Annotated in this window: 217 protein-coding genes, 2 tRNA genes, 3 rRNA genes, 1 pseudogene, 2 riboswitches and 3 other annotated features (2 of these 228 cut by a window edge); of the genes and pseudogenes, 61 read left to right on the top strand and 162 right to left on the bottom strand. The window is 37.0% G+C overall.

Going from position 1 to position 230,686, the window contains the following annotated elements:
• The 4 genes from rph to BN990_RS08125 form a co-directional block, all read right to left on the bottom strand.
• A protein-coding gene (gene rph / locus BN990_RS08140; protein ID WP_021290946.1) for a ribonuclease PH crosses the window boundary here: on the bottom strand, positions 1-263 show its 5' end (the start). It extends 499 nt beyond the left edge of the window; 263 of the gene's 762 nt are visible here — the first part of the coding sequence; it begins with the start codon at positions 261-263; its stop codon lies beyond the left edge, outside the window.
• Positions 264-498: 235 nt separating this feature from the next.
• Positions 499-1,575, bottom strand: a complete 1,077-nt coding sequence (locus tag BN990_RS08135) for a GerMN domain-containing protein (RefSeq protein ID WP_021290945.1) — start codon at positions 1,573-1,575, stop codon at positions 499-501.
• A gap of 92 nt (positions 1,576-1,667) precedes the next feature.
• A complete protein-coding gene (gene racE, locus BN990_RS08130; RefSeq protein ID WP_021290944.1) occupies positions 1,668-2,492 on the bottom strand; it encodes a glutamate racemase in 825 nt (274 codons plus the stop codon).
• Positions 2,493-2,640: 148 nt separating this feature from the next.
• A complete protein-coding gene (locus BN990_RS08125) occupies positions 2,641-3,093 on the bottom strand; it encodes a MarR family winged helix-turn-helix transcriptional regulator (protein WP_038243360.1) in 453 nt (150 codons plus the stop codon).
• Between the two features lie 320 nt (positions 3,094-3,413).
• Here BN990_RS08125 and BN990_RS08120 point away from each other — a divergent pair, with 320 nt between their 5' ends.
• Positions 3,414-3,638, top strand: coding sequence for a helix-turn-helix domain-containing protein (locus tag BN990_RS08120; RefSeq protein ID WP_010651078.1), 225 nt, complete (start codon positions 3,414-3,416; stop codon positions 3,636-3,638).
• A gap of 49 nt (positions 3,639-3,687) precedes the next feature.
• Here the strand turns inward: BN990_RS08120 and BN990_RS08115 are convergent, their stop codons facing one another.
• The 4 genes from BN990_RS08115 to BN990_RS08100 all read right to left on the bottom strand — a co-directional run bounded on the left by BN990_RS08115 (position 3,688) and on the right by BN990_RS08100 (position 7,485).
• On the bottom strand, positions 3,688-4,122 hold the full coding sequence (locus tag BN990_RS08115) for an acyl-CoA thioesterase (protein WP_021290942.1): 435 nt from the start codon (positions 4,120-4,122) through the stop codon (positions 3,688-3,690).
• Positions 4,123-4,310: 188 nt separating this feature from the next.
• Complete coding sequence (gene sdhB, locus BN990_RS08110) at positions 4,311-5,075, bottom strand: succinate dehydrogenase iron-sulfur subunit (RefSeq protein ID WP_021290941.1); 765 nt, start codon at positions 5,073-5,075, stop codon at positions 4,311-4,313.
• Positions 5,076-5,077: 2 nt separating this feature from the next.
• The gene (gene sdhA / locus BN990_RS08105; protein ID WP_021290940.1) at positions 5,078-6,841 is read right to left on the bottom strand and encodes a succinate dehydrogenase flavoprotein subunit; all 1,764 of its coding nucleotides are present in this window, start codon (positions 6,839-6,841) and stop codon (positions 5,078-5,080) included.
• A gap of 29 nt (positions 6,842-6,870) precedes the next feature.
• On the bottom strand, positions 6,871-7,485 hold the full coding sequence (locus BN990_RS08100) for a succinate dehydrogenase cytochrome b558 subunit (protein WP_021290939.1): 615 nt from the start codon (positions 7,483-7,485) through the stop codon (positions 6,871-6,873).
• A 432-nt stretch (positions 7,486-7,917) separates the two neighbouring features.
• Here BN990_RS08100 and BN990_RS08095 point away from each other — a divergent pair, with 432 nt between their 5' ends.
• Positions 7,918-8,358: a YslB family protein gene (locus tag BN990_RS08095; RefSeq protein ID WP_021290938.1), complete on the top strand. Its 441-nt coding sequence runs from the start codon at positions 7,918-7,920 to the stop codon at positions 8,356-8,358.
• 34 nt (positions 8,359-8,392) lie between these two features.
• Here the strand turns inward: BN990_RS08095 and uvrC are convergent, their stop codons facing one another.
• The 12 genes from uvrC to zapA all read right to left on the bottom strand — a co-directional run bounded on the left by uvrC (position 8,393) and on the right by zapA (position 21,692).
• Positions 8,393-10,183 (bottom strand): excinuclease ABC subunit UvrC, encoded by a 1,791-nt coding sequence (gene uvrC / locus BN990_RS08090; protein ID WP_038243336.1) that lies wholly within the window; start codon positions 10,181-10,183, stop codon positions 8,393-8,395.
• Between the two features lie 89 nt (positions 10,184-10,272).
• A complete protein-coding gene (gene trxA, locus BN990_RS08085; RefSeq protein ID WP_021290936.1) occupies positions 10,273-10,587 on the bottom strand; it encodes a thioredoxin in 315 nt (104 codons plus the stop codon).
• Between the two features lie 163 nt (positions 10,588-10,750).
• Positions 10,751-11,731 carry an electron transfer flavoprotein subunit alpha/FixB family protein gene (locus BN990_RS08080; RefSeq protein WP_021290935.1) on the bottom strand — a complete coding sequence of 327 codons (981 nt, stop codon included), beginning with the start codon at positions 11,729-11,731 and terminating at the stop codon, positions 10,751-10,753.
• 27 nt (positions 11,732-11,758) lie between these two features.
• Positions 11,759-12,532, bottom strand: a complete 774-nt coding sequence (locus BN990_RS08075) for an electron transfer flavoprotein subunit beta/FixA family protein (RefSeq protein WP_021290934.1) — start codon at positions 12,530-12,532, stop codon at positions 11,759-11,761.
• 18 nt (positions 12,533-12,550) lie between these two features.
• Positions 12,551-13,324: an enoyl-CoA hydratase gene (locus BN990_RS08070; protein ID WP_038243334.1), complete on the bottom strand. Its 774-nt coding sequence runs from the start codon at positions 13,322-13,324 to the stop codon at positions 12,551-12,553.
• Positions 13,325-13,356: 32 nt separating this feature from the next.
• On the bottom strand, positions 13,357-13,941 hold the full coding sequence (locus tag BN990_RS08065) for a TetR/AcrR family transcriptional regulator (RefSeq protein WP_038243331.1): 585 nt from the start codon (positions 13,939-13,941) through the stop codon (positions 13,357-13,359).
• 121 nt (positions 13,942-14,062) lie between these two features.
• Positions 14,063-15,754: a long-chain-fatty-acid--CoA ligase gene (locus tag BN990_RS08060; protein ID WP_038243328.1), complete on the bottom strand. Its 1,692-nt coding sequence runs from the start codon at positions 15,752-15,754 to the stop codon at positions 14,063-14,065.
• Positions 15,755-16,106: 352 nt separating this feature from the next.
• Positions 16,107-16,514 (bottom strand): DUF350 domain-containing protein, encoded by a 408-nt coding sequence (locus BN990_RS08055; RefSeq protein ID WP_021290930.1) that lies wholly within the window; start codon positions 16,512-16,514, stop codon positions 16,107-16,109.
• 32 nt (positions 16,515-16,546) lie between these two features.
• Positions 16,547-18,895 (bottom strand): endonuclease MutS2, encoded by a 2,349-nt coding sequence (locus BN990_RS08050; RefSeq protein WP_038243325.1) that lies wholly within the window; start codon positions 18,893-18,895, stop codon positions 16,547-16,549.
• A gap of 26 nt (positions 18,896-18,921) precedes the next feature.
• A complete protein-coding gene (gene polX / locus BN990_RS08045; RefSeq protein WP_021290928.1) occupies positions 18,922-20,640 on the bottom strand; it encodes a DNA polymerase/3'-5' exonuclease PolX in 1,719 nt (572 codons plus the stop codon).
• Between the two features lie 229 nt (positions 20,641-20,869).
• A complete protein-coding gene (locus BN990_RS08040; protein WP_038243321.1) occupies positions 20,870-21,424 on the bottom strand; it encodes a CvpA family protein in 555 nt (184 codons plus the stop codon).
• 4 nt (positions 21,425-21,428) lie between these two features.
• On the bottom strand, positions 21,429-21,692 hold the full coding sequence (gene zapA, locus BN990_RS08035; protein WP_021290926.1) for a cell division protein ZapA: 264 nt from the start codon (positions 21,690-21,692) through the stop codon (positions 21,429-21,431).
• A 343-nt stretch (positions 21,693-22,035) separates the two neighbouring features.
• Between zapA and rnhC the strand changes: the two genes are divergently transcribed.
• Positions 22,036-22,992 (top strand): ribonuclease HIII, encoded by a 957-nt coding sequence (gene rnhC, locus BN990_RS08030; protein ID WP_337588252.1) that lies wholly within the window; start codon positions 22,036-22,038, stop codon positions 22,990-22,992.
• 44 nt (positions 22,993-23,036) lie between these two features.
• Here the strand turns inward: rnhC and pheT are convergent, their stop codons facing one another.
• The 3 genes from pheT to BN990_RS08015 form a co-directional block, all read right to left on the bottom strand.
• Positions 23,037-25,463: a phenylalanine--tRNA ligase subunit beta gene (pheT, locus tag BN990_RS08025; protein WP_021290924.1), complete on the bottom strand. Its 2,427-nt coding sequence runs from the start codon at positions 25,461-25,463 to the stop codon at positions 23,037-23,039.
• 15 nt (positions 25,464-25,478) lie between these two features.
• Positions 25,479-26,513, bottom strand: coding sequence for a phenylalanine--tRNA ligase subunit alpha (gene pheS / locus BN990_RS08020; protein WP_021290923.1), 1,035 nt, complete (start codon positions 26,511-26,513; stop codon positions 25,479-25,481).
• Positions 26,514-26,916: 403 nt separating this feature from the next.
• Positions 26,917-27,657, bottom strand: a complete 741-nt coding sequence (locus BN990_RS08015; protein ID WP_031335474.1) for a TrmH family RNA methyltransferase — start codon at positions 27,655-27,657, stop codon at positions 26,917-26,919.
• Between the two features lie 128 nt (positions 27,658-27,785).
• On the opposite strand from BN990_RS08015, the gene sspI reads away from it, so the two are divergent.
• The 6 genes from sspI (at position 27,786) to BN990_RS07985 (ending at position 33,893) form a co-directional block, all read left to right on the top strand.
• Positions 27,786-28,007 carry a small acid-soluble spore protein SspI gene (gene sspI / locus BN990_RS08010; RefSeq protein ID WP_021290921.1) on the top strand — a complete coding sequence of 74 codons (222 nt, stop codon included), beginning with the start codon at positions 27,786-27,788 and terminating at the stop codon, positions 28,005-28,007.
• Positions 28,008-28,565: 558 nt separating this feature from the next.
• A complete protein-coding gene (locus tag BN990_RS08005) occupies positions 28,566-30,134 on the top strand; it encodes a DUF6583 family protein (protein WP_038243316.1) in 1,569 nt (522 codons plus the stop codon).
• Positions 30,135-30,187: 53 nt separating this feature from the next.
• On the top strand, positions 30,188-31,408 hold the full coding sequence (locus BN990_RS08000; RefSeq protein WP_038243314.1) for an ABC transporter permease: 1,221 nt from the start codon (positions 30,188-30,190) through the stop codon (positions 31,406-31,408).
• Positions 31,405-32,547, top strand: a complete 1,143-nt coding sequence (locus BN990_RS07995) for an ABC transporter permease (RefSeq protein ID WP_038243310.1) — start codon at positions 31,405-31,407, stop codon at positions 32,545-32,547. The genes BN990_RS08000 and BN990_RS07995 overlap by 4 nt, the downstream gene beginning before the upstream one ends.
• On the top strand, positions 32,531-33,202 hold the full coding sequence (locus BN990_RS07990; RefSeq protein ID WP_021290917.1) for an ABC transporter ATP-binding protein: 672 nt from the start codon (positions 32,531-32,533) through the stop codon (positions 33,200-33,202). The genes BN990_RS07995 and BN990_RS07990 overlap by 17 nt, the downstream gene beginning before the upstream one ends.
• Before the next feature lie 70 nt (positions 33,203-33,272).
• Complete coding sequence (locus tag BN990_RS07985) at positions 33,273-33,893, top strand: lytic transglycosylase domain-containing protein (protein ID WP_038243307.1); 621 nt, start codon at positions 33,273-33,275, stop codon at positions 33,891-33,893.
• A 52-nt stretch (positions 33,894-33,945) separates the two neighbouring features.
• Here the strand turns inward: BN990_RS07985 and BN990_RS07980 are convergent, their stop codons facing one another.
• The 5 genes and pseudogenes from BN990_RS07980 to dut all read right to left on the bottom strand — a co-directional run bounded on the left by BN990_RS07980 (position 33,946) and on the right by dut (position 37,518).
• Positions 33,946-35,031 carry a M42 family metallopeptidase gene (locus BN990_RS07980; RefSeq protein ID WP_038243305.1) on the bottom strand — a complete coding sequence of 362 codons (1,086 nt, stop codon included), beginning with the start codon at positions 35,029-35,031 and terminating at the stop codon, positions 33,946-33,948.
• Positions 35,032-35,298: 267 nt separating this feature from the next.
• A pseudogene (locus BN990_RS07975) lies at positions 35,299-36,415 on the bottom strand (ATP-binding cassette domain-containing protein).
• Positions 36,403-36,549: a hypothetical protein gene (locus tag BN990_RS22530; RefSeq protein WP_021290912.1), complete on the bottom strand. Its 147-nt coding sequence runs from the start codon at positions 36,547-36,549 to the stop codon at positions 36,403-36,405. Before BN990_RS22530 ends, BN990_RS07975 begins: the two are co-directional and overlap by 13 nt.
• Before the next feature lie 366 nt (positions 36,550-36,915).
• Positions 36,916-36,960, bottom strand: a complete 45-nt coding sequence (locus tag BN990_RS23605; protein ID WP_148530710.1) for an erythromycin resistance leader peptide — start codon at positions 36,958-36,960, stop codon at positions 36,916-36,918.
• Positions 36,961-37,080: 120 nt separating this feature from the next.
• A complete protein-coding gene (gene dut / locus BN990_RS07970; protein WP_021290911.1) occupies positions 37,081-37,518 on the bottom strand; it encodes a dUTP diphosphatase in 438 nt (145 codons plus the stop codon).
• A gap of 362 nt (positions 37,519-37,880) precedes the next feature.
• On the opposite strand from dut, the gene BN990_RS07965 reads away from it, so the two are divergent.
• Complete coding sequence (locus BN990_RS07965) at positions 37,881-38,273, top strand: hypothetical protein (protein ID WP_021290910.1); 393 nt, start codon at positions 37,881-37,883, stop codon at positions 38,271-38,273.
• Between the two features lie 408 nt (positions 38,274-38,681).
• Here BN990_RS07965 and BN990_RS07960 read toward each other — a convergent pair whose 3' ends face one another.
• The 31 genes from BN990_RS07960 to citZ all read right to left on the bottom strand — a co-directional run bounded on the left by BN990_RS07960 (position 38,682) and on the right by citZ (position 74,774).
• On the bottom strand, positions 38,682-39,266 hold the full coding sequence (locus BN990_RS07960; protein WP_021290909.1) for a TVP38/TMEM64 family protein: 585 nt from the start codon (positions 39,264-39,266) through the stop codon (positions 38,682-38,684).
• A 78-nt stretch (positions 39,267-39,344) separates the two neighbouring features.
• Positions 39,345-39,623, bottom strand: coding sequence for a DUF1294 domain-containing protein (locus BN990_RS07955; RefSeq protein ID WP_038243303.1), 279 nt, complete (start codon positions 39,621-39,623; stop codon positions 39,345-39,347).
• Positions 39,624-39,756: 133 nt separating this feature from the next.
• Positions 39,757-40,113 carry a 50S ribosomal protein L20 gene (gene rplT, locus BN990_RS07950; protein WP_021290907.1) on the bottom strand — a complete coding sequence of 119 codons (357 nt, stop codon included), beginning with the start codon at positions 40,111-40,113 and terminating at the stop codon, positions 39,757-39,759.
• Between the two features lie 67 nt (positions 40,114-40,180).
• Positions 40,181-40,378 carry a 50S ribosomal protein L35 gene (rpmI, locus tag BN990_RS07945; protein ID WP_021290906.1) on the bottom strand — a complete coding sequence of 66 codons (198 nt, stop codon included), beginning with the start codon at positions 40,376-40,378 and terminating at the stop codon, positions 40,181-40,183.
• A gap of 54 nt (positions 40,379-40,432) precedes the next feature.
• Positions 40,433-40,936 carry a translation initiation factor IF-3 gene (infC, locus tag BN990_RS07940; RefSeq protein WP_031335472.1) on the bottom strand — a complete coding sequence of 168 codons (504 nt, stop codon included), beginning with the start codon at positions 40,934-40,936 and terminating at the stop codon, positions 40,433-40,435.
• 72 nt (positions 40,937-41,008) lie between these two features.
• Positions 41,009-41,131, bottom strand: a sequence feature (ribosomal protein L20 leader region).
• Positions 41,132-41,212: 81 nt separating this feature from the next.
• Positions 41,213-41,509, bottom strand: a complete 297-nt coding sequence (locus tag BN990_RS07935; protein ID WP_021290904.1) for an MGMT family protein — start codon at positions 41,507-41,509, stop codon at positions 41,213-41,215.
• 41 nt (positions 41,510-41,550) lie between these two features.
• Positions 41,551-43,491: a threonine--tRNA ligase gene (thrS, locus tag BN990_RS07930; RefSeq protein ID WP_021290903.1), complete on the bottom strand. Its 1,941-nt coding sequence runs from the start codon at positions 43,489-43,491 to the stop codon at positions 41,551-41,553.
• A gap of 336 nt (positions 43,492-43,827) precedes the next feature.
• On the bottom strand, positions 43,828-44,670 hold the full coding sequence (gene ytxC, locus BN990_RS07925; protein ID WP_021290902.1) for a sporulation protein YtxC: 843 nt from the start codon (positions 44,668-44,670) through the stop codon (positions 43,828-43,830).
• A 141-nt stretch (positions 44,671-44,811) separates the two neighbouring features.
• The gene (locus BN990_RS07920) at positions 44,812-45,837 is read right to left on the bottom strand and encodes a bifunctional 3-deoxy-7-phosphoheptulonate synthase/chorismate mutase (protein ID WP_031335468.1); all 1,026 of its coding nucleotides are present in this window, start codon (positions 45,835-45,837) and stop codon (positions 44,812-44,814) included.
• Between the two features lie 34 nt (positions 45,838-45,871).
• Positions 45,872-46,561, bottom strand: a complete 690-nt coding sequence (locus BN990_RS07915; RefSeq protein ID WP_021290900.1) for a 4'-phosphopantetheinyl transferase family protein — start codon at positions 46,559-46,561, stop codon at positions 45,872-45,874.
• Between the two features lie 40 nt (positions 46,562-46,601).
• Positions 46,602-46,808, bottom strand: a complete 207-nt coding sequence (locus tag BN990_RS07910; RefSeq protein ID WP_021290899.1) for an MbtH family protein — start codon at positions 46,806-46,808, stop codon at positions 46,602-46,604.
• A 20-nt stretch (positions 46,809-46,828) separates the two neighbouring features.
• Positions 46,829-53,968 (bottom strand): amino acid adenylation domain-containing protein, encoded by a 7,140-nt coding sequence (locus BN990_RS07905; protein WP_038243299.1) that lies wholly within the window; start codon positions 53,966-53,968, stop codon positions 46,829-46,831.
• 26 nt (positions 53,969-53,994) lie between these two features.
• Positions 53,995-54,876 (bottom strand): isochorismatase, encoded by an 882-nt coding sequence (locus BN990_RS07900; protein WP_021290897.1) that lies wholly within the window; start codon positions 54,874-54,876, stop codon positions 53,995-53,997.
• Positions 54,877-54,906: 30 nt separating this feature from the next.
• Positions 54,907-56,520: a (2,3-dihydroxybenzoyl)adenylate synthase gene (locus tag BN990_RS07895; protein ID WP_021290896.1), complete on the bottom strand. Its 1,614-nt coding sequence runs from the start codon at positions 56,518-56,520 to the stop codon at positions 54,907-54,909.
• Between the two features lie 25 nt (positions 56,521-56,545).
• Complete coding sequence (gene dhbC / locus BN990_RS07890; RefSeq protein WP_038243296.1) at positions 56,546-57,721, bottom strand: isochorismate synthase DhbC; 1,176 nt, start codon at positions 57,719-57,721, stop codon at positions 56,546-56,548.
• Positions 57,722-57,751: 30 nt separating this feature from the next.
• On the bottom strand, positions 57,752-58,537 hold the full coding sequence (locus BN990_RS07885; protein WP_021290894.1) for a 2,3-dihydro-2,3-dihydroxybenzoate dehydrogenase: 786 nt from the start codon (positions 58,535-58,537) through the stop codon (positions 57,752-57,754).
• A 494-nt stretch (positions 58,538-59,031) separates the two neighbouring features.
• A complete protein-coding gene (gene dnaI / locus BN990_RS07880) occupies positions 59,032-59,958 on the bottom strand; it encodes a primosomal protein DnaI (RefSeq protein ID WP_021290893.1) in 927 nt (308 codons plus the stop codon).
• 21 nt (positions 59,959-59,979) lie between these two features.
• Positions 59,980-61,320 carry a replication initiation and membrane attachment family protein gene (locus tag BN990_RS07875; protein WP_038243293.1) on the bottom strand — a complete coding sequence of 447 codons (1,341 nt, stop codon included), beginning with the start codon at positions 61,318-61,320 and terminating at the stop codon, positions 59,980-59,982.
• A gap of 25 nt (positions 61,321-61,345) precedes the next feature.
• Entirely contained in the window at positions 61,346-61,810 is a 465-nt protein-coding gene (gene nrdR, locus BN990_RS07870; protein WP_021290891.1) for a transcriptional regulator NrdR, read from the bottom strand.
• Positions 61,811-61,838: 28 nt separating this feature from the next.
• Positions 61,839-62,234 (bottom strand): hypothetical protein, encoded by a 396-nt coding sequence (locus BN990_RS07865; protein ID WP_021290890.1) that lies wholly within the window; start codon positions 62,232-62,234, stop codon positions 61,839-61,841.
• A 155-nt stretch (positions 62,235-62,389) separates the two neighbouring features.
• Positions 62,390-62,773: an adenosylmethionine decarboxylase gene (gene speD / locus BN990_RS07860; RefSeq protein WP_038243289.1), complete on the bottom strand. Its 384-nt coding sequence runs from the start codon at positions 62,771-62,773 to the stop codon at positions 62,390-62,392.
• A gap of 177 nt (positions 62,774-62,950) precedes the next feature.
• Positions 62,951-63,982: a glyceraldehyde-3-phosphate dehydrogenase gene (locus tag BN990_RS07855; RefSeq protein WP_021290888.1), complete on the bottom strand. Its 1,032-nt coding sequence runs from the start codon at positions 63,980-63,982 to the stop codon at positions 62,951-62,953.
• Between the two features lie 214 nt (positions 63,983-64,196).
• The gene (coaE, locus tag BN990_RS07850) at positions 64,197-64,796 is read right to left on the bottom strand and encodes a dephospho-CoA kinase (protein ID WP_021290887.1); all 600 of its coding nucleotides are present in this window, start codon (positions 64,794-64,796) and stop codon (positions 64,197-64,199) included.
• Positions 64,797-64,800: 4 nt separating this feature from the next.
• Entirely contained in the window at positions 64,801-65,634 is an 834-nt protein-coding gene (gene mutM / locus BN990_RS07845) for a DNA-formamidopyrimidine glycosylase (RefSeq protein ID WP_021290886.1), read from the bottom strand.
• A 12-nt stretch (positions 65,635-65,646) separates the two neighbouring features.
• Complete coding sequence (polA, locus tag BN990_RS07840) at positions 65,647-68,283, bottom strand: DNA polymerase I (protein WP_038243286.1); 2,637 nt, start codon at positions 68,281-68,283, stop codon at positions 65,647-65,649.
• A gap of 95 nt (positions 68,284-68,378) precedes the next feature.
• Entirely contained in the window at positions 68,379-69,770 is a 1,392-nt protein-coding gene (gene pnpS / locus BN990_RS07835) for a two-component system histidine kinase PnpS (protein ID WP_021290884.1), read from the bottom strand.
• Positions 69,770-70,462, bottom strand: a complete 693-nt coding sequence (locus BN990_RS07830; protein ID WP_021290883.1) for a response regulator transcription factor — start codon at positions 70,460-70,462, stop codon at positions 69,770-69,772. Before BN990_RS07830 ends, pnpS begins: the two co-directional genes overlap by 1 nt.
• 205 nt (positions 70,463-70,667) lie before the next feature.
• A complete protein-coding gene (locus BN990_RS07825) occupies positions 70,668-71,144 on the bottom strand; it encodes a MaoC/PaaZ C-terminal domain-containing protein (protein WP_021290882.1) in 477 nt (158 codons plus the stop codon).
• 139 nt (positions 71,145-71,283) lie between these two features.
• On the bottom strand, positions 71,284-72,222 hold the full coding sequence (gene mdh / locus BN990_RS07820) for a malate dehydrogenase (RefSeq protein WP_021290881.1): 939 nt from the start codon (positions 72,220-72,222) through the stop codon (positions 71,284-71,286).
• A 20-nt stretch (positions 72,223-72,242) separates the two neighbouring features.
• On the bottom strand, positions 72,243-73,514 hold the full coding sequence (icd, locus tag BN990_RS07815) for an NADP-dependent isocitrate dehydrogenase (protein WP_021290880.1): 1,272 nt from the start codon (positions 73,512-73,514) through the stop codon (positions 72,243-72,245).
• A gap of 141 nt (positions 73,515-73,655) precedes the next feature.
• Positions 73,656-74,774 carry a citrate synthase gene (gene citZ, locus BN990_RS07810; protein WP_038243281.1) on the bottom strand — a complete coding sequence of 373 codons (1,119 nt, stop codon included), beginning with the start codon at positions 74,772-74,774 and terminating at the stop codon, positions 73,656-73,658.
• 319 nt (positions 74,775-75,093) lie between these two features.
• Between citZ and ytvI the strand changes: the two genes are divergently transcribed.
• Positions 75,094-76,200: a sporulation integral membrane protein YtvI gene (ytvI, locus tag BN990_RS07805; RefSeq protein ID WP_038243278.1), complete on the top strand. Its 1,107-nt coding sequence runs from the start codon at positions 75,094-75,096 to the stop codon at positions 76,198-76,200.
• Here the strand turns inward: ytvI and BN990_RS07800 are convergent, their stop codons facing one another.
• The 8 genes from BN990_RS07800 to dnaE all read right to left on the bottom strand — a co-directional run bounded on the left by BN990_RS07800 (position 76,201) and on the right by dnaE (position 87,062).
• Complete coding sequence (locus BN990_RS07800; protein WP_021290877.1) at positions 76,201-76,590, bottom strand: FxsA family protein; 390 nt, start codon at positions 76,588-76,590, stop codon at positions 76,201-76,203.
• Positions 76,591-76,719: 129 nt separating this feature from the next.
• A complete protein-coding gene (pyk, locus tag BN990_RS07795; protein ID WP_021290876.1) occupies positions 76,720-78,480 on the bottom strand; it encodes a pyruvate kinase in 1,761 nt (586 codons plus the stop codon).
• A gap of 42 nt (positions 78,481-78,522) precedes the next feature.
• On the bottom strand, positions 78,523-79,482 hold the full coding sequence (gene pfkA, locus BN990_RS07790; protein WP_021290875.1) for a 6-phosphofructokinase: 960 nt from the start codon (positions 79,480-79,482) through the stop codon (positions 78,523-78,525).
• Between the two features lie 297 nt (positions 79,483-79,779).
• Positions 79,780-80,739 (bottom strand): acetyl-CoA carboxylase carboxyl transferase subunit alpha, encoded by a 960-nt coding sequence (gene accA, locus BN990_RS07785; RefSeq protein ID WP_038243275.1) that lies wholly within the window; start codon positions 80,737-80,739, stop codon positions 79,780-79,782.
• Positions 80,736-81,596, bottom strand: coding sequence for an acetyl-CoA carboxylase, carboxyltransferase subunit beta (gene accD / locus BN990_RS07780; RefSeq protein WP_021290873.1), 861 nt, complete (start codon positions 81,594-81,596; stop codon positions 80,736-80,738). The genes accA and accD overlap by 4 nt, the downstream gene beginning before the upstream one ends.
• 108 nt (positions 81,597-81,704) lie before the next feature.
• The gene (locus tag BN990_RS07775; RefSeq protein ID WP_021290872.1) at positions 81,705-82,331 is read right to left on the bottom strand and encodes a FadR/GntR family transcriptional regulator; all 627 of its coding nucleotides are present in this window, start codon (positions 82,329-82,331) and stop codon (positions 81,705-81,707) included.
• Between the two features lie 20 nt (positions 82,332-82,351).
• The gene (locus BN990_RS07770) at positions 82,352-83,590 is read right to left on the bottom strand and encodes an NAD(P)-dependent malic enzyme (protein WP_021290871.1); all 1,239 of its coding nucleotides are present in this window, start codon (positions 83,588-83,590) and stop codon (positions 82,352-82,354) included.
• Positions 83,591-83,711: 121 nt separating this feature from the next.
• Positions 83,712-87,062, bottom strand: coding sequence for a DNA polymerase III subunit alpha (dnaE, locus tag BN990_RS07765; protein ID WP_038243272.1), 3,351 nt, complete (start codon positions 87,060-87,062; stop codon positions 83,712-83,714).
• 141 nt (positions 87,063-87,203) lie between these two features.
• Between dnaE and BN990_RS07760 the strand changes: the two genes are divergently transcribed.
• The 3 genes from BN990_RS07760 to BN990_RS07750 all read left to right on the top strand — a co-directional run bounded on the left by BN990_RS07760 (position 87,204) and on the right by BN990_RS07750 (position 88,367).
• Complete coding sequence (locus BN990_RS07760) at positions 87,204-87,536, top strand: YtrH family sporulation protein (protein ID WP_021290869.1); 333 nt, start codon at positions 87,204-87,206, stop codon at positions 87,534-87,536.
• Positions 87,536-88,039, top strand: coding sequence for a sporulation membrane protein YtrI (ytrI, locus tag BN990_RS07755; protein ID WP_021290868.1), 504 nt, complete (start codon positions 87,536-87,538; stop codon positions 88,037-88,039). The genes BN990_RS07760 and ytrI overlap by 1 nt, the downstream gene beginning before the upstream one ends.
• A 130-nt stretch (positions 88,040-88,169) precedes the next feature.
• Positions 88,170-88,367 (top strand): hypothetical protein, encoded by a 198-nt coding sequence (locus tag BN990_RS07750; RefSeq protein ID WP_021290867.1) that lies wholly within the window; start codon positions 88,170-88,172, stop codon positions 88,365-88,367.
• A gap of 41 nt (positions 88,368-88,408) precedes the next feature.
• Here the strand turns inward: BN990_RS07750 and BN990_RS07745 are convergent, their stop codons facing one another.
• Positions 88,409-89,362: a DHH family phosphoesterase gene (locus BN990_RS07745; RefSeq protein WP_038245057.1), complete on the bottom strand. Its 954-nt coding sequence runs from the start codon at positions 89,360-89,362 to the stop codon at positions 88,409-88,411.
• Positions 89,363-89,459: 97 nt separating this feature from the next.
• Between BN990_RS07745 and BN990_RS07740 the strand changes: the two genes are divergently transcribed.
• Positions 89,460-89,753: a YtpI family protein gene (locus tag BN990_RS07740; RefSeq protein WP_021290865.1), complete on the top strand. Its 294-nt coding sequence runs from the start codon at positions 89,460-89,462 to the stop codon at positions 89,751-89,753.
• 42 nt (positions 89,754-89,795) lie between these two features.
• Here the strand turns inward: BN990_RS07740 and BN990_RS07735 are convergent, their stop codons facing one another.
• The 4 genes from BN990_RS07735 to BN990_RS07720 form a co-directional block, all read right to left on the bottom strand.
• Positions 89,796-91,103 (bottom strand): DRTGG domain-containing protein, encoded by a 1,308-nt coding sequence (locus BN990_RS07735; RefSeq protein WP_021290864.1) that lies wholly within the window; start codon positions 91,101-91,103, stop codon positions 89,796-89,798.
• A 73-nt stretch (positions 91,104-91,176) separates the two neighbouring features.
• Positions 91,177-91,407 carry a hypothetical protein gene (locus BN990_RS07730; protein WP_021290863.1) on the bottom strand — a complete coding sequence of 77 codons (231 nt, stop codon included), beginning with the start codon at positions 91,405-91,407 and terminating at the stop codon, positions 91,177-91,179.
• An 89-nt stretch (positions 91,408-91,496) separates the two neighbouring features.
• Positions 91,497-92,231 (bottom strand): prepilin peptidase, encoded by a 735-nt coding sequence (locus BN990_RS07725; protein WP_337588256.1) that lies wholly within the window; start codon positions 92,229-92,231, stop codon positions 91,497-91,499.
• A gap of 293 nt (positions 92,232-92,524) precedes the next feature.
• Complete coding sequence (locus BN990_RS07720) at positions 92,525-93,205, bottom strand: metal-dependent hydrolase (protein WP_038243267.1); 681 nt, start codon at positions 93,203-93,205, stop codon at positions 92,525-92,527.
• Between the two features lie 205 nt (positions 93,206-93,410).
• Here BN990_RS07720 and BN990_RS07715 point away from each other — a divergent pair, with 205 nt between their 5' ends.
• On the top strand, positions 93,411-94,508 hold the full coding sequence (locus BN990_RS07715; protein WP_021290860.1) for a M24 family metallopeptidase: 1,098 nt from the start codon (positions 93,411-93,413) through the stop codon (positions 94,506-94,508).
• Positions 94,509-94,551: 43 nt separating this feature from the next.
• Here BN990_RS07715 and ald read toward each other — a convergent pair whose 3' ends face one another.
• Positions 94,552-95,670, bottom strand: coding sequence for an alanine dehydrogenase (gene ald / locus BN990_RS07710; protein WP_021290859.1), 1,119 nt, complete (start codon positions 95,668-95,670; stop codon positions 94,552-94,554).
• Positions 95,671-95,813: 143 nt separating this feature from the next.
• Positions 95,814-95,975 carry a hypothetical protein gene (locus BN990_RS22520; RefSeq protein ID WP_021290858.1) on the bottom strand — a complete coding sequence of 54 codons (162 nt, stop codon included), beginning with the start codon at positions 95,973-95,975 and terminating at the stop codon, positions 95,814-95,816.
• Between the two features lie 125 nt (positions 95,976-96,100).
• Between BN990_RS22520 and BN990_RS07705 the strand changes: the two genes are divergently transcribed.
• Complete coding sequence (locus tag BN990_RS07705) at positions 96,101-96,535, top strand: universal stress protein (RefSeq protein WP_038245054.1); 435 nt, start codon at positions 96,101-96,103, stop codon at positions 96,533-96,535.
• A 44-nt stretch (positions 96,536-96,579) separates the two neighbouring features.
• Here the strand turns inward: BN990_RS07705 and BN990_RS07700 are convergent, their stop codons facing one another.
• From BN990_RS07700 to BN990_RS21505, 6 genes are all read right to left on the bottom strand, one after another.
• Positions 96,580-97,062 carry a molybdopterin-binding protein gene (locus tag BN990_RS07700; RefSeq protein ID WP_021290856.1) on the bottom strand — a complete coding sequence of 161 codons (483 nt, stop codon included), beginning with the start codon at positions 97,060-97,062 and terminating at the stop codon, positions 96,580-96,582.
• Positions 97,063-97,148: 86 nt separating this feature from the next.
• Positions 97,149-98,339, bottom strand: coding sequence for an acetate kinase (locus BN990_RS07695; RefSeq protein WP_021290855.1), 1,191 nt, complete (start codon positions 98,337-98,339; stop codon positions 97,149-97,151).
• Entirely contained in the window at positions 98,332-99,336 is a 1,005-nt protein-coding gene (locus BN990_RS07690; protein ID WP_021290854.1) for a class I SAM-dependent methyltransferase, read from the bottom strand. The genes BN990_RS07695 and BN990_RS07690 overlap by 8 nt, the downstream gene beginning before the upstream one ends.
• 218 nt (positions 99,337-99,554) lie before the next feature.
• Complete coding sequence (tpx, locus tag BN990_RS07685; RefSeq protein WP_021290853.1) at positions 99,555-100,055, bottom strand: thiol peroxidase; 501 nt, start codon at positions 100,053-100,055, stop codon at positions 99,555-99,557.
• A 156-nt stretch (positions 100,056-100,211) separates the two neighbouring features.
• Positions 100,212-100,670, bottom strand: a complete 459-nt coding sequence (ytfJ, locus tag BN990_RS07680) for a GerW family sporulation protein (protein ID WP_021290852.1) — start codon at positions 100,668-100,670, stop codon at positions 100,212-100,214.
• A gap of 19 nt (positions 100,671-100,689) precedes the next feature.
• Positions 100,690-101,268 (bottom strand): DUF2953 domain-containing protein, encoded by a 579-nt coding sequence (locus BN990_RS21505; RefSeq protein WP_051739044.1) that lies wholly within the window; start codon positions 101,266-101,268, stop codon positions 100,690-100,692.
• Between the two features lie 188 nt (positions 101,269-101,456).
• Between BN990_RS21505 and BN990_RS07670 the strand changes: the two genes are divergently transcribed.
• A complete protein-coding gene (locus tag BN990_RS07670) occupies positions 101,457-102,257 on the top strand; it encodes an NAD kinase (protein ID WP_021290850.1) in 801 nt (266 codons plus the stop codon).
• A 54-nt stretch (positions 102,258-102,311) separates the two neighbouring features.
• Here BN990_RS07670 and BN990_RS07665 read toward each other — a convergent pair whose 3' ends face one another.
• From BN990_RS07665 to refZ, 6 genes are all read right to left on the bottom strand, one after another.
• Entirely contained in the window at positions 102,312-103,919 is a 1,608-nt protein-coding gene (locus BN990_RS07665; protein WP_038243264.1) for an amidohydrolase, read from the bottom strand.
• A 166-nt stretch (positions 103,920-104,085) separates the two neighbouring features.
• Positions 104,086-104,286, bottom strand: coding sequence for an alpha/beta-type small acid-soluble spore protein (locus BN990_RS07660; protein WP_021290848.1), 201 nt, complete (start codon positions 104,284-104,286; stop codon positions 104,086-104,088).
• Between the two features lie 95 nt (positions 104,287-104,381).
• Positions 104,382-105,581: a tRNA uracil 4-sulfurtransferase ThiI gene (gene thiI / locus BN990_RS07655; RefSeq protein ID WP_038243263.1), complete on the bottom strand. Its 1,200-nt coding sequence runs from the start codon at positions 105,579-105,581 to the stop codon at positions 104,382-104,384.
• A gap of 7 nt (positions 105,582-105,588) precedes the next feature.
• Positions 105,589-106,728, bottom strand: a complete 1,140-nt coding sequence (locus tag BN990_RS07650; protein WP_021290846.1) for a cysteine desulfurase family protein — start codon at positions 106,726-106,728, stop codon at positions 105,589-105,591.
• 94 nt (positions 106,729-106,822) lie between these two features.
• Positions 106,823-108,523, bottom strand: a complete 1,701-nt coding sequence (gene ezrA, locus BN990_RS07645) for a septation ring formation regulator EzrA (RefSeq protein ID WP_021290845.1) — start codon at positions 108,521-108,523, stop codon at positions 106,823-106,825.
• Positions 108,524-108,673: 150 nt separating this feature from the next.
• Positions 108,674-109,312: a forespore capture DNA-binding protein RefZ gene (gene refZ / locus BN990_RS07640; RefSeq protein WP_038243262.1), complete on the bottom strand. Its 639-nt coding sequence runs from the start codon at positions 109,310-109,312 to the stop codon at positions 108,674-108,676.
• A 122-nt stretch (positions 109,313-109,434) separates the two neighbouring features.
• Here refZ and BN990_RS07635 point away from each other — a divergent pair, with 122 nt between their 5' ends.
• Positions 109,435-109,917 carry a GAF domain-containing protein gene (locus tag BN990_RS07635; RefSeq protein WP_038243261.1) on the top strand — a complete coding sequence of 161 codons (483 nt, stop codon included), beginning with the start codon at positions 109,435-109,437 and terminating at the stop codon, positions 109,915-109,917.
• A gap of 127 nt (positions 109,918-110,044) precedes the next feature.
• On the opposite strand, the gene BN990_RS07630 is transcribed toward BN990_RS07635, so the two are convergent.
• Positions 110,045-111,829: a sensor domain-containing diguanylate cyclase gene (locus tag BN990_RS07630; protein ID WP_074436645.1), complete on the bottom strand. Its 1,785-nt coding sequence runs from the start codon at positions 111,827-111,829 to the stop codon at positions 110,045-110,047.
• Between the two features lie 332 nt (positions 111,830-112,161).
• On the opposite strand from BN990_RS07630, the gene rpsD reads away from it, so the two are divergent.
• Complete coding sequence (gene rpsD / locus BN990_RS07625) at positions 112,162-112,764, top strand: 30S ribosomal protein S4 (RefSeq protein WP_021290840.1); 603 nt, start codon at positions 112,162-112,164, stop codon at positions 112,762-112,764.
• A 118-nt stretch (positions 112,765-112,882) separates the two neighbouring features.
• Here the strand turns inward: rpsD and BN990_RS07620 are convergent, their stop codons facing one another.
• Positions 112,883-114,007 carry a zinc-dependent alcohol dehydrogenase family protein gene (locus BN990_RS07620; protein ID WP_021290839.1) on the bottom strand — a complete coding sequence of 375 codons (1,125 nt, stop codon included), beginning with the start codon at positions 114,005-114,007 and terminating at the stop codon, positions 112,883-112,885.
• A 157-nt stretch (positions 114,008-114,164) separates the two neighbouring features.
• Complete coding sequence (gene tyrS / locus BN990_RS07615) at positions 114,165-115,436, bottom strand: tyrosine--tRNA ligase (protein ID WP_021290838.1); 1,272 nt, start codon at positions 115,434-115,436, stop codon at positions 114,165-114,167.
• Between the two features lie 78 nt (positions 115,437-115,514).
• Positions 115,515-115,729 (bottom strand) — a binding site (T-box leader).
• Between the two features lie 120 nt (positions 115,730-115,849).
• On the opposite strand from tyrS, the gene BN990_RS07610 reads away from it, so the two are divergent.
• The 4 genes from BN990_RS07610 to BN990_RS07595 all read left to right on the top strand — a co-directional run bounded on the left by BN990_RS07610 (position 115,850) and on the right by BN990_RS07595 (position 121,438).
• The gene (locus BN990_RS07610) at positions 115,850-118,840 is read left to right on the top strand and encodes a transglycosylase domain-containing protein (protein ID WP_101953530.1); all 2,991 of its coding nucleotides are present in this window, start codon (positions 115,850-115,852) and stop codon (positions 118,838-118,840) included.
• Positions 118,841-118,977: 137 nt separating this feature from the next.
• Positions 118,978-119,631: a GNAT family N-acetyltransferase gene (locus BN990_RS07605; RefSeq protein WP_021290836.1), complete on the top strand. Its 654-nt coding sequence runs from the start codon at positions 118,978-118,980 to the stop codon at positions 119,629-119,631.
• Entirely contained in the window at positions 119,631-120,281 is a 651-nt protein-coding gene (locus BN990_RS07600) for an acetoin utilization AcuB family protein (protein WP_038243260.1), read from the top strand. The genes BN990_RS07605 and BN990_RS07600 overlap by 1 nt, the downstream gene beginning before the upstream one ends.
• Entirely contained in the window at positions 120,278-121,438 is a 1,161-nt protein-coding gene (locus BN990_RS07595; RefSeq protein ID WP_038243259.1) for an acetoin utilization protein AcuC, read from the top strand. The genes BN990_RS07600 and BN990_RS07595 overlap by 4 nt, the downstream gene beginning before the upstream one ends.
• A 16-nt stretch (positions 121,439-121,454) precedes the next feature.
• Here the strand turns inward: BN990_RS07595 and motS are convergent, their stop codons facing one another.
• The 4 genes from motS to BN990_RS07575 form a co-directional block, all read right to left on the bottom strand.
• A complete protein-coding gene (gene motS / locus BN990_RS07590; protein ID WP_038243256.1) occupies positions 121,455-122,219 on the bottom strand; it encodes a flagellar motor protein MotS in 765 nt (254 codons plus the stop codon).
• Positions 122,209-123,033, bottom strand: coding sequence for a flagellar motor protein MotP (gene motP, locus BN990_RS07585; RefSeq protein ID WP_021290832.1), 825 nt, complete (start codon positions 123,031-123,033; stop codon positions 122,209-122,211). The genes motS and motP overlap by 11 nt, the downstream gene beginning before the upstream one ends.
• Positions 123,034-123,092: 59 nt before the next feature.
• Entirely contained in the window at positions 123,093-124,088 is a 996-nt protein-coding gene (ccpA, locus tag BN990_RS07580) for a catabolite control protein A (RefSeq protein WP_038243254.1), read from the bottom strand.
• Positions 124,089-124,232: 144 nt separating this feature from the next.
• The gene (locus BN990_RS07575) at positions 124,233-125,303 is read right to left on the bottom strand and encodes a bifunctional 3-deoxy-7-phosphoheptulonate synthase/chorismate mutase (RefSeq protein WP_021290830.1); all 1,071 of its coding nucleotides are present in this window, start codon (positions 125,301-125,303) and stop codon (positions 124,233-124,235) included.
• Between the two features lie 123 nt (positions 125,304-125,426).
• Here BN990_RS07575 and BN990_RS07570 point away from each other — a divergent pair, with 123 nt between their 5' ends.
• Positions 125,427-127,550, top strand: a complete 2,124-nt coding sequence (locus BN990_RS07570) for a cell division protein FtsA (RefSeq protein WP_038243251.1) — start codon at positions 125,427-125,429, stop codon at positions 127,548-127,550.
• A 532-nt stretch (positions 127,551-128,082) separates the two neighbouring features.
• On the opposite strand, the gene BN990_RS07565 is transcribed toward BN990_RS07570, so the two are convergent.
• From BN990_RS07565 to BN990_RS07530, 8 genes are all read right to left on the bottom strand, one after another.
• Positions 128,083-128,502 carry a YtxH domain-containing protein gene (locus tag BN990_RS07565; protein ID WP_021290829.1) on the bottom strand — a complete coding sequence of 140 codons (420 nt, stop codon included), beginning with the start codon at positions 128,500-128,502 and terminating at the stop codon, positions 128,083-128,085.
• Positions 128,503-128,528: 26 nt separating this feature from the next.
• The gene (locus BN990_RS07560; protein WP_038243235.1) at positions 128,529-128,927 is read right to left on the bottom strand and encodes a DUF948 domain-containing protein; all 399 of its coding nucleotides are present in this window, start codon (positions 128,925-128,927) and stop codon (positions 128,529-128,531) included.
• Positions 128,928-129,250: 323 nt separating this feature from the next.
• A complete protein-coding gene (gene murC / locus BN990_RS07555) occupies positions 129,251-130,552 on the bottom strand; it encodes a UDP-N-acetylmuramate--L-alanine ligase (RefSeq protein WP_021290827.1) in 1,302 nt (433 codons plus the stop codon).
• Between the two features lie 128 nt (positions 130,553-130,680).
• Positions 130,681-131,799 (bottom strand): nicotinate phosphoribosyltransferase, encoded by a 1,119-nt coding sequence (locus tag BN990_RS07550; protein WP_021290826.1) that lies wholly within the window; start codon positions 131,797-131,799, stop codon positions 130,681-130,683.
• Positions 131,800-131,885: 86 nt separating this feature from the next.
• A complete protein-coding gene (locus BN990_RS07545) occupies positions 131,886-134,315 on the bottom strand; it encodes a DNA translocase FtsK (RefSeq protein ID WP_038243232.1) in 2,430 nt (809 codons plus the stop codon).
• 210 nt (positions 134,316-134,525) lie between these two features.
• Positions 134,526-135,128 (bottom strand): YtpR family tRNA-binding protein, encoded by a 603-nt coding sequence (gene ytpR / locus BN990_RS07540; protein WP_021290824.1) that lies wholly within the window; start codon positions 135,126-135,128, stop codon positions 134,526-134,528.
• Between the two features lie 22 nt (positions 135,129-135,150).
• Positions 135,151-135,960, bottom strand: a complete 810-nt coding sequence (locus tag BN990_RS07535; RefSeq protein WP_021290823.1) for a DUF1444 domain-containing protein — start codon at positions 135,958-135,960, stop codon at positions 135,151-135,153.
• Positions 135,961-135,983: 23 nt separating this feature from the next.
• Positions 135,984-136,301 carry a thioredoxin family protein gene (locus BN990_RS07530; protein WP_021290822.1) on the bottom strand — a complete coding sequence of 106 codons (318 nt, stop codon included), beginning with the start codon at positions 136,299-136,301 and terminating at the stop codon, positions 135,984-135,986.
• 373 nt (positions 136,302-136,674) lie between these two features.
• On the opposite strand from BN990_RS07530, the gene BN990_RS07525 reads away from it, so the two are divergent.
• Positions 136,675-137,115, top strand: a complete 441-nt coding sequence (locus BN990_RS07525; protein WP_021290821.1) for a YtoQ family protein — start codon at positions 136,675-136,677, stop codon at positions 137,113-137,115.
• A gap of 39 nt (positions 137,116-137,154) precedes the next feature.
• Here the strand turns inward: BN990_RS07525 and BN990_RS07520 are convergent, their stop codons facing one another.
• The gene (locus BN990_RS07520; RefSeq protein WP_021290820.1) at positions 137,155-137,652 is read right to left on the bottom strand and encodes a DUF84 family protein; all 498 of its coding nucleotides are present in this window, start codon (positions 137,650-137,652) and stop codon (positions 137,155-137,157) included.
• 27 nt (positions 137,653-137,679) lie between these two features.
• Positions 137,680-138,747, bottom strand: coding sequence for a M42 family metallopeptidase (locus tag BN990_RS07515; protein WP_021290819.1), 1,068 nt, complete (start codon positions 138,745-138,747; stop codon positions 137,680-137,682).
• A gap of 187 nt (positions 138,748-138,934) precedes the next feature.
• On the opposite strand from BN990_RS07515, the gene BN990_RS07510 reads away from it, so the two are divergent.
• The gene (locus BN990_RS07510; RefSeq protein ID WP_021290818.1) at positions 138,935-139,249 is read left to right on the top strand and encodes a PepSY domain-containing protein; all 315 of its coding nucleotides are present in this window, start codon (positions 138,935-138,937) and stop codon (positions 139,247-139,249) included.
• 41 nt (positions 139,250-139,290) lie between these two features.
• On the opposite strand, the gene BN990_RS07505 is transcribed toward BN990_RS07510, so the two are convergent.
• Both BN990_RS07505 and trmB read right to left on the bottom strand, forming a co-directional pair.
• Positions 139,291-140,148, bottom strand: coding sequence for a YtnP family quorum-quenching lactonase (locus BN990_RS07505; RefSeq protein ID WP_021290817.1), 858 nt, complete (start codon positions 140,146-140,148; stop codon positions 139,291-139,293).
• Between the two features lie 110 nt (positions 140,149-140,258).
• On the bottom strand, positions 140,259-140,903 hold the full coding sequence (trmB, locus tag BN990_RS07500) for a tRNA (guanosine(46)-N7)-methyltransferase TrmB (protein WP_021290816.1): 645 nt from the start codon (positions 140,901-140,903) through the stop codon (positions 140,259-140,261).
• Positions 140,904-140,979: 76 nt separating this feature from the next.
• On the opposite strand from trmB, the gene BN990_RS07495 reads away from it, so the two are divergent.
• Positions 140,980-141,267, top strand: a complete 288-nt coding sequence (locus BN990_RS07495; protein WP_021290815.1) for a YtzH-like family protein — start codon at positions 140,980-140,982, stop codon at positions 141,265-141,267.
• Here the strand turns inward: BN990_RS07495 and BN990_RS07490 are convergent.
• From BN990_RS07490 to BN990_RS07470, 5 genes are all read right to left on the bottom strand, one after another.
• A complete protein-coding gene (locus tag BN990_RS07490) occupies positions 141,254-142,069 on the bottom strand; it encodes a phosphotransferase family protein (protein ID WP_021290814.1) in 816 nt (271 codons plus the stop codon). The genes BN990_RS07495 and BN990_RS07490 overlap by 14 nt on opposite strands.
• A gap of 111 nt (positions 142,070-142,180) precedes the next feature.
• A complete protein-coding gene (locus BN990_RS07485) occupies positions 142,181-143,107 on the bottom strand; it encodes a hypothetical protein (protein ID WP_021290813.1) in 927 nt (308 codons plus the stop codon).
• A complete protein-coding gene (gene thpR / locus BN990_RS07480) occupies positions 143,082-143,663 on the bottom strand; it encodes an RNA 2',3'-cyclic phosphodiesterase (RefSeq protein ID WP_021290812.1) in 582 nt (193 codons plus the stop codon). The genes BN990_RS07485 and thpR overlap by 26 nt, the downstream gene beginning before the upstream one ends.
• Before the next feature lie 17 nt (positions 143,664-143,680).
• Complete coding sequence (locus tag BN990_RS07475) at positions 143,681-144,391, bottom strand: pseudouridine synthase (protein WP_021290811.1); 711 nt, start codon at positions 144,389-144,391, stop codon at positions 143,681-143,683.
• 12 nt (positions 144,392-144,403) lie between these two features.
• Complete coding sequence (locus BN990_RS07470) at positions 144,404-146,026, bottom strand: putative polysaccharide biosynthesis protein (protein WP_021290810.1); 1,623 nt, start codon at positions 146,024-146,026, stop codon at positions 144,404-144,406.
• 218 nt (positions 146,027-146,244) lie between these two features.
• On the opposite strand from BN990_RS07470, the gene BN990_RS07465 reads away from it, so the two are divergent.
• The 3 genes from BN990_RS07465 to BN990_RS07455 all read left to right on the top strand — a co-directional run bounded on the left by BN990_RS07465 (position 146,245) and on the right by BN990_RS07455 (position 149,109).
• The gene (locus tag BN990_RS07465) at positions 146,245-147,516 is read left to right on the top strand and encodes a BaiN/RdsA family NAD(P)/FAD-dependent oxidoreductase (protein WP_038243226.1); all 1,272 of its coding nucleotides are present in this window, start codon (positions 146,245-146,247) and stop codon (positions 147,514-147,516) included.
• Between the two features lie 83 nt (positions 147,517-147,599).
• Complete coding sequence (locus tag BN990_RS07460; protein WP_021290808.1) at positions 147,600-147,818, top strand: hypothetical protein; 219 nt, start codon at positions 147,600-147,602, stop codon at positions 147,816-147,818.
• 100 nt (positions 147,819-147,918) lie between these two features.
• Complete coding sequence (locus BN990_RS07455; RefSeq protein WP_021290807.1) at positions 147,919-149,109, top strand: dicarboxylate/amino acid:cation symporter; 1,191 nt, start codon at positions 147,919-147,921, stop codon at positions 149,107-149,109.
• Between the two features lie 212 nt (positions 149,110-149,321).
• Here BN990_RS07455 and rrf read toward each other — a convergent pair.
• The 6 genes from rrf to BN990_RS07425 all read right to left on the bottom strand — a co-directional run bounded on the left by rrf (position 149,322) and on the right by BN990_RS07425 (position 155,341).
• Positions 149,322-149,437: ribosomal RNA gene (rrf, locus tag BN990_RS07450) — 5S ribosomal RNA — on the bottom strand.
• A 46-nt stretch (positions 149,438-149,483) separates the two neighbouring features.
• Positions 149,484-152,402, bottom strand: a 23S ribosomal RNA gene (locus BN990_RS07445).
• Positions 152,403-152,633: 231 nt separating this feature from the next.
• Positions 152,634-152,706 (bottom strand) — tRNA-Ala (locus BN990_RS07440).
• Between the two features lie 19 nt (positions 152,707-152,725).
• Positions 152,726-152,802: transfer RNA gene (locus BN990_RS07435), tRNA-Ile, on the bottom strand.
• A 261-nt stretch (positions 152,803-153,063) separates the two neighbouring features.
• Positions 153,064-154,631 (bottom strand): 16S ribosomal RNA (locus tag BN990_RS07430).
• The 16S, 23S and 5S rRNA genes sit together here with 2 tRNA genes alongside, the layout of an rRNA operon.
• Before the next feature lie 401 nt (positions 154,632-155,032).
• On the bottom strand, positions 155,033-155,341 hold the full coding sequence (locus BN990_RS07425) for a rhodanese-like domain-containing protein (protein ID WP_021288864.1): 309 nt from the start codon (positions 155,339-155,341) through the stop codon (positions 155,033-155,035).
• A 112-nt stretch (positions 155,342-155,453) separates the two neighbouring features.
• On the opposite strand from BN990_RS07425, the gene BN990_RS07420 reads away from it, so the two are divergent.
• Complete coding sequence (locus tag BN990_RS07420) at positions 155,454-156,209, top strand: hypothetical protein (protein ID WP_021288865.1); 756 nt, start codon at positions 155,454-155,456, stop codon at positions 156,207-156,209.
• A 51-nt stretch (positions 156,210-156,260) separates the two neighbouring features.
• On the opposite strand, the gene leuS is transcribed toward BN990_RS07420, so the two are convergent.
• Positions 156,261-158,672, bottom strand: a complete 2,412-nt coding sequence (gene leuS / locus BN990_RS07415) for a leucine--tRNA ligase (protein ID WP_021288866.1) — start codon at positions 158,670-158,672, stop codon at positions 156,261-156,263.
• Between the two features lie 54 nt (positions 158,673-158,726).
• Positions 158,727-158,942, bottom strand: a binding site (T-box leader).
• 106 nt (positions 158,943-159,048) lie between these two features.
• Here leuS and BN990_RS07410 point away from each other — a divergent pair.
• A complete protein-coding gene (locus BN990_RS07410; protein ID WP_038243212.1) occupies positions 159,049-159,612 on the top strand; it encodes a class I SAM-dependent methyltransferase in 564 nt (187 codons plus the stop codon).
• Positions 159,613-159,635: 23 nt separating this feature from the next.
• On the opposite strand, the gene BN990_RS07405 is transcribed toward BN990_RS07410, so the two are convergent.
• On the bottom strand, positions 159,636-160,727 hold the full coding sequence (locus BN990_RS07405) for a tetraprenyl-beta-curcumene synthase family protein (protein WP_306465023.1): 1,092 nt from the start codon (positions 160,725-160,727) through the stop codon (positions 159,636-159,638).
• Between the two features lie 79 nt (positions 160,728-160,806).
• Here BN990_RS07405 and BN990_RS07400 point away from each other — a divergent pair, with 79 nt between their 5' ends.
• Positions 160,807-161,322 (top strand): gamma carbonic anhydrase, encoded by a 516-nt coding sequence (locus tag BN990_RS07400; protein ID WP_021288869.1) that lies wholly within the window; start codon positions 160,807-160,809, stop codon positions 161,320-161,322.
• Between the two features lie 198 nt (positions 161,323-161,520).
• On the opposite strand, the gene asnB is transcribed toward BN990_RS07400, so the two are convergent.
• Entirely contained in the window at positions 161,521-163,425 is a 1,905-nt protein-coding gene (asnB, locus tag BN990_RS07395) for an asparagine synthase (glutamine-hydrolyzing) (RefSeq protein WP_038243210.1), read from the bottom strand.
• 270 nt (positions 163,426-163,695) lie between these two features.
• Positions 163,696-164,898 carry a methionine adenosyltransferase gene (gene metK / locus BN990_RS07390; RefSeq protein WP_038243207.1) on the bottom strand — a complete coding sequence of 401 codons (1,203 nt, stop codon included), beginning with the start codon at positions 164,896-164,898 and terminating at the stop codon, positions 163,696-163,698.
• A gap of 135 nt (positions 164,899-165,033) precedes the next feature.
• Positions 165,034-165,141: riboswitch (SAM riboswitch) on the bottom strand.
• 265 nt (positions 165,142-165,406) lie between these two features.
• Between metK and pckA the strand changes: the two genes are divergently transcribed.
• The 4 genes from pckA (at position 165,407) to BN990_RS07370 (ending at position 169,774) form a co-directional block, all read left to right on the top strand.
• A complete protein-coding gene (pckA, locus tag BN990_RS07385; RefSeq protein ID WP_081856122.1) occupies positions 165,407-166,993 on the top strand; it encodes a phosphoenolpyruvate carboxykinase (ATP) in 1,587 nt (528 codons plus the stop codon).
• 174 nt (positions 166,994-167,167) lie between these two features.
• Entirely contained in the window at positions 167,168-168,163 is a 996-nt protein-coding gene (locus BN990_RS07380; protein WP_021288873.1) for an ABC transporter substrate-binding protein, read from the top strand.
• A gap of 5 nt (positions 168,164-168,168) precedes the next feature.
• Positions 168,169-168,978 (top strand): ABC transporter ATP-binding protein, encoded by an 810-nt coding sequence (locus BN990_RS07375; protein WP_021288874.1) that lies wholly within the window; start codon positions 168,169-168,171, stop codon positions 168,976-168,978.
• The gene (locus BN990_RS07370) at positions 168,965-169,774 is read left to right on the top strand and encodes an ABC transporter permease (RefSeq protein ID WP_021288875.1); all 810 of its coding nucleotides are present in this window, start codon (positions 168,965-168,967) and stop codon (positions 169,772-169,774) included. Before BN990_RS07375 ends, BN990_RS07370 begins: the two co-directional genes overlap by 14 nt.
• 83 nt (positions 169,775-169,857) lie before the next feature.
• Here BN990_RS07370 and ytkD read toward each other — a convergent pair whose 3' ends face one another.
• From ytkD to BN990_RS07345, 5 genes are all read right to left on the bottom strand, one after another.
• Complete coding sequence (gene ytkD / locus BN990_RS07365; protein WP_021288876.1) at positions 169,858-170,325, bottom strand: RNA deprotection pyrophosphohydrolase; 468 nt, start codon at positions 170,323-170,325, stop codon at positions 169,858-169,860.
• Between the two features lie 26 nt (positions 170,326-170,351).
• Positions 170,352-170,882, bottom strand: a complete 531-nt coding sequence (locus tag BN990_RS07360) for a hypothetical protein (protein ID WP_021288877.1) — start codon at positions 170,880-170,882, stop codon at positions 170,352-170,354.
• 178 nt (positions 170,883-171,060) lie between these two features.
• Entirely contained in the window at positions 171,061-171,381 is a 321-nt protein-coding gene (locus tag BN990_RS07355) for a hypothetical protein (RefSeq protein WP_021288878.1), read from the bottom strand.
• 96 nt (positions 171,382-171,477) lie between these two features.
• Entirely contained in the window at positions 171,478-172,305 is an 828-nt protein-coding gene (locus tag BN990_RS07350; protein ID WP_021288879.1) for an ABC transporter ATP-binding protein, read from the bottom strand.
• 153 nt (positions 172,306-172,458) lie between these two features.
• A complete protein-coding gene (locus tag BN990_RS07345; protein ID WP_021288880.1) occupies positions 172,459-173,424 on the bottom strand; it encodes an iron-hydroxamate ABC transporter substrate-binding protein in 966 nt (321 codons plus the stop codon).
• A 93-nt stretch (positions 173,425-173,517) separates the two neighbouring features.
• On the opposite strand from BN990_RS07345, the gene BN990_RS07340 reads away from it, so the two are divergent.
• From BN990_RS07340 to BN990_RS07330, 3 genes are read left to right on the top strand one after another with little or no spacing between them, the layout of a single operon-like run.
• On the top strand, positions 173,518-174,528 hold the full coding sequence (locus tag BN990_RS07340; protein WP_021288881.1) for a FecCD family ABC transporter permease: 1,011 nt from the start codon (positions 173,518-173,520) through the stop codon (positions 174,526-174,528).
• On the top strand, positions 174,525-175,538 hold the full coding sequence (locus tag BN990_RS07335) for a FecCD family ABC transporter permease (RefSeq protein ID WP_038243204.1): 1,014 nt from the start codon (positions 174,525-174,527) through the stop codon (positions 175,536-175,538). Before BN990_RS07340 ends, BN990_RS07335 begins: the two co-directional genes overlap by 4 nt.
• Before the next feature lie 17 nt (positions 175,539-175,555).
• Positions 175,556-176,566 carry an NAD(P)/FAD-dependent oxidoreductase gene (locus BN990_RS07330; protein WP_021288883.1) on the top strand — a complete coding sequence of 337 codons (1,011 nt, stop codon included), beginning with the start codon at positions 175,556-175,558 and terminating at the stop codon, positions 176,564-176,566.
• 10 nt (positions 176,567-176,576) lie between these two features.
• Here the strand turns inward: BN990_RS07330 and BN990_RS07325 are convergent, their stop codons facing one another.
• The 5 genes from BN990_RS07325 to BN990_RS07305 all read right to left on the bottom strand — a co-directional run bounded on the left by BN990_RS07325 (position 176,577) and on the right by BN990_RS07305 (position 182,942).
• Positions 176,577-178,028 (bottom strand): o-succinylbenzoate--CoA ligase, encoded by a 1,452-nt coding sequence (locus BN990_RS07325; RefSeq protein WP_038243191.1) that lies wholly within the window; start codon positions 178,026-178,028, stop codon positions 176,577-176,579.
• Between the two features lie 101 nt (positions 178,029-178,129).
• Positions 178,130-178,948, bottom strand: a complete 819-nt coding sequence (gene menB, locus BN990_RS07320; RefSeq protein ID WP_021288885.1) for a 1,4-dihydroxy-2-naphthoyl-CoA synthase — start codon at positions 178,946-178,948, stop codon at positions 178,130-178,132.
• A 53-nt stretch (positions 178,949-179,001) separates the two neighbouring features.
• The gene (gene menH / locus BN990_RS07315; protein ID WP_021288886.1) at positions 179,002-179,808 is read right to left on the bottom strand and encodes a 2-succinyl-6-hydroxy-2,4-cyclohexadiene-1-carboxylate synthase; all 807 of its coding nucleotides are present in this window, start codon (positions 179,806-179,808) and stop codon (positions 179,002-179,004) included.
• 3 nt (positions 179,809-179,811) lie between these two features.
• On the bottom strand, positions 179,812-181,551 hold the full coding sequence (menD, locus tag BN990_RS07310) for a 2-succinyl-5-enolpyruvyl-6-hydroxy-3-cyclohexene-1-carboxylic-acid synthase (protein WP_021288887.1): 1,740 nt from the start codon (positions 181,549-181,551) through the stop codon (positions 179,812-179,814).
• Positions 181,548-182,942 carry an isochorismate synthase gene (locus tag BN990_RS07305; protein WP_038243188.1) on the bottom strand — a complete coding sequence of 465 codons (1,395 nt, stop codon included), beginning with the start codon at positions 182,940-182,942 and terminating at the stop codon, positions 181,548-181,550. Before BN990_RS07305 ends, menD begins: the two co-directional genes overlap by 4 nt.
• Positions 182,943-183,098: 156 nt before the next feature.
• Here BN990_RS07305 and BN990_RS07300 point away from each other — a divergent pair, with 156 nt between their 5' ends.
• Genes BN990_RS07300 through BN990_RS07290 form a run of 3 tightly spaced genes read left to right on the top strand, consistent with a single transcriptional unit; the run spans position 183,099 to position 184,821 of the window.
• Positions 183,099-184,034 carry a 1,4-dihydroxy-2-naphthoate polyprenyltransferase gene (locus BN990_RS07300; RefSeq protein ID WP_021288889.1) on the top strand — a complete coding sequence of 312 codons (936 nt, stop codon included), beginning with the start codon at positions 183,099-183,101 and terminating at the stop codon, positions 184,032-184,034.
• Between the two features lie 15 nt (positions 184,035-184,049).
• Positions 184,050-184,484, top strand: a complete 435-nt coding sequence (locus BN990_RS07295; RefSeq protein ID WP_021288890.1) for a hotdog fold thioesterase — start codon at positions 184,050-184,052, stop codon at positions 184,482-184,484.
• Positions 184,468-184,821 (top strand): TraR/DksA C4-type zinc finger protein, encoded by a 354-nt coding sequence (locus BN990_RS07290; RefSeq protein WP_038243183.1) that lies wholly within the window; start codon positions 184,468-184,470, stop codon positions 184,819-184,821. The genes BN990_RS07295 and BN990_RS07290 overlap by 17 nt, the downstream gene beginning before the upstream one ends.
• 198 nt (positions 184,822-185,019) lie before the next feature.
• Here the strand turns inward: BN990_RS07290 and BN990_RS07285 are convergent, their stop codons facing one another.
• From BN990_RS07285 to BN990_RS07275, 3 genes are all read right to left on the bottom strand, one after another.
• Positions 185,020-185,613, bottom strand: a complete 594-nt coding sequence (locus tag BN990_RS07285) for an ECF transporter S component (RefSeq protein ID WP_021288892.1) — start codon at positions 185,611-185,613, stop codon at positions 185,020-185,022.
• Between the two features lie 164 nt (positions 185,614-185,777).
• Positions 185,778-185,921, bottom strand: a riboswitch (FMN riboswitch).
• A 133-nt stretch (positions 185,922-186,054) separates the two neighbouring features.
• On the bottom strand, positions 186,055-190,320 hold the full coding sequence (locus BN990_RS07280; protein WP_074436675.1) for a S8 family serine peptidase: 4,266 nt from the start codon (positions 190,318-190,320) through the stop codon (positions 186,055-186,057).
• 609 nt (positions 190,321-190,929) lie between these two features.
• Positions 190,930-191,988, bottom strand: a complete 1,059-nt coding sequence (locus tag BN990_RS07275; RefSeq protein WP_021288895.1) for a M20/M25/M40 family metallo-hydrolase — start codon at positions 191,986-191,988, stop codon at positions 190,930-190,932.
• A 133-nt stretch (positions 191,989-192,121) separates the two neighbouring features.
• Between BN990_RS07275 and BN990_RS07270 the strand changes: the two genes are divergently transcribed.
• Positions 192,122-192,682, top strand: a complete 561-nt coding sequence (locus BN990_RS07270) for a thioredoxin family protein (RefSeq protein ID WP_021288896.1) — start codon at positions 192,122-192,124, stop codon at positions 192,680-192,682.
• A gap of 212 nt (positions 192,683-192,894) precedes the next feature.
• On the top strand, positions 192,895-193,908 hold the full coding sequence (locus tag BN990_RS07265) for a potassium channel family protein (RefSeq protein WP_308696465.1): 1,014 nt from the start codon (positions 192,895-192,897) through the stop codon (positions 193,906-193,908).
• Here the strand turns inward: BN990_RS07265 and BN990_RS07260 are convergent.
• Positions 193,888-194,298 carry a YugN-like family protein gene (locus tag BN990_RS07260; protein WP_021288898.1) on the bottom strand — a complete coding sequence of 137 codons (411 nt, stop codon included), beginning with the start codon at positions 194,296-194,298 and terminating at the stop codon, positions 193,888-193,890. The two genes, BN990_RS07265 and BN990_RS07260, sit on opposite strands and share 21 nt — an antisense overlap.
• 132 nt (positions 194,299-194,430) lie before the next feature.
• Here BN990_RS07260 and yugI point away from each other — a divergent pair, with 132 nt between their 5' ends.
• Complete coding sequence (gene yugI, locus BN990_RS07255; RefSeq protein ID WP_021288899.1) at positions 194,431-194,805, top strand: S1 domain-containing post-transcriptional regulator GSP13; 375 nt, start codon at positions 194,431-194,433, stop codon at positions 194,803-194,805.
• 45 nt (positions 194,806-194,850) lie between these two features.
• On the opposite strand, the gene BN990_RS07250 is transcribed toward yugI, so the two are convergent.
• Entirely contained in the window at positions 194,851-195,090 is a 240-nt protein-coding gene (locus BN990_RS07250) for a DUF378 domain-containing protein (RefSeq protein ID WP_021288900.1), read from the bottom strand.
• A 167-nt stretch (positions 195,091-195,257) separates the two neighbouring features.
• On the opposite strand from BN990_RS07250, the gene BN990_RS07245 reads away from it, so the two are divergent.
• Both BN990_RS07245 and BN990_RS07240 read left to right on the top strand, forming a co-directional pair.
• Positions 195,258-196,604 carry a glucose-6-phosphate isomerase gene (locus tag BN990_RS07245; protein WP_021288901.1) on the top strand — a complete coding sequence of 449 codons (1,347 nt, stop codon included), beginning with the start codon at positions 195,258-195,260 and terminating at the stop codon, positions 196,602-196,604.
• Between the two features lie 195 nt (positions 196,605-196,799).
• Entirely contained in the window at positions 196,800-197,969 is a 1,170-nt protein-coding gene (locus tag BN990_RS07240) for a MalY/PatB family protein (RefSeq protein ID WP_021288902.1), read from the top strand.
• Positions 197,970-197,995: 26 nt separating this feature from the next.
• On the opposite strand, the gene BN990_RS07235 is transcribed toward BN990_RS07240, so the two are convergent.
• Positions 197,996-198,580 (bottom strand): superoxide dismutase family protein, encoded by a 585-nt coding sequence (locus BN990_RS07235; protein ID WP_021288903.1) that lies wholly within the window; start codon positions 198,578-198,580, stop codon positions 197,996-197,998.
• A 119-nt stretch (positions 198,581-198,699) separates the two neighbouring features.
• Entirely contained in the window at positions 198,700-198,885 is a 186-nt protein-coding gene (locus tag BN990_RS07230; RefSeq protein ID WP_021288904.1) for a hypothetical protein, read from the bottom strand.
• Between the two features lie 121 nt (positions 198,886-199,006).
• Between BN990_RS07230 and kapB the strand changes: the two genes are divergently transcribed.
• Positions 199,007-199,387 carry a sporulation phosphorelay system protein KapB gene (kapB, locus tag BN990_RS07225; RefSeq protein ID WP_021288905.1) on the top strand — a complete coding sequence of 127 codons (381 nt, stop codon included), beginning with the start codon at positions 199,007-199,009 and terminating at the stop codon, positions 199,385-199,387.
• A gap of 74 nt (positions 199,388-199,461) precedes the next feature.
• Here the strand turns inward: kapB and BN990_RS07220 are convergent, their stop codons facing one another.
• Positions 199,462-200,301 (bottom strand): SDR family oxidoreductase, encoded by an 840-nt coding sequence (locus BN990_RS07220; protein WP_021288906.1) that lies wholly within the window; start codon positions 200,299-200,301, stop codon positions 199,462-199,464.
• A gap of 107 nt (positions 200,302-200,408) precedes the next feature.
• Positions 200,409-200,672, bottom strand: a complete 264-nt coding sequence (locus BN990_RS07215) for a phosphocarrier protein HPr (RefSeq protein ID WP_021288907.1) — start codon at positions 200,670-200,672, stop codon at positions 200,409-200,411.
• A 265-nt stretch (positions 200,673-200,937) separates the two neighbouring features.
• On the opposite strand from BN990_RS07215, the gene deoD reads away from it, so the two are divergent.
• The 3 genes from deoD (at position 200,938) to BN990_RS07200 (ending at position 203,280) form a co-directional block, all read left to right on the top strand.
• Complete coding sequence (gene deoD / locus BN990_RS07210; RefSeq protein WP_038243166.1) at positions 200,938-201,645, top strand: purine-nucleoside phosphorylase; 708 nt, start codon at positions 200,938-200,940, stop codon at positions 201,643-201,645.
• 433 nt (positions 201,646-202,078) lie between these two features.
• Entirely contained in the window at positions 202,079-202,672 is a 594-nt protein-coding gene (locus tag BN990_RS07205) for a biotin transporter BioY (RefSeq protein ID WP_021288909.1), read from the top strand.
• Between the two features lie 131 nt (positions 202,673-202,803).
• Positions 202,804-203,280 carry a divergent PAP2 family protein gene (locus BN990_RS07200; protein WP_021288910.1) on the top strand — a complete coding sequence of 159 codons (477 nt, stop codon included), beginning with the start codon at positions 202,804-202,806 and terminating at the stop codon, positions 203,278-203,280.
• 48 nt (positions 203,281-203,328) lie between these two features.
• On the opposite strand, the gene BN990_RS07195 is transcribed toward BN990_RS07200, so the two are convergent.
• The 3 genes from BN990_RS07195 to BN990_RS07185 form a co-directional block, all read right to left on the bottom strand.
• Entirely contained in the window at positions 203,329-204,027 is a 699-nt protein-coding gene (locus BN990_RS07195; RefSeq protein ID WP_021288911.1) for a 3D domain-containing protein, read from the bottom strand.
• 59 nt (positions 204,028-204,086) lie between these two features.
• A complete protein-coding gene (locus BN990_RS07190) occupies positions 204,087-204,398 on the bottom strand; it encodes a YuiB family protein (RefSeq protein WP_021288912.1) in 312 nt (103 codons plus the stop codon).
• Between the two features lie 188 nt (positions 204,399-204,586).
• On the bottom strand, positions 204,587-205,804 hold the full coding sequence (locus tag BN990_RS07185; RefSeq protein ID WP_021288913.1) for an NAD(P)/FAD-dependent oxidoreductase: 1,218 nt from the start codon (positions 205,802-205,804) through the stop codon (positions 204,587-204,589).
• Positions 205,805-206,189: 385 nt separating this feature from the next.
• On the opposite strand from BN990_RS07185, the gene BN990_RS07180 reads away from it, so the two are divergent.
• Positions 206,190-207,176: an NAD(P)/FAD-dependent oxidoreductase gene (locus tag BN990_RS07180; protein ID WP_021288914.1), complete on the top strand. Its 987-nt coding sequence runs from the start codon at positions 206,190-206,192 to the stop codon at positions 207,174-207,176.
• 60 nt (positions 207,177-207,236) lie between these two features.
• Here the strand turns inward: BN990_RS07180 and BN990_RS07175 are convergent, their stop codons facing one another.
• The 3 genes from BN990_RS07175 to BN990_RS07165 all read right to left on the bottom strand — a co-directional run bounded on the left by BN990_RS07175 (position 207,237) and on the right by BN990_RS07165 (position 208,873).
• Positions 207,237-207,593: a HesB/IscA family protein gene (locus BN990_RS07175; RefSeq protein ID WP_021288915.1), complete on the bottom strand. Its 357-nt coding sequence runs from the start codon at positions 207,591-207,593 to the stop codon at positions 207,237-207,239.
• 76 nt (positions 207,594-207,669) lie between these two features.
• Positions 207,670-208,527: a diaminopimelate epimerase gene (gene dapF, locus BN990_RS07170; RefSeq protein WP_021288916.1), complete on the bottom strand. Its 858-nt coding sequence runs from the start codon at positions 208,525-208,527 to the stop codon at positions 207,670-207,672.
• 19 nt (positions 208,528-208,546) lie between these two features.
• Positions 208,547-208,873 carry a YuzD family protein gene (locus BN990_RS07165; protein ID WP_021288917.1) on the bottom strand — a complete coding sequence of 109 codons (327 nt, stop codon included), beginning with the start codon at positions 208,871-208,873 and terminating at the stop codon, positions 208,547-208,549.
• 144 nt (positions 208,874-209,017) lie between these two features.
• On the opposite strand from BN990_RS07165, the gene BN990_RS07160 reads away from it, so the two are divergent.
• Positions 209,018-209,245, top strand: a complete 228-nt coding sequence (locus BN990_RS07160) for a NifU family protein (RefSeq protein WP_021288918.1) — start codon at positions 209,018-209,020, stop codon at positions 209,243-209,245.
• A 94-nt stretch (positions 209,246-209,339) separates the two neighbouring features.
• Here BN990_RS07160 and BN990_RS07155 read toward each other — a convergent pair whose 3' ends face one another.
• Together BN990_RS07155 and BN990_RS07150 are read right to left on the bottom strand one after the other, a co-directional pair.
• Positions 209,340-210,305: a 2-hydroxyacid dehydrogenase gene (locus BN990_RS07155; protein WP_021288919.1), complete on the bottom strand. Its 966-nt coding sequence runs from the start codon at positions 210,303-210,305 to the stop codon at positions 209,340-209,342.
• Between the two features lie 26 nt (positions 210,306-210,331).
• Positions 210,332-211,300: a protein kinase family protein gene (locus BN990_RS07150; RefSeq protein WP_021288920.1), complete on the bottom strand. Its 969-nt coding sequence runs from the start codon at positions 211,298-211,300 to the stop codon at positions 210,332-210,334.
• Positions 211,301-211,392: 92 nt separating this feature from the next.
• Here BN990_RS07150 and BN990_RS07145 point away from each other — a divergent pair, with 92 nt between their 5' ends.
• On the top strand, positions 211,393-211,905 hold the full coding sequence (locus BN990_RS07145) for a phosphatidylglycerophosphatase A family protein (protein WP_021288921.1): 513 nt from the start codon (positions 211,393-211,395) through the stop codon (positions 211,903-211,905).
• Between the two features lie 59 nt (positions 211,906-211,964).
• On the opposite strand, the gene BN990_RS07140 is transcribed toward BN990_RS07145, so the two are convergent.
• Both BN990_RS07140 and BN990_RS07135 read right to left on the bottom strand, forming a co-directional pair.
• Positions 211,965-212,744, bottom strand: a complete 780-nt coding sequence (locus BN990_RS07140) for a TIGR01457 family HAD-type hydrolase (protein WP_021288922.1) — start codon at positions 212,742-212,744, stop codon at positions 211,965-211,967.
• A gap of 86 nt (positions 212,745-212,830) precedes the next feature.
• The gene (locus tag BN990_RS07135) at positions 212,831-213,271 is read right to left on the bottom strand and encodes a DUF86 domain-containing protein (protein ID WP_021288923.1); all 441 of its coding nucleotides are present in this window, start codon (positions 213,269-213,271) and stop codon (positions 212,831-212,833) included.
• A gap of 113 nt (positions 213,272-213,384) precedes the next feature.
• Here BN990_RS07135 and BN990_RS07130 point away from each other — a divergent pair, with 113 nt between their 5' ends.
• From BN990_RS07130 to BN990_RS07120, 3 genes are all read left to right on the top strand, one after another.
• On the top strand, positions 213,385-213,654 hold the full coding sequence (locus BN990_RS07130; protein ID WP_021288924.1) for an SAV0927 family protein: 270 nt from the start codon (positions 213,385-213,387) through the stop codon (positions 213,652-213,654).
• Positions 213,655-213,699: 45 nt separating this feature from the next.
• Positions 213,700-215,142, top strand: coding sequence for an amidase (locus BN990_RS21500; RefSeq protein ID WP_021288925.1), 1,443 nt, complete (start codon positions 213,700-213,702; stop codon positions 215,140-215,142).
• A gap of 150 nt (positions 215,143-215,292) precedes the next feature.
• A complete protein-coding gene (locus BN990_RS07120; protein WP_031334941.1) occupies positions 215,293-215,553 on the top strand; it encodes a hypothetical protein in 261 nt (86 codons plus the stop codon).
• A gap of 8 nt (positions 215,554-215,561) precedes the next feature.
• On the opposite strand, the gene BN990_RS07115 is transcribed toward BN990_RS07120, so the two are convergent.
• Positions 215,562-215,846: a YutD family protein gene (locus BN990_RS07115; RefSeq protein WP_021288927.1), complete on the bottom strand. Its 285-nt coding sequence runs from the start codon at positions 215,844-215,846 to the stop codon at positions 215,562-215,564.
• Positions 215,847-216,117: 271 nt separating this feature from the next.
• Here BN990_RS07115 and BN990_RS07110 point away from each other — a divergent pair, with 271 nt between their 5' ends.
• Positions 216,118-216,687 (top strand): YhcN/YlaJ family sporulation lipoprotein, encoded by a 570-nt coding sequence (locus BN990_RS07110; RefSeq protein WP_021288928.1) that lies wholly within the window; start codon positions 216,118-216,120, stop codon positions 216,685-216,687.
• Between the two features lie 148 nt (positions 216,688-216,835).
• Complete coding sequence (locus BN990_RS07105; protein WP_021288929.1) at positions 216,836-217,798, top strand: M23 family metallopeptidase; 963 nt, start codon at positions 216,836-216,838, stop codon at positions 217,796-217,798.
• Between the two features lie 28 nt (positions 217,799-217,826).
• Here BN990_RS07105 and BN990_RS07100 read toward each other — a convergent pair whose 3' ends face one another.
• The 12 genes from BN990_RS07100 to BN990_RS07050 form a co-directional block, all read right to left on the bottom strand.
• On the bottom strand, positions 217,827-218,570 hold the full coding sequence (locus BN990_RS07100) for an SDR family NAD(P)-dependent oxidoreductase (protein ID WP_021288930.1): 744 nt from the start codon (positions 218,568-218,570) through the stop codon (positions 217,827-217,829).
• Positions 218,571-218,600: 30 nt separating this feature from the next.
• On the bottom strand, positions 218,601-219,584 hold the full coding sequence (locus BN990_RS07095) for an NADPH:quinone oxidoreductase family protein (RefSeq protein ID WP_038243162.1): 984 nt from the start codon (positions 219,582-219,584) through the stop codon (positions 218,601-218,603).
• A 20-nt stretch (positions 219,585-219,604) separates the two neighbouring features.
• A complete protein-coding gene (locus BN990_RS07090; RefSeq protein WP_370459210.1) occupies positions 219,605-221,209 on the bottom strand; it encodes a long-chain-fatty-acid--CoA ligase in 1,605 nt (534 codons plus the stop codon).
• A gap of 27 nt (positions 221,210-221,236) precedes the next feature.
• A complete protein-coding gene (locus tag BN990_RS07085) occupies positions 221,237-222,907 on the bottom strand; it encodes a long-chain-fatty-acid--CoA ligase (RefSeq protein ID WP_038243157.1) in 1,671 nt (556 codons plus the stop codon).
• Between the two features lie 43 nt (positions 222,908-222,950).
• Positions 222,951-223,703 carry a 2-phosphosulfolactate phosphatase gene (locus tag BN990_RS07080; RefSeq protein WP_021288934.1) on the bottom strand — a complete coding sequence of 251 codons (753 nt, stop codon included), beginning with the start codon at positions 223,701-223,703 and terminating at the stop codon, positions 222,951-222,953.
• Complete coding sequence (locus BN990_RS07075; protein WP_038243154.1) at positions 223,700-224,770, bottom strand: phosphotransferase family protein; 1,071 nt, start codon at positions 224,768-224,770, stop codon at positions 223,700-223,702. Before BN990_RS07075 ends, BN990_RS07080 begins: the two co-directional genes overlap by 4 nt.
• Positions 224,771-224,785: 15 nt before the next feature.
• Complete coding sequence (locus BN990_RS07070; protein ID WP_021288936.1) at positions 224,786-225,352, bottom strand: TetR/AcrR family transcriptional regulator; 567 nt, start codon at positions 225,350-225,352, stop codon at positions 224,786-224,788.
• Between the two features lie 21 nt (positions 225,353-225,373).
• Positions 225,374-226,153: an SDR family oxidoreductase gene (locus BN990_RS07065; RefSeq protein ID WP_038243151.1), complete on the bottom strand. Its 780-nt coding sequence runs from the start codon at positions 226,151-226,153 to the stop codon at positions 225,374-225,376.
• Entirely contained in the window at positions 226,150-227,376 is a 1,227-nt protein-coding gene (locus BN990_RS07060; protein ID WP_038243148.1) for an acyl-CoA dehydrogenase family protein, read from the bottom strand. Before BN990_RS07060 ends, BN990_RS07065 begins: the two co-directional genes overlap by 4 nt.
• A gap of 166 nt (positions 227,377-227,542) precedes the next feature.
• Positions 227,543-227,644 carry a methionine/alanine import family NSS transporter small subunit gene (locus BN990_RS22355; protein ID WP_074436642.1) on the bottom strand — a complete coding sequence of 34 codons (102 nt, stop codon included), beginning with the start codon at positions 227,642-227,644 and terminating at the stop codon, positions 227,543-227,545.
• Position 227,645: 1 nt separating this feature from the next.
• Positions 227,646-229,184 carry a sodium-dependent transporter gene (locus BN990_RS07055; RefSeq protein ID WP_021288940.1) on the bottom strand — a complete coding sequence of 513 codons (1,539 nt, stop codon included), beginning with the start codon at positions 229,182-229,184 and terminating at the stop codon, positions 227,646-227,648.
• Positions 229,185-229,403: 219 nt separating this feature from the next.
• Positions 229,404-230,686: the 3' portion of a Na+/H+ antiporter NhaC family protein gene (locus BN990_RS07050; protein WP_038243145.1), read on the bottom strand. Its footprint extends 277 nt past the window's final position; the window shows 1,283 of its 1,560 coding nt (coding positions 278-1,560); its start codon lies beyond the right edge, outside the window — the gene reads right to left on this strand; it ends in the stop codon at positions 229,404-229,406.

The raw sequence follows: 230,686 nt of genomic DNA, 5'->3' as shown, positions 1-230,686 counted from the left end.
ATCGTCCTGCCACTAACCTTACCTTTTGACGATTCTCGTATATTCCGTTGTTCGGTAGCCCTAGGCAGCATTGCATACTCTGCTGTAATCCAGCCCTTCCCTTGGCCACGCATGAATGGAGGAACTCTATCTTCAATGCTAGCATTGCAAATTACTTTTGTATCACCTACTTGAATCAGTACAGAACCTTCCGGATGCTGCAGGAAATTCGTTATGATTGTAATTGGTCGTAAACTGTTACGGTTTCGTTGATCATTTCTCATCTTAACTCCTCCTTCGTTCAATCATTAGCTTAACATATTTTTTATCGAAACCACTATAGAAATACATGCTATACTAATTTATCCATGCATATAGCATAAGATAATTCTTCAAACATGGGATTTGCGCTTATCCCTACGTACCCTCTTTATAATCATCTTATCTATAAGGATATTATTGCCATTTACCTTGAATAAAAGCATAAAAAAAAGAGGCTTGCTGAAAGCCTCGACCTAATTATATTTCTTCCGTAGGAGTAAATTGCTGTTTAGTTACTGGTTCCGTGTAAGCTTCCCCATTTTCATTAACTAGCTGTTCCACATTTTCAACACTTACTTGGACGGCATCGACCCCTTTAACTTCTGTCATCGTACGTACGATTGTTTCCATGACCTCATCAGAAATCACTGCCTTTTCCCCATCTTTTAAAATATCATTATTGAATTGAAGTTGTAAGATACCATCTTTCAAGGATGGCTTACTTGTTAACGTCGTCGTAGGATTAAATACTTGGGTGACATTGCTTTGTACACCTGGCCCATCAACAAGATTCTCTACTATGGCACTTAGTTCATCAGCATCTTGTTTTTGTTCAACATATTGAGTTACCGGTACATAGTAACGATTTTCATCATGTTCCGCAGGGTAAAACATCGTAACCGTTTTACTTTGCATTAAGTCAGAAGTACCTGTATCCGTAACATTGATTCCATTAGCTCTTGAGTATCCTTGGCTGATCGGTGTGCCATTAACTGGCATCTCGCTTAAGGCTTTTCCTTCCATCTGTAATTGAACGTCTTTGACATTTTCAAATTGAGTTAAGGAATAAGTAACTGCCTCAAGTATTTTCTTTTCGTCGTTCGCTTCATAGTTCGAAAATTCTTCAGATAAATTAACAATCATGGTTCCGTCTTCTTGCAGGTCAATTCCCAACACCTCTGTGCCAGCTGGTAACACTGCCTGAAATCCATTTGGCAAGATCTGCGCTACTGGACCATCTTTAACGAGATACTCCAACACTTGGGAAGCTACTTCCTTTGATTCTGGATTTGGCAGTTCTAATGTTTGGGATGCGACCATTCCATTTGCGTCCATAAGATAAAGTTCTCTTGCAACCGTTTCACTCTTTGGCTGCTCGCCTTCTTTAGCATTTTCCTTCTGTTCTCCTGATTGTGAATCTTCCAAGTTATCAACTGGTTCCGCATTTTGTGGCGGATCCATTTCTTCCTTTAATGATTGTTCCCCCTGAAAGCATCCTGCTAATATAACGGACATCGTTAATGTCCCTGCTATTAGTAATCCGCGCTTGTGCATATTTTTCCCTCCTACGATGGTTTGTACTATTATATATACGAGCCTAGAGTGAAAATAGACCAAGCAATGAAAAAAAATACAGGATTCTTTGATCAAGAATCCTGTAATTGATGTAAATTTGCTTGTTCAATTGTAACCATCTGTAAATGGGGTTCTTTAAATATACTTCTTGAAATTTCAATAAAGATTTCTAAATCGCCTGTTGTATAAAACTGATGAACCGGGTAATAATCGTCTTTATTCAACAGGTGATGCACATCTAAAATCGTACTTGTTTCTCTGGCTGTTTCTTCACTTGAAGATATAATTGTTATTTCTTCACCAACAACGGATTGAATCGTATTTTTTAATAAAGGATAATGTGTGCATCCTAATATTAAGGTATCCATTTTACTATATTGCAGTAGTGGAGATAACGTATCTTCTACTACCTCCCTGGCTTGTTGTCCTTCAAGAATACCTTGTTCTACCATTGGTACAAACATCGGACATGCCAGAGCTGATACTTCCAATTCATCTTTTATATTCTTAAGCGCATTGGTATATGCATTGCTCCTAACCGTACCTTCTGTACCAATAATACCTACATGATTGGTCTTCGTAAATTTAATAGCAGCTCTTGATCCTGGCTGAATTACTCCAATTACAGGTATATTCAAGTTTTCTTTTAACGATTGCAATGCAAATGCGGTAGCAGTATTACAGGCCACAACTAGCATTTTAATATCTTTTTCAAGTAAGAAATTAACCATTTCCCAAGTAAATTGCTGGACTTCTTCTTTTGATCTTGGTCCATAAGGGCATCTAGACGTATCACCTAAGTAAATTAATTTTTCTTTTGGTAACTGTCGCATTAGTTCATGTGCTACCGTTAATCCCCCAACACCAGAATCAATGACCCCAATTGCTTGCTTCACCAGTATCGCCTCTTCTTTGAAGTTTTGTTCTCATTACATTCAACCCCATTCCACTCTAACTTCATATAAAGTGAAATTATTGCTGAATGTATCCATTTTACATTGCACTACGGGAAATTGAAATAGCTTCTCTCTTAAAAACTTCTTATTATTTTTTGTCTACTTCTTTCATTTGTTCATGTAGATAGGAAAGCAATTCATGTAAACCTTCAATTTGTTCCTCTGAAAAGTCTTCCAATACTTCTCCTAGATATGCTTGTCGTTTCTCAATAACCTCTTGAATAATTGTCTCCCCTTTTTCCAGTACATGAATTCGAACGACACGTCTATCCTTCGAATCTCGCACTCTTTCAACTAACTTATTTTTCTCCATACGATCAACTAAATCTGTTGTCGTGCTAAACGCAAGGCTAATACGGTTTGACAATTCACCAATCGTCATATCTCCTTCTTCTAATAGCCATTGCAGTGCAACAAACTGTGGAGAAGTTATCGGGTAATTATTTAAAATCTGTCTCCCTTTTTGTTTAATAATTCCAGATATATATCGCATTCGTTTTTCAATTCGATTAATGGCGTCTGATGTTTCGTACGATCTCACAAAGTGACCTCCTACAATAATTACATGTATATAGTTATTTTACATAATGAAACAGACTCCCGTAAAGCAATATTCATTTACAATGAAACATTAGCAGTTCATTCATTTTATTCGAAGATGTATTTTTTGCTAATACAACCAAAATTACCTGCATTATTCTTCGTTTATCGGGTAAATATGGAAGGTAAAAATTCTTTTCAAAGAATTCGTTTGTACCCTGGCAAATGTACGCACCGAATCAATGATTTCACATAAGCTATATTGACTAAATAATTTCCCTTCATTCTGCAGCTCTATTGACAGCAAGGAGGGGTTAACATTTGAAGGACAACGAGTATAAACCGAAGCAATTATTAACTAAACGAGAAAAAGAAGTTTTCGAGCTGTTGGTACAAGATAAAACAACAAAAGAAATTGCCCAGGAATTATTTATTTCAGAGAAAACTGTCCGCAACCACATTTCAAATGCTATGCAAAAGCTAGGAGTTAAGGGGCGTTCACAGGCTGTAGTAGAGCTCCTTCGCATGGGGGAATTGAAGCTCTAATCAAATCGGCTTTCCATTTAGGAAAGCCGATTTAGGTTTGTGTTTTACTTCAGATTAAGGACGTTTTCATCTCATCAGGTAAAGGAACAGTTTTCCCTGTCTTCGGATCAATATAGACGAGTCTACCTCTTCCTGTTAATGAAATCTCCTCTTTATCATTTAATACCATATAATGCAGATCAATGGAGGATTTTCCTACATGATTTGCCTTAACATATACACGAAAAGATTGGTCAAAGTACATTTGTTGAATGTAGTCACATTGTAAATCGGATACAACTGGAATCGCTCCAACTTCTCCCTCTTCCACAAACAAACCTTTGGATTTCAGGAATTCAATTCGAGCCTGTTCAAAATATATAAATGGCGATGTATTATTCACATGACCGAATAAGTCTGTCTCTGAAAAGCGGACTTTTATCGGTATGAAAAATAAAAAAGAGGCTCGCCATGTTTCTAGATTATCTATGTATGAAATGCGCAATCGACATCCCTTCCTTGTTTAAAAATATGCTCTTAAAAACACTACTGATCCATTTGGGAAATAAATGGTTGTGATTATCAAATACCAAGTAGAGCGCTATTCTCCTGTATGTAATCTATTTGGATTGTATCTTTCTTCCCTTTTAAAAAGGCCCAACCATCTGGGTAGGGCCTCTTTTAACTATCTTTTTAATGTGCGTGGTCACTTCCAAAGAAGTTTTTGAATGCTTGAATATTTGTTGCACGGTTCATGGCAGCAATAGATGTAGTAAGTGGAATTCCTTTTGGACAAACTTCTACACAATTTTGTGCATTTCCACATCCGTCGATTCCGCCATCTTCCATCAAACCATTTAAGCGCTCACTGGCATTTAGCTCGCCTGTTGGATGTGCATTAAACAAACGTGCTTGCGATAAAGCAGCAGGTCCAATGAAGTTGGATTTATCGTTTACGTTTGGACAAGCTTCCAAGCAAACACCACAAGTCATACATTTTGATAACTCATAAGCCCATTGACGCTTTTTCTCTGGCATACGTGGCCCAGGACCTAAGTCATGCGTACCGTCTAGCGGGATCCAAGCTTTCACCTGTTTAAGCGCATCGAACATACGATCTCTATCCACGATTAGATCTCGTACTACTGGAAACGTCGACATTGGCTCTAGTCGTATTGGTTGTTCCAATTGATCGATAAGTGCGGCACAAGATTGGCGAGCTGTTCCGTTAATCACCATGGAGCAAGCCCCGCATACTTCTTCTAAACAGTTCATATCCCATTGTACCGGTGTCGTTTTCTCTCCATTGGCATTGACTGGATTTTGGCGAATTTCCATTAATCCAGATATAACGTTCATATTTTTTTTGTACGGAATGTTAAACGTTTCCTTATAAGGAGCAGAATCAGGGCCGTCTTGTCTAGTTATTATAAAAGTAACTGTCTGCTTATCAGCCATTCTTACTTACTCCCTTCACTTTTTTTCGTATAATCACGTTTTCGTGGTTTAATTAGTGATACATCAACATCCTCATAGGAGAATTCCGGTGAATTAGATGTTTGATCAAATTGCGCAATTGTCGTTTTTAACCATTCTTCATCATTTCGATCAGGAAATTCCGGTTTATAATGAGCCCCACGGCTTTCATTACGGTTATAAGCACCGAGGGTAATTACACGCGCAAGATGAAGCATATTTTTTAATTGACGTGTGAACATTACTCCCTGATTACTCCAGCGAGAGGTATCATTAATATTAATATTATCCCAGCGTTCCTGGAGTTCTTTAAGTTTTTCATCCGTTTTTAGTAGTTTGTTATTTTCACGAACTACTGTAACATTATCCGTCATCCATTCACCTAGTTCTTTATGAAGCTGATACGCATTTTCGGTTCCATCCATTTTCATCATTTTCTCAAAACTATCTTGTTCTTCTTGTTCTTTCTCTTCATATAAGCTTGAAGGCAGATCATCAATATGTTTGTCCAAACCTTCAATATATTTAATTGCACTTGGTCCTGCAACAGATCCACCATAAATTGCAGAAAGTAAAGAGTTTGCTCCTAAACGATTGCCGCCATGCTGTGAATAATCACATTCGCCAGCTGCAAAGATTCCAGGGATACTTGTCATTTGGTCGATATCTACCCATAGTCCACCCATTGAATAATGTACTGCTGGGAAGATTTTCATTGGAACTTTTCTCGGGTCTTCTCCAACAAATTTCTCATAGATTTCAATAATACCACCAAGCTTAACATCAAGCTCCTTTGGATCTTTATGAGATAAATCAAGATAGACCATATTTTCTCCGTTTATCCCTAACTTCTGATTAACACAAACATCAAAGATCTCACGTGTAGCAATATCACGTGGGACTAGGTTACCATAAGCAGGATATTTCTCTTCTAAGAAGTACCATGGTTCACCATCTTTATAGGTCCAAATTCGGCCACCTTCACCACGTGCTGATTCACTCATTAAACGTAATTTATCATCGCCAGGGATGGCAGTTGGATGGATTTGAATAAATTCTCCATTCGCATATTTTGCGCCTTGCTGGTATAACTTGCTGGCCGCAGAACCTGTATTAATCATGGAGTTCGTTGACTTACCAAAAATAATACCAGGACCACCTGTTGCGAAAATAGTTGCATCAGAAGGAAAAGCTTTCATCTCATGTGACTTAATATTTTGAGCCACAATTCCTCTTCCGACTCCTTCATCATCGATAACGGCACTAACAAATTCCCAATTCTCATATTTTGTAACAAGACCTTCTACTTCATATCGACGAACTTGCTCGTCAACAGCATAAAGTAATTGCTGACCTGTCGTTGCTCCTGCATATGCTGTACGATGCATTTGTGTTCCACCAAAACGACGAAAATCTAATAGTCCTTCAGGTGTACGATTAAACATAACCCCCATACGGTCAAACATATGTATAATACCAGGTGCTGCATCACACATTGCTTTAACCTGCGGTTGGTTTGCTAAAAAGTCTCCACCATATACTGTATCATCAAAGTGAAGCCAAGGAGAATCTCCTTCTCCTTTTGTATTTACTGCACCATTAATACCACCTTGAGCACATACAGAGTGAGAGCGCTTTACAGGAACAATAGAAAACAGATCTACATTGACTCCTGCTTCTGCGGCTTTTATAGTTGCCATTAAGCCAGCTAACCCTCCGCCAACTACGGCAATTTTACGATTACTCATGTCTAATACTCACTCCCTCTTCGATTAATTTAAACCCCGTACGCAAATGTAATTAATGTTCTTATGCCAACATAGCTTAACGCTAAGAAGACAATTACGGTTGCATATGTAACGATCTTTTGGGACTTTGGCGATTGGGTAATACCCCAAGTAACGCAGAAGCTCCATAGCCCATTCGCAAAATGAAAAACGGTAGATACTAGTCCGATAATATAGAACCAGAACATAATTGGATTACTAAGGATACCTTCCATTAAGCTATAATCTGCTCCGTGTGAGCCGATTGCAATTCTAGTTTCCCAAACATGCCAGATTAGATAGACAAAAGTAATAACTCCCGTTACACGCTGTAAGACAAACATCCAATTACGGAAAAAACCATAATTCTTTGTATTGTTCCTTGCTACAAATACAATATAAACCCCTAGAATAGCATGAAACAAAATAGGCAGGTAAATTACTACAAATTCCAACAGTAATCGAAATGGTAAGTTATGCATGAAATCTGCAGCTTGATTGAAGTTTTCTTCACCATAAACAGCAAAATGATTCACCACCAAGTGTTGAATCAAGAAAATACCAATTGGAACCACGCCTAAGAATGAGTGTAATCTTCGAGTTAAGAACTCACGATGCTCTGCCAATGTGTTACCCCCCTTTAGTTTAATCAATTGTTTAGTATCAATTTGTTGTACATTATTCGAAAGATCAACCCAATACAATCTCATAAAAAAAGGAAAGTTCTGCGAGTTGATATTGTACAATTTGTGACATGTTTATTGTACTTCTAACTCTATAAAGCGTCAAGAAAACGGTACCTTAAAATTTAGAAATATTATTTCGCTACTTCTTGCAGAAAAGATCAATGATTTCTCTTTGTATACTTGCGTAAATGCTAGATTATATAGATAATATAACTAGTATCTGTATGTACATCGTTAGCTCATCCCTTATTAAGGTTGACGGGCTGTAACACCCCTTATCAGGAAAACATTTCTGAAAACAAAGAAGGGAAGCGGGGAGATGCCCCATTGGTTAACGATTTACTTTATGGTTGAGAAGAGAGGATGACCTTCATGACAAACAAACGTGATGCCTTGATATCCGTTTCAGAAATTGAAGAATTACATACGGCAGGAGCCGGTTATGATATTCTACGATACATAGGCTTACCTGAATTATTAGGAAAGGAATCTCCTACTCTCTTATATTTTATGGGGAGAATGCTTGCTAGAAAATTCGAGCTTCAGACGATTGAAGACATTGTATTTATTTTCGATAATTTAGGTTGGGGAAAATTAGAGTTAGTCAAAGATAAACGAAAAGAAATGACTTTTCAATTGATGTCCGATTCCATCGCTAAACGGTTAAACGCTTCGTTCGAGGCTGAATTTCGTCTAGAATGTGGTTTTTTAGCAGAGGCACTACAAATTATTCAACATTATGATTGTGAATGCGTGGAGACAATTCATTCACGAATACATCAGGTTGAAATTACTGCTGTATTCACAAATTAAAGAAAGAGCAGTAGTTGATAACTGAATCTATCACCTACTGCTCTTCTGGTTTAGAACCATTTAAATGCTTAATTATGGCATGGGCCGTGTTTTTTGGTATACCTAATTTACTCAAATCTTCAATTGCAGCATGCTTAATATCATTAATGGACTTAAAATGGGTCAATAATAATTTTCTTCTTTTTTCACCTATACCTGGTATTTTATCTAACTCTGATTGAAATGCACTTTTCCCACGTAGCTGTCTATGAAATGATATCGCAAAACGATGGACTTCATCTTGTATTCGTTGTACCAGATAAAACTCCTGAGACTTTCTATCTAAGTCCATTACTTCAGGCGGAAAGCCATATAGGAGTTCGCTTGTTTTATGTTTATCATCCTTAGCTAACCCACATAAGGGAATATCTAATCCTAATTCATTTTCTAATACATCCAATGCTGCGCTCATTTGCCCCTTCCCTCCGTCAACAATGATTAAATCAGGAAGTGGCAATTTATCTTTTAACACTCGTTTATATCTGCGTCGAATAACCTCACGCATTGTATCATAATCATCTGGACCTTCTACATCGCGAATCTTATATTTACGGTACTCTTTCTTATTTGGCTTTCCGTCAATGAATACAACCATTGCAGAAACAGGATCCGTTCCTTGGATATTAGAATTATCAAAAGCCTCGATGCGATGCGGAGTTTCGATATTTATTTTTTCTCCCAATTGTTCCATTGCAACAATCGTTCGTTCTTCATCTCGCTCGATAATGGAGAACTTTTCTTTTAGTGATATTTTAGCATTTTCGGCAGCAAGCTCCACGAGTTCCTTTTTTCTCCCTCGGTAAGGAGTATGAACATCGATTTCTAATAGATGCTTCAATAATTCAACATCTGTTCCTATTGGAACAAGGATTTGTTTTGGTTTAAGATGATTCTGATGCAGATAGAATCTCCCGATATAACTAATAAAGGTTTCTTCTGCCTCATCAAAAAATGGAAAAATAGCTACATCTCGCTCGATTAACTTTCCTTGCCGAATAAAAAATACTTGGATGCACATCCATCCTTTGTCAAAACTATATGCAAAAATATCACGATCGGTCTGATCATTAAGCGTCATTTTCTGTTGCTCCATTACCGACTCGATATGCTGGATTAAATCACGTAGTTCCTTTGCCCGTTCAAAATTAAGTTGCTCACTAGCTTCTTGCATTTTTGTCGTTAAATCTTTTTTTATTGACTTATATCCACCATGTAAAAACGAAACTACGTTCTGGACAATGTCCGCATATTCTTCTTTCGATGGAGGGGTTTCACTGCAAGCGTAACACTGATGCATATGATAATAGAGACATGGCCTTCCAGGTGGATTGTTACATTTTCGAAGCGGGTAAAGCCGATCAAGTAATTTCTTTGTTTCTCGAGCTGCGATAACATTGGGATACGGTCCAAAATACTTCCCCTTATCCTTTTTTACCTTTCTTGTAATTAAAAGTCTAGGATGTCTTTCTGAGGTAATTTTTAAGTATGGATAGGATTTATCATCTTTAAGCATGACATTGTATTTAGGATCATATTTTTTTATCAAATTCATTTCTAAAATCAATGCTTCTATTTCCGAAGAAGTTACAATATACTCAAAGGTTTCAATTTCTTGCACTAAGCGTTGTGTTTTACGGTCATTGGCCCCAGTAAAATAAGAGCGTACGCGACTTTTTAGTAATTTAGATTTGCCAACATAGATGACGGTATCATATTTATCTTTCATAATATAACATCCTGGTTTAGCAGGAAGTACAGCTAGTTTCTCTTTAATTAACTGATTCATATGTCCATCCAATCCCTTTAAAAATCCCTTGTCACAACAAGTAACAAGGGATTTTTCTGTTTACATTCTACTGATTAGTATATCATTATTTAGGCATGTTTGTTAATTAAATCGACTAATGCCTCTTTCGGTTGGAAACCAATTACTTGGTCTACCACATTACCATCTTTAAACAGTAATAATGTCGGAATACTCATTACGCCATATTTGCCTGCAGTTTCTTGGTTTTCGTCTACGTCTAATTTTACAATCTGTACTTTATCTTCCATTTCTCCATCAATTTCTTCAAGAACAGGTGCAATCATCTTACAAGGTCCGCACCAAGGTGCCCAAAAGTCAGCTAATACTAAACCCTCTGCTGTTTCTTTAGAAAAATTTTGATCTGATACATTTATAATCGCCATTCGTATCTTCCTCCTCAAATAAAGCTAAATTCTTACGTTGAGTATACCATCGTTAGTATTACCTTACTAATATTTTGCTTATTCATTCAAAATCAACTGGAAATATGCTTATACAGTATAATTAAAAAGCTCTGTAAATAGCTATCTACAGAGCCTTCCATTATCATACCGTTACTTTAAGCTTTTTTATCTCTTCTATCAACAACGGAATCACTTCAAACAAATCCCCAACAATGCCATAATCCGCTACATTAAAAATATTGGCTTCTGGGTCTTTATTTATGGCTACAATTACTTTCGAGTTAGACATTCCAGCTAGATGTTGAATAGCCCCTGATATCCCAACAGCAATATATAAATCAGGTGTTACTACCTTACCGGTTTGCCCAATTTGCAAGGAATAATCACAGTATTCTGCATCGCAGGCTCCACGTGAAGCACCAACTGCTCCTCCTAAAACTTCCGCCAATTCATAAAGTGGTTTGAAACCGTCTTCACTTTTAACGCCGCGTCCCCCGGCTATAATAATATTGGCTTCTGATAAATCTACCCCTTCTGACGCTTTTCTTACGACATCTTTAATTACCGTACGGATATCGGTAATCTCGAGATCCTTTGGTGTGATTTCACCCGAGCGTGCTTCATCTCGTTCAAGTGCAGGAATATTATTAGGACGAATGGTGAAAAAGGTCAGGCCATCAGTAATGATCTTCTTTTCAAATGCCTTCCCAGAATAAATTGGTCGAATAAATTGCACATGATCCCCATCCACTTCAATATCGACAGCATCGGAAATCAAACCAGTATTCAACTTACTTGCAATCTTAGGAGTTAAGTCTTTACCAATTGCCGTATGCCCCATAACAATACTTGTTGGTGACTCTTCGTTTACGATTGCTAAGATCGCCTGTCCATAACCTTCAGAAGTATAAGCTTTTAATTGTTCATGAGAAATGGTAATGACTCGATCAGCACCGTAATAAATCATTTCCTCTCCCAGCGCCTGAAGTTCACCATTTCCACAAATAACGCCTACTATTTCACCTTCTTCATTTATTTTCTTTGCCGCTGCAATTGCCTCATAAGAGACATTTCGTAATGAACCTTCTTTTACTTCACCAATTACTAACAATTTATCACTCACGTAAATTACTCCTCTCTGTCGTTATGATTAAAGTACCTTTGATTCATGTTTAAGTAATGAAACTAGTTCTGTTACTTGATCATTCATTTCCCCTTCAAGAACTCTTCCAGCTTCTTTTTCAGGTGGCAAGAATATATCTATTGTCTTTGATTTCGGAGCAACTTCATCTTCATCCAAATCCAAATCATCAATTTCTAGTTCTTCCAATGGTTTTTTCTTTGCTTTCATTATCCCTGGAAGTGATGGATAACGCGGTTCATTTAGTCCTTGTTGACAAGTAACTAAAACCGGTAATGAAGCTTCAATAATTTCCACATCACCTTCCACATCTTTCTCAATGTTTACCTTATCTCCATCAATCTTTAAACTTGTTATTGTAGTAATGTATGGAATCCCTAATGATTCAGCTAACCGTGGTCCAACCTGACCGCTTGCTTCATCAATGGCAACATTTCCTGCAAGGAGTAAATCCACATCTTTTTCCTCAAAAAACGCTTCCAAAATTTTAGCCGTTGTAAATTGATCGCCATCCTCAAGGTCATCTTCCGTATTAATGAGTACTGCTTTATCTGCTCCCATTGCCAGCGCAGTACGCAATTGTTTCTCAGACTCCTCGTCACCAATTGTTACAACCGTTACTTCGCCACCATGTTCATCACGCTGATTAATTGCTTCTTCCACCGCATATTCATCATATGGATTAATGATGAATTCAGCCCCGTCTTCTTCAATCTTGCCATTGGATACATTTATCTTTTCTTCGGTATCAAATGTCTTTTTTAATAATACATAAATATTCATATCAATTCCTCCTTTAGTTTATCTATCCTGGAAGTTTGGTTTACGTTTTTCGATAAATGCCTGCACACCCTCTTTGGCATCTTCCGTGCCGAATACTTCACCAAAGGCCCTAGCTTCCTCTTCAATACCAAGATCAAAATTTTTGGTTTTTGCATACGGTAATAGGTGCATCACTTGTTTAATTGATAATTTTCCTTTTGCTGCAATTTTTTCTGCCAAGCGCTGAGTTTCTTGTTCCAACATTTCCTCATGAACCACTTTATTTGCTAACCCGAACGAATATGCTTCTGTACCAGTTATTGGTTCCCCTGTTAAAATCATCTCATAAGCTTTTGCTGTACCTACGTAATGTGGTAATCGCTGTGTACCAGCAAATCCCGGTATAATTCCTAATGTGATTTCAGGTAATCCTAACTTCGTATTCTCTGTAACAATTCTTATATGACAAGCCATTGCTAACTCCAGGCCACCACCCAAAGCAGCACCATGAATAGATGCGATAACAGGAATTGAGAAATGTTCAATTCGATTAAATAATTCCTGCCCCCGTTTTGCTAGTGATTCATAATCAGATGCTTGTTGCAAGGAAGTAAATTCTTTGATATCTGCTCCGGCAGAAAAAAATTTCCCAACCCCTTTAATAACAACTGCCTTGACGCTTTCAGCAGCTTCTACTTCATCTAATTGATGAGCTAAATCATTTAATAGAGTACTAGATAAAGCATTTGCAGGTGGACTTTGAATCGTTAAATACGCTACTTGGCTCTCAATATTTAAAGCTAGTGTCCCCAAAGTTTCTCCTCCTTTTTCCAAAGAATGTGTTGTTATGATAGGGTTAGACCTTCGGTTAAAAGGGTATGAACCTCTTTAGCTTGCTCTATCAGTTGATATTTCCTTTCTTTCATAACCCAATTTGTAACCGTTTCATCTAGTGTACCAAAAATCATTTGACGAACAAGTGGTATATTCAAACTATGTCGGAAAATACCTTCTTTCATTCCCTCTTGAACAATCGAGTCAATTACTGTCAAATATGGTTTCAGTACATTATTAATTTCTAATCTTAATTCAGGATTTGACTGCCTTAATTCTAACTGCGTGACAACTGCTAAATGAGGATCCTTACTTAATTGACTGAAATGCAGCTGAATTAATTCGTACAGCTTCTCATTTGCATTGTTCTTATTTTGAATAGCTTCGGTTATATGGTTAATAAATTGCCCCATTTTTTCTTCGAACACAGAAATTAATATGTCTTCCTTGTTTTTAAAATATAAGTATATGGTTCCGTCAGCTACGCCAGCTTTCTTTGCTATTTTAGATACTTGTGAAGCGTGATAGCCATTTTCTGCAATAACTTCTACTGCCGCTTCAATAATTTGATTATACTTCGGTTTATTCTTTTTCATCGTACTCTCCTAACAATTACAAGCATAAAATGAATGATTATTCATTCATAATGATAGCTTCTTTTTCCCTTAATGTCAATAGATAGCTTGTACTTGTTATTGGAAAAAAAGAGCTTTTCGCTCAAATAGTCGTTGCTTCTTCTATTTTCGTATCATCTTCGACTAATTGTCTGCGTAGTATTTTACCTACTGCTGTTTTCGGAAGTTCATCGCGAAAATCATATTTCTTTGGAACTTTATAAGCGGCTAAATGCTTTCTACAATGGGTATTAAGATCTTCCTCTGTTAGATTAAATCCTTGTTTTAACACAACGTATGCTTTTACTGTTTCTCCACGGTATGGGTCGGGAATACCAGCAACGACCGCTTCCTGTACTGCCTCATGTTCATATAGAACTTCCTCTACCTCTCTCGGGTAAATATTATACCCACCAGCGATAATCATGTCTTTCTTTCGATCAACAATATAAAAATAGCCATCCTCTGTTTGATAACCTAAATCACCTGTAAACAGCCATCCATCTTTCAATACTTGATCCGTTTCTTCAAGGTTATTCCAATATCCCTTCATTATTTGAGGCCCTTTTACTGCAATTTCCCCAACTTCTCCAATTGCGGCTTCCTCCATTGTTTCCATATTAAAGATCTTTGAATCCGTATCCGGCCATGGTACACCAATACTACCATTCCTTCGTTGATGCCATACAAAATTGGCATGTGTTACCGGGGATGATTCAGTTAAACCATAACCTTCAACTAACTTCCCCCCAGTTACCTCCTCAAACTGCTCTTGTACTTCTGTTGGTAGAGGAGCTGATCCACTGATACAAGCTTCAATTGATGATAAATCGTAATTTGTTAATTTAGGATGATTTAACAAACCAACATAAATCGTAGGTGCCCCAGGAAACAATGTTGGTTTTTGTTTGTGAATGGTTTTCAATACCTCCGTAGGGTCAAATTTAGGTAGCAGGATCATTTTCGCACCAATAAGTATCGAATTATTCATAACAGCAGTCATTCCATATACATGAAAAAACGGCAATACCCCTAACACAATTTCTTCACCAGGTTTTGTTTTGTATACCCAAGCGTCACACATTTCTACGTTCGATACCAGATTATAATGTGTTAACATGACTCCTTTTGGAAATCCTGTTGTTCCACCGGTATACTGTAATAAAGCCAAATCTTCTTTTGGATCAATCGTTACTGGCTCATAGGTTGCTCTGGCCGTTTCCATAATATATTCCCATGTATGCATATCCTCTCCTTGCTCTGCTTTTACTACCATATTATATTGTCTTTTTTGAATATATGGGTAAATGATGTTTTTGGGGAATGGTAAATAGTCCTTCAGACATGCAACTATTGTATGTTTAAGATCGGTATTGTCCTTTACATTAGTCACTCGCGGCAATAAAACGTCCAGACATACGATAAAGGTAGCTCCCGAGTCATTTAATTGATACTGTAGTTCCCTTTCTTTATATAACGGGTTGGTTTGCACAACGATACCGCCAGCCATTAAAGCACCATAATAACAAATCACTGAATGCGGGCAGTTGGGTAACATGATAGCTATTCGGTCGCCTTTTTCCATCCCAAGCATTTGAAGATAATTAGCCATTTTAGCTGCTTGTGTGTAGAGCTCTTCGTAAGCTAACTCTTTACCCATGAAATGAAGCGCTTTCTTTTTCGGGAAACGTTCTGCGCTTTTTTGTAATAATGAATGTAATGGTTTTTCGTCATAATGCATAGAGGGCTTAATCTCAGGTGGATAATGTTGATGCCAGCTTTTTGTGTTTTCCATGGTTTCTCCTCCTTTTATCTTATTTTATACCTATTATACCGATTAATTTCAATTTTTTAAAATTTAATGTAACTTTTTTAGTACATTTTTATTTGTCAATATAGATTCATCGGAATGGACTGATAAATATAGGTATTTTTTTCAGTTTTTTCAACGCTAAGTTTTATACATTTTTACAAAAAAAGCTTGTAGAAAACAGCGGAAACTATTTCTACAAGCTATAACTTCACCGGGCAAGTAATTATATCAAAAATTTTATTTATATAAGCCATATAATTCCTACCACAATAAATACAACGGCCACAACGATTAAAATTTTCGCTAACCTGTCTAGAACCATGTGTTCCTCTCCTTATCCTATACTTGCTCCAATGACAAAAGCTAGTCCTATCGATATCATCATGGATATAAATCCAACAGCTTTATTTCCACGACCAATCTCTTCATCTACTTTTAACATCGGCGTTAAAAATTCAAAAATAAAATAGCCTATAAGAAGCAGCAGGAACCCAAGGACTCCCCAGCCTATGCTTTGCAGCAGTGTATCGTTATGTTCAATGGAATAACGGAAAATGGTAGCAATTCCAAATATCTTACCTCCTGTTGCCATCGCCACTGCAAAATTTCCTTTTTTGATTTCTTCCCAATTTTTATATGTCGTTACAACTTCAAACACTGCTAAGAACACAAGCGTACATAAGATTACTACACTATATCTGGCTGCTGTTTCTACAACGATATTTTCCCAAAAAGCTGCCATCAAATACATATCCTTCACCCCGATATATCAGACTATTTCAAACTAATAACGGTAACACCACTACCACCTTCACTCGACGAGCCTGGTCTTGCTTCACTAATTCGAGGATGATTTTTCACAAATGTCTGTACGCCCTTTCGTAATGCACCTGTACCCTTTCCATGGATAATTGATACCTTTGGATAACCAGCTAATAATGCATCATCGATATATTTTTCTAATTTTAATAATGCATCCTCATAGCGTTCTCCACGTAGATCAAGCTCCGTTTTCACATGGTAAGTCGATCCTTTAATAGTTGTTAGAGGTTTCTCAACCGATTGTTTCGTTTTACCTAACAACTGTAAATCTTTTCGTTCTACTTTAACTTTCATAATTCCGACTTGTACAAGATATTCATTCTCATTTACTTTCTCCAAAACAGTACCTTTTTGGTTAATGGTTAGTAATTTTATTTCATCTCCAGCCTGAAGTTCTTTCTGTTGCTCCTGCTTACCACCGTAGGATTTTTGTTTCTCTTGTTTCGAAGTAAGTTGCGGTTTTGTCGAATCAAGTATTTTCTTAGCTTCAATCCATTCATGTTCTTTCCATTCAGCCTCTGTTCGCATATTGCGAATCTCTTCTACAATCAACTCCGCATCTTCACGTGCCTTTTTAATAGCAGCTTCTGCTTTCTCTTCGGCTTTTCGATACAAGACTTCCCGTTTTTCCATCAATTGATTCCATTCACGTTGCAACTCACCATGAAGTTTTTCGGTTTCCTCTAAAAGCTGATAAGCCTCTTCATAGTCCTTTGCCGCATTTGTTTGTGACTTCTCAAGTGAAGCAATCATATTCTCCACACTTTTCGAATCGATACCGACATGCTTCTGTGCCTCCTCAATAACATATTGATGAAGTCCAAGCCTTTTTGAAATTTCAAACGCATTACTTCTGCCAGGAACCCCTAATAACAAACGATAGGTTGGCTGCAATGTTTGAACATCAAACTCTACAGATGCATTAACAACTTGGTTACGATTATATCCATATGCTTTTAATTCTGGATAATGTGTTGTTGCGATGACACGTGCGTCACGTCTTATTACTTCATCCAAAATCGCCATCGCTAAAGCTGCTCCCTCTTGTGGATCGGTACCTGCACCTAATTCATCAAACAATACAAGCGTTTGATCATCCACATGTTTTAAAATATCCACAATATTTGTCATATGAGAAGAAAACGTGCTTAAATTTTGCTCAATTGACTGCTCATCACCGATGTCAGCATAAACCTGCTTAAAAACTGCAAGTTCACAACCATCGTAAGCAGGTATTTGTAAACCTGACTGCGCCATTAACGTGCATAGACCGACTAATTTTAATGTGACGGTTTTGCCGCCCGTGTTTGGTCCAGTAATAACAATCGAAGTAAACGTATTACCAATTTCTATGTCGTTTGCTACAACAGCTTCTTTATCAATTAGAGGATGACGTGCTTGCTGCATTTTTATTATGCCATCGTTATTCATACGAGGCATTGCTGCTTTCATCGATTCACCAAGTTTGGCTCGTGCAGCAATAAAATCTATCTGCCCTAATACACGAACGTTCTCCTGTAAAAAACCCTCCTCGCTTGCAATATGATTGCTTAGTTCCCTTAGTATCCGGTCTATTTCTTGTTTCTCTTTAACAACTGCTTCTTGTAATTGATTATTTAAATCCACTACTGCTTTTGGCTCCATAAAGAGTGTTTGGCCTGATGCTGATTGATCGTGAACAATCCCACCAATTGCTCCACGATACTCTTGCTTTACGGGAAGGACATAGCGATCATTTCGAATGGTGATAATAGCATCGGATAACATACTGCTTTTCGATTTTGTAAAGCTTTCTAACCTTTCTCTCACCCTACTTTCAAATGTACGTATTGATGAACGAATACCTCGAAGCTTTTGGGATGCACTATCCATCACTTGGCCATGATCATCAATACAGCTTTTAATATGCCGTTCTAAATCACGTAATGAAGTAATATGTTCTGCATACTTTTTTAAAATAGGTAATTCTTCTTCCAACTTCATAATAAAGTCCCTTACCTGTCTTCCACCATAAATCGTACTAGCTACATCCATACATTCACTTGTCGTGAGAACTCCACCAATAGAACTTCGTTTTAAACTTGCACGGATATCAAAAATGCCGCCCAATGGTATGGATTTATTTAATCTGCGTATTTGTGAAGCTTCATCCGTTTCTTGCTGTAAATGTACCACTTCTTCCATCTCTGTAGAAGGATTTAGCTGCTTAGCCAAATCCTTTCCTAAACTCGTTTCTGCATGATTTATTAATTGTTCAATTATTTTATTATATTCAAGTACACGAAGAATTCGATCATTCATGTTTTTTACTACTCCTTTAAGCTATCTTATTTATTACGATTAAAGAAGGCTGTTAGCTCATCTGGAGACCACGTATTTAAAACCGTTTCTTGTTTAACCCAGCCTTTCCTCGCTACTCCTACTCCATACTTCATATGCTCTAGCATTTGATAGTTATGGGCATCTGTATTTATTGCCAGCTTCACTCCATTCGCTTGCGCTATACGTGCCCACTCATAAGATAAATCAAGTCGGTTTGGGTTCGCATTTATCTCCAATGCCGTATTAGTTTGTTTCGCCTTTTCAATAAGTGTTTCGACATTAACTCGGTATCCCTCTCGTCTACCAAGCAGCCTTCCTGTTGGGTGAGCAATTAACGAAACATAAGGGTTCTCTAACGCGGTTTCTAATCTATACATAATCTTATCCTCTGTTTGATTAAAGCTGGAGTGTATAGCTCCGATTACAAAATCCATTTCTCGAAGAAAATCTTCTGAAAAGTCTAGCTGTCCATCAGGTAAGATGTCCATTTCTACTCCAGAAAATATTCGAATATCATGATACCTTTCATTTAGCTTCGCAATTTCTTCCCGTTGCTTTCGTAGTCTTGTTTCATTTAAGCCATTGGCTACACTTAAGTACTTGGAATGATCCGTTATCGCAATAAACGAGTACCCTTTAGAACGTGCCTGGTTGACCATCTCTTCAATTGACTGCGCCCCATCACTCCAGGTTGTATGCATATGTAAATCACCTTTTATATCATCCAACGCTAGTAATGGGTACGTCGTTTTGAACGCGTCTGTTTCCCCTGTATTTTCTCTTACTTCTGGTGGAATATAAGTTAAGTTAAAATGATTAAAAAATTCCTCTTCCGTATCAAATGTAAGAACTTCGTGCGTTTCTTCTACTTCAATTCCATATTCATTAATTTTTTCCCCTCGTGCTTTTGCCAGCTGCCTCATAGCAACATTATGATCTTTAGATCCTGTAAAATGATGCAAGGTTGAGGCAAATTCCCGTTTCTTTACAATTCGAAAATCAACATTAATATCATAAACATCCTCTATAACTACCGAAACTTTTGTATCTCCTTTGGCAATAACTTCTTTTATGTTATCCATATTTAATAAAGCGTCTCGGATAATAGTTGGTGAGTCAGTGGAAATAATGTAGTCAATGTCTTTCACTGTCTCTCGCATTCTTCTCAAACTTCCTGCTCTAGAGAATTTATCTATTTCGTTAATTTGAGTCAAGTAATCTTCAATACCTTCAGCGATAGGCAGCATAATAGATAGCGGTAACCGTTCAGGTCGTTTTCCCGCTTCATTCAATGCAGCCACTATTTTCTCTGCAGACTTCTTCCCAAAACCAGCAAGGCTTTCAACCTGGCCATTTTCACATGCGCGCTTTAATGAAGAAGCATCAATTACCCCAAGTTCTTGATATAATTTCGCGAGCTTTTTTCCACCTAACCCTGGTAATTGAAGTAGAGGGAATAAGCCTTCAGGGATTTCCTTTTCAAGTTGCAGCAATGTTTCAGACTTCCCATTCTTCATATATTCTTGAATAACAGCACTTGTACCCTTTCCAATTCCATTTATTTTCGTAAAATCGTCAATATCCGTTAGGGAACGATCATCTCGTTCTAGGGCTTGGGCTGCTTTACGATACGCACTTATTTTAAAAGGGTTTTCTCCTTTTAGTTCTAAGTAAGTTGCTATTCTCTCCATTAATTTAATAATATCTTTTTTATTTACTTTCATTTCCATTCACCTATCTTGTCTATAGTTGTTCATTCAGTTGACCATCCAAGATGAGTACTTTATGCTGTTTCGTTACACACCAGAGTTATACAGCTTCGGATATTTTAGAGCGGCTGAACGACGGTTCCTTGCCTATCAAACTTATAAAAAGACTGGTCCCAACCAGTTACTTATTTGTACCTTCATACAATGTAATCCTGTTGATTAGAACCAGCCTTTTCAATATTTATTAATTTGTAAACATATCTGCCATATGATTAAACCATAATTCCTTAATTTTTTCAGAAAAATACGGCGTATGTTCAATCATAAATAAAGCGATTGAAGAATCATTAATCCATGTTTGGACCTGGACAACCGGTACTAATGCTAAAATATATAAAACAATAAACAATAGTAAGTAGATTTCAATAAATCCTAAAATAGAACCTAGAAGTTTATTGACTGAATTTAAAATTGGTAACGAAGCAACAAAATCTAGCATCGATGCTATCAGTTGAAGGATAATTCTTACTGCAATAAAAATAATCACAAACGCAATTGCATTATAGAATCCATTTTCTAATGGCAATGCTTGTAAGAATTCCGCCCATTCACCGTTTTCTCCTAAGTCAGGATAAGGAATCCATAATGAAAGTTTCGGTCCTAAATCGTCATAATAAAGAGCCGCCGCTACGAAAGCTGCTATAAAGCCCACAATATGAAATAATTGAAGAATAAACCCTCTTTTTAAACCGATTAAAAAACCGAAAATCAATAATATTAATAGTACGATATCCATCATTTTTTTATTTATCCTCTTTCTTTTTTAATGACCCTAATAAAGATGCGTAGTCCTCTTTTAATTTTAAATAGTCATTCATTGTATTTACAGCTGTTAACACAGCCAATCTCGTAGTGTCAAGCTGCCGATTTGCCTGTTGAATTTCACTCATTTTTTGATCAACTAAGCTAGCGACCAATTTGACGTGGCTTTGGGCTTCTGTGCCAATGATCGTATAAGTTCGATTATGTATTTCCACAGTCGTACGTGTTTTTTCTTCCTGGGCCACGTGTTTACCCTCCTCAGAATCTAAATTGTGTTTTTGTATAGAAGGATAGCTACGAATAGAGCTATACCGTTATATTTGTTACTTACCTACTAGCCGCTTGTAACAGAAAATGATCACAAGCTTATAAATTTAGATGTAGTACAGCGAACTAAGCTGATAGCAACCAATGAGAAATGCCAATGTACTTTATTAGTTGCTTCAGTAGGATTTTATGCCTTTGTACTCATCTTATCTTAACATGAAGTATATCGTTTAGGAAACTGTCGACTACTGTAAATGAATCCAACCATTTTTTGTAAATGTATTTCTAAATCGAACAAGGTTTGCTATAGTTTTAGTTACAATGAAGATTGGAGAGATTCATATGCCTCAGGCAGTCTATAAACTTTCACAGCAAACAATATACCAAATGAAGCACTACTATCAAAGCTCGTTAACCACTACACCTCAAGGAGCAATATTTCGAGCTAAAACACCCGAGGCAGTTATTACCGCTTATAAGTCAGGCAAGGTTCTTTTTCAAGGTGCAGCACCAGAAAAAGAATCAAAAAAATGGGCAAACACTAATGAAGTGGTTGCACCTAAAGCAGCATCTCGTTCACAGAGGACACCTCATGCCTTTGTCCCACCAACTACCTTATACACATCCAACCATATGGGTACGGATGAAGCTGGTACGGGAGATTATTTTGGTCCAATAACCGTAGCAGGCGTTTATCTAACTCAAGACCAAATTCATTACTTAAAAACCATTGGTGTCACGGATTCGAAGACAATAACCGATACAAAAATTCGTGAATTAGCGAAAAAAATTACTGCTATGAATATACCGTATTCGCTTATGGTTTTACGCAATGAAAAATATAATCAACTGCAAAAAAAGGGATGGTCACAAGGGAAGATGAAAGCAGTTCTTCATCAACACGCCATTAACAAATTACAAGAGAAAATACAAGGGCAGCAAATAGAAGGTATCATTATTGATCAATTTTGTGAGCCGCCTATCTACCAGCGGCATATACGATCCGAACAATTATCTTTATTACCTCACACCTACTTTCTAACCAAAGCCGAAAGCTATTCTACAGCCGTTGCAGCTGGTTCGATTATTGCAAGAGCTAGCTTTTTAAAAGAGATGGATGCCTTATCAAAATCTACCGGGATGACACTACCAAAAGGTGCATCAAAAAAAGTCGATGAAACCATTGCGCAGATCATCCATAAATATGGATGGGATTTCTTAAACAAATGCGGGAAGACACATTTCGCTAATACTAAAAAAGCGAATACCTACTTATAAGTTTTAAAAAAAGACAATGAGCCACTAGCTCACTGTCTTTTTATTTAAGAGCGAATATATGCTTGATATTTCTGTGTTACTTCCTCAATAATTTTTTCAAACGATGCTTGTATTTCTTCATCCGTTAAGGTTTTTTCGGGGTCTTGATAAACCAAGCTATATGCTACTGACTTTTTGCCTGCCTCCATGTGTTCCCCTTGATAAACATCAAATACATCAACCTGTTTAACTAACGGCGCCCCTGCCTCTGCTATCGTCTTTTTCACTTCTCCAGCCAAGACATCTTTATCCAATACAAAGGCAATATCTCTAACTATTGAAGGATACTTTGGAATTGTTTTATAAGTCAGAGATGGAGTATAGGCATAAAATACCTCATCCATATTAATGTCAAAAACATACGTTTCTTTTAAGTCCCATTGTTTCTGCAAGCTAGGATGTACTTGCCCGAGGAAACCGATTCTCTTATGACCGAGCTTTAATTCCGCTGTTCTACCAGGGTGCATATCCGCAATCTTAGCTTGATTAAATGAAACAGAGACATCTAAATAATCAAACAGCTTTTCTACGATGCCTTTTAGCACATAAAAGTCTACCGTTTTATTATCCTGTTGCCAAGGGTGATCCATCCATTTCCCTGATATTGCTCCAGCCAATCGGAGACGCTCATCAGGTTGTTTCGTTAATTCTCTTTCTTTCGTTAAGAAAACACTGCCTAATTCATAATAGGCAAGATCGATTTGATTTCTTGCTTGATTATGTGAAATGACACGTAGTAATTCAGGCAATAGACTTTGGCGTAAGTATTTATGATCTTCACTCATAGGAAGCTTTAATTCAATAGGAACAAACTGTCCTTCCTTAATTTCTGGACTAATTAATTTGGATACCGCATTATCACTTATTAATGTATACGTACGGCTCTCCATCAGACCAGCGCCCTCTAATAAGCTCTTTACTTTTCGGATCATTGCCTGTTTATTTGTTAATGCTCCAGCCTGTGATGCACCTGCCGGAAGGGTGTACGGCAACTGATCATAGCCATAAATACGAGCCACTTCTTCTAACATGTCTTCAAAGATGGTGATATCCCCACGGCGAGTTGGTACAGACACAGTAATTTGGTCGTCATGTTGTTCGAATGCAAATTGTAATCGATGCAGTATATCAACGATCTGCTTCGTTTCCAATTCTGTACCAAGGCGTTTATTGATTTCAGTAGTGTCCATTTCCACTTGCTTCTCGGTTTGGTCCAATTCATCAAATTCTACAACATGTTTTAAAATGGTGGCATCTGCATACTGCTCTAATAATTCACAAGCACGTAATCCTGCTAATTTAACACGGTTTGGGTCAATACCCTTTTCAAATCGTGTACTGGATTCACTTCGTAAACCGGTTGATTTCACAGCATTTCTTACAGCATTCCCGGCAAAAAATGCAGCTTCAAGTAATACATTGGTTGTACCTTCTGTTACCTCTGTATTCAACCCGCCCATTACACCAGCTAATGCAATCGGCTCCTTGCCATTGGTTATGACAAGATGTTCATTAGACAAGGTTCTTTCTTGTTCATCTAATGTAACAATTGCTTCTTCTTCCTTTGCCCGACGCACTACAATCTTATCTGAATCTAATTTATCATAATCGAATGCATGCAGTGGCTGACCGTATTCTAACAAAACATAATTAGTAATATCCACTACATTGTTAATTGGTCTGATCCCGGCGGCAATTAAGTAATTACGCATCCATAGCGGAGAGGGGTTAATCGTTACATTACGAATGATGAATGCCCCATAATAGGGATTCCATTCTGGTGCTTCTACCTCAACAGAAATAAACTGATGCGCGTCTTCCTCTACCATGGCAGGTTTTGGATTCGGAAGCTTAACAGGTTGATCAAGTATAGCTGCCACTTCATAAGCAACACCTAACATAGATAAACAATCTGCTCGATTTGGAGTTAAATCAAATTCCAAAATAGCATCGTTCAAATTTAGAATTGGCTCTACTGGCTCTCCTACCGTTACAGCCTCTGGAAAAACAAAGATACCTTCAGCCACATCTTTTGGTACATATTTTTCTTCAATACCTAATTCTTGCAATGAACAAATCATCCCATTTGATTCAACACCGCGTAATTTTACTTTTTTAATTTTAAAGTCTCCCGGAAGAACAGCACCAGGCTTTGCTACCGCAACTTTTTGCCCTTGCGCTACATTAGGTGCACCACAAATAATTTGTAACGTTTCTTCCCCTACATCCACTTGACAAAGATTTAATTTATCAGCATTCGGATGCTTTTCACAAGAACGAATATAACCAACAACAACATTTTCGCTTTTTTCTGCTACATACTCTATTCCATCCACTTCAATACCAGATTTTGTGATCTTTTCTGCCAATTCTTCTGGACTAATTGAACCTATGTTTACATAATTCTTTAGCCAATTTAATGAAACTAACATGTCTCAGCTTCCTCCCTACGCATTATGGTATTGCTTCAAAAACCGGATATCATTTGTGTAAAATTGACGAATATCATTAATGCCATATTTTAGCATTGCGATCCGTTCAGGCCCCATTCCAAATGCAAAACCGCTATATACTTCTGGATTATATCCAGCCATAGATAATACATTTGGATGTACCATTCCAGCTCCCAATATTTCAATCCAGCCAGAGCCTTTACAAACCGAACATCCATCTCCATGACATACTTTACATGAAATGTCCATCTCTACCGAAGGTTCTGTAAAAGGGAAAAAGCTTGGTCGTAATCGGATTTCACGATCCTCCCCATACATTTTCTTAGCAAAAGTATCTAAGATCCCTTTTAAATCACTCATCCGAACATGCTTATCAACATATAATCCTTCAATTTGTGTGAATTGATGTGAATGTGTAGCATCATCTGTGTCACGACGATAAACTTTTCCTGGCGAAATCATTTTTACTGGTTTATTTCCACCATACTCTCTCATCGTTCGGGCTTGTACGGGTGATGTCTGTGTACGCATAAGCAATTCGTTTGAAATAAAAAAGGTGTCCTGCATATCTCTTGCTGGGTGGTTCTTTGGTAAATTTAACGATTCAAAATTATAAAAATCAGTCTCTACTTCAGGACCTTCTCTTACTTCAAATCCCATTCCTATAAATAAATCCTCTATTTCTTCAATAACTTTTGTTAGTAAATGCGGGCCTCCAATTTTTACTGGTCGACCTGGAAGGGTAACATCGATTGCTTCTTTTTCTAATTGTTTTTCAAGTGCAATTTGTTCCAGTTTTTCTCCTTTTTCCTCAAGTGTCGTTGTAATCTTCTCACGAACCTGATTTGCTAATTCCCCTACAACTGGCCTTTCTTCCTTCGATAGTTTGCCCATACCACGAAGCACACTCGTTAAAGACCCTTTTTTACCTAGATAGGTAACTTTAATATCTTGAAGTGTTTTCGTATCATTTGCATTTGCAATTTTTTCTAGCGCTTCTTTTTCAATTGCTTGTAACTGCTCTCTCATTTTTGGCACTGCCTCCTTTTTTATCTACCTTTTCAGTGTAATTGTAAACAACGGCAATTCAGACTTTTGTTCAATCTTTAAATAAATTGCATATAAAAAGCCTCCTCCCAACAAGGGACGAGGCTTTGTCTTCGCGGTACCACCCTATTTAACACATCCCTAGAAACTACGCAGAATGTGCTCAACTTCTTCCTGATAACGGAATCGATCCGGAATACCTTTACTTGTTTACAAGGTCCAAGTATCTGCTCCAGAGTGAAATGATAACTTCCAATATGATGAAATGCTTCCAGTCTATGGCATTCCTCCCTATAATCATATGATAGTAGGGTTATCGGTCTCCTTCAACGCATTACATATTATTGTATTTATATTATAGAGAATTTATTTTAAGGATGCAACATTATCCTTTTAAATAATACATAAGAATTCCTGCAGCAACACTTACATTTAAAGATTCCGCATCACCATAAATAGGAATTGTTACTATTTTATTAGCATCTAAAAGAAATTCTTGTTTTATCCCATTACCTTCATTACCTACAATTAATGCTGTTTTTTGTGATGGCTTGAGCGTTGCATAATTTTCTGCATGCTCTAATGCTGTAGCCCACACTTCGAACCCAAGTTCCTGAAGTCGTTTTATTTCTATTTGAAGATCAGCCTGTCTTACAGGTATATGAAATAAAGAACCTTGAGTGGATCGAATTACTTTATCATTAAAGATATCAACTGTATCTTCTCCAACAATTATTTCAGAAAACCCAGCTGCATCTGCTGTACGAATCATTGTACCTAGATTCCCAGGATCTTGAATTGCATCTACAAGTAATACTTGGCCTTTTGAGACTGGTACATACTCTTCTTTCATGGTTATAATTGCAGCAATCCCTTGCGGAGAATTCGTCTGTGAAATCATACCAAATACTTGTTCACTTACGAATACAGTTGGTATGTCATTACAAAATTCAGGAATATGATTCCCTTCCTGAAGAATAATCTCATTTAATTGCCAGTTACTTTTCCAAGCTTCTTCCACTAAATGAAATCCTTCTATCAAAAATGTGCCAGTCTTGAATCGTTCTTTGCGCTTATGTAATTTTTTCCATACCTTTACTTTGTCATTCTTGACAGAAGTAATCAATATCATCATTCCTCACTATTTAGTGTCTATCCTATCATACATATTTTAAGCAATATAGGTCAAACTAACTCTAGTCTAGTTCTAGACACTTAGCTAGTAGTACTACTTTATCTAATGAGGTGAGGAATTTGGATTTAAATTTACGTAAAGCCATCTTGTCGAATATTGCTTCCAATGATCAAGAGCAATTAGAAGCAACCATTGTTGACGCTGTTCAAAATGGGGAAGAAAAAATGCTTCCTGGTCTTGGTGTTTTGTTTGAATTGATATGGAAACATTCAGATGAACAAGACAAACAAGATATGATTGAAGCACTAGAGCAAGGAGTAAAACAATCTACAAACGGATAAGTGTATATTTTGATCATTCCTTCTCTCCTATACGCATTCGTTAAAAACAAATCAAGAAAGTACTTGCTAACTTGTAGAGAACCCCCGCGATTCTCTACAAGTTTTTGCTTCATATGAATGATAATGTTAGAAACGTTAACAACTCTTCACTTGAATCTTTTAGATAATTGTTTTAAATAAGAACAATTAACCAAAAAGTACTAGAGATACGTTAAAATCAACATGAACTTGCTTTGTTTTAATCACTCAAAAAATAATAATTTTAATTTTGGATTTAGATATTTTTTCCTATCTTCAAAAACGCAAGTGATAAAAGATGCGTTAACTAAAAAAATTACCGGATTCTAATTATTATTTTTAGGTCTTAAATCCTGGTTTTTTGTTTGAATTCAAAGCATTAAACACGCTAGAATCATCAGCATCAAATGAACAGATCTGGAACAATTTGACTACGTTTTAGTAAAGTGATATAACCAATTCAGATACTTCATTGTTATCCTTTTTAGGTATTGTTAATACATATAATTATGAAGTAGAAATAGAGAGGGGAAATGTTTTATGGGAGAAACACGAAGGGGTAAATTGTCGCCTAAAACACTCATTGCTATTGTTATTGGAGCAGTGATATTAATAGGGGGAAGTGTTTCGGCATTTATTTTTTCTAATTTATCCGGAAAACAAGAATATTTTTTAGCGGAGAAGAATTCTATTGAGGTGCTTACTGAAAAATTCGAAGAACGTTACGAACCAGAGATGAGCTGGTTAGAACAAACCGAAGAAAACCCAACAGAATCTACCGTAGAATTATCAGCAGAGTATAATAATCCAAACGGCTCCGCAGGATATGGCCAAATGGATCCGTCACAGTTTATTAATAACTCGACCATCACAATGAAGAATACTACCGACATGGAAAACAAGAAATTGTCTTCCGAGTTAACTGCAGATATTGGAGGCATCCAAATTGACGGTCTCCAATTTTACCTTACTGGTGAAAAACTAATGGTCGGTCTTCCTTTCATTGAAGATTTACTTTCGGTAAAAGGGAATGACATTGGTAGTATGCTACATGAATTAGATCCTTCTAGCTTTACAGGAGAAGAAAAAGTGGATTTTGCAAGCTTTTTTGAAGGATCGTTATCTGAAGAGGACTTAGATTATTTTAAAGAGGCGTATGGAGAGATGATCTACAATGAAATCCCCGAAGACGCATTTAAAGCCCAAGAAGAAACAATTAAAGTCAACGATCAATCGCTTGACACTGAAAAAGTTACCATGCAATTAAGTGAAAATGAAGTAAAACAAATACTAACAACCATTTTGGATAAGTTAGAAAAAGACGAAAAAGTAAAAGAAATATTAAGTCAGCAGATGAAGTTGCAACAATTAGGCGGGACGGCCATGAATAGTGAAATGGAACAAATGATCACTGACTTTGAAACAGGCTTAGCAGATGCAAAAGAAGCATTAACCGATTTGCAAATACCTAATGGGTTAACATCAACAATTTGGATTCATGACGATGTGATCGCCCAACGAGATTTTCAAGTTCAGATGGGGCCTTCATCTGAAGAATTAGTTACATTAGCAGTAAAAGGAACACAACTATTGAAAGAAGACAGTCAAGTGTTTAATTATGATGTAACTTTTGAAGATTCGGTTGATCAAGGTAAGATGAATTTAGCTGGCGACCTATCTTGGAAAGATAATAAAGCAACCGATTCTATTAATCTAACAATTGGAGATATTGTTCTTTCGTATAACGGTACTGAAACGTTAGATGATAATAAACGGGAGTTTGAACGTACCTTCTCCATCGAAGATCCTGCTAACGGCGGAGGTAGTCTACTATGGAACGGTTCATCCACTTATAATAATGATCAAATGAACGCTGAACATGACTTCTCTTTAGAAACAGCTACTTTAAGTCAAGAGATGGCATCACTGCATGCTGGAGTAAGTGGTAAAACGGTAGACAGCGTGAAGATTCCTGAAGGAAACAGTGAAAAAGATTTGGGGAATATGAACGCTGAACAATTAATGCAGTATTTCGAAACAGACGTGACTCCTAAATTCCAGCAATGGTTTTTCGGAAAACTTTCTGAATCTGGCAATATGGGGTTTTAAATAGAACATAAAAACTTCTAGATTCATAATTTTTTAAGAATGGAAGTGCTCCTATGCATTTCATTAAAATCTTGTTACTTTTAATCAACAGGAACAGGGTGCAAATCCAGAGGAAGTGGCTCACACTTCCTCTTCTTTTCCTTTTTCCATTTATCATTATCGGAATGGTTTTTGTCATTATTGTCTCATTTCTCTTACCTAATGAATCGCAACCAATTCAGTTAGGGCTGGTTGATAACGACCAATCAGAAGAAACGCAGTTACTTTTAGAGATGATGACAGAAGCTTCAGAACTTGGCTCTTACATACAAATAGATAGCATGAATGAAAATGAAGCAGTACAAGCAGTAGAAAATAATCAATTAAGCTCCTATATTATCTTCCCAGAATATTTTACAAAGCATCTTTATCAGGGGGTTTCTGTAGAATTACCGGTTATCGGAAATGCTAACCAACCTATTCGAAGCCAAATGATAAATGAGTTAATTGAAAGTGTAGCAAGACATATTCGATCTTCACAGGCGAATGTCCTAACCATTAATCATTATGCAAAGGAGATGCAATTAAGTGATCAAGAAAGAAACGCGCTAGTTTTTGAACAATTCAAAGAATTTGTCTTCTATACCATTGGTAGAGATCGGATTATCAATGAACAACAATTAATTAATCAAGCGACGAACAATCCTCTATCCTATTTTAGCTTAGCTGGTTGGTTTGTTGTCCTAACAATTTGGATGTTTTTGATGTATATGTTGCTTTACAAAGAAGAAAGAAAAAAAATGCAGCAGCGACTTGCGTTATACGGAGTCTCAGAATTACAACAAATAGTAGCAAAAGTGATCACAAGTGGTCTGTTTGTCTTTCCTTTAGCAATTGGTCTGTTTTTCATTATCCAACCGTTTGTACAACGGGAAATACAGGGGCTTGGTATCTGGAGAATATTGCTGATAAGCGGAATGTATAGTATTGGATTTCTCATTGGATTAGCTATTATCGAAAGGATAATAGCTTCTTACCGCTTGCAATTACTCATTCAGACGTTTTATACCATTGCAATCCTTCTCTTAAGTGGTGCAATCGTTCCAACGATCTACTTTCCACAAGAAATTCAAAAAGGTTTGACTTTGGTATTTTCTAGTGAAGCATTCCACTGGTTACAAGAGATTATGCTAACAAACCGTTCCTTTGTCGATATACTCCCACTTCTCGGCATGATGGTAGCTAGTATTTTTATTTTGCTTGGTTTTTCAGCCATTAAGGAGCGATTACGATGAAATCCATCTTACAAACACGGATAATATTTTGGAAACATCAAATTTTTTCTCTATTGTTTTGGTTATTGCTCCCTATCATTGCTGTCATATCTATCACCTTCCTATCAGAGTCGATTCAGGAAGATAGCAATATACCCGTTGGGCTTGTAATCGAAGAAGACACACCAATGGCCGAAAATCTGAAAGAGAACATAAACCAAGCAGCAATGATCCATGTAGACATCTTAGATGAAGATAAGGCTTTAGCTCAATTGGAAAAGCACGAACTGGATAGCGTTTTTATTATAAGAGATGGCTATCAGCAACAGATCAAAAAAGGTAGTAGAAATCAATTAATTACAAGTTACAGTTCGGATTTATCATTTGCTTATACACCCGTTTCAGAAATGATTGCGTCTTTTGTACAAGAAGAAACAGGTAGGTCCAAGGCAGCCTATACGGTGTTAAACCTTGCTAAAACCCATTATGAGAATCATTCATGGACATGGGAGGAAATTGTTGCTAAAAGTAAACAAATCCAAATGGATCAAGAATTGTTACAAACAACATTTACCTATGCTAACAGTCAATCGGAAGAAACAACAAATTCAATACTGATCTGGAATACATGGGGACTATGGGCGCTATTTTCTATATTATCAACTTTCTTTCTATTTGATTGGATAATAAAAGAAAAACGGTCATCCTTACGTCCCCGATTTGCTTTTATCCGTTATTCATTTAAAACCTATTGCTTGCAAAATCTCATTATCTACACCTTACTATTTTTGATTACAGACCTTATCGCTATACTTGCCTTTAATATTATTCTCGGGGAGGGGATCCACCCCACAGATGTATGGAATGTATTTTCCTTCCGGTTAATGATGAATAGCTTAGTCTTTCTTATAGCTATAAGGGTGACAAATCTCATTTTTTATTATAGCTTATCATTTATCCTTACATTGATCATGACAATTTCGAGTGGCGTAATACTGCCAGTAGAAAGAATTACCAATCATTTTCCGCTGCTTGAAGTGATTCATCCACTACAGATATTCATGGATGCGAACGTCCATCATATTTGGCTATATGTAACAATTACACTTATTGTAATATGGTTTTTAAGAAAGGAGAAGTCTAATGCTTACGGTAAATAATTTATCTATGTCATATGGTAAGAATCAAATCTTTTCGGATTTAACCTTTACCATTCATTCAGGTGAGATCGTAGGCTTAGTCGGTGAAAATGGTGCAGGGAAATCTACGTTGTTAAGGGTATTAGCTACACTACAAAAACCAAAATCAGGAACTGTTCAATTAAACAACTTCACTTATTTAGCCGATAAAAATAAAATACGACGACTTATTGGTTTTGTACCACAGGAAATAGCTATTTGGGATGAATTTACAGTAAAAGAGAACATGCTTTTCTTTGAAAAATTATCATGGAAAAAACGTTCAGAATCAGAACTTCGTCAATTCTGTCTTGAAATGAATTTAGACCAATGGAATAAACCCGTTAAGACATTATCAGGTGGTATGAAAAGAAAGCTCAACATGGCTATCAGTTTAATACATGACCCTTATCTAATTTTACTAGATGAGCCAACTGTCGGTATTGACCTAAAGTCAAAAAAAGAAATAAAAAATTACTTACATGATTTAGCAAATAACAAAGGGAAAGTAATTGTGTATACCTCCCATGATATGGATGAAATTAACACCCTATGTTCACGTGTTTTGTGTATTGGAAATGACCCTTTTTATAAAGATATTCTCAAAAAGGCTGGAAAAAACATCCACGTTTTTTGAAAATCCTATTGCTTCTCGTAGATTCTATAGTAAACTGATTATAAATACATGCAGAAAGTGAGAACGGGATATGGAGATGAGAGATTTACAACAAGTGATGCAGTACCAAGCAATGTCGGTGCTAGCATCAAATACAAATGGCTTTTCTAATTATTCTCCTATGATAGATTTAGCTTTTAAGCAAATGTTAACCGAACAATTAACCAAAGCTACAAACTTACAAGCAGCTAAGCAGCATTTACTACCTACAGCCCAAAATAATATGATATCACAAATGAGTAAACCGGCTACAACACAAGACAAGACAAATGCAAATCTAGCCATACATCAATTAATCGCAGATGCCGCTGCTACTTACCAACTTGATGAGAAATTAATCTATTCTGTTGTTCAAACAGAATCCAATTTTAATCCAAATGCACGAAGTAACGCAGGTGCCCAAGGACTAATGCAATTAATGCCAGCTACTGCAAAAGCATTAGGTGTTACAAACCCTTATGATGCTGAACAGAATATTAACGGTGGTGCAAAGTATTTAAGCCAAATGATAAAACGTTACAATGGAAATGTTGAATTAGCGTTAGCCGCTTATAATGCTGGACCGGGAAATGTTGATAAATATCATGGTATTCCACCATTTCAAGAAACGCAAAATTATGTAACAAAAGTGATGCATTCATATCTCACATAATGACAAAGGTTGTTCCAATATTGGAACAACCTTTGTCATTATCATTCAGAGATTAGTCAAAGATCAAGTTATTAACGGTATTCCGATCTAACTTCTTAATTGTTTCTACAATTAGTTTGACAGCATTATCAAAATCATCACGATGTAATATGCCTGCATGCGTATGAATATAACGTGTTGCAATCGTAATCGATAACGAAGGAACACCATTAGCAGTTAAATGAATGGAACCAGAGTCCGTTCCTCCACCAGCCATTGAAGTAAATTGATACGGAATGTTATTCTCTTCAGCTGTTTTTACAACTAAATTACGAACACCTTTATGAGAAACCATTGATGCATCATACAAGACAAGTTGAGGACCCTTACCTAATTCACTATCAGCATCATGGTCAGATACACCAGGTGTATCCCCTGCAATCCCAACGTCTACACCAAAACCTATATCTGGTTCTACTGCATTCGCAGCGGTTTTTGCCCCTCTTAAACCAACTTCTTCTTGCACCGTTCCAACCCCATAAACAATATTTGGATGATCCGTACCTTGCAATTGTTTTAAGACCTCAATTGCTATTGCGCAGCCAATTCGGTTATCCCACGCTTTAGCTAATAATAATTTTTCATTTTTTAGAGGGGTAAATTCAAAATAAGGTACAATGGAATCACCTGGATTGACACCAAACGCTTCGGCTTCCTCTTTACTGGCTGCACCAATATCAATAAACATATCTTTAATTTCTACTGGTTTTTTTCGAGCTTCTGCTGAAAGAATATGTGGAGGCTTTGAACCAATAACACCAGTCACATCACCTTCACCACCCATAATGGTAACACGTTGCGCAAGCATTACTTGGCTCCACCAACCACCCGTTGTCTGAAAATAAATAAACCCTTTCTCATCTATCCGAGTTACCATGAATCCTACTTCGTCTAGATGACCTGCAACCATAACTTTTGGGCCTTGCTCATCCCCTGTCTTTTTTGCAATTAGACTCCCTAGATTATCATAAACAACCTCATCAGCAAATGGCATAATATAATCCTTCATCACTTGTCTTGGCTCTTTTTCATTACCAGGAATTCCTTTTGCATCGGTCAGATCTTTAAACATTTTTACTGTATCATCTAAATTTCCCATATGTACTTCACCTCTTCTAATGATTTAATACTAATTATACCTTTATAGCATGAAGGAATAAATAGGATATTCAGTTATTATCCTAGGATCTCTCATCCTATTGCCTATCATTTACTTGAATGATTGCAAATATGCTTGTTTCCCATCAACTTCTAAGCCCTCTCATTTTATTTCGTATACAGTTTGAATCGTAAAAAGTTTCAATTTATCCTAACGCTGTGTGATAGGATAAATTGAAGCAGAGTCTATCTCCTCTGCTTCTTTACATTAGCTTTGTAAGATCAATTTTTTGTTTTCGATGAGATATACATGATCTGCCACACTATCTATAAACATACGATCATGTGATACAAGCAGAACCGTTCCCTCATACGCCTTTAAAAAACGCTCCAATGCTTTATATACAAATAACATCTAAAAAGTTTGTTGGCTCATCTAAAAACAACACATTATATTTTCCTAAAAATAACTGACATAATACTAACGAACAGCCTCTCCACCACTTAAATTTCGTACATCCTTATTTAGGTCATTTCCTGTAGAAGGATTTGCTCCTTCTTGGGAGCTTCCACCTCTTCAAGCTGTTCCATTCTCTGCTCTATAGCTTTCGCTGCACGTTGCATAGCCTTCTGACTAGTATCCTTTATTTGGTCATAAACATCTTGTTGGCCTTTGCTTTTGTTTCTTTTTTGGACATATGACCATTTCCTTGTGTGATTTTCCCTGCTTTCCTCATCTTTTCCTCTGCGGATTTTTAAAGTCGTATTTTTTCTTTTACATATGTTTCATGTTGTTCTTGTTGGTGCTGCTTCTCAAGTTTCTTTTGGTCAACATAATCCGAATAGTTCCCGGTATATTCGGTTACAGTTCCGTTCTCTATTTCCCAAATCTTCGTCACAAGTTGATCTAATACGTACCGGTCATGACTCACAAGCACAAGGGCACCATAATAATGAGTTAATTCTTTCATAAAAAATTGTATACCCTCTGTATCTAGATGCGTAGTAGGCTCATCTACCAATAATCCTTCATAATAGTTTGAGAAAATTTGTGCTAACTTCATCCTGGTTTGCTCTCCACCACTGAAGTTTTCCATTTTCGTTTCTGGGATAGATAATTTCCTTTTTAGATCATAATCTATCTCACTTTCATCTGGTGCTGTTACTTGATCAAGATAAGCAAAATTTATATAGCTTTTTACATGCCCTTTTTCTGGTTTTATTTGACCGTTCATCAATTTCAACAAGCTACTCTTGCCAGCGCCGTTTATTCCAACAATTCCAATGCGGTCAAACTGGTGTACAGCAAGACGCAGGACGTGTAATACCAATCTATCTAAGAAAGAAAGTTCAACATTTTCCAATTCCACACCTATTTTTTCCATTCCTTTCGCCCCCTTTCTTCTGCTTTTATTCCGACCCACGTCTGAGTAACAAATGGATGATTGTGCATAAAAACAACGCTTTCTTTCATTCCATACTTACAAAATACACGCTTACATACATAAATATAACGCATTGGTTTCCTCTTCCTTTTTAAATAAAAAAATCACAAGCATCTACCTGTGATTAAAAGTAAAAGGGAAAATCTATCCTAATTTATGAAACGTAGTTAGATGTCATTAACAGCTAAACCTAGCCTTGCTACAACAAAACAAAACGTAGACAAGATTTAAAAAAAGGCAGCACAAGCCGCCTTTCTATACATTACATATTTTTATCTCGCTTCCATCTAGCATAAGAGCCCACTTTCAAAAAGTTAGTGGGGAGATGCTCGAATCCAAGCAAGACGTATTTTTCAGATATGAAATGAAGGATGCTAAAAAAGGACAGACTAATTCCATTTTACTCTGTATTCACAAACAGAGCCTTTGAACGTATTCAATTACATGTTCAAAGTTGGGAATCGAAGTCTCATAGCATGTGTCATTTTTTAATAATCCTTCTTACAGTTACGTTCAGTGGCTATTATAGCTATGTTTGGGTTAAAAGTCAAAGGTAACTAGCGGTTCTGCTATTAATGCTGAACCATATTCTTACCCCATTGGTGTTACTTACTACCAGAGGAACCGAAACCACCTATGCCTCTGCTTGTGTTTGACAAAACTTCCGTCTCCGTAAGTTTGACCTGTAAAACTGGAGCTATAACCATTTGCGCAATTCTCATATGTTTTTCTACCTTAAAATCATCCTTTCCGTGATTAATTAAAATGACTTTTATTTCTCCCCTGTAACCCTCATCAATGGTTCCTGGACTATTTAGAACAGTGATGGAATGTTTTAGAGCTAAACCACTTCTTGGCCTAACCTGTGCTTCCGTTCTCTCAGGTAATTCGATTTGTATTCCAGTTCGAATTAATTCCGCTTCTCCAGCCTTGATCACCTTATCCTCAATTGAAAATAAATCCAATCCAGCGTCAACTTCATTAGCTCGATATGGTAACTTAGCTTCATTATGTATCAATTTAATTTTTAATTCCGCTTCCATTTCTATCCCCCGTTTCAAAACTTGCTGTTTCAACTAGTCTTCCTTTTCACTCATGAACAACCATGGAAAAAGACCAATACTATAATAATTACATATAATAGAATGGTTTTCAATTATGGCATGCTTCCACTTCTTAAAACCAGAACTCCTATCGGAAGATGTGATGGAAAGCCTAGATAATGAACGGATGATTGTAACACTGGTTCGTTTCTTTTATATACCTATAGCTCAGTCAAATAGAATAGCAGACTTTTTTCAATTACTATTTTCACCGAATATTACATGAAATAGCAAAAATAGTGAAACCTTATTATGTTATCATACGTATAAATGAGTAATAATTTTTCAGGGAGACAGATGGTATGATTATTATTTTATTCCGTATATTAATTTTTGTTGCAATCGCTTTGCTTGTCTACACATGGATACAATATTATCGAAACCCAGAAAGAAAACTACGCATAGCAAAAGCAGAAGGAAATTTTTATCTTTTAGATGAACCAACTAATAGTAAAAAGAATCTTTTGTTTGTTTATAGAGGCTGCTTATTTGAGGGTGAAAAATACGTAGGAACAACCGAAAATTCCTTTGAAGTTGTGGACATTCAAATTACAGTTAGAGATCCATTGGAACTCCGTGGACTAACTAGAGATGATTTGTATTTTCTAGAAAACGAAATGTTAATTCGATACCCATATGCAAAAATTGAATGGAAACATCCCATTAATAAACTTTTAATAACTTCAATCGAATGAGTACCTCTAACTCTAAATAATCTTTTTCTATCAAATCGAATTCTTTACTTACGGTAGTGATAATCGGCATAAAAAAATGAGGACCCTAAATCGTAATTAACCATCTTAATCGTTAATTTTGTAACCTGAAATACGGCATGCTTTACAGGGACAAAGCTTCAGTTAACTCGGGCAAGAAGTATTGCTTACCCGAGTAGAGCATCATGATCTGTAATGTTGCTGCAGAAATCACCCTTATTTCATTTAACAAGATTCACAGTCATGGCTATTATTCTATACAGTAGTACGTACAATTAAAAAACGAATGATAAATAATCCGAATCCTTTTTCCGAATGCAATTTCGCATTTTCAGAAAAATATTCGGATTATTCATTCTTACATACTTTTGATCCTCCATCGTTATTACCTTAAATACTTTCTTTTGTACTAACATGAAAAAACTCTTGCCATTTTATATAAATTTCTTTCCTTCTTAGTAAGTAGAGACATGGCAATAATAATATTAAAAATACGAAGATATAAAGAGGAGTTAAATTTGAAATCCATTGCCCAATAGACGTATAGACAAAAGCCAAAGGAATATTAGATAATATGGATGATTTCGTATATTCTTTAAAACCTGCAGAAATTTCAAGAAGGCATAGTGACAGTAAATGAAAATGGATAAATGGAACAAGGCGGAGTAAGGCAATTTGTGATGTTGTTAATACAGATTCTTTACCAATTAACCTTGATTTCAATTTTGTAAACCGCTTAACAGACTTTGGCATTTTATTTACAATCATATAAAAGATGATACTCGATAGCGTGATCCCTATTAAAGAGTATACTGTACCAGCAACCGCTCCAAATAAAATTCCTCCTGATATACATATAAATACCACAGGTAAAAAGAATAAAGGCCGCAGCAAATGAAAGCTAATGAATAATAATGGAGCAAACAGCCCCCCTGTTTCAATAACAGCCATAAGATAATTCCCAAATACCTCCATGACTCGCCTCCTTCTTGATGTTCTTCTTCCTACGTATAGGACGCGCATTAGTAAATGTATATGACATGAGACGAGCCATTATGACAAGGAAAAAACAACATAACAAACAATAATGACATGTAGCAGTATTAGAATAGGAGAGCCTATTCGAAATGACATATGCTTGGTTTTATGATGAAACGTTTTCATCCCAGCCCAAAGTCCCAATGATCCACCTACAATCGCAAGCAGCCAAAACGTCCGTTCTGGGATACGATATTGTTGTTTCTTGGCTCGTTGTTTGTCCATCCCCATAAATAAGAAGGTAATGACGTTTACACCAATTAAATAAGGTATTAAACTAGACAACAGTTCCATCCACATTATTCCTTTCTCTGACGGATTATTGACTATCCATAGATTAAAAATGACCAAATTCCTGCTTTTTTGCAAGTATTTGGTCATCTCATTCACAAAATAAATATCGGCCCTACTTTTTAGGACGTTTTCTTTATTTTAAAGCATCTTTTGCTTTAGTTACTAATTGTGTAAATGCCTGTTCATCATGGATTGCTAAATCAGATAGCATCTTACGATTAATATCAACGCCAGCAATTTTCAAGCCGTGCATTAACTTACTATAAGAGATATCATTTAGACGAGCAGCTGCATTAATACGTGAGATCCATAACTTACGGAATTCACGCTTTTTCTGTTTACGGTCGCGATAAGCATATTGACCTGATTTCATTACTTGTTGTTTCGCTGTTTTAAATAACGTTCTCTTCGAACCATAATAACCTTTTGCTAGTTTAAGGACGCGTTTACGACGTTTACGCGTAACTGTTCCACCTTTTACACGTGGCATAATAATTCCCTCCTAATACAAATCAAAATAAAATAGTAAATTGTTTATTTTCTAGTTATAAAATGCCTTACTTATATGGAAGCATTGTTTTAATTCGCTTAAAATCTGAAGATGATACGGTTGTACTCTTACGTAGTTTACGTTTTTGTTTTTGAGATTTATGAGCAAACATATGGCTTGTATATGCATGCGAACGTTTTAGCTTTCCAGTACCCGTTTTCTTAAAGCGTTTTTGAGAACCTTTGTGGGTTTTCATTTTTGGCATGTTGATTTCCTCCTTATAACAATAACAGTAAGTTAGCAGTCATTACTGCATAATTTATTTTTCATTTACTGGCGCAAGCATCATAAACATATTACGACCTTCCATTTTCGGTTTTGTCTCAATTGTCGCAATGTCTTTTACTTCTTCAGCAAATCTATCCAGCACTTCTCTTCCTAAATCTTTGTGCGTAATAGCACGTCCACGGAAGCGAACTGCAGCTTTTACTTTATCACCTTTTGTTAAGAATTTACGTGCCTGTTTTAACTTTGTTTCAAAATCATGGTCACCAATTCCAGGTGTGAAGCGAACCTCTTTGACATTAATAACCTTTTGTTTTTTACGTGCTTCTTTTTCTTTTTTCTGTTGCTCAAATCGATATTTCCCATAGTCCATAATGCGACAAACCGGCGGTTTCGCGTTGGGAGCAACCAGCACTAAATCAAGGTTCCTTGTTTGTGCAATATCTAATGCTTCTTGACGGGACTTAACGCCAAGTTGATCACCATTTGCATCAATTAAACGTACTTCTCTTGCACGAATTTTTTCATTTACATTCATTTCTTTGCTAATAATCATCCACCTCCAAAAAGTTTATCTATTTGTGATCATTATCGACAAGTCAACTATTTGTTCATGAAAAAAGTGTGGGCATATGCACCCACACGTCTCCATTCGTCTATATCAGAGTTAAGGACCAGTCAACTACCCAAAGGGTGTCAATCAGGTGAGAAGCGGGTGCTTCTACTTGTCTTAGATCATTCAGTTATCATTTTCAACTTTAATAGAATAACACATCATATATATGTTGTCAAAGCCTATTTTCAAAAATTTGTCTTATTGGTTCCAATTACAGGCAGTTAGTTGAACTCTTCCACGCGTATCAAAAGGGACGCCTTCATTTTCCAATAAAGCTCTTTGCTCTGTAAAAGCAGGGGCTAACTCACCGGTTTTCTTTACTACTCGATGACAAGGTAGGTTCCTATCTGCAGGAGCTTGTCGCATGGCCCAACCAACAACCCTTGCATTATGGGGTTGTTCAAGCGCCCTAGCAATCTGAGAATAAGTGGCAACTTGTCCTTCAGGAATCTTGGCGACTATTTGATACACCTGTTCAAAAAAACCATGATTCATGCTCTTTTTACTCCTTCTAATTTAGACGTTCTGGATCATGCTCACCTATGCATCGATTTGTCAGTGATTTCTTGTTTTATTAATGATGTAAATTCAGCAAGCGAATTGGTTTCTGATTGTTTCTCTCCATAGCGCCGAACATTTACTGCATTCTCATTCATTTCATTATCACCTAGAACAAGAGCAAATGGTATTTTTTGTGTCTGTGCTTCTCTGATTTTGTAACCTATCTTTTCGTCTCGTTCATCAATAGAAACTCGAACACCTTCCAATCTAAGTTTGTCCACTACTTGATTAGCATACTCAAGATGAGCTTGTGGTGCAACAGGAATCACTCTTACTTGTTCTGGTGCAAGCCATGTTGGAAACGCGCCTTTATACTCTTCAATTAGGAATGCAACGAAGCGTTCCATCGTTGATACTACGCCTCGATGAATAACAACAGGACGATGTTCCTTCCCATCCTCCCCTATATAAGTTAAATCAAATCGTTCTGGAAGATGAAAATCTAATTGTACCGTCGATAGTGTTTCATCTTTTCCAAGCGCCGTCTTCACCTGTACATCCAATTTAGGGCCGTAGAAAGCCGCTTCTCCTTCAGCTTCGACATATTCTACTTGCATTTCCTCCATTGTTTCTTTTAACATTGCTTGGGCTTTGTCCCACATTGCATCATTATCAACATACTTTTCTGTATCCTTAGGATCACGGTAAGACAATCGGAAATAATAATCCTGAATACCAAAGTCTTCATATACTTTTTGGACTAGTTCAACTACTCGAATAAACTCATCTTTTAATTGATCCGGACGTGCAAATATATGAGCATCATTCAGCGTCATTGCACGTACCCGTTGAAGCCCGGCTAAGGCACCAGACATTTCATAACGATGCATCGTTCCTAATTCGGCTATTCGTACCGGTAGATTACGGTAACTATATAGTTGATTTTTATAAACCATCATATGATGCGGACAATTCATTGGCCGAAGCACTAATTCTTCATTATCCATTTTCATTTCTGGAAACATGTCATCCTGATAGTGATCCCAATGTCCACTCTGTTTGTATAAATCAACGCTTCCTAATACTGGTGTATAAACGTGGTCATAGCCCAAACGCTCTTCTAAATCTACAATGTAGCGTTCAATTACACGACGAATGGTTGCACCTTTAGGCAGCCATAATGGTAGGCCTTGCCCTACTTTTTGTGAGACAGTAAAAATGTCTAACTCTTTACCTAGCTTCCGATGGTCACGTTCTTTTCGCTCTTCAAGAATTTTTAAGTATTCATCCACTTGACTTTGTTTGGCAAAGGCGGTTCCATATATCCGCTGTAACTGCTGATTATTACTGTCTCCACGCCAATAAGCACCAGAGATACTAAGCAATTTAAAGGCTTTTATTTTATTCGTAGATGGGACATGAACTCCTCGACATAGGTCAGCGAATTCTCCCTGTTTATAAATCGTTACTTGCTGATCGTGTGGAATAGCATCAATTAATTCTTGCTTTAGTTCGTCACCTTTAAACATGTCTTTAGCTTCTTCACGAGAAACCTCCAAACGTTCAATCTCGTGAGCCTCATCGACAATCCGCTTCATTTCTTTTTCGATTTTTGGAAGATCATCTGGTGTGATGGAATGCTCCAAGTCCATATCATAATAGAACCCTTCCTCAATGACTGGTCCAACCCCAAAATTCACATCTTTATATAAACGTTTAATCGCTTGTGCCATTAGATGTGCCGTAGAATGACGCATAATTTCAATACCTTCGTCATCCTTATTTGTAATAATTTCTACATTGCCTCCGTGTGTCAATTCACGTTTTAAGTCATATAAAACACTACCCAGCTTAATTGCTAGTGCTTGTTTCTTCAATCCGGATGAGATAGAACCAGCTATGTCTTCACCAGTTGTGCCAACCGGAAACGACTTCTCTGCTCCATCAGGAAAAACAAAAGATAATTCTGCAGCCATTACAATCACTCCTCCTTCAATATAAAAACGCTCATCCCTCTGCTTTAAGCAAAGGGACGAGCGTTGGTCACGTCGTGGTTCCACCCTATTTTCCGTAAACTCCTTACGGCTTCATACATCTATAACGCAGATGAAACGCTGCTACTTACTAGTAGGCTTCAATAGCAGGGTTCAAAGGTGGTAAATCATTGATGTCAGTAAGAAGCTCTCAGCCGGTGACTTCTTTCTCTTTCCAGACATACCCAATGATTCATGTCCTTTTCATTACCTATATCACAAAAACTTAAATTAATTTATAATGTGTATTATAGCTTCTAATTTTCGGAAAAGCAAGCCCTAATGTTGCTCTTTTTTACTATAGTAAGGAAATGGAAAATGATTAAACGGCTCAAACGTTACTTTTTCTTGAAAAACATTAATGACCGTCAAAGTCTTCGGTTCGGACGGATGATCTCCATATATATAAATCCTCCTTGGAGACATTGCTACAAGGGGAGCTAAATTTAATTCATCCTCATCCAATCCGACGATGTAAAGCGGTTCTTTTTGCATCAACACTCGCAACTCCATCGTTGAAAAGGGTCTTCCATTTTGCTTATAAAACGAAAATGAATTACCTTGTATAATATGGACTGTATCAACGATAGGCTCGCGATTCGAGATATACTCCCGTAACATATTCACAAATTCTTGATGTTCTTCTTCACGTTTATATTCATCAATTGCCAGTCCTACATAATGAATCACATAATCTCGAAACACTTTCAACCTAAACTTAACAAGTGAATCAAAGTGAATTGTCGATGTATCCTTAATATTAGCTATGAACAGGGATTCGAGTACTTGATATGGATCCTCTTTTTTACGAACTGTTAGACTATCTTTGTCTTTCCCTGACATAATCCAATTTGTTAACTCCAGTATTTCCTCCTTTTCATCAAGACTGGTATAATAATAAAAATCTTCAATAACGTTTGTAATTAATTTACCCAATCGTTGCGAAATAAATACATTTGTTAATGATTTAGCAATCGCTGATATAAGTATTTGGTTTGGAATTTGATCATCAAATTGAATATGATTCCCCCATTCCTCATGTGTCTTCCAGTGCAGGTTAATATGTTTATTATATTGCCGCACTTTTTCACAAAATCGAATTACTTCCTTATCTGACTCCATAAATAGTTCCACCAATAAACATCACCCTCATCCAACCAAACTGTTACATTATATGGACAAAGGTTTGAAATAATGAGTAATCCATTAAAACTACTTCTCCATGAAAATATACAAGTTTTATAGAATAAGGTTGATATGTTATTAGACACTTGCTGATAAAGAGAAACGATGTAAAAAGTTATCCAGTTGATCCATAAAAGAATGAAATTCTAAAAGGTCCATTTGTTGCTTTGCATCTGATAAAGCAACTTGCGGATTTGGGTGTACTTCCGCCATAACACCATCAGCCCCCGCGGCAATTGCCGCTTTTGCTTGTGGGATAAGTAGATCTTTTCTCCCAGCTGAATGAGAGACATCTGCAAATACAGGTAAATGTGTTTCTTGCTTTAAAATTGGTACAGCTGAAATATCTAACGTATTTCTTGTAGCTGTTTCGTACGTTCGAATGCCTCGCTCGCATAATATCACATTGTTATTACCTTCGTTTAAAATATATTCTGCGGCCATTTTAAACTCGTGTATTGTTGCAGATAAGCCTCGCTTCAACAATACTGGTTTATCTAATTTACCTACTGCTCGTAGCAAATCAAAATTATGCATATTTCGTGACCCAATTTGAACTACGTCTACATAATCATAGGCTTCATCAATACTTTCCGTACTCATAATTTCTGTTATCACAGACATATTAAATTGTTTTGCAACTTCAGAAAGTATTTGTAGACCATTTAGGCCTAATCCTTGAAAGTCATATGGCGATGTTCGAGGTTTGAATGCACCGCCACGCAATAATGTCATCCCTCTTTCCGACATTTGTTCTGCGACATGATAGACTTGCTCATAACTCTCAACAGAGCAGGGGCCAATGATGAAATGAGGTTGCTGATCCCCAATTAACGTATCCCCTACTTTAACAATTGAATTTTCTAGTTGGTGGTCGCGCGAATGTAAGTATACCTTGCTATCTTGTTCTTTTTTAGATGTTTTACATGCTAGCATTTGAAGAATCTCTATGATGGTTTCTGTTTGATAAGGACCTTTGTTTTTAGAGGCTATATCATCATAGGAAATTTCTATTTTTTGCAGCGATTCCTCAACCATTTGTCCCTTCACACATAATAATTCAATCAATGCATCATCAATACGCTCGGCTTTAAACATGGACATTCTCTCCTTTTCTCGTGTTTGCTTACTACATGGTTTACAGTTCATTCGCTAACCAGCTGAATTGACATTCCGTTAGATCATTAAATGACTTTTTATCTGCTTGCTTTGCACAAACCGTTAAGGAATAGCGGCTTAAATCTTTATATCGTTCACACAGATACCCTTTTACGATGTCTTCGGTTGTTGTATTAATCAGTTGTATATTTCTCATACCGGTAACACTAAAAGATTGAAGTGGTATAGATAATCCCTTGCCAGTTGCCTTCACAAAGCTCTCCTTCCCTGTCCATATCTCATAAAATGCTTGCACCGGCCGATCATGTTTAAGCATATTATTATATTCCCTATGAGAAAGCAGATTCTTAACTACAATGCTTTCAAGAGGTTGTACTTTTTCTATATCTACACCAACAGGATAATGGTGTGTCGCTAAGGCCACCCAATCACCAGAATGTGATATATTATAATGAAAAGAAGGAAAAGTTGGTATATTTGGTTTACCATAATTGGTAATCTCTATTCTCTGTTTCCTTAAATCATATCCGGTATTCAGGTAAAAGAATCGATGTAGTAAAAGGTCACCAATTAAAGTGCGATATGCATCATCGAGAAATCGATACCTACTAATTTTTTGTGTAACCCTAGCTGAGATATTAGGAAGTAATCTTTGAATCTCTTGATAACTTCTTTTGCTAGGAAGTTTGCATACATATAGATTAACCAAACCCAATCCCCCTTTGCCTTTCCCACCATATCTAACCTATCTATTCATTAACTAATATTAGCGACGAAGGTAATAAATCCTTCCAATTGGCTTCGATATAGTTCATACAATTGTCTCTATTATCTTCGCCAAAAATCACATTCCAGCCATCAGGTATATCGAGAAAGGAAGGCCAAAGCGAATATTGGCCATCCTTATTTCTTAATACTACATAGCTTCCATTTGGATTATCCATAGGATTTGTCATTATCGTTCTCCTCTCATTGATTAATTCACTTGTAATTGGAATAGTTTCTGCAATAGAACATCGCCAATTTCGGTTAATGGTTCAGGCTGACACATATCTTTATGACGACAATGAATATCATGCACTTCGATATTTCCATTAATATATGGAGTCCATGTATTTGGTGAAATCTCATCAAACCACTCTGGTATAATCGTGGAACGGAAAAACAAGACGTCACCTGAAAATGCTTTCGGCTTGTATTCACTTAAAATACGTACTGAATTTCCATAAGTCTCTTTTAAATTTAAAATCGTTTGATCACTAAGGCTTGCTAGTGCACTGCCATTATTACGTAATATGTTAAGTGCATTCTCAAAATTCAATGGTTCATTGCCAAGATTTTCAGGATCAAATCCACCTAATGCCAGCAGAGCGACAAGTGACTCTTCATCATCTGGTGTATTCTTTATAGGAAGAAAATGACTCGGATAAGCATCTAGCATGGCAACCAATGATACAGTGTCTCCTAATTCTTGTAATTGCGTAGCCATTGCATGTATAACATTTCCACCTAAAGACCAGCCAACAAGCTGATAAGGTCCCTCTGGTTGTACTTGCTTTATCTGTTGTATATATTCACTAGCCATGGCATCTATTGATGAAGGTAAGTGACTAGAATCCGCAATCCCCCTGGCTTGTATACCATATATCGGAAAATCTTTTCCTAAACTATTTAATAATCCTGCATAACACCAACTTAATCCTCCAGCAGGATGAACACAGAAGAGTGGTGGCTGATTCCCGCTTTCTCTTAATGGTAGTAGTACATCTAAGGCATGATGGTCGCTCTCTTCTGAAAGTTGGTCTGCAAGACCCGCTACAGAAGGAGCAGCAAACAATGTACCAATATTCAAGTCTACTCCGAGTACTTGCTTTATCCGCGTCATTAATTGAACAGCCAGTAAGGAGTGACCTCCCAGATCAAAGAATCCATCATCAATACCAACTTGTGGCAAATCAAGAATTTCTGCAAATAAAGCACAAAGAATTTCTTCTTGTGGCGTTCTTGGGATACGATAAGCATTACTCATACCATATTCAGGGACTGGTAATACTTTCTTATCTAATTTTCCATTAGGAGTTAATGGGAGAGTTTCCATCATTACATAAGCAGATGGAACCATATACTCAGGAAGATGTTTCGCAGCGAACGCTCTCCAATTATCTTCCTCTGTTTCCATGTCATACTTACAAGTGCAATAGGCTACAAGTCGTTCGTCACCTGGTTGATCTTCACGTACCATTACCACGACATCATCAATATCAGGATGTTTAGCTAACACTGCTTCGATTTCACCTAATTCAATGCGAAATCCCCTTAATTTAACTTGATGATCGGCACGACCAATATAATCTAAGGAACCATCATGGTTCCAGCAGGCAAGATCGCCAGTACGATACATTCGACTACCACTAGTTCCATACGGATTAGCTATAAAACGATCGGCAGTTAAATCCGGTCTATTTAGATAACCTAAAGCCATTCCATCACCAGATACATACAGTTCTCCTACTGTATCTGGAGGAACAGGATTTAAATAATCATCCAATATATATACTCCTAAATCTGGAATTCCTTGACCAATGATACTATTTGCATTTAATGTAATACTTGCCTTATCTAACTCTTTATAAGAAACATGGACGGTAGTTTCCGTAATTCCATACATATTAATTAACTGTGGATAATGTTGCTCATGTCTCTCATACCATTCTTCTAATCGATTTAAATCTAATGCTTCACCGCCAAAAATGACATATCGTAGATTTAGATTTACCCCACCCAAATGACGATCTGCTTGGATAAGTTGATAGAATGCAGAAGGCGTTTGATTAAGAACTGTAACTTTTTCATCTACCAAAAGATTCAAGAACGCTTCCGGCGAGCGACTGATCTCATGTGGGACAATGACTAACTTCCCACCATATAACAGGGCACCCCACATTTCCCAAACAGAAAAATCAAATGCATAGGAATGGAATAACGTCCATACATCTTCAGCATGAAAATGGAACCAATGATCCGTCGCTCCAAATAATCGAACGACATTCTGATGTGGAACAACCACACCTTTTGGATTCCCAGTCGATCCAGAAGTATAGATAACATAAGCTGGATGATAAGGAGAAAGTGAACCATTACGATCTCTATTTGTCGGATTTGATGTTTTTTGTTTATGCAATTGTTGTTTCGTACTATTTTCATCTAATACAATAATTGAATGAGGATGATTATTGTTAAATTTATCTTTATGCTGTTGATCTGTAATGAGACATACAGGCTTCGTATTGTTATACATATAAGTAATTCGAGCATCTGGATAATTCGGATCAAGCGGTACATATCCTGCCCCTGCCTTTAGAATCCCGAGTAAACCAGTGATCATATCGATTGACCTAGGCATTGCTAAAGCCACAAATTGATTTGGCCCTACACCTTTTGCTATTAGTAAATGAGCAAGCCTGTTTGCTTGTTGATTGATATCTTCATATGTTAATGAAGTATGATTATTACTTACGACAGCCTCTGCATTTGGATGATGGGCTACTTGCTTTTCAAATAAATCAGGTAATATATTTTCGGCTACTACCATTTTCTGTCTGCTCCAACCGGACAAGATCATCTCTTCCTCGTGAGAACCCAATATATTTAGCTTACCAACTGGTTGATCCATATCGACTACTGCTGATTCTAGCAGTCTCAAAAAGCGTTGGAACATATTTTCAATCGTTTGGTGATTGAATAAATCTGTACTATATTCAACCATTCCTTTTACACCATCTGGGTTGCCTTCCCTATTTTTAAATTCTTGAAATTCAACTGTTAAATCGAATTTCGCAGACCCTACACTCTTCACTGTTATATTACTATCTAGTTCAGGTAAATCCAAACCAGGGTTCGGCGTATTTTGCAGCGCGAACATAATTTGAAATAATGGATGCTTTGAACGAGATCGAATTGGATTCAATTCTTCAACTAATCGCTCAAAAGGGACATCCTGATGTTCATAAGCATTTAAGTTTGTACGACGAACTCTTTGAAGTAACTCTCGAAAACTAGGATCACCAGAAGTATTTGTACGTAATACGATCGTATTAATAAATAAACCAACAATATCTTCTACCGCATCATCATTCCTACCAGCAACTGGAGTACCTAAAGGAATATCTTGCCCTGCCCCAAGTCGAGTTAATAATGCCGTAAATCCAGCTTGCAATGCCATAAAAAGACTGGCACCGTTAAGTTGACTCATTTTTAATAGTTGGCGGTGTAATTCAGGAGTGATGGTAAAATAATAACTATCTCCTTTATAGGTTGACTCTACTGGACGTGGATAATCCGTTGGTAAGTCTAATTGATCTGGTAGATTCGCAAGTTCCTGTGTCCAATAGTCCAATTCATTCGCCATCAAGCTTGTCTGACCATTCTCTGATCCTAATAGCGCTTCTTGCCATAATACAAAATCTGCATATTCCAATGGCAACGCAGACCAATTTGGTTTTTCTCCCTTACTTCTTCGTTGGTAAGCTCTCTCTAGGTCCTGTACAAGTGGCCGAAGTGACCAACCATCACCAACAATATGATGAATCAAAAGTACAAGTACATAGTGATCCTTCTCTATTTGTAAAAGCGTTACACGAAATGGAGCTTCTTCTGATAAATTAAAACAATAGTTTATTTCTGAATGAATGACATCATCCACTTTCGTTTTATCTGTTTGCCTTTGATAAATCACAGGATTAGCTTCCTTAGTACTTAAAATTAATTGAAGCGGATTTCCTTCCGTTTCTGGAAAAATAGTCCGTAATGACTGGTGTCTATCCACCACATCATAGATGGATTGTTCTAGGGCATCGATATTTAAATCACCCGTTAATTCAATAACTACTGGAATATTATAAGTTGCACTCGCTCCTTCTAATTGATAAAGGAACCATAACCTTTGCTGTGCAAAGGATAACGGTATATTTACTGGTTTTTCCATTTTGTTTATCGGTGGTCTAGCTTGCTTACCATCATTAATCTCATCCGCAAGACTTGCAACGGTAGGTGCTGTAAATAGTTTACTTATACCAATTTCTACATTAAAAATCTGACGGATGTGATTAATTAACTGCCCAGCAAGTAGAGATTGACCCCCAAGATCAAAGAAATTATCGTCAATTCCGACACGATGAACGCCTAACACTTTAGCAAATAAATCACATATAATCTCCTCTTGTGGTGTCCTAGGCTCTCTATCTGATACTTCTTGGTCCATATCTGGAGCAGGAAGCGCTTTACGATCGAGTTTCCCATTTGGTGTTAGTGGGAGACTCGGAATAATAAGGTACACGGATGGTTCCATGTAATCTGGAAGCTTCTCTTGTATATGTGAACGAATTTCATTTCTATCCAACGATTCATCTGCAACAAGATAGGCTACCAACCGATGATTACTTAACTGGTCTGTTTGTACAATTACAGCAGCTTGTTCAACATCTGGATGTGTCATTAGTACATTCTCAATTTCACCTAGTTCAATTCGAAATCCACGAAGCTTCACTTGGTGGTCAGACCTACTAATATAATCAATTGTGCCATCACTTAACCATTTAGCGATATCTCCTGTATAATACATTCTCTCCCCAGGATGGCTGAAAGGATTAGCTATGAACCTTTCAGCAGTTAATCCAGGGCGATTTAAATAGCCATTGGCAATTCCTTTCCCTGCAATATAAAGATCACCAGGAACATTGGGGGGTAATGGGTTTAAAGCTGCATCCAAAATATAAACTTTGGTATTATCAATGGGTCTGCCAATTAATGCTTTAGCTTCATTATCTCTAATTGGCATAGCGGTTGACCAAATTGTTGTTTCCGTCGGACCATATAAATTCGTTATCTTACAATTTAACGTAAGTAAGTCCTCCATCAGTTTTGCAGGTAGTGCCTCACCACCAACCAACGCTTGTAATCCTTGAATCGTGTTTGGGCGATATGTTACTAGCGTTTGCCAGAGAGTAGGAGTAGCCTGCATAATCGTAATATCTCTTGTTTCAATAGTCTGTGCTAATTTATCCGTATCTTGAATCGTTTCTTTATCAACAATGACAGTTGTTGCACCATTCAAGATAGGTAGAAATAATTCCAGAGCAGAAATATCAAATGCTATTGTTGTTACGGCTAAGAGCCGGTCGCTAGCTTGAAGATTGAATTTCAATTGCATTGACTCGAGAAAATTAATCAAGCCTTCATTTCTCACTACAACACCTTTCGGCCTACCTGTAGAACCAGAAGTATAAATCATATAAGCTGGTTCACTCCCAGAAACAATAGGAGAGGGAAAGGTTTGATTATTCGAGAAAGTTAATTCTTCTTGTATGTTGTTATCATCTAGGTTTACTACGATTATTTTCTCTTTCTCCAATGAAATTTGATCTTTTACTGTCGTAATAACACAAGCAGGTTGTGCGTCTTCAAGCATATACGTAATTCGATCTTGCGGATAGCTCGGATCAATTGGTAAATAGGCAGCACCGGTTTTTATTACTGCAAGAATGGATACAAGCATTTCATCTGAACGAGGTAACATAATTGCTACAAAGTGTCCCTGCTTTACACCTCGCTTACGAAGCAAATAAGCGGTTTGATTTGCTCGACCATTTAATTCTCTGTAAGAAAGCCTCTTTTCTCCAAACTCTACAGCAATACGTTCTGGATTCGTTTTTACTTGCTCTTCAAAACGAGATAAAAATGGCTTATCAGCAATTTCATGATAGGCTGGATTCCAATCTTCTAGCACCTGCTGCCTTTCCTTTGTTAGTAATAAGTTAAGCTTACCAATTGCTTGCTTCGTTGAGGAATTAGCTATATCTACCACAAGTTTTTCTATTCGTTGTAGATGTAAATACACATCCTGTTCACTATAAATATCAGGGTTAGCATCTAAATCAAATCGTAATCCAGAATCATTCTTCTGATCATAAATGTTTAACGATAGGTCCTCAACAGGCCCTGTTGCAAGCTTGTATATTGTTCCTTTTGCTTTTCCAAATCGTAGTGTATAATCAAAAGGCATAATATTTATCTGTGGACCGAACAACCGTTGGTTATCCCCCAATAATTTGAGATCACGCTGCAAATCTTCATGCCTATAATGCTGATGATTACGTATGATACGGATTTCTTGATGAATTTGCTCGATCAGATTATGTAATGATACATCCGGCTGTAACGATAATCGTAATGGCAGCATATTCATCACTGTTGCTGGAACTCGCAAAGATGATGTTCCAAAACGATTCATCATAGGTAAACTCAAAATCACATTTTCTTCTCCGGTCATCCGATGTACATAAATGGCTAATGCTGCAATCACCATATCATGCCAATTACCTTTATATCTCCTCGATTTATTATGAAGGGAAGTAAGGATTGCATTATCCACATAAGTTGTATCACTTATGTAATAAGCAGGTAACCTCGTTGAACGATCTACTAAACTAACGACTTCTGGATAATCTCTAAAGTGATTCATCCAGAAGTCACGATCAGCCTCAAATTTCTCCGAATTTCTATATCCTTGATCTTCGGTTATAACCTTTGTAAATGAGCCCAATGCACTGCCATCATCTAATTTTTCCCCTTGGAGAAATAATGTATACAACGATGCAACCCTTTGATTAATGAGGGAGAAACCGAATGCATCTGCAGCAATATGATGTATTTTTTGATACCAAAAATATCGATTTTCATCAATTTGAAAGATAACCTGTTTAAATAATAAATCCTTTTCGATGTCGATTGGTTGTGACAAATCATCCTTCATCCATCTTTTCGCAAATTGACTAGGGTTGGAATGTTCACGAGCATCAAGGTAATCGATAGAAAAGTCTTTCTCTAATTGAATAGATTGCCTTGGTCCTTCATGACTTTCTTCTAAATGAGCATGTAGGCTTTCTGCTTCCAAAACCGTTTGCCTAATCGCTTGTTGCAGATGATTGATATCCAACTTTCCTTTTATATCCACATATTCTCCTGTGTTGTAAATAGGATTACTAGGATCTAGTTTTTGAGCATACCAAATCCCTGTCTGAGCACCAGTTAAAGGGTACCGTTTTTGTTTCATTGTCATGTTACCTCCTATCCATAGACACTAGTTTATGTATTTTGTGGTATCCCAGTAATCATTTCCCACCAATCGTTTAGGGTCGGCCTTTCTACTAATTTCATAAAGTTAACTTCAATTCCCTCTTGCCGCCATTCCTCTACTAAACTCATCATGCGAATCGAATCAAGCCCTACGTCTATTAGATTATCCGTATTTCCTAGCTCTTTAGGATCAAGGTCGAGCAAATGAGCTATTTGCTTTTTTAGATTAGAAAACGAAATAGGTTCATCCTGATATGAGGTAAGATCTCGTAAAACAGTCTCTGTAGTTAAACAATACCCACAACGATTTGCAACGTACTGTAAAGCCATATTATGATCTGATTCCGAAAAATCGGCTACTGCATCTGCAACGAAGAATGATTGGATATCTTCCATAAATGCGTCGGTTGCTGTCACTAAACAACCAATATGCGCATACACGCCAGTGATTATTAGTTGATCCCTACCGCTATCTTGTAATATACGTAAAAAATCAGACCTTTTAAAAGCACTGTAGCGCCATTTTGTTAATAGAATATCGGATTCATCTGGAGTAAGTTCTGTAATTATTTGCGTCTCCGATGCATCTTCGCTTAGTCCAGAACCCCAGAAATCTTGTAAGAGAGCTCGATCAACTGGATCTTGATTACCTGGCTGGGCTGTATAAAAAACTGGTATATTCATTTGTTTACACTGCTCTTTTAGTTGTTGAATATGGTTGATTAGTTCAGGTAACGGTGATTGACTAGAGTCATAAGCATTCATAAAATATTGCTGCATATCATGGATAAGTAGTACCGCCCGCTCCGGGTCAACTTGCCAGTCCACTTTATTATTAGGTAAATCTGTGCTTTTTGGCATCGGATATGTTGTTATAGATGGAAGTCCCATCTTATTCACTCCCTTTCATCCTATAAATGATTATATATTGATTTTTTGTGCAATTTGTTGTCGCAATGTTTTTTTACTAACTTTCCCAAATGGCGTTTGAGGGAATGCTTCAACAATCTCTACACGATCCGGTATTTTATATGCAGCCAAGCCTTTTTCCCTTAAAAAATTCCTGAAATCTGCCGGTTTTTCCGAAGGAGATTTTAAAATAAGGAATGCACAAGTTCTTTCACCAAGGAATTTATCAGGCATAGCAACGATTGCAGCATCAAATACATTCGCATGTGCCAATAAATGGTTTTCGACTTCCTCTGCTGCGATCTTTTCTCCACCTCTATTAATTTGATCCTTATCACGGCCTTCAACAGTGATATAACCATGTTCATTCACACTTACTAAATCACCGGTTCGGTAAAAGCCATCACTAGTAAAAGCTTTCCGGTTATGTACTGGAGCCATATAATATCCTCTTATTGTATAGGGTCCACGAGTTAATAACTCTCCTACTTCACCTATCGGCACGATCGTATCTTCTTCATCTACAATCCGAATCTCATCATATGCTGACATTGGTTTTCCTTGTGTATGTACAATTATCTCGTCTGGATCATCTAAGCGTGTATAATTAACAAGGCCCTCCGCCATTCCAAATACTTGTTGTAATTTACAATCAAACGCAGGTTGAATACGTTTCGCAACTTCCGCACTAAATTTCGCTCCTCCAACTTGAATTACTTGTAGACTTGTTAAATCATCTTCATGACTTTTTATTGCTTCAAGCCATATAAGAGCAATTGGCGGTACAAGTGCAGTAATATTCACCTGTTCTTTTTCTATTAACGGGAATGCTTTATCGGGACTGGAACCCAAAGATAATACAACCTTGCCACCTGCATACAATATTCCAAGTACGCCTGGTGAACTCATCGGGAAATTATGTGCAATAGGTAGTACAGCTAGAAATACACTATTTTCATTAATCCGACAAATTTGATTACTTAAGTGTAATGTATAGATATAGTCATCATGCGTGCGTGGAATTAATTTGGATAACCCTGTACTCCCCCCAGATAACTGTAAGAACGCTATTTCACTTGCTTTAATTTCTGGCTCTTTAAATTCTGCTTGTAAATACAATTCAGAAAGCGACGTGTATTCATTTGTCTCACCATGAACAATGATATGTTCAAGTGAATTTACGCTTTTTTGTACGTCGTTTGCTAATGCTGTATAATTAAACCCTCCATACGTGTCAGGAATGATATACGCTTTGGCTTCCGCAAATTCACAAAAATAGCTAATCTCACTATACCGATGTGCTGGAAGGGCATATACGGGAATTGCTCCTAAACGAAATAAAGCAAAGACGACATCAAAAAATGCAAGTTGATTAGGCAGCTGTACCACTACACGATCTTCTTTTTGTATCCCTAACCTTTGAAGACCTGCTGCAAGCTGGTCTACGTTTGCATTAAAATCACTGTAAGACACTTCTGTTTCACCGTCTGTCATGGCAATTTGGTTTCCGTATTTATTGGCATTTTCTTGCAACAACTGTCCAAATGTTTTTCCTTGCCAACACCCTTTTTCCCGATAAAAAGTTGCAAATTCATCTGGCCAAGTTGGACATCCTGCTAAAACCATTGTGCCATTCCTCCTTTATCCTTTTTCAAATTCCCATTCCTTGGAGCATCGTACCAAATTTCGCTGCAGTCTCAGCCAACTCATCATCAGGGTTTGAACCAGCTACAATTCCAGCTCCTGCATATAATTGAAGGTTGTTGCCTTGTATTTCGGCACAACGAATCGTAACTACCCACTCCCCATTTCCAGATGCATCACACCAACCTACCATTCCAGTAAAAAAACCTCGATCAAATGGTTCTATTTTCTCTATAGCATTACGAGCATCCTCCGTAGGGTAGCCACAAACAGCTGGCGTTGGGTGCAACGCTGTTGCTAAATCGATAGAAGTTACTTGAGAATCTTTTAAAGTCCCTGTAATTTCAGTAGAAAGATGCCACATTGCTTCTGTCTTGATTACTGTTGGCTTATTCGGTACATCTAGCTCTAAACAAAAACCTTGTAGTGATTGTTTCACCGCTTCGACAACTACCGTATGTTCATGTAAGTCCTTCGTTGAGTCGAGTAATTCTTTAGCTTGCTGCTCATCCTCAATTGGATCTTTACAACGAGGGCGTGATCCAGCTAACGGATTTGCCACGATCTTTTCTCCCATTTTCGAGACAAGTAATTCTGGACTTGCCCCAATTAATGTTCGATCTTCTAAATGGTCATTTTCGGTACTTAAATGAGCTGCAAATGTGTAGCCCGATTTGTTATCAAACGCCAGATTCTTTAATAATTGATGTGTATCTATTCGATTGGCTGAAGTTATATGTAACGATCTCGATAAAACAATTTTTTGGATCGAACCTGCCTCAATAGCATCCAAACCTTGTAATACACCAGCCAAATATGCCTCTGGTTCTGGTACAGATTGAATTTCAAATGAACTGCTAGATGCTTTTTTGCATTCATCATCCTGAATTGAAAGAGAGGATCCGATACGAATATCTTTTGGGATGACTAGCTTTGCTGCTGTAGAAGTACTAAATGGAATCGCTCCTACCACTATTGGCTTGTTTTGCCCAGCTAATTTAGCCTGAGTCAATGCATTCCTAATTTGATTCGACAACCCATGATTATTTGAAGTATCGACAGTTGAATATACCCCTCTTCCCAAAATCGTCCGTAACGGTGAAGCTAGGAAAAAATCGCCCTTTTGATAATGCTCAAGTAAAGGTGCTTGTCCCCTTTTATTTGTAGCAGTAGCGTTTATCATTTCTAATATCCTCCTTTTATTGTGCTTGTTTTACAACCCTAATGTTGCTCCACCATCTACACAAATATCCTCCATTGTAATATGACCAGCCATATCAGAAGTAAGGAATAATACAGTTCGGGTAACATCCAATGGATGCCCTATTTTACCTAGTGGAATTCCTAGTCGGTATTCTTCTGCAGTTCCGCTGATCGATATTTGTTCTCCTTGCTCATCTTTCCACAACTGTTTAAGCATATCTGTTTCCGTAGATCCTGGAGAAACAATATTACAACGAATATGATGTTGCGCTAACTCTAGTCCTAAGCATTTAACAAACATAGTGGTAGCTGCTTTTGAAGCTGCATAAGCAGCCATTGACATCCGTGGCATACGTGCAGCATTTGAACTCACAATAACCATTGAACCTTTTTGGCGTGGAATCATTCTTCTGCTTACTGCTTGTGCTATATGAAATACGCCAGTAGTATTAATCGCAAAAGTTGTATCCCAATTCGTTTTTGGTAACGAAACAACTTCGTCCAAATAAAGGACACCAGCTGCATGAATAAGTATTTCTATTGGTCCAACATCCCTCTCAATGGTTTCTATTGTTTTCTCAACTTCATCGTAATCACGAATATCAAGAGGGCATGATGCTAGTTGGATCCCCTTTTGCTGCAAATCACTCACAAATGAATAAAGCTTATCTTTCTGATTATCTATTGCGACTACATATGCCCCATTATCAGAAAGCTGTTCAACTATCGACTGTCCCATACCACCTGAAGCACCTATAACGACAGCTACCTTTCCTTTAATTCCCGTAAACTGCATGGTATCACTCCTTCCAACGTTCGTTTCATATAAATAACTATTATTACCTATAATTATAATGAGAATGATTATCATTATCATTATTTAAACTAAATGATAACCGTTCTCATTGATGGAATCAAGTGATTTTTTGAACTTTTTACCAATTGTATGAAAAGTCCTATTTCTAAAGCATTAGTCTAGAAAAGTCAAATCCTTAAAGTATAAGTCTTTTTCATTACTTCATTTAAAAATGGAATAGCGCTAGAGGGGCGATCTAAAGGTGATAATAAAAGGAGGTTTGTTAAACCCGTGCCGTTCGGTCCGTAACAAGATTACGACGGACATTCGTATTATAAAGTCTCTTTTTCATACAGAAGTGTGGGGGGATTCACTACACTAATCGCTTTAGTCTGACACAGTTGAATTAACTTGGTTTTAGTAATCATCCTCGTAAACGTTATATTCCTATAAAAAAAAGAGCTTGAAAATTCAAGCTCTTGTGCATCCTAACGTTATTTTCTTCTATTTTCAGCGAAAATGGGAATTTCTTTACTAATCTGTTTCATCCGTTCAATAATCCGGCCAGCTTTCACCGTTTCAACGCCCGTCTTCGTTTGTGCAAGATGACTTTCTAACTCTTCCATACTGTAATTAGATGTAAAGAATACCGGGAGTCCCTCCATCATTCTATATTGCAATAACGAGCCAAGAATTTCATCACGAAACCAAGAGGATTGCATTTCGGCACCAATATCATCAAGCATAAGTACATCTGCTTTTTTAAAATAATCTAGCTTTTTATTTATCGAATCATCTTTCATCGAAGCCTTCATTTCACGTACAAACTCCGGCATATAAATAATAGTCGAAGAAAGCTGTAATTCTTTTAGTTTGTTAGCTAAAGCCCCTAGAAAGTATGTTTTCCCTACTCCGAATGGACCGTAAAAATAAATCCCTTTTTCAGGTACACCTGACTTAGCTTGTTCCACAAATTGGAGTAATTCTTTAACCGCTTTACTTCGTTTAGGATCTGTATCAATGTTATCAATCGTTGCTTCAAGAATTTGTTTCGGCATATATAAACTCTGAACCATCTGTTGTTGCTCCCGCTGCTTTTCATAATCCTTCCGATTATGGCATTTTTCATAAGATAAATGGATCTCTTTGTCTTCTACTTGTAAAACAGGAGAATAACCTTGAACCATATTCTTACATTCTTCAAAACATGTACATTGATCACACTGCTTTGATTGTGTTTTGTATTCATGAAGCTTTATTAAATTTTTATCTATTTCCGCTTGTGGCAATTGAGGATGTTCGGCTAAAAATGATTTAATCTCCCCATCACTAAGTATTTCTTGTTTTATTTTTAAATAATTTTCCTGGAAGTTCTCATTTTCTCTCATCCACTTTTGCAGCGAGGATTGTACTGGCTTCATATTATTCATCCTTGATCACACTTATTTATTGTTGCTTGAATATTGTTTTAACAACGCTTCTATTTCTTTTTGTTCCTTAGCTTCATCTAAGACTTCTTCCTGGGCTGCAGCCATTTGCCTTTGCTTGCTCTTCTGTTCCTTAAACCAATCAGGAATTACTTCTCTTGATTGTTTTGTTCGATAGGTGTTTGGGCTTGTCTTTCCTTTTTGGAAACTATTTCTTTCTTGTTTCGCAAAGACCATAGCTTCTTTAGCGGTTTTCAAATTAGCTCTTGACCAATGACTTGCTATTTTCCCTAAATAAGCTTTAGAAAGCTTCATGTTAGATTGAAGTAATACATAATGAATTAAGACATTCATAACTGGAGAAGGTAAACCTTGTTGGGTCATGGTATCACGAATTAACCGTAAATCCTGTTCTGACGCTTGATTGCCGCTAGACAGATCTTCCAACAGTTGCTTTGGAGATATGGTTTCTAAGTGTTGAATCAATTGCTCTTCCTTTGTCTCCGGTTTCTTTCGATCGGTTTGGTTTCCATCAATAAAACTATCCTTTTCTGTGAGCTGCACTTTATTCCCTTTCGATTTTGATTGAAAGACGTCATGACACGCAGCTTTAAATTCATCCACATGGAGGTAGTTTTCATCTGTTAATGCCCATAAAAGGGACTTTTCAATTTCAAATGTCTCTAAATCATATAAAAACATCATTTGGGAAATCAACTTACGGTTATATGAAGTAAGTACTTTTTGTACTGGGATCATCCGTTGTTTCAATACATGCTCAATCCAAGAAAGATCTGTATGCTCAACCATTCCCGCTGGTTCTTCTTCATCTTCCACCTCTATTGTACTCACAGGTCTTATCGTCTGAAAGACATCCAGAAAAGAAGCAGTTATACTCTCCCCATACGTATCCATAGATTGTTGTACAAAATACTGTTTTAATCCGTTATATTTGTCCATACCGATATGGTGGTATAAAAGCTGAGATAACATAGGATCTTTAAAAAAGTTTTTTGGTGAGAATAAAGGCTGTAATTCATACGTATAAATATTGTTTGTTCCATTATTTTTTTGATATGTTTTTAACATACCAATTCCTTCTAATTTTAAACGCGCAGCATATATTTCATCTAAAGGTAGATTTAAGTAATTCATTAACGTATGATGAGTTTGGGGTTTCGTATTATTCATTTGTAGGTCTTTCTCATGTAATAACGTTTGGTATAAAGTAACTGCTTGAATTCCAATTAACGGTTGATATAAATGTGTTAAAGATTTTGCGTAGTCAATCGGTAATGATTCTTTGAGAACAACATAATAACCTTCAACAGGTAAAATCTTGCCAATCCTGTTCATCCTCACTCTAATCCTTTCATGTTGATTAATTTTGCTTATCCGTTTTAATTAAATCTTTTAACTCATCAAGAAAAACGCTGATATCTTTAAATTGTCGGTATACGGAAGCAAATCGCACATAAGCTACTTCATCTAATTGAGAAAGTCGATCCATAACTCTTTCACCTACTTCTTTACTATCGACCTCTGAAATCCCTTCATTGCGAAGCTCTTTCTCAACGCCCAATGCAATCCCTTCAATCCTTTCTAATGGAACTGGTCGTTTTTCACATGCTCTAATAATGCCACGAATCAATTTTTCACGGCTAAACTCCTGACGTGCTCCATCTTTTTTAACAACAATTAAAGGAACATCTTCAATTCGCTCAAATGTTGTAAAGCGAAAACCGCATTGTTCACATTCCCTACGTCTCCTTATCGATTGGCCTTCCTCTATTGGTCTTGAGTCTAATACTTTTGTACTTTTGTTATGGCAATTTGAACATCTCATGCCGTTCAACCCCACTCCTCATATCTACCTATGCCTGTTTCTCTTTTGTTATTAACGGTAATTCTTTATTTATATCTTCATAAAGTAGCTTAATTAATTTTGTACTGTAACCGAAGTCAATTGGTAGCAGCGATTCAGTAGTCACTGAAAAATCAACTGCGGTTTGGTACGGTCTTACCATAATAATGGTTGCTATAATAAACGCTTTTTTTCCTTTTTTAAGGTTTACACTAATCTCTCCATGTTCTTTGGATATTGAGTGTAATTCATATACTTGAGAACGCTGGAATAAATCCTCAAGTAAACTCATCCCTTTGTCTTTAGTTGTTTTATAATAATGTGTTTGGAGTGAGGGATCCCAATGATTATCTCTAGTCTCTGCATGATTACTAAAATATTTAGAAATTGTATTTCGAAACGACAATTTTCGACACCCCAATACAGTATATAGATTCCTATGTATAGTATTACTATTTTAACATGTTTTGTATAAAACCTCTAATAGAAAACAAGAATGGGCTAATAATCTGCCATTCCTTTAATAGCAGACTATCAACCCATCATTATATCTTATTTTATTTACATTTGTACATTTTGAATATTTTTCATTTTTACTGGGCCAATACCTCTTGACACTTCAACTTTTTCATAATTATTACATTCTAACGAGCGAGCAATATATTCAACTGCTGTATTCGGATTTATTTCATCACCGCAAGTATAGACATCAATGCTTGCGTAACCATGTTCAGGAAAACTATGAATGGTTAAGTGGGATTCGGATATAATAACTACCCCACTCACTCCTTGGGGTGCGAACTTGTGAAACGTTACTTCACGAATTTCGGCACCAGCTTTCAACGCAGCTTCAACAAATATTCGCTCAATCATTGCCATATTATTTAATTTATCAATATTACATTCCCATAATTCAGCAATAATGTGCCTTCCCATTGTATCCATCGAAAGTTCCCCCTCATGGTATTTTCTTGATACCTACTTCTGCCAAGGGGGGAATGTTAGTCCGATGAGGCCCTAACCCTTTAGGCAGTAAGACAATCAATCAAGAATACAACGAAAAGTATAAACTGTTTCTTCTTTAAATGCAATCTTTTTATAGAGATAGAGCTGTCCCTATTCTTAGCTAATCTGAGCCTGTTGCTGGTACAGGAAACTGCCGACATGTTTTGCCAAATCTAATACCCTTTTCGAATAACCCCATTCGTTATCATACCACGCTAGAACCTTTATTTTATGGTCATCAATTACTATTGTAGATAAGCCATCAATAATAGCAGAGTACTCCGTTGTCGTATAGTCAATGGAAACTAATGGTGCTTCACTATAATCGACTATCCCTTGATAATCTGACTTACTAGCATTTCTAAAGACTTGATTTACTTCTTTAGCGGTTGCTGTTTTCTTTACATCGACAACAAGATCTACAAGGGAAACATTCGGTGTTGGTACACGAAGTGCCATTCCATGAAGTTTACCATTTAGATGTGGAAGTACTTCTCCTAATGCCTTTGCTGCTCCAGTTGATGTTGGTATAATAGATTGCGTACATCCTCTTGCACGCCTGAGATCTTTATGTGGATTATCAATGTTTTTTTGATCATTTGTAAATGAATGAACGGTTGTCATTAATCCATTTTCGATACCAAAGGAGTCATCTAAGATTTTTACTACTGGTGCTAAACAATTGGTCGTACACGAAGCGTTAGAAATAATAGCTTCTGTTTTTGGATTAAATGTATGTTCATTTACCCCCATTACAATTGTATTATCCACATCTTTCCCTGGAGCAGTGATCACCACTTTCCGAGCCCCAGCACGTAAATGACCGCCAGCAGTTTCTTTTGTTTTGAATTTGCCTGTTGCTTCAATAACAATATCGATCTTTAATTCTTCCCAAGGTAATTGTTCGGGAACTCGAGAATTAACTAATGCAATTTTATGGTTATCTATTATAATCGAATCTTTAAGCGCTTTCACTTCCTTGTTAAAGATCCCATGAACACTATCATACTTTATTAGATGGGCTAATGTCTCCGCAGGATAGCTCGCATTGATGGCCACAACATCAAAACGTTCATCCTCAACTGCTTGACGAAATACCATACGCCCAATGCGTCCAAAACCATTTATAGCAATTCGTGTTTTATTCATCTGTGGTCCCCCTATTTTAAGTTATACTTTTTTCGTTCATTTGTTAATTAGTATAACACATTTATAATTGTGTGTGTTCCTTATTTTTGATTTCAGTATAAGTTTTAGTTTTCAAACAATTCATTATGGAGGGTTACTGAATTTAAAGGCTATTTTAATAAGCAGTTACAAAAAAACAGGTTGTCTGCGATTGAGACAACCTGTTCATGTAAAATTAAATGACATTCCAAGATGCTAAAAGACGTTCTAACTGTTCATAGGATTCATATTTGGTTTGATTATTATTAATAACTGCATCTGCCATTGCTGCTTTAGCTTTTACAGGCATTTGTGATGCAATACGTTGTTTTGCTTCGTGTTCAGAATAATTATTCCTCTTCATTAGACGTTCTAATTGCACTTGCTCATCAACATAGACAACAATTGTTTTCTCAACTAACGTGGTTAGTTTACTTTCGAATAGCAGCGGTATATCTAATACAACACAAGTTGCCCCAGCTTTAACATATCCGTCTCGGCGATCAAGCATTTTTTTGCGTACTGCTGGATGTACAATTTCATTTAACTGCTTTCGTTTTGTTTCTTCATTAAAAACAATGTCTCCAAGTTTCTCACGATTTAATGTCTTATCTTCCCTTAAAATATGGCTTCCAAATGTTTCAATTATTTGTTCATAAGCTATCTCTCCTGGATTTACGACTTCTCTTGAGATTTTATCTGCATCAATAACAGGAATATTAAAATCATCAAACATAAGCGAAACCGTACTCTTTCCAGTAGCAATACTACCTGTTAATCCAATGATTAATGCCATCATCTCACCTCTTTAATACCTGACACGAGGTACAAATATGGGTTCCTCGACCACCAATTTTCATTTTAACAATTGTCTTTCCACAATTTTTACAAGGTTTGTTTTCTTGTCCATAAACAAACAGCTCTTGCTGGAACATTCCCATATCGCCTTGACCATTAACGTAAGATCGAATTGTTGTACCACCCTTTATAACAGCTGCTTGAATAGTAGCTATCGCCTGTTTACGAATTTCCTTTATTTCTTTTTGAGTCAATCTATTCGCTTGCTTTAATGGATGAACTCCCGCTCTAAATAATGTTTCATCCACATAAATATTACCTAACCCGGCAACAATTGTTTGATCTAATAAAGCTGCTTTAATTACTCGTTCCGTCTTTTTTAACTTTGTAATAAAATATTCTGGTGTAAACGCATCATCAAATGGATCTGGCCCTAATAAGCATAAAGGCTTATTATCTTGTTCTTCCCCTTTTTTAAATAAATGCATTGTTCCAAATTTGCGAACATCATTATAGCGTAACTGATCTCCATTAGTAAAAGAGAAAATGACATGGGTGTGTTTCTTTTCTGGTTCTGAGCCTGCAGTTACACTATACTTCCCCTCCATTCGTAAATGGGATACGAGAACATAATCATCCAATTCGAATAACAAAAACTTCCCTTTTCGCTGGATATCTGTAATCGTTTGCCCTATGATTTCTGATTTAAATTGTTCCACATCATCAGGCCGTTTGATGATTTTTGGCCACCTTACATCTACATGCTCAATCGTTTTATTTAAGACAAATTGTCTTAAAGTGTTTCGAATTGTTTCTACTTCTGGTAATTCCGGCATCTCCTTATCTCCTTACTTCGCATCAAACCAGCTATCCCCATACGCATAATCCACTTTTAACGGAACGGCGAGTTCAACCGTTTCTTCCATTATAGCTGGTATAATCTCTTTTAGTTTATCTATCTCAGAACGTGGCGCCTCTACGATTAATTCATCGTGTACCTGCAGCAGCATTCTTGCTTGTAGCTTCTCTTCCTTTAACTTGTTATCCAGATCAATCATTGCTTTTTTAATAATGTCAGCAGCACTGCCTTGGATCGGTGAATTCATTGCCGTTCGCTCTGCAAAACTTCTAACATTAAAATTTCTACTCGTGATATCAGGCAGATACCTTCTACGTTTCATCAATGTACTTACAAACCCTTTGTGTTTCGCCTCTTGAACGATTTCTTCCATATATACTTTAACACCAGGATAACTAGCAAAATATCGGTCAATAAATTTTTTCGCTTCTTTTCTAGTAATACCTAGATTTTGGGATAGTCCATAGTCACTAATACCATATACAATGCCAAAGTTAACAGCTTTTGCTTGACGTCGCATATTAGCTGTAACTTGATCTTTTTCAACATGAAAGACATCCATTGCTGTTTGTGTATGAATGTCTATATTATTTTTGAAAGCAGCAATAAGTTTCTCATCATTGGCTATGTGAGCTAATACTCGTAATTCAATCTGCGAGTAATCAGCAGCAAACATTACCCAACCTTCCTTCGCTGGTACAAAGGCTTGTCGGATTTTTCTACCCTCTTCTAGACGAATCGGTATATTTTGCAAATTAGGGTCAATGGAACTTAATCTTCCTGTTTGTGTCAGTGCTTGATTAAAGCGGGTATGAATCTTGTTTGTTTCTTTATTTACTACCTTCAATAAGCCTTCAATATACGTAGATTGTAATTTACCCAGCTGGCGATATAATAGGAGTTTCGGAATAATTTCATGTTCATCTTGCAACTGTTCAAGGACATCCGCAGCAGTTGAATAGCCTGTCTTTGTTTTCTTAATCACTGGCAACTCCAGCTTTTCAAATAGAATTGGCCCTAATTGTTTTGGTGAATTTAAATTAAATGATTCTCCTGCTAAGTCATGCACTTCTTTCTCCAATTGATCCAATCGATCTTTTAAATTAACTCTCATTTCTTCTAAACGTTCTTTATCAACAGCTACTCCCGTATGCTCCATCTCACCTAGTATTAAAGCTAGAGGCATCTCGAGTTCTTTATATAAATCATATTGTTCATTTGCTTCAAGTTGCTGTTCCATCTTATTTCGTAATTCAAACATCACAGTTGCTTTACTAATTACATGTTCAGCTAAAACTTTTTGTTCAGGCAGCTTTAATTTAGCACCTTTACCATATATTTCTTCATCAAAGTAGCAATCATTTCTTCCGAACCGATTTCCAATTGCCGGTATGTCATGATTATTCTCTGATGGATTAAGTAGGTAGGATGCTAATAGCATATCGAATGTAATTCCTTTAATATGAATGTCTTCTCTCAAAAGGGCGACGAGTGTTTTTTTTGCATCAAATACGAATTTCTTCTTTTTTCCATCTTCTAACCAATTTTGAAATGAAGTTGACCTCAATGCTTCTTCTGTTGGTAGAAAATAGGCATGCTCAGCATTAACGATCCCAAAGCCTTCAATTGCTAATTGATGATAGTTTTCCCCTAACATTTCAACAATTAACGCTTCTTCACCAGTTATCATATCAGCTGATAATTCGTTAATAACCGTATAATCAATCTCTGCTTTTTCGTAGACCATATCAGCTTCTTCATCTTGTCCATCTAATCGGCTAAGCAATGATTGAAAACCTAATTGTTTAAAAACTTCACTTACCTTCTTCTGCTCATATCCATTGTAAGTAATATCTTTGGTAGAAATCGTTACTGGCGAATCGCGTTCGATCGTAACAAGTTGTTTACTCATAAATGCGTCTTCTTTATGATTTGTAAGTTTCTCTTTTAGTTTTTTACCACTGACTTTATCTATATGTTCATATACATTTTCTAATGTCTCAAATTGCTTTAAAAGCTTAACTGCAGTCTTCTCTCCAACGCCAGGTACACCTGGGATATTATCAGAGTTATCTCCCATTAAAGCTTTTAGGTCAATAATTTGATCCTGCGAAATTTCCATTTTGTTTTTCAAAAAAGTAGGTGTATATCGCTCTACCTCACTTATACCTTTTTTGGTTAGATTAACGGTAACCTTGTCTGAGACAAGTTGAAGCAGATCTTTATCTCCAGAAATAACCGTTACATCCCATTTGTCTTTTCTTACACGCTTGGACAATGTGCCGATAATATCATCTGCTTCATAGTTGTCGAGTTGATAATGAGCAATTTCAAATGCATCTAATACTTCCTTTAATAAAGGGAACTGTTCAGATAGCTCTGGTGGTGTCTTTTGACGTCCACCTTTATACTCTTTATAAGTTGTATGTCGAAAAGTTGTCTTGCCTGCATCAAATGCAACAAGCACATGGGTAGGTTCCTCTTCCTTCAGGATACGAAGAAGCATCGTTGTAAAACCATATACTGCATTTGTATAAACACCTTTATCATTATTCAACAATGGCAAGGCAAAAAAGGCTCGATAAATAATACTATTTCCATCTATTAATACTAATTTATTGCTCATAGTCTCGCCTCCGAAAATTCATCATTAAACATATTTTATCATTCTAGCTTTATAAAGTGAAACGACAGTATAACACAAAAAAGCAAAAACACACTTTAATCAAGAATGTTTTTGCTTCCAGTTACTTTAGGAAGGATGACAGTGATTGTTGTCCCTTCGTTTACTTCACTTTCGATTTGAATATCCCCGTCATGCACCTCAACGATATGCTTGACAATAGCTAAACCCAACCCTGTACCTCCTGTATTTCTACTTCTCGCTTTATCAACACGATAGAAACGTTCAAAAATACGGGGTAGAGACTCCTTCGCAATACCGATTCCAGTATCTTTTATTTGAAGGTAAATACTTTCATCGTCCTCAGCAGCAGATAAATTAATTTCCCCTGCTTCTGGGGTGTAGTTAATGGCATTATCAATTAAATTTAACATGATTTGTTTTACTTTTTCTTTATCCGCTGTTAATTCTACATTAGGTTCAACATCCGTAGAAAATGATAATTTCTTTTCTGTTAATTTATGTTCAATAATTGGAGTAATTTCATGGATGGCTTCTTTCACATCAAATGTTGATAGTACAAGTTGAAAATTCTCTTTTTCTAATCGTGATAAAATTAATAAATCCTCAATTAAAAGTTGTAGACGATTACTTTCTTTATAGATAATTTCTAAGAATTCTTTGTTTTCATCGGATTGATCCGCAGAATTATCAAGCAATGTCTCTGCAAAGCCTTTAATTGAAGTAATCGGTGTTTTCAACTCATGGGATACATTAGCAACGAAGTCCTTCCTCATCAATTCTAGCTTTTTCATTTCAGTAATATCGTAAAGTACAAGAACTGCACCTTTTAAGATATTGCGATCATCAAAGATAGGTGCACCCACTATTTCAATATAGTATTTATCAAGACCTTTAAAATGGGTGAATTCTTCTTTTATATTTCGTTCGTAGAGAAAGGTTTTTTGTACAGTCTCATGGATAATCTCGTTATTTAACACGTCATAATATAAATAGCCTTGGTAGGCTTTTGAAGAATTACCAAATAGAGTAATGAACTTTTTATTTACAAAGTGAATATACCCTTTTGAATCAATTAAAACCAAGCCACTTTGGGTATTTTCGATAATCGTGGATAACTGTTCGGATTGCATCTGTTCTTGAATAGATATCTCACTTAAATTACGTGCAAGTGAATTTATCTTGGTGCTTAATAAGCCAATACTATCACTTGTAGGATGATGAAACCTTGCACGATAATTCCCCTTCACAATCTCATCGATTGTATTAGTCGCTTTATTTACAGGCTTTATGAAGCGGTCATAAAAGTTTAATAAAAATAATAATAGTACTATAAATTGAATAAGCAGCACTGCAATTAATACAAAGGAATGGCCGATTAAAAAACTTAATAAAATAGCAGTAAATGCTACAACAAGAAAAATACCAATAACATATCCGAAAATTGGCTTCTTAAACAAAAATCGCATTAACTAGGGTCCTCCATTTTATATCCCAGACCTCTGACTGTTTTTATATAAACAGGTTTTTTTGAATCTGGTTCAATTTTATCTCGTAAATGCGAAACATGAACATCCACGATACGAGTATCTCCAACAAAATCATAATCCCACACACCACTAAGCAACTGATCTCTGGATATAACCTTACCTTTATTTTTTGCTAAATAATAAAGTAGTTCAAATTCTTTTCGGGTAAAGGTGATTACCTTATGATGCATTTCTGCTTCATATCTTTCCGGATAAACAGTCAATTCGCCAATTTGTATATACGAAAAATTGGATTTTTCTACTTTTGTTGACCGTCGAAGAATTGCCTTGATTCTTGCAATGACTTCTTTCGGACTAAATGGCTTTGTTAAATAATCATCTGCTCCAAGTTCCAGACCAAGTACCTTATCAAACTCCTCATCCTTAGCGGTCAACATTAGAATTGGTGTGTCTATTTGATTATTTCGAAGATATCTACAAACATCCATCCCATCCATTTCTGGCAGCATAAGATCGAGAACTATTAAATCGTACCCGGTACTTTCGGCTTTCTGGACAGCTTGATTCCCATCATAAGCAACATCCGTTTGGAATCCTGCTTTTTCAATATTGTAATTTAATAATGTAACAATTGACTTCTCATCGTCTACAATCAATATTTTTTCATTCATGTGTACAGTCCCCGTTTCTGATCGCTAGTAGATTATTTGTTACACTCTCATCTTACAATGAATAGGTATTAATGTGAACAAGCTGAGAGTTTGTAAATTAAAATTTACAAACTAATCTGATGCTTCGTTGAAAGAAAAAATACTATCCTCTTACTGAATAGTATTTCCGAGCAGCGATATTTATTCCTCATTCCATATTTGTCAGTTAAAAAAAGTTTTCTAAAGATTGAGCTGTCAGAGTATTTGGCTTACATGCTGGACAAACATAAAGCTTTCCTTTCACCACTTCATTTCCTTCTTGATCGGTTCCAGAGACACTCATCGCTACGCGTTGATTATGATGATCAATAGCAATGACTTTAATAAGAAATTGTACATTCATGTTGTGATAAACTGGGTTCGGAAATGTCATTTCATGTTGTGTTATATGGCTACCTGGACCTGGTAAGTGCATAGATACGATAGAAGAAATCATACCAAATAGCATTACAGATGGTACAATTGGCTTTTTATAATCAGTTAATGATGCATAATCATGCTGAAGATATAACGGATTCGCATCATTGGATAACCCCAAATATAACAATAAATCGCGATCACCCATCTTCTTCGTCTCTGAATACGAATCGCCAATACTTATATCCTTTAACTCTTTTCCTAATGCCCGCCTTTTTCCTAACACAATATCCCCCCTAAATGTAAATCAGTAAATGTAAGCGCTTTCTATTATATCAAAGTCATCATAATATTTCCAATAAAATTCTCTATACATTATAAAAAAGCCCCTATCTATATTGTTATAGATAGGGGCTTTTATCAACTTATTCTAATACATTCAGTACATTTTTAACAGAATCTGCGGATTTATCTAGCGCAGCCTTTTCATCTTCTGTTAAGTCTAATTCAATAATTTCTTCAATTCCTTTACCACCTAATACGGTTGGTACTCCTAAATAAATATCCGAGTATCCATATTCTCCTTCCAAATAGGCAATGGAAGGAAGAACACGCCGTTGGTCTTTAAGAATTGCTTCAGCCATCACAGTTAAAGATGCAGCTGGAGCATAATAAGCACTGCCATTTCCTAATAAACCTACAATTTCTCCTCCACCTTTACGAGTACGTTCTACAATGGCGTCAAGTCGATCTTTAGAAATTAATTTTTCTAATGGAATACCACCTGCATAAGAATAACGAATTAATGGAACCATGTCGTCACCATGACCACCTAGTACAAATCCAGTTACATCTTTAACAGATAGGTTTAGTTCTTGTGCAACAAAAGTACGGAATCTAGCTGTATCAAGAACGCCGGACTGTCCAATTACACGTTCTTTCGGTAATCCAGATTCCTTAAACACCGTATATGTCATTGCATCCACTGGGTTTGTTAATACTACGATATAAGTATCAGGCGAATAGTTAACAATTTCTTTTGTTACGGATTTCATGATCTTTGCGTTGGTGTTCACTAAATCATCACGGCTCATACCTGGCTTACGTGCAATACCTGCTGTAATAATAACCAAGTCAGAGTCTTTTGTATCTTCGTAATTAGCAGTTCCAATAATGGATGCGTCAAATCCTTGTACTGGACTTGCCTCTAACATATCAAGGGCTTTCCCTTTTGTTGGATCCTCCATATCTGGAATATCTACAAGTACTACATCTCCTAATTCCTTTTGCGCCATCATTAATGCAGTTGTTGCTCCAGTAAATCCAGAGCCAATTACGGATACTTTACTTCTCTTAATAGCCATTTTAAAATCCCCTTTGCACATTAATCCATGTTTTTAATTAGTTCATCTGCGAACTCTGAGCATTTCACTTCAGTAGCCCCATCCATTAATCGAGCGAAATCATACGTAACCACTTTCGAGGCAATTGTTTTATCCATAGCTTTGGTAATTAGATCAGCCGCTTCTCTCCATTCTAAATGTTCAAGCATTAATACAGCTGACAGAATAACAGAAGATGGATTTACTTTATCTAATCCTGCATATTTAGGAGCAGTTCCATGAGTAGCCTCAAAAATCGCATGTCCTGTGTCATAATTAATGTTTGCCCCTGGAGCAATACCGATTCCGCCTACTTGTGCTGCAAGTGCATCCGAAATATAATCTCCATTCAAGTTCATTGTAGCAACAACATCAAATTCATTTGGTCTGGTAAGTATTTGTTGTAAGAAGATATCAGCAATAGCATCTTTTATTAAAATCTTTCCTGCAGCCAACGCTTCATCTTGTGCTTTATTTGCAACATCTTTTCCTTCTTTTTCAACGATACGATCATACTCTGCCCAAGTGAAAACTTTATCACCAAATTCTTCCTCAGCTACTTCATATCCCCAAGCTTTAAATGATCCTTCTGTAAATTTCATGATGTTACCTTTATGTACTAAAGTAACACTCTTACGTCCTTCATTTAATGCATATTGAATACTAGCACGCACTAATCGTTTCGTTCCTTCCTCTGAAACTGGCTTCACACCAATACCCGATGTTTCAGGGAAGCGAATATTTGTTACATTCATTTCATTTTTCAAGAAATCAATCACTTTTTTCACTTCATCTGAACCTTTTTGCCACTCGATACCTGCATAAATATCTTCTGTGTTTTCACGGAAAATTGCCATATCTACATCCTCTGGACGTTTCACAGGTGATGGAACACCTTCAAAGTAACGAACAGGACGTAAACACGTGAATAGATCTAATTCCTGGCGTAATGCCACATTTAACGAACGAATACCCCCACCAATTGGAGTAGTAAGAGGCCCTTTAATAGCAATTTTATATTCATTAATTTTATCAAGTGTATCCTGTGGAAGCCATTCGCCAGACTGATCAAATGACTTTTGACCAGCGTATACTTCCAGCCAATCAATCTCTTTTTTGCCATTGTATGCTTTCTCAACAGAAGCTTCAATCACTCTACGAGCAGCCGCCCAAATATCTGGACCTGTTCCATCCCCCTCAATAAATGGAACAATTGGTTTATTTGGTACATGCATTTGTCCATTTTCTACAATAATCTTTTCTCCCTGTGCCATATCAATGAATACCTCCTAATTTCATTATGCATTTATAGTTTAGCAAAGATTTCCGTTTATGAACATCTTTGTTCCCAAACAAAAATACATGCGTGTTTTCCTGATTAAATTGGTAAGTTTACTTTATTTAAGATTACTACCTTATCGCTTATCAATTGATACATATTCTGGCGACTTCGGACCTGTATATTCTGCGCGTGGTCGGATTAATCGATTATTATCATACTGTTCTAGAATATGCGCTAGCCAACCAGATACACGACTTACTGCAAATATCGGAGTAAATAAATCATGATCAATTCCCAAGCTATGATATACGGATGCAGAATAAAAATCTACATTGGCTGGAAGCCCTTTGTGTTCCTTAATGTAATCCTCAATTTTGATCGACATGTTATACCATTTGGATTGGCCAGTTAATTTAGTTAGTTGTCTAGACATTTCTCTTAAGAATTTAGCACGTGGATCACCGTTTCGGTATACACGATGGCCCATGCCCATAATTTTTTCTTTATTTTCAAGCTTTTCTTTAATATATGGTATCGCATTTTCTTCTTCGCCAATTTCGGTAAGCATTTTCATCACACGTTCATTGGCTCCCCCATGAAGCGGCCCTTTCAATGCCCCAATAGCAGCGGTTACGCCGGAATAAATATCGGATAATGTAGCAACACACACACGAGCTGTAAATGTAGAAGCGTTTAATTCATGGTCAGCATGAAGTACGAGAGCCTTATTGATTGCTTCCACTTCAATGTCTTTAGGTGATTCACCATTTAACATATATAAGAAGTTCTCTGAATAGCTGTATTCCTTCTTCGGTTTAATAGGCTCTTTACCTTGGCGTATTCTTGCGAAAGCCGTTACAATTGTAGCGATTTTTGCCTGAATTCGAACTGCTTTCTTCTTATTCACTTCTTGTTCCATTACATCCGCTTCTTCATCATATAAACCTAGTAAAGAAACGGCGGTACGTAATGCTGCCATCGGGTGAACGGTAGAAAGATCATAGGAACGTAAATGGTCAATAATTGCATCAGGCAATTCCATATTTGCAGCAAGATCTGCTCTTAAAGCCTCTAATTCAGCTTTTGTCGGCAGCTTTTGATTCCAAAGTAAGTAGATAACTTCTTCAAAGCTCGAATTCTTAGCTAAATCATCAATCTTATACCCAACATATGTAAGCTGGTCATCTATAATTGAGCTTATTGACGATTGAGTTGCTACAACTCCTTCAAGGCCTTTCGTTGTTGCTGTCATAACAAACCCTCTCCTTTATAAATATTCAGGATATTATCTTTTTTTCGACAATATTCTAATAATAATATAATTACCCCCATTGATAATTATAAAGTATTATGAATCTAATGTGAATTGAAACCGATTAACTTCACTTATAAATTTTACTAGAACTCCGTTTTTTTTGCAAAAAGAGTGACATTTCTTCTAATTTATAAAATGTATTGAAAGCACTTTTCGCTTCAAGTAGCTTTATGTTTTAAATAATTATTCTAACTTCTTCGTTTGTCTCATAAGTAATATAGATAGAATCTATATTACTTTAAAATGGGGTTAAATTATGTACAAGCCATTATTTTATCAACTGTTACGACTGCTCATTGTAGTTAGTTTTATTTTCGCCATCTATATCATAATCACAGCAAGCTTTGTATATTTATACCCTTTATTCATTGCCATTTTAATAGCAATGCTTATGAACCCAACGGTAACAACATTAGAAGTGAAATTAAAATTCCCTAGAATGTTAGCAGTCGTTACAACAATGATTTTATTTATTTCCTGTATTAGTGGCGTCTTTTTATTCATTTTTTCAGAGCTTTTTCAAGGTACGTTATTTCTTGCTGAGAAATTACCACAACACTTCCAGTCCTTTAGTGGGTATATCACCGATTTCATCAACAATACGATTATGCCGCTATATCAGAAGGTTTTGTCTTATTTTCAAATGTTAGATACTGCACAGCAGCATGCTATTAGCGATAATGTTCAGCAATTCTTGAATAACCTTACTACTTCAGCAACTGGTTTCTTACAAGATTTATTGTTCAAACTGCCCGGTGTTATTACTTCATTACCAGGATCGATAACAGTATTCATTTTTATTTTACTTGCTGTTTTTTTAATTTCAAATGACTATTCTAATTTACGCCAATTAATGATAAGCATGATTCCATCCATTGTAAAAAGCCCAGGAAAAAAAATAACCAGACACCTTAAAAAAACAGTGGCTGGTTATTTAAAAGCACAACTCATTCTTGTATTAATTAATGCTTTTATTGTCTATGTTGGGCTTCTATTATTCCAATTTGAACATACCTTTACGATTGCACTATATACCGCTTTTGTCGATTTGCTCCCTTATATCGGCTCAGGGATTATTTTTGTACCATGGATGTTCTATTTATTCCTTATTGGAAATTATTCGATGACCATTAACTTATCAATTCTTTACGGAATCATTATTATTGTCAGGCAGGTAATCGAACCAAAGGTTCTATCCTCAAGTATGGGATTACACCCGCTTGCAGCATTAATTATTCTTTTTATTGGGATTCAACTTTGGGGAGTCGCCGGGTTTATTCTTGCACCTGTTTTTCTAATTGTCATAAATGCCTTACATCGGGCAGGAACTTTTCAAGATGTATGGCGGTTCATCAAAGGTTGATTACCATTTACGATATATGATAGTTCGGTTGGTAATTATATGCTTAATAAATTGCTCTATCCGTCGCTTAAATAGCTTCCTTGTAGTTGGAATTACTAATAAAAAGCCTATTGCGTCAGATATAAATCCCGGCGTTACTAATAAGACAGCACCAATTAATATACAGATTCCATCAATGATATAACCAGTGGGGGCTTCTCCATTTCGCATGGATAGCTGCGCTCGCTGCCATGTTTCAATTCCTTGCTGTTTAGCCAAATAAAAGCCTACAGCACCAGTAAGCAGAACTAATAATACGACCCACCAAGGTCCAATCATGTCACCAATCCATATAAATACACCGATTTCAAATGCAGATAATAAAAAAGCAGTCAATAAAAACCATCGCATAAGACAAGTCACCTCTTTCACTACAGGATAAAAGTTAAAAAGGGCATATCGATTGCTTGTTACAAACACCTGGCATCATGTAAAGAAACAGTGAAAGAGATCAATGCACCTCTTTCACTGTCTTCCATTTTAAAGGACTCTGGTATGTCCTTGATAAATATCCCCTTTTGTACCATCAATTGTAATATCTTCCCCATTATTTATGAGGTCAAATACATTTTTGACGCCTACAATTACTGGAATTCCTAGACTTAATCCAACCACTGCAGCGTGTGAAGTGAGTCCACCTTCTTCCGTTATTATTCCACTAGCTTTTTCAATGGCAGGCATCATTTCACGGTCTGTACCGTATGTTACTAAGATATCTCCTTCTTCAACTTGTTGAATTGCTTCCTCTGCCGATTTTACAACCACTGCTTTCCCATAAGCACTTTTTCTACCGATCCCTTGACCTTTACCAATTACATCACCAATCACATGAACCTTCATTAGGTTTGTAGTTCCACTTTCACCTACAGGAACTCCAGCAGTAATAATAACGCGATTTCCATGTTCAACTATACCAGTTTGTAACCCACGTTCAACTGCTATATCTAACATTTCATCCGTCGAGTTAGCACGGCGCCCCATTACTGCATGCACACCCCAGACAAGTGAAAGTTGACGATTGACTCTTTCTGAGAATGTTACGGCAAGAATGGGTACTTGTGGTCGATATTTTGAAATCATTCTGGCAGTATGACCACTTTCTGTTGGAGTAATAATAGAGCTTACAGATAGGTTCATCGCAGTATGCGTAACAGATTGGCTAATCGCATCCGTAATTGTCATGTCTACATGTTTAGAACGATCACGTAATATAGAATTATGATCTAACCCGGTCTCTGCTTTTAATGCAATATTACTCATTGTTTGTACAGACTCTACTGGATAATCACCAGCAGCTGTTTCTCCAGACAACATGATTGCATCTGTTCCATCAAAAATTGCATTTGCAACATCTGAAGCTTCCGCTCTAGTTGGTCTTGGATTTCTTTGCATTGAATCTAACATTTGTGTCGCAGTAATGACAGGCTTACCTGCAGTATTGCACTGTTTAATTAATCTCTTTTGTACAAGCGGTACGTCTTCTGCAGGAATTTCAACTCCAAGATCTCCACGTGCAACCATTAATCCATCACTTACTTCAAGAATACTGTCAATATTATCTACGCCTTCTTGGTTTTCGATTTTAGGAATAATTTGAATGTGTGTTGCATCGTGCTTTTCTAGTAATTCTTTTATCTCTAGGATATCTGATGGACGTCTGACAAATGATGCTGCGATAAAATCGACATTCTGTTCAATGCCAAATTCAATATCGTTCGCGTCTTTTTCTGTTATCCCTGGTAGGTTAACTGAAACATTCGGTACATTTACACCTTTTTTATTTTTAATCATTCCTGTATTCAAAGCAATTGTCTTCAATTCTTGATTTGCTCTATCTATTTCTTGAACCTCTAGTTCGATTAATCCATCATCCAATAGGATTTTAGAGCCTTCATGTACGTCATGAATTAATCCCGGATACGTAACTGAAAACCTGTCTGCAGTCCCTTCTAATTCTTTCATGGAGACATAGATTACATTTCCTTGAACTAGTTCAGCCTGTCCATCCTTAAAATTTCCAGTACGAATTTCTGGACCCTTTGTATCTAATAAAATGGCTACGGTTTTACCTGTTCTCTCTGCAGCCTCCCGAATACTTTTAATTCGCGCGCCATGTTCTTCATAATCTCCATGTGAAAAATTTAAACGGGCTACATTCATACCTGATTCAATTAATTGCTCCAACTTTTCAATTGATTCTGAAGCAGGACCTATCGTACATACAATTTTTGTGTTTCTCATTTCACACTTCCTCCTTATAATACCTGTAAAGAAATTCTAAAGTTAGATCGATAATTCTTGGGATAGCTTGTACATATCTTGGTTAATTGTATGCTGCTCATTTAAAATTTTCGTTATATCATGATCGACCAAGGAATTATTCTCGATTCCGACCATTCTTCCCGCTTTTCCTTCAAGTAGCAAATCAACTGCTTTAGCACCAAGTCTACTTGCAAGTACACGATCAGACCCAGATGGTGATCCTCCCCGTTGGATATGGCCAAGGACGGTTACTCGTGTTTCTAAATTGGTTTCTTTTTCAATTTTTTCTCCATATTCGAAGCCGCTTCCTACACCTTCTGCAAGGACAATAATACTATGTTTTTTACCGCGTTTATGCCCACGTCTCAGCTTATCAATGACTGTCGAAAAATCCTCTTGCTTTTCTGGGATTAAGATACTTTCAGCACCATCAGCTAATCCAGCCCATAGCGCCAAATCGCCAGCATCTCTTCCCATTACTTCTATGATATACGTTCGCTTATGAGAGGTTGCGGTATCACGAACTTTGTCAACTGCCTCAATTATTGTATTTAATGCAGTATCAAAACCAATTGTAAAATCAGTACCTGCAATATCATTATCTATGGTTCCAGGAACTCCTATACATGGATAGCCTTTTTCTGTCAATTTTTGAGCACCTCTAAAGCTACCATCCCCTCCAATAATAATTAATCCTTCAATTCCAAATTTATTCAGCTGTTCAATCCCTCTTTGCTGTCCTTCATCTGTTTTAAAAGCTTCACTTCTAGCAGAATATAGAATGGTACCGCCACGATGGATAATATCTCCAACAGAACCAATTTCCATTCGCTCAATATTACCTTCCATTAACCCTTGATAACCATATTTGATGCCATAAACTTCTATATTATGATAAATGGCTTTTCTCACAACAGCACGAATGGCTGCATTCATACCAGGAGCGTCACCACCACTAGTTAACACACCAATTTTCTTCATTAAATTATCTCACCTCATGTCGTACGATTTCTCTTTTAAAAATAATTCCTCTCTTTAAGATAATTGGAAACAAGTAAAATAGCAATCGAAAGCATAATGAATTGAAAAGTTTTTACAACATATAACTAGCTATGTAGTATGCCTTCATTCAAGTTAAACGTCCATTTGTCTAAAACACGAAGTAGAGGTTGACTGTAGTGTCAACCTCTTGTCAGTACGTAAAGACGCAATCAAATCTAAATCAAAACTTTGTTTTTACCTTTTAAGCTACTTCCAATAAATAACAAGCGATTTCCTTTACTGTACTGTCTTATATTCGCCTATCTGCTTGTACTTTTCCCATCGTTGTTCCAATAATTGGTCAACAGAATACTGCATTAAAGATTGAAGTGATTTTTCCAATACTTCATCTAGATAAGCAGCTTGTTGATCTAAATCTCGATGTGCTCCACCTTTAGGTTCAGGTATTATATTATCAATCACATTCAGTTTCTTCAAATCATAAGCTGTTATCTTCATCGTCTCGGCAGCACGTTGAGCATACGCAGAATCTTTCCATAGAATAGATGCAGCACCTTCAGGAGAGATAACCGAATACGTACTATTTTCAAGCATATGAATTTGATCCCCTACTCCTAATGCTAAGGCGCCACCACTACCGCCTTCACCAATAACAATACAGATGACTGGCACCGTTAATCCAGCCATTTCCATTAAATTTCGAGCTATTGCCTCACTCTGTCCTCTTTCTTCAGCAGCTTTTCCTGGGTACGCTCCTTTTGTATCAATGAAACAGATAATTGGTCGTGAAAACTTTTCAGCTTGTTTCATATGTCTTAATGCTTTGCGATACCCTTCCGGATGAGGCATACCAAAATTTCTCCGAATATTTTCTTTTGTATCTTTCCCTCGTTGGTGACCAATAACAGTTACAGGCTTGTCTTTGTAATAGGCTATTCCTGCTACAATTGCTTCGTCATCTCCAAATAAGCGATCTCCATGAAATTCAATAAAATCTTCAAATAGTTTATCTATATAATCTAATGTAGTCGGACGCTCCGCATGTCTAGCCAGTTGAACACGATCCCACGGTTTTAAATTACCATATATATCAGCTTCTAACACAGCTAACCTTTTTTCAAGCGTCGAAATCTCTTCACTAAGGTCAATCTCACTATCTTTTGTAAAACGCTTAAGCTCAGCAATTTTCTCCTTTAAATTTACGATGGGTTTTTCAAATTCTAATACTTGTTTCACTTTTCATTCCCACCTTTCTGATGAAACTTAAGCAATAATGAAAGTACTTCTTTCATTTCTAATCGGTTCACCACTTTGTCAAGTTGTCCATGCTTCAATTGGAACTCAGCTGTCTGAAAATCATCTGGCAGTTTTTCTCTGATGGTTTGTTCAATAATCCGTCTTCCAGCAAATCCAATTAACGCTCCTGGCTCCGCAAAATTATAATCTCCTATCGAAGCAAAGCTAGCGGATACTCCCCCAGTTGTTGGATGGGTCATTACAGAAATCATGAGACCACCTGACTCGCTAAACCGTTTAATTGCTATCGCTGTTTTAGACATCTGCATTAAGCTTAGTAAACCTTCTTGCATCCTTGCCCCACCAGAGGCTGTGAAAATAATGAAAGGAATACCTTCAACTCTTGCATTTTCAACTGCTCTAGCAATCTTTTCCCCGATAACAGAACCCATGCTTCCCATACGAAAACTAGAGTCCATAACTGCAAAAGCAGTAGCTTGTCCATCAATTGTTCCTTTTCCAGTTACGACCCCTTCATTAAGCCCAGTTTTCTTTTGATCTTTTTCTACTTTTTCTTCATAACCTGGAAAAGCTAATGGGTTTCCTGTCGTTAACGCTTGATCCCACTCTTCAAAGGTATCATCATCAAATAACGTATCGATACGATCCCAAGCTTGTAAGGGGTGATGATAGCCACAATTCGGACATACCTGTAAATTCTTATTCATTTCTTTTCGATAATATATTTTGTGACATCCGCTACATTTTTGCATTAATCCTTCCGGAACATCCGCTTTTGCTTGTTCACTTGGGATAGACGCATATTTTTTCCGCTTGCCAAAAAAATCTTTAAGCAAGGCAAATTCCTCCTTTTCAAACAAACCCGTGGCAAATAACATAAGTAAAGAACTACAACCATTATATTAAATCCAGGCTTCGAAAACTGTCAGAAATAGTTGTCAAAACTATGATTTATTCGGGACTGTGTCGAATAAATCGTCAATAGAATAATGATCCTTATCTAGAAAAATTTGTATTAGTTCAATATAAAACGATTTATCAGTCCCAACATTCTCTACAGTCGTAGCGAAGTCAAACATTAAATGCCAAACTTTCCATAGTAACAAATTATTGGTTTTCTCAAAAATATAGGTGAAGAAAGCAGCATGTCTGGCATTTTGCTTGGTATAGGTTGCATTAATAATCGTACTTAAATGACTTACCTCTTTTTCAGTTAAATGATATAAAACTAGTTTAACTGCTTCTTTCTCAAGTAAACGTATCGTTTCCACCAAATCAACTTTAACTTGATCTCCTTGTAGAATAAATGATGACAGTAATTCAACCGTTTGATGTGGTCGATAAGTACTTAAAAAAGTACCCTCCCCATGCCTTGTTTCTATCAAACCTAATAATTCCATAGCTCGCAATGCCTCTCTTATCGAAGATCTGCCAGCTTGAAGGTTTTCAGCAAGCTCCCTTTCGGAAGGGAGCTTGTCTCCAGGTTGTAAATCATTACTATCAATAAACTGGCGTATTTCTTTTAATACACCCTGATATACCTTTTGCTTTGATGGCATGGACACAGCCATGACTCACTCCTTTTAACACATTATTTATCATCAATTTGTGTTAATTTTCTAGTCTTTTCAGCAACATCTTCTGGATTTACTTCAATTCTCGCTACACCTGATTCCATTGCGGCCTGTGCAACACTCTTTGCTACAATCGGAGCTACTCTAGCATCAAAAGGTGCAGGGATGACATAATCCTCATTCAATTCGTCTTCCGCAATTAATGAAGCAATTGCATTAGCTGCTGCAACCTTCATTCTTTCATTTATTCTAGTAGCTCTTACATCTAAAGCTCCACGGAAGATACCAGGGAACGCAAGCACATTATTTACTTGATTTGGAAAGTCCGAGCGACCGGTACCAATTACTTTTGCTCCAGCTTCTTTCGCTACTTCTGGCATAATTTCTGGGTCAGGATTCGCCATTGCAAAAATAATGGAGTCATCGTTCATCTTTTCCACCATCTCTTTTGTAAGTGCGCCTCCAACAGATACACCAATGAACACGTCTGCTCCATCAAGCATTTCTTCTAAACTTCCTTCTTGTTTATCTTGGTTGGTATAAGCAGCAACCCGCTCTTTTACATCATTCATACCATAGGAACGTCCTTCATATATTGCCCCTCTAGAGTCACACATAATCATATCGCGCACACCAAAGTTATATAATAATTTAATAATAGCTATTCCTGCTGCGCCTGCTCCATTTGCGACAACTTTTATATCAGAGAAAGATTTTCCTACGAGTTTAAGAGCATTAATTAAACCTGCCACGGTGACAATGGCTGTTCCGTGTTGATCATCATGAAAGATAGGTATATTTGTTTCTTTTTTCAAACGTTCTTCAATAATAAAACAGTTTGGTGCTGCAATATCTTCTAAATTCACTCCACCAAATGTTGGCTCCATTAATTTAACAGTTTGTACAATCTCGTCTATGTTTTGCGTACCCAAACAAATTGGAAAGGAATCCACACCAGCAAAGCTCTTAAATAAGACAGACTTCCCTTCCATTACGGGCAATGCCGCCTCAGCTCCAATATTACCAAGCCCTAAAACCGCTGACCCATCACTGACAACCGCAACCATATTCCCTTTCATTGTATAATCATAGACTGTTTCTTTACGATCATGAATTGCTTTACAAGGCTCAGCTACACCAGGGGAATACGCTAGACTTAACTCCTCTGCATTCGTAACTGGGATTTTTGAGTGAGTTGTCAATTTGCCTTTATTTACTTTATGCAAGTGTAATGCTTGATCTCTTAAGCTTGCCATCTTTACTAATCGCTCCTTTTCGCAGAAAAATACGATACTATATGGTTGCACGAGTGGTCTGACCACATTTAACTCTTCCATTATAACAGATGGTTTTTGTGTGTAAAGTAATCCTGATTATTTAACCTTTGTCTAAAACCACGCTATCCTTACCAAAAAAAGCTTTTAAGTCTTTTAAACAGTCGGTTGTTGGCTGCAGAAAATACGCCTCAGAAAGTTGATAGGTTTTCCTATTTTGCTCTTGAAAGATAATTACAGGAATATTTCCAGGGTAATAGTGAGCCATTTGTTTTAATTTTTCTATACCAGCTTCACTAGCTTCTCCTGTTAGTTTAATAAATAAACGAGTGGATTTCATTTCCTCCAATCGATCATCTGTTAGTTCAATAATAGAAGATAGTAACCACTGAACACCTTGATTTCTACTTTCCAAATTCCCTTCAATCAATACAAGCGTTTCTTCTTTTAACCATCGATTTACATTGCGGTATAGCTCTGGAAAAACAACTGCTTCCATCTCACCTGACTCATCTCCTAATGTTAAAAAAGCCATCGGATCTCCTCTTTTTGTTCGGATTGTTTTAATAGATTGAATAACAGCAGCACTTTTTATATTTTTTTTACCAGCCAACGTAAGCGCAAGTGATAAAGAAACATGACCATGTTGTTTTAATTGCATTCTATATGATTGTAGAGGATGACTTGACATATAAACACCAAGGAATTCCTTCTCATCAGCCAATTTCTTAAACTGTGAAAAATCCTCTATATCTACATAATCGCCTTCAAGTTCAATTTGATCTTGAAACAGGTTAGGCTGGCCAAGAAATTCTTTAAATAATTCACCTTGTTCCATTGCTTGATCAATGGTCGCCAACAAGCTTGCTCTATTTTGATTACTTTCATCGAATGCACCAACCATAATTAATACCTCAAGTGTTTGTCGGTTGACTGCCTTCGATGAAACACGTAAGCAAAAATCAAATAAATTTTTAAATGGCCGTTCTTTGCGAACGCGAATTATTTCTTGTACGGCTTGTTTGCCTAATCCTTTCACTTGTAATAAGCCCATTCGAATTTTATTTCCTTCTACTGCATATTTACCAAAACTTTTATTAATAGAAGGAGGCAGTACATCTAGGTGCAAAGCCTTCAGCTCACGTATATAGGATTGCAATTTCTCTTGCTGATTAACAGAAGAGCTGAGTAACTCAGCGAAAAATGCCGCAGGGTAATGGGCTTTTAAATAAGCCAGCTGATAAGAGATGCGGCTGTAAGCTACTGCATGACTTCGGTTGAAACCATAATTCGAAAAACGTACAATCCATTCGAAAATTTCTTCAGCAACCTTTTTTGAGTAGCCATTACGGACACATCCAGCAATAAAATCAGTTTTTTGCTCTGCCATAAGTTGTTCTTGCTTTTTACTTACTGCTCTTCGCAATATATCTGCCTTACCTAAAGAAAATCCTGCTATTCTATTAGCTATCTGCATAATTTGCTCTTGATAAACTAATACCCCGTAGGTCTTCGACAATATTGGAGCTAAGTCAGGATGTGGGTAAGTGATTGCTTCTTCCCCATGCTTTCTCCTTATAAAGGTAGGAATATATTCCATTGGTCCAGGTCGATAAAGCGCATTAACCGCAACGATATCTTCAAACTCAGTTGGCTTTAATTGCTGCAACACGCGTTTCATCCCCTGTGACTCGAGCTGAAATACACCGTTTGTTTTTCCATGCTGTAACATGGAAAAAGTTAAGTTATCTTCTGGAGGTAGGTTTTTTAAATGGGTATCGTCATTGGAAATATAGCGAATGGTTTGCAGGACTTTTTCTAGCAGTGTTAAGTTACGAAGCCCTAATAAGTCAATCTTTAATAATCCTATTGCTTCTAGGTCATTCATCGGGAATTGTGTCAAATTGCTATCCCCAGTACCCATTGTTAAAGGGATATATTCATTTAACGGCTTTTCCGTGATAACAATACCTGCTGCATGTGTGGAAACATGTCTAGGTATTCCTTCCAACTTTACAGCGACTGTAAAAAGTAATTTTAGCGGCTCAGATGTTTTGATATAATTTTTAAGCTCGTCTGATGCAGTTATGATTTCAGAAATCCGTTGTTTGGCTTGTACAGGAATATGCCGCAATATAAATGATGCATCTTGTTGATTTATATTCATTGTTTTGATTAATTCTCTTATTAAAGAACGTGCAGCAAATGTACCAAAAGTAATGATTTGTGCTACATGATCCCTACCATATTTATGTTGAACATAATCAATCACTTCATCCCGACGCCAATCCGAGAAATCAATATCAATATCTGGCATTGTCATACGCTCTGGGTTTAGAAAACGTTCAAATAATAAATCATATTTGATCGGGTCAATATCGGTTATTTCTAAAACATAGGCAACTAATGATCCTGCTGCAGACCCCCTACCTGGGCCAACTACAATGGGTTGTTCTTTTGCATATTGAATAAAGTCTGCCACAATTAAAAAATAATCACTAAATTGCATTGCTTTAATGGTATTGAGCTCAAACTTTAAACGTTCTCTGATGGTTTTCGTGATGTTAGCATATTTATCATGTAACCCTTCCCAGCATCGATTTTCCAGCCATGTATGAGCGTTTACACCATCAGGGAGTGGAAACGATGGCAGGAAACGTTGATTAAAATCAAACACTACCTCACATTTTTTTTCTATTCGTTCTGTATTTGTTATAGCTTCTGGCCAAAACGAAAAAAAATGCTGCATTTCAGCTGCTGTAGACAAATGACGGTAATAATAAGCAGAAGGGATGTTTTTACCATCCCAATTCTCATTATTTTTGATTGCTTGTAAGCAATCAAAAGCAATTACATCCTTTTCTTGGAGATAACGCACATCATTTATAGCAACTGGTGGAAGCGAATAGCTTGTAAGAAACGACTTTACTGCTTCGTAACGATTCGTCTCCTCGTTCACGCTACTTTCAATCCCTACATAAAAGTCGCCTTCAATAAACATATCTTTTATAATTGCTAATTTTTTAAATGCTTCTTCATAATCATTAGCTTGAATATTGGTAAAGATGCTTGATTGTTTCTCAGAGAATATCCCGATACAGTTTTTGGTATACGCTGCTAATTGATGATCTTCTATATATTTGGCCTCTTGCTGTTGAATCAATGTACTTAATTTAATTAAATCATGATAACCATGATTGTCTTTTGCTAAGAGGGTTATCTCGTCCAGTTTATCTTGTTCCGCGTGGACGTAAACAGACATACCAATAATTGGTTTAATTCCATACTTTTTACATGTTTTATAGAAAGTAATAGCCCCATATAGTACTTGCTCATCTGTCAAAGCTAATGCTTCAAATCCTGATTTTTTTGCTTTCTTAACTAAATGATCGATCGTTATTGTACTATTTAACAGGCTATAACTACTTCGTACTTGTAAATGTGTGTACGACATTTTATCCCGCCTTTAAATTCTCTATGACCCATTATACCAATCTATGTAGAACATGCATACGGAAACGCTGATAACTTTGCATAACTCGTCCCATGTAATCATAAAATGGAAACAACATGACTCACAGGGGAGTGCGTCCTTATGGAAGAACGATTCTTTGAAACTTTTATACACTGTTACTTTATCGCATTTGGTGTAATTATCGGTGGAGCAATTATTGGCAGTATTGGGGCATTTGTGACTGGAGATCCTCCCTTAACAGAAATAGGACGAATAGCAGATCGATTACGGATTTGGGCAATTGTTGCTGCTATTGGTGGTACATTTGATGCGATAGCTAACTTTGAAAAAGGAATTCTAGATGGTTCTACAATGGATTTATTTAAACAAGCTATGTTTATTCTTTCCGCTATGGGCGGGGTTAAGACGGCAATTCTTCTTTTAAACTGGTTAATTCAGGAGGAAATATCGTAATGCATATACCTCCCTACCATAAAAAAGTAACTTGGCAACGTTTTTTCGTTGGTGTGATGGTTGGTGGAGTTGTAGCTTATTGCACTCTGCTTTATATGTATGGATCCATGTATGAATCTCTAATTGCACAAAATAATGCGTTTCGTAGTGAAATAACAGAACTACGGAATCAAAATGATTCATTATTGGAAGATAATGATGACTTAAGTGAAAGACCTTCCGAAGAAGTAACTGTAGAGTCAATAAACTTAACTATCGAAAATATGGAAGAGTTACGGCTCGACCGACTTATAGCTGACAAGCTGAAAGAATTAGTACAACAAGAATTAAAACACGTGGTGGGGAAAGATCTGTCCATTATAGGAGAAAGTGATCAATTACTAGAATCAACTGTCGAAAATAAGTCATTTGAGGTAGAAGAGTTTACATATACGCTTACTATTACTAAATTGATCATTTCTAAAAATATTAAAATTACAGCCAAAGCCGAGCGGACTACATAATGTGAACGTTTCATGAAATATCCGAAAATTCATGGCATTTTCTTACAAATCCAGTTATGATAAAGATAACAAGAGAGTCATTTTCCCGTTTACTTTCATATAATGCTTCAGATGAAAGGAGTGGATTTTCATGTTGGTAATGGATCATCGTGAAATGCGAGATGAAAAAATAGCTCGCTTAAAACAAGGGAACTCCGCTTACGCAGAGTCACGAGAACTTATTCGTTTAGTAAAACGTGGCATTGAAAAAGAACACCTAGATGTATTTTTAGATGAAGCATCTTCAGGATGCTGGTTCATTCCAAATAGCAGTACAAAAAGTAGCTAATCTAAATAACACGCCGTTTCCCATGGCGTGTTATTTTTTCGTTACATTTTTTGTTGATATTGTTCGCATATTTGTTCTAAATCTGCTATAACGTCTTCTGTCTCTTTCCAAGTTGATACAGAGGCTCCCGATGCCATAGGATGACCTCCACCATTATATTTAGCAGCCAAATCATTAATTACGGGGCCTTTAGACCGCAAACGAACTCGAATTGTATCATCTTCTTCGATAAAGGTTACCCATGCTAAAATCCCGTCTATATCGCCTAGCACTCCCACAAGTTGGCTGGTCTCGCTCGGTTGTACTTCAAATCGATTTAGAATAGCTTTCGTTAATTTTATAGCAGACATACCGTTATCAGATAAGCTGAACTGTTCTAAGATATAACCCTTTAAGCGAGCAATATTATCTTTCATCCGATACATACCGTCGTACAAAGCAGTTCGATCAAATGAGAATGTAACTAATTCAGCTGCAATCTTTAAGGTTTGTTTGGTCGTACTAGGGAATAAAAATCTTCCAGTGTCCCCAACAATACCAGCATAAAGTAATCGAGCAGCTTTATCATTACACTTCAACCCATATTGCTTTGTTTGTAAATAAAACTCATAAATCATTTCACTGGTAGAACTAGCAGTTGTGTCTACCCATTGAATATCGCCATATTCATCCACATTTGGATGGTGGTCAATTTTTATCCATTTAGCTGCATATTGAAATCGTTCATCGGATATACGTGCTGTGTTAGCTGTATCACAAACAATTACAAGCGCATCTTTATATTGTTCATCTTTAATAACATCCATTTTTGCTAGGAAAGTTAGCGTTGGTTCTTCCTCTCCAACCGCAAAGACCTGTTTATCGGGGAAGGAATATTGAATGATTTCTTTTAAACCCACTTGGGATCCTATGGCATCTGGATCTGGCCTTACGTGCCGATGAATGATAATTGTATGATACTGTTTAATTACATCAATAATGTCCTGCAATACTATCACCTTTTCTTGTCAATTCTGAAGTCGATATGGCTTATTCACTAAAAAAACGGTACAATGAGTGATGGAAATGGTAAATTAAACTAGGAGCGATAACATGATTATTTTTTCAATACTTATAGTTCTCTCTTTAGTACTTTATGTATACTACAAAGTAGCAATCGTAAAAAGCAATGACGGATTAACCCAAGCTTATTTTAATGGGAAATCACGTATTTGCTTAGGAACATTGGTAGTATCTTTTACAATTAATCAGTATATTCTGTATCAAACCAGAATCGCTTTGTTTATAGGGATTATCCTGATTATTGTTGGAATACCTCAGATCTATCGCGGCATCAAAGAAGTAAAGCATTACCGCAAAGAATGGAAAAGATTAAACCCCTCCTAAATAGCAGCTGACTATCTTTGGTAGTCAGCTTTCTTTAATCGGTTAACGATTAATTAATTGTGCCATTAGCAAGCCCTTTCCTACTAATTTTTGCTCATCGTATACTTCAACATCAATCTTCGCATATACTCTACCAATTTCTAATAATTTTGGTTGTATGTGTAATGTACTATCAATCTGTACCGGTTTAATAAAATAAACGGTTAGATTCTCGGCTACTAGATCCCCTTTTTTATATTGAAGCAACATTCTTCTGCTTGCTTCTGTTATTAAAGCAGTAAATACTCCATTCGATAACGTCCCTAATTGATTGGTCATTTGTGGAGCAACTGTTGTCAAATATACGTCTTTTTTATGCTCGTCCTCGATGATACTTCTAGAAACAATATCATCAATTGTCTCGCCAATTTGAGGTTGTCTTTGTATTTGTTGCAATGCCTTCAGTACATCTTGACGCGATATAATCCCTTTCAAATGATTTGTTTCATCTGCTACTGGCATTACTTCTATGCCTTCCCAAACCATCATGTGCGCGACAGAAGCTAATGATGTTTTAGCTTGAACAATTTTCGGGTTTCTACTCATGACCTTATCAATTATTGTCTGTTCATCGACACCAATAACATCCTTGGATGTAACCATACCGATTACACGTTTTTTATTATCTACCACAGGAAAACGTGTATGGGTAGAATTATTATTTAGTCGATACCAATCTTGAACGGTATCTTTACTGTGTAAATAAAAGGAACTATCAAATGGAGTAAATATATCACCAACTACTACAATTTCTTTCTTAATTAGTTGATCGTAAATCGCACGATTAATCATTGCAGCAACGGTAAACGTATCATAGCTTGTGGATATAATCGGTAACTGTCTTTCATCAGCTAAACGCTTGATATAATCCTCCGTATCAAATCCGCCTGTAATTAATACAGCTGCTCCTTCTTTAATAGCCAGTTCATGTGCTTTAATACGATTTCCAACAATTAATAATGAATCGGCTTCTGTATAACGCATCATTGCATCAAGCTGCATAGCTCCAATGACAAATTTATTTAATGTCTTATGCAATCCTTTTCTGCCGCCTAAAACTTGACCTTCTACAATATTAATCACTTCTGCAAATGTGAGGCGTTCAAAGTTTTCTTTCTTTTTTCGTTCAATTCGAATCGTACCTACACGTTCAATTGTACTAACTAATCCTTGATTCTCCGCATCTTTAATTGCACGATAGGCTGTTCCATCACTGACATGTAGTTCCTTCGCTATTTGTCTTACAGAAATCTTATGACCTATATCCAATGATATAATATGCTGAATGATTTGCTCATGCTTACTTGCCATTAACCCGCACACCATCTTTCAACTGTACTAATGAATTATTTACCATTTATTATACAGTTGAAAACAATGAAACTCAATGATTATAGGTTTGCCGTTGTCTTTCTTCCTGCTGTTCCATAATTGGTGGTTTTATCATTTGTAATAATGAAGCAACATTTGCGCCAACTACGAATAGAAAGAAACCGATCCAGGCTGCCCAGAAAATTTGTTCCATTACGGTTGAGGCATATGGAATAGATGGCCAGGCAACATATAACAAAAATCCTGCCAGCAACAGTCTTAAGATCGTATAATGTCCTCGCATACTCATCCCCTCCTTCATACTTAATCTATGAAAAAAAACATACCTTAAGAACCTAGAACTAGGACAACCTGATAATCATAGGTCAGAGCTCAATTGAATGGTATATGATAGAAGTTAGAATACCATAAAATCAACGAATCACCGTAAAAGTATGTAATTAAACTAGCAGCAATAATGTAAGGAGCAAACGGTATTGGTTGATTTCGTCTACCTAATTTTAGAGCGATAAGAAAGATACCAATGATTGCCCCGATCACACAGGATAAAAAGAAGCAGAAGCATAGTTTTTTAAAACCTAACACAATACCAATAAGTCCAAATAATTTCATATCACCTCCTCCCATTCCTCCTTTACTAACAATAATGATAGACATCGGGATAAGGATTCCGGCAACACCCCCAGTAATCGTATCCCACCAAGGAGTAAGTGGATCGATAATTCGAAAAACCAAAAAAATAGGAAGAAAGAATAATAGAACTTTATTTGGAATAATCATATACGTTATATCTGATACTAGTACAATAACAAACATGGACACCAGAGCTAAAGCTAAAAATAATTCAAATTGGATACCAATAATAATGTAGCAATAAACAAATAACATACCTGTTATTATTTCCATAATTGGGTATAAGCTAGAAATTCGGACGCCACAATATCTGCATTTTCCTTTTAGTAAGGTAAACGATAAAATGGGGATAATATCTTTCCATTGAAGGGTTTTTAAACAATAAGGACATTCGGAGCGGCTTGTAGTAAATGATAACTGCTGTGGAGAACGTAATCCAACGACATTCAAAAATGAACCAACGACTGTTCCAATAAGAAAGACAAACCATATAATATAGTTATCCAGTTAACTCCCTCCTATTATAAAAGTGCATTTAGTAAGATATACCTATATAATATATCAAGCTGGAGGAAATGGCTAGATAAAATAATAGACTTTCTTGAATTTTAGAATAATTAAATTTAAGCTAACAGGTTTCCTTTCCTTTCATAACTAACTATTTCCCACGGTTTACGAGAATTTCGTCTATTTAAATAAGAAACTCTCCTTTCACCCACGCTAATGAAGGAGAGTTTCTTTATCAAATACAAACGATATATAGGTCGTTACACTTGCATGGGTTCACCGATGGCCATTACTTGTCCTTTACCAGGATTAACTTGCTTGGCAAACGCTTCGCCGTCCTGTTCAATTAATGGGAACGTATTATAATGTATCGGAACAACAACCTTTGCGTTAATCCATTTCGAAGCGATGAGAGCATCTTCTGGCCCCATTGTGAAATTATCACCAATCGGTACAAAAGCAATATCAATGTCATTCATTTCCCCTATTAACTTAAGGTCAGAGAATAATCCTGTGTCTCCAACATGATAAATCGTTTTTCCTTCCACAGAAAGTAAAATTCCTGCTGGCATACCAGTATAAATAGAGGAACCATTTTCTTCTGTATACGCGGATCCATGAAAAGCTTGTGTTAATTTAACCGTTCCAAAATCAAATTGATGTTTCCCGCCAATGTGCATAGGATGTGCATTTAATCCTCTACCACTCATATAATCTGCTAGTTCGTTAGGCGCTACAATTAAAGCGTTCGTTCGCTTGGCAATATCAATCGTATCTCCTACATGGTCATTATGACCGTGTGTAAGAAGGATAACATCCGGTTCAACCGTCTGCGCATCTAAATCGCAAGCTTCATTCCCTGAGATGAATGGATCAATAAGAATTTGATGGGAGTCCGTTTCTATCATTACTACTGCATGTCCATGATAAGATAATTTCACGATTATCCTCTCCTTTTAAATTTATTTCCTATTATAACAAATTAGCTTTACTTTTGAATGTACCCATTTCTATTTTTAATTAACCTTCTCTTACAAATGCAACCTTCATGGTCATTAAAATGATTGAATACAAACTCTCCATTTTATTTCTATACCCGAAATTTGTTATAATAAAAAACATTACATGGTAAAAGAGGGTGTTAGAATGGCAGAAAGAGTTGAAGCATTATTAAAAAACATGAAAAGTAATAACATTGATAGCATGTTTGTTACATCACAAGCAAATGTATATTATATGACAAATTATTATACCGATCCACACGAAAGATTAGTAGCAGTGTATATCAGCAATAATTTCGACCCCGTATTAATTATCCCAGCGATGGAAGAGGAAGATGCAAAAGCAGCAGGCTGGCAATACGAACTAATTACGTATCAAGATCATGAAAATCCCTGGGAAAAATTCTATCAAACACTGCATCACAATAAGAAACTTCCCCAGACAATCGGGGTTGAAAATAGCCATTTAACGTTGGATCGATATCAAACATTACAAAAATTCTTTTCCAATACTACTGTTATAGACGGAGAGGAATTACTAGCCAACTTACGCGTTATCAAGAGTAAGCAAGAATATGAACGGTTGAAAACCGCTGCAGACCTTGCTGATTTCGGGATCAAAACAGGTATTCAATCAATTAGAGAAGGTGTAACTGAATTAGAAGTAATTGCTAATATCGAATATGAATTGAAAAAACAAGGCATTCAAGAAATGTCCTTCTCAACCATGACTTTATCAGGAGCAAAAACAGCTTCTCCACATGGAACTCCCTCCATGAAGAAAATTAATTCTGGAGATATAGTTCTGTTTGACCTAGGTGTCGTTTATGAAGGGTACTGTTCTGATATTTCAAGAACCGTTGCATTCAAATCCTTAACAGAGGAACAAAAAACCATATATAATACAGTACTACAAGCAGAACAAAAAGCAATTGACGCCTCAAAAATCGGGGTAGCTACAGGACAGTTAGATCAAATTGCAAGAAATCATATCGCTGATGCAGGATATGGTGACTATTTCACGCATCGAATTGGTCATGGCTTAGGAATTGAAACACATGAATACCCTTCAATGCATGGTAATAATGATCTCCCTTTAAAAGCTGGCATGTGTTATACGATTGAACCAGGAATTTATGTTCCAGGAGTGGCTGGTGTTCGAATTGAAGATATGATTTATATGACCGAGCAAGGACCAGAAGTATTAACTAAATCACCAAAAGACTTACAAATTATAGACTAAGCAAAAGCTATCGAGGTTTTCACTCGATAGCTTTTTAATAGGATTAAAGATGAAGCAATGTATGCGGGTCAGCAAATTCTAATCCGTGAGATACAGCTACTGCTTCATAAGTAACATACCCATTTAATGTATTAATTCCTTTTAATAATGCTTCATTGGCTTTGCACGCACCCTGATATCCTTTATTGGCTAATTGCATGGCATAGGGAACGGTAACATTTGTTAAACCAATGGTTGAAGTTCGTGGTACTGCCCCAGGCATATTAGCAACTGAATAATGTAAAACCTCATGCTTCGTATAGGTCGGATGATCATGCGTCGTAACATGATCACTTGTTTCAAATATGCCGCCTTGGTCAATAGCTACATCTACAATCACAGATCCAGGTGACATTGCTTTTACCATCTCTTCACTAACTAATTTTGGTGCTTTAGCGCCTGGAATGAGTACTGCACCTATAACTAAATCAGATTCAGCTAATGCTAAACGGATATTCAAAGGATTTGACATCATTGTATTAATCGATGATCCAAATATGTCGTCGAGCTGACGAAGGCGTTCCGGGTTCAAGTCAATAATTGTAACATCTGCACCTAGCCCTACCGCAATTTTTGCCGCATTTGTTCCTACTACTCCACCACCAATAACGGTTACTTTCCCACGTTTCACACCAGGAATACCACTTAAAAGAATACCTTTACCGCCTTTGGTTTTTTCAAGAAATTGCGCACCAATTTGCGAAGCCATTCTTCCAGCAACTTCACTCATAGGAGTTAATAACGGTAGAGAGTGATTTGGCAATTGTACCGTTTCATAGGCAATCCCGGTTACCTTATTATTTATTAACGCCTTCGTAAGACTTTGCTCCGCAGCTAGGTGTAAATAAGTAAACAAAATAAGCCCTTCATAGAAATAATCATATTCTTCTGGTAAGGGTTCTTTGACTTTCATAACCATTTCTTGTTGCCAGGCTTCTTTTGCTGTAGCAACAATAATTGCACCAGCATCCTGATACTGATTATCTGTAAAACCAGATCCAATACCTGCTCCTGTTTCAATATAAATTTCATGTCCAGCATTTTTTAATGTCAATACACCAGACGGGGCCATAGCTACCCTGTTTTCATTGTTTTTAATTTCTTTCGGAACACCAATTCTCATACTATTTACCTCCAATTCATATTATCAGTTAATTGCTAATTATCTAATTATGTATAATTTACAGTACCAAATATTTTATAAAAGGAAAAGAGAAGGGGGGAAATAACCCACCTCATCAACAACAAGGCGGGTTATTTCAACTACTAATTCTTACGGTTATTAAACGTATAAATCCCCTTATTGTTATGCCTTTGTTCAATTACACCGCTTTGGTAACTTTCATTCAGTTGGTTTTGGACAGCTGCTACACCTTTTTCGTCTTCAAAGATGTTCTGTGGCTGATTATCACGCTTTTCCTTTGACAAGCTGATCACCCCCATTAATAGTGTGTCCGTAACTTTGTAAGATTTACTCAAATTATTTTAGCAAAAATGGAAAATCCTGATTGTATCTGGTTATTTTCGGGTATATAACTAATAAGAAAGGAGAGATAATTGTGGAATATAAAAATATTGTTGTAGCAGTTGATGGGTCAGAGGCTTCTGAAAAGGCTTTTGTTAAATCCCTTGATATTGCAAAACGAAATCATGCTCGGCTTATTCTTGCACATGTTGTAGACTCTAGGACGTTTGCAACAGCGGAAGCATATGATCGATCCTTAGCTGACAGAGCCGATGAATATGCAAAAGAGTTACTTGATAGCTATGTGGAGAATGCCAAATCAGCTGGCGTCAATGAATTAATTCGATGTATCGAATATGGTTCTCCAAAGGTTAAAATTGCGAAGGATATAGCCAATGATTTTCATGCAGACTTGATAATCTGTGGTGCAACAGGAATGAATGCTGTGGAACGCTTTTTGATCGGAAGTGTCTCTGAGAATATTACAAGATATGCCTCTTGTGATGTATTGGTAGTACGATAACCTCTAATGGTCAAATTTCAGTTGTTTTCCTGTTAAAACAACTGCTATGCGCCTATCACATAATGACTGACAATTTTTTTAAGACTCGGGATGATTAAATAGTTCATGGTATGTCTCATTGTTTCAACGGAGCCAGGCAGCATAAAAATGGCTGTTTGATGTTTGACACCTGCTACTGGCTTCATATGAACATACGGTTCTAACAATTGCATGTCTTGAAATAAATTACCGTATCCAACAATTGGATAATCAAAAAACTCCTCAATAAAATGGGAATTCATCAATCTATCTGAACATTGATACCCGTCGTTAAGGATGATGATATCTATAACAGGGTTTATTGAACTACGCTTTAATGCGGAATGGATGGATGTTTGATCTTCTTCGATAATATCGCGAATTATATTTGTATATCCATTCTCTTTTAAGCATGATTGGATTATCCCACCATTCATATCTGTTTCTAATGTGTGCGTGTTACTAATTGTGATAATCATGAAATTTACTGGCAGCTGGTCTTCTTCCATTTTATCTATACCTCCCATCCATTTCTAAAACATTCTATATTTAAAAAAAGGTTTTGCTATGGATAAACCATACCAAAACCTTATTATTAACCAATTTGTGAAAATCGAATCGTGTCTCTTGCAATAACAACTTCTTCATTTGTTGGAATGACAATAACTTTCACAGGAGAGTGTGGGTAATTAATAAATTGTTCTTTTCCACGCACTTTATTCAATGCAGGATCCCAATAAACCCCCATAAACTCTAATCCATGTAATACTCTCTCTCTTATCGTATCACTATTCTCACCAACACCAGCAGTAAAGATAATAGCATCTACCCCAGACATTTTAGTAGCATAAGACCCTAGATATTTATGAATTCTCCCAGCGAAAACCTCTAGCGCCAATTCAGCACGTTCATTTTCATCTGCAGCTTGCTCAATATCACGTAAATCACTCGAGAATCCAGACAATGCTAACATACCACTTTCTTTATTCAGTACATGAACCACTTCTTCAGCCGTTTTTCCGGTTTTTTCCATAATATAAGGAATTAGCGCAGGATCAATATTACCTGATCGTGTCCCCATTGTAACACCTGCTAATGGTGTAAAGCCCATTGATGTATCAATTGATTTGCCGCCTTGGATTGCTGCAATACTTGCTCCATTACCTAAATGACAAGAAATCAATCGTAAGTTCTCTAAAGGCACACCCATTAAATCTGCAGCCCTTTGTGACACGTATTTATGAGAAGTCCCGTGAAAACCATATTTACGAATGCCATACTCCTTATAATACTCGTAAGGGAGACTATATAGATAAGATGATTCAGGCATCGTTTGATGAAAAGCTGTGTCAAAGACTGCAACCATTGGTACATTAGGTAAAATCTCTCTAAATGCATGGATACCTGTAAGATTGGCTGGATTATGCAATGGTGCCAACTCAGATACTTGTTCAATTGTCTTTATCACATCATCAGTGATTAAAACGGAATCACTGAAATGCTCTCCTCCATGAACCACACGGTGCCCTACAGCGTCTACTTCGTCAAGGGAAGCAATGACACCAGATTCTTTTAAACCTTCTAATAATTTCTTCACAGCTACTTCATGGTTTGGAATATCCCCAACGAATTTATCTTTCTCACCTTGAACATCCATCGTAAAAACAGCCTCATTAAGGCCAATTCGTTCCACTAGCCCTTTTGCTAAAACATGTTCTTCTGGCATTTGTATTAATTGGAATTTCAAAGATGAACTACCGGCATTAATTGCCAATACATTACTCATTGCTGCTCAACTCCTTCTTATACGTTTGGAACCAATTATTTATCTGTCCTAATATATCCCCCATTGCATTCGTATTCGTAAAAGATGGCATCTTTACCAATAACGGTTGTTTTGGAGAATGGGTATGATGACCTTTTTTCTGTAGAATGAGTATACTTTTTTGATGCTTCTCTGATTTAAAGGCAGTATCTGGCAGTCTTAAAACACCAACCATATGTGCATGCTCATGGATAAATTGTTGTAATTGATCGGATTGATCACTATCGAATAGAAACTCTGGAACAACAAATAGAAGATATCCACCAGCAATTGTATAATTCAAACTTTGTTCAATAAATAAATGATGTGCATAGGAATGGCCTTCATTTGCTTTTAACTTAAATTCATTTGCTCGTAAATCATCCGGGTAATAACCAACAGGTAAGTCTGCAACCACCAAATCAACTGGATCCAATAAGAATGGACGTAAACTATCCTGATGAAAGAATTCAATATTAATTTTTTGTAAATTTGCATTCCATACTGCCAATTGGATTAAGGTTGAATCTACCTCGCTAGCAAAGGCCTCTTTTTCTTGGACTAGTTGATTTAAAACGGCAGTAATTAGATTTCCTGTCCCACCTGCTGGATCAAAAACACGAACAGGATCCGTTTTGTCACTCAGTAATTTTCCCGCTAAATAACCAATCATTAATGAAACCGTTTCAGGTGTCATTAAATGCTGTTGCTGGGTAGAACCAGTCATTCCTTTTATAATAGCAAGTTGGTTGGCCTTTCTTTTTTCTTCTGATGAGTACGCATCAATGGTTAATTCATCTAATGCTTGTTTTAACTTCGTAGATAAACTTTCATCTATGTCAACTGGTACTTCTTGCGAAAATACGATTTCCATTGTATAACTTAAGCTTTCCAGATAAGGCTCATTAACATGATGTTGAATAAGTTCAGTTGTTTGATCCAACCACTCGTATAGTGTTTCTACATTCGTCTTCTCCATAATAGATTCCTCCATTCGGCCCCTTTAAAAGGTTGGTCAAAAAGTATTCTATTCATAAGTAATAGTTTACGTAAGAATTCTCTTTGAGCACACTTACATAAAGAGCGTTTCTATTGTACCAAATGAATAAGGTCTATGTACAAAGTAATGCAAATATATGTGAACAGGCGATGACAGTAAAAATCCCTCTCAACTTTATGAGAGAGATTCCGCTCATGTTATTCTGCTTGTCCAGCAGCTTCCAGTGCAGCATCATAATCTGGATGGTTACTTACTTCACTGACATACTCAACATAAGTAACCTTATTGTTCGAATCAACGACAAAAATAGATCGTGCCAATAGGCGAAGTTCCTCTATCAATACACCATAATTCTTGCCAAAGTTGGCATCCCGATGATCGGATAATGTATCAAGTTTATTAATATCATGCTTATTTACCCAGCGCTTTTGGGCAAAAGGTAAATCCATGCTCACCGTTAAAACTTTTACATTTCCAATTTTGTCGGCTTCTTCATTAAACCGTTTTGTTTGATCAGCACATACACCTGTATCAATGGAAGGAACAACACTTATTAACTTTACCTTGCCTTGATAATCATCTAAGGTAACTTCTTCTAAATCATTTGAAAGTACTTTGAAAGCAGGTGCTTCGTCTCCTACTTTCACTTCATTACCTACAAGCGTAACAGGATCATGTTGGAATGTAACATTTGCCATATGAATCATTCCTCCTAAAATAATTGTATTCCTCTATCATTATGAAGTGAATAAAGATGCATGTCCAATAATTTACGCCTTCGATTTAGGGAAAAATTTGTGAACAAAATGGCTAGCGCTTTCAAATATAGAACATGTAAGTAATGGATAGGAATCTTATATATCATACTGTGTAGAAATATCTTTTTGTTTCTTGTGTTCTTGTTTCTTCGGTTGTTGTTTATTTCCTGAATCCTTAATGATTTGCTGTACCTTTTCTACAACCTGTGGCGCGAAGTCCAGCATTTTTTCATAAATATGAGCATGGTGATCTAAATGAACCATTTTTATTCCTTTTTCACTTACAATTAAAAAGGCAACTGGTGTAATGGATACTCCCCCCCCACTTCCTCCACCAAATGGAAGCGTAGCCTCTGAATCGTCTTGGGATTGATTACTTGATGAGTTAAATTCGCTACCTCCAGCAGCAAAGCCAAATCCTACTTTTGAGACAGGGATGATAACACTCCCATCAGGGGATTGTACTGGATCACCGATAATCGTGTTCACTTCTACCATATCTTTTAAATTTTCCATTGCGGTCGTCATCAACCCTTGAATTGGATGTTCTTCCATATTAGTCAACTCCTTTATACTATTGCTCTTGTTTTACAGTATGTCTTTTAACAGCAATTTCCCGCATTACCTGAGTACATGCGTTTATAGCTTGTGCTATTCGAATCGAAACCATACAAGAAAATTCCGTTTTAAAATAGATTTGCTGAAAAAGAGGGATAACTTGTAAATCCGGTTTACATGAACCTTTACTTTTTTCAAGAACCCAACCTGATAATATCCCTTTCATTGTCCAAACCCCGCCCGATGCCATTCCTGTAAGAGAAGCATCACCTGCTCCACCTTTCGTATGCCAACGCAACTGATGTAATACGAGCGATCGAAATACGATGGTTAATAATCGATTACTTTCTTGAATAAGTCCAATTAGTTCATGTAGATTCGTTGGCAGGTCTTTAAAGTGAGATTTATTATCCTCTTCTTTATCTTCTAAGAGAATATCTTTTTTAAACAGTCGAATCGAAAACCAATACACATAAATAGTAATAGAACCATGTTTCTCAATATAAGATGCTTGTATACGAATGAAAAGTTTAGATAGAAGTACAAAAGAAACGAATAAAACCAAGCAGAAAATGAATATAAACCAACCCCACATCGTCTTGTCACCTCGATTTCATATCTGTTCCTATTTTTCCTCAAATTTCCTGTTTTACTCAAAAAAATTAACTTTATTAGGATAATGATTTACAAACATGATAGAATGGGGATAAGCTTCATATTTACACTTATCTATATGAAGAACATAAGTGGTTACATATTAAATAGGAGGGTGACAACAAGATTATGTCAGATCGTAAGAATATTTTTTTCTACTATTTAAATAGTGATGGTCTAAAAAACAAGTTAGACGCATTGTATCAATTAGCAGAGTCTAATGGTTTTACAATTGTAAGCGATTCCGATAATGCCAATATTATTGTAAGTATTGGTGGAGATGGTGCATTTCTACAAGCAGTACGTAAGACTGGATTTCGGCAAGATTGCCTGTATACAGGCATAACTCGGTCTGGCGAATCCGGGTTATATTGTGATTTTAATTTGGATAATTTTGATGAAATGTTAGATACCATTCTACATGAGGAGATGGAAGTTAGACGTTTTCCTGTTATTCATGCGGATGTTAATGGAGAAACCAACTTCTACTGTTTAAATGAAATTAGTGTAAGATCTACCATCATTAAATCAATTGTTATGGATGTCTTTATTGATGATATTCATTTTGAAACATTTCGTGGAGATGGGTTAATCGTCGCAACTCCTACCGGAAGTACTGGCTATAATAAATCGACCAATGGAGCCGTCATCGACCCACGTATCCCTTGTTTTCAAGTTTCTGAATTAGCTTCCATTAATAATAATCGTTATCGTACTTTAGGTTCTTCCTTCGTGCTTCACAATGATCGTAAATTACAATTATCTGTGCAGCAAGATGGAAATGATTACCCTATTATTGGCTTAGATAATGAAGCCTATTCTATTCGTAATATTAAAGATGTCACCGTTACTTTAAGTGATAAAGTCATTAAAACAGTAAAATTAAAAAACAATTCTTATTGGGATAGAGTGAAGCGTACATTTTTATAGAGCTGCGAGGGCGGAGAACGCAATCCTTAAAAAAACAGAAAAACCCATCTTCCTTTATGTTGAAGATGGGTTTTTAACGTACACAATTTCTCCATCTATTACTGTCATTTCAACCCCAATACGATGAATATCATGCGGATTAACATGAAATATATCTTGGTCAATAATCGTAAAATCAGCTGCGTATCCTTCTGCAATAAGCCCCCTTGTATCCTCTTGGTTAATGGCATAAGCGCTTCCTGTCGTATATAGCTGAACAGCTTCAAATATAGATAATGCCTCTTTTGTTAAGTACCTTTTACCATCATATGATGATTTCCTTAGTACTGCCGCTTCTATTCCATAGAGTGGATTAACCTCTTCTATTGGTGCATCTGACCCGCCAGCACAGTGTATGCCATTTGCTAACATGGTTTTCCATGCATAAGAAAGATCTAATCTTTTTTCTCCAAGACGATCAATGACCCAAGGGAAATCAGAAGCAACAAAAGAGGGTTGTATATCAATAATCGCTGGAAGCTCCTTTAATAGTTGTAAAGATTGTGGATTTAAAATTTGCCCATGGATAATCCGATCTCTCCATTTATTTGGCAGCGGATATTTCTTTAATGTCGATGCTACTTCCAAAATGGCTTGATCTCCAATTGCATGAACCGCTACTGGTAAACGATACTTCCTAGCATCTTGAACAATTCTTTCTAATTCTGCCGTACTATGAATATTAAAGCCACAATTACCTTTGTCATCAGAGTAATCATTCGTTAACCAAGCAGTCCTTCCACCTAAAGCGCCATCTGAAAAGATCTTAATTGCACCTAATTCTACATATTGCTCACTACTTAACTCGCCTAAACCTGCCTGAATCGCATCCTGCATAACTTCATGATGTACTAATAAATGTGCTTTGAATTTATTCTCTTCATTTATTGCATTTGTAAATGCCCGATACGTTTTCTCAAAGCCTCCAAAATAATTAAGATCTTCACTGTGCCCCCCTACTAAACCTTTTGCAGTTAGATCACTAATCGCAATCGAAATAACCTGTTCCAAATATGCTTGTGAAACGGATGGCATTGCTTGCTTAATCAATTCCTGTGCTGTATCTAAGAAATATCCGGTTGTTTCCCCTGAATTATCACGTATAATAACTCCCCCCTGTGGATCTTCCGTGTTGTTAGGATAATCAATTTTTGCCAGCTCCATTGCTTTACTATTTGCTAACACAGCATGCCTACAAACTCGAGACAACATTACTGGATTATCTGGAATAATTTCATCTAACGCCGACTTATGAATAATCAATGGTTCTTCCCAGTGATTCTCATTCCATCCTTCCCCAACTAACCATTCACCTTTAGAAAGATGAACAGAACGATTAGATAATGCCTCTAATACTTCATCTGCTGATTGCATAGCTGAAAGATCCAAGCGCAATAATTTCTCTCCGTGCCAAACAATATGTAAATGACTATCAATAAACCCCGGAAGCATAGTTTTCCCCTGTAAATGAATAGCTTCTTCTATCTCATTATAATACGTGTGATATAAATACTCGTAAGTACCAATCGCTATAATTTTATTTCTTTGGGTAAATACTGCATCTACCACAATGTCCTCTTGCTCCATGGTATAGATCGGACCACCGAACCATAATTTTCCCATCGTACTCTCCCTTTCTATGGATGCTTCATCTCCAACATAACCTAACTGTACTTTTTTATTTTCACAGAATCAAGTATTGATGCAAACTAACTTCTTATTATATAGATAGTAAAAGAGCTACCCGTGTAACGGATAGCTCTAAAGCCATTTCACTATTTTATTATAATTATTTGGTACCACCAAATTGTTGTTCAGCCATTTGAACAAGACGTTTAGTGATTTCACCACCAACAGAACCGTTGGAACGAGAAGTTGAATCTGGTCCAAGTTGAACACCAAATTCTTGAGCAATCTCGTATTTCATTTGATCTAGTGCTTGTTGAACACCAGGTACTACTAATTGGTTTGAAGAATTGTTAGTTGCCATGTTAACTCACCTCCTTGGTACTTATAGAATGTGTACAAAGGGTGGAAAACATTCATTTTTTTAATTGGTAGTTCCTGACAATCTTTTTAAAGAAATTAAAATAAATCTTCATACGCACATTGATTTGTTTTAGCAGTGATTTTTATGGTTTCAATCCCATTCACGGCTTCTTCAAGGGAGTCGGTAAAATCCGTTCTTGCTTCAAACAGATTTGCCTTTTCACGTTTCGGTTTTGTTTTCGGAGATTTTGGTACAAAAATAGTACAACAATCTTCATATGGAAGGATAGAAGTCTCATACGTACCTATCTCACGTGAAATTTTAATAATTTCTGTTTTATCCATTGCAATTAACGGACGAATAATTGGATAATTGGTGACTTCATTGATGGTATTCATACTCTCCATCGTTTGACTAGCAACCTGTCCAAGATTTTCACCAGTTGTCATGGAAAGGATTTCTTGACTATGACAAACTCTTTCACTAATACGCATCATCATTCTCCGCATAATCGTCATGGCATACTCATTAGGCATCTCTCGGAATATTTCCTGTTGTAATTTTGTAAATGGTACAATATGGACATTAATGGACTTACCGTATTTCGTTAATTGCTGTGCTAAATCAAGAACTTTTTGTTTTGCACGTTCACTTGTAAATGGTGGAGAATGAAAATGTATGGCTTCAATGTGTACACCTCGCTTCATTGCAAGATACCCGGCAACTGGACTATCAATTCCGCCTGAAAGCAATAATAGAGACTTTCCAGATGTACCTACCGGAAGTCCTCCCAGTCCTTGAACAACACTAGAAGTAATATAAGCCGCTTCCAGTCTTATTTCAACTTTAATTTCTAAGTCGGGTTCATGTACATCAACCGAAATTCCTTCCGTATTCGTTAGCAAATGTTTTCCCAAGACTTGATTCATTTCTTGTGAAGGGATGGGAAAATCTTTATTAATCCGTTTTACAGATACTTTAAATGTTTTTACATTCTTCCCTTTTTTCAACGCGTATAACGAAGCTTCTTTTATCTTTTCCGGATCATTTTTCACTTTTATTGCTAAACTCAAGCTTTGTATACCAAATATGTTTTTACATTTATTGATTATTGGTTCCGGATCATGGCCATTTAATAAAATAAACATTCTTCCTTGTGTACGTTTCACCTTAATATTGGAGAAATCCCTTAGTTTATCTTGAATATTCTCTTGCAAACGAATAATAAACTGCTTAATGTTTTTTCCTTTTAAGGCCATCTCACCATAGCGAATTAATATATGATCATATTGCATTTTTTATCTACTCCATAACTTCTTTAAATTGGCGAATTTTTTCACGTAATACGTTAATAAACCTCTTTAATTCTTCTTTATTATTTTCATAACTCATACTCACTCGTAAAGCAGAAGTGGTTCGATCTTCTGACAAGCCACATGCAGCAAGGATTTTACTTTCATCTGTTTTCTTTGAGGAACAAGCTGACTTCGTTGAAATAAAAATATCTTCATCACTCAACATATGAATGATTACCTCCGGTTTTATACCAGGAATGGAGAAGTTAATAATATGCGGTGCAGCTTCTTTTGGAGAATTCAGCTTTACTTCCTTTATACTTTCTAACTCTCTAACCAAATATTGCTGTAACTCATACAAATGAAGTTGATCCTTCTTTTCTTTTTCCTTCATTAATCGAATGGCTTTCACTATTGATACTGCACCAGCTAAATTCTCTGTCCCGGATCGAATCGCTTGTTCTTGTTCTCCCCCATGAAATAACGGAAAAAGTGTTGTACGTTGCTTCACATATAAAATCCCTGTTCCCTTTAGTCCATGTATTTTATGTCCGGAAATCGTGCAAAGATCAATACCGCTGTCTGCAAGATCTAGAGGGATTTTACCAAAGCCTTGGACGTGATCTACATGGAAAAATAATTTCGGATATTGGTTAGCAATCTTACCTATCTCATGGATAGGCTGAATAGATCCCATTTCATTATTAACATGCATGATACTGATTAAAATCGTATCTTCTCTAATCGCATTTTTAAGGTCCACGATATCAATGACACCGGATTGATTTACTGGTAAATAAGTTATCTCAAACCCCAGTTTCTTAAGGCTCTCGCAGGCATTATACACCGACGGATGTTCAATGTCGGTCGTTATAATATGCTTCCCTCTATTTTGGTGTTCCAATGCAATCCCTTTTATTGCAATATTATTTCCTTCCGTACCACCAGAGGTAAACACAATTTCATTCGGTTCCACTTGTAAAAGATCGGCTGCTTGACGTTTAGCCTGAATAAGTAATTTCTCAGCTTCACCACCCATCGGATGAATCGATGATGGGTTTGCAAAAAAAGCAGTGGACACTTGTTCAAAACTTTTTAAAACAGAAGGGGCAGGTTTGGTTGTTGCACTATTATCTAAATATATCATAACTAGTTAACTCCTATCTTAGCAAAACACATGTGTTCCTTTACGCTTAGAAAAAAGGATATTAAATAATATCCTTTTTTCTACGTATTTTTATTCAATTAAGCGTTACTTCACCTTCTTGGTAAGCCTCAATTCGCTTTAATGCACCAGGTTCAATTTCTTCCACAGCTTTTGCTGCATGTTCTAGCGATAGCTCATATTCATAATTTCTAAATAGCCGCTCCGATTCAGCTAATTTTGCTGCTAACATTGGATATTGACTACGATACCTATTCGCATATTGGATGACTTGTTCCGTTAAATAAGCTTGTTCTAACATGAGATCGGTTTGTTCCATTGCATATTCTACTGCATTTTTAGCGTCATTTAATGCTTGCTGCACTTCAGTCATATCTAAGGGCTGACTCTCCAACGTTTTTAATACCCGCTGGTTTTTATGGCTAGCCGTTTCGATTAGGTTCCAAATAAAATTAGGAATACCTGGAACATTGCTCTTTTTAAGTTTACGCTGGATATGATATAACTGATTGCGCATTTCTGTCAATTTTTCTTTTGCTTCCAGTTCATCTTTGCGTAAGTTATTAATTCGTTTTTTAAACGCTTCATGTTTTTCTTTTAGTAGTTCAATTTGCTGAAAGCCTTCTTCAATTTCATCTCTAAGCTTTGTATGAGGTGTATTATCATGTTCCATATCCGATAAGAGCTCTTCAAGCTGCCCATTTAACTTAGTAATTGATTTTTCCAATGACAGGTATTTTTCCATATCTTCATCTTCAAAGTAATACGCTTTTTTCAATTGTTCTACATCATGTTTCGTATCAATAAACGTGTTATTCATCTCTTCTAATGTAGTTTGATAGGATGGAACTTTTGTATCAACATAATTTTTAGCAATTGCCTCTTTTTCAAGCAGTTGATACATTTCTTTTATTCGTGCATCTACCTCCTCAATAACCAGTTCAGCATCGGTAAAGTCTCCTGTTTCTAAATCGCTCACGATATGTAGTAGCCTATCTTGATAACCTTTTATTTCTTTTTCAAAAGCTAAGTGATCAACTCGATAACCTTCTTCTTTCATTTCTTTTAATCCGCCATGAAGTTCATCTAGTTGGGAAGGTAACTCTTGCTTACTCTTTTGATAGAGCCTTGGAAATTCATCGAGCTGCACTTCTACCGCGTCTAGTGAAGCTCTTAATTGATCTACTAACTTTTTTGCTTCTAAATAATTTCCATCCGCTATTAATGCATAATATTGGGATAGTTGTTCTGCCAATTCATCGAGCTTACCTTCAAAAAACATGTCTGCTTTCCCAAATTGATATCTATTTTGGGATAATTGCTTACGTAATGATTTAATCGTTGGTTCTACATGCTCAACTTCTTTTCGACTTGATTCTTCAGAATGAAGTAACTCTTCAACTTCTTTTAAAATGTCCTCAATTTCCACTTCTATTGATTGTAGGATACGTTCTACATCAGCTAATACTTTTTTAGCTTTTGTAAAGCGATAGCGATCAGCAGATTCTTCTGCATCAAAGAGAAGTTCCTCAATATCCGTTAACTCTTTTGTGACTATATGCTCCCATCGTTCTTTCCATGCTTCAAACTTATCCTGTGTCTCACCAGATAAGTTCAGTATCTTGATACGGGAGAGCTCAGAATTGATGTTTCGACCCATAATATCCATTTTCCAGGCTTCATAACGATCGACAACATCATATACTCTTTTACGTAAAATAAGTCCAATAATGATTAGTGTAATGACTACAAGTATACCGCCTATGATGTATGCCATATAATGCCTCCCAACTAAATTCCTATAAGAGGATGGACGTTTACAATTTACAATAATAACCGTCGCAAATAGTAATCTAATTATAATAATACCATGTTTACCGCCATTTTTGCTAAAAAAATACAAATAAATTGCGGATTCGCATATTTTTTATTTACAGAAAACTTCATTTACTATTTCTCTTTGTTGTTCCACAAGAAAATCCAACCATTGATGGATTGTTTTTGTGTAGTTTTGAACAAATAATTGATGGGAAGATTCACCAATAATATGATCCTTCCATTCATTATGCATCATATACGGTGTTACAAGCATCCCTTTTAATTGCATCAATAAATAATTCCGATCATTAATTGAAGTTGCTCGCTTGTTTACAACCTCAAAAAAAGCTTTACTTATAAAATGATTTTCTTTGGCTAAATACGTAACAGCCATTTCCCGAACAAATACGGAGTCTAACGAAAGTTCTCTATGTATAAAACACGAGAATTGATGATTGTCTTGCTTGTACTGTATAATGATGAAAATTAATTCCTTTATTTGATCTAGTGCATTTAAATCTTTATGTTCTTCAAGGGCCGTTTCCAGGGTATTTAGGTAATTTTCGTAATAGTTCGTAACAGCGAATTCTAAAAGACCTTGTTTACCTCTAAAATAGTAGCTAATAAGCGAAACATTAACATTTGCTTTATCTGCTATATCACGTACAGAAGTGCCGTGAAACCCTTTTTGAAAGAATAATGACGATGCAGCTTCGATTACTTTCTGTTTTGAGAGATTATTTTTCATAAGATTCACTCCTTACATCTCAAATACGACAGTGAGAGGATTTATCCTGCAATTTTCGCTCGACAATATACTCGACAATATAATTATGAATGTCGAAAAAACAAATAGAAAGGAAAGTGTATATGTTCCAGGCCAGTATGTATTCAGGAGATAAAGTAAAAGATTATGGTTTATTAATTCGTCAATTACAAGCATTAAGTGAAGACGAAAAAGATCCTATTGCAATCCTATCAAATGCTTCCGCATTATTGAATCAATTTCTAGAGGAGACGAATTGGGTTGGATTTTATCTATGGAAAGAGGACGAACTTGTTCTTGGACCTTTTCAAGGCCTACCAGCTTGCATTCGAATCGGTTATGGAAAAGGTGTATGTGGTACTGCAATTCAAGAAAAAGCTACCCAACGGATCGCAGATGTCCATCAATTCCCAGGACATATCGCTTGCGATAGTGCTACTAAATCAGAAATTGTTGTACCTGTTATCATCAACGGTACGATTTATGGGGTTCTTGATATTGACAGCCCTGTAACAAATCGATTTGATGAGACAGATCAAGAATACTTAGAGAAATTTGTTGATACGTTGCAAGGGTATTTATCCTAAGTTATTTAGAGTAAAAGATAGTGTATTATACTGCCACCTGAGCTGTCGAGTCAATTTCGACAGCTTTTTTTGGTATCGGCTTTAGATTCATCAAAAGAAAACGATGTATAGATGTATATATACCAAGCTATTTAAGTTTTACATTTTTCACCACACTGTTTTTCCCTGTATTTTTCGCTTCATAAAGTGCTTTATCTGCTCGAATAAACAATTCACTGACTGAATCATTTATCGTTCTTGTCCAGAAAGAGACCCCGCAGGAAAGTGTAACAGAAGGTGATGTAGAAGTCTTCACTTTTCCGCATATTTTATCCGCTATTTGAACAGCTTCATTAATCGATGTATTTGGTGCATAAATCGCTAACTCCTCCCCTCCCCATCTAGATGGAACAAATGCTTGTTTTGAATAATCAATGATAATATTAGCAACTTGTTTTAACACTTCATCACCAATAGGATGGCCATGTTCATCATTTATCTTTTTAAAATCATCAATATCAAATAAGATCAGCGATCCCTTCTCAGCCACTTTCATTTCCTTGATAATAACTTCTTCTAAATGATTGCGTGAATATAGATTGGTAAGATAATCCGTAATAACTGCTCTTTGTAATTCTTCCTTTAAAATGGCATTAGACAGGGCTAATGAACAATGCTGGATAAGCGATTGTAATAACTTATATACTTCAAATGTGAAATAATAGGGTGATTCATGCATGATTACAACAAAACCATACACTTCATACTCTTGACGCATGGGGATTACCATAAGAGATCGATATGGTAAATGCGGATATTCATCATAATCACCTTTAAATACTGGATAATCTATTTCCTTAAATAAAAATGCAGTAAACGCTTCGCTGTTTTTTGATTTAAAATAACTTGTACTTGCTGATAGTATATCTACTCTATTTTCACTATGTCTAAAAATAAACCCTATCTCAGAAGCTTGGCAAACCTCTTCAATCTTATCTCGGACCGATTCTGTAATATCAGTCAAATCTAAATTTGAATTCACCTTATGTGTGACATCGTTAATTAGTTTTAAATCGGAAATTAAATGATTAGAAGTTTCAAGTAAACTCACATTTTCAATAGCCATACCAGCAGTATGCGCAATATGCGTAATACAGGATATTTGCCGCTCTAGCAACATACCTGGACTATCTTTCAAAAGTAGTTGGATGACACCATAGACTCCTTGTTTTCCAGTAAGAGGTGCGTATATCTTTCTACTATCCTTATCAACATTCTCCAATTGGACTCCCCCGGTTACAAATGCCTTGTAACTGTAGCTCTTTGTTTCATCATCTGTATAAGCGATTGTTTGAATGGGAATATCGTCATCGAGCTCTGTATCATGAGATAATAAAAATTGGATTACATTGTCTGGATAGAATGTTTGAATGGTCCGGTATACTTCCTTTAATATTTCTGATTTATGTGTCATTGTAAAGACGCTTATGGAAAATTCATATAAGAATGGGTAGATATCCTGGTTGCTCATCATTTGCTGGGCTAGCTTTAACACTTTCCTTGTCTCTGATTGAATTGTTTGCAAAATGGAAATAGAATTTATATCAGAAAACCTCACATATAAAAGCAGCCCAGAAGTTACATTTAAGTAATAATCCTTTTCGTATGAATAAAAGCAAAACAGATCCTTAGAAATATCTTTGCTATTTAACCCTTCTTCCAACAACTCCTTACTAACTAAATCCGTTGAAATTAAGTGATATGTAGAAGACTCTTTCATCCACTTATACATACCGGTTAATTGAATACATGGAAGCCGATTTATTTGAATGGCTATGAGGGATACGAATTCCTCATAGGATCGGCAGTCCCAATTAGTTATTACATCAAAATAGTACTGCTGTAATTCTCTCTTTACAACTTGTGAATTCATCATCATTCACCTATTCTCATGAATTAATTAGTTCAAATTACATATCCATTATATACCAAATAGTTCTTTGTGCCTATTAAGAACTTTGTCGAATACTTTTTTTATAGAAAGGTTGACTCACACCAATAAAAATTATATACTATTCTTTGTGTAAAATAATAAAGTAGCCTTAGTGAACCGACGTTTGCAATTTCATGTTGTTCCTCTCTATTGAGGTGTATCGCGTAACTCTTAGCTGCTGGAGCGATGGTACATGAAGACAACATGGTCAAGCGTAATGGAACACGGCCTTTTATTTTATGCAAAATAAAATAAAAAGGAGGAAATGTCTTATGGCTCGTTATACTGGATCAGTATGGAAAAAATCACGTCGTCTTGGCATTTCATTAACTGGAACTGGTAAGGAATTAGATAAGCGTCCTTACGCTCCTGGTCAACATGGACCAAATCAACGCAAGAAAATTTCGGAATATGGCTTACAACTACAAGAGAAGCAAAAACTTCGCTTCACATATGGTTTAAATGAGCGCCAATTCCGTACATTGTTTGACAAAGCTGGCAAAATGAAAGGTATCCATGGTGAAAACTTCATGTTACTACTTGATTCTCGCCTAGATAACCTCGTTTACCGTTTAGGGTTTGCTCGTACACGTAGACAAGCTCGTCAACTAGTGAACCACGGACATATTACTGTTGATGGTGGTCGCGTTGATATTCCATCTTATTTGGTAAAACCAGGTCAAGTTATCAGCTTACGTGAAAAATCAAAGAATCTTGATATCATTAAAGAAGCAATCGAAGTGAGTAACTTCGTTCCTGAATATTTATCATTTGATGCAGATAAACTAGAAGGCACGTTCACTCGCTATGCAGAGCGTGAAGAGCTTCCAGCTGAAATTAACGAAGCGCTTATTGTTGAGTACTACTCTCGCTAAAAAGCAGTTAGCAGTTAAACCCCAACTCCTTTTCCTAAAGGCTGTTGGGGTTTTTTCTGACTTAAGCTTTAATTTAAGATCTCGGATAGGGCGAATTGGACGTTTATCAACGCACCTCTTACATTTTAATAATGATCCGTGATGTTTCTCCATTTGCTAGCTTATCAAATCCTTCATTTATATCTTCTAATCGAATCGTTTCAGATAGTAATTGATCTACCTGTAAACGACCTCTCTCAAACAATGAAAGATACTGAGGAATATCTCGCGCTGGAACACAGCTACCAACATAAGATCCTTTCAGACTTCGTTCTTCTGCTGTAAGGCTAACGTAAGGAAAGGAAAAGTGATGTTCTGGATCTGGCAATCCTGTAGTCACTGTCGTACCTCCCCGCTTTGTAATACCATACGCTACTTCCATTGCAGATACGACTCCAGCAGTTTCAAATGTGTAATCTAGACCACCAGCTGTTGCTTCTCTCACTTTATTCACTATATTGGTATCGTTGGAATTAAATATATCCGTAGCGCCAAGTTTTTTGGCTTGCTTCAACTTTGATTCATTAAGATCTATGGCTATCACTCGGCTTGCTCCAGCCTCTTTTGCACCAAGCAATGCGCTTAATCCTACACCGCCTAATCCAACCACGGCAACTGTGCTTCCAAATTTAATATTTGCAGTGTTTACAACTGCACCAACACCAGTAATAACAGCACAGCCAAACAAAGCAAGATGTTCAAAAGAATGATTTGATTCGACTTTAATTAATGAATTCCTGGACACTACTGCGTATTCTGAAAACGCTGAAACACCAATATGATGATAAATTGGTTCATTATCAGCATACAGTCTAATGCCTCCATTTATTAATGTACCTTCGTTATTAGCATAAGCAGCTGGTTCACACAAAGCGGGGCGCCCCTCCTGGCATGGTAAGCAATGGCCACAGCTAGGTACAAACACACATACAACATGATCGCCAACTTGTAAATCGGTTACACCTTCACCAAGCTCTTTAACTATACCAGCTGCCTCATGACCTAATGCCATTGGTAAAGGTCTAGGACGGCTTCCATTAATCACAGATAAATCAGAGTGACATAGACTTGCGGCTTTTATTTGTATTAAAACTTCACCTCTTTCAGGTCTCTTCAATTCTAAGTTTTCAATCGTAAGCGGTTTACTTTCAGCATACGGTTGGGCCAAACCTGATTCCCGCAACACAGCTGTTTTGGTTTCCATCTCTAATACCTCCTTTAAAGCAGAATTGAATATAAAGTTCATTTTTATTATAGCAAATAATTCGAAAGTACAAATAATTCCCAACGATGTTTACTAGAGTTGTTGTATGTTAATATAAAAAAACACAGGACAATGCCTGTGTTTTAAATGATATGTTCTATGCAAATGTAATAAGAAAGTACTTCTTCTTACCTCTACGGATAACCGTAAAAGTCTCTTCAATTCGGTCATCAGCCTGTAAATGATAGTTTACATCTTGCTCACGTTCTCCATTAATATATATAGCGCCATTTGAAATATCTTCCCTAGCTTGCCGCTTTGATGAAGAAATTTTTGCACCAACTAGTAAATCGACTAATCCGATTTCTTTATTTTCAGCATTATAGGTTGGAACATCTTTAAACCCTTGTTTAATATCACTTGCAGTTAATTGTTTGATATCTCCACTAAATAACGATGCTGAGATTTTTTGTGCTTGTTTAAGTGCAGCCTCACTATGAACAAGTATTGTCATTTCTTCAGCTAAACGTTTATGAGCAACACGTTTCTCCGGCTGTGTCTTAATCTCATCTTCAAGTTCTGCTATTTCTTCTTCAGCGATAAATGTAAAGTAACGAAGAAACTTAATAACATCTCGATCATCTGTATTTAACCAAAACTGATAAAACTCATATGGAGACGTTTTTTCCGGATCAAGCCAAATGGCTCCGCCAGCTGTTTTCCCGAATTTTGTTCCATCTGCTTTGGTAATAAGTGGCACAGTTAAACCGAAGACATTAACTTCATCGTTTTCATTTTCTCTAGAACGACGAATAAGTTCCATTCCTGCTGTAATATTCCCCCATTGATCACTCCCCCCTATTTGTAATGTACAATCCTCTTCTTCATTCAATTTCATATAATCAAGAGATTGTAAAATCATGTAACTGAATTCTGTATAAGAAATCCCTTGTTCTATACGAGCAGACACTGATTCTTTACTAAGCATATAATTAATACCAAAATGCTTTCCCGCATCCCTTAAGAAATCTATAACTGTCATACTGGATAACCAATCATGATTATTTCTTGAAACTACAGGATTTTCGCCTTTGTCAAAGTCTAAAATTCTGGCAATTTGCTGTTTGATTTTCTCACTGTAACCTTTAACCACTTCACTTTCATTTAAAGAGCGCTCCGTATTACGACCACTAGGATCACCGATCATTCCAGTTCCTCCGCCTATCAATGCAATTGGTTTATGACCAGCTTTTTGAAAACGTTTCAGCATGGTGATTGGAACTAAATGTCCAATATGCAAACTATCTCCAGTGGGGTCAAATCCGCAATATAAAGTAACTTCATTTTCCGATAAATGTTTTTCTAATCCCTCTCTATCTGTTACTTGATTAATAAGTCCTCGTGTTTCTAGATCTTGTAAAATATTCAATTTCTTTCACACTCCAATAATTTTTTTGAAAACTGATAACGTAGTGTATCAGACATTAAAAAAACTCCTCCCTCTACGAAAAGGGACGAGTTATTATTCACACGCGGTACCACCCTTGTTGCACATCAATGCCACTTGGGGTTGTTAACGATGTTGCCACCGTTTCTTCATTCTAATCATAAAGAAATTGCTCCAGAATGTAATTCACTTTACAAATTTAACCTAGCTTCCACCAACCGCTAGTTCTCTATACAGGAATTTGCAAAATTACTCCGTTCCTTCTCAGCATCTTATATTCGGTTATTATCTATCTATACCATATCTTATTAATAAAAGCAATTTATAAACGAAAATCAGTTATACCAATTTTCTCTAGTATGCTATAATGAATAAGGAATTTAGGAGGGTTAGTCATGAATTTTAAACATAGGCTTCATACATATATCAACAAAGTGAAAGCTCATCCTTTTATGGAAAAAATTAATTCTCAACCTTTTATTGAGAAACTCAAATCACTCTGGAAAGCAGGAAAAATTCAGCAATCAACACGCATTTCATATAATGTCGTCTGGAATGTTATCCTGTTTTTCATTGTTATCGGTTTAATTGGGGTATTTTTTGCCGGTGGTTTAGGAGCAGGTTATTTTGCTTCGCTTGTTAAGGATGAACCAGTTCGTTCCTATGAAGTTATGAAACAAGATATCTATAACTATGAAGAAACATCGAAACTCTACTTTGCAGGTGATACTTATTTTGGCGATGTAAGATCTGATCTATACCGAGAAGAGACCACTTTAGAGAATATTTCTCCACAGCTTATCGATGCTGTTATTGCAACAGAGGATGAATACTTTAATGAGCATCACGGAGTTGTACCTAAAGCTATTTTACGTGCCGTCTTGCAAGAAGTGACCAACGCAAACACGAAAACAGGTGGCAGCACGTTAACGCAACAATTAATTAAAAATCAAATACTAACTGACGAAGTATCTTTTGAGCGAAAGGCAAAAGAAATACTATTAGCACTTCGCTTAGAACGTTTCTTTAATAAAGAGGAAATATTAGAAGCGTACTTAAATATTGTTCCTTATGGTAGAGATGCCTCCGGTAACAACATTGCTGGAATACAGACTGCTGCACAGGGAATCTTTGGGGTCGATGCCAAAAACGTGAGCCTTCCGCAAGCAGCTTATTTAGCAGGTTTACCGCAGAGCCCATCTGCTTATACCCCCTTTACGAATAATGGGGACATGAAAGAAGGAGAAAGTTTAGAGCGAGGTATAAATCGAATGAAATCGGTTCTACATCGCATGTACGAAGCCGAATACATTACAAAAGAAGAATATGACGAAGCAGTCGCATATGATATTACGAAGGACTTTACCAATAAATCAAAATCACCAATTGAACAATATCCATATTTAACATTTGAGCTTGAGCGTAGAGCTACAGACATTTTGACACAACAATTAGCTAAAGAAGATGGTTACTCCAAAGAAGATTTAAATAAGGATGACGATTTATTAGCTGAGTATAATCAGCTAGCGAAACGCAATTTACGTATGCAGGGCTATCATATTCATACTACAATTAATAAAGATATTTATGATACCATGCAGAAAACAGCGCAAGCTTATGAAAATTACGGCCCAACCCGTACAGTTAGAAAAGAAAACCCTGAAACCGGTGAAGTCGAAGAAACCAAGGAACGGGTACAAACCGGGGGCATCCTAATTGAAAATAGTAGTGGTAAGATTATCAGCTTTGTTGGTGGTCGAGGCTATGATGAGAATAATAACATAAACTATATTTCAGAGACGGTTACTCGCTCAAATGGTAGTACAATTAAACCAATTCTGGATTATGCACCTGCTATGGAAGAAGGCGTTATCCAACCAGGAAGTGTGCTAGCTGACTATAAAAAGCAATTGCCAGGATGGGATTACGGAAAACCTGGTAACTATGGTGGTGGCTATCACGGGATCGTTTCTGCTCGAAAAGCATTAGTTAATTCCTATAATGTTCCAGCTGCAGAAATTTATTCTAAAATCATTAACCAAGATCCTGCTGCCAAATATTTAGAAAAAATGGGGATTACCACACTGACGAAAGCAGATCACGTAAATCCATCTTTATCCATAGGTACAATGGAAGCAAGAATTGAAGAAAATGTTAATGCCTTCGCAACCTTTGGTAATAATGGCAAATTTGAAGATGCATATATGATTGAGAAGATTACTACAAATGATGGCGATATTGTCTATGAACATGAACCTAATCCCGTAAACGTGTTTTCTCCACAAACAACATATCTGACTATTGATATGATGCGTGATGTAATCAGCAATGGAACTGCAGGCTACTTAACCAGTCAATTAAAATATCAGCGTGTCGACTGGGCCGGCAAAACAGGAACATCTCAGGATTACCATGATGCATGGTTTGTAGCTACAAATCCAAATGTAACGTTTGGAACATGGATAGGATATGATACCCCTTATCCAATTAACAATACCAGCATGTCCTATAGTAATCGAAACATAAAATTATGGGCAGAACTTATTAACTCTGCATCTGATGTGGATCCAGAATTAGTTGCTCCAGGCGCTAATTTCCAACGACCGGAAGGCATCGTCCAACGTAGCTATTGTTCCATTTCAGGCATGCTGCCATCAGAGCTTTGTGAAAAAGCCGGATTAGTAAAGACAGACTTGTTTAATAGCAAATACGTACCAACAGAAAAAGATGATAGTTTAGTCTCAGGCAGTACGGTTATGGTGAATGGAAAAGCTATAACAGCTGGACCAAATACACCAAGTGAATTTACAACTGGAGATGGCTTAGCCTTTAATCCCGAATTTTTAAAACGTAATGGCTATGATAAGTTGAATGATATAACTCAGTTGTACCCACGTACAGAAAGGGAAAAGTGGGAGAAAATAAGTGCTCCAAATATGGATTCAAACAATGTGCTTGAAGATGATGGAAAAGCACCTCAGGCACCAACGAATGTGAAAAAGTCTGGAAACAAATTAACATGGCAGAAATCAGGAAGTGACGATGTTGTAGGCTATCGAATTTATCGTTCTAATGGACCAGGGGACAACTTCACAAGAGTTGGAAATACGACATCGACTGAATTTGAGATTGGCGATGGAGATGCACGTTATCACGTAAAAGCTGTTGACTACTTTGGGGTAGAATCCTCTGCTTCAAAAGAGATTATTATAGGCGATACGGGGGAAAAAGAACCGGAAACACCTGATAAACAAGAGAAATCAAATGAAAAAAAGGATGATCAGCAGAAAGAGAATAACGATGAAAGCAAAAACAACGAAGAAACCGAAAATAAGCAAGAAGAGGATAACTCCAGTAATGATTCATCCGAAGATACAGGACAATAAAGCATGTGCCCATTAAGCTAGTAAAGATCATTCTTTACTAGCTTTTCTTTTTATAAATCTTTCGCTTATGTTACTAAAAATTCAAAGGATTTTGCTGTATAATAAATGTAAGCGCAATACAAACAGGTGGTGAACCAATGAAGCATGAAAAAAGCTATTACACGAGCATGCGCGAGACATCTGAAGGAACCATAATTATCGAAGGACCACTTGAGGCAAGTGACCTAAAAAAATATGAATTTCATGAAGAGCTGACGGCTTTTCGTCCTGCTTCTAAACAATTTGAAGCAATCATAACGATTTCCACATTTTCTGAAGCACGGATCATTATTGCTAGAACTGCAGATACAATTATAGGGTATGTTACCTACTTACACCCCGATCCATTAGAAAGATGGTCCACCTTTGAGATGGAAGATTTACTTGAATTAGGAGCTATTGAAGTTATTCCTGCTTTTCGTGGAGCTAAGATTGCATCTGGCTTACTTGAAGTTTCTATGATGGATGACTTTATGGAAAATTATATCATCATTTCTACCGAATATTATTGGCATTGGGACTTAGATGGAACAAAATTAAGTATTTGGGATTATCGAAAAGTAATGGAAAAAATGATGGCTGCTGGTGGATTACTACCTGCTCCTACAGATGATCCCGAAATAATTTCTCACCCTGCCAATTGTTTAATGGTACGGATCGGTAAAAATGTAACAGCAGATTCAATAACGCAATTTGATACGCTTCGATTTTTACAGCGACACAAATATCGAAATATGCGGGAGGGATTGTAATGCTGGTAGAAGAAATAATGAAAACAAATGTAATTGCCTTGCCTCCAACGGCCACCATTGAGAGAGCTTTACACCTACTTCATGAACATCATATAAGACATATCCCCATCGTAAATGAACAAAATCAAGTTATTGGGATTGTTTCTGATAGAGATGTAAGAGATGCAAGTCCATCTATACTTAATACTGGTACCTCATCAAGAGAATTAGAACATGAAATTCAAACCATCATGAGTCAACCAGTAATTACTATACACCCTTTAGATTTTGTTGAAGAAATCGCGAAAGTATTCTATGAAGAAGAAATTGCTTGTCTTCCAGTTATTCGACAAAATCAACTTGTAGGGATTGTTACAGAAAAAGATATGCTTTATACGATGATTCAATTAACTGGAACGCATGTACAAAGCTCTCATATCGAAGTTAAAGTTCCTCATCGGCCAGGTATTCTTCCTGAAGTAACTTCCATTTTTAGTAAGCGCAAGACCAATATAATTTCAGTACTTGTTTATCCGTTTAAAGATGATCCTGATTACAAAATATTAGTTTTTCGTATTCAAACAATGAATCCGCTTCCCGTCATAGAAGATCTTCGTGAAGCAGGTTATGAATTATTATGGCCAAATAATTTGGAGGGTCCAAAGCAATGATTTGTTCATCAAAATTTGTTTTTTCTAATGATTTTTTACATTATTACTTCCATGGGGACCATCCATTTAATCAAAAAAGACTCTTATTAACAAGAGAATTATTAGAAGCTGCTCATATGCTTAAACCAGAAGCTATATTATTGCCTCGAAAAGCAACAGATGATGAATTAGCCCTGTTTCATGACCGTTCATACATCGAAGCAGTTAAGCAAGCTAGTGTTGGACGATTATCAACGGAAGAAGGATTGGCATTTGGCTTAGGCACAGAAGATACATCAATATTTAAGGGAATGCATGAAGCTTCTGCCTATCTAGTCGGCGGTACACTTGAAGCCGTTGATAAAGTATTAACTGGTCAATCTACACATGCATTAAACCTAGGTGGGGGTTTACATCATGGTTTTAAACGCAAAGCATCTGGATTTTGTATTTATAATGATAGCGCAGTAGCCATTCGTTATATAAGAAAAAAATATAATCTGCGCGTACTATATGTCGATACAGATGCTCATCATGGGGACGGGGTTCAGTGGGCTTTCTACGATGACCCAGATGTATGCACTTTTTCCATTCATGAGACTGGCAGATACCTGTTTCCTGGTACAGGTAATGTTAATGAGCGCGGCATAAAAAATGGGCATGGATTTTCCTTTAATTTACCAATCGACGCCTTTACTGAAGATGCTTCTTTTCTTGAGGTTTATCAAACCGCATTAATAGAGATAGCTTCTTTTTTTAAACCAGATGTTATTATCACACAGAACGGAGCTGATGCACACTGTTATGATCCATTAACCCATTTATGTGGAACAATGAGCCTTTTTGAACAAATCCCTCTTTTAGCTCACGAAATAGCACATCAATACTGTAAAGGAAGATGGATAGCACTGGGTGGTGGTGGATATGATATTTGGAGAGTAGTTCCAAGAGCATGGGCACAGCTATGGAATGTAATGTCTAACGGTGAAATCGTTTACGGAGCTTTACCTGATCAATGGTTATCAAAATGGCAAGATGAAAGCCCTGTTACTTTGCCGAAAAATTGGCAGGATGATCCAACTACAGTACCAATCATCCCACGCAAGCAAGAAATTACAGAGAAAAACAAAAATACATTAATTCAGCTACTTAAATATACGAAAACCATAGAATCTTAAAAAGGAGATAACCAGTTTACTGGTTATCTCCTTCTCTTATTGTTTCCTCTAGCTCTAAAATTACAATCTCTACTCGTCTATTCTTACTCCAATTGTCAGCTGAGTCATTAGGTACAATTGGTTGTGTGTCTGCATAGCCTACGGACGAAAAACGATTGCTATCTAAGTTATTCTCCTGTAATAAGTAGCGGATTACACTGCTTGCTCTAGCGCCAGATAATTCCCAATTCGAAGGATAGCGGTAATTGGCAATTGGCCTATTATCCGTATGTCCTTCAACATAAATATGATTGGGAAGCTCTAATAACAAAGACCCAATTTTATCTAAAAACGGCTTTCCTTCATCTAAAATTTCTGCCTCACCAGAAGCAAATAAAATACGTTCTTGTAGTATTAACTCTACTCCTTGGTCCGTTCGATTAGCAGCAATCACTTCATTTAAATTATTGTCATTCAAATAAGTGTTAACTTCTTGCATTAACCTGTCTAAAGAAGATTTCTCCTCCAGATCATCCATAGATGGTAACGCAATCTCCTTCGTTAATGTCTCTGTTTCTTGGTTACGTGATGGATGCTCCAGTGGCACCAGTGATGGATAGGAATCAAAAATCATGTCGTTTCGAAAGGATTTAGAAATAGCCTCAAATTTCTCTAAGTCAATCTGCGACATGGAGAACAATAGAATGAAAAAGACTAGAATTAGGGTAACCATGTCTGAATAGGTAACCATCCATTTAGGAGCACCTGTCTTATGCGACTTTCTGATCTGCCTACGCTTCATGAATGCTTTCCTCAACAAATTCAGAAGATTGTTGTTCTGTTTGTTTGCGCTTTACATCATCTGAAAGAAAGGCACGGAGCTTTTCTTCTAATATTCTTGGATTCTGCCCTGATTGGACACCAATGACACCCTCAATAATTATTTCTTTCATAAAAACTTCTTCTTCGGTTTTACTCTCTAGTTTGTTTGCCATCGGTATAAACACTAAATTGGAAAGAACCGTTCCATACAACGTTGTAAGTAACGCTACAGCCATACTAGGGCCAAGGGTGGAAGGATCTTGTAAATTATTAAGCATTAATACAAGCCCCACCAATGTTCCTATCATTCCCCAAGCAGGTGCATATTCCCCTGCTTTTTCAATTAATGATCTGCCCTTATAATGTCTATCTTCTAAAGCTGTTATTTCAGCTTCCATGATATCCCTAATTATTTCCGGATCGATACCATCTACTGTTAATAGGATTCCTTTTTTTATATATGGATCTTTGATTTCTTCCAGTTCATTTTCTAAAGCTAGTAAACCTTCACGCCTTGCACGATTGGATAATTGAACAAACAACCATATTAATTCTGTTAATTGCTGATCATTTTTGTGAAAAGATTCACTTATAACGCTCTTCGTCAACTTAATCTGTTCTAACTTAAAATTAATTAGCATCGAAGCTGACAATCCTCCAATAACAATAAAAATGGAGGAAACATCTAGAAACCTCCATGCGCTGCTTGTATCACCTTTAGAAATGATAGCAAGCATGATCATAATAAAACCTAATGTAATGCCGATAGGAGTCAAAATATCACGTTTTCTCATCGTACCCTCACCTCAGAAAATCGATTAATTATCTCTACTCCTATTATCGGCATGTTCCATTAATTTGTTGAGTTTCTTTTTTCAATTCGGTGAGGCAATACAACTTTACTATCTTGAACCTCTTCTTTATTCATATATTTCGTTAATAGTCGCATTGCTACTGCCCCAATATCATACATCGGTTGGACAATGGTAGATAGCGTTGGGCGGACCATCGTAGCTAGTCGCGTATTATCAAACCCAAATACTTGGATATCCTCAGGCACTCGATAGCCTTTATCTTGCGCTCCGTGAATAACGCCAAGTGCCATCTCGTCTGAAGCTACAAAAATAGCTGAAGGAACTTGATCGTCGTCAACAAACTGATTGAATGCCTCAATACCTGAACTATATGAATAGTCACCTTTAACAACTAAGGATTCGTCTACAGAATGGGAAGCTTCACTCAACGCCTTTGCATACCCCTTGTATTTCAATTGGTTAATATGTGTCTCCTCTAATCCAGAAACAAACGCAGGTATATTATTGTCTTCATCAATTAAATACTTTGTTGCTTCATAAGCAGCTTGCTCATAATCAATGTTAACGGATGGGATTTCGTTATTTTCATCATAGGTTGCTGCAAGTACAACCGGAACAGAAGAACTCTTGAATTGCTGTACATGCTGTTCTGTAATATTTCCTCCCATAAAAATAATTCCATCTACTTGTTTTTCTAACATTGTATTGATTAACTGTAGTTCCTTATCTTCATTTTGATCAGAATTACTTAAAATCATATTATACTTGTACATCGTTGCAATATCTTCTATACCTCTGGCTAATTCCGCAAAGAAGATGCTAGAAATATCTGGTATAATCGCGCCTACTGTAGTTGTCTTTTTACTCGCAAGACCTCTTGCTACAGCATTTGGACGATAACCCAATCGTTCAATTGTAGCTAATACCTTCTTACGTGTTGTTGGTTTTACATTCGGGTTCCCATTAACTACACGGGACACTGTTGCCATTGATACATTTGCTTCTCTTGCTACATCGTATATTGTAATATTCATCTTATTTACCTCCTAGAATATAGAAATCGTTCTCTATTTTCTATATCATACTCTACTATGAAAAATTTTTCAAAACAAAAAAGGCTGAGGCACCTCGAAGGGTGATCAGCCTCCCTATTCAGAACAGATGAAATAACCAGGGTATTATTTCATTCGATTAGACATATCTACAATTTCTTCCATAAATTGGTTGAATGTAGGAATATCCATTTGTTGAGCTGAATCAGAAAGTGCAACTGCCGGATCTGGGTGTACTTCTGCCATAACACCATCAGCACCGATAGCGATGGCAGCTTTTGCTGTTGGTAATAGAAGATCTCTTCTACCAGTAGAATGCGTAACATCAACCATTACAGGTAAATGTGTTTCTTGTTTTAAGACAGGGACTGCTGAGATATCCAAGGTATTCCTTGTAGCTTTTTCGTATGTGCGTATCCCTCGTTCACATAATATAATATTTTCGTTGCCTCTGGAAATAATATATTCTGCTGCATTGATAAATTCAGAAATGGTTGCGGATAAACCACGCTTTAATAGAACTGGTTTATTCACATCACCAGCAGCTTTTAGTAATTCAAAGTTTTGCATATTTCTAGCACCGATTTGGATTACGTCTACATAATCAAGGGCTTTTTCAATATGAGCTGGGTTCACAATTTCACTAACAACTGCTAAATCATGTTCATCTGCTGCTCGTTTTAATAGCTGTAAGCCTTCTAAACCCAATCCTTGGAAATCATAAGGTGATGTTCTCGGTTTGAATGCTCCTCCACGTAGCAGCTTTAAACCTTTATCTTTTACCGCTTTAGCAACACTAGCAACTTGTTCGTATCCTTCGACAGCACATGGACCCATGATAAAATGTACACTTCCATCGCCGATGTTCGCTCCATTAATATCAATAACGGTATTCTCTGGTTTTTTCTTTCTAGATACAAGCAATGCTTTACGATGATCATCTTCTTGTAATTCTAAGCTAGCCTTAAAAATCTCTTTGAAAATATGTTCAATAGTCGCGTTTTCAAACGGACCATCGTTACTAGATGTAATTTTATCTAACATATCCCTTTCACGCACAGGGTCAAACCGATTGATGCTCTGTTTCGCTTTAATATCTCCAATTTGTTGCACAAGTTTAGCGCGCTCATTAATTAATTTTAAGATGTCTTGGTTTACTTGATCCAAATGATCTCTCACTTGATCTAATTCACTCATATTATGCTCCCCCTATGCCTTTGATTTTTAATAATTAGTGACAATTATAGCTAAAAATTTTTTCTTTGTCGATAAAAAGTTTATAATTAATTCATATTAACTGTTTGAAAGGATTTTTTATGGATGAAGGATCGGATTTTTGCCCTAGATATTGGCACGCGCTCAGTAACAGGAATCATATTACAAAAACAAGATCAACGGTATCATATGCTAGACTTTTTTACCTTAGAACATAAAGACAGATCCATGAGAGATGGACAAATACATAATGTTGTTGCAGTGGCTGACACAATAAATCAAGTTAAGCATCATTTGTCAGATAAGTATGGAACATTAGAAAAGGTGTATGTAGCTGCAGCAGGCAGAGCATTAATGACTACTCAGGCTACTGCCTCAGTGAAACTTCAAGATAAACCGATTACTACAGAGGAAACCATTAGACATCTTGAACTTAGCGCTGTTCAAGCTGCTCAAGCAAAACTAGCCGTTGAAGAACAGACAGCGAATCTATCAACCTATTATTGCGTTGGATATTCTGTATTGCATTATCAGATAGACAATCAACAAATTGGGTCCTTAATTGATCAGCGCGGTGATGAAGCAACAGTTGAGATCATCGCTACTTTCTTGCCTCGTGTGGTTGTTGAATCATTGTTAGCTGCATTAACTAGAGCGAATTTGCAAATGGAGGCGCTCACTTTAGAACCAATTGCTGCAATTCATGTATTGATACCAGAATCGATGCGAAGATTAAATGTAGTTCTAGTGGACATAGGTGCTGGTACAAGCGATATCGCGATTACGAATCAAGGAACAATCGTAGCATACGGTATGGTTCCAGTAGCAGGTGATGAAATTACAGAAGCAGTCAGCGATCAATATCTACTGGATTTTTCTATAGCAGAAAAAACAAAACGATCTATTGTAAATAATGGTGAAGCAGTAGTGAAAGATATTTTAGGATTTGAATCCACGATAAATTACGATACATTTGTAAATGATATTTCGACTGCAATAGATTATCTTGCCTCGCAAGTAGCTGAAGAAATACTTCGTCTAAATTCGCATCCTCCCAAAGCAGTCATGCTTGTTGGTGGTGGAAGTTTAACCCCTAACATTACCAGCACTATTGCTGAGAAATTACAACTTCCAGTCAATCGGGTTGCTGTACGTGGGATAGATAATATTGACCAGCTTAGCTCTTCTGAGAATCTTCCAATTGGACCTGAATTTGTCACTCCAATTGGAATTGCGATTTCTGCGAATCAGCATCCTGTTCAATATGTAAGTGTCAGCGTAAATAATAGTACAATTCGGTTATTTGAATTACGTAAGTTAACCGTCGGAGATTGTTTGATTCAGGCAGGAATAGATATCAAAAAATGGTATGGCAAGCCAGGTATCGCTTCTATGATAACTGTCAACGGCAAAGAAATTACAATACCTGGCCAGTATGGACAGCCTCCAGAAATTCAAGTGAATGAATTCTTGTCCTCAGTGGATATGCCAATAACTGATGGAGATCAAATCTCAATAAGGAAAGGTGAAGATGGAGATTCTCCATATGTAACGATTGAGGAGTTGCTTGGAGATATTCGACCAATAGCTATCTATGTTAATGACCAATTACGTCCATTATATCCTATTTATAAAGTTAACCAACAGCGACAAAATAAAACGTATACGCTAAAAGATGGGGACAAGATCCAATGGCATCAATCCTGCCGTGTAGGTGAAGTTATTCATACTGTATCCAATGAAAATTTAAGTACAGAAGAATCTTTTATTGTTTATGTAAATAAGGAAAGTATAAAATTCTCTGTTGGAACAAGTATATTTGTAAATAACAGGAGAGTAGATCCAGGCCATAAGCTTAGACAAGGTGATCGTGTACATTATGTTCACACAAAGGAGCCAACTGTTAAGCATTTATTGGATCGACTTAAAAAAGATTATTGGTATTCGATAGCGATTCATTTTAATAAAGAAATCATTCAGTTATCCCAACCAAGATATAGCATAAAAGGACAACAAGGCTTGATAAACCAAGATACGGTATTGAGACACAATGACCATATTGAAATATTTGAGAAGGAACAACCTTCTTTTATATTCCAGGATATATTTCGTTATATTGACTTAGATGTAACAACCATGAACGGAAATTTCTCCATATTAATAAATCAAAGGCCATCAGGCTTTACGGATCCAATACATCATGGAGATCGATTAGAAATTATTTGGTAAAATTTAAAAACAAAAATATACACGTCTATATAAGAAGAGAAGCTGTACCACCATTAATTGTAACTTACGAGTAACAATTCAAGTGTGTACAGCTTCTGTTTGTAGTTTTAAGCGGTAGATATTCGGCGGAAGGTATTGATAACGTGTGATTTATGAAAGTGCTAGGTACGCTATAAAAATCAGCAACGCATCAAATCCAATAGCATAGGCCAAAAAAGCTGGGTTAATCATACTGGATGGCTCCTCGTTGCTTTAGAATCACGATCAAGGTCATTATCTTTTCTATCTACTTCTCTTCCAACTTTTATAGTGAAGAATCTATAGTGGCCAGTAATGCACTCAATAGTATTAAGAAATACATATAATCCCTTTTTTTATGCTTTATCTAAAGGAAGAAATTATACATAAAAGAACGTAGACGATTCTGATGTGTCACAAGCCTATTGGAAGATTATACCAATTGCCTTACTTGAAATTAAAAGAAGCTTGTAGAAAAGGTGATTGAACCTTTTCTACAAGCTTTAACCCAATATCAATTTTTCTTTTCTAATTCTTCCGCAGCATCTTCAATTGCTTCTGCAACTTCTTCAGCCGCTTGTAATGCTTCATCTTCCTTTTTTCGTTTATCTTGTAATTTAGATTGAACATTTTTAGTTAGATCTTTTGTCTTTTCAGAAGCAGATTTTGTAATCTGTGCTGTGGAATCCATTGCTTTTTGTTTAAGCTCAGAACCGGTTGTGTATGCCTTATCCTTCCAATCTGCCCCTTTCTCAGCAGCAACATCTTTCCATTCGTATGCACGCTGTTTTACCTGATAAGCACCACTATTTATATCTCCCCTAAGTTCTTTACCAGCCTTTGGTGCTAATAATAAAGCAGTTACTGCACCGACAACCCCACCAATAAAACTTCCTATTAAAAAGTCCTTCGTATTTAAATTATTATCTGACATGTCTATCTCCTCCTGATACTAGTTATTTATTTTTTCTTCCAAATATCTATTAACGCCGATCCCCATCTAATTGCTTGAGAGGTTTTCTCAGGGTCTTTTTCAGCAGCTTTAGATACGCTATTCGTTAACTGTTTCAGTGATTGATTGAAATCTTTAACCGTCTCACCAATCCCTCTAGCTCCATCAAAAAGCCCGTTTAGTTTTGTTGACTTCTGATTCATATCATCTGCTAACTTATTGGTTTTTGTTAACAACTGCGTCGTTTCATCTGTAATTCCTTGCATTTGCTTATCCAAACTTTCTAAGGTGTTTGCTACGTTATGTAGAGTTTGTTTTGCTACTTTCAACGTTATAACAAAATAAATAACGACAATAACAAATGCGAGGGCTGCAATAATAGCTGCTATATATCCTATTATCTCCATGACCTTACACTCCTTCAATTCCTTCGATGTCTATTTAGTGATATATAATGAATCGTTCAAAAACATTCATGTATACCAATAAAGTATAGCAAATATTGTTATAAAATAAAAATACCCCCATTATGCATGGGTGAAACATGTTTTATTTTTCATTTGTATTCCTTTCCTTTGTTATTGCTTATAATAACCATTTCGACAGAAATCTATAAATTCCTTTATTTTTTTATTAAATTTTGGAAGACATCGCAATATCACTTCACATTTTTAGTTTTTAAAAGAAAAGAAAGAGCCTGTTGCCATCGGCACAGACTCTTTTCAATTTGCTATTTAATTGTTAGTGCTTCTTCATATGCCTGCTGGAATTTTTGAATATCCCCAGCACCCATGAATATTAATACACTATCATCGAATTCTTTTAGTGCTTCCGTTTGAGATAATTCCAAGATCGAACTATGATCAATAAGCTTCTGTAAATCGTCAATCGTCAACTGACCTGTTTCCTCTCGAGCTGAGCCAAATATATCACAAAGATAAACTCTGTCAGCCTGAGCAAGACTATCAGCAAATTCTTGTAGAAATGTTTTCGTCCGTGTAAATGTATGTGGTTGAAATATCGCAACAACCGATTTATCTGGATATTTTTTTCTTGCTGACTCAATAGTAGCAGTAATTTCTTTTGGGTGATGTGCATAATCATCAATTAGAATTTGGTTGCCAATTTGCTTTTCAGTAAATCGGCGCTTCACACCTCCAAAAGTTGCTAAATGTTTAATACTCTCTACATCCACTTCTTCATAATGACAAATTGCAATTACAGCCAGAGCATTTAAGACATTGTGATTTCCATACATTGGTATCGTAAATGTATCATAATAGGTATTACGAACAAACACGTCAAATGACGTACCATTAGGTGTTTCTGTTATGTTTTGGGCTTGGAAATCATTGGTATCAGCAAACCCATAATATACAACTGGTACTTTGGCTTGAATTTGCTGTAATTGTTCATCATCGCCACATGCGATGATCCCTTTCTTAACTTGATCGGCCATCGATTGAAAAGCTGCGAATACATCATCAATACTTGTAAAATAATCCGGATGATCAAAATCAATATTCGTCATAATCGCATAGTCTGGTTCATACCTCAGAAAATGGCGCCGATACTCACAGGCTTCAAATACAAAATATTGACTATCAACATGCCCCTTACCTGTGCCATCACCAATTAAATAAGAAATAGGAAATGTATTTTTCAATACATGTGATAACAACCCAGTTGTAGATGTTTTTCCATGAGCACCCGTTACAGCTATGCTTGTATATTGTTTTAACCATTCACCTAAGAAATCATGATACCTATAAAATGTTACGCCTTTTCTTTTCGCTTCCTTTATTTCAAGATGGTCATCTGAAAATGCATTTCCAGCGATGACAGTATAGTCTTCTTTGATGTTGCTTTCTGAAAAAGGAAATATGGGAATGTTTTTATCTTCTAAGGCTTCTTGTGTAAAAAAACGTTTCTCAACATCTGAACCTTGCACTGTTTCCCCAGAATCATAAAGTATTTGTGCAAGAGCACTCATTCCTGTTCCCTTTATACCAATAAAATGGTAAGTTGTCATAAAAGAACCTCCATATTTTACGTAAAAAGGATTCAATCATCTTTTTATCTATTTTTTACAGCTATTTTTTTATTATAGCAAATCCTGTTTTAGAATAAAATGAATTATAGTTTTTTCATAAATTCGTTCTAATATTCATTTCCACCAATATAAGGCACCTGTTCCAAGCGAGGATTGGGACGATAACGCCGTCCCTCTTTAGCTTCAGGTGTGCCGTTTAATAAAACGTTATCACCGGTAAAGCCAATATTCAATTTAAGTAAACTTCTTCCAACCCCATACATATCAACAGGTACTCCTAATTCTTCAAATTGCACAATTCGATCTTCCGTAAATCCACCGCTAACCATTATTTTCACATGAGAGTAGCCTTCTTCATCTAAAGCATTTCGTAAGGCGAATATTAGTTCAGGATTTACACCTCGTGGATCAAAAGTACCCATTAAATGATGATTTCTTAAGAAATATTTATCCACTAATGTTCGAGAAGTATCTAATCGAACGGATTTTAATTCACTTCCAAACTCACTAGCCACTTTAAGAGAATCCGTAATAACATCATTATTATAATCAACAAGTGCAGCTAGATCATCCTCAGGAAAAAGCTCATGGTACGCTTTACAAGCAGCTACAATATCACCACGGAACATTTGAATAAGCGCATGAGGCATTGTTCCCATTCCTTCTTTTCCCCACCATTCATTCATAGCATGTGTTGCCTGAGCTGTAGAACCACCAATAAAAGCAGCATAACCATCACCTGCTTGCTGGGTGTAATGATCGTCTCGATCTCCCATAAAAATAACAGGCTTTTGCTTACCAGAGGTACGGGCGGCTTTTACAACATTGTATACATTCGTGGCTACAGATGTTCTTCTTGATAGAATCCCATCAATAATTCCTTCCAAATAGCCAAACTGGTGGTATCCACCTGATACAGTCAATACAGATTCAAACGGCCGTACTTTATCACCATCTTTTAAAGAATGAATTTCTAATGTTTCTGGATTGTCTGCAAAAGTATGTAGTAAAGCAATTGCTTCATCCGTTCCACAAAGTACTGCATCTGATTTTTGAAAGAATTGCATGGTTACTTGATTATCTGGTAATTTCTTTTCAGCTATGTCTTTCGTTTTAAGAAAATAAACGGCAGAGAACCAGCCCTCTTTAATTCGTTCATCAAACTTAAATGTTTTATTGGTTAACCGTTTTATTTTGCCATTTAATTTTTGTTCGATTTCCTTCATGTTTTTGTTTTCTCCCTTAGCATATAATCCTACAGTTAATCATATATAAATTTGGTTGAGGAAACAAGACATACAGCCACCATTGTTTAAAGCATTTCCTCAACCTGCGATGCTGTAACTAATACTTCGCGAGGCTTACTTCCGTTTTGACCGGATATTATCCCCCGCTGCTCCAAACTGTCAATGAGTCTTGCAGCACGATTGTAGCCTATTTTAAAGTGGCGTTGCAACAACGACGTACTAGCTCCATTTTGCTCAAGAACAAATTTAACAGCATCTTTCAAATGATCATCCTCCTCCTCATCCATCGCTACTTGCTCTAACAACTCCTCTTGCTCAAACAAGTAATTAGGTTCAGCAATACTTCTAGTATAATTGGTGACTCGTTCGATTTCTTCATCAGATACAAACGGTCCCTGAAGGCGCATGCTCTTTCCTGCTCCATTTTCAATAAATAGCATATCCCCTTTTCCAAGCAACTTTTCAGCTCCACTTGTATCAAGTATCGTACGTGAATCCACTTGAGAAGATACACTAAATGCAATTCTTGTAGGTATATTTGCTTTAATAAGTCCAGTGATAACATCTACCGACGGACGTTGTGTCGCTAGCAATAAGTGAATTCCGCATGCTCTTGCTTTCTGGGCAATTCTGCTAATTGCATCTTCTACATCCTGAGGGGAAACCATCATTAAATCAGCCAGTTCATCAATAACAATTACAATAAATGGCAGTTTATCTTGTGTGCGTTGCTGTTTGTCCATTTTTTGATTATAGCGCTCAATATCGCGTACTCCCTCATGCACAAACTTCTCATATCGGTCTTCCATCTCTGTCACAGCCCATTTGAGTGCGGCAGTAGCTGCTTTCACATCCGTTATTACAGGGGAAACCAAATGTGGAATACCGTTATAGGGTGCTAGCTCTACCATTTTAGGATCAATTAATAAGAATTTAACCTCTTCGTGACTTGCTTTGTATAATAAACTGATTAATATCGTATTGATACAGACACTTTTACCAGACCCCGTTGCACCAGCTATTAATCCATGTGGCATCTTTTGAATATTGGTTATTAAAGGTTGCCCTTCAATACTTAACCCTAAAGCGATTGTTAAAGGAGATGTATTTCTTTTAAACGCATCTGTCTCAAATATCCCCTGTAGCCCTACCATCTGTGCTTTGCGATTTGGAATTTCAATTCCGATTGTATTTTTCCCAGGAATAGGGGCTTCAATTCGAATATCTCTAGCGGCCATATTTAATTTTAAATCATCGCTTAGATTCTTCACTTTACTAACCTTAACCCCTAATTCAGGTTGTACTTCAAATCGTGTTACAGAAGGTCCTTGAGTTGCGTTTACTACCTTAGCTCGTACATTAAAATGCTTTAAGGTTTGTTCAAGCAATTGTTGTTGTTGTTGAACCCAGTGATCATCATCTGCATTTGTTCGATCGATATCATCTAATAGATAGTACGGAATACTCGTATCCTTCTTATTGAATAATTCTTGTTTGGTTATTTCTGATTTCTGTTCAGATTCTCGCCTTTTTGCTTTCTTTGATTTTTCCATTAAGTTTTTCTTATCTCTGGGAGTCATCATCACGTTGAATGGAATAGTCGCCCTTCCACTTTGACGCTCTTGTTTTTTATGTTCCCGTTGGTTGACCCGTTTAGATGACCGTCTTCTATCTTCACTAATCGAACAATTTTCTGTTTCTTCTGATTTTCTCGGCTGCTGCTTACTACTATCTTTTACTTCTGAAATATTAACGGAAGCAGGCGTAGCATTTTCTTCATGTAAAAGTTCGCTAACTTTTTCCTCCTCTTTTGTTTCAGCTGCAATCTCCCGTTCTGCGATTTCCACTGATTCTTTTCGGATTTCTTGATTTATTTCGCTAGAAAATGGTTCTTTATTTTTCTCATCTACTTTACGTTGATATGCCGGAATATTTTCTACTTTTGCTTTTTGTTCATCTCTAGGGCGAAACCCATAGATAGGGGAAGGTACTTCTGTTGGTTTAAAGGGTACATCTGGATCTTTTTTATAAACTTTATTTGCCGATTGCTCCCTTTCAACATTTCTTCCTTCTTCCTGAGACAATGAATGACTAGTATGATACGTACTCCTATCAGAATTTGATCTTCTTGAGCGTTTTCGTTGGTAAGCTGGTAGTTCTTCACTGTTCTCCATGTTCTTTTTCTCAAGTCGCACACTACTCTGCTGTTGTTGTTCCGGTTCAATTCTCGAGCTTCGATCCTCGTTTAGATTATTATTCATGAAATTATGGTTATTTGTTTTTACTGAATTTCGATTTTTCTTTCGTGTATTTTCTTTTCTTTGTTCAGCTTGATCAGGAATAACGGGAAAGCGAAACGATTTATTCGTAGGATATTGATACATCATTTTTGCCTCGAGATTACTTTTCTCCGTTTTATGATTTTCCTCTTGCTGTTCTTCAATTTCACTTTCTGCAAAAAGACTTTTAATTTTCTGTTTCCAATGATCCCACACATCAATTCACTCATTTCTGTATCTAAAAATCTTGTGTTCCTTTATTGTAGCAGGTTTCATCCATTCTTTGGAAGGTTTCTTGTGAATATAATCCTATAGACAAGTTCTTTAGATTGTATCCTTTTTCTTTACATTTCTCAAAGAACGTTGATCTGCTTAACAAAAAGAAAAACAACCCTCGTAATACTTGCAGGTTGTTTTTGTCCTTTACTAGATCACGAATGGTTCTCCAGCTCGATAAGAATTGTCTAAAACATAGATCCCTTTTTCTTTTGGTGCATTTGGCAAACCCAACTCTTTCTGGGAACATATCATACCATTCGAAGGAACACCTCGTAATTCTGTCGGTTTAATTTTTAATCCACTTGGCATCGTAGCTCCTACTTTGGCAACAACTACATTCTGCCCTTGATCCACATTTGGAGCACCACACACAATCTGTAACGTTTCATCTCCAACATCTACTTGACAAACACTTAATTTATCAGCATTTTCATGTTGCTCTTTGCTCATAACATGTCCAATAACGAACTTAGGACGTAAGTCAAAATTCAAATAATCATCTAATTCTAATTGGTTAAATAATTGCTTGAGTTCACCTAATCCCTCTTCAGTTAGCATTATTTTTCCATTGGTTAAGAAAGAAAAATAAGTGGACGCATGAAAGATGTTATAACCTAAAACTTTATCTGAATCACCGGTAATCCGAACAACATCACCAATCCTTTCATGTCTCACGTCATAACGATTTCCTTCTGAGATTGGGATAATAAGTACATCACCAATACCATTGACATTGTAAAATACATCCATTCGCTTGATCATCCTTTTCGGTTTATTGATTCTTCTCGGGTTTGTTTTTAGCTAGTATAAACACAGGCTCTAATGATTTTTCTTCATAAATCATTGGTAAAGATGTAATAGGAATTCTTCCTTCAGCAAAGAATTTCATAGTCATCTGAGCTAGAATATCATATCCAGCTTTGTTCTGAACATCTGTAACAATTAAGACATCTTGATGAGGAACAGCAACAGCTAACTCCCCTTTACTATTCGCTTTCATTTCTTCTAAAAATGCCTCATTTAAAATTCGGCTCGCATCATACCCATCTTGTGTGGAAATAAAATAAAAATCATTTTCAGCCACTTGCTCATGTTTGTAATCCAAGGATAACGAACGTAAATTGAAAGTTGCAATTTCATCTATCCGTTCTTTGGTCCAACCTTCATTATGAAGTAGTTCTTCATCAATTAGGCGATAGGATTTTCCTAAATCTAATGCGTAAAAGATTCTTGTTTCCGCTGTATGATCTTTAAAAATCAATTCAGTTCCAGCATTGGTGACTGTTGGAAAGGAAGTAGCTCGAATAACCGGATAAATTTGTTTTTCCATTCCAGCTAGGTGTTGCTCTTCATTCATGATTCGTAATGCTTCCTTAATATGATCAACTAATTCATCTATGACGATTTCCCCGCGCTGGTTATATTTCCCTACTACATTCGGCAAGGTGATGGTAATCCCTTTTTTTGTTTCTTTCCTTTCAATTCGAAACGTATCCTTATCCCGGTTATATGATGTTCGAAAATCGTCATTTGCTAAATGTTGTTCTAGAATTTGTTTTAATTTTAAGCTTGTCATTTTCATTTTGATTCCCTCCTAACACAAATCTAGTTTGGAAGATTATTAAGGAATTGGACAATCTCTTCTTTCGTCTTACGATTCTTACTTACAAATCTACCCGTTTCCTCACCATTACGGAAAGCGACAAAGCTAGGGATTCCAAATATTGCGTACTCCTGGCAAATATCAATAAATTCGTCTCTATCTACTTTTACAAAAGTATAGTTTGGAAATTCTGCCTCTATTTCTGGTAATACAGGTTCAATCACTCTACAATCTGGGCACCATCCGGCAGTAAAATAGAATACGATATTCGACTGATTGATCCTTTTTTCAAATGTTTCATGAGATCGTAATGTTTCCATTTATATCATCTCCTTTGTTTATGACAGAATAGAATGGATAATGTTTCTAATAGAAGAAACAACGGTATACCATTGTCTAAAAAAATCGATGCATTTTCGTATTTTAAATTAAACCTTATAGGTATATTATTTTACTTTTATATCCTGCATCCACTTGCAATGAATTGGCTTGTCTTTTGGATTACACCATACGTATATTAGAGCCCCTAATTGAATGAACGAATTGTACAGCTACCTATTCCTTTACCTATATTACTATGAATTTCATAGAATGTGAAACGTTCGAGATCAATCTACTACGTAAAATGCTTTTCAGTTATTTTAATTTTGTATACTATAGATATAGAAGGATTTATGAGGAGGGAGAAAGCGCATGGAACTCACAGTATATTTAGCTGGACAAATTCATGATGATTGGAGAGAAACTATAAAACAGTTGGCACAAGAAAAGGGATTACCTTTAACCTTTGTTGCACCACAAACCAATCATGATCGCTCAGATAATATTGGAGAAGCGATATTGGGTAACCAGCCGAGCAAGGTTTATAAAGATGAAGCCGCTTCGAAGATAAATAACTTTAGAACCCAGGTTTTGATGGAAAAAGCAGATATTATCATTGCGCTATTTGGTGAAAAATATAAGCAATGGAATACCGCTATGGACGCAAGTCAGGCGATATCATTAAATAAACCAACAATTATCGTTCGACCAGATTCACTTATCCATCCTTTAAAAGAGTTGTCGGAAAAAGCAAATGTAACTGTCGAAACAATTGAACAAGCAATAGATGTTATTCATTATGTATATGAGTAAACATAGTGAAAGATAAATAGCCGGTTGAGCAGAACAGCTCTACCGGCTATTGTATTCCCATTGACCACGTAATAATTTAACAACATGGCTAAACATCGTTTGTCTCGAAATCATTTCATTTGTAAATATGCCAATAGCTCCCTCTTTCTTCCCTACATTTTTTCGTTTGGCATACGCATTCATAATGTCTCCAAGTTCCATCCCGTGTTCTAATTGGATATCTATTTCCTTCGGTAAGGGAATACGAGCACCGCTAGCAGTAAAAATTGTCTGATCAGGAATTACTAATGCCCCCCAATTACAAAGAAAGAGTTGCTCTTCAACATACATCACTCCACCTTCTAAACCAATCCCCATTGTATCACTAGAAGTGCAAGCTACTGCTCGGTTAATTGCTCCTTGTCTCGTCTCATCATCAGAGAAAGGTTGAGGAGAAACATGTGATGGAACAACTTTTGAGTCAACCATTTTCTCATAGAATACTTCTTTTACTGCATTTACTTTAGCAGGATTAGTGGAACCGACTATTATATTCATTTCTTTCATCCTCTACAAGACCTTAGATTAAACAGATTGGTGAATGTAATTTAATGTGTTTTGGTCTGTTGATTTAATTAATTGTATTAATAGTTCTTTAGCAGCAGCGTAATCATCCACATGAATAATAGAAGCAGAAGTATGGATATAGCGTGAGCAAATTCCTACAACTGCTGAAGGCACTCCATGATTAGTCATATGGACACGTCCAGCATCTGTTCCTCCTTGCGATATAAAATATTGGTACGGAATATCATGGCTTTCCGCCGTATCTAATACAAAATTTTTCATACCTTGATGTGTAATCATCGAACGATCAAATATACGGAGTAATGCTCCTTCACCTAATTGACCGAATTCTTCTTTATTACCGGATGCGTCATTAGCAGGTGAAGCATCTAACGCAAAGAATATATCTGGTTTAATCATATTTGCCGCTACTTGAGCACCTCTTAACCCAACCTCTTCCTGGACAGTCGCCCCAGAGTACAAATAGTTAGGTACAGATTGGTTGTGTAATTCCTTCAGTAGTTCAATGGCTAATCCACATCCATATCGATTATCCCAAGCTTTCGCCATAATTTTCTTATTATTGGCCATAGGTGTAAATGGTGTCAACGGGACAATGGGTTGCCCTGGCTTAATTCCAATTTTTTCTGCATCATCTTGATCATCGGCACCAATATCTATAAGCATATGTTTCATTTCCATTGGTTTTTTCCGTTGTGCATCTGTTAAATTATGTGGTGGTATCGAACCAATAACTCCAATGACTGGTCCGTTTTCCGTCATAATTTGAACGCGTTGAGCTAATAAGACTTGGCTCCACCAACCGCCTAATGTTTGAAAACGAATCATCCCATTTTTTGTAATTTGTGTAACCATAAATCCAACCTCATCCATATGACCAGCTACCATTACTCTTGGACCTTTTCCCTTTTTAACACCAAAAACACCACCAAGATGGTCTTGAATCACCTCATCAGCATACTTGTCAAGTTCTCTTTTCATAAATGAACGGACTGGGTGTTCATTACCCGGAGCTCCCTGTAATTCGGTTAATTCCCTAAACATTGCTAATGTCTCTTGATTCATCTCTCATATCCCGCCTTTGCTATGTAATATAGCTAGTATAACGGAAATAGTCGATGTATATCCACTATTCCTTAATAAATAAACATACCTTGATTTATTATTTTCTATTTTTTTCAGAATACGATATACTAACATTTGTAGACCCAAAACTACCGATTTTAATATTATAGCAAGAGGTGAACATGATATGAGTGTAAAAAAAGCAGTTCTTGCAGCAGGATTAGGTGTAGCCGTCGGTTATATTGCTAAACAACAATTAGATCAAATCCAAAAAATAACACCAGAAAAAGCTTTAAAACAAGCAAAAGAAACTTTTAAAAAACAAGGACCAATTAGTGGTTCATGGATTTATATGAAACCACAAGAAGTAGAAAAAAACGGTTTATTGTACAATGCCTATCGTGGTGGAGTAACACGCAGCCTCGATGGCGAAAATAAACAGTATGAATTCTATGTTGATGTTGAAACAGGAGCAGTCATTGACTCTGTTCAAACCGTATAATGAACATCCAAACGGAAAGCTGCTCAAGTTCTGAGCAGCTTTCAATTCCTATCTGTATAGCGTGTTCGCTCAACTAAATTTTTGATTTCACCATTTTTATTAAACTGAATCGCACGATAATAGGCATCATGATAAAACGTGTACCAAGCTTGTTTATCATAACCATATTTCATCCATTTTTCTTTTTCATGTACTGAGGTAACGGGATAATCATCATACGCTAATGCCCACAGTTTATTTTGATGCGCATGTGTCGGCATAATATCCGCCATATGGATAAAACACTCATTTCCTTCTTCAAATACGAGAATAGAATGTCCATTACTATGTCCCCCCGTATGAATCATTTTTAGACCTGGCGTTATCTCTATTTCCTTATCGAAAACGTGAACCTGGTCAACGATTGGTACCCAATTATTCTCCCAATACGTATTAGATGATCGAATATTCGGCTTCTGCATTTCTTTCCATTCAATTGAAGATGTGTAAATGATTGCATTTTGAAAAACAGAAGTTAAGGAGTCCCCATTCTTCTTTGTTAATCCACATGCATGATCAAAATGAAGATGTGTCATAAGGACAGCATCGATATCATCTGGTGTTAATTCTATTTGTGCTAAAGCGTTCTCGATGTAGGATTGTTCGATAACGCCAAAATTACGGATCTGTTTATCAGACAACTTACCTGCGCCTATTCCAGTATCAATTAAATAGTTTCTATTGTCGATTTCCACTAAAATTGGATCTGTTCGTAACTCAATTTGATTATTATTATTGGATGGATACTTCTTACTCCAAAGTGGTTTTGGTACGACACCAAACATGGCTCCACCGTCCAAAAAAGTAACTCCACCGCGCAACCAAGTTAATCTAGCTCTACCTACTTGCAAATTCTCCATTTATATTCCCCCCTTTTCCTATTAGTTTAGCAAAGAACAGTCAGCTAGCAAACGCTTTCTAAAATGCAAAAAAAACAATCGATCGAATATATCGTCGATCGATTGTTTGTCTACATATTGTGGAAAGATACACGACATCTATAGATTGGCTGGCCTTTGCTCGAAAACTTCTCCTCATATTCTGTCATCCTATTGGTTGGATCATGAATACGATGCAGATCCAAATTGACTTCCTCAAGTTGCATCCCAAATTGAGAGAAGCTTGTTAACGAGTACTCAAATAATCCCATATTATCGGTTTTTAGAATGACTTCTCCCGACGGTTGTAATACTTCTTGATATTTTTCTAAAAAGGTATGATAGGTAAGTCTCCGTTTTTCATGCCTGTTTTTAGGCCACGGATCCGAAAAGTTCAAATAAATCGTTGCTAATTCGCTTTCTGCAAATATTTCTTTTAGATTAGCAGCATCTTCATTAATCAACACAATATTATTTAGTTTCGATTCGTTGATTTTTTGAGCTGCTGTAACAATGATACTTTTAGCGAGTTCAATTCCAATAAAATTAACTTCTGGAAACTGTTTAGCCATCTCAACAATAAATTGTCCTTTTCCTGTTCCAATTTCAATATGAACGGCTTTATCATTACCAAAGAATTTTTTCCATTTACCTTTGTATTCTTGCGGATTTGGAATAACAATATGTGTATTCTCTTCTAAAAAATCGTCTGCCCACGGCTTATTTCGTTGACGCATCATTTAAGCCTCTCTTTCTGTATTTAGAGGTATAGAAATGCAATGATGAACGATACTAAGGAAGAGGTGATAACGAATGACATTAAACACAAACAATCAATTAACATTGTTAATAGACCTTTTAGATGAACAAAAAGGCGAATGCTGTGGCCATGTTTCGGAGTATCAACAAATCTCTAGACTCGTTCAATCTTTAATGAATAATAATAACGTTACGGATCAAGAACTACTTCGTATTCTTCCTGAAATATACAGCTATGGAAAAGATGGGGAAATTGTTGAAAATATAGAAGATCATATAACCGCAAATGATCAAAATTTAGCATCATGGCTTCATGCGCTACATCAAACTAGTGAACGTTAAATGCTCTAATTTGCTCGTTTAATTCTTCTAAGTCCGTTAATCTTTCCCTGTATTTAATCAATTCATCTCGTTCTAAATGCCAACATAAATAATGTAACACATCAAGAAGTAAATACCAGTACATCCGTTCAATTAAATGGTCGTCACTAGTGACACCATAGTGCTCTAACCACTCATTCCAATTTTCTTTAGGAATATACCAGTTTAATACCATTCCATAATCTGTTACAGGATCTGCAATCAGAGCATTATCCCAATCAATCAAATGAAGATGTCCTTCTTTTGAAAGTAAAATGTTATTATGATTTAAATCACCATGACATACGACCAATTTTTGCTTTCTAGTAATTGGTAATAATTGCTCCAAAAAAACAAGTGCTATTCTTACTTGATCTTGGTTAAATAAACCAATACGCTCTAATCTCAATCTTATATTAGAAAAACTTTCATCAGATGTGACAGGTTTTTTCCCTAATCGCATAAGCATATATAATAATTCCGAGGAATGGTGGATTTTGTGCAGCAGCTCAGCAACACGTAAATGCTGCATTTCTGCTGGCTTCAATTCCCTTCCTTCAAGCCATTCCTGTGCTGTAATCACATCACCATTTTCCATACGTTTTGTCCAAATTAGCTTGGGAACAATTCCTTCGGCTGATAATACAGCCAAAAATGGCGAAGAATTACGTTTTAAAAATAATCGTTGATTGTCTTTTGTAGCTAGATAAGCATCTCCAGTCAATCCCCCTGCTGGAGTAATCTCCCATTCATAACCTAGAACTCGCTTCAGCCAGTCCACCATAAATTCCTCACATCTTTCAAAATTTAGCGTTCAATAATACATTTTATCTAGTTCTAAGCAAAAATACAAATATGTGAATAGTTTAGCATGTTCTTCGCTTCCCCACCACAGTCAATTATTTTCTTCTGTGAATCCAAAAGCATACGTTTCTTCATCCCATTCCAGCCGCTTGACTGAGCTTGTTTGACAATGTTTTAATAATGCATCTGCCACTCGCAATTGCTGGTTTTTTAATGGTGAAGACAAACTACGCATTGTTAAGAACCATTCTTCATATTGCTTTCTACCAACGAGCTGAGTATAAAAAGGTTCGTCAGTATACAGTATTTCGTTTGTTTTTGATAATACTGTCTTCTTAATTGGAAATTCTAAATCATGAAAGGCAAGTACACTTTTTATGATTTGTTCAGTCCGTTTTAAAGCGATATGAGGATTTATAATTTTATATCGCTTATCTTGTACATCCACTGTCCATGTTCGTTCATCACTAGCGATAATCATAGCATCTTTACCCTCATCCATTAAATATATAATTTCTATATTAATCGGCGTAATTACAATGATTTCTCCCTCTATTGGTGCTTTTTTTATATTAAAAATTGGATAATACATAATGAGATATGTATCTGGAAAGCGCTGAAGAAAATATTTTATTTCCGGATCATAGCTGTATTTTTGATTAATATAAGAAATATCCGTTATTGTGGAAGTTGCCCACTTCATCTGAATCTCCATTAAACGATTCAAGAAATAATGCTTTAGCTCTTCTTTGGTAGGTGGTAAAGATTCTGTATGATCTCGCTCCCCTGTTACATCTACCCTCGGTTTCTGTTTCCACCGTTTCCATTTGGAAAAACGTGATGATTTAGGAGATGCTTCTTCTTCCTCCGGTTCCTCTACGATCTGCTCCCATTCTACAGTCAATTTTTTCCAATTTTCTTGTTTCAATCGTATAAACTGACTTGGATAGCGAAATGGGTTCCATTCATAGCGAGAAATATAATCTTGAAGCTTAATTAATTGAGCCAGATGCTCCACCCCCTTGTTCGTGAAACGTAGCAATTATTCTATATTTTGGAATACGGTTCGGATAAATACGAAATAGTGTAAATTCACGTACATCTATTTTTATGGGCCCCTGGACATTTGCTTTAACTTGATCCAACTTATTCAACCAATCGTTCTGTCCAATCCATTTTTTAGCTAACGTTATATGTGGTATATAAATTCTGTTTTCCTTTGAAAATCCAACTTCCAAAGAAGCTAGTTCTATTTTTTGGTATAACGCAGTCAACTGCTTAGATAATTCGACAGAGACATATAATACTCTGGGTCTTGCTGGATTACCAAACGTTTCGATATTACTTGCTTTTAAAGTGAATCCCCGAAAAGAAATTTGATGTAAGCGATGAATCAATGCTTTTAATTTAATATCGGAAACAGGGCCTAAAAACTTTAATGTAATATGCATATCTTGCCAATCCGTCCATTGTTTGTATGGCAGATTGCTTATTTGCTGTTGCGTTAAAGAAAAACGTTCTTTCACATCATTAGACAATGGGACAGCTATAAAATAATGCGGTTCTCCAGTCATGATAAGCCTCCAATGTTTTAGGGGTTGTTTAATAATTGAAGTTCTTCTTCTGTAAGTTCACGATATTCTCCTAAAGCTAAAGATTGATCAAGCTTTAATCTCCCCATTTGCATGCGTTTTAAATAAATTACTTGTTTATCAATCGCATGAAACATCCTTTTCACTTGGTGGAATTTTCCTTCAGTAATGGTTACAAGTACTTCAGATATTTCCCCGCGATGTAAGATGGACAAACCAGCGGGTTTAGTCACATATCCATCATTTAATTGAATGCCATTACGAAAAGATGTAATGTCATTTTCCGTAATAATTCCATCGATTTTAGCGTAATATGTCTTATCAATGTTTTTCTTTGGAGATAACAAATGATGGGCCAGCTTCCCATCATTTGTTATTAATAATAGTCCTTCTGTATCTTTATCCAACCTCCCAACAGGAAAAGGTTGAAAATTTTGTAATGCTGGAGGTAGCAGATCAATGACGGTCTTATCTCGCTTATCTTCCGTAGCAGAAATAACCTGAGGAGGTTTGTTCATCATCATGTAAATATATTTTCGATACTTTATTAATGTATCATTTACTTTAATCATATCCTCATATGGATTTATATGCAAAGCACTATTTTTAACGATAGAACCATTAACAAAAACTTGTTTTTTCTTAAGTAATACCTTCACATCTTTACGACTACCATAACCTGTATTCGCCAAAAATTTATCAATTCGCATATTCTTTCCTCCTTACCTTTGGAAGACTTTGTCCAACACACGGACTCGATTCCCTAATACTCTTTCCAATAAAGTGGATTTATAGGCAAGCCATAGATAAACTGCTCCTCCGCCGATCACACCAATAATAAGCATGATAGCTGCCCCCCATCTTGTATCCTCATAAGGAACGGCAAAACCAACGAAATACTTAAGTAAGATAATACAACCACTCATAATGGTTACAAAAATCCCAATCAAAATCGTACGTTTAATTAACTGTTTATAAGAGAAATCAATGGAAGCACGGATTCTCCAAAGATTTAACATCACTGCAATACCAGCAGCAATTGCAGTTCCAAAAATAGCACCTTTTGCTCCAAATAAATAGATTAACTGTATATTGAATAGCACTTTAACTAACAATCCTGCGGACAAACTAATAACTGCAAAACGTTGTTGGTTTATCCCTTGTAATACGGAGGATGAGACACTAAATAGTGCAAATAATAAAGCAACTGGTGCATACCAAGCAAGCAATGGACCTGAAATATGCAGCTTATCCATTTCACCAAACAGTGTCCCATATGCTTCATTCGATAACATAGAAAGCCCGACAACAGCAGGAATAACTAAAACCATAATAATTTGAAAAGCATGATTAATTTGCTGCTTCAATTGTGTTTGGTTTTGTTGCGTAAATGATTTGGTCATTTCAGGTAATATCGCCATTGATAAACCCGTTGCTAACGTAATTGGAATAATAACGAGCTTATGTCCATAAAAATTGATAACCGAGTACGTAAATTCCCAAATATCTTGTCGATCACTTGCTACCATTGAACGTTCAAATGTAAATTGATCTACTAATTGATATAATGGGATTGCTAATCCTACCAGTACAAATGGTCCTGCATAACGGAACAATTCAGCAAACAAATCCTTCTTACGAACATCATGCGTATATGTTTGCTGATGAATTTGTTTTTCTAAAAATGGTTTTCTTTTACGCCAATACAACCATAGAATGATTGATGATGCCAATGCGCCAAGAAAGGCTGCAAACGTAGAAAATCCAACAGCTGCAAGTATTGTTCCATCAAATATTTTTAGAATAATGAATGAGCCGCCTAAAAGAAAAACAATCCGAACAATTTGTTCAACTACTTGCGAGACTGCCGTTGGTCCCATCGAGTTATGGCCTTGGAAAAAACCCCGGGCAATACTCATAGCTGGAATTATAATTAATGCAACACTTACCATACGAATCACAAAAGCTACATCGGCTACAGTAATACTATCTGGATCGTCACTCGTAATCATCCCAGCTGCTAGCCAATCAGCACTAATAAACATGGCTAAAAAAGCCAAGGTTCCAGTTACAAGCATCAACGTTAAACCTGCACGGAACATGCGCATACCTGTTTCATAATCCCCTACTGCATTATATTTCGACACAAATTTAGATACTGCTAAAGGTACACCTACTGTTGATAAGCTTATAAAAATACTATAAGGCGTATATGCATAGGCAAACAGCGTACCACCGCTTGCTCCAACTAACGCATTAAAAGGAACGACATAGATCATGCCTAAAAACTTCGACAAAAAAGACGCCCCAGTTAATAACATGGTTCCTCGTACTATATTTGACATTATTTCACCCGCATTTATCTACATAAATTATTAAAATTCGACACCATTATATCATTATACAGAAACTTCATTTCTGATAAAAAGAATCATTTGCACTATTTTATCACAATTTAACTGCATCATTATCAATTCAACTCCTATTTATTACATACCATCAGTAAAAAATTGTTCGTATTAATAGATCATGTTAATATACATACGGAAAGGAATGAAGAAAATTGTCCTATGACGTAATAATAATTGGTGGTGGGCCTTCTGGTTTGATGGCAGCTATTGCAGCTTCCGAATCAGGGGCGAAGACCTTATTAATTGAAAAAGGGAAGAAATTGGGGAAAAAATTAGCTATATCTGGGGGTGGCCGTTGCAATGTTACCAATCGTCTTCCTCAAGATGAAGTGATCAAACATATACCTGGCAATGGCAAATTTTTATATAGTGCATTTTCAGTATTTAATAATTACGATATTATTGATTTTTTTGAAGGACTAAACGTTCCTCTTAAAGAAGAAGACCACGGAAGAATGTTTCCTGTCTCTAATCAATCCAAAACCGTTGTTAACGCCCTTTTAAATCGGATGGATGAGTTACAGGTAGCAATAAAACTTGAAACTCCTGTGAAAGCTATTCATTATGACCAAGCTAACCATACGATTATTCTTCGAGACGGTTCAAAAATAATGACAAAAGCATTGGTTATCGCAGTCGGTGGAAAAGCAGTACCACATACAGGTTCTACAGGGGACGGATATGCTTGGGCTAAAAAAGCAGGACATACTGTGACAGATCTATATCCTACTGAAGTGGCCCTAACCTCTAATGAACCTTTTATTCAAAATAAATCCCTTCAAGGTTTATCCTTACGGGATATAAAACTAACCGTTTTAAATAAAAATCATAAACCTATTGTATCTCATCAAATGGATATGATATTTACGCATTTTGGAGTTTCTGGTCCAGCTGTTCTGCGTTGTTCTCAATTTGTAGTAAAGGAATTACGTAAAGGGCAATCTTCAGTAACAATGCAGCTTGATACGATACCTCAACACAACGAACAAGAGCTATTTAATAAGTTACTGAAATTAGTCGAGGAGCATCCAAGGAAATCTCTAAAAAACTTACTGAAAGGTTGGATACCTGAACGATTGATGGCTTATTTATTTCAACGACATGGCATTACGGACGATGAAAAAGGAAGTTCCATCTCAAAATTAACGATTCGCAATATCATTAAAGACTTTAAACAGTTTACATTTCAAGTTCATGGCTCATTACCCCTTGATAAAGCATTTGTAACTGGAGGTGGTGTATCCATAAAAGAAATCGTACCAAATACAATGCAATCTAAAATCATGCATGGTCTATATTTTTGTGGTGAGATCTTAGATATACATGGATATACAGGTGGTTATAATATTACTTCGGCTCTAGTCACAGGAAGATTGGCGGGACTAAATGCTGCGTTGGAAACAGGTTATTATGCTGGTAGTTGATACTAGGCATTAAATTCAGCAAATGGATTAACCTAATAATGTCTGTTAATCAAACGATAAGGTTTAGAAAGGGTTGGTAAATAATGCAAAAAAACGGAGTATGGTTACCTATTATTGCGTCTGTTGGTGTAGGAGCTGCCACATATTATACCATGACAAAAAACAATCAAAATCTTGGACAAACCATGCAACAGATGATTCCATTCGTTTCCCAAATGACGAATTCAAATAATAGTAGCGGTAACAGTGGAAACACAAGCACAAGTAATTCCCAACAATTAGGACCTTATGGAATGAGCTAAGCAGGCACTAGCGCACCTAAATTTGGTGCGCTTTTAATTTAGTTAGACGAATCGTAATATTTTGTGTAAAATAGGGGGTATTATAAAAGGAGGGGAATCATTGAAAGGACTAGGACTACTACTTAGAATAATTACAGCAATCCTTCTCGGTATTGTAATTGGGTCATTCGCGAATGACTGGCTTATTCGATTATTTGCAACGTTTAACGATATATTCGGTAATTTTCTAGAATTTATTATTCCATTAATTATTATAGGTTTCATTGCACCAGGTATTGGCTCAATGGGACGAGGTGCAGGTAAATTACTTGGACTAACAGGGGCAGTAGCTTATACATCAACCGTTGTTGCTGGAGTAATAGCATTTTTTGTAGCGAAAATCGTCTATCCGACGTTTTTGAGCCAGCAATCCTTACAATCTTTTTCAGATCCTTCCAAGAGCCTTAGTGAAGGATTTTTCCAAGTTGAAATGCCACCCCCAATGGAAATTATGACAGCTTTACTTCTGTCTTTTGTCATTGGTCTTGGTATTGCAACTATTAAAGGCGAAGCATTATATAAAATAACAACTGATTTCCGAGATATTATACAATTAGTTATTGAAAAAGTTATTATTCCTTTACTTCCAATCCATATTTTTGGAATATTTGCCAATATGACGGCAGCTGGTCAAGTGAGTACAATTTTAGCTGTATTTGCAAAAGTATTTGTTATGATTATTATTTTGCATTTACTTTATTTAATGCTTCAATATACATTAGCTGGAACGTTAAGTAAGCAAAACCCAATCAGTATGATAAAACGAATGATACCTGCATATTTTACAGCGTTAGGAACTCAATCTTCTGCCGCTACCATTCCAGTAACTTTAAAACATACAAAAACATTAAAAGTACGAGAAGGAATAGCTGATTTTACAGTTCCTTTACTCGCAAATATACATCTATCTGGAAGTACAATTACGTTAGTAAGTTGTTCTTTAGCTGTCATGTTTTTACAAGGAGAGCCTGGTACATTCTCAGCTGTATTTCCATTTATCTTAATGTTAGGTATAACAATGATTGCTGCTCCAGGGGTTCCTGGTGGTGCAGTAATGGCTGCTATTGGCTTGCTCAAAAGTATGCTAGGTTTTGACGCAACGATGGTATCTTTAATGATAGCTCTATACTTAGCACAAGACAGTCTTGGAACAGCTTGTAATGTTACAGGTGATGGAGCCATCACCTCTATAACGAATTCATTAAGTGGAAAAAAAGGCAGAAATCTTACAGAAGAAAATAACCTAACCTAATCTTGTATTGCTGAATAAACTTTTAAAGTTGTTGAATATATCGAATTAACAATGGCCTCAGTCTTCGTTTTAAGAGTACTGAGGCCATTTGTTTATATGGTTTTTTAAAAATATTGACTTTTACTATTTCAGGCAGAGTTTGTAGGGATAAAATGAATATATTTAGTGTTAGAAAAGCTGTCCGTATAAACATACGAACAGCTTTTAAAATGGCCTGGCGGCGTCCTACTCTTGCAGGGACAAAGCCCCAACTACCATCGGCGCTGGAGAGCTTAACTACTGTGTTCGGCATGGGAACAGGTGTGACCTCTCCGCTATTTGTACCCTAAAAACTAAATAAGAGATCATTCAACGACGTTTCAAAGCCAAATTGGTTAGTTAAGTCCTCGATCGATTAGTATTCGTCAGCTCCACGTGTCACCACGCTTCCACCTCGAACCTATCAACCTCATCATCTCTGAGGGATCTTACTCACTTGAAGTGATGGGAAGTCTCATCTAGAGGGGGGCTTCATGCTTAGATGCTTTCAGCACTTATCCCTGCCACACGTAGCTACCCAGCTATGCTCCTGGCGGAACAACTGGTACACCAGCGGTGTGTCCATCCCGGTCCTCTCGTACTAAGGACAGCTCCTCTCAAACTTCCAACGCCCACGACGGATAGGGACCGAACTGTCTCACGACGTTCTGAACCCAGCTCGCGTACCGCTTTAATGGGCGAACAGCCCAACCCTTGGGACCGACTACAGCCCCAGGATGCGATGAGCCGACATCGAGGTGCCAAACCTCCCCGTCGATGTGAACTCTTGGGGGAGATAAGCCTGTTATCCCCGGGGTAGCTTTTATCCGTTGAGCGATGGCCCTTCCATGCGGAACCACCGGATCACTAAGCCCGACTTTCGTCCCTGCTCGACTTGTAGGTCTCGCAGTCAAGCTCCCTTCTGCCTTTACACTCTGCGAATGATTTCCAACCATTCTGAGGGAACCTTTGGGCGCCTCCGTTACTCTTTGGGAGGCGACCGCCCCAGTCAAACTGCCCGCCTGACACTGTCTCCGAACCGGATTACGGTCCTGGGTTAGAAGGTTCGTACAGCCAGGGTGGTATCCCACGGGTGCCTCCACGTAAGCTAGCGCTCACGCTTCGATGGCTCCCACCTATCCTGTACAAGCTGTACCAACATTCAATATCAGGCTACAGTAAAGCTCCACGGGGTCTTTCCGTCCTGTCGCGGGTAATGTGCATCTTCACACATAGTATAATTTCACCGGGTCTCTCGTTGAGACAGTGCCCAAGTCGTTGCACCTTTCGTGCGGGTCGGAACTTACCCGACAAGGAATTTCGCTACCTTAGGACCGTTATAGTTACGGCCGCCGTTTACTGGGGCTTCGGTTCAACGCTTCGCACCGAAGTGCTAACGCTTCCCCTTAACCTTCCAGCACCGGGCAGGTGTCAGCCCCTATACTTCGCCTTACGGCTTCGCAGAGACCTGTGTTTTTGCTAAACAGTCGCTTGGGCCTATTCACTGCGGCTCCTCGGCAGAGGAGCACCCCTTCTCCCGAAGTTACGGGGTCATTTTGCCGAGTTCCTTAACGAGAGTTCTCCCGCTCACCTTAGGATTCTCTCCTCGCCTACCTGTGTCGGTTTGCGGTACGGGCACCTATGAACTCACTAGAGGCTTTTCTTGGCAGTGTGAAATCCGGAACTTCGGTACTCTATTTCCCTCCCCATAACAGCTTGAAATTGCCGGACGGATTTGCCTATCCGACTTTCTCACTGCTTGGGCGCACGCTTCCATCGGTGCGCTTTCCTTATCCTACTGCGTCCCCCCATCGTTCAAACGCTCATGAGGTGGTACAGGAATATCTACCTGTTGTCCATCGCCTACGCCTTTCGGCCTCGGCTTAGGTCCCGACTAACCCTGAGAGGACGAGCCTTCCTCAGGAAACCTTAGGCATTCGGTGAAAGAGATTCTCACTCTTTTTTCGCTACTCATACCGGCATTCTCACTTCAAAGCGCTCCACCAGTCCTCACGGTCTGACTTCACAGCACTTTGAACGCTCTCCTACCATTGTTCGTAGAACAATCCGCAGCTTCGGTGATACGTTTAGCCCCGGTACATTTTCGGCGCAGAGTCACTCGACCAGTGAGCTATTACGCACTCTTTAAATGATGGCTGCTTCTAAGCCAACATACTGGTTGTCTAAGCAACTCCACATCCTTTTCCACTTAACGTATACTTAGGGACCTTAGCTGGCGGTCTGGGCTGTTTCCCTTTCGACTATGAACCTTATCACCCATAGTCTGACTCCCAAGGCAAAGTAACTGGCATTCGGAGTTTGACTGAATTCGGTAACCCGGTGAGGGCCCCTAGTCCAATCAGTGCTCTACCTCCAGTACTCATCTCCTTGAGGCTAGCCCTAAAGCTATTTCGGAGAGAACCAGCTATCTCCGTGTTCGATTGGCATTTCACCCCTACCCACACCTCATCCCCGCATTTTTCAACATACGTGGGTTCGGGCCTCCAGTCAGTGTTACCTGACCTTCACCCTGGACATGGGTAGATCACACGGTTTCGGGTCTACGACCGCATACTCATTCGCCCTATTCAGACTCGCTTTCGCTGCGGCTCCGTGTCTTCCACTTAACCTTGCATACGATCGTAACTCGCCGGTCCATTCTACAAAAGGTACGCCGTCACCCATAAACGGGCTTCGACTACTTGTAGGCACACGGTTTCAGGTTCTCTTTCACTCCCCTTCCGGGGTGCTTTTCACCTTTCCCTCACGGTACTGGTTCACTATCGGTCACTAGGGAGTATTTAGCCTTGGGAGATGGTCCTCCCGGATTCCGACGGAATTCCACGTGTTCCGCCGTACTCAGGATCCACTCCGGAGGAAATTCCTTTTCGATTACAGGGCTCTTACCTTCTTTGGCGGATCTTTCCAGATCGCTTCATCTAATGAATTTCTTGGTAACTCCAATGGAGTGTCCTACAACCCCAGAAGGCAAGCCTTCTGGTTTGGGCTGATTCCGTTTCGCTCGCCGCTACTTAGGAAATCGCATTTGCTTTCTTTTCCTCCGGGTACTGAGATGTTTCAGTTCCCCGGGTGTGCCTCTCCTATCCTATGTATTCAGATAGAAGTACTGTTCCATTACGAACAGTGGGTTCCCCCATTCGGAAATTCCCGGATCAATGTCTACTTACGACTCCCCGAGACATATCGGTGTTAGTCCCGTCCTTCTTCGGCTCCTAGTGCCAAGGCATCCACCGTGCGCCCTTATTCACTTAACTAGCTATTCAATGAATAAGCGTACTTCTTTATCGCCTTTGCTTAATCCAGCTTCATCAACTAGCGACTAGCGCGACTTCCTTCACCTTTGTGCGATAAGTCAACATTGATTCACTCACGTTCATCATGTCTCCTTTATCTCCGCAGGCTCCGTCCAGTCCGTACGTCGCTGAACAGTTGTTTCAGCTTTCTGATGTCGTTGTTACTCTTATTTAGTTTTCAAAGTACAAAAATGGAGCCTAGCGGGATCGAACCGCTGACCTCCTGCGTGCAAGGCAGGCGCTCTCCCAGCTGAGCTAAGGCCCCGTATATAATATAAAATAGATGGTGGGCCTGAGTGGACTCGAACCACCGACCTCACGCTTATCAGGCGTGCGCTCTAACCAGCTGAGCTACAGGCCCATCTATTTATGTAATATGGAGAAAATTACTCTCTCAAAACTGAACCAAACAACCACGTATGCCCTTCCCGAAGATCCCGTAAGGGATGCTTCAGGGTTCCGTTAGACCAGCTACAGTGCTCAACGACTAGTAAACTTCCTTCGCCTTCGTACGATAAGTCAACAACAATTCGCTACGCTCATTGTGTTTCCTTTATCTCCTTCGGTTCAGTCCAGTTTATACGTCGCTAGACGAGCCCTTTCGCCTTCTTAATATCCTTAGAAAGGAGGTGATCCAGCCGCACCTTCCGATACGGCTACCTTGTTACGACTTCACCCCAATCATTGGTCCCACCTTCGGCGGCTGGCTCCAAAAGGTTACCTCACCGACTTCGGGTGTTACCAACTCTCGTGGTGTGACGGGCGGTGTGTACAAGGCCCGGGAACGTATTCACCGCGGCATGCTGATCCGCGATTACTAGCGATTCCGGCTTCATGCAGGCGAGTTGCAGCCTGCAATCCGAACTGAGAATGGTTTTATGGGATTTGCTTGACCTTGCGGTTTCGCTGCCCTTTGTTCCATCCATTGTAGCACGTGTGTAGCCCAGGTCATAAGGGGCATGATGATTTGACGTCATCCCCACCTTCCTCCGGTTTGTCACCGGCAGTCACCTTAGAGTGCCCAACTCAATGCTGGCAACTAAGATCAAGGGTTGCGCTCGTTGCGGGACTTAACCCAACATCTCACGACACGAGCTGACGACAACCATGCACCACCTGTCACTCTGTCCCCGAAGGGAATGCCCTATCTCTAGGGGTGTCAGAGGATGTCAAGACCTGGTAAGGTTCTTCGCGTTGCTTCGAATTAAACCACATGCTCCACCGCTTGTGCGGGCCCCCGTCAATTCTTTTGAGTTTCAGCCTTGCGGCCGTACTCCCCAGGCGGAGTGCTTAATGCGTTAACTTCAGCACTAAGGGGCGGAAACCCCCTAACACCTAGCACTCAACGTTTACGGCGTGGACTACCAGGGTATCTAATCCTGTTCGCTCCCCACGCTTTCGCACCTCAGCGTCAGTTACAGACCAGAGAGTCGCCTTCGCCACTGGTGTTCCTCCACATCTCTACGCATTTCACCGCTACACGTGGAATTCCACTCTCCTCTTCTGTACTCAAGTCCTCCAGTTTCCAATGGCCATCCACGGTTGAGCCGTGGGCTTTCACATCAGACTTAAAGGACCGCCTGCGCGCGCTTTACGCCCAATAATTCCGGACAACGCTTGCCCCCTACGTATTACCGCGGCTGCTGGCACGTAGTTAGCCGGGGCTTTCTGGTTAGGTACCGTCAAGGTGCCGCCCTATTTGAACGGCACTTGTTCTTCCCTAACAACAGAGTTTTACGATCCGAAAACCTTCATCACTCACGCGGCGTTGCTCCGTCAGACTTTCGTCCATTGCGGAAGATTCCCTACTGCTGCCTCCCGTAGGAGTCTGGGCCGTGTCTCAGTCCCAGTGTGGCCGATCACCCTCTCAGGTCGGCTACGCATCGTTGCCTTGGTAGGCCGTTACCCTACCAACTAGCTAATGCGCCGCGGGCCCATCTGTAAGTGACAGCCAAAAAGGCCGCCTTTCAACTTCTTGGCATGTACCAAAAAGTGTTATCCGGTATTAGCCCCGGTTTCCCGGGGTTATCCCAGTCTTACAGGCAGGTTGCCCACGTGTTACTCACCCGTCCGCCGCTCGTTCCACAGGCATCACTCCCGAAGGAGTTCTGCCTGCTTCCCGCGCTCGACTTGCATGTATTAGGCACGCCGCCAGCGTTCGTCCTGAGCCAAGATCAAACTCTCCAATAAAGTTTGTTTATGATTAAACACCGTTAATCATTCTTCTTAGCTTCTCCAGAAGTTGCCTTCTGGTTGTTTTATAGAAATAACAGGTTACCTGTTTTTCTTGACATACTGGTTGTTTTGTTCAGTTTTCAAAGAGCAAATTTCTTTTTTTAGCGCAACTTTTACATTGTATCACTTGCATTAAAACTTGTCAATGATTTCATTGCGTAAAATTTGAGAGATGAACTCTGTCGAATTAGCTTATAACCAACAACTTCATCACTGGAATAAATATTATAGCATGTATCCCATTAATCGTCAATAGTCTATTTTTTTTGCCAAAAAACAATAACACTTTTTTTGACAGCAAAAAATATTATATATTTGTAACAGAAAAAAGTCAATCCTTTTTTCTGTTACATTTTTCAGCTGCTAACGTCACCTTTCCATTCAAGCATTCCACCAGCCATATTATAAACCCTATATCCATTATCTTGTAGAAATGAAGCAGCTTTCATACTTCTTCTTCCAGAACGGCATACCATTACGTAATCTTTGGATTTATCTAATTTATTTACAGCTTCAGGAATCTCTTGTAGCGGAATATGTTTTGCCTGTTCAATCTTTCCTTGAGCTACTTCTTCATCTTCCCTAACATCTATAACTTCTATATTTTTATCGTTTTCCAGTTTTTCTTCCACTTCTTGGGGGCTTAATTCTTGAATTGTATTCATCTAGAACCACTCCTTAACTAGTACATTCAATTTTAATAATAAGCTGTAGAAGGATAACATGCAACTTTCCTACACACACTAATAATAACAAACGATAATGGAGAGGTACATGATGAAAAAAATAATAGTAAGTATATGTTCGCTATGGATCATTTGTGCATTAAATCCATTGGTTTCACAAGCAGCAGAACAAAAACCAATACAGATTAAAACATACCATGCAGACGTTAATGGGGATGGTCAAAATGAAAAAATCCAACTAAAGGGCATCTTATTTTCTCCCGACTCCAATTTTTATCGGGAAATTTGGACAGAAATCACAAATAAACAAAAGGAAGGCTGGAAAATAAATTATGCTGGTGGAGGTTATGATCCAACTTTACAAATGATTGACTTGAATCACGACAACAAAAAAGATATCTTTTATCAAAGTGCAACTGGGGGGAGTGGAGGACTTTACAATTATCAGTTAAATACAATTTCTCAAGGTCAGCTTAAAGAAAATCCACTTCCGGAGCAAGCCTATTTGAGTGGGACTTTTGAAGATAATTTTAACGTTATCATTAAACTAACCCCAACAGATAAACCGATTACGATTGATGTTCAGAATCGTGCTGAAGATTATATCAGACTTGGCATATACGATAAAAACGGTAATTTACTTGAATCTCATAAATCTGTCATGATTGACCCAATTGCCTTTTTTGAACCAGTATTAATTAGTAAAAGTAAAGGATACGGATTAAAAAGTTATCAACAAATTAGTGGAGCTTACCATGCAGATAGGTTAGGTACAGTTGAAACCACCTGGTATTATGAGAATGGAGAATGGATTATTTTACAAACGAAATGGATACCATCTACTTAAAAATCGAATGTGCTATAAAAAGATCTCTTCGTATCCGAAGAGATCTTTTTATTAATTCGCTACAATATTAACTAATTTCCCAGGAATTACAATTACTTTTCGTACCGTTTTTCCTTCTATTAATTCTTGAATCTTTTCATTTTCTAGTGCTATTTTTTCCAACTCTTCTTTGGTGGTATCTTTCGCAATACTCACCTTTGCCCTTACTTTCCCCATAATTTGTATAACTACTTCCACTTCATCTTCAACAAGTTTACTTTCATCATATGTTGGCCAAGCTTCGAAACTGATTGTTTCCGAATGACCAAGTATTCTCCACAGCTCTTCTGTTACGTGAGGTGCTATCGGTGAAAGCATCTTAACAAAACCTTCTATATAATCTTTTGGTAATTTTTCTGCTTTGTAACCTTCATTAATAAATACCATCATTTGTGAGATCGCCGTATTAAAATGTAAATGATTAAAATCATCGGTAACTTTTTTCACCGTTTCATGGTAAATCTTATCTAACCCATTAATTTCCTCATCCACAATTTTATCAGATTGTTGCCCATCATCTGATACAATTAATCGCCACACACGGTCCAAGAATCGCCTCGCTCCGTCTAGTCCGTTTTCAGACCATGCAACAGATGCATCAAGTGGACCCATAAACATCTCATATAATCGTAAAGTGTCAGCACCATGGGACTCAATAATATCATCTGGGTTAACGACATTCCCTTTTGATTTGCTCATTTTTTCATTACCTTCACCAAGAATCATTCCTTGATTAAATAATTTCATAAACGGTTCTTTAGTAGGCACAACACCAATATCATACAAGAATTTATGCCAGAAACGAGCATACAATAAATGGAGCACCGCATGTTCGGCACCACCGATATAAATGTCAACTGGCAACCACTCTTTTAATGCCTTGGGATCTGCAATTTGGTCTGGGTTAGTTGGATCAATATAACGCAAGAAGTACCAGCAGCTTCCTGCCCACTGTGGCATTGTATTTGTTTCTCTTCTTCCCTTCATTCCTGTTTTAGGATCAACCACATGAATCCAATCACTATTTGCCAATGGTGATTCTCCATTTCCTGATGGTTTAATATTATCCATCTCTGGCAATTCAAGGGGTAATTCCTCTTCAGGAACTGCAGTCATTGTATCATCTTCCCAGTGAATAATTGGGATGGGTTCACCCCAATATCTTTGACGTGCAAATAGCCAATCACGAAGACGATAGGTAACTTTCTTTGTCCCATTCTCTGTTTCCTCTAGCCAATCAATCATTTTTATGATGGCCGCCTTTTTATCCATGCCATTAAGGAAATCTGAATTAACATGTTCGCCGTCTCCAATATACGCTTCATTGGAAATATCGCCACCAGCAACTACTTCAATGATGGGGAGTTCAAATTTAACAGCAAACTCATAATCTCGTTCATCATGTGCAGGAACCGCCATGATTGCTCCAGATCCATAACTCATTAATACATAGTCAGCAATCCAAATTGGCATTTTTTCTTGATTAACTGGATTAATCGCATAAGCCCCAGTAAAAACGCCTGTTTTTTCTTTCGCTAAATCAGTTCTTTCTAAATCTGACTTGGTCTGAATCTCATTCATATAACTTTCTACAGCTATTTTCTGTTCTGCCGTTACGATTTTTTCCACTAACGGATGTTCAGGAGCTAGTACTGCATACGTTGCACCGAAAAGCGTATCTGGTCTTGTCGTAAATACCGTAAACATTTCATCCGTATTATCAACTGTAAACTGTACTTCAGCGCCTTCTGATCTCCCAATCCAATTGCGTTGCATATCTTTCAAACTTTCCGGCCAATCCAGTTCATCTAAGTCTTCAAGTAAGCGGTCTGCATAAGCAGTAATTTTTAACATCCACTGTTTCATAGGTTTACGAATAACCGGGTGGCCACCCCGCTCACTTTTTCCATCAATAACTTCCTCATTAGCAAGCACCGTTCCTAATGCAGGGCACCAGTTAACCGCAACTTCATCCATGTAGGCTAGACCCTCTTCATAAAGCTTTGTGAAAATCCACTGTGTCCACTTATAATAATTCGGATCCATCGTACTAATTTCACGATCCCAATCATAGGAGAATCCGAGTGCCTGAATTTGCCTTTTAAAGATTTCAATATTTTTCTTTGTGAATTCTTCTGGACTGTTCCCAGTATCAATTGCATATTGTTCTGCTGGCAGGCCAAAAGCATCCCACCCCATTGGGTGAAGCACTTCGTATCCTTGCATCCGTTTCATTCTTGAAATTATATCTGTAGCAGTATAACCCTCTGGGTGACCTACATGCAAGCCTGATCCAGAAGGATATGGAAACATGTCAAGTGCATACACTTTTTCTTTCTCTGAAAAGGTATCAGTCTTAAACGTTTTATTTTCTAACCAGTACTCCTGCCATTTCTTTTCAATTTGCTGATGATGAAAACTCATATCAGTTCCTCCTTATCACAAACAAAAATTTATAAAAAAAAGCCACCCATCCCATAAAGGGACGAGAAGCTATTATTCCCGCGGTACCACCCAGCTTAATGCAACTACATGCATTCTCTCCTAATCCATAACGTGGATAAATCGGCAGAAACTACATATCACTTCTGCAACGTTCAAGGCGAGTTCATAATTATTCAGGTACAGTTTTCACCAACCACTGTCTCTCTTTACCTGTAGGGAATTATTACTATTCCTCTGCATTGTCGTTATCCTATATGATGTATATCGAATTTTAATGAATTGTAATCGCTTTGTCAAGACAATAACGATATCTTCTGGTAAAATAAGTCTAACCACTATCCAAAAGGAGTATACGATGTTACAAGGAATATTACATTATGCCCATTATTTACTGGAGGGCTCCATTGATAAAAATGAAACAGTAATAGATGCTACATGCGGTAATGGAAACGACACGTTATTTTTGAGTAACGTTGTTGGTAAAAACGGGCATGTGCTTGCATTTGATATTCAGGATGATGCCATAATCGCTACGAAACAGAAACTCGAAGAAAATAATCGAACAAATGTATCAGTAATACAAGATAGCCATGCAAATCTACAAGCGTATATCCCGACGAATGAATTTTTAATAGGCGGAGCAGTATTTAATCTTGGATATCTTCCTAAAAGCGATAAAAGCATTGTCACAAAAGGCCAATCTACCATAAATGCCATTAATACGATCTTACAATATTTGAAAACGAGTGGTTTAATTGTTTTAGTCGTCTATCATGGACATGAAGGCGGCGAAGAAGAAAAAGAAATTGTTTTAAAGCATGTAATGAAGCTAAACCAACGTAAATATCATGTGTTACGATACGGCTTTATAAACCAAAGAAACAACCCTCCATTTATTATAGCAATCCAAAAGCGCTAAGATTAGGTATTTGTTTCCGTAGACTATCTATTTTGATATAGACCAGAATTACGAATTTTTTTATACATATAATAAAGTTTTGTATTCAAATAAAAAAACAAAGAAGCTCCTCCACTAGCTTTTAGCATTCTCTTTTTGACCATACTTCCATTTTCCAATTCTTTTACCTTTTCGTCGCCTAAATATAGTCCAATTAAGCCTTTTACGACCATTTTATGGAATGAAGCGTCTGGTAAAACTGTCGTTTGCTTAAGCGCTTGATTTACAAAATACTCAAAACGATCAAGCATGATCCTTTGATTAGCATAATAACTGCAAAAGTTCAAATCTTTCTCTGTCACATCCTCATGCTGATCAATATAGTAATCCAACAATATATGCAACCCTTGTATGTATGGAAAGTAACCATTAGTAATAGCGCCGGTCATCTCGTCATTTATTCTACCTGCTAACGCATAACATACTAAACTGTATATCCCAAGTGTTGATCCAGTAGCTGCCGAAAATTCATACCATTGTAATGAGTAGTCATTCTTGATATCTGACCATCTTTTCAACCGTATTTCTCTTTCATTCGGAACCACATGTTTATGTACTTGTAAATCTTCATAAAGTCCTTCCAACCATAATAAATTATCTTGAAATACAGCTAGGTTATCCAAGCTAGCTATAACCTCTCTACAAGTTTGTACGAGCTCCTGCAAGTATCCATTATCATCTTTATATTGGATTAGGCTGTAATAATTAGTTGAGTAATCTGTGAGTGTCAATGCATCTCTCATTGATGTATGTAACATCCGAAAACCTGCAGAATCCATAGACGTACTTCGATCACATAAGTTATCAAGGTAATCACTTATTGTTTGATATGCTACAACAAATCGAACTGCACTCTCCCACTTTTCTTCAGCAAGTAAAGCAAAAACAGATCCTCCCTGACAGTGAAATCGTTTTGAAGTTATACTTGCTAATGCTTGTGTTCTTAATTCATCATCCGGAATGGCAGCTGCTCGTGTTTGCCAATAGCTCAATTCCTTATTTACCTGCGGAAAAATTTTTGTATATACAGTGAACATTAATTTACTGGGGGAGTGAAGAACATGATGCTTAATCAACTCGCTGCCTCCGATCTACGATACTACATGTTATATTTGGTATACTATTTATATCATCATATTTTCCAGGAGGATTCAAATGATACATCCATATAAAGACTTTTATCCAATTATTCATGAATCTGTGTTTGTAGCACCCGATGCTATGATAATAGGCGATGTTACAATTGGTGAAGAATCAAGTATTTGGTTTAAGACGGTCATTCGAGGGGACGTAGCTCCGGTAAGAATTGGAAAACGCATAAGTATTCAAGACCTATCTATGCTTCATCAAAGTCCAAACCAACCACTAATTATTGAGGACGACGTAACTGTAGGACATCAGGTAACGCTCCATTCTGCTATTATTCGAAACAAAGCATTAATCGGCATGGGTTCTATCATCTTAGACGGAGCAGAAATAGGTGAGAATGCTTTTATTGGTGCAGGAAGTTTAGTCTCCCCTGGTAAGAAAATACCAGAAAATGTACTGGCACTCGGTCGTCCCGCTAAAGTAATACGAGAACTAACCGAAGCAGATTACAAGGAAATGGAACGTGTTAGAACGTCCTACGTGGAAAAAGGAAAAAGATACAAACAGGTATTTGATCAGTAAAATTTTTTTACTGTATTTAAATGAGGCGCAACGAATTTATTCACTGAAATAGTAATGGAAACAAAATAAGAGAACAGGCAATCACCATTGTTGTCTGGAGATTGCCTGTCTAATTCAAAAGACTAAAATTGGATAGAAACCCAATTTATGATGAAATTAAAACCGATTTCTCACCATCTTCATTCCTAATCTTTTTCTCTAAGATCGTACCAACTCTTTCTCTTGTTCTCTCTTTTTAATTTCATGCATATCCAATTTACCTTCCAAAAAGTTTTGATGCCATACCATAAACATTAGAACTGTCCATATCTTTCTACTATAGTCTGCCTTTCCCTGGCAGTGTGCATGTAATAATTCTAAAATATAACCCTTATGCAGCAAATGGTCCGTTTCGCTCTCTCGAATAAGTTGTTTTGCCCAACCATTTAATTCATTTTTCAACCAGTGACGTATCGGAACTGGAAACCCTAATTTTTTCCGGTCTAATACATGGTCAGGAATAATCCCTCTGGATGCTTCTCTTAGTATTTGTTTGGTTGTTCCATTAGCAATTTTCATATCAACAGGAAGTTGCCTAGCAACTTGGAAGACTTCCTTATCCAAGAAAGGGACGCGTAACTCTAGAGAGTTTGCCATTGTAACTCGGTCTGCTTTTAATAAAATATCTCCACGCATCCATGTATGAATATCGACATATTGCATTTGGTTAACAGATGGATAGTCCCTAACGTGATCAAATAATTTCCTAGTAATTTGTTGATACCCTAACTGCTCATTATAACTTTTGAGTAGCTTTTCTTTCTCCTCTGCTTCAAACATCTTGGCATTTCCAATATAGCGTTCACGTAAAGGGGTTGTACCTCGATCGAGAAAACTCTTGCCTTTCACCCCTTCGGGTAACACCGTTGAAACTTTTGCAAGCAATTCTTTTACTGGAGTTGGAATGGCTTCAAATACCTTTAAGGATTCTGGTTCGCGATAGATATTATATCCTCCAAATAATTCATCGGACCCCTCTCCAGATAGAACTACTTTCACATGTTTCCGTGCCTCTTCAGAAACAAAATAAAGAGGTACACAAGAAGGATCAGCTAATGGATCATCCATGTGCCACATAATAAGTGGAAGATTTTTAATATATGCTTCCGGTGTAATGGTTGTGGATATATTCTCCACATTTAATTTATCCGCAGTTTCTTTCGCAACGTCAATTTCAGAATATCCCTCTCGTTCGAAACCGACGGAAAACGTCTTTATTCTTGGGTTTATCGTTTTTGCTATAGAAACAATTAACGTTGAGTCAATTCCACCAGATAAAAACGACCCTACTGGCACATCACTACGCATATGGACATCTACTGAATCGTACATAACATCTTGAATCTGTTCAATCCAATCTTGTTTCGATCTATTCATTGGCTGAAAAGAGGCATGCCAATATCTTGTAAACATGATCGGTTGTGCTGGTTTTTTCTTAAAATAATGACCAGGTTCCACCTTGTGTATACCCTTAGACATTGTCATTGGTTCTGGAACATATTGAAAACTTAAATAATGCTGTAAAGCATCTTGATCTACTTCTTCTTTTTCCAACATTAATGCGATACTTTTCTTCTCCGAAGCAAAACTCATCCCTCTATCATTTTCATAATAGAAAAGGGGTTTAATTCCAAATGGATCTCTGGCACCATACAATTCTTCATTTTGTTTATCCCAAATTAAAATCGCAAACATTCCTCTTAGTAATTGAAATGCCTCTTCTTTATATTTAGTAAATAAAGCTGCAATTACTTCAGTGTCGGAATTCGTCTCGAAATGATAACCTTCATTTACTAGTTCCTGCCTTAACTCTAAGTAATTATATATTTCACCATTAAAAACCATCCATATTTGTTCATCATGATAACTTAATGGTTGTGTACCACTTTCGATATCAATAATACTTAGTCTCCGAAACCCAAACGACATATAGGAATCAAAATAGTATCCTTCGTCATCTGGTCCGCGATGCGTTATTATATTATTTTGTTCTTTGAAGTTAGCTATTTCTTGAGCTGACCTTTCCATTGGTTCATCAAATAGCATTCCGATAAAACCACACATAACATAAACCTTCTCTCGTCAATTATAAACGTATCACCCTGAGCTGTAACCCATTTGTAACAAAACCGAAATGATACAGTAATATTCTAACACGGAGATAGGTAAACTTCTATCATTTTTCACCCTTTTTTTCTATATAATCCCAACTTGTCTGGTAAGATATTCACTGTAAATAGGTGATATACCTTAGGTTTTAACACACACGATATCAAAAAAAGAGCTTCCCCAGCTTGAAATGAGAAAACTCTTTTGTCATTCTTCTATCATTTTTTAAAATTGTTTTAAAAGCGCGTTTAATTCATCAACTTTGTCGGTTTTTTCCCACGGGAATTGGATATCGGTTCTGCCGAAATGACCATATGCTGCAGTATTCTTAAAGATTGGTTTTTGTAGATCAAGCATACGAATTATACCAGCTGGACGTAAATCAAATAGTTTTCTTACAGCTTTTACTAGTTTTTCTTCATCGACTACTCCTGATCCAAATGTATTAATCGAAATTGAGACAGGCTCTGCCACACCAATCGCATATGCTAATTGTACTTCACATGATTTCGATAAACCCGCTGCAACAATATTCTTAGCAACATACCTAGCTGCATAAGCGGCAGATCGGTCTACTTTGGTGGAATCTTTACCACTAAATGCTCCTCCACCGTGCCGTGCATATCCCCCATACGTATCTACAATAATTTTACGCCCTGTTAAACCTGCATCTCCTTGTGGTCCACCAATCACAAAACGACCAGTAGGATTAATAAAGTACTTTGTCTTATCATCAAGCAGTTTCTTTGGTACAACAGGCCGAATGACATGTTCAATTAAATCTTTTTCAATTTGTTCTGTTGTCAGATCTTGGTGATGTTGTGTAGAGATTACAATTGTATCAATTCTTACCGGCTCATCCGCCTCATCATATTCAATGGTCACCTGAGTTTTCCCATCCGGTCGTAAATAATCTAATGTTTTATCTTTTCTAACATCAGCTAAGCGCTTAGCTAACTTATGTGCTAACGAAATCGGTAAAGGCATTAACTCTTCGGTTTCATCGCAAGCAAAACCAAACATCAATCCTTGATCTCCGGCGCCAATAGCTGCAATTTCTTCATCACTCATCGTTCCTTGACGCGCCTCTAAAGCAGTATCTACACCTCCTGCAATATCTGGCGATTGTTCATCAATTGCAGTTAACACAGCACAGGTATCGGCATCAAATCCAAATTTTGCTCGAGTATACCCTATTTCTTTAATGGTTTTCCTTACTATTGCAGGAATATCAACATATGTTGTTGTCGTGATTTCTCCAGCTACAAGTACTAGCCCAGTCGTCACGGTCGTTTCACATGCAACACGTGCATAAGGATCTGTTTTTAATATTTCGTCTAATATTGCATCTGAAATTTGGTCAGATATTTTATCAGGATGGCCTTCTGTTACAGATTCAGAAGTAAATAAACGACGATTAGCAGCCATGTTGCTAAATCCTCCTTTTACATATCAGTTACGGAACTCTATTTATCAATTATGCTCATTCAGTATTAAAGGTTCTAAAGAAAACAAAAAAAACCCTTCCTACTATACATGAGGAAAGGATTGTCCCGCCTTTCGCTCTTATTGTTCAAGGAGATGTTCCTTGCATCAGATTAGCACCTTTTCACCATTGTGATGGTTGCTGGGTTTCATCGGGTCTGTCCCTCCACCAACTCTGAATAAGAGAGTATCCGTTCGAAGTTTAGCTTATCGAAAGAAAACGTTTGTGTCAACTACTTTCGTCGTATTGTCTATCGATTTTTACTTATAATAAAAGGAAAAGAAGTAATTTGCTGTCATGATTCAACATTATAGGATAATTGAATAAAATTATTATATATTTAGTATGGACTATTTTTATTAATGTGTTATACTAATAAACATATTCAACATGATAAGGTCGTTTAGGTTTCGACGTTGATACAATCTTACTAAAAGGCAGGTAGTTAATATGAAAATGGTGGAAAAACCTTTGGTTAATGAATTATATACCCATAATCATTTACAAACCAACTTAACAGTACCACAACTTATTGAACGTATTTTAGATAGAGAAGAAGGGATGCTTACAGCAACTGGTGCTGTTCAAGCTACAACAGGTAAGTATACAGGACGCTCTCCTAGGGATAAATTTATTGTAAGTGATGAAGTGAGTGAAAAGAATGTTGATTGGGGTACAGTTAATCAGTCTATCGAAGAACAAGTTTTTGACAAATTGTATCGCAAAGTAATTAATTATTTACAAGACAAAAAAGAGCTTTTTCAGTTCAAAGGATTTGCCGGTGCAGATCATGATTATCGGCTTCCAATACAAGTAATCAATGAATATGCATGGCATAATTTATTCGCCCGACAACTTTTTATAACCCCGACAGCTGAAGAATTATTAAATCATCAACCTGCGTTTACAGTAGTTTCAGCTCCTACTTTTAAAGCAAACCCTGAGCAAGACGGAACAAATTCAGAAGCTTTTATTTTCGTTTCTTTTAAAAAAAGGGTTATTCTAATTGGTGGAACCGAATACGCAGGAGAAATTAAGAAATCCATTTTCTCCGTCATGAATTATCTGCTTCCCCAACAAAATGTGTTATCTATGCATTGTTCTGCCAATGTAGGTAAAGAAGGAGACGTTGCTTTATTCTTTGGATTATCTGGCACAGGAAAAACAACGTTATCAGCTGATCCATATCGTCGTTTAATTGGTGATGATGAACATGGCTGGGGTCCAAACGGTGTATTCAATATTGAGGGTGGCTGTTATGCGAAATGTATCAATTTATCTAAAGAAAAAGAACCGCAAATATTTGATGCCATTCGTTTTGGTTCCGTTTTAGAAAATGTCATTGTTGATAAAGCCCGAATTCCGAATTACAATGACACATCATTAACTGAAAACACAAGAGCAGCATACCCAATTGAGAATATTGATAACATTGCCATCCCTAGCATGGCTGGCCATCCGAATACGATTATCTTTCTAACTGCTGATGCATCTGGTACCTTGCCGCCAATCAGTAAGCTAACAAAAGAACAAGCAATGTATCATTTTCTTAGCGGTTACACGAGCAAACTTGCTGGTACTGAAAGAGGCGTTACTGAGCCGCAAGCAACGTTTTCAGCTTGTTTTGGCTCTCCATTTTTACCATTAGCTCCATCTACGTATGCAAGAATGTTAGGAGAAAAAATAGATGCATATCAATCAAATGTCTTCCTAGTGAATACTGGTTGGACTGGAGGATCGTATGGTGTTGGAAAACGAATGAAACTTTCCTATACACGAGCAATGATACATGCTGCGTTAGAAGGCGAATTAAATTCTGTTGAGACAACCAAAGACAGTATTTTTGGTTTGGAAATTCCCATGCAAGTACCGGGAGTACCCGATGAAGTATTAATTCCAATAAATACGTGGAAAGACAAAGCGGCCTACAAAGAGGCTGCGCAATCTTTGGCTATGAAATTCCATAAAAATTTTGAGAAGTTCACGGAAGCAAGTAGCGATATTGTGCAAGCAGGTCCAATGTATCAAGGAAAGTAATTGTTTCCTCATCCCAAAAAGGATTTATTATATATGAGTGAAAAGTGTTCAGCTATAGATTGCTGATGACCGATCTCTGAAATGAGATCGGTTTTTTTATATAGGCATTCACACATTTTCACAACTCCTCATAAACTGTGTTGACATACAAATATTTAGAAGGAGTCGTGCAACATGAAGAAGATAAAACGTATAATGCTCCTTTCCTGTGGGTTCCTACTTTTTCTAACAGCATGTAATAACCAGGAGGAAACTACAATAAAATTAGCCGAAGTAACACGTTCGCTATTTTATGCTCCGCAATATGTAGCTTTAGAGAAAGGGTTCTTTAAAGAGGCAGGTCTTAATGTGGAATTACAAACAACTTGGGGTGGAGATAAAACAATGACGGCATTATTATCTGATGGAGCAGATGTAGCTTTAGTAGGCTCTGAAACTTCCATCTATGTTTATGCTCAAGATTCGAAGGACTATGCTGTTAATTTTGCCCAATTAACACAAACTGACGGAACCTTTTTAGTAGCCAAAGAACCAAAACCCAATTTCACTTGGGAGGATATTAAAGGAACCACTTTTCTCGGTCAACGCAAAGGCGGAATGCCCCAAATGGTTGGTGAATTCGTTTTAAAGCAACATGATATTAATCCTCAAACTGACCTCGATCTACAACAGAATATAGAATTTGCTAATATACCTGGTGCATTCGTATCTGGAGATGCAGAATATGTGCAATTATTTGAACCTACTGCAAGTACATTCGAAAAAGAAGGGAAAGGACATATCGTGGCTTCATTTGGAGAAGAATCAGGGCATGTCCCATACACTGTTTTTATGGCAAAACAGAGCTTTTTAAAAGAAAATGATGCAGAAATTGAGAAATTTACGAAAGCAGTTTATAAAGCGCAACAGTGGGTTGAAGCACATAGCGCTAAAGAGATTGCTCAAGTTATACAGCCTTACTTCGAAGACACGGATGTAGAAATGCTTGCTGCTTCTATTGATCGTTATAAAAGTCAAGGGTCATTTGCTACAGACCCGATATTAGATGAGTCAGAATGGAGTAACCTAAAAGATATTATGCAAGAAGCTGGTGAACTGCCTGCAGATGTACCTTATACAGATCTTGTGAATACGAAGATCGCTGAAGAAGTTATTGGTAATAAGGAGTGAGCAATATGTCATTTCTAACCTTAGAAAATGTCTCCCATCATTATTTTTCAAAAGCAAACTTCACCAAAGCATTAGACGATATATCTTTCTCTATTCAAGAAGGTGAATTTGTCGCATTATTGGGTCCTAGTGGTTGTGGTAAATCGACGATCTTATCAATTATTGCAGGAATTATAAAACAAACACAAGGCAAAATACGCTTACAAGAGAAACCGATTGATTTGACAACAGCCAATATCGGCTACATGTTGCAACAAGACTACTTATTTCCATGGAAAACCATCATTGACAATGTTTTACTTGGCCCTAAAATCGCAAACAATGTTACAGAAAACACCAAAGAAAAAGCAACAGCCTTATTAAATGAAGTAGGTTTACCTAATATAGCATCCGCTTACCCAAGCTCTCTTTCTGGAGGGATGCGGCAACGTGTAGCATTAGTAAGAACATTAATTAATGATCCAAAACTGTTACTTCTTGATGAGCCATTCTCAGCATTGGATTATCAAACAAAGCTAAAATTAGAACAATTGGTAGCAAACTTATTGGCAACCTATCATAAAACCGCTGTGCTTGTAACGCATGATATTGGTGAAGCAATAGCGATGAGTGATCGAATTTTTGTTATGGATGCTAATCCAGGAGTTATTTCAAAAATCTTTGAGGTTCCGATTGAAATAAGAAATGAAGCCCCTTTACTTGTGCGTAAACACCCAAAATATCAAATTTTGTTTGATAAAGTATGGGAAGAATTAGATAAAAAAGAGCAATTACCAAACGAAGAGGTGGTGTCTACGAATCATGAAGCGAAATAATGATCAGCAGCTCTTCCAAGCTTATTTACAACATGTAAAACGCGAGAATAGAATTGTATATATATGGCAAATTAGTATACTTATTACGTTTATTCTTCTATGGGAGGTTGCCAGTCGCTTCTATTGGATTGATCCATTATTATTTAGTTCGCCAACAACCATCTTTCAAGTAGTTATAAACAAATTAAGTGATGGATCCATGTTAAATCATCTCCAAGTAACCCTACTCGAAACCATCGCCGGTTTTCTCCTTGGTACAATTTTTGGGATTGTATTAGCTATTTCCTTATGGACTTCTAAACGCTTTTCAAGCGTAATGGATCCGTATTTAGTTATTATGAATGCAATGCCAAAAGTTGCTTTAGGGCCGATAATCATTGTAGCTATGGGGCCTGGGTATATCTCCATCATCACAATGGGAGCTATTATTTCAGTGATCATTACAGCATTGGTTGTATATTCAGCGTTCAATGAAGTTGATCCAAATTATGAAAAAGTATTAAAGAGTTTAGGAGCGAGCAAAGGGCAAATTTTTAAAAATGCTATTTTCCCAGCTACCTTACCGGCAATGATATCAACATTAAAAGTAAATGTTGGATTATCTTGGGTTGGCGTAGTTGTCGGTGAATTTCTTGTATCAAAACAAGGGCTTGGTTATTTAATTATTTATGGATTTCAAGTATTTGATTTTTCATTAGTTATGGCTAGTTTAGTATTAATCGCCATTTTTGCTGCCATCATGTATAAAATCGTAGAACGCATCGAAGTCTGGCTTATTAAGCACTCCACCTCCTAATTAATTCGCGAAAAAAATCGCCTTATCGGTGAAAGTACTTCAGTGATCACTCGTACATTGAAGTTTCACACAATAAGGCGATTTTAAAAATGTTTGTAAATATATTGAATACAGTGTTCTAATACATCATCTTTCATAATAAAACTATAACCATTTTGATGTTTTACATTTAACGGAATATTATCTACGATAACCGGACCATCTGTTTCAAAATACGAATCCTGAGGTTCTAATGCATGTATGGAAGCAAAGTAGACATTTTTAATTACGTTTTCTCTTTTGCCTGCAACAAAATATTGTCCAATATACGTTAAGGTATCGATTAGCCCTCCTGTTTCTTCTTTAACTTCTCGTATGGCAGCTTGTTCTGGGGTTTCCCCCTTTTCCACTTTACCTCCTGGAAATTCCAACCCTCTGTCTTTATGCTTCGTTAACAACCAATTATCTTGATATTTGCAAACGACCCATACGTGCATCGGATTTACTGAAAAAGGTAAATAGTCGAAGGATAATTTAATTTCATTATTGTAGTAATCTTTGAATGTGTACATATGTTCAACGCCTTTTACTTCATATATTAGCTATGTTTGATATTAGTTATTTTCCAGCTTCCCTGAAAAGTAAATTCAATTTCAATGATATAATTACCGTATAGGTTGTTCTTATTTTCTTGTACGACGGTTACTTGCTGATCATTTTTTTGAATCATACGATATTCCTCTTCATCCGAAAACCATGGCGGAGTACTTGTTGGCATCATAAATAGACCTTTTTGGCCTTCTTTGTAATAATAGTCTACATAAGGTTTAGCAGCATCCCTAGTAGCTATATTATGAAATGCACGTAAGAGTTCTTCTTTCGTCCCAAATGCTTCTACCTGGTACTCGGAATCAGTTTCTTGGACAAGCAAGTCCATGAATTGATTCGTACGTTTAATTATTGTATCATGACTTAACGTTTCTTTCGATTTTTCTTCATTCTTGTCCGGTGTTTCATTTATATTGGCATTAGCAGAAACATGCTCGTCTATAATAAAACTAATGAAGAAAATGGTCATGATGCTCATTACGAATACACCAGCATGTTTTAATAGTTGAACTCTTTTCACAGTAAAGCCCTCCTTATATGAATATGTATAATCTACCAATTACAATTCTATTCCTGTTCCATTCCAAATATAAACCTATTTTTGATATTAGACTGCATATTCGGGGCTAAACTGTAACTCTTTCCTTTATAAAAACAGATAAGGGATAAGATGCGAGAGCATGTTATCCCTTTCTTTCTTATAGTGGTCTATCTCCTAAGATCCCCATACTTTCAATATGGGATTTTGCTTGTTCATCACCTAGTTGATACACCATACGATAAGCTTCCATCAATTCATTATCAAATTCATCATTTGATGGATCATTATGATACGGAACAACTGGGATATGTGCACGAAAAAATGTCCGAATACCAGAAGCATCAGCCTCATTAAATTTTTCCCTCAATAAAACGATCTCATCATCGGTTGCGTGTATAACAAAATCCTCATTATTGTCGTATTTTAGTTTCGAAATCTCACCTGTTCCCATATTAACATAGTATTTCTTTTTCTCCATCATTCACACCTCCTACTACTAATGTTCCTTAAAAACGAGGGAATGATGTACTCAAAAAGAAAAACTCGCCATAACTGACGAGTATCTTTAATAATATTAATTTGCAGCGTTAACAGTATTTCTGCCATTAGCAAAAATACAACGACCTTTTCCATGAGGTATGCACATTGGTGTACCAAACCTCGGATCAAACGTCACATCACACATCATTTCAAATACATGATGTACTAAATTACAGGTAATAATTTCTTCAGGCTTTCCTTGTGCAAAAATTTGCTTATCCTTAATTGCAATAATATGATGTGCATATCTACAAGCTAAGTTTAAATCGTGAAGAACCATTACAATGGTTCGCCCTTCTTTTTCATTTAAGTCAAACAAAAGATCAAGTACCTCAATCTGATGCGTCATATCTAAGTATGTCGTCGGTTCATCTAGCAGAATAAGATCAGTATCTTGAGCAAGTGTCATTGCAATCCATGCTCGTTGTCGTTGACCACCTGATAAGGAGTCAACGGGACGATCCTTCAGAGCTATCATATTCGTTGATTCTAAAGCATGGTTTACAGCGTTTTCATCCTCATCCGACCATTGCTTTAAAAAACCTCGATAGGGATGTCTACCTTGTTTAACAAGCTCATGAACCGTTAAACCTTCAGGGCTGATAGGGCTTTGTGGTAGAATAGCCATCTTTTTGGCAACATCTTTAGTACCCATTTTAGCAATGGCTTCACCGTCTAACACAACATTACCCTTTTTCGGTTTTAATAATCGTGCTAACGACCGTAGCAATGTTGACTTCCCACAACCATTTCCACCGATAAATACAGTAATTTCGCCTTTGGGAATCTCTACATCTAAATCATCTATAATTACATTTTCCCCGTAACTAAGCGTCAGGTCATTTGCTGTTAAGGTTTGCATTGGAATCTCTCCCTTTCCCTCTAATTATTTCATTATTTATAGAGGATCGATACAAAGCACTACCCTTAGTTTATTTGCTTTTTCACAATTCGTCAATGACTTTGATAATCATTTTCACTTAAAATTCAAAAAACAAGGGCAGGCTTTTTACAATTATTCCAATGCTTGTAATACGTCATCAATTGTTTTTTCAGAAGCAATCAAGCCTTTATTCGTCCAATTACTTGGATCATTTATCTGATAAACATGATTGTTTTTCGCTGCTTTTGTAGCTTGCCAAACAGAACTATTTTTCAAGGTTTCTACCCCTTGTTGACCTTCTTCTGCTAATAGAAAGACATGATCAGCATCCAATTCCGATAGCTTTTCGATAGAAATAGGATTCCATTCTTCTGTTGCATCTCCTAATTCTTCAATTAATGCTGGTTGCTTAATTCCAAGTTCATTATAGAGCACGCCTGCACTATGACGATTATGTTCAAACAAATAGAATTTATCTCCCATAACCCAGATAATTGCTGCACTTTCATCACCAATTGTATTTGACAATTCTTTACTTGCATCTTCTACTTTTTGATCGTAGTCGTTCAGTACCTGATCAGCTTTATCCTGCATCCCAAGCATTTCTCCAAAAACTTCAATTTGTTTACGCCAGTCTTTTGTTGTCTCTTCAGACATCACATACGTTGGTGCTATCTTACTATATTCTTCATAACTACCTTCATAATTTTGAATGGCATTCTCTAGTATGAGCAGGTCGGGTTCTTGACTCAATACCTGTTCTATAGGAAGGTTCCATTCTATTTTTGGAACATCTTTTAAATCTTCTTCCAAATACTGTTGAATGCTGTTTCCAATTGCCCATTTAGCTACAGGAGTTACACCCAAAGCCAGTAATGCATCTTCATGATAGGGGGCGATTATATTTTCCGGATTAGCAGGGATGGTCACTTCCCCCATTTCTGACTGCATGGTTACTTCTGTATTATTTGATGTTTCCTTTTCCTCCTGATTACCTTCGTTATTCTCTGAAGATTCATTACTTCCACAAGCAGCTAGGAATAATACCCCAATGAATGATACAAGCAAAATTATATTTGATAATGTTTTGGATTTCATATGTAGGTCTCCTTTATGATATAATATTCTCCGTATCAATGATAATCATTTTCAATTAGGAAGTCAATTTTTCCTATTATTCAGGGGGAAAACATGCTACATACAATTAATCATTCGACCTTTCTACGATTACTTATAAATATTTTCGCTTTTATTGCATTGCTATTATCCATTGGTTTTTCAATCGCTTTAGGTGCTGTTGATATTCATTTAAACACCGTTTGGAATGCTTTATTTCATTTCGATTCAGAAGTAACCTCCCATCAAATCATTCAAGAGTTACGCCTTCCACGTGCATTTGCGGCTGTATTAGTAGGAGCGTTTCTCGCCATTTCAGGTGCAATTATGCAAGGTATGACTAGAAATCCGCTAGCGTCTCCCTCCATTATGGGAGTGACAGAAGGATCCGCTCTCGCTTTAGTTATCATGCTTGCTTTTTTTCCAGCAGCTTCAAATAGTGGATTAATTATAGCATCATTTATTGGCGCTGGACTTGCTGTTACAATGGTGTTTATGATTGGTTCTTTTTCCAAGGGGGGCTTAACGCAAGTAAAACTTGCACTTGGAGGTGTAGCAATTAGTACCATGCTAAGCTCCATATCGTCATTAATATCCTTACATTTCCAATTAGAAAGACAGATGGGATTTTGGATGGCAGGAGGCTTGGCTGACACCAATTGGAACTCTATTCAACTATTACTGGTTTGTGGTGCGATTGGTTTGACTTTAGCCATTAGTATGTCAAAATCTATTACAATATTAAGTTTAGGCGACGATATAGCTAGTGGTTTAGGGCAGAATAATATGTTAATTAAGATACTTGGAATTTTCAGTGTATTATTATTAACCGGTGCCGCTGTATCTATTGCTGGTCCTGTAGGTTTTATTGGGCTAATTGTTCCTCATATTACAAGGTTTATTATGGGCACGGATTATCGGTGGATTATTCCCTCCTCCGCCATTTTTGGAGGATTATTGCTTGTACTGGCTGATGTCGTTTCTCGACTAGTAAATGCGCCATATGAAACACCAGTGGGAGCTATTACATCATTAATAGGTGTTCCGTTCTTTCTTTACTTAGCACGTGGAGGTGGAACAAAATGAAGAAAATACATAAAAGCAAATTTAGATGGACCGTATTCATTTTAGTTATTGGAGTCATTATTTCATTTTTTCTAAGTTTGAGCACAGGAATCATTGCAATTTCTCCAGCTGAAGTTGTCCAAACCATCCTGCATAATGGTACAGCACGACAAGAAATGGTACTTTTTGACTTTCGATTACCTGGTATTATTCTCGCATTATTAATTGGGGCTGGCTTAGCTGTTTCAGGTTCTATCTTGCAAGGAGTAACTCAAAATGAACTAGCGGACCCAGGGATCCTTGGTATTAATACAGGGGCTGGGCTGGCAGTAGTGTTGTTTTTATTCTTTTTTCAAGGGGATCTAGAACCTACCAATACATCTTCTATCTTTTTACTACCTATCTTTGCATTTATTGGTGCTTTAGTAGCAGCGGGATTCATTTATCTTCTTGCATGGAAAAAGGGAATCGACCCAATTAGACTTGTCCTTGTTGGTATCGGCATTAATGCCGCATTTAGCGCATTTCTTGTTATATTTCAATTAAAAATGGATCCACAGAATTTCCGCCAGGCAACGGTTTGGTTATCTGGTGATATTTGGAACACGAATTGGATGTTTGTGTTATCTATCCTTCCATGGATCATTACCTTAATCCCGGTTACGATATCAAAAGCAAAAACTCTGGATGTGCTAACCTTAGGAGATGAAGTAGCGGCAGGGTTAGGATCCAAAATTGAAAAGGAACGAGTTACTTTATTATTTCTTGCCGTCGCATTAGCCGGTGCATCTGTTGCAGCTGGTGGGGCAATTGCCTTTTTAGGACTCATTGTGCCACATATTACAAGAAAGATCATTGGTCCCTTACACCAATATATTATACCTATCTCCACACTAATTGGTGGCTTATTATTAATCATTGCTGATATGATTGCTAAAAATCTTTTGCAGCCGACACAAATGCCAGTTGGAATTATTGTATCCATTTTAAGTGCGCCTTATTTTATATACTTACTTATGAAGACAAAATAGTTTAGGAGAGATTCGAAATGGCAGAACAACATGATTTATATGATGTAACGATTATTGGTGGTGGACCCGTTGGATTATTTACCGCCTTTTATAGCGGAATGCGGGAAATGAAAACCAAAATTATTGAATATTTACCTTTTCTTGGGGGGAAAGTTCCGTATTTCTACCCTGAGAAGATCATTCGGGACGTTGGCGGCATCCCTCAAAAAAGCGGAGAATTATTTACTGAAGACCTAATAAAACAAGCAAAAACCTTTAACCCTACGATTGTCTTAAAAGAACAAGTCGTTGGAATTACTCGTTTAAAAAATGGTCACTTTCAACTTACGAGTCGTGATGGACAAGTACATAATACAAAAACGGTTATCCTTGCCACAGGGTATGGGATACTAAAGTCAACCAAACTAGAACTTCCAGAAGCACCTACTTATGAAAATGACACGCTACATTACACCATTCAACGAATGGCTAGCTATCAAGGGAAACACGTGTTTATCTCAGGTGGAGGAAATTCTGCTATCGACTGGGCTAATGAACTTGAACCGATAGCAAAACAAGTCACACTAATCCACCGAAAACCTACATTTAGAGGGATGGAAAGCAATATTTCGAAAATGAAAAATTCTTCTGTGAAAATTAAGCAGCCTTATCACATTAAATCCTTACATGGTGAGAGAAGTAAACTTTCTCATATTACCCTTCAACATGCAGATACGAAAGAAATAGAAACACTTCATATTGACAATCTAATCATTAGTCACGGCTTTCAGATTGATTTAGGATCAATTAATGACTGGGGAATGGAAATGGAGAATGGCTCTATAAAAGTTGATTCTACTATGTCAACAAGCATTCCTGGGATATTTGCCGTAGGAGATATTGCAAACTATCCGAATAAACTTCATTTAATCGCAGGGGGATTTAACGAAGGGCCGATCGCTGTTAACGCAGCGAAACAGTTTATTGATCCGGAACACACGTTATCTCATTTATTTTCAACGAATTACGAGCCTTTTAGGAAAGAATAAGGATGCACCCTTATTCTTTCCTTATATGTCTTAACTGGCTTCTTACTAGTTTGTTTGATGCATTACGCGGTAAAGCGGCTACTTCATGAATTTCTTTTGGAAGTTTATAATTAGCTATATGTTCGCGTAAATAGTTCATCACTTCATCAAATGCGATTTGGGTGTTAGTTACAACAAATGCAATCGGTACTTCTCCCCATTTATCATCAGATATACCTGTAACGCCCGCTTCTTTAATAGCAGGATGACCAGAAAGTACACTTTCAATTTCGGATGGGTAAATATTTTCACCGCCAGAAATGATTAAGTCATTTCTCCGGTCTACCACATATAAAAAGCCTTCATCATCTAAATAACCTAAATCTCCCGTTGCTAGCCAGCCATCTTTCAATATCTTATTTGTCGCTTCTGGTTTCTTATAATAGCCTGATGTTACCATGGGTCCTTTGACATATATTTCGCCTATTGTCTGATCAGACGATTCAACCTTTACTTGTGCTGGAAATAATGCTTTTCCGGCTGACCCCACTTTCTTAAGGGCGTCGTTTGCATTGAGAGTGACAATTTGTGAAGCGGTCTCCGTCATTCCAAACGACTGAAATACTGGTACATTTAATTTTTTTGCTTGCTTCAAAAGAGGAAGTGGTGCAGGCCCTCCACCTAACAGAAAACAGCGCAATGTAGTAGGATATTGATTTGTTCCAAGTTCTTCTACTAATTGCTGCAACATAACAGTAACAACAGAAACAATTGTTACACCGTCATTTATAATGGCTTGATGAACAGCTTTTTTATTAAATTTCTCTAATAAATATACCGGCATCCCATAAATTACACTCCGAATTAAAATGGATAAACCACTAACATGAAATAACGGTAACGCAGCTAACCATTTATCTTGGTCATGAATTCCTAAATTCAATGCGCTGCCAATTGCACTCCACCAGTGGTTCCCATAGGTGTGAATAACACCTTTAGGAAATCCAGTTGTACCAGAAGTATACATAATTGTAAAAGGATCATTTAATCTAATTTCTTTTGCTAATGCGATTTTTTTTGGATGTCGTTGATGAATTTCTGTATAACTTGCTTGATGTTTTATGGATAAGCTTGATGCTTTGTCCTTTAACTCTTCAGGATAGATCAAAAAACAAACATCCGCATCGTTTAATTGATACATGAGTTCATCTTTTGTTAGTCGTATATTTAACAACACTGCGACTGCCTTTAAATAACTTAGTGCATGAATAGCAACAATCATTTCCTGTTTATTCGTTGATAGGATGGCAACATGAAAGCCTTCCTTCACACCCCAATCTGCTAATTTCTTAGCATAAGTTTGACTTTGATTCTTTAACTCTTCGAATGTTAGCCTTTGTCCGTTTACCAATTCAATAGCAGAACAATGAGGTGAAATATCAGCCTGTTTCGATAGCCAATGTGGAATGGTCGTATCTTGCATTATAAAGCTCCTTACAATAATGTTTTGTTAACTTATGTAAATTGTTATAGAAAACACCTTTGCTAAAAGCAAAGGTGATACATTTTAAAATCTTTTGCAACTTAAGGAAAACGAGGGAACTTCTTGAAATCTGGTTTTCTTTTCTCTTTAAATGCGTCTCTTCCTTCTTTTGCTTCATCCGTTGTGTAGTAAAGAAGCGTAGCGTCTCCGCCCATTTGTTGTAATCCTGCTAAACCATCTGTATCTGCATTGAATGATGCTTTCAAGAAGCGTAATGCGGTTGGAGATTTTTCCAGAATTTCTTCACACCACTGAATGGTTTCTTCTTCTAACTTATCAACGGGCACGACTGTATTTACTAATCCCATTTCATAAGCTTCTTCTGCATTATATTGTCGGCATAGGTACCATATTTCACGCGCGCGTTTATGGCCTACCATTCTTGCTAACAAACCAGCACCGTATCCAGCGTCAAAACTTCCAACCTTCGGTCCTGTTTGTCCAAAAATGGCATTATCTGCAGCAATCGTTAAATCACAGACAACATGTAGCACATGTCCCCCACCAATTGCATAGCCAGACACCATAGCAATAACTGGCTTAGGAATTGTTCGAATAAGCCGTTGTAAATCTAACACGTTTAGTCTAGGAACTTGATCATCCCCGACATATCCTCCATGTCCTCGAACAGATTGGTCACCACCCGAGCAAAATGCTTTTTCGCCTTCACCAGCTAATAGAATTACACCAATATTTGAGTCATCTCGTGCATCCGCAAATGCATCAATCATCTCATTCACTGTTAATGGTGTAAATGCGTTTCGTTTTTCCGGTCGGTTAATTGTTACTTTAGCGATTCCATTATATTTTTCATAAATAATTTCTTGATAATCTCTTACCTGTTCCCAATTTACTGTCATGTTATTTCCTCCTTTAGATAGTATGTAATAATGAAGTAATCGTATGGTACATATTAGGCTAGTTTAGTACCTGTGATATACTCATTTACTATTTTACCAAAAATCTTTGGTTTCTCCACATGAATTGCATGTCCAGCTTCTGATATGATCTGTAAACAAGCATACTCAAAATGTTTATCCATTACCTTCATTAGTTTACAATATTTCTGATCATTTTCCCCAGCAATTAATAATACAGGCTTAGAGAAAGAGGAGAGTTCCTCCCACCAAGAACGTTGAACGCCTGTCCCCATTGTCCGTAATGAATCAGCTAATCCTGAAGCATGTTGAGACAAACGTTCTTCTCGTATGATTTGTTGCTGCGAATTAGGTAACTTTTGCTGGCTTTGAAAAAGTGGGATTTGTTCCCAATAATTAACAAACCAATCGATCCCTTTCTCTTCAATTTGCACCGCTAAATAATTATCTTTTTCTTTTCGTTGTCGACGTTCTTCTGCTGTTTTTAACCCTGGCGATGTGCTTTCTAATAGTAATGATGATATCATTTCAGGATATAACATCGCATAGGTAATTGCCGTTCTACCTCCCATTGAATACCCTAATAAATGAAACTTATTTAGTTTTAGGTAGTTAAACAATGCATGCAAATCTACACAACAGGCTTCCATGGATGAAACAGATCCAGTTGTTTTACCATGACCTGGGAGATCAATCGTAATACATGTCCAGTTATTTTTCCATGATTGTATAAACGGTTTCCATGTATTTCTGCTCCCTGTAAAACCATGTAATAATACAAGCGGATCGCCATCCCCTTGGACTTCGTACCAATATTTCATTTGATTTATGCAGAAATACATGTATTATTCCTCCCCACTTACGATTTCTTCTTCAATCGCCTTCCATTTATCACGATGCCAGATTGCATTAGCCTCTCTGTCTGTTTTGACTTCAATCACTGACAAACCATTGCGCTGATAACTTGCTTGTACGGCCATTTTTACTTCCTCTTCAGATTGAGGTCGATCGTAGTGTCCGCCATACATCGCTATTACATGCTGAAAATCGATATTTAACGGTGTTCCAAATAAAGCTTCGAAGTGTCTTTTATCATTCGCTTGAGGAAGAAACGAGAAAATTCCTCCGCCATTATTATTCATTAGCAGTACAGTAGCAGATATACCATAATGCATTGCTGCATGTAAACCATTCATATCATGAAAAAAAGATAGATCTCCGAGAACTAAGGTTAATCGACTTCCGTGGACTGCAGCTCCCATACCACTTGAAATCATGCCATCTATCCCATTAGCCCCTCGATTAGCTAGAACTTCAATATGTTTTTCAGTTGTTAAAAAGAAAGTATCCAAATCGCGTACTGCCATACTGTTACCTACGAAAATGCTACTATGATTTGGAATTGCATGAATTAGCCCACGCATGGCTTCTCCTTCTGTGATGGGATTTTCTGTATGACGTGAAAAATGTTTTTTTGAAATAGCATTCATCTGCTGCCATTTGCGAAGCCATTCCTTCCTATACTGGGTATGATTATCCACCTCTGTAAGTGCTTCACAAACAGCACGTGCATTCGCAAAGATAAATTCCGTTTTATTGCCGGTTGGTTCTCTAAACCCTCGTTCGTTTTCTATAACTATTTGTAAAGCATCCATATGTTGTTTCACAAAAAATAAATAAGCTTTTGAAACAGGCATGGCTCCAATACGAATAATAAAATCCGGTTTTAACTCTTCACGAATCGTTTCATTACGTAAAAATGCATCATAACCATCAATGATATGCTGCTTTTTATGCTCCCCAGAACGTAACTGTGAAAGGGGGTCGGCAATGATAGGAAGTTCCCATTTACTAGCTAGCTTTGTCACTGCCTTTGCTAAATACCGATCTGTTTGTGGACCACAAACTATAAGACCTTTTGCTTTATTTTGAAGAAGCTGAGATAATTCGGTTAATTGATTACTTGTAAGATGCTTTTCACCTTCAAAAGTTGGAAGATAAGAAGTTTGACTTACCTTCCCCCATAAATGGTCCAATTCAAAATCCACAACTAGTGGTTCTCTAAATGGGAAGTTCAAATGTACAGCACCTGGGTTCCCTTCTTTCGCCATAAAAAAAGCCCTTGCAGCTTTACTACGAGCATACTTTAGCATATCTGGCGCTGCCTCCGGAAGGGCCATTTCTTGAAACCACTTCACATAATCCCCATATAGTTTTATCTGCTCAATTGCTTGTGGTGCCCCAACATCTCGTAATTCATGCGGTCTATCCGCTGTCAATACAATTAAAGGTACTCTGCTATAATAAGCCTCTACGATTGCTGGGTAATAATTAGCAGCTGCTGTTCCAGAAGTACATATCAATGCAACCGGCCTTTTTGTTTTTTTAGCCATTCCTAGTGCAAAAAATGCAGCAGAGCGTTCATCAATGATAACCCATTCTTTAATGCTCTCATGCTCAGCAATTGTTAATGCTAGTGGCGTAGATCTTGACCCAGGTGAAATGACAGCATCCGTTAATCCGTTCATCGCTAATTCATCAACAAAGTTTGCTGTATAGCGTGTTAATACTTCAGTGTGATTCATGATTCTCCTCCTAAAACAGAAAGCATTGGTGCAAATTTTATTCTGGTCTCTTCGAATTCTTCCTCTGGCTGAGAATCCTTCACTACCCCACACCCTGCAAACAATGAAGCTTCATCCTTTTGTATAAGCCCAGACCGGATAGCCACAGCAAATTCACCATTTTCGTTGTAATCAAACCAACCAACAGGAGCACCATACCAGCCTCTATCAAGCAATTCATTTTCACGAATAAAAAGCATGGAAGCAGTTCTTGGAAGTCCGCCAAGCGCAGGTGTTGGATGTAATTGCGATACAATATCAAATATACTATGGCCTTGTTTTAATACACCTGTAACCGGTGTATATAAATGTTGTAAGTTTTTCAAAGGATAAATAATCGGTACTTCTGGCACATAGACTTGCTCGCAATATTTTGCCACACCTTGTTTAATCATCTGTACAACAAAATCATGCTCTTGTCTGTTCTTCATATCTTGCATTAAAGCGTTGGCTATCTTTTTATCCTGTTCGTTTGTCTTTCCTCTCGGTGCCGTCCCTGCTAAACAGGTTGACAACAGCTCTTTATTCTTTATTTTTACTAACCTTTCAGGACTTGCTCCAATAAAACAGCTGTTTTTTTGTTCAAAAGCAAAGACATAGCTATTGGATTGTGTAGCTATTAATTTTTCAATTACTGCTGCTCTATTTACATCGCGGTTTAATTTTAATCGTACTTCCCTCGCCAAAACAACCTTATCCACTTGATCATGGCTAATTTCTTCGGTAGCTTTCTGTACAATTTGTTTCCATTGATCAGGAGCAATATCATGTTGTTGAACAATCTCCAATGGTTGTTTCTCTAATTCCTTAAGTGATAACAAGATACGTTCATCGTTTCTAATTTGATTAGATAATTGAATAACATGATCTTCTTTCGTTATTTTTATATTAACTGTTAAATAACATTCATTCTCAAATTTGGTAAGTAAATACTCCGGAACAGTAAAATAAATAGACGGAAAATCTCCCCACAATTCTGTTCGTTTCTTTTCAGGGTCAAAATCCATCCCCCCCAAGGAAACGAGACCTGTTCCTGGAACTTCATATGGATTATAGATCACTGCTTGTCCACGCAATTGCTCCCAAGCTGATTCAATAAACGAAAATCGGTTTTCGTTCGCATCCATCTCAAACGCATTTCCTACTCCAGTCATGGTGAACGATTCTTTTGCGCTCGTCCAAAATACCCGCTCTTTATTTAAACGTAAAGCCGCTTCAAAGAAGTGAACCGGATTAGTTGTTTGAATTTTTTTTGTAATGCTTACAAGTTGAAAATCTTTACCTGATGTTGTTATTCGTTGAATTGCATCTTGTAAAATATCCTCAACTTGTTGTTCTTGTACTTCAATCATTTGCATTAACCTCCGTTAAACTAACAATGACAAACTTCCATCTTTATTTTATTCTCTTTTTTGCGGATTCTCAAGGAAATCAAACCCGAACGTTGACACCTTATTACAAATTCCATAAAATTAATATGATATAGGTATTAACAGGAGGAACATGCGATGCAATCATCTGATAAAGTTAATATAAAAGAAGCACTGAATGAAAGAGATGGATTTCAGGTCTGGTGGCGATTATTACGACCTCATACACTAACTGCATCCTTTATACCAGTATTTGTTGGGTCGATGCTTGCTTTTCGAGAGGGGTATGTGAATTTACCGCTTTTTATAGCTATGCTCATAGCAGCTGTGCTTATTCAGGCTGCCACCAATATGTTTAATGAATACTACGATTTTGTTAAAGGTTTAGACTCAGAAGACTCCGTTGGTATTGGTGGTACCATTGTACGAGACGGAATAAAACCAAAAACGGTTTTACAGTTAGCTCTTGGATTTTATGGAATAGCTATTTTACTTGGTATTTATATTTGCTTAGAATCCAGCTGGTGGATTGCAGTTATTGGTTTAGGTTGTATGGTTTTCGGTTATTTGTATACGGGAGGACCGTTACCAATTGCTTACACTCCGCTAGGTGAATTATTTTCTGGATTTTTAATGGGAACTGTCATTATTGGAATTAGTTATTTTATTCAAGCTGAAGTCATTACGCCTGAAGTTATCTTTGCATCGATACCAATAGCGCTTTTTATTGGAGCCATCATGCTATCAAATAACATTCGCGATTTAGATAATGATAAAGAAAACGGAAGAAAGACATTAGCTATCCTGCTTGGACGTAGAAATGCTGTTCGTTTTCTTGCTTCCATGTTCATTATAGCCTTTATGATTACAGCAATTCTCATTATAGCAGATATTCTACCGATATGGTCGATCATTACATTTATAGGAGCAGTTAAAGCTGTTGACGTCATTAATAAATTTAAAGGCAAAACACAGCCGATTGAAATGATGCCTGCAATGGCTGCAACCGGTAAGACAAATTCGATTTATGGTTTATTACTTGGGGTATCATTATTTATTAGCATGTTCATATAAAGAGGGGGTTTCTCAATGACATTCAACGATACGTTAATGGAAGTGCTTGGTATTCAACAAATCTCTTTAACAAAGGACAAAGTAATTTTGTCAATGCCAGTAGATAAGCGAACACACCAGCCTTATGGCTATTTGCATGGGGGAGCATCTGTAGCTCTAGCTGAAACAGCTGCTAGCATTGGAGCCTCATTACATGCTGACCCCCAAACAAAAAGTGTATTCGGAATGGAAATTAATGCGAATCATATACGAAGTAAACGCAGCGGCATGGTAACTGCTACAGCTACGCCCCTTCATACTGGGAAGACATCCATGGTGTGGGATATAAGAATCACGGATGAACAAGCTAATCTCATAAGTGTGTCTAGATGTACAATTGGTATCGTTTCAAAAAGAAAGGAAACAACCGAATCCTTCAGAAAGGAGAGCTCAAATGAGCAAACATCTTAGTCAAGAAAAAATAGCTGAACTTAAAAGCCGGTTACTTTATATGAAAAAGGAGATCGAAAACGATTTAGCTGCAAACGATCCAACAAGCCCAAATGAAGCTGTGGAAGAATTGGCTGATTATGATAACCACCCAGCAGATATGGGTACTGAACAATTTGAGCAGGAAAGAGATGCAGGGGTACAACAGATAAAAGAAGATCAATTACAGGATATCAAAGAAGCATTAGCAAAGATAGAAAAGGGAAATTACGGAGTAAGTGAAATCTCAGGTAAGCCAATTCCTATCGAACGTTTAGAAGTTCAACCAACTGCTCGTTATTTAGTAGAAGAAAAATAAGAAAACAGCTAAAGGCCATCGAGAAAAGTCTCGATGGCCTTTTTTATTTTTTAAAGAAGCAACGTGAAATGAGATTAGCATCACAGAAATGGATAACCAGAGATATTAGTGCAAGCTTTCATTCTAGGAATATATCGCAAAAAAGAGAAAGGATATGAAAAAAAGCTTGTAGCGAACCTCCCTCTGTTAATAATCGTTTTAGGGAGCTAATCTTATCTGCTTTTGTTCAATCCAGTGACGCATTTTTATAAATAATGGAACAAATAACATTCCAATTACGATTCCTTTAATAATATTGAATGGCAGGATACCAGCATAAATAGCAGCCCACTTCACTGTACTGCTAGACATTCCTTCCCAACCCATTAGCCAACCATAAGCCGGCAATATAATAACATAGTTTAGTAAACTCATACCTAAGGCCATTATAATTGTACCAGCAGCCAATCCTGAAATAACACTTTTAACACCTTTAAACCGATGATATAAGATGGAAACAGGTAAAACCAGCATTATTCCAGCAAGAAAATTCGCCACCGCACCGATTGGATCTGCAGCACCGGTAACAGCTATATACAACAAGTTTTTAATAGCCACTACAATAACCCCAGCAATTGGGGAGAATATTAGTGAAGCCATCATCGCCGGTACATCACTAAAATCAATTTTTAAATAAGCTGGTAAAAACGGCAATGGGAAATTCAGAAAAAACAATAAAATGGATACTGTTCCAAGTAACGATAGAATAATTAATTTAATTAGTTTTGATGATTGCTTATTGGCAATATGCATTACCATACTCCTCCTTCATCTCCTATCGATTCCTATCTCGTGATGAAGGACCAAAGCCGATAACTTTCCCATTCAAAAAACCCTAAAGCTCCTAACCGGGGCTTTAGGGTTATCATGCATATTCATAGGAAAAAGCAGTGCGTCTTCACGCACATTATCAGGCTCGACATCTTCTCCCATCCAGACTGTAACTGTCGGCTCTGGACTCACACCAGATCAACCACAATCATTGATTGTGGGTCACGGACTTGAAGCTAAAATAGCTTCTTACCGTCGGTCGGGAATTTCACCCTGCCCCGAAGATGGAATCGATTATTATATTGTAAATTCATTTTACCCTAACTTTACAAATTTGGCAACAAAGAAGCTTTGCTTATACATACAAAAAACATCCTGTATCACAGTGAACTGATACAGGATGTTTTAAATGCTAATTACTACTTATTCCGCTACATTAATATATAATTTTCCCTCTGCTTGTTCACGTGTTTCATTGCCATAATCATCTTCGACTTTCACTTCAATAACAGCCCCTTCTGCGACAACATTACTAGTCGCTGTCCAATACCCAACATAATGTCCTTCTGAAGTTTCCATCATTGGAAGTTCGGTTGCATTGGTGACCGTATTTGTTAATGGCATATGAATAAAGTAGCTTGCTTTTAATCCTGGCTCACTATCAAACTCAAACTTAACGGTTTGTCCAGCTTCAAGATTAACATCTTCTTCAGGAGTTAAATTTTCGATTTCTGGAGCTGTGAAGTCAACATCAAGTGTGACGGATTCCGTTGCAGTATTACCTGCTAGGTCATGAGCTACAACTTCAATTTGGTTCTCACCCTCGTCTAACAGGATTCGCTTAGAATAGCTTCCTTCTTCCACATCAGCTTCTTGACCATTAACTTCAACAACATCAAGATTTGTATCGGAAACTGTGCCTTCTACTGTAACCGTCTCACGATTTGATTTTTCACCATCTTCAGGATTGTCAATCGTTAATTCAGGTGATTCCGTATCTAACGTTACATTTACAGGTTCCGATTCTCCAGTAGGTGTACCATCCAGAAGAGATACGGCTGTTAACTCATTTGCTCCTTCAGATAATGTTGTTGGAATTGCAAATGCACCATCCTCACCGATCTCTGCTGTACCTACTTCTTCACCATTATTTAACAATTGAATTGTTGTTGTCGGTGAGGCTGTACCTTCTACTGTAACCTCTGTCTCATTCGTGATGGTATCATTAGCAGGAGCTGTAATTACTGGTTCTTCTACTTCGTAATTAACACGAGCACGAATCATATAATTTCCTTCAGCAGAAGGAGACTTCGACCATGTACCACCAACTAATTGATAGCTACGCTCTGCATTTTGACTGCTTTCATCTGTTGCTAGTCCAGGAGCTTCTGTATTCGTTGCTGTCTGAACATAAACAACATAGAATTCTTTATCTACAACAATACCATGTTCCGATAGATCGATAACTGTCCATTCGTTCGAATCACGGATTGCCTCTGCATCGAACGGTCCAGCTAGTTTTTCACCTGGAGCTCCATCTGTACCAGTAGCATCCCAAATTTCAACTTGGAATTCCGTACCTCCTGGATTCGGGAACTCTTCATCCCAGAACTTAAATACAGCTGCATCAACGACGCCAGATTCTTCACCTTCAGGAAGTGTCATTTTTACTCCCCATCCATTAAATGCATCGTAGAAAGCACGTGCATTTTCTGCTGTGCCGTCATCATAAGCAATTTCTCCACCAGGAACAGTATAGAATGGTTCCAATTCCACATTTTCCGTGACATCTCCATCTTCTAGAGATACTTCGACTTCTGTTCCGTGGTATCCACTTGCAACTACTTTTAAGGTATAACTTCCTTTATATGCGGTTAAAGAATAGTTACCTTCTTCATCTGTAGTTACTGGTTCCACATTTGCATCTTCTTCCAATAATAAGGTAGCTCCTGATACAGGCTCTCCCGTTTGTTGATCTGTGACTGTTCCGCTAACGGTGAATTGATCCATTTCTTCCAGGGTAAAATCAGCTTCCGTTGTTCCATCTGCTTCCACTGTAACTGCCTGCTCTTGAGATTCAAAGCCATAAGCTTCAGCTTTTACTGTGAAGTCACCGGCAGCATGCAGAAGCGTATAGCCCCCTGTAGCTGGATCGGTAGCGACTGAACGTCCACTTTCCAACACACTAACTTGAGCACTCATTGGTAATAACGCAGGGCTAATTGTATCCTTTTCTGGATCCAATTCTTTCTTTGGATTTACAGGCTGGATTTTTGCAGGATTCACTTCTTCTTTTAAAGAAGCTTTTTTATCATTTTTAACAATACTTAGCGCATTATCAAAACCAACAACTCCTACATACCCTTTATCTTTTGATACAGAAGCACTTTCACTATTTGATGTTTCAGCTAAAGTTACATCATCAATATACCAGCCTTCTCTCGATACACTTCCATCGCTATCAAGATTGAAACCAATATAAACACGTTGACCACTATATTCTGATAAATCAACTTCTGCATTTTCCCAGCCATCAGTTGTATCCGTTACCCGTAATAGCTGTGTCCATTCTTCCTGATCTGTTGAGATAAATACATGACCGTAATCCCAATTATTTTCAATATTATACCACTGATTAAATTGTAAATAGGCTTCTCCCTCAGGTAAATCAATAGGTGGCATGACCAATGTTGTATTAGCATTATTATCATATTCACCTGCCAAATTAGTTGCATATACATTTTCACCGGAAGCAGCACTCTCAGGACCTGAAGTTGGTACACCACGCTCCCAACTATTTCCTTCTCCAATAACGGACCACCCAGCTGATGGGGATTCAAAATCATCAGAGAAACCAACAGAGACCCCTGGTAATAAAGCAACCTCATAACTATCGCTAGTTACTTCATTGTCTCCAAAATCATTGATAACCCAGTTGTAGGATAAAGATTCACCAGTAAGCTGTTCTCCTGGGATTGTCGCTTGATATTCACCTTGTTTGTAATCACCAGAAATTCGTTCTGCCTCAACGGATTGCGTTTCTCCATCTTGATTTGTATATTCTAATGTTACATTATTAACACTAATGTTATCTGTTACTTCGATCGTTAAATCTAGATCCATACCAATATAGGATTCTGTAATTCCTTCATGCTCAAAGGTAGGTGCTTCTGCATCTTCACCAGCTTTGGTAACCTGTCCTTCTATTGTTCCTAAGCCAGTAACAAGTGAGGAAACAGCATCATAGGCATTTACTAGACCAGCTCCGTACCCATTATTTGGTGACTCAGGAAATTCATCATCCGTCAATGGATTTGCTGTTGTCATTAAAATTTCTTCAAGTTCATCGACAGTGAGACTAGCATCTGCTTGCTTCATTAAAGCTACAACTGCAGAAACCGCTGGTCCAGCCATCGAGGTTCCATTCCATCCACCTTCATAACCACCACCTGGTACACTTGAACGTATATTTACACCGGGTGCAGAAATTTCAGGTTTAATTTCATCGTAAGGAGAAGGTCCTTGTAATGAAAAACTTGCTAGTAAATCTTCTGAATCTGTGGCACCAGTTGCAAACGATTCCGGATAGTTAGCTGGTACAGCAACTGACCCAGGACCACCAGGATTCGTTAATGTTGTATTACCAGCAGAAAATTCCGGGAATATTTCCGCTGCTCTCCAAGCAGTAACCACGTCACGATACCACTCATCCAAGCCAGGACCACCGCCCCATGAATTATTAACTACATCAGGAGCCATGGAAGCGTCACCACCAGGAGCAAGCATCCATTCCGCAGCTGCTAACAACCACGTGTCATAGCCAGATCCTGCAGCATTTAACCCTTTAGCCGAAATCCATTTTGCACCAGGAGCAACTCCAATTTGGTTTGAACCATCTGGCTCGCTTCCAACCATTGTTCCAGTAACATGCGTTCCGTGGCCATGATCATCATAAGCCTCTTCTTCGTCTGCTGTTGCATCGAAAAAGCTATAGGTATGATCCACTTCACCCGTTTCAGCATTATATCCTCGATATTTTTCTTGGAGTGCAGGATGATCCCATTGTGCTCCACTGTCAATACTAGCAACAACAGTACCTGTTCCATCAAAGCCCATCTCCCATACGGATGGGGCACCTACACGTTCTACATTCCATTCAATATTGGCAAGCTCAGATGCAACTTCACCTGCCTCTTTATCTATTGTTACATCATATAGTTCACGCTCTTCGTTTGGTAAGATTTTTTCAACCTCTGCAAACGAAGCTATTTTTTCTGCTACTTTTTTTGTAGCAGTAACTGCCATACCATTTACGATATGGTAAGATTTAAATTTCTCCACATTACCTTTAGATTCTTGTTCTTCTAGGAAAGCTTTTACGTTTTCTTGAGACTCTAGTGCAGTCGTTTTTAATTCGGATATTACTGCAGAGCGTTGTACATGTTCAGCTTTTTGTGCTGACAAACTTGCCTTTGCTGCATCAGACTTTGCATTCTCAGCGACCTTCGTAACATCTGCTTTTTCACTGAATTTCACCAGGAAGGTTACCTTTTCGTCGTCTTTAAATTCTTTTACTAATCGATCACTGACTTTTTCCTCTACTGTTTTATTAGAATCCCTAGCGGCTTGATGTAACTTCCCACTTGATTCTGCATTAGCTAGACCTGGTGTAATTAAAGAAAATGTCATTAAAACCGTTGCTGCGACACTTAGTGCTTTAGATTGACGTCTTCTCTTAGCTTTCAACAGCTATTCCTCCCCTTCTTTTTTGACACAATCTGATGCAGATAAGAACCTATAATAAAAAAACACCTTCTGTCTCCCTCCCTTACCAATTTTGGTTCTTAGCTGACAGCGGTGCCTATCTGAAATATCTAGGTTGTTACAGCAAGTATAGTCGATGGAGAAGTCAGAATAGTGTCGAATCAAGTCGAAAGAATGCCGAATTTTCTAAATTGATAGAATAGTAGTAGTTTTTCTCTGATTTTTACATAGGTATATTTACGGGTGGCTCAAATTCCTATTTATAATAAAATAGCCCTACTCCTTATTACTAAAGAAATAGCGCTACTTTATTAATCAAACTACCTAGGTTATTTACATTGATTTCAAGATAAAAATAAATAAAATGGCCTAGCCTATTACAAATGATTACTTATTCATTTTCGTCTAAATAGAAAAACTAAGACTAAATCACTTTATTTTGTAACAATACACAATACAAATTAATTATGATTTGTAATTTTTATAATAAATTTGACTCATAAATTGAAATGTTGTTATCTTTTTGTTAAAAACTCAATCATCTAACGGGTTTAAGCTTTCTGTTCCGGATAAGGAAGCAATCACCTCTACCAATAGATCAATTTCCTGTTCGATATCTTGTAAACTGGACGTTTCCACAGGAGAGTGCATATAACGTAATGGTAAGGATACCAATGAAACTGGCACACCTTTGCCAGTTAACCGCATCTTATCTGCATCTGTACCAGTCATTCTTGGTGTAAGTTCATACTGTAAAGGCATGTTTAACGCATTAGCTGCCCTTTCTAATAGTTGGTTTATTTTTCGATTAATTGGTGCTCCTTTTGCCAATACTGGCCCATTCTCTAGGCGCACATCTCCATATTTATTTGTATTAACGCCAGGATAATCGGTAGCAAATGTTACATCACAAGCGATAGCCATATCTGGTGCTAAACCTGCTGCAGCAAAGTATGCTCCCCCCATATTAGTCTCTTCATTCACGGTGCTTGCAGCATATACGCCAACTTGACAGCCTTTTTCTTTTAAGCGTTTTAAGACTTCCGCAACAATAAAAGCACCTGTACGATTATCGAGGCCACGCCCAGCAATATAACGATCAGCCAATATCTCTGGTACAGTTTGATAAACAGCTAAATCACCTATTTGGATTTTCTCTTCTGCTTCCGCTTTGGAACGAAATCCACAGTCAATGAACAAGTCCTCTAACTCAAAATCATTCTTCAATCCGCCATGATGCTGCGCATTCACACCAATTACTCCGGTAACGGTACTCTGAAATCCCAATACGGTTACTTTCATACCTACAGCTGCTTTTGGATTAATGCCCCCCATTTTATCAAAATGCAAAAAACCATTTTCATCCATTCGATTAATTACTAATGCTATTTCATCACAATGACCTGCTAACAACACTTTAAACGGTGCTTGAGGATTTAACACTCCAATTGCATTTCCAGCATGATCCGTACGTATTTCATCTGCAAAGACTTTTACATATTGAATCCACTTCTTCTGTATTTCCATTTCATTACTGGATGGCGATGGAGTTTTTAATAATTCCAACAAAAAATCTTGATTTGCTAAACTCATGTTTTACTTCCTCCTTTAGTGGCACACTTACCATTTATATGATAGCAAAAATTTCTCTAGAGATCATTTTTGTTTACGCATGAATGTAGGATGGGTACACTTTAAAGTAAATGAAATAGAAGGAGAGTATACGATGAACTTAAATCAATGGTTTGAAAAAGGAATAAACCCAGATACATACATTGAATCTATGGAAAAGCATAAAGAAAACTTGCTATACATCTACGATCATTTCGAATTACCTAATGATCAAACATTTTTTTCTAGCGTTGTGAAAAAGAAGCTACGTATCATCATACTTACTGAAGATTGGTGTGGAGATGCCATGTTAAACATACCGATATTATTACGTATAGCAGATACAACAGACATGGAGGTCCGTATGCTGCTTCGTGACAATAATTTGGAATTAATGGATAACTATTTAACAAACGGCAAATCACGTTCTATTCCAATTTTTATTTTCATTGATGAACAAGGTGAAGAAATCGCCAAATGGGGGCCAAGATCAAGTACCCTTCAATCATTTGTTGATCAATCTCAAGCTAAACTTCCTCCTAAAGATGCAAAAGACTATAAAGATAAATGGAAGGAGATGATTTTCTTTATGACGAAGTCTTATCGCGACCATACCCCGTTCTGGAATGACGTTTATCTTAGTTTAAAAGAAACGATCCAAGCAGCAACAAAATAAGTGGAGTAAAGGCCGAATGTATGCATTCCGCCTTTTTTTTATAGGTTATAATTGAACGTCCATGTCTATACTAGGTAAGAAACATCTTAACTTGATAAACAATATCTGCACCGTGCTTCCTCATAATTGTAAATAGGAAGCCAGGCCTAGCCTTCTGTAAATCATTACTCGATATCTTAAGTTGAAATTTGTATATAAGTAAGTAGAAACAGGTGAATAGCGTGAGTGTCCGACTTTTTAAACAAATATATTTCAAACTTCCTATATTTGTAAGACTACTATTAGTTATATTTATACTGATGTGTTTTTTTGGAACATTAATCCACTTGGTAGAACCGAACCAATTTCCTAGTATTTTTGATGGTATTTGGTGGGCATTTGTAACGGGTGCTACAGTGGGGTATGGCGATTATGTTCCCTTAACAATCACCGGGAGGATCGTTGCAATTTCTTTAATATTAACTGGCGGTGGATTGATTGCTTTTTATATTTCCACCATATCTGCTGCTACAGTGCAACATGAACAAGATCTAGAACATGGAAAGGTAGCATTTAAAGGGAGCAACCACCTCATCCTCATTGGATGGAATGAGCGGACCAGACAATTAATTGAATTCATTGCTCAATCGAGTTCCCATATTCGCATGGTTCTTATTGATACAACCCTTGAACATGTTGCCTTTTCCGATTATCCTGTCCACTTTATTCAAGGAGATCCTACGGAAGATGCCATTCTTGAAAAAGCCAATATTAAGTTAGCTGATCGCGTATTAATAACAGCGGATATTACAAAAAGAGAACGAGAAGCAGATAATTTCTCGATTCTCACTGCAGTAGCCATTCGAGGGAACAACGCATCGATTCCAATTATTATTGAAATTCTAGCTGCAAGTCAGATTGAGAATGCTCATCGTGCTGGAGCAACAACCATATTACGTTCGAACGACTTTACAAGCGCACTATTTTATCATGAATTATCCCGTGATACAAAAGCCAGACCATTTGAAGACATTTTTTTCATGCTTACATCACAACAATTTCACCATGCCTCATTGCCCGAAGAATTTGAGAACATGTCATTTGGTGACATTGCCAATATTCAACGTAAAAATCAGCAAATATTAATTGGCGTTATAAGAAATAATCAATACATGATGAATCCAACGTTTGAATTTGTAGTTAAAAAAGATGATATTTTGATTGGGTTAATCCCTTGGAATTACTAAATCCTCTACTTTTTTCATTAACGCTTTGCCTGAATCAATATATTCCTCTGGAATCTCCGTATCTGGGTCTGTTGGAGCTTGAAATTGATTGAACGTATCTTGTACTAGCCCAGCAGATCCCTTACTATCATATCCTGATTGATATTGATGCCCTAATAAAAATGGCTTTTCCAACCGAACCGTAACACCAGGGAAATCTAAAGATCCTTGTACTGCATAAAAAGGAATACGTAGAAAGTAATAAGTTCCTTGATCATCCATTTTTAAATCAAAATAGCCTTTGTCATAATCCCAATTCGATCCGATAACAAATCCTTCTGGTTTCAAAATCTCTTCTAAGACATACAAGGAATAAATCTTATTTTCTAATCTGGATTCAAGAGGTACCATTTTTTTCTTCTCCTTCTCTTTCGATAGTAGTAATCAAATGATTTACTAATATGTTTTGCTACATCCTAATTATTATGCTAAAATATTTTATTGTGTAAAATGAACCGAATAATGATATAGGAGTTGTTCAGCATGACAAGCAATTTTGAGAACGGTCAAATTTTAGAAGGAAAAGTAACTGGAATTCAGCCATACGGTGCCTTTGTTGCCCTAAATGAAGAAATCCAAGGACTTGTGCATATTTCTGAAGTGACACATGGATATGTAAAAGATATTAACGATCATTTATCTATTGGTGATAACGTAAAGGTAAAAATTCTTCAGATTGATGAAGAAAATAACAAGATTTCTTTATCTATTCGTGCAACGGAAGAGGCTTCCCAAAAACAGGAGAAACCAAAACAAGCACCAACGAAACAACAGAGCAACGAATCAACTGGATTTAATACACTTAAAGACAAGCTTGAAGAGTGGATTAAACAATCTGAAGGTAACGCTAAAAATTAAAGTAAAGGCAAACTCCTTATTCATCGAGTTTGCCTTTTTTAGTGATTAACTATCCACACGTTTAGGATCCCGTTGATCCGCAAACGCTTCGTCCGTTTTAAATAACAATGGCAGTAAACAAAGGCCACTAATTCCAACTAATGTATAAACTACTCGAGCAATAGCTGCACTTTGTGATCCTCCAAAAATGGCTGCCACTAAATCAAATTGAAATAAACCAATTAAGCCCCAATTCACTGCGCCAATAATCGTTATAGCCAAAGCTGTTCGCTGTAATCCATTCATGAGTTTATCCTCCTTTTATCATTCATTTCTACTATAGCTTTTACCATTATCAGCAAAATATGTAGTTGTCTTTCTTGATTTCCCAACATGTCTTGGGTAAAGTGAATAGTGTAGTATTTATTACTAGAGATAGAAATGTTTCCATTTTTATATAGGAGGATAAGCTTATGAGTCATGTATCGTTTAATTATAAAAAAGCACTTCCGTTTCTTCATGAACAGGAAATTAATAATCTACAAAGTGCGGTAGAAGCTGCACATCAATCCCTTCATGAGAAAACAGGAGTAGGCAATGATTACTTAGGATGGATTGATTTACCAGAAACGTATAACAAGGAAGAATTTAATCGAGTAAAGGAAAGTGCAGAAAAAATCCGAAATAACTCAGATATCCTATTAGTAATAGGTATTGGTGGCTCTTATTTAGGTGCACGGGCAGCATTAGAAATGTTGAATCATTCTTTTCAAAGTTATCTATCTGCAGACGAATTAAATAGCCCCCATATTATCTTTGTGGGACATCATATGAGTTCTACATATATACGCGAATTGCAAGATATCTTACAAGATAAAGACTTTTCTATTAATGTTATTTCAAAAAGCGGAACAACTACGGAACCAGCCATCGCTTTTCGTATCTTCAAAAAAATGTTGGAAGAAAAATATGGTGAAGAACAAGCTAATGAACGAATCTTCGCAACTACTGATAAAGAAAAAGGCGCTTTGAAAAATACTGCTGATCAGGCTGGATATGAGACATTCGTAATTCCTGATGCTGTTGGTGGAAGATATTCTGTATTAACTGCTGTTGGCTTATTGCCTATTGCAGTAAGTGGTATTTCAATTGATGAAATGATGTCAGGTGCTCATCAAGCGATGCAAGATTTAGACGAACCCTCTTTACAGCACAATCCGAGTTATCAATATGCAGCAGTACGTAATATTTTATACAATAAAGGAAAAACAACCGAGATGCTCATTAATTATGAGCCAAGCTTGCAATACTTTGCTGAATGGTGGAAACAGTTATTTGGTGAAAGCGAAGGCAAAGATAATAAAGGAATTTATCCATCTTCTGCTAATTTTTCAACTGATTTACATTCACTGGGGCAATATGTCCAAGAAGGACGCCGAAATATATTTGAGACCATCCTGCATGTTAACCAATCAAAATACAATATTACAATAGAAGAAGATGGTGAAAATGCAGATGGCCTTAATTACCTTGCCGGAAAAACACTTCATGAAATAAATGATAAAGCTTTTCAAGGTACACTATTAGCCCATACGGATGGAGATGTTCCTAATCTAGTAGTCGAAATTCCAAAGCTGGATGCATATACATTTGGTTATTTGGTATACTTCTTTGAAAAAGCTTGTGCAATAAGTGGATACTTACTTGGGGTTAACCCTTTCGATCAACCTGGAGTAGAAGCATATAAGAAAAATATGTTTGCATTGCTTGGAAAACCAGGTTATGAAGATGAGAAAAAGCAACTTGAAAATCGATTATAATTAAAATAGTTTCCAATTAAGGTTTATATTTCTAAATTTGGGGTATGCTATAAAATGTAAGACTTTCTCGTATTCCCCCTGTAGGCAAAGCGATAATCGCTTTGCTTTTTTTATTGCTTTTTTCTCGAATTTATTGCAAGAGGATAGAGGCAAGAAATGTTATACTATAACAAATAACTAATTAGGAGGGCACTAATGGGAATTTTTGATTTGCAACATGATAGAAAAAATACAAAATCTGTGAAATGGGATATGCTAAAACCTGTTTTTCAAACAGAGGATGTGCTGCCAATGTGGGTAGCAGATATGGATTTTCAAGCTCCAGAAGGAGTGAATAATGCATTAATTGAACGAGCAAAACACGGGATTTATGGATATACCATCGTCGATGATACCGTAAAAAAAACGATTGTTGATTGGATTAGCCGCCGGCATGGGTGGGATATTAAAGCAAACTGGCTTTCTTTTAGTCCTGGTGTTGTAACAAGTCTACATATGGCAGTTCAAGCTTTTACTAACCCTGGAGATAATATCTTAATTCAAACTCCAGTTTATACCCCGTTTTATAAAGTGATAGAGAGTCATGAAAGAAATGTCGTCAAAAATCCGCTTGTTTATAAGGATAACTATTACGAAATTGACTTTGAAGACTTTGAAGAGAAGCTAAAGCAAGGTGTAAAAGCATTCATCCTATGTTCACCGCATAATCCGGTTGGTCGAGTTTGGAAAAAGACTGAATTAGCTGAGTTAGCACATTTATGCTTAAAATATAACACCATCATCATCTCGGATGAAATTCATGGGGATCTAACATTTCCTGAAGAAGTGCATGTTCCAATTGCGTCATTATCTGACCAAATTGCTCAGCAGACGGTAACATGTATGTCTCCATCTAAAACGTTTAATTTAGCTGGACTACAAGCATCTTATATTGTTACGCCCGATAAATTAAAGCGTGACCAATTAGAAACACAACTATCAAAACAAGGTGTAAACGGCTTAAATACTATGGGTAACACTGCACTAGAAGCTGCATACACTTATGGGGAAGCATGGCTAGATGAATTACGTCATGTTTTAAAAAGCCATAAAGATTATGTCAAAGAAATGTTTGAAACGCATACTTCTGAATTAAAAGTAATTGATTCAGAAGGAACTTATTTGCTTTGGATAGATTGTAGTGCCTTAAATATGGATCATCGTGAATTGAAAGAATTTATGATAAATCAAGCAAGAGTCGGATTGAACACAGGTGTAGATTATGGACAAGAAGGTGCCACGTTTATGCGAATTAACATTGCTTGTCCAAGACCAACTTTAGAAGAAGGTGTCAAACGAATTCTATCAGCTGTTCAAAACAGATAAAAATGAAGGAGGCTGCTTTCGCCTCCTTACTCTTCTTGTTTGTCATTATACTGAGTAGGGTCTGTTGGCGACTCCCCTTCTCTATCCTCATCTTCAGCTTCAGATTTAGTCAATTTGCCACAAAGAATTCGTTGTCCTGAGTTCCCTCCAGGTTGACTCATCCCATCATCTTCGTCTTGTGTAACGATTATGGAAGTACCATCCCCTTTTATCAAAGAGTTCTTTCCATCCAATAATGTTGTCTGTGGTAGCATAAGGTCAGCATCCACTAGTCCTCCGGCATCTGCTTCAATATTTGGTAAATCGCCAAGATGGGAGCCTTCTGGATGCATTAAGCCGTGCTCAGCTCCGGTTGGATTAAAATGATTTCCTGCGGATTTAAAATCAGGACCTTCACACTTAGCGTATTCATGTATGTGGATTCCATGAAAACCTGGTTCTAAACCTTCTAACTTTAATTTTACATTTACCCCATCTGATTGTTCATTGAAGCTAGCTGTCCCAACCATATCTCCTGATGCATTATACATTTCCACTTTCCGACTCTTCGGATCCTCCTGCTGACAAGCTGTCATCAAAATAAGAACAATAGATACAATTACCCAACGCATACGACTACTCCTTTTAGCTCTTTTCCCTTATGTTCTCCGAGAAGTGCGAAACGATTCGTGGATTCCTTCTTTTTCAAAGTCAAACATAAAAAGTCTCCTTGTTCAGGAGACTTCGGGCGTTAACTATTCTCTTTCGATTCTTTAATCTTTTTGTTATATTGCTCATCAAATTTTTTCTCATCTTTTTTTGATTTTTTATAAAATAAATACATGACAATACTGGCGGCAATCATAAAGATAATTAAGGTTATTACAGCCGGTATGTATTCTGTCTTGTCCTCTGGAAAATAGAGAAAAGGCATCATTCGCATTCACTTCCTTCACGATCAGTATATCAAACTCGTTAGGATATCGAAACGACTAATAAAAAATATTCGCCAAACTGTTACATTTTTGGCACAATAATAATAAGGAGGGACGATTGACATGCCAGAAGTACAGTTAGGAGATACCGTTAAAGCTCATTATAAATCAGGGACATATATAGGAAAAGCAATCGCTGACAAAGGAGACCGCTATGTTATCGAAGTATTAGCAGTTAAGAAACATCCCATGCAAGGTGATTTGCATAACCCACATCAAACAGAAGGCGTTTTCTTTCACGAACGGAAAGCGCTGGCTTACCATGAAAAAATGAATGTAAAAAAACCTGCGGTTCATCCTCATTCTGAGTTGATTCCTGATTATAAACAATCCTTGAGGCAAGCGGTTAATGACTATAAAGAAAAGTTAACCAAAGAAGAAACTACTTATAATCAAGCTGCAATGAAATGCTTACAGCAGCTAGAACAAACATATTTTAAATAGAAGCCCTTAGGTTAAAGCCACATTTCACCTATTATGATGAAATGTGGCTTTAAGTTTATGTTTGAAATGGATTATCAAATATACAGTTTTACTTGATTCATTCCCCATTCCCATACCTGTTTGGCTAAAACCTCATCTTTTGCTGTTTTTGCTGTTGGAGCAACTTGCTTCCGATAGAAATAATTCCCTTTTTTTGAAGGTATTGTTTCATTGGTAGCTAAAAAAACTGCCGTTTCCGACCCTTGACTTGGGCTTAGAAAGAAGGGGTGTAGATACGAATATACCTTTTCGCCAAAACCTGAGTTACGATCTACTCCAAGATTTGTTGCAACCGCTCCAGGGTGAAGTGCAAACACAGCTAGCTCTGGTTCACGCCTTTGTAATTCTTTCGTAAACAAAATATTTAATAGCTTTGATCGTCCATAAGCCGTTGCTGGATTATACGACTTACTTAAATTTGGATAACGAATATCAATCTTCCCTATTTTATGAGCACCTGACGATATATTAATGATTCTTCCATCAGAAGATTTTTTTATAGAATCAAGGAGCAGAATAGTTAATAAGAAATGCCCCAAATAATTAACCCCTAGCATCATTTCATACCCATTTATGGTCGTTTGCCGTTTAATCGTAACAACACCAGCATTATTAATTAACACATCTAACTGATTAAATTGACCCTCAAACGATTTTGCGAAGCGTTGTATACTTGAAAAACTGCCTAGATCGCATAGCATTAAAGATATAGACTTTGATCCACTTTTCTTGCTTACTTGATACAGAGCCTCTTCTCCTCTATGTTGGTTTCTGCAAACCATAATAACATGCGCCCCTTGCTTCGCAAGCTCAATAGCTGTGGCTAACCCCATTCCCGAATTTGCTCCTGTAACCATCGCCGTTTTTGTTCTCATGACCACCTCTCCTTCCTCTGAATTCACCATAACATGAACGATCCATCCTTAAAAATATAAATAAAAAACCGTCAGCATAAATACTGACAGTTTCTAAAGGATCTCTATTACTCTCCAAGATGTTCTTTAATTACTTCTTCCACTCCATTAAGTGCTTCTTCTTCATCTGGACCGTTTGTCGTAATTTTAATTTCAGCACCCTTTGGAATGCCAAGAGACATAACACCCATAATTGATTTTAAGTTTACTGTTTTATCATTGTAAGCTATTTCTACTTCTGACTCAAATTGCCCTGCTTTATTTACCAGAAGTGTTGCCGGACGTGCATGGACTCCGGTATCTGCTGTAATTGTAAACGTTTGTTCTTTCATCCTAATTCATCCTTCCAAAAGATATTATCCTATGTACATATTACACGTACAATGTTTCTAGAATTGTTTAGTGAAAAACTGAACTATTAATATTATATACAATAATACGCTTTTTTGAAACAAAAAAGGCATATTTTTTATATGAGAAATTATTTCTAATAGAACTGGTTCGATAAATAGCGTTTAAAGATAACAATTTGTCTTTCCATTTTGCTTATGATAACGTTATGCTGTACATTGTATTGATCTATAAGGAGGAATTTTTATGAGTGTACATATAGGTGCAGAACAAGGCGCAATTGCTGATAAAATATTATTACCAGGAGACCCACTTCGGGCACAATTTATTGCAGAAACTTTTTTAGAAAACCCTATCCAGTATAATCATGTTCGTGGGATGTATGGGTATACAGGTACATATAAAGGAGAACGTGTATCTGTTCAAGGAACAGGGATGGGCGTCCCATCTATCTCCATTTATGTTAATGAATTGATTCAAAGTTATGATGTAAAAAAACTTATTCGCGTAGGTACATGTGGGGCTATCCAAAAAGACGTAAATGTTCGAGACGTTATCTTAGCCCAAGGTTCTACAACCGATTCGCAGATAAATCGAATGGTCTTTGGCGGCATCGATTATGCTCCACTTGCTGACTTCGACTTATTAAAGAATGCTTATGATGCTGGATTAGATAAAGGGCTCCATTTACGTGTTGGAAATGTCTTTACGAGTGATACTTTCTATAGAGATAATGCCAAAGAAGTAAATGAAAAATTAGCTGCTTATAAAGTACTTGCAATTGAAATGGAAACAACGGCTCTTTATACACTTGCCGCAAAATTTGATCGCCAAGCTCTTTCTGTACTTACGGTTTCTGACCACATATTAACCGGTGAAGAAACAACCGCTGAAGAAAGGCAAACGACGTTTAATGATATGATGGAGATCGCTTTAGAAGCAGCCATTAAATAGAAGAGTTATAAAAGGTGACCGAGTTATATTGAAAACGAATAACGTTGCAGCCAGATAATTAACGCAACATGAAATAGGACATGTTTTTCGGCGGTACGACCTCTGCTATACTCGAATGAATTTTCGGACACATGCTAGATCCGCCGCAGAAGGCATGCCTATTTTATATTGCTATGATTATGAATACATAGTCTCCAGTTCCTTTCCGTAGTAATTTACTACTTAAAACGAATGTTAAGTCTGAATACATCTTGTATATTGGTAAACTTATTTCAAAATCACCCCCCATACTCTCGTCCTTCGACCCTAATACAATTTATTTCTATTATCTATTTTCATATTTCTGGAATTTATTTGTCAACCATAATATTTTATCGGTTGACAAAATGAACTTATCAAATTATGATCAATTTAATAAAGGAGGATGTTAAACATGAAAGAATTACGAACAATCGATCTTACATATGGAGCTATTTTTGTTGTTTTAATGGCGATAGGTGCAAATATCACTGTATGGTTTCCTATGCTTGCCATCCCTATTGGCGGGACAAGTGTCCCCCTATCTTTACAAACATTTTTTGCTGTTTTAGCTGGTCTAATGTTGGGTAAAAGATTAGGAAGTATTTCCATGATTGCATATATTCTAATCGGGTTAGCTGGTGTCCCTGTATTTTCCGGTCTTTCTGCTGGACCAATGGCATTTCTAACTCCAACAGGTGGGTTTATCATTTCCTTTGTATTTATTGCATATTTTACAGGAATGATCATTGATAAGCCTCAAAGAAGAATTTTTCCATATTATTTAGTAGCTGCAATTATTGGTACCTTAATTAACTATGGAATTGGTGTTACTTATATGTACATCGCATTGAATACATGGATGGGAGTTCCCATTTCCTATTACCTAGCTTGGGGAGGGATGATTCCGTTTCTTATTAAAGATATTGCTTTTGCTGGTTTAGCAGCGATATTCATGGTCCGTATTGCCACCCGTATCCCACAGTTCAAGCAAGCAAAAGCAGGTTAAGTGCAGTAACTCTACTTGCAGGTTCCGCCTATGTGTCTTCCATCCATATGATAATATAGCATTAAGGATAAATGATGCATATTGTCTTGTTGCAAAGGATACACTTTCCTTAGAAAGGATGATCGACACAGATGGAATTATTTCAAAATTACCCATTATGGGCAGCATTTATTGCAATTATTTTTGCGCAAGTAGTAAAAATCCCTATTTCCCTTATTGTAACAAGAGAATTCAAACCGAACTTGGCCTTCAGTACAGGAGGAATGCCTAGTAGTCATTCTGCAGCTGTAGCAGCCTTAACAACAGGGCTAGGTATTGTAGAAGGTGTAACTTCAAGTTTTTTTGCCATCTCTTGTGTTTTCAGTATTATCATTATGTTCGATGCAACAGGCGTTCGACGTCAAGCTGGAGAGCAAGCCATTGTACTTAATAAATTAATTAGAGATTTTCAAGTATTTGTCGACGGAGCCAAAGAGTGGCCGAATAAAGAAGGCAATGAAAAAAGAAAAGAATTAAAGGAATTATTAGGGCATCAACCCATTGAAGTTTTTTTTGGTGGCTTGGTAGGTATAGCAATTGCATTTATTCTACATGAATTTATATATTAAATAAAAACGGGATACGATCTACATCAAATCGTCTCCCGTTTTATTTCATTAGCTATCTGTAATTTCTTGTCTAAATACTTGTAATGCTTTATTCTCATTCAATTGCTTTAAGTTTTCCTCTGTTAAATTACCGTTCCCTTTCTCAACAATATAAACTTCCAGTTCCTTCTTTCCCCATTGCTGATAAACATCCTCAACAGTGTCATAATAAAGATCAATCTTATTACCAGTAATTGCACTACCTTTATCAGCAACAACTCCAAATCCATAATCGGGAATAAATAAAATCGTTCCGATAGGATAAACACTTAAATCAGCAGCAATAGTAGAATACAAGTCTCGTGTTACTTTAACACCAGAAAATGTAATTCCGTATTCTGGATGATTTGGTGATTTTCCAGTTGATTCCACACCTGCAGTATAACCAGTAGCTATCACATTAGCACTTGGGTATTGCTGATAATTTACTGCTTCAGCCAATGACTCGGGTGCCTTAATCTGTTCACTAGAAATATAACGCTTCTCTTCTTTCTTCACATTTAATCCCTTGTTTTCCAACTTCGTCTGACGCATTGGATTACCTTGATTTGAACCATTAGTTACTGCTTCAATTGCAGGTGTTTGCCCATTTGACCAAACTTTCATGTCTGCAAAGGATACATTGCTTATCGATGTAATTGTTGTAAGAAACGCAAAGATTGCTAAGAGAAATAAACTTGTCCTACGAATAAAATTTTTAATTTTCATGTATAACACCTCTCTGGATGTCATCATTTCCAATCTACAAAATTTTATTCATCATTCTATTAAAACATTTGATATCCACTTTTTCGAAGTAGTTTTATAACGAAGCCCGATACAATCGTTCCTGCAAACCCTGCTGCTAATATCCCGATGTCTACTGGTGTAATTTGCATTAATCTAGAAAACGCTTCCGAAAACGCTTCTACCGGCGCTTTAAAGTACTCCCACGTAGAAATATTATCAACAATCATTAACACTACAATTGGATATAAGAAAGCCATTAACCATGTCCTTCTTAATAGCATATTCAATATAAATGCGATACCAAAAAAGATTACAAAATATAATAAAATAGATACGACTAATTGAATCAAATTGGGTGTCTCCCTTCAGGTACTCTAGTTATCTAATTTTTTCCAGTTTCCTTGCCATCATATCCTTCTCCATTTTAAAGGAATTTATATAAAAAGCAAAGACAGTACATGCCTTTGCTTCTTCATTCTTTTACATGAATAGTCAAAAAATTGTCACACCATAGCTAAAACGTTGATAATATGGTGATTTAATAAAAAATATTAAATTTCCCCTTTTTCATTAATAAACCGAAGCCACCTAATTTCCAAAGATAGCGATTATCAATGATCTTTTTCATTACAGTAGCTTTCCATCCCAGTAATTTTTGGTTATTTAATATAACACCAATTGCGTCATTACTTCCCAAAGAAGCAACTGTACCTAAGATGTTCGGTTCAAACGTTTCCATCTTTGTATTATGAATGAGTGCTTTAACATTATGTGCAACAATATCCGATTGTTGAATTGCAATTTGTGCAGTGGGCGGATATGGTTTGCCGCTTTCCTCATTCATAATCAGTGCACAATCGCCAATAACAAAAACGTCACTATACTCAGGCGTCCGCATGTCAGCTTGAACTTCTATTTTTCCTCGATTATTTTGAAATCCTGATTTTTCAATGATAGAGTTCGCTCTTACGCCTGCGGCCCATACTGTTGTTAAGGTTGGAATTTCTACTTCTTTTCCATTTTTTTCATATACGACACTTGTAGCTGTACATTCTTTCAATAAAGCACCCGTAATAAATTCTACTCCACGTGATTCAAGCGAATTCATTGCATATTCAACAAGCTGTGGGTCAAATCCTGGTAATATAGTTGGCGATCCTTCAATATTAATAATGCGAACTAAATTCTTATCAATATCGTATTCTTTACATAGTTCTGGGATACGATCCGCAAGTTCCCCTAAAAATTCAACACCAGTAAATCCTCCACCACCCACGACAATATTAAGTCGGGCTTGTTTTTTTGTGTTTTCGTTATGATATAAAGCAAAATTATAATCGATATGTTCACGTATAAGGCGGGCACGATTAATGTCTCCAATGGTGAAAGCATTTTCTGCAAGACCTGGAATACCAAATGTCGCTGCTTCAAAGCCTAGTCCAATAACTAGAATATCATAATGTAATTGATTATTTTCCATTTTAACTAGTTTTTCTTCTGGTTTTACAGAAATAACCTTGTCCTTAATAAAGTTTACTTTATTAATATCAATGACAGAATTAATTTGAATTCGCGTTCGGTCATGGTGCAGTGTCCCAGCTGCATTTTCGTGTAACCATGTTGTTTGGTAATGATAATCATTCATATTAACTAATGTTATATTCGCTTCATTGCTACCTAGTGACTTTTGCAATTTAACCGTTGTCATCATTCCGCCATAACCAGCACCTAAGATCACAATATTTGGTTTATTCAACGTCATCACTTCCAATAATTTACTATTTTGTGTGCTTGTGACATATTTCACGAACTAGTCATAAGAAAAACTTGGCTAAATGCCAAGCTTTTATGGTCAAGCGTTAGATGAAAGAATACAAAAATCCAGTATTTTTCCACGTTCCAACCGATTTAGCCGAACCATATCATGATTCAATAATTTGTCACATAATCGTAATATCTTCCTTGAATATAGTAGCCTTTTTTCAATTATATTTCAACCCAATCCACAGTTTACCGAATTATTAAATTATTCCTAATTATAAATTTCATATGAAGCGAGTACATTAATATTCTATTGTGGTCTAGATATGATAGTATAAAAAGTGGCGTAGATAAACTATATAGAAGTGGAGGGGATCATTGTGTCGAATGAGGTATATGATGTGACAATCATAGGTGCAGGGCCAGTAGGATTATTCACGGCTTTTTATGGAGGCATGCGCCAGGCAAGTGTAAAAGTCATTGAAAGTTTACCACATACTGGAGGGCAGTTAACTGCTTTATATCCAGAGAAATATATATATGATGTTGCCGGATTTCCCAAAGTTAGAGCACAAGAGCTAATTGATAATTTAGAGGAACAAGCTAATATATTTGATCCGGAAATCGTTTTAGAACAGGCCATTGAACAAGTTGAACGTCTTGAAGATGGAACGCTGAAATTAACTTCTAATAAAAATGAAGTACATTATACAAAGACTATGATTATTACTGCTGGAAATGGCGCATTTCAACCACGCCGATTGAACATTGGAGATTGCGAAAAGTTTGAGAATATAAACCTTCATTATCATGTGAAAGATATGAATCAATACAAAGACCAAAATGTAGTCTTATTAGGTGGAGGAGATTCAGCTGTTGACTGGGCACTAATGCTAGAACCAATTGCTGAGAGTGTCACGCTTGTTCACCGTAGAGATAAATTCAGAGCACATGAACATAGTGTTGAGAAGTTGCATGCATCGAATGTCGAAATTCTTACTCCATTTGTTCCTTCTGAAATAAATGCTGGCGATAAAATTGAACAAGTTATCTTAGAGGAAGTGAACGGAGATCGCAAAATAGAATTAGACGTCGATGCCGTGCTATGTAATTATGGATTCGTTTCTACTCTTGGTCCAATTAAGGATTGGGGTCTAGAAATTGAGAGAAATAGTATTGTAGTTAATTCAAAAATGGAAACGAACATTCCTGGTATCTATGCAGCTGGAGATATATGTACGTATGACGGCAAAGTTAACTTAATAGCAACTGGTTTTGGAGAAGGGCCAACAGCGATAAATAATGCGAAACAATATATTGATCCAAAAGCTAGAATTCAACCCAAACACTCTACAAGCATGTTTTAAATGAAGTATATATTGAAAAAAGCTGAAGCTACTATCTGCTTCAGCTTTATTTGTTACTATCTAGCAATCACCTGGAACGCCTGCTTTATCCTTTGTTCTAAATGAGGAACCACAGCCACAAGAAATAATGGCATTTGGATTATCAATACTAAATCCCCCGCCCATCATATTCTGTTTAAAATCAATGGTTGTTCCTTCAATAATTGGAATATCTTGGTTATTTAATACAACAGGTATACCATTAATCACTTCTGTTGTGTCCAATTCTTGATTAATATCGTATTCAAATCCAAGTGAATAGGATAATCCACTGCATCCTCCGCCTTTTACACCGAAGCGTAAATACGCCCCTTCGGACTCTTCCTTCATCATGACTTGAATCTGCTGCCTTGCATGATCGGTTATTGTAATAGACATATCATGGACCCCCTTTTCCTAAACTGATTACTCTTAAGTATACAAAGTAAATAGAGTTGATTCAACTTTTTGATTTTTAGATACTTGCATAATATACACCAGTAGCGATTGTTTCTGCATCTCCTGTCATCCATACATAATCATGATTATCCCACTTAATATATAAATCTCCTCCAGGTAAATGTACGGTAATTTCTTCATTTTTGCTTACTTGATTAGTTAATATTGCGGCTACCACTGATGCGCAAGCACCAGTCCCACAAGCTTGTGTTACTCCAGAACCTCGTTCCCAAACACTAAAATTTATTTCTGTAGGGGAAACAACTTCAATAAATTCAACATTTACACCATCTGGAAAACGATCATCCTTCTCAATCAATGGTCCTATCTCCAATACGTCCGTCTCTTTTAATTTGTCGACGAAAAATATTGCGTGTGGATTCCCCATTGAAACAGCCGTCACATTCAACTGTATGCCATTAACAGTAAATGGTTCAGCAATAACCTGCTCTGTTAACGCTCCTACCATGGGGATTAAATTCCGTTGGAGAATAGGCTTACCCATATTAATTGTTACTAGCTCAACACAGGAATTTTCTACAGCTACCTTAGCATCAACAATATTCGCTTTTGTTTCTATTGTAAATTGCTTAGATTGTACAATTCCTTGTTCATAAGCATATTTTGCTACACATCGCAGTCCATTACCGCAACTCTGGCCTTCTGAACCATCCTTGTTAAATATTCTCATCCCTAGATCTGCTTGCTCACTAGGCTGAATTAAGATTAATCCATCCGATCCGATTCCCGTATTTATACTCGATACCTGTCGGGCAATGGCAGACAGCTTGGATTCGTCCATTATCTCTTGAAATAAGTCAACATATACATAACTATTTCCTAATCCGTGCATTTTAGTAAAAGAGAACTTCATCCTCGGTTCCTCATTTCTTCTATTTTTTCTGAAGTTGCAATCCATGGCTATCCAATGCTTGATAAATTGGTTTCAGCCTTGGAATACCTTCTGCGACCATTTCATCATTAATTAAAACAATCGGGTAAAGTAATTCTTCTTCCACCATTTGTTGAATAAATAATTGATGTTTTTCCACGTTTGGAGGTTGATCAATATCAATATATTCAAACCAGACCGTATCCGCGACATACTTCCTATTTATGGCTGCTTGCAACCATTCAAAGGTATCACGTGAGCCCGGTGCACCAACACAACTAGCACAAATTTGTTCCGCTCCATAAACCGTAACCCTAATTTCATTCATACCCTTACTTCCCCCTTTATGGATATCTTTTATTTTACAAAATCATCATCAAAAGATAAAATAAAAATGATTATCGTTTTCAATAAGACCATAGATTTTTTAAAGTGTTCGTTTTATAATAGATAGTAAGAAAGGAGAAGATGGATGATGCAAGAACAGGTACAAGAAGTGTTAAATAAATTACGTCCATTCTTGCTACGTGACGGTGGCGATGTGGAATTAGTTGATGTAGATGAAAACGGCATTGTACTTCTTCGTCTGATGGGTGCGTGTGGAAACTGCCCTAGCTCTACCATAACATTAAAGGCAGGAATTGAGCGTGCCTTAATGGCAGAAGTTCCAGGGGTAACGGAAATCGAGCAGGTGTTTTAAGATACTAGACATGAAGCACTGATGATATAGTGTCAAACAGTTATAACCATTGTTTTTCTTAAACAAAGAAGGCTTATTCATAAGCCTTCTTTGTTTACGTTATTGGGGTTTTAGGGTCTTCTCCCTCTAATACCGCTATTACATTTTCTAAACATAATTTCCACATTTTTGTTCTTGTCTCTGTACTCGCAGACCCAATATGAGGAAGTGCAACAACATTGTCTAAATTGACTAAGGGGTGATCAGAGCGAATTGGTTCTTCTGCAAAAACATCCAATCCTGCAGCCATAATCTGTTTTGTTTTCAGCGCATGTATTAACGCCTCTTCATTTACCACTGCTCCTCTGGATATATTAATAAATATTCCTGTATTTTTCATTTGTTGAAAAGCCTGCGCATTAAATAATTCAGCTGTTTCCTTTGTTAACGGCACGACGGAAATCACAAAATCTGCTTGCTTTAGTAACGTATGAAAATCCACATAACGTGCTGAAAGTTCTACTTCTTCTTGATATTTTCGAGAACGATTGTAATAGAGAATATCCATTCCAAACCCTTTTGCTCTTCTAGCAATAGCTTGGCCAATTCTCCCCATCCCAACAATACCTATCGTTTTCTGATGAATGTCTGTGCCTGCTAATAAGTAGGGAGCCCAATTTTCCCATTCATTTCTCCTTACAAAGTCACTTGCTTCTATTAACCGACGTGCTGTGGCCATAAGTAAGGCAAAGCCTAAGTCAGCAGTTGTTTCAGTTAATACGTCTGGTGTATTGGTTACAACTATTCTTCTGGATTCAGCAGCAGCAATGTCAATATTATCAAACCCTACTGCTAGATTCGCTATTATTTTCAAATGGGGTGCAGCTTTCATTAAATCTTCATTAACATCTTCACTTAACATACATAATAGGGCATCAGCCTCTTTTACTTGTTCTAATAAAACGGATCTTGGAACAGGTTCATTCTCGTGCTCCCAACATTTAAATTCAAATTGTTCCGCATATGGAGCTATGAATTGATTAGGGATTTTACGTGTAATATAGATCAGCGGTTTTTTCATCTTATAACCTCCATTACTAGCATACCTTATAGCCAGTGTAACACAGGTATCTGTAAGAGTTCACAATCAATGTCTACGCTGTTATAAAAATCACCTAATTTCTGTTCATATTCGGATTGGAGCTGTAATAATTGTTTAAATTGCTCAGCACTACTATTCGCTTCTATTAAGTTCCTTTCTAGAAAGTCAAAAAGATGAATTGGAAACAACAACCTTGCATACACTAATCGCCAACTAAATACAGATAGAGAACGAATTGCCTGGTAATCATTTAAGAATCGAGTGATATTAGCTGGCGGTACATTAGCTAGCAGTTGTTGTCGAATAAATTCAGAAATATCTCTAGCAGGATGATCATACACTAATTCCATTGGCCACATAATTGGCTGAATTAATTGGTTAGCATACCTTCGAAAAGCAACTGTACCTTGATCAACTTCGTAATACCGTTGTTCTTGTTCACTTTCACGAATATACTGAATGGCATTTTCACTGATGCCAATAATATAAGGTAATACATCCATGACAAGCTGATTATATGCAGAGGGGCTTATCCTTGCTTCTTGTGCTAATTTCTCTTCCATGCTATTAACTTTAGCTATCCAAAGCTCTTTCCACTGTCCATAGCTGGAAATTGCTTTAGGCTCATATTGATAAGCATTTCCAATTTGATGAAATTCAGCTAAAAGCTTCCCATCTGATATGTCAAACTCTCGTGTAGTAAGCTTGCCTTGAATCACCATATACATGGCGTCCTGAAAAGGTGTGAACCACTCCCCTTGGTGATTTTGTATAGGAACTGCCATATGCACATAATAGTCTTCAGCTAAATAATAAGCCACAACTGCCTGTTCCATATGAATAACTTCATTGTTATCAATAGAAATGGTAAAATAAACATATTCTCCAGATTTAAAACATTCTTTTCCATCGACCCACCTTTTTTCTTCTGGCTGAATATTATAGTTTTCGTAAAGCCAGTCTGGAATAGGCAAAAAGATCCCTCCTTTGGGCATATATTATATTTATATGTAAGAGAGCATCCATTTTTAACTTAAATTGAAAAAGAGAGAGGAAGATATACAAGATGGAACGAAAAACCATTCACAGTGAATTAGAAGTGAAAGCAAGACAGTGGCTCACCGAACGTGGAGTTACATTAGATGATATTGCAGAGCTTGTTTATTATTTACAATCAAAGTATCATGATCATTTAACCCTCGATGTATGTAGACATAACGTCGACCGTGTATTAACGAAGCGAGAAGTACAAAATGCTATCGTAACCGGTATCCAATTAGATGTATTAGCAGAAAAGAAACAATTGGAACAGCCTCTTCAGAAAACCATCGATACGGATGAAAGCTTATATGGCGTTGATGAGATTATTGCTTTATCCATCGTTAACGTTTATGGTTCTATTGGATTTACGAATTATGGATATATTGATAAACAGAAACCTGGAATTTTAAAGAAACTAAATGATAAATCAACAGGCGAATGTCATACTTTCCTAGATGATATTGTAGGAGCAATAGCTGCAGCTGCTTCAAGTAGACTTGCACACTCTACAGGAGAAGATATTTTAATCGAGGAATAAAATAAACATAAATACAATAAATATAGGTATATAAAAATAGCAGGAAGAAATCTTTCCTGCTATTCTATATTTTTTATCCACTCATCTAATTGATGAACAAAATAAGTTGGTGCTTTCTCTAAACTTGCATATGCCTCAAAAGGAGTAACGCCAGTAAATACCATCAATGTGTCAATACCAGCATCAATTCCTGCTCGTATATCCGTATTGTAATTGTCACCAACCATTACTACCTCTTCCTTTTCTAAATCTAAGACGTTCAAAGCTTCTTCGATAATAATCGATTCAGGTTTTCCGATAAAAATCGGATCTATGCCGGTACTCCTTGCAATAACGGATGTTAGAGCTCCATTCCCAGGAAGTAATCCTCGTTCATTCGGGATTGCCACATCCCCATTTGTAGAGATGAACGTTGCGCCATTACGTACTGCTATACTGGCTTTTGCTAATTTCTCATAGGTAATATCTCTGTCAATTCCAATAACTACAAAGTCACAATCTTCATTTTCTGTTATTGTAAGCCCCTTCTTCTGAATAGCTTGATGAATTCCTTCTTCCCCAATAACATAACAACTTGCATTATGTTTTTGTGCTTTAATATAATTAGCTGTTGCAATACTTGTAGTAACAACTTGATCCTTATTAGCGGTAATTCCCATATACGTGAGTTTTTCAGCAACAGCTTCTTGGGTTTTTGAAGAATTATTAGTGACATACACATAAGGGATTTGTTTTGCATTTAAAGCAGCAACGAAATCAGCAGCAGCTTCAATTGGTTCCTCCCCCTTATACATTGTCCCATCTAGATCAATTAAGTAACCATGGTATGATTTTGTCATCGTAACCCTTCTTTCTTGTTGAACATAATAGAAGACAGATAAATATTGTCATCTGTCTTCTATTAAAACAACGATTTTTATCGTTATCATGATTCATTTGAAAAGGCGTTTGCTACACCTAGCTCATTATCCAAATAGGTTCTTACATGACTAGAGAACTGCTTATAGATATGATAATTACGTTGTACAATTTGTTGCAGCTGTCGATGATCCACAGCATGATAAGAGGACATCAACATCTTTCTAAGCTGAATTAACTGTTTATACGGAGTTTCTTCCTGTAATGGAAGAACTTTTTCATCGATTAAGATGTCAATAATATCATCATAACTACCAGGATCGCGCATAATAAAACCATCGATCATCATATTTCCAACATCTATTGTACATTCTATTACTATATGCACAGCTCTTTCTAACCCTAATTTGTCAATCAATGTATCTGGATCATTCATCTTCAATACATCCAACAATTGATCTAAGTATTCAAGTGTCTGTTCTATCTTACTTCTTTCTACAAAATACATGTAACAAACCTCCAAAATGGAATACATTATTTATCATACCATATCATATGGGATTTTTGAGTAGAACATGGTATAGTAAAGGAAAATGTCAATATTCGGAAAAGAGGGAAATGATGAGTACGAACTATGAACTAATTAAAGATGAAACCATAACCAAGGAAGTACGCTATATTAGCTTTATGGGCAATTTACAGCGTTATGATTTTGCATTTATCCAGAGTGAAGAATGCCCAAATAAAACCATTATCATTAACCTTAGAAAAAATCGGTTTACCGAAATAACGAAGGAGGATTTACAGGATAGAGGGAGAATTGAACATATCTTCCAAGAAACAAATATGGAAGCAGATGAGATCAGAAATTTTCTCAAAGAAGTACTTTGATTGTTACTCCAATTTAAAATTGGCAGATAAGGAGAAGAATGACATATGATGGGATCTGTTGTTTCTTCCAGTGAGGAAGATATACTTGACTTGGATATTACTGCTATATCCCATGCAATTAAAGAAAAGAAATTCTCGATAACATCCATTGTAGCCGCTTATATTCAAAGACAACAACAAATCAATCCGATTTTAAACGCTGTTATTGAAGACCGATATGAAGAAGCTATGGAAGAGGCACAGGAAATGGATAGATATTTAGAGAATCATCCCCCTACTTCCCCTCTGTTCGGTATCCCAATTAGTATTAAAGAATCGATACATGTAGCAGGGATGAAAACAACTGGAGGACTGGAGCACAGGAAGGATCTTATTGCTCGCCATGATGCGGAAGTGATCACGAAATTAAAGCAATCTGGAGCAATAATTTTAGGTAAGACAAATACCCCAGCCTTATGTTTTTGCCAGGAAACGGATAATAAATTATACGGAAGAACGAATAATCCTTGGGATATAACACGAACTTGTGGTGGTTCTAGTGGAGGTGAAGGTGCACTGTTAGCAGCAGGAGGTGCTGTCGCTGGAATTGGTTCAGATATTGGAGGCTCCATACGCTTTCCAAGTCACTTTAATGGTGTAGTGGGATTTAAGCCTGGGTGTAATCAAATACCTTCCAATGGCCATTTTCCATCTGTCACAAATGATATGCAAGCTCGAATGCTAACCATAGGACCGATGGGGAAGACGGTAAGAGATATGGAACTTTTATATTCCATCCTATCATCTTGCGAACCAGAAGACCACTCACTGCGAGAGTTTAAAATAGATATTCTTCCAAGTAATATCTCGCTGCCTCTAAGTTTAGAAACAAAAAATTTACTGAATGATGTGGAAAAAGTAGTCATGCGCTCCTTTTCTACCTATCGTCGAATTCCTCCTTTATTTGAGGAAAGCACGCAGTTATGGCAAGAGATGATATCAAGTAATGGTAGCGATTTAATTGAAAAAGCCGCTTATCATAATGATCGGTCAAATATAATAAAAGCTTTTCTAAAAGAAAAGGTTACCGAGCGTACTAGAATTCGGCCATATTTATCAAAAGCAATTTTAGGATCCAAATTATTCCAACCATCGATTAGCAGAATAAACGAAATCAAAGAGATTATTTCCAATGGCGATCAAAGAATTCACGCCTACCTTAAAAACCGCTTGTTAATCTTCCCAGTATATCATACTGGAGCGTTACCACATGGGAAGGTGTATCAGCAAGTCTTCTCGATACGCAGGAAATTTCTTACCTACATGCCTTATGTTGCTTATGCAAATGTATGGGGATTGCCATCACTAACCTTACCAATCGGGAAAGATGACAATAACATGCCTATAGCCATACAAATTATGAGTAACATCGGAAATGAAAATGCCGTATTCCGACTGGGCAAAATGTTAGAAAAGAAATATGGCGGATATCACCGATGTCCCTTATAAATTAATTTATCAATTGCCATTCCTACTAATTAGTATCCAAATTCTAGTTTCTTTTATTTACCAGCCATACGTTTAACAATTAAACAAAAAATACAAACCAACAACCTTTTGGTTTGTATTTTTTAGTGAAGGAGTGATATGAATTTGACGATGCGAAAGAAGAAAGATTATGATAACTTTTCCAATGTAGAAAACGCGCATGATAAATTAATCCCAGAAGAATTTCCAGAAGGCTCATTTGGATCCCCGATAAACAAAGACGAAGCCGTTGAAGGAAAATCAACGCCATGGGAAGAAGGGCAGCGAAGAGATAGCGCATTTGTCTATCCAGATAGGGAACAGCATGAAAAAGTACCAAGAAGAATACCTGGTTCACATATCATTCACGATGAAAAAGATGAAGAGCAGTAGCAAGAACGCTACTGCTCTTTTGAAGTCACTTTCTCTAGCACAAAATAGGCACAGCCAAAATTACAATATTCATAAAGATAATCATCCAGCGCACCAATTTTCGCATCAAATGCTGCTTTTTGGTTTTTATCTGTATAAAAACCCTTCAATCGTAATTGTTCATAACCCCAATCTCCGACTATGTAATCGTATTTCGCTAATATATCTGAATATCGCTCTTTGATGACTTCTTCTTGAAATCCTTCTTTATGATTTTCTATAAGCTGATACTTTTTACCTTGCAGCTCAATCATATGAATCCCCCCATACTGTAACTTATTTGTGGGTGTTTTTAGGTTCTACTAAATATTAATCGTCCAAGGCTATAAGACAAGATCGGTCCACCTAGCTTCTCTACTTACAAAAACATCTTTTTATTAAAACAAAACTTCCGTTATTCTGCCGATAAATGTCTTTTTCAGTTTATCATCTTTTTATAAAAGCCACCAGAAAAATACGGGTATGAATTTCACCGAGTATTACAAACTAATGATGATAAAACAACTTAGAGAATGGAGGATAGCCATGGATTGGAAAAGGATGCTTCCCATTGGATTCATGACTATGTTGCTAATAACTGGCTGTGCCAATGATGATACCGCAAAAAATGAAAGTGAGCAAATAAAAGATGAGCTTGATCCAAATAATGAATTACAAGAATCAGAAGATGGCACAGATGATAAGCTGGGCTATGTACGCTATACGAAGGATCAAATGGATAATAATTCCGAGAGAAATCATTCCATAAGCATGGATCGTACTGAAATGGCAAATATGATTACTCGAATTATGTTGCGGAGTGACGCCTTTGAAGAAGTAGCAACGTTAGTAACAGATGAGGAAGTCTTAATTGCATATCAAAAATCGGATGCATATGATGAAGCAAAATCTGCACAAATGGCTAAGAAAACTGCTATGTCTGTAATGCCAAGATACTTTAAGGTATATGTTTCCGATAATGAAACCCTGATGAATGATATCCACAGTCTTCATAATTCAAGAACCACCGATGGAAATTATGATAATACAATCCAACAGATCATCGATGAAATGAGAAAATCACCACAAGGTATGACTGACGAGATGAACGAATAATCGTAATACAGGACTAGCTGGATATTTCTAGCTAGTCCCTTTTTTTCGATTGTGCATAATCCGGTAACTTTGTGGAAAAGTTATAAGCAGTACGTTCAATAATTATAGCAGCATTCCTATTTTATGAATAAGAGTAAGGGTGAGTTTTTTGTATTTAAAACGGATTTTTATGTTATTTATTGTTTTATTCGTTCTGTTAATAAATAGTTCAGTGAATGCTGAAGAATCTGTATACGATGAGCGAATGGCGCTTTTTAAAAAGACAGAAGCCTTAACACAGATTCCTTGGTATTACTTTGCTGCTATTGATAACTATGAACGAAACATAAAAAAGAATGCAGATGATGAGAAAGTGGTATCAATCGATGTTCCACCAGAATTATGGTTTGGACTAGGTAATTCTTCCATGATTCATGATGAACGACTAATTATGTTTTTTAATGGTAAAGGAAAAGACGGAAATGGTGATGGAAAGGCAGATCCAGAAAACCCAGAGGACATTTTACAAACGATCGGTAATTACATTTTGGAATATGGGCAGACAAAAGACGATATAAAAATTGCCTTATGGAATTATTATAATCGCGATTTGTCCGTTCAGACGATCATGAATACAGCAAAGGTCTTCCAAACGTTTCAAGACATAAATCTTACTGACCGCGATTTTCCTGTATCTATTTCTCATAATTACAGTTATCGGAGTACATGGGGAGATCGAAGAGGTTTTGGCGGATTACGGATCCATGAAGGCACGGATATTTTTGCAGGGTATGGAACACCAGTAAAATCAACTACCTATGGCGTTATTGAAATGATGGGCTGGAACTTATATGGAGGCTGGCGCATTGGAATTAGAGATATCTATAATATTTATCATTATTATGGGCACATGAATGGATATGATGATGACATAAAAGTTGGTCAAGTAGTAAAACCAGGAGATGTTTTAGGGAGTGTCGGTTCAACTGGATATGGCCCACCTGGAACATCAGGGAAGTTCCCTCCGCATCTGCATTATGGCATGTATAAAGATAATGGTACAAGTGAATGGTCCTTCGATCCATATCCTTACTTAAAAAAATGGGAACGGATTGCGAAACAGAAAGACTAAAAGAGCAGGGACATCCTTCCCCCTGCTCTTATATGTTCAAGGTGCCTCCATCTACTACTAAGGTCTCGCCAGTAATAAATGAAGATTCATCCGATGCCAAAAAAAGAACAACGTTTGCAATTTCCTCGGGTTTCCCAATTCTCTTTAAAGCATTCGATGTTGATAAGATCGGCCATTTTTCCGACTGTTTCCAATCCTTAATCATTTCCGTATCAATAATTCCTGGAGCAATTGCATTCACTCGAATATTTTTTCTGCCAAACTCCGTTGCTGCCGTTTTCGTAAGCGCAATAACGCTACTTTTTGAAGCTGAGTAAGCAGCAACTAATTTCTGTCCCTTTATCCCTGCAATACTTGCTGTATTGATGATAGAACCCCCAGATTCCATATGAGGAATACCATACTTCATTGCTAGAAAAACACCATTCTGGTTAATGTTTAACACTTGTTGCCACTCATCTATTGTTATATCTGGAATTTTCTTCTCTACACTATTTACGCCTGCATTATTAAATAAAACGTGAATACTTCCATATTTATCGATCGTAGCTTGAAATAAGCTTTTCATTTCCTTCGGATCTGTAATATCTGTTTGTATATAAGTTGCTTCGACACCAGCATCAATGAGTTCATCGATAAACATTACTTCCGACCTGCTTACTCGATCAGCTAAAATAAGATGTGCTCCTTCTTTTGCAAAGCATTTTGCGGTTGCTTCTCCAATCCCACCAGCACCACCCGTTATAACAGCAACTTTATTTACTAATCGCATTTCTTCTCTCCTTGTCCATCGTATACTTATTTATGGAGTGACAATTAATTTCCCATAAGTTCCTCTGTCTCCTAATACTTCTAATGCATGAGGTACTTCTTTAAAATCAAATTCTTGATAAACCAATGGTTTTATAAGACCTTGATCATACAATTTCATCAAGGATTGATGAATAGCGACAACATTGTCCGGATGTTTTTTTCTAAAAAGCCCCCAATGCACACCAACAATGGAATAATTCTTTACTAATGCATGATTCACTGGAGCTTCCGGAATGCGCCCTCCAGCAAATCCAATAACCAGTATGCGCCCATCAAAGGCAACACATTTTCGTGATCGATCAAATACATCAGCACCAACAGGATCAAATATAACATCTGCACCTTTGCCATTTGTTTCTTGTTTAACAATGTCGACGAAATCATCTTTAGTATAATTTATCGCAACATCTGCACCTAGTTCTTTACAAACTTGTACCTTCTCCATTCCTCCTGCAGTAGCAATGACTCTACAACCAATTGATTTCCCTAATTGAATAGCTGCAGAACCTACGCCACCTGCCCCAGCATGAACTAATAGCACGTCATCTTCCGCGATGCCTCCTCGGTGAAATAATGCATAATAGGATGTTTGATACGTGATAAACATTCCAGCAGCCTCAGCAGCAGATAAATTATCCGATATAACATAAACAGCAGCTTCTTTCACGCATACTGTTTCTGTGAGACCGCCACTTGGGAGCTCAGGTGTAGCAATGACCAATTGACCAACTTTTAGCTTACTTACCTCCTCCCCAACAGCACGAATAATACCACAAACTTCCGCTCCAGGAGTAAACGGAATAGGAGGGCGTTCTTGGTATTTGCCTTGACATAGTAATATATCAAAAAAATTGAGCGAAGAAGCCTGAACTTCAATTAAGACATCTCCAGCTGCAGGAACCGGTTCTACTTCTTCTTGAATCTCTAAAACATCTTTTGGTTCTCCTAATGTAGTTACTTTCCAACTACGCATGTTACTTATCCCCCTTTAATTTAATGTAACTCTTCTCTAATTTTGCGACGAAGAATTTTGCCTACTGATGTTTTCGGTAGTTTTTTTCGAAATTCAATAACCTTTGGAACTTTATAAGGTGCTAGGCTACTTTTGCAAAAATTAATTATTTCCTGGTCTGTACATTGACTACCTTCTTTCAACACAATAACCGCTTTTACTGTTTCTCCACGATATGGGTCAGGTATACCAACGACTACAGCTTCTTGAACTGCTTCATGTTGATAAATAACTTCTTCTATATCCCTTGGATAAACATTGTATCCACTTGCGATAATTAAATCTTTCTTTCGATCAACGATATATAAATAACCGTCTTTATCCATGTAAGCTATATCCCCCGTATAAAGCCAGCCATCTCTTAATGTTTGTGCTGTTTCTTCTTCCATATTCCAATAACCTTTCATTACCTGTGGACCTTTAATAACGATTTCTCCAACTTCCCCAACTGGTAATTCCTCTGTACCGTAAACTAAATCCACGATTTTATAGTCCGTTGATGGAAAACCTATGCCGACACTGCCTGGTTTTCTTTCTCCGAAAAGAGGATTACAATGGGTTGTTGGTGAACTTTCAGATAGACCATATCCTTCTAGAATTTTTGCACCAGTTTTACTTTCAAATTCTTTCATGATTTCTCCAGGCATGGGGGCGCTTCCACTATTACAAATCTCAATACTGTTAACTGCATATTCCTTCACTTTTGGATGGTTTATTAAAGCAATATACATGGTCGGGACACCAGGGAAAGAAGTTGGCTGCACATCTTTTATGGTCTGTAATACTTCCTCAATATCAAATTTGGGTAAGAGAATATTCATTGCTCCAGTATATATTGATAAATTCATACAAGAAGTCATACCGTAAACATGAAATAGCGGGATAACACTTAAATATCGTTCCATGCCGAAATCAATATGATCTTTAAAAAATTCATATGATTGCATGACGTTTGCTAAAAGATTTCCATGTGTCAGCATTGCTCCTTTTGATCTCCCTGTCGTGCCACCTGTATATTGAAGTATTGCTATATCTTCACTAGGATCAATCTTGACAGGAGTAAATGATTGATTCACGGATTGCAGAAATGTTGCAAATCCAATTGCTATTCCATCTTCAACCTCGTATCCACTTAGGCTTACTTTTATTACATGTTTAATTGGTGTTTGGTCGATAATTTGATTTAAACTCGGCAATAATGCATCATATATGATAATTGTCTCTGCACCGGAATCATTTAGTATTTCTTCCATTTCTTTCGCAACAAGCATCGGATTTAGTTGGGTAACAATTCCTCCGGCTTGTAAAATCCCATAATAACTAATAACATATTGTGGGCAGTTTGGTAACATAATAGCTGCTCTGTTGCCTTTTTTTAGACCCTGTTGTTGAATCGCACTGGTAAATCGATCTACTTGAACTCCTAATGCTTGATATGTTGTTTCCTTACCATAAAAACACAAGGCTGGTCTTTCACCATAGTTACCAATTGTATCTGTTAGCATGTCTGGTAATGTTTTATTAGGAATTACTATCTCCTTGGCAATATGATCTGGGTAATGCTTATGCCAGACTTTCTCCATTATCATTCCTCCATCCCATTAAGAATACGCTTACATATTCAAGCTAGATGATTCACCTTGTTCTTGTAACTGACGCCATAATATTTTTCCACTACTAGTGGTAGGAAAATGATCAATAAACTCGATAACTCTAGGATATTTATAAGCTGCCATCTGTTGTTTAGACCACTCAATTATTTCCTTTTCTGTTACATATCCTTTGTAAGTCTCCTTGATGATAATGAAAGCTTTTACCGTTTCTCCACGCTTTTCATCCGGTGTACGAACCACACATGCTTGTTGTACAGCTGGATGATTATATAAGATTGATTCTACTTCTGTTGGCCAAACTTTATAACCCGAAGCATTAATCATCCTTTTTAACCGGTCAACTAAAAAATAGTATCCCTCATTGTCCATTTGTACAATATCACCCGTACGAAAGAATGTTTTCCCATCGATTTGAATATGCGCCTCCCCGTTCTCTTCCACACGATTATAATAGCCTTCAAACACTTGTGGTCCAGAAACAACCAACTCTCCATTTTCATAAGGTCCCAGTATTTCCTTGGTATGCAAATCAATGATTCTAGCATCCAGATCAAAAGTTGGGATTCCTAAACATTGCAGCTTGGAACGATGCGGGGGATTAAAATGAGTATGTGATATGGTTTCTGAAAGTCCATAACCCTCTATATATCTTAGTCCAGTTCGATTAAACAAGGCTTCCCCTACTGCCTCGGGTAATGGCGCTCCTCCTCCACCAATAGACTGTAAGGATGATATATCATAGGTACTCAGTTTAGGATTGGCTAAAAAATCAATCAGCATGGTACTTATATTTGTCCAATGCGTACAGTTATATGTTTCAATTACCTTTCCTGCCATATCTCGATCCCATCTCGTCAAAATCACCATGCTGCTCCCACCAAAAATCGGCGTAAGAGCACTATGCACCAAACCGGTAACATGATATAACGGCAAGGTCGTTAACACGACGGTATCTGATGTAAAGTTCATCCAATGATAAGCACTAACTGTATTTGCTTGCACAGTGCGATTTGTATGCTTGCATCCTTTAGGGAGCCCAGTTGTTCCAGATGTATATGGAATAACCGCAAGATCATCGCTTTTTCCATGATATGAAGAAGCTTGATAGTTACAAACTAATGCCTCCTCCCACCAGACATCTTGCTCAAGGGTAATTACAGGTAAGGTAACTTCTGAGGGCAAATCTTCTAAATGATGATTAGGGTGAATATAACTAGCATAAGAAGTGACAAGAATGTTTTTAAGAGAAGTTGTCTCTTTTAATGGAAGTACTTTTTCATATAGTTCCATTCCTACAATTGCATGGCTAATTTGGCAATCTTCTAAATAAAAATGGAGATCTTTTGTTATACTCATGGGGTTAATTGGTACAACCACTGCACGCAATCGTAGGATAGCAAAAAAGCTGATAAGAAATTGTGGAGAGTTTTGCATAAATAGTAAGATTTTATCACCTTTTGCAACATGACATGTTTGTTCCATATATCCTGCAAGTGCTTCAACTTCTTGTAATAACTTCTTATAAGTATAAGATTGACCATAATAATAGATGGCAACTTTTTCAGGATATTGTTTACTAGTAAACAATAGGTTATCAAATAAGGTAGTTTCCGGGACTGTTAGCGTTCTAGATAAACGTTCTGGCCAATACGCAAAATGATTTGTATACATGTTCCTATCGCCCCCTTATTGATTACATTTACTTTGTCGTTCCTCAATAGGCATGATCTACAACTGTATCTTCTAACATTACATATTTTTGCTTCCATAACTTAGGAACAATTTGATACACTCCACAACGGCTTATATATTCAACAGCATCATAAGCATTACTTTCCAGCATTTTGCCGATTCGAGTATGAAGGAGCAGTTGGACGCTGGAATCTACTGTATTTTCAAAAAACAGCTTTGCTGCCAGCGCGCTATCCGTCAATTCCACATTTTCAAAACCTATTTGCTTTACCATACAGCTGATAAAGTAGCCTGCACCATAGAAGTCCTCTATACAAAATTGATTTTTAGATCCCGAACACACTGCAACAATAGTTTCATTTGTATAAGTAGTTACAATGTGATTACTAACAGCATCAGCATTTAATAACGAAGCTACGTATATGCTTTTAGCAGAAGTTGATTTACGTATTGCCACGGTACCATTTGTCGTTGAAAGAATCACCTTTTTCCCTTTCACATGCTCTTGTAATCTAGTTGGATTGGGATCATGGAATCCATCAATGGTTATGCCATTATATTCCCCTACTAACAGTATTTCTTCAGGTGAATGCCTTTCCGCTTCTATTAAAGCTTCTTCCTCATTTAATACAGGAATGATACTTTTAGCTCCTGCTTTTAAACAAGCTGTTATTGTCGACGTGGCTAACAATACATCAAAGACAACAGCGAGTTTTTCTTGATTCATTTGTACAGGATCTATTTCTTCCTTTTTTAAAAGGAGGTGAATTTTCATTTCACCACACCCTTGCTATAACTTCGAGCATATTCAATTAAACTTGCTACATAATGATTAAGATGACGAAATCGTTCATCATTCGTTTGACCTTGATGATAACGGTAATAGATTTGTTGGCAAATAACAGCAAGTTTAAAGTAGGCGAAGGTAAGGTAGAAATGCATATTTGATAAATCTTTCCCACTTTTCTTTGCATATTCATTCATAAATTCTTCTCTCGTAAAGAACCCTTCCTTTATTGTCACAGGCGGCTTGCCAAAACCATTTTTTATCATTTCTGGATCGGTAGATTCCATCCAATATACTAAAGCAACTCCTACATCTGCCAATGGATCACCAACAGTTGTCATTTCCCAATCAAATAACCCTTCTAATGTTGTAAAATCTTCCGAATACATCGCGTTATTCATCTTGTAATCATAATGGATAATCGCTGGGTTTTCAGAAGTGGGAATATTTAATTTCAACCAGTTTGTTAATTCATCTACACCTGGAATTTCTTCTGTTTTAGCTCGTTCATATCGCTTTGTCCATCCACCTACTTGCCTTTCCATAAATCCATCAGGTTTTGACATTGTGACTAAATCCGTTTTCGTATAATCTATTTGATGTAATTCAGCCAACTTTTCTACCATTAATTTGGAAATACGTTTTCCGATCGCCGGGGTATACGTAATATTATCTGGAAATTCAGTATCAACTACAATTCCTTTCCGTCTTTCCATGATAAAGAAATTACTCCCGACAATTGATATATCATCAGAAAAAATGTATGGTTTAGGAGCAGCGGGATAGAAAGGATGTAAGCTAGCTAATATCTTACATTCTCTTTGCATATCATGAGCTTTGGGAGCGACCGGACCAAGGGGAGGACGACGTAATACAGCCTCCCAATTGCCAATTCGCAATAAATAGGTCAAATTTGAATGACCCGCGCCAAATTGCTTAATTTGTAACACACCCTCAGGTACCTCAGGAAGATGACCTGTAATAAATGCAGCTAACCTATCTTTATTTAGTTCTTCCCCTTTACGGACTTGAATCGTTTCCTGTGAAGCTTTCATACTATCCCTCCCTAATCATTCGTTTAAAATACCATGTAAAATCATTTGATAATATATTCTAGCTAATTCTTCTGGGGTAACATCCCCATCTGGATTAAACCAGTTATAACTCCAATTGGTAATGCCAACAACACCAAATGCGACCATATCTCCCCGAAGTGTATTTGTGAATTCCCCTTGATTTATACCTTCTTGCACTACATTCTTTACATTTTCAAGAAATTCCCTGCGAACCTTTTTAATTGCTGCTACATTGCCCTCAGATAAATGTCGTAATTCACGGAAGAAAACTCTTGCGCTAGACCCATGATCTTGAATATCTATAATTAATAACCGAATAATCTCAATCAGCTTTTCTTTTTGGGACAGCGATGACCTACTAATAATTTTTAATTGACGATCTAGTAGATTCGTAATGTAGTCATCGTGAATTTCCATTAGCAGCTGCTCTTTACTTGTGAAGTAATAATAGAACGTTCCTTTTGTAACATTTAACTTTTTCACAATATCTTGAATAGATGTTGCATTAAACCCTTGTTTTTCAAACAATAATATGCTTTGTTCAATTAATTTTTCTTTCACATATATCCCTTCTCGTTTCGCTTAAGCATAAGCACTCGATCCACCATCTACTCGCAATATATCACCTGTTACAAAGTCAGATGCCCGTGAGGCCAAAAACAGTGCAGCTCCTTTAATATCTTCATCTTTACCAAAACGATTCAACGGGGTACCTGCCAAAATTTTGTCTCCTCCTTTATCTAACAAACCTTTGGACATTTTCGTTGGAAAAAATCCAGGCGCAATTGCATTTACCTTAATATTATATTCACCCCATTTAACAGCTAAATCCTTTGTAAAAGTCATCACAGCCCCTTTACTTGTATTATAGCCAATGGTATTCATAACAGTTGGGTCAGACCCACCAAAACCTGCAACCGACGCAAGATTTATAATTTTCCCTTGTTTTTGTTGAATCATGATTTTTCCTACTTCCAAGCTCATCAAATAGGTGCCTGTTATATTTACATTTATCACCTTTTCCCATGCCTCAAATGGCATTTCAATAACTGGAGCGCCCCACGTTGCCCCACTATTATTCACTAAAATATCAATCCTTCCAAAGTGTTCTACTGTTGCCTCTACAACTTTTTTAACATCTTCTTGTTTAGAAATATCGCATTCAAATGCTAGTGCATCGATGTCAAAGCGTTGCATAAGTTCTTCACTTTTTTCCTTACAAGCATCTATCTTTCGAGAACATAAGATGACATTTGCTCCACTTTCTGCATAAGCCTCGGCAATATGTGCACCAAGTCCACGCCCTCCTCCGGTAATAATCGCTGTTTTCCCTGCAAGATTGAATAATTCAGTAACACTCATGACAACTCCACCTTTTGTTTATATTTTCTCATTTCTAATTTAGCTATCTGACGCCGATGAACTTCATCTGGCCCATCTGCTAATCTAAGTGTACGTGCATTTGCCCATCCAGCGGCTAAGTGGAAATCATCACTCACTCCGGCAGCACCAAATGCCTGGATAGCTCGATCAATCACCTGTAAAGCCATATTAGGTGCTACAACTTTAATCATTGCAATCTCAGCTTTTGCATCTTTATTTCCTACCGTATCCATCATATAAGCTGCTTTCAACGTTAATAGCCTGGATTGTTCTATCTCAATGCGTGAATTAGCCACCCATTCTTGAATAACGCCCTGCTCTGCTAATTTTTTTCCAAAGGTTTCACGCTCTTGAATACGCTTACATAATTGTTCTAGTGAACGCTCTGCTAAACCAATTAATCGCATACAATGATGAATTCTTCCTGGTCCTAATCGCCCTTGAGCAATAGCAAATCCTTTTCCCTCTCCCCATATCATATTTGCTTCAGGAACTCTCACATTATCATAGGTGATTTCAGCATGGCCATGCGGTGCATCATCATAACCAAATACAGGAAGCAACCGTTCAACTTTCACACCTTCTGTATTTAAAGGTACAAGGATCATTGATTGTTGTTCATGTTTTCGAGCTGTCGGATTCGATTTCCCCATAACAATAGCAATTTGGCAACGAGGATCTCCAGCACCTGACGACCACCATTTTCGACCATTGATAACATACTCATTTCCTTCTTTTTTAATACTCGTACCAATGTTCGTTGCATCACTTGAGGCAGCATCTGGCTCCGTCATAGAAAAACAAGATCGTATTTTCCCTTCTAATAATGGTTGTAACCATTCTTCTTTTTGAGCTGGGGATCCATAACGTTCAAGTACTTCCATATTTCCAGTATCTGGAGCACTGCAATTAAATACCTCGGGTGCGATCGAGGACCTTCCCATAATCTCACATAGAGGAGCATATTCTAGGTTGGTTAATCCCCCACCAACATCACTATTAGGTAGAAATAAGTTCCATAATCCCCTTTCCTTCGCCCTTTCTTTTAACTCTTCCAGGATTGGCGGGATACGAGACCAACGGTTTGCTTGGGATTTAAGTTGTTCCTTGTATACTTGCTCATTCGGGTAAATAAACTCTTCCATAAACTGATGTAGCTTGGTTTGTAAATTTAGTACCTTATCAGAATACGAAAATTCCATTTTCTTTCCTCCCATCCTCATATATAAAATAACATACCTACCGAATAGTATGTTCTGAATCTTATGTATATTATAACAAAATAATGACGATTGGCAATACCTATTCCCAACCTAAAAAAAGACTGTACTGATTTTGCTCAAGTTCAGTACAGCCTTTATGTTTAATCTATTGCTTCGATTTTTTAACCGCATAGGTAATACTAGCAGCTAAACCTCCCCAAATAATTAAAACTGAAAGAATCATAAGTAAGATGGCACTACCACTCATATTATTTGGCCTCCCTTTTATCTGACTGTTGATTCGCTTGGGTTCCATTTTGCTTCCATTTCGTCAGGGACATAATGACACCAATTATCAATGCAGCTGCTGCAACAGCCCAACCACCATATAGAATAAACACATCTGGATAACCTTCATAGTTGCCTGTTGGAGTATCAAATTGCTTCATCAAATTTTGACGGAATAAATCAAACATCATATATCCTAAAACAATGGGTGTAATAACATTTAGACTTAAAGTCCACCACCAGCCTAAACGAATATCGGAGACTTCGTCTGCATGTGCTTTGATATTCTTCACTTCACGGAGTATCCATGCAATAAGCACAACTTCTACTAATCCAACTAATGCCACGCCAAATTGATTAATAAAATAATCTGCTGCATCTAGGAAGTATAACCCACCTTGCGTAGCAAATAGTAAGGAAATAATGGCAGCTGTTCCACCACCGAATAATACTGCTTTCGTTCTAGAGATTTTAAATTTATCAACTAAACCTGCGATATACGTCTCTGTGATTGACATTAACGACGTTAGGCCGGCTAAAACCAACGATGCAAAAAATAAGAATCCAAATAATCCATTTAGTCCAGGAAATTCATTAATAATAGCTGGGAATACGACAAATGCTAATCCCACTCCACCGGAAACAACCTCATCTACCCCCACCCCAGATTGTGTTGCCATAAAGCCTAGTACAGAGAATACCCCTATACCAGCAAGTAACTCAAAGCTTGAATTACCAAATCCAGTGATAAATGCATTATTTGTAATATCTGATTTCTTAGGTAAATAGCTTGAATAAGTAATCATAATCGCAAATGCAATCGAGAGACTGAAAAATATTTGACCGTATGCTGCTACCCATACTTCCCCAGACCAAATCTTACTAAAATCTGGTGAAAAGAAGGCTTCCAATCCAGCCAAAGCACCGTCTAAAGTTACGGCTCGAATAACAATAATAAGGAAAATAATTACTAATGCAGGGATAAATATCCGATTGGCTACTTCTATTCCTCTCTTTACACCTTTGAATAAAATACCCAATACCACAATCCACACAATAATAAGCGGTATTAGTACTCCTGGCACAAGACTTCCTGCTTGACCTGGGTCTACCGTTCGATTTAAAAAGTCATTCATTAAAAATCCTTCGGTGTCTGATCCCCAGCTTAAATTAAAGGAAAAAACGGAATAAGATATTGCCCAGGCAATAATAACAGAGTAATAGGTAGATATTACGAAGGCTACTAAAACAGCCCACCAACCAACGAATTCGGTTTTTTTATTTAATCGCTTATAGGATAATGGTGCAGATCCACGGTATTTATGACCTAGTGTGAACTCCATAATAAGTATAGGAATTCCAGCGGTTAATAATGCAAATAAATATGGAATGATAAATGCTCCTCCACCATTCTCATAGGCAACCGCAGGAAAGCGCCAAATATTACCTAAACCGATTGCTGACCCAACAGCAGCCATAATAAACCCTGCTCTTGTTCCCCACTGTGAACGAGTATCCATACGAAGACTTCCCCCTTTTCCCCTTTTTAAACTATTTATATGTTCATAGTTTAAAGGAATGTTTTAAAAGTTTGTTTTTTTCTGATATTTATGCTTGTATTATAACGGTACTTTTCGCCTATGTCAAAGAAATTATTTAAAATTCAAGATATTGCCAATTGACCGATATTGATCTTGACAAAAACATCCATCCTCTTGAAGAAAAGGATGGATGTACGATTAATGTTTACTTGATTTTGTATTTTTCAGGAAATGAATAAGTACAGCAAAGGCTGTAATGATAGCAATTGTTACTAATAACGGCAGGATCACTTGGTTGGTAAACCCAATTAATAAATATCCTACTGCAGCCGAAACTGCTGCTAAAATAGCATATGGCAACTGTGTAAGCACATGATCTATATGATTGGAGCCGGCACCAGTAGAGGATAAAATTGTCGTATCAGATATTGGTGTACAATGATCGCCAAATACAGAACCTGCAAGTACGGCTGCCATGGAAGGTAATAACATATCTATATCTGTAATCACAGTCACTTCTGCTGCTATTGGCAGCATAATTCCAAATGTTCCCCATGACGTTCCTGTTGCTAATGCCATAAAGCCTGCAATAATAAAAAATAAGAATGGCAATAGTGAAGGGCTAATGGATGAATTATTCACAATTTGTGCCAAGTATTCTCCAGTTTTTAATGTTCCGATAATCGACCCAATCATCCAAGCCAATAAAAGAATATAAATTGCTGGCAGCATCGTCTTTATACCTTCAACGATAATTTTTTCTGCATTATTTTTTGGTTTCCCTTGTACTGCATGGAAGATATAGGCAGTTAATACTGCTGTAAGCCCACCAATAAATAGAGAAAGGTTTACGTTTGTATTTGCAAAAATAGTTAATATACTTATGTCACCTTCACTAGCATTTGCTCCAGTTATTAGCATTGAAATGATCGTGGCTGCAATAAGTACTCCAATTGGAACAAGCAAATGATATATTTTCCCAGATTGATGAGCTTCAAATGTATCACTTAAATCTCCTGGTACATTATCTTGTTCTGGATCTATTAATGCTCCAGTTTTAACCGCCCTTTTTTCATGTTTCCTCATTGGGCCAATATCCATCTTGAGATAGGCTACAAGAAACACAAGTAAAATAGCTCCCAAAGCGTATAAATTAAAAGGTATCATTTTAATAAATGCTTCTAATGGTTCCATTGATGTGATACCATTTGCTGCAAGTAATCCACCAATAATACCGATGATATATGCTCCCCAACTAGAAATTGGTGAAATAACAGTTACCGGTGCTGAAGTTGAATCGATAATGTAAGCAAGCTTTGCTCGAGAAATTCGATGTCGGTCTGTTAACGGACGAGCTATTTGTCCTACTGCTAAACTGTTAAAATAATCATCAATGAAAATGATAATACCTAGCACTGCACTCATCGCTTGTGCACCAACACGCGTCTTCACTCGTTTAATCATCCACTCTCCAAAAGCAC

Origin of the sequence: Virgibacillus salexigens (assembly GCF_000723585.1) — a bacterium.
Classification (GTDB): Bacteria; Bacillota; Bacilli; order Bacillales; family Amphibacillaceae; genus Virgibacillus; species Virgibacillus salexigens.
This window is presented reverse-complemented; position numbering and strand designations above follow the sequence as displayed.

Bases quoted from the DNA above. Each gene is read 5' to 3' on its own strand.
- BN990_RS08135 (WP_021290945.1), bottom strand. From the start codon at position 1,575: ATGCACAAGCGCGGATTACTAATAGCAGGGACATTAACGATGTCCGTT.
- sdhB (WP_021290941.1), bottom strand. From the start codon at position 5,075: ATGGCTGATAAGCAGACAGTTACTTTTATAATAACTAGACAAGACGGC.
- sdhA (WP_021290940.1), bottom strand. From the start codon at position 6,841: ATGAGTAATCGTAAAATTGCCGTAGTTGGCGGAGGGTTAGCTGGCTTA.
- BN990_RS08095 (WP_021290938.1), top strand. From the start codon at position 7,918: ATGACAAACAAACGTGATGCCTTGATATCCGTTTCAGAAATTGAAGAA.
- uvrC (WP_038243336.1), bottom strand. From the start codon at position 10,183: ATGAATCAGTTAATTAAAGAGAAACTAGCTGTACTTCCTGCTAAACCA.
- trxA (WP_021290936.1), bottom strand. From the start codon at position 10,587: ATGGCGATTATAAATGTATCAGATCAAAATTTTTCTAAAGAAACAGCA.
- BN990_RS08075 (WP_021290934.1), bottom strand. From the start codon at position 12,532: ATGAATATTTATGTATTATTAAAAAAGACATTTGATACCGAAGAAAAG.
- BN990_RS08065 (WP_038243331.1), bottom strand. From the start codon at position 13,941: ATGAAAAAGAATAAACCGAAGTATAATCAAATTATTGAAGCGGCAGTA.
- BN990_RS08060 (WP_038243328.1), bottom strand. From the start codon at position 15,754: ATGGAAAACACAAAAAGCTGGCATCAACATTATCCACCTGAGATTAAG.
- BN990_RS08055 (WP_021290930.1), bottom strand. From the start codon at position 16,514: ATGGCAGCTTTTTGGGAAAATATCGTTGTAGAAACAGCAGCCAGATAT.
- BN990_RS08050 (WP_038243325.1), bottom strand. From the start codon at position 18,895: ATGAATGATCGAATTCTTCGTGTACTTGAATATAATAAAATAATTGAA.
- polX (WP_021290928.1), bottom strand. From the start codon at position 20,640: ATGAAAGTAAATAAAAAAGATATTATTAAATTAATGGAGAGAATAGCA.
- BN990_RS08040 (WP_038243321.1), bottom strand. From the start codon at position 21,424: ATGATGGATATCGTACTATTAATATTATTGATTTTCGGTTTTTTAATC.
- rnhC (WP_337588252.1), top strand. From the start codon at position 22,036: ATGAAGATTGGAGAGATTCATATGCCTCAGGCAGTCTATAAACTTTCA.
- pheT (WP_021290924.1), bottom strand. From the start codon at position 25,463: ATGTTAGTTTCATTAAATTGGCTAAAGAATTATGTAAACATAGGTTCA.
- pheS (WP_021290923.1), bottom strand. From the start codon at position 26,513: ATGAGAGAGCAGTTACAAGCAATTGAAAAAGAAGCGCTAGAAAAAATT.
- BN990_RS08005 (WP_038243316.1), top strand. From the start codon at position 28,566: ATGGGAGAAACACGAAGGGGTAAATTGTCGCCTAAAACACTCATTGCT.
- BN990_RS08000 (WP_038243314.1), top strand. From the start codon at position 30,188: ATGCATTTCATTAAAATCTTGTTACTTTTAATCAACAGGAACAGGGTG.
- BN990_RS07995 (WP_038243310.1), top strand. From the start codon at position 31,405: ATGAAATCCATCTTACAAACACGGATAATATTTTGGAAACATCAAATT.
- BN990_RS07990 (WP_021290917.1), top strand. From the start codon at position 32,531: ATGCTTACGGTAAATAATTTATCTATGTCATATGGTAAGAATCAAATC.
- BN990_RS07985 (WP_038243307.1), top strand. From the start codon at position 33,273: ATGGAGATGAGAGATTTACAACAAGTGATGCAGTACCAAGCAATGTCG.
- BN990_RS07980 (WP_038243305.1), bottom strand. From the start codon at position 35,031: ATGGGAAATTTAGATGATACAGTAAAAATGTTTAAAGATCTGACCGAT.
- BN990_RS22530 (WP_021290912.1), bottom strand. From the start codon at position 36,549: ATGCGTTATATTTATGTATGTAAGCGTGTATTTTGTAAGTATGGAATG.
- dut (WP_021290911.1), bottom strand. From the start codon at position 37,518: ATGGAAGCGGAATTAAAAATTAAATTGATACATAATGAAGCTAAGTTA.
- BN990_RS07965 (WP_021290910.1), top strand. From the start codon at position 37,881: ATGATTATTATTTTATTCCGTATATTAATTTTTGTTGCAATCGCTTTG.
- BN990_RS07960 (WP_021290909.1), bottom strand. From the start codon at position 39,266: ATGGAGGTATTTGGGAATTATCTTATGGCTGTTATTGAAACAGGGGGG.
- BN990_RS07955 (WP_038243303.1), bottom strand. From the start codon at position 39,623: ATGGAACTGTTGTCTAGTTTAATACCTTATTTAATTGGTGTAAACGTC.
- rplT (WP_021290907.1), bottom strand. From the start codon at position 40,113: ATGCCACGTGTAAAAGGTGGAACAGTTACGCGTAAACGTCGTAAACGC.
- rpmI (WP_021290906.1), bottom strand. From the start codon at position 40,378: ATGCCAAAAATGAAAACCCACAAAGGTTCTCAAAAACGCTTTAAGAAA.
- infC (WP_031335472.1), bottom strand. From the start codon at position 40,936: ATGAATGTAAATGAAAAAATTCGTGCAAGAGAAGTACGTTTAATTGAT.
- BN990_RS07935 (WP_021290904.1), bottom strand. From the start codon at position 41,509: ATGAATCATGGTTTTTTTGAACAGGTGTATCAAATAGTCGCCAAGATT.
- thrS (WP_021290903.1), bottom strand. From the start codon at position 43,491: ATGGCTGCAGAATTATCTTTTGTTTTTCCTGATGGAGCAGAGAAGTCG.
- ytxC (WP_021290902.1), bottom strand. From the start codon at position 44,670: ATGGAGTCAGATAAGGAAGTAATTCGATTTTGTGAAAAAGTGCGGCAA.
- BN990_RS07920 (WP_031335468.1), bottom strand. From the start codon at position 45,837: ATGTCCATGTTTAAAGCCGAGCGTATTGATGATGCATTGATTGAATTA.
- BN990_RS07910 (WP_021290899.1), bottom strand. From the start codon at position 46,808: ATGACAAATCCTATGGATAATCCAAATGGAAGCTATGTAGTATTAAGA.
- BN990_RS07905 (WP_038243299.1), bottom strand. From the start codon at position 53,968: ATGACAATGAAACAAAAACGGTACCCTTTAACTGGTGCTCAGACAGGG.
- BN990_RS07900 (WP_021290897.1), bottom strand. From the start codon at position 54,876: ATGGGACTTCCATCTATAACAACATATCCGATGCCAAAAAGCACAGAT.
- BN990_RS07895 (WP_021290896.1), bottom strand. From the start codon at position 56,520: ATGGTTTTAGCAGGATGTCCAACTTGGCCAGATGAATTTGCAACTTTT.
- dhbC (WP_038243296.1), bottom strand. From the start codon at position 57,721: ATGATAAACGCTACTGCTACAAATAAAAGGGGACAAGCACCTTTACTT.
- BN990_RS07885 (WP_021290894.1), bottom strand. From the start codon at position 58,537: ATGCAGTTTACGGGAATTAAAGGAAAGGTAGCTGTCGTTATAGGTGCT.
- dnaI (WP_021290893.1), bottom strand. From the start codon at position 59,958: ATGAAGCCAGTACAATCCTCGCTGCAAAAGTGGATGAGAGAAAATGAG.
- BN990_RS07875 (WP_038243293.1), bottom strand. From the start codon at position 61,320: ATGAACAGGATTGGCAAGATTTTACCTGTTGAAGGTTATTATGTTGTT.
- nrdR (WP_021290891.1), bottom strand. From the start codon at position 61,810: ATGAGATGTTCAAATTGCCATAACAAAAGTACAAAAGTATTAGACTCA.
- speD (WP_038243289.1), bottom strand. From the start codon at position 62,773: ATGGATACAATGGGAAGGCACATTATTGCTGAATTATGGGAATGTAAT.
- BN990_RS07855 (WP_021290888.1), bottom strand. From the start codon at position 63,982: ATGAATAAAACACGAATTGCTATAAATGGTTTTGGACGCATTGGGCGT.
- coaE (WP_021290887.1), bottom strand. From the start codon at position 64,796: ATGGCATTAATCATTGGATTAACAGGTAGTATTGCTACTGGAAAGAGT.
- mutM (WP_021290886.1), bottom strand. From the start codon at position 65,634: ATGCCGGAATTACCAGAAGTAGAAACAATTCGAAACACTTTAAGACAA.
- polA (WP_038243286.1), bottom strand. From the start codon at position 68,283: ATGAGCAATAAATTAGTATTAATAGATGGAAATAGTATTATTTATCGA.
- pnpS (WP_021290884.1), bottom strand. From the start codon at position 69,770: ATGCGATTTTTGTTTAAGAAGCCAATTTTCGGATATGTTATTGGTATT.
- BN990_RS07830 (WP_021290883.1), bottom strand. From the start codon at position 70,462: ATGAATGAAAAAATATTGATTGTAGACGATGAGAAGTCAATTGTTACA.
- mdh (WP_021290881.1), bottom strand. From the start codon at position 72,222: ATGGCTATTAAGAGAAGTAAAGTATCCGTAATTGGCTCTGGATTTACT.
- icd (WP_021290880.1), bottom strand. From the start codon at position 73,514: ATGGCACAGGGAGAAAAGATTATTGTAGAAAATGGACAAATGCATGTA.
- citZ (WP_038243281.1), bottom strand. From the start codon at position 74,774: ATGACAGCAACAACGAAAGGCCTTGAAGGAGTTGTAGCAACTCAATCG.
- ytvI (WP_038243278.1), top strand. From the start codon at position 75,094: ATGTACAAGCCATTATTTTATCAACTGTTACGACTGCTCATTGTAGTT.
- BN990_RS07800 (WP_021290877.1), bottom strand. From the start codon at position 76,590: ATGCGATGGTTTTTATTGACTGCTTTTTTATTATCTGCATTTGAAATC.
- pyk (WP_021290876.1), bottom strand. From the start codon at position 78,480: ATGAGAAACACAAAAATTGTATGTACGATAGGTCCTGCTTCAGAATCA.
- pfkA (WP_021290875.1), bottom strand. From the start codon at position 79,482: ATGAAGAAAATTGGTGTGTTAACTAGTGGTGGTGACGCTCCTGGTATG.
- BN990_RS07775 (WP_021290872.1), bottom strand. From the start codon at position 82,331: ATGGCTGTGTCCATGCCATCAAAGCAAAAGGTATATCAGGGTGTATTA.
- BN990_RS07770 (WP_021290871.1), bottom strand. From the start codon at position 83,590: ATGGCAAGCTTAAGAGATCAAGCATTACACTTGCATAAAGTAAATAAA.
- dnaE (WP_038243272.1), bottom strand. From the start codon at position 87,062: ATGTCGTACACACATTTACAAGTACGAAGTAGTTATAGCCTGTTAAAT.
- BN990_RS07760 (WP_021290869.1), top strand. From the start codon at position 87,204: ATGGAAGAACGATTCTTTGAAACTTTTATACACTGTTACTTTATCGCA.
- ytrI (WP_021290868.1), top strand. From the start codon at position 87,536: ATGCATATACCTCCCTACCATAAAAAAGTAACTTGGCAACGTTTTTTC.
- BN990_RS07750 (WP_021290867.1), top strand. From the start codon at position 88,170: ATGTTGGTAATGGATCATCGTGAAATGCGAGATGAAAAAATAGCTCGC.
- BN990_RS07740 (WP_021290865.1), top strand. From the start codon at position 89,460: ATGATTATTTTTTCAATACTTATAGTTCTCTCTTTAGTACTTTATGTA.
- BN990_RS07735 (WP_021290864.1), bottom strand. From the start codon at position 91,103: ATGGCAAGTAAGCATGAGCAAATCATTCAGCATATTATATCATTGGAT.
- BN990_RS07730 (WP_021290863.1), bottom strand. From the start codon at position 91,407: ATGCGAGGACATTATACGATCTTAAGACTGTTGCTGGCAGGATTTTTG.
- BN990_RS07715 (WP_021290860.1), top strand. From the start codon at position 93,411: ATGGCAGAAAGAGTTGAAGCATTATTAAAAAACATGAAAAGTAATAAC.
- ald (WP_021290859.1), bottom strand. From the start codon at position 95,670: ATGAGAATTGGTGTTCCGAAAGAAATTAAAAACAATGAAAACAGGGTA.
- BN990_RS07700 (WP_021290856.1), bottom strand. From the start codon at position 97,062: ATGGAAGAAGACCAGCTGCCAGTAAATTTCATGATTATCACAATTAGT.
- BN990_RS07695 (WP_021290855.1), bottom strand. From the start codon at position 98,339: ATGAGTAATGTATTGGCAATTAATGCCGGTAGTTCATCTTTGAAATTC.
- BN990_RS07690 (WP_021290854.1), bottom strand. From the start codon at position 99,336: ATGGAGAAGACGAATGTAGAAACACTATACGAGTGGTTGGATCAAACA.
- tpx (WP_021290853.1), bottom strand. From the start codon at position 100,055: ATGGCAAATGTTACATTCCAACATGATCCTGTTACGCTTGTAGGTAAT.
- ytfJ (WP_021290852.1), bottom strand. From the start codon at position 100,670: ATGGAAGAACATCCAATTCAAGGGTTGATGACGACCGCAATGGAAAAT.
- BN990_RS21505 (WP_051739044.1), bottom strand. From the start codon at position 101,268: ATGTGGGGTTGGTTTATATTCATTTTCTGCTTGGTTTTATTCGTTTCT.
- BN990_RS07670 (WP_021290850.1), top strand. From the start codon at position 101,457: ATGTCAGATCGTAAGAATATTTTTTTCTACTATTTAAATAGTGATGGT.
- BN990_RS07665 (WP_038243264.1), bottom strand. From the start codon at position 103,919: ATGGGAAAATTATGGTTCGGTGGTCCGATCTATACCATGGAGCAAGAG.
- BN990_RS07660 (WP_021290848.1), bottom strand. From the start codon at position 104,286: ATGGCAACTAACAATTCTTCAAACCAATTAGTAGTACCTGGTGTTCAA.
- thiI (WP_038243263.1), bottom strand. From the start codon at position 105,581: ATGCAATATGATCATATATTAATTCGCTATGGTGAGATGGCCTTAAAA.
- BN990_RS07650 (WP_021290846.1), bottom strand. From the start codon at position 106,728: ATGATATATTTAGATAATAGTGCAACAACCAAACCTGCCCCTTCTGTT.
- ezrA (WP_021290845.1), bottom strand. From the start codon at position 108,523: ATGGCATACATCATAGGCGGTATACTTGTAGTCATTACACTAATCATT.
- refZ (WP_038243262.1), bottom strand. From the start codon at position 109,312: ATGAAAAATAATCTCTCAAAACAGAAAGTAATCGAAGCTGCATCGTCA.
- BN990_RS07635 (WP_038243261.1), top strand. From the start codon at position 109,435: ATGTTCCAGGCCAGTATGTATTCAGGAGATAAAGTAAAAGATTATGGT.
- BN990_RS07630 (WP_074436645.1), bottom strand. From the start codon at position 111,829: ATGAATTCACAAGTTGTAAAGAGAGAATTACAGCAGTACTATTTTGAT.
- rpsD (WP_021290840.1), top strand. From the start codon at position 112,162: ATGGCTCGTTATACTGGATCAGTATGGAAAAAATCACGTCGTCTTGGC.
- BN990_RS07620 (WP_021290839.1), bottom strand. From the start codon at position 114,007: ATGGAAACCAAAACAGCTGTGTTGCGGGAATCAGGTTTGGCCCAACCG.
- BN990_RS07610 (WP_101953530.1), top strand. From the start codon at position 115,850: ATGAATTTTAAACATAGGCTTCATACATATATCAACAAAGTGAAAGCT.
- BN990_RS07605 (WP_021290836.1), top strand. From the start codon at position 118,978: ATGAAGCATGAAAAAAGCTATTACACGAGCATGCGCGAGACATCTGAA.
- BN990_RS07600 (WP_038243260.1), top strand. From the start codon at position 119,631: ATGCTGGTAGAAGAAATAATGAAAACAAATGTAATTGCCTTGCCTCCA.
- BN990_RS07595 (WP_038243259.1), top strand. From the start codon at position 120,278: ATGATTTGTTCATCAAAATTTGTTTTTTCTAATGATTTTTTACATTAT.
- motS (WP_038243256.1), bottom strand. From the start codon at position 122,219: ATGAAGCGTAGGCAGATCAGAAAGTCGCATAAGACAGGTGCTCCTAAA.
- motP (WP_021290832.1), bottom strand. From the start codon at position 123,033: ATGAGAAAACGTGATATTTTGACTCCTATCGGCATTACATTAGGTTTT.
- ccpA (WP_038243254.1), bottom strand. From the start codon at position 124,088: ATGAATATTACAATATACGATGTAGCAAGAGAAGCAAATGTATCAATG.
- BN990_RS07575 (WP_021290830.1), bottom strand. From the start codon at position 125,303: ATGAGTGAATTAGATCAAGTGAGAGATCATTTGGATCAAGTAAACCAA.
- BN990_RS07570 (WP_038243251.1), top strand. From the start codon at position 125,427: ATGAAGGATCGGATTTTTGCCCTAGATATTGGCACGCGCTCAGTAACA.
- BN990_RS07565 (WP_021290829.1), bottom strand. From the start codon at position 128,502: ATGTCAGATAATAATTTAAATACGAAGGACTTTTTAATAGGAAGTTTT.
- BN990_RS07560 (WP_038243235.1), bottom strand. From the start codon at position 128,927: ATGGAGATAATAGGATATATAGCAGCTATTATTGCAGCCCTCGCATTT.
- murC (WP_021290827.1), bottom strand. From the start codon at position 130,552: ATGACAACTTACCATTTTATTGGTATAAAGGGAACAGGAATGAGTGCT.
- BN990_RS07550 (WP_021290826.1), bottom strand. From the start codon at position 131,799: ATGAAGGAAATCGAACAAAAATTAAATGGCAAAATAAAACGGTTAACC.
- ytpR (WP_021290824.1), bottom strand. From the start codon at position 135,128: ATGGATGTATTTTACAATGTCAATGGTATTGGTGATGTACTTATTATC.
- BN990_RS07535 (WP_021290823.1), bottom strand. From the start codon at position 135,960: ATGAAAATGACAAGCTTAAAATTAAAACAAATTCTAGAACAACATTTA.
- BN990_RS07530 (WP_021290822.1), bottom strand. From the start codon at position 136,301: ATGGAAACATTACGATCTCATGAAACATTTGAAAAAAGGATCAATCAG.
- BN990_RS07525 (WP_021290821.1), top strand. From the start codon at position 136,675: ATGGAACTCACAGTATATTTAGCTGGACAAATTCATGATGATTGGAGA.
- BN990_RS07520 (WP_021290820.1), bottom strand. From the start codon at position 137,652: ATGAATATAATAGTCGGTTCCACTAATCCTGCTAAAGTAAATGCAGTA.
- BN990_RS07515 (WP_021290819.1), bottom strand. From the start codon at position 138,747: ATGAATCAAGAGACATTAGCAATGTTTAGGGAATTAACCGAATTACAG.
- BN990_RS07510 (WP_021290818.1), top strand. From the start codon at position 138,935: ATGAGTGTAAAAAAAGCAGTTCTTGCAGCAGGATTAGGTGTAGCCGTC.
- BN990_RS07505 (WP_021290817.1), bottom strand. From the start codon at position 140,148: ATGGAGAATTTGCAAGTAGGTAGAGCTAGATTAACTTGGTTGCGCGGT.
- trmB (WP_021290816.1), bottom strand. From the start codon at position 140,903: ATGCGTCAACGAAATAAGCCGTGGGCAGACGATTTTTTAGAAGAGAAT.
- BN990_RS07495 (WP_021290815.1), top strand. From the start codon at position 140,980: ATGACATTAAACACAAACAATCAATTAACATTGTTAATAGACCTTTTA.
- BN990_RS07490 (WP_021290814.1), bottom strand. From the start codon at position 142,069: ATGGTGGACTGGCTGAAGCGAGTTCTAGGTTATGAATGGGAGATTACT.
- thpR (WP_021290812.1), bottom strand. From the start codon at position 143,663: ATGACTGGAGAACCGCATTATTTTATAGCTGTCCCATTGTCTAATGAT.
- BN990_RS07475 (WP_021290811.1), bottom strand. From the start codon at position 144,391: ATGCGAATTGATAAATTTTTGGCGAATACAGGTTATGGTAGTCGTAAA.
- BN990_RS07470 (WP_021290810.1), bottom strand. From the start codon at position 146,026: ATGTCAAATATAGTACGAGGAACCATGTTATTAACTGGGGCGTCTTTT.
- BN990_RS07460 (WP_021290808.1), top strand. From the start codon at position 147,600: ATGCAAAAAAACGGAGTATGGTTACCTATTATTGCGTCTGTTGGTGTA.
- BN990_RS07425 (WP_021288864.1), bottom strand. From the start codon at position 155,341: ATGAATACAATTCAAGAATTAAGCCCCCAAGAAGTGGAAGAAAAACTG.
- BN990_RS07420 (WP_021288865.1), top strand. From the start codon at position 155,454: ATGAAAAAAATAATAGTAAGTATATGTTCGCTATGGATCATTTGTGCA.
- leuS (WP_021288866.1), bottom strand. From the start codon at position 158,672: ATGAGTTTTCATCATCAGCAAATTGAAAAGAAATGGCAGGAGTACTGG.
- BN990_RS07410 (WP_038243212.1), top strand. From the start codon at position 159,049: ATGTTACAAGGAATATTACATTATGCCCATTATTTACTGGAGGGCTCC.
- BN990_RS07400 (WP_021288869.1), top strand. From the start codon at position 160,807: ATGATACATCCATATAAAGACTTTTATCCAATTATTCATGAATCTGTG.
- asnB (WP_038243210.1), bottom strand. From the start codon at position 163,425: ATGTGTGGTTTTATCGGAATGCTATTTGATGAACCAATGGAAAGGTCA.
- metK (WP_038243207.1), bottom strand. From the start codon at position 164,898: ATGGCTGCTAATCGTCGTTTATTTACTTCTGAATCTGTAACAGAAGGC.
- pckA (WP_081856122.1), top strand. From the start codon at position 165,407: ATGAAAATGGTGGAAAAACCTTTGGTTAATGAATTATATACCCATAAT.
- BN990_RS07380 (WP_021288873.1), top strand. From the start codon at position 167,168: ATGAAGAAGATAAAACGTATAATGCTCCTTTCCTGTGGGTTCCTACTT.
- BN990_RS07375 (WP_021288874.1), top strand. From the start codon at position 168,169: ATGTCATTTCTAACCTTAGAAAATGTCTCCCATCATTATTTTTCAAAA.
- BN990_RS07370 (WP_021288875.1), top strand. From the start codon at position 168,965: ATGAAGCGAAATAATGATCAGCAGCTCTTCCAAGCTTATTTACAACAT.
- ytkD (WP_021288876.1), bottom strand. From the start codon at position 170,325: ATGTACACATTCAAAGATTACTACAATAATGAAATTAAATTATCCTTC.
- BN990_RS07355 (WP_021288878.1), bottom strand. From the start codon at position 171,381: ATGGAGAAAAAGAAATACTATGTTAATATGGGAACAGGTGAGATTTCG.
- BN990_RS07350 (WP_021288879.1), bottom strand. From the start codon at position 172,305: ATGCAAACCTTAACAGCAAATGACCTGACGCTTAGTTACGGGGAAAAT.
- BN990_RS07345 (WP_021288880.1), bottom strand. From the start codon at position 173,424: ATGAAATCCAAAACATTATCAAATATAATTTTGCTTGTATCATTCATT.
- BN990_RS07340 (WP_021288881.1), top strand. From the start codon at position 173,518: ATGCTACATACAATTAATCATTCGACCTTTCTACGATTACTTATAAAT.
- BN990_RS07335 (WP_038243204.1), top strand. From the start codon at position 174,525: ATGAAGAAAATACATAAAAGCAAATTTAGATGGACCGTATTCATTTTA.
- BN990_RS07330 (WP_021288883.1), top strand. From the start codon at position 175,556: ATGGCAGAACAACATGATTTATATGATGTAACGATTATTGGTGGTGGA.
- BN990_RS07325 (WP_038243191.1), bottom strand. From the start codon at position 178,028: ATGCAAGATACGACCATTCCACATTGGCTATCGAAACAGGCTGATATT.
- menB (WP_021288885.1), bottom strand. From the start codon at position 178,948: ATGACAGTAAATTGGGAACAGGTAAGAGATTATCAAGAAATTATTTAT.
- menH (WP_021288886.1), bottom strand. From the start codon at position 179,808: ATGTATTTCTGCATAAATCAAATGAAATATTGGTACGAAGTCCAAGGG.
- menD (WP_021288887.1), bottom strand. From the start codon at position 181,551: ATGAATCACACTGAAGTATTAACACGCTATACAGCAAACTTTGTTGAT.
- BN990_RS07305 (WP_038243188.1), bottom strand. From the start codon at position 182,942: ATGATTGAAGTACAAGAACAACAAGTTGAGGATATTTTACAAGATGCA.
- BN990_RS07300 (WP_021288889.1), top strand. From the start codon at position 183,099: ATGCAATCATCTGATAAAGTTAATATAAAAGAAGCACTGAATGAAAGA.
- BN990_RS07295 (WP_021288890.1), top strand. From the start codon at position 184,050: ATGACATTCAACGATACGTTAATGGAAGTGCTTGGTATTCAACAAATC.
- BN990_RS07290 (WP_038243183.1), top strand. From the start codon at position 184,468: ATGAGCAAACATCTTAGTCAAGAAAAAATAGCTGAACTTAAAAGCCGG.
- BN990_RS07285 (WP_021288892.1), bottom strand. From the start codon at position 185,613: ATGCATATTGCCAATAAGCAATCATCAAAACTAATTAAATTAATTATT.
- BN990_RS07280 (WP_074436675.1), bottom strand. From the start codon at position 190,320: ATGACATTTTCTTTAATTACACCAGGTCTAGCTAATGCAGAATCAAGT.
- BN990_RS07275 (WP_021288895.1), bottom strand. From the start codon at position 191,988: ATGAGTTTAGCAAATCAAGATTTTTTGTTGGAATTATTAAAAACTCCA.
- BN990_RS07270 (WP_021288896.1), top strand. From the start codon at position 192,122: ATGAACTTAAATCAATGGTTTGAAAAAGGAATAAACCCAGATACATAC.
- BN990_RS07260 (WP_021288898.1), bottom strand. From the start codon at position 194,298: ATGGTACCTCTTGAATCCAGATTAGAAAATAAGATTTATTCCTTGTAT.
- yugI (WP_021288899.1), top strand. From the start codon at position 194,431: ATGACAAGCAATTTTGAGAACGGTCAAATTTTAGAAGGAAAAGTAACT.
- BN990_RS07250 (WP_021288900.1), bottom strand. From the start codon at position 195,090: ATGAATGGATTACAGCGAACAGCTTTGGCTATAACGATTATTGGCGCA.
- BN990_RS07245 (WP_021288901.1), top strand. From the start codon at position 195,258: ATGAGTCATGTATCGTTTAATTATAAAAAAGCACTTCCGTTTCTTCAT.
- BN990_RS07240 (WP_021288902.1), top strand. From the start codon at position 196,800: ATGGGAATTTTTGATTTGCAACATGATAGAAAAAATACAAAATCTGTG.
- BN990_RS07235 (WP_021288903.1), bottom strand. From the start codon at position 198,580: ATGCGTTGGGTAATTGTATCTATTGTTCTTATTTTGATGACAGCTTGT.
- BN990_RS07230 (WP_021288904.1), bottom strand. From the start codon at position 198,885: ATGATGCCTTTTCTCTATTTTCCAGAGGACAAGACAGAATACATACCG.
- kapB (WP_021288905.1), top strand. From the start codon at position 199,007: ATGCCAGAAGTACAGTTAGGAGATACCGTTAAAGCTCATTATAAATCA.
- BN990_RS07220 (WP_021288906.1), bottom strand. From the start codon at position 200,301: ATGAGAACAAAAACGGCGATGGTTACAGGAGCAAATTCGGGAATGGGG.
- BN990_RS07215 (WP_021288907.1), bottom strand. From the start codon at position 200,672: ATGAAAGAACAAACGTTTACAATTACAGCAGATACCGGAGTCCATGCA.
- deoD (WP_038243166.1), top strand. From the start codon at position 200,938: ATGAGTGTACATATAGGTGCAGAACAAGGCGCAATTGCTGATAAAATA.
- BN990_RS07205 (WP_021288909.1), top strand. From the start codon at position 202,079: ATGAAAGAATTACGAACAATCGATCTTACATATGGAGCTATTTTTGTT.
- BN990_RS07200 (WP_021288910.1), top strand. From the start codon at position 202,804: ATGGAATTATTTCAAAATTACCCATTATGGGCAGCATTTATTGCAATT.
- BN990_RS07195 (WP_021288911.1), bottom strand. From the start codon at position 204,027: ATGAAAATTAAAAATTTTATTCGTAGGACAAGTTTATTTCTCTTAGCA.
- BN990_RS07175 (WP_021288915.1), bottom strand. From the start codon at position 207,593: ATGTCTATTACAATAACCGATCATGCAAGGCAGCAGATTCAAGTCATG.
- dapF (WP_021288916.1), bottom strand. From the start codon at position 208,527: ATGAAGTTCTCTTTTACTAAAATGCACGGATTAGGAAATAGTTATGTA.
- BN990_RS07165 (WP_021288917.1), bottom strand. From the start codon at position 208,873: ATGAATGAAATTAGGGTTACGGTTTATGGAGCGGAACAAATTTGTGCT.
- BN990_RS07160 (WP_021288918.1), top strand. From the start codon at position 209,018: ATGATGCAAGAACAGGTACAAGAAGTGTTAAATAAATTACGTCCATTC.
- BN990_RS07155 (WP_021288919.1), bottom strand. From the start codon at position 210,305: ATGAAAAAACCGCTGATCTATATTACACGTAAAATCCCTAATCAATTC.
- BN990_RS07145 (WP_021288921.1), top strand. From the start codon at position 211,393: ATGGAACGAAAAACCATTCACAGTGAATTAGAAGTGAAAGCAAGACAG.
- BN990_RS07140 (WP_021288922.1), bottom strand. From the start codon at position 212,744: ATGACAAAATCATACCATGGTTACTTAATTGATCTAGATGGGACAATG.
- BN990_RS07135 (WP_021288923.1), bottom strand. From the start codon at position 213,271: ATGTATTTTGTAGAAAGAAGTAAGATAGAACAGACACTTGAATACTTA.
- BN990_RS07130 (WP_021288924.1), top strand. From the start codon at position 213,385: ATGAGTACGAACTATGAACTAATTAAAGATGAAACCATAACCAAGGAA.
- BN990_RS21500 (WP_021288925.1), top strand. From the start codon at position 213,700: ATGATGGGATCTGTTGTTTCTTCCAGTGAGGAAGATATACTTGACTTG.
- BN990_RS07120 (WP_031334941.1), top strand. From the start codon at position 215,293: ATGCGAAAGAAGAAAGATTATGATAACTTTTCCAATGTAGAAAACGCG.
- BN990_RS07115 (WP_021288927.1), bottom strand. From the start codon at position 215,846: ATGATTGAGCTGCAAGGTAAAAAGTATCAGCTTATAGAAAATCATAAA.
- BN990_RS07110 (WP_021288928.1), top strand. From the start codon at position 216,118: ATGGATTGGAAAAGGATGCTTCCCATTGGATTCATGACTATGTTGCTA.
- BN990_RS07100 (WP_021288930.1), bottom strand. From the start codon at position 218,570: ATGCGATTAGTAAATAAAGTTGCTGTTATAACGGGTGGTGCTGGTGGG.
- BN990_RS07095 (WP_038243162.1), bottom strand. From the start codon at position 219,584: ATGCGTAGTTGGAAAGTAACTACATTAGGAGAACCAAAAGATGTTTTA.
- BN990_RS07085 (WP_038243157.1), bottom strand. From the start codon at position 222,907: ATGTATACAAATCATTTTGCGTATTGGCCAGAACGTTTATCTAGAACG.
- BN990_RS07080 (WP_021288934.1), bottom strand. From the start codon at position 223,703: ATGAAAATTCACCTCCTTTTAAAAAAGGAAGAAATAGATCCTGTACAA.
- BN990_RS07075 (WP_038243154.1), bottom strand. From the start codon at position 224,770: ATGAAAGCTTCACAGGAAACGATTCAAGTCCGTAAAGGGGAAGAACTA.
- BN990_RS07065 (WP_038243151.1), bottom strand. From the start codon at position 226,153: ATGAGTGTTACTGAATTATTCAATCTTGCAGGGAAAACAGCGATTATT.
- BN990_RS07060 (WP_038243148.1), bottom strand. From the start codon at position 227,376: ATGGAATTTTCGTATTCTGATAAGGTACTAAATTTACAAACCAAGCTA.
- BN990_RS22355 (WP_074436642.1), bottom strand. From the start codon at position 227,644: ATGAGTGGTAGTGCCATCTTACTTATGATTCTTTCAGTTTTAATTATT.
- BN990_RS07055 (WP_021288940.1), bottom strand. From the start codon at position 229,184: ATGGATACTCGTTCACAGTGGGGAACAAGAGCAGGGTTTATTATGGCT.